Annotated in this window: 216 protein-coding genes and 3 pseudogenes (1 of these 219 cut by a window edge); 134 read left to right on the top strand and 85 right to left on the bottom strand. The window is 55.5% G+C overall.

The window, feature by feature from the left end; translation table 11 throughout:
- Together ADJ24_RS18145 and ADJ24_RS18140 are read right to left on the bottom strand one after the other, a co-directional pair.
- Positions 1-970, bottom strand: partial view of a glycoside hydrolase family 31 protein gene (locus ADJ24_RS18145; protein WP_023310898.1) — the start only. It extends 1,394 nt beyond the left edge of the window; the window shows 970 of its 2,364 coding nt (coding positions 1-970); it begins with the start codon at positions 968-970; its stop codon lies beyond the left edge, outside the window.
- A gap of 17 nt (positions 971-987) precedes the next feature.
- Positions 988-2,289 carry an MFS transporter gene (locus ADJ24_RS18140; RefSeq protein ID WP_023310899.1) on the bottom strand — a complete coding sequence of 434 codons (1,302 nt, stop codon included), beginning with the start codon at positions 2,287-2,289 and terminating at the stop codon, positions 988-990.
- Positions 2,290-2,577: 288 nt separating this feature from the next.
- Between ADJ24_RS18140 and ADJ24_RS18135 the strand changes: the two genes are divergently transcribed.
- Positions 2,578-3,651 carry a LacI family DNA-binding transcriptional regulator gene (locus tag ADJ24_RS18135; protein WP_023310900.1) on the top strand — a complete coding sequence of 358 codons (1,074 nt, stop codon included), beginning with the start codon at positions 2,578-2,580 and terminating at the stop codon, positions 3,649-3,651.
- Here the strand turns inward: ADJ24_RS18135 and ADJ24_RS18130 are convergent.
- The 4 genes from ADJ24_RS18130 to ADJ24_RS18115 form a co-directional block, all read right to left on the bottom strand.
- The gene (locus ADJ24_RS18130; RefSeq protein WP_023310901.1) at positions 3,648-4,904 is read right to left on the bottom strand and encodes a DUF1479 domain-containing protein; all 1,257 of its coding nucleotides are present in this window, start codon (positions 4,902-4,904) and stop codon (positions 3,648-3,650) included. The genes ADJ24_RS18135 and ADJ24_RS18130 overlap by 4 nt on opposite strands.
- Positions 4,905-5,053: 149 nt before the next feature.
- Positions 5,054-5,869 carry a Cof-type HAD-IIB family hydrolase gene (locus ADJ24_RS18125; protein WP_023310902.1) on the bottom strand — a complete coding sequence of 272 codons (816 nt, stop codon included), beginning with the start codon at positions 5,867-5,869 and terminating at the stop codon, positions 5,054-5,056.
- Positions 5,870-6,081: 212 nt separating this feature from the next.
- On the bottom strand, positions 6,082-8,514 hold the full coding sequence (locus ADJ24_RS18120; RefSeq protein ID WP_023310903.1) for a formate C-acetyltransferase/glycerol dehydratase family glycyl radical enzyme: 2,433 nt from the start codon (positions 8,512-8,514) through the stop codon (positions 6,082-6,084).
- 4 nt (positions 8,515-8,518) lie between these two features.
- Positions 8,519-9,418: a glycyl-radical enzyme activating protein gene (locus tag ADJ24_RS18115; protein WP_023310904.1), complete on the bottom strand. Its 900-nt coding sequence runs from the start codon at positions 9,416-9,418 to the stop codon at positions 8,519-8,521.
- 128 nt (positions 9,419-9,546) lie between these two features.
- Between ADJ24_RS18115 and fsa the strand changes: the two genes are divergently transcribed.
- Positions 9,547-10,209 (top strand): fructose-6-phosphate aldolase, encoded by a 663-nt coding sequence (gene fsa, locus ADJ24_RS18110; protein ID WP_023310905.1) that lies wholly within the window; start codon positions 9,547-9,549, stop codon positions 10,207-10,209.
- A 98-nt stretch (positions 10,210-10,307) separates the two neighbouring features.
- Here the strand turns inward: fsa and moeB are convergent, their stop codons facing one another.
- Positions 10,308-11,060 (bottom strand): molybdopterin-synthase adenylyltransferase MoeB, encoded by a 753-nt coding sequence (gene moeB, locus ADJ24_RS18105; protein WP_023310906.1) that lies wholly within the window; start codon positions 11,058-11,060, stop codon positions 10,308-10,310.
- Position 11,061: 1 nt separating this feature from the next.
- The gene (gene moeA, locus ADJ24_RS18100; RefSeq protein ID WP_023310907.1) at positions 11,062-12,294 is read right to left on the bottom strand and encodes a molybdopterin molybdotransferase MoeA; all 1,233 of its coding nucleotides are present in this window, start codon (positions 12,292-12,294) and stop codon (positions 11,062-11,064) included.
- Between the two features lie 188 nt (positions 12,295-12,482).
- On the opposite strand from moeA, the gene iaaA reads away from it, so the two are divergent.
- From iaaA to gsiD, 5 genes are read left to right on the top strand one after another with little or no spacing between them, the layout of a single operon-like run.
- The gene (iaaA, locus tag ADJ24_RS18095; protein ID WP_032668125.1) at positions 12,483-13,421 is read left to right on the top strand and encodes a beta-aspartyl-peptidase; all 939 of its coding nucleotides are present in this window, start codon (positions 12,483-12,485) and stop codon (positions 13,419-13,421) included.
- An 11-nt stretch (positions 13,422-13,432) separates the two neighbouring features.
- On the top strand, positions 13,433-15,304 hold the full coding sequence (gene gsiA / locus ADJ24_RS18090) for a glutathione ABC transporter ATP-binding protein GsiA (RefSeq protein ID WP_023310909.1): 1,872 nt from the start codon (positions 13,433-13,435) through the stop codon (positions 15,302-15,304).
- 23 nt (positions 15,305-15,327) lie between these two features.
- Positions 15,328-16,866, top strand: a complete 1,539-nt coding sequence (gsiB, locus tag ADJ24_RS18085) for a glutathione ABC transporter substrate-binding protein GsiB (protein ID WP_023310910.1) — start codon at positions 15,328-15,330, stop codon at positions 16,864-16,866.
- 5 nt (positions 16,867-16,871) lie between these two features.
- Positions 16,872-17,792 carry a glutathione ABC transporter permease GsiC gene (gene gsiC / locus ADJ24_RS18080; protein WP_023310911.1) on the top strand — a complete coding sequence of 307 codons (921 nt, stop codon included), beginning with the start codon at positions 16,872-16,874 and terminating at the stop codon, positions 17,790-17,792.
- Position 17,793: 1 nt separating this feature from the next.
- Complete coding sequence (gsiD, locus tag ADJ24_RS18075; protein ID WP_023310912.1) at positions 17,794-18,705, top strand: glutathione ABC transporter permease GsiD; 912 nt, start codon at positions 17,794-17,796, stop codon at positions 18,703-18,705.
- Positions 18,706-18,820: 115 nt separating this feature from the next.
- Here the strand turns inward: gsiD and rimO are convergent, their stop codons facing one another.
- Complete coding sequence (gene rimO, locus ADJ24_RS18070) at positions 18,821-20,146, bottom strand: 30S ribosomal protein S12 methylthiotransferase RimO (protein ID WP_023310913.1); 1,326 nt, start codon at positions 20,144-20,146, stop codon at positions 18,821-18,823.
- A 216-nt stretch (positions 20,147-20,362) separates the two neighbouring features.
- Between rimO and bssR the strand changes: the two genes are divergently transcribed.
- Positions 20,363-20,746 (top strand): biofilm formation regulator BssR, encoded by a 384-nt coding sequence (gene bssR / locus ADJ24_RS18065; protein ID WP_023310914.1) that lies wholly within the window; start codon positions 20,363-20,365, stop codon positions 20,744-20,746.
- Positions 20,747-20,852: 106 nt separating this feature from the next.
- Positions 20,853-21,971 (top strand): PQQ-dependent sugar dehydrogenase, encoded by a 1,119-nt coding sequence (locus ADJ24_RS18060; RefSeq protein ID WP_023310915.1) that lies wholly within the window; start codon positions 20,853-20,855, stop codon positions 21,969-21,971.
- Here ADJ24_RS18060 and ADJ24_RS18055 read toward each other — a convergent pair whose 3' ends face one another.
- Positions 21,972-22,598 carry a glutathione S-transferase family protein gene (locus ADJ24_RS18055; RefSeq protein ID WP_023310916.1) on the bottom strand — a complete coding sequence of 209 codons (627 nt, stop codon included), beginning with the start codon at positions 22,596-22,598 and terminating at the stop codon, positions 21,972-21,974. It abuts the gene before it with no gap.
- Positions 22,599-22,838: 240 nt separating this feature from the next.
- Between ADJ24_RS18055 and dacC the strand changes: the two genes are divergently transcribed.
- Positions 22,839-24,044, top strand: a complete 1,206-nt coding sequence (gene dacC, locus ADJ24_RS18050) for a serine-type D-Ala-D-Ala carboxypeptidase (RefSeq protein ID WP_023310917.1) — start codon at positions 22,839-22,841, stop codon at positions 24,042-24,044.
- Positions 24,045-24,141: 97 nt separating this feature from the next.
- Here dacC and deoR read toward each other — a convergent pair whose 3' ends face one another.
- From deoR to ADJ24_RS18035, 3 genes are all read right to left on the bottom strand, one after another.
- Entirely contained in the window at positions 24,142-24,900 is a 759-nt protein-coding gene (gene deoR, locus ADJ24_RS18045) for a DNA-binding transcriptional repressor DeoR (RefSeq protein ID WP_008503427.1), read from the bottom strand.
- 67 nt (positions 24,901-24,967) lie between these two features.
- Positions 24,968-25,576, bottom strand: a complete 609-nt coding sequence (ybjG, locus tag ADJ24_RS18040) for an undecaprenyl-diphosphate phosphatase (RefSeq protein ID WP_023310918.1) — start codon at positions 25,574-25,576, stop codon at positions 24,968-24,970.
- A 7-nt stretch (positions 25,577-25,583) separates the two neighbouring features.
- On the bottom strand, positions 25,584-26,312 hold the full coding sequence (locus ADJ24_RS18035; RefSeq protein ID WP_023310919.1) for a phosphatase PAP2 family protein: 729 nt from the start codon (positions 26,310-26,312) through the stop codon (positions 25,584-25,586).
- Positions 26,313-26,480: 168 nt separating this feature from the next.
- Here ADJ24_RS18035 and ADJ24_RS18030 point away from each other — a divergent pair, with 168 nt between their 5' ends.
- A complete protein-coding gene (locus tag ADJ24_RS18030) occupies positions 26,481-27,713 on the top strand; it encodes an MFS transporter (protein WP_023310920.1) in 1,233 nt (410 codons plus the stop codon).
- A gap of 90 nt (positions 27,714-27,803) precedes the next feature.
- On the opposite strand, the gene ADJ24_RS18025 is transcribed toward ADJ24_RS18030, so the two are convergent.
- Both ADJ24_RS18025 and ADJ24_RS18020 read right to left on the bottom strand, forming a co-directional pair.
- On the bottom strand, positions 27,804-28,616 hold the full coding sequence (locus tag ADJ24_RS18025; protein ID WP_023310921.1) for a Cof-type HAD-IIB family hydrolase: 813 nt from the start codon (positions 28,614-28,616) through the stop codon (positions 27,804-27,806).
- Complete coding sequence (locus tag ADJ24_RS18020) at positions 28,606-29,820, bottom strand: MFS transporter (protein ID WP_023310922.1); 1,215 nt, start codon at positions 29,818-29,820, stop codon at positions 28,606-28,608. The genes ADJ24_RS18025 and ADJ24_RS18020 overlap by 11 nt, the downstream gene beginning before the upstream one ends.
- Positions 29,821-29,901: 81 nt before the next feature.
- On the opposite strand from ADJ24_RS18020, the gene ADJ24_RS18015 reads away from it, so the two are divergent.
- Positions 29,902-30,453, top strand: coding sequence for a TetR/AcrR family transcriptional regulator (locus ADJ24_RS18015; protein WP_023310923.1), 552 nt, complete (start codon positions 29,902-29,904; stop codon positions 30,451-30,453).
- Between the two features lie 21 nt (positions 30,454-30,474).
- On the opposite strand, the gene arsC is transcribed toward ADJ24_RS18015, so the two are convergent.
- The 4 genes from arsC to ADJ24_RS17995 form a co-directional block, all read right to left on the bottom strand.
- Positions 30,475-30,906, bottom strand: coding sequence for a glutaredoxin-dependent arsenate reductase (arsC, locus tag ADJ24_RS18010; RefSeq protein ID WP_023310924.1), 432 nt, complete (start codon positions 30,904-30,906; stop codon positions 30,475-30,477).
- Positions 30,907-30,918: 12 nt separating this feature from the next.
- On the bottom strand, positions 30,919-32,208 hold the full coding sequence (locus ADJ24_RS18005) for an arsenic transporter (protein ID WP_023310925.1): 1,290 nt from the start codon (positions 32,206-32,208) through the stop codon (positions 30,919-30,921).
- Between the two features lie 40 nt (positions 32,209-32,248).
- Complete coding sequence (locus ADJ24_RS18000) at positions 32,249-32,569, bottom strand: metalloregulator ArsR/SmtB family transcription factor (protein ID WP_023310926.1); 321 nt, start codon at positions 32,567-32,569, stop codon at positions 32,249-32,251.
- 251 nt (positions 32,570-32,820) lie between these two features.
- Positions 32,821-34,506 carry an aspartate:alanine antiporter gene (locus ADJ24_RS17995; RefSeq protein WP_023310927.1) on the bottom strand — a complete coding sequence of 562 codons (1,686 nt, stop codon included), beginning with the start codon at positions 34,504-34,506 and terminating at the stop codon, positions 32,821-32,823.
- Between the two features lie 273 nt (positions 34,507-34,779).
- On the opposite strand from ADJ24_RS17995, the gene ADJ24_RS17990 reads away from it, so the two are divergent.
- Positions 34,780-35,154, top strand: coding sequence for an inner membrane protein YbjM (locus tag ADJ24_RS17990; protein WP_023310928.1), 375 nt, complete (start codon positions 34,780-34,782; stop codon positions 35,152-35,154).
- Positions 35,155-35,183: 29 nt separating this feature from the next.
- Here the strand turns inward: ADJ24_RS17990 and ADJ24_RS17985 are convergent, their stop codons facing one another.
- Entirely contained in the window at positions 35,184-35,453 is a 270-nt protein-coding gene (locus ADJ24_RS17985; protein WP_006809455.1) for a GrxA family glutaredoxin, read from the bottom strand.
- Positions 35,454-35,637: 184 nt separating this feature from the next.
- On the opposite strand from ADJ24_RS17985, the gene nfsA reads away from it, so the two are divergent.
- The 11 genes from nfsA to ADJ24_RS17930 all read left to right on the top strand — a co-directional run bounded on the left by nfsA (position 35,638) and on the right by ADJ24_RS17930 (position 46,359).
- Entirely contained in the window at positions 35,638-36,360 is a 723-nt protein-coding gene (gene nfsA / locus ADJ24_RS17980) for a nitroreductase NfsA (RefSeq protein ID WP_023310929.1), read from the top strand.
- Positions 36,361-36,429: 69 nt separating this feature from the next.
- Positions 36,430-37,332 carry a 30S ribosomal protein S6--L-glutamate ligase gene (gene rimK, locus ADJ24_RS17975; protein ID WP_023310930.1) on the top strand — a complete coding sequence of 301 codons (903 nt, stop codon included), beginning with the start codon at positions 36,430-36,432 and terminating at the stop codon, positions 37,330-37,332.
- Between the two features lie 63 nt (positions 37,333-37,395).
- Positions 37,396-37,872 carry a YbjN domain-containing protein gene (locus tag ADJ24_RS17970; RefSeq protein ID WP_014169308.1) on the top strand — a complete coding sequence of 159 codons (477 nt, stop codon included), beginning with the start codon at positions 37,396-37,398 and terminating at the stop codon, positions 37,870-37,872.
- Between the two features lie 351 nt (positions 37,873-38,223).
- On the top strand, positions 38,224-39,336 hold the full coding sequence (gene potF, locus ADJ24_RS17965; RefSeq protein ID WP_023310931.1) for a spermidine/putrescine ABC transporter substrate-binding protein PotF: 1,113 nt from the start codon (positions 38,224-38,226) through the stop codon (positions 39,334-39,336).
- Positions 39,337-39,479: 143 nt separating this feature from the next.
- Positions 39,480-40,613, top strand: coding sequence for a putrescine ABC transporter ATP-binding subunit PotG (gene potG / locus ADJ24_RS17960; RefSeq protein ID WP_023310932.1), 1,134 nt, complete (start codon positions 39,480-39,482; stop codon positions 40,611-40,613).
- Positions 40,614-40,623: 10 nt separating this feature from the next.
- A complete protein-coding gene (potH, locus tag ADJ24_RS17955) occupies positions 40,624-41,577 on the top strand; it encodes a putrescine ABC transporter permease PotH (RefSeq protein ID WP_023310933.1) in 954 nt (317 codons plus the stop codon).
- Complete coding sequence (potI, locus tag ADJ24_RS17950; RefSeq protein ID WP_023310934.1) at positions 41,574-42,419, top strand: putrescine ABC transporter permease PotI; 846 nt, start codon at positions 41,574-41,576, stop codon at positions 42,417-42,419. Before potH ends, potI begins: the two co-directional genes overlap by 4 nt.
- Before the next feature lie 65 nt (positions 42,420-42,484).
- Complete coding sequence (locus tag ADJ24_RS17945; RefSeq protein ID WP_023310935.1) at positions 42,485-42,958, top strand: YbjO family protein; 474 nt, start codon at positions 42,485-42,487, stop codon at positions 42,956-42,958.
- Between the two features lie 40 nt (positions 42,959-42,998).
- Positions 42,999-44,126, top strand: coding sequence for a 23S rRNA (uracil(747)-C(5))-methyltransferase RlmC (rlmC, locus tag ADJ24_RS17940; protein WP_048703238.1), 1,128 nt, complete (start codon positions 42,999-43,001; stop codon positions 44,124-44,126).
- 72 nt (positions 44,127-44,198) lie between these two features.
- On the top strand, positions 44,199-44,906 hold the full coding sequence (locus ADJ24_RS17935) for a response regulator transcription factor (RefSeq protein WP_023310937.1): 708 nt from the start codon (positions 44,199-44,201) through the stop codon (positions 44,904-44,906).
- A complete protein-coding gene (locus ADJ24_RS17930) occupies positions 44,890-46,359 on the top strand; it encodes a sensor histidine kinase (protein WP_048703235.1) in 1,470 nt (489 codons plus the stop codon). Before ADJ24_RS17935 ends, ADJ24_RS17930 begins: the two co-directional genes overlap by 17 nt.
- Positions 46,360-46,438: 79 nt before the next feature.
- On the opposite strand, the gene artJ is transcribed toward ADJ24_RS17930, so the two are convergent.
- The 6 genes from artJ to ADJ24_RS17900 all read right to left on the bottom strand — a co-directional run bounded on the left by artJ (position 46,439) and on the right by ADJ24_RS17900 (position 50,960).
- Positions 46,439-47,170 carry an arginine ABC transporter substrate-binding protein ArtJ gene (artJ, locus tag ADJ24_RS17925; protein WP_023310939.1) on the bottom strand — a complete coding sequence of 244 codons (732 nt, stop codon included), beginning with the start codon at positions 47,168-47,170 and terminating at the stop codon, positions 46,439-46,441.
- A 174-nt stretch (positions 47,171-47,344) separates the two neighbouring features.
- Positions 47,345-48,013: an arginine ABC transporter permease ArtM gene (gene artM, locus ADJ24_RS17920; protein WP_023310940.1), complete on the bottom strand. Its 669-nt coding sequence runs from the start codon at positions 48,011-48,013 to the stop codon at positions 47,345-47,347.
- The gene (gene artQ / locus ADJ24_RS17915; RefSeq protein WP_023310941.1) at positions 48,013-48,729 is read right to left on the bottom strand and encodes an arginine ABC transporter permease ArtQ; all 717 of its coding nucleotides are present in this window, start codon (positions 48,727-48,729) and stop codon (positions 48,013-48,015) included. The genes artM and artQ overlap by 1 nt, the downstream gene beginning before the upstream one ends.
- A 6-nt stretch (positions 48,730-48,735) precedes the next feature.
- A complete protein-coding gene (artI, locus tag ADJ24_RS17910; protein WP_008500032.1) occupies positions 48,736-49,467 on the bottom strand; it encodes an arginine ABC transporter substrate-binding protein ArtI in 732 nt (243 codons plus the stop codon).
- 19 nt (positions 49,468-49,486) lie between these two features.
- Positions 49,487-50,215, bottom strand: a complete 729-nt coding sequence (gene artP / locus ADJ24_RS17905; RefSeq protein ID WP_023310942.1) for an arginine ABC transporter ATP-binding protein ArtP — start codon at positions 50,213-50,215, stop codon at positions 49,487-49,489.
- A 226-nt stretch (positions 50,216-50,441) separates the two neighbouring features.
- Entirely contained in the window at positions 50,442-50,960 is a 519-nt protein-coding gene (locus tag ADJ24_RS17900; protein WP_023310943.1) for a lipoprotein, read from the bottom strand.
- A 98-nt stretch (positions 50,961-51,058) separates the two neighbouring features.
- On the opposite strand from ADJ24_RS17900, the gene ADJ24_RS17895 reads away from it, so the two are divergent.
- From ADJ24_RS17895 to ADJ24_RS17885, 3 genes are all read left to right on the top strand, one after another.
- Positions 51,059-51,382 (top strand): heavy metal-binding domain-containing protein, encoded by a 324-nt coding sequence (locus ADJ24_RS17895; protein WP_023310944.1) that lies wholly within the window; start codon positions 51,059-51,061, stop codon positions 51,380-51,382.
- On the top strand, positions 51,379-52,209 hold the full coding sequence (locus tag ADJ24_RS17890) for an N-acetylmuramoyl-L-alanine amidase (RefSeq protein ID WP_023310945.1): 831 nt from the start codon (positions 51,379-51,381) through the stop codon (positions 52,207-52,209). Before ADJ24_RS17895 ends, ADJ24_RS17890 begins: the two co-directional genes overlap by 4 nt.
- Positions 52,210-52,468: 259 nt before the next feature.
- Positions 52,469-53,092: a helix-turn-helix domain-containing protein gene (locus ADJ24_RS17885; RefSeq protein WP_023310946.1), complete on the top strand. Its 624-nt coding sequence runs from the start codon at positions 52,469-52,471 to the stop codon at positions 53,090-53,092.
- Positions 53,093-53,110: 18 nt separating this feature from the next.
- Here the strand turns inward: ADJ24_RS17885 and ADJ24_RS17880 are convergent, their stop codons facing one another.
- On the bottom strand, positions 53,111-53,725 hold the full coding sequence (locus ADJ24_RS17880; RefSeq protein ID WP_023310947.1) for a hypothetical protein: 615 nt from the start codon (positions 53,723-53,725) through the stop codon (positions 53,111-53,113).
- Positions 53,725-55,299, bottom strand: coding sequence for an ExeA family protein (locus ADJ24_RS17875; RefSeq protein WP_023310948.1), 1,575 nt, complete (start codon positions 55,297-55,299; stop codon positions 53,725-53,727). Before ADJ24_RS17875 ends, ADJ24_RS17880 begins: the two co-directional genes overlap by 1 nt.
- Before the next feature lie 300 nt (positions 55,300-55,599).
- On the opposite strand from ADJ24_RS17875, the gene gspC reads away from it, so the two are divergent.
- The 15 genes and pseudogenes from gspC (at position 55,600) to ADJ24_RS17800 (ending at position 71,947) form a co-directional block, all read left to right on the top strand.
- A complete protein-coding gene (gspC, locus tag ADJ24_RS17870; RefSeq protein ID WP_032668130.1) occupies positions 55,600-56,331 on the top strand; it encodes a type II secretion system protein GspC in 732 nt (243 codons plus the stop codon).
- Between the two features lie 13 nt (positions 56,332-56,344).
- The gene (gene gspD, locus ADJ24_RS17865) at positions 56,345-58,270 is read left to right on the top strand and encodes a type II secretion system secretin GspD (protein ID WP_023310950.1); all 1,926 of its coding nucleotides are present in this window, start codon (positions 56,345-56,347) and stop codon (positions 58,268-58,270) included.
- 12 nt (positions 58,271-58,282) lie between these two features.
- Positions 58,283-59,761: a type II secretion system ATPase GspE gene (gspE, locus tag ADJ24_RS17860; RefSeq protein ID WP_023310951.1), complete on the top strand. Its 1,479-nt coding sequence runs from the start codon at positions 58,283-58,285 to the stop codon at positions 59,759-59,761.
- Positions 59,761-60,969, top strand: a complete 1,209-nt coding sequence (gene gspF, locus ADJ24_RS17855; RefSeq protein ID WP_023310952.1) for a type II secretion system inner membrane protein GspF — start codon at positions 59,761-59,763, stop codon at positions 60,967-60,969. Before gspE ends, gspF begins: the two co-directional genes overlap by 1 nt.
- A 2-nt stretch (positions 60,970-60,971) precedes the next feature.
- Positions 60,972-61,421, top strand: a complete 450-nt coding sequence (gene gspG / locus ADJ24_RS17850) for a type II secretion system major pseudopilin GspG (RefSeq protein ID WP_023310953.1) — start codon at positions 60,972-60,974, stop codon at positions 61,419-61,421.
- Positions 61,421-61,906 (top strand): type II secretion system minor pseudopilin GspH, encoded by a 486-nt coding sequence (gene gspH / locus ADJ24_RS17845; RefSeq protein WP_023310954.1) that lies wholly within the window; start codon positions 61,421-61,423, stop codon positions 61,904-61,906. Before gspG ends, gspH begins: the two co-directional genes overlap by 1 nt.
- On the top strand, positions 61,899-62,282 hold the full coding sequence (gspI, locus tag ADJ24_RS17840) for a type II secretion system minor pseudopilin GspI (RefSeq protein WP_023310955.1): 384 nt from the start codon (positions 61,899-61,901) through the stop codon (positions 62,280-62,282). Before gspH ends, gspI begins: the two co-directional genes overlap by 8 nt.
- Entirely contained in the window at positions 62,275-62,955 is a 681-nt protein-coding gene (gspJ, locus tag ADJ24_RS17835) for a type II secretion system minor pseudopilin GspJ (protein ID WP_023310956.1), read from the top strand. Before gspI ends, gspJ begins: the two co-directional genes overlap by 8 nt.
- Positions 62,952-63,971 (top strand): type II secretion system minor pseudopilin GspK, encoded by a 1,020-nt coding sequence (gspK, locus tag ADJ24_RS17830; RefSeq protein WP_023310957.1) that lies wholly within the window; start codon positions 62,952-62,954, stop codon positions 63,969-63,971. The genes gspJ and gspK overlap by 4 nt, the downstream gene beginning before the upstream one ends.
- A 15-nt stretch (positions 63,972-63,986) precedes the next feature.
- Positions 63,987-65,132: a type II secretion system protein GspL gene (gene gspL, locus ADJ24_RS17825; RefSeq protein WP_023310958.1), complete on the top strand. Its 1,146-nt coding sequence runs from the start codon at positions 63,987-63,989 to the stop codon at positions 65,130-65,132.
- Positions 65,129-65,614 (top strand): type II secretion system protein GspM, encoded by a 486-nt coding sequence (gene gspM / locus ADJ24_RS17820; protein ID WP_023310959.1) that lies wholly within the window; start codon positions 65,129-65,131, stop codon positions 65,612-65,614. Before gspL ends, gspM begins: the two co-directional genes overlap by 4 nt.
- Positions 65,611-66,408: a prepilin peptidase gene (locus tag ADJ24_RS17815; protein ID WP_023310960.1), complete on the top strand. Its 798-nt coding sequence runs from the start codon at positions 65,611-65,613 to the stop codon at positions 66,406-66,408. Before gspM ends, ADJ24_RS17815 begins: the two co-directional genes overlap by 4 nt.
- Before the next feature lie 259 nt (positions 66,409-66,667).
- Positions 66,668-69,394, top strand: a pseudogene (locus ADJ24_RS17810) (glycosyl hydrolase family 18 protein).
- 133 nt (positions 69,395-69,527) lie between these two features.
- Positions 69,528-69,980: a type III secretion system invasion protein IagB gene (gene iagB / locus ADJ24_RS17805; RefSeq protein WP_023310963.1), complete on the top strand. Its 453-nt coding sequence runs from the start codon at positions 69,528-69,530 to the stop codon at positions 69,978-69,980.
- 143 nt (positions 69,981-70,123) lie between these two features.
- Positions 70,124-71,947, top strand: coding sequence for a chitinase (locus tag ADJ24_RS17800; RefSeq protein ID WP_023310964.1), 1,824 nt, complete (start codon positions 70,124-70,126; stop codon positions 71,945-71,947).
- A gap of 77 nt (positions 71,948-72,024) precedes the next feature.
- On the opposite strand, the gene ADJ24_RS17795 is transcribed toward ADJ24_RS17800, so the two are convergent.
- The 4 genes from ADJ24_RS17795 to poxB form a co-directional block, all read right to left on the bottom strand.
- Positions 72,025-73,038 (bottom strand): NAD-dependent epimerase/dehydratase family protein, encoded by a 1,014-nt coding sequence (locus ADJ24_RS17795; protein ID WP_023310965.1) that lies wholly within the window; start codon positions 73,036-73,038, stop codon positions 72,025-72,027.
- A 92-nt stretch (positions 73,039-73,130) separates the two neighbouring features.
- Positions 73,131-74,567, bottom strand: coding sequence for an SDR family oxidoreductase (locus ADJ24_RS17790; RefSeq protein WP_023310966.1), 1,437 nt, complete (start codon positions 74,565-74,567; stop codon positions 73,131-73,133).
- Positions 74,568-74,577: 10 nt separating this feature from the next.
- The gene (ltaE, locus tag ADJ24_RS17785) at positions 74,578-75,579 is read right to left on the bottom strand and encodes a low-specificity L-threonine aldolase (RefSeq protein WP_023310967.1); all 1,002 of its coding nucleotides are present in this window, start codon (positions 75,577-75,579) and stop codon (positions 74,578-74,580) included.
- 38 nt (positions 75,580-75,617) lie between these two features.
- Positions 75,618-77,336 (bottom strand): ubiquinone-dependent pyruvate dehydrogenase, encoded by a 1,719-nt coding sequence (poxB, locus tag ADJ24_RS17780; RefSeq protein ID WP_023310968.1) that lies wholly within the window; start codon positions 77,334-77,336, stop codon positions 75,618-75,620.
- 151 nt (positions 77,337-77,487) lie between these two features.
- On the opposite strand from poxB, the gene ADJ24_RS17775 reads away from it, so the two are divergent.
- Positions 77,488-77,922, top strand: a complete 435-nt coding sequence (locus ADJ24_RS17775; protein WP_023310969.1) for a DoxX family protein — start codon at positions 77,488-77,490, stop codon at positions 77,920-77,922.
- Positions 77,923-78,012: 90 nt separating this feature from the next.
- Here ADJ24_RS17775 and hcr read toward each other — a convergent pair whose 3' ends face one another.
- The 4 genes from hcr to aqpZ all read right to left on the bottom strand — a co-directional run bounded on the left by hcr (position 78,013) and on the right by aqpZ (position 82,565).
- On the bottom strand, positions 78,013-78,981 hold the full coding sequence (hcr, locus tag ADJ24_RS17770; protein WP_023310970.1) for an NADH oxidoreductase: 969 nt from the start codon (positions 78,979-78,981) through the stop codon (positions 78,013-78,015).
- 10 nt (positions 78,982-78,991) lie between these two features.
- Positions 78,992-80,644 carry a hydroxylamine reductase gene (hcp, locus tag ADJ24_RS17765; RefSeq protein ID WP_023310971.1) on the bottom strand — a complete coding sequence of 551 codons (1,653 nt, stop codon included), beginning with the start codon at positions 80,642-80,644 and terminating at the stop codon, positions 78,992-78,994.
- A 144-nt stretch (positions 80,645-80,788) separates the two neighbouring features.
- A complete protein-coding gene (locus ADJ24_RS17760) occupies positions 80,789-81,688 on the bottom strand; it encodes a lysine exporter LysO family protein (RefSeq protein ID WP_023310972.1) in 900 nt (299 codons plus the stop codon).
- Between the two features lie 181 nt (positions 81,689-81,869).
- Complete coding sequence (aqpZ, locus tag ADJ24_RS17755) at positions 81,870-82,565, bottom strand: aquaporin Z (RefSeq protein WP_014883193.1); 696 nt, start codon at positions 82,563-82,565, stop codon at positions 81,870-81,872.
- 372 nt (positions 82,566-82,937) lie between these two features.
- On the opposite strand from aqpZ, the gene ADJ24_RS17750 reads away from it, so the two are divergent.
- A complete protein-coding gene (locus ADJ24_RS17750) occupies positions 82,938-84,596 on the top strand; it encodes an ATP-dependent endonuclease (protein ID WP_023310973.1) in 1,659 nt (552 codons plus the stop codon).
- Here ADJ24_RS17750 and ADJ24_RS17745 read toward each other — a convergent pair.
- A complete protein-coding gene (locus ADJ24_RS17745) occupies positions 84,593-85,549 on the bottom strand; it encodes a VirK/YbjX family protein (protein ID WP_023310974.1) in 957 nt (318 codons plus the stop codon). The genes ADJ24_RS17750 and ADJ24_RS17745 overlap by 4 nt on opposite strands.
- A 159-nt stretch (positions 85,550-85,708) precedes the next feature.
- On the opposite strand from ADJ24_RS17745, the gene macA reads away from it, so the two are divergent.
- Together macA and macB are read left to right on the top strand one after the other, a co-directional pair.
- On the top strand, positions 85,709-86,824 hold the full coding sequence (gene macA, locus ADJ24_RS17740) for a macrolide transporter subunit MacA (RefSeq protein ID WP_023310975.1): 1,116 nt from the start codon (positions 85,709-85,711) through the stop codon (positions 86,822-86,824).
- Positions 86,821-88,761, top strand: a complete 1,941-nt coding sequence (macB, locus tag ADJ24_RS17735) for a macrolide ABC transporter ATP-binding protein/permease MacB (RefSeq protein WP_023310976.1) — start codon at positions 86,821-86,823, stop codon at positions 88,759-88,761. Before macA ends, macB begins: the two co-directional genes overlap by 4 nt.
- Positions 88,762-88,831: 70 nt before the next feature.
- Here the strand turns inward: macB and cspD are convergent, their stop codons facing one another.
- Positions 88,832-89,053, bottom strand: a complete 222-nt coding sequence (gene cspD / locus ADJ24_RS17730; protein WP_006809408.1) for a cold shock-like protein CspD — start codon at positions 89,051-89,053, stop codon at positions 88,832-88,834.
- A gap of 267 nt (positions 89,054-89,320) precedes the next feature.
- Between cspD and clpS the strand changes: the two genes are divergently transcribed.
- The 3 genes from clpS (at position 89,321) to ADJ24_RS17715 (ending at position 92,848) form a co-directional block, all read left to right on the top strand.
- Positions 89,321-89,641, top strand: a complete 321-nt coding sequence (gene clpS, locus ADJ24_RS17725; protein WP_006174393.1) for an ATP-dependent Clp protease adapter ClpS — start codon at positions 89,321-89,323, stop codon at positions 89,639-89,641.
- A 27-nt stretch (positions 89,642-89,668) separates the two neighbouring features.
- Complete coding sequence (gene clpA, locus ADJ24_RS17720) at positions 89,669-91,948, top strand: ATP-dependent Clp protease ATP-binding subunit ClpA (RefSeq protein WP_008499992.1); 2,280 nt, start codon at positions 89,669-89,671, stop codon at positions 91,946-91,948.
- Positions 91,949-92,419: 471 nt separating this feature from the next.
- The gene (locus tag ADJ24_RS17715; protein WP_407044325.1) at positions 92,420-92,848 is read left to right on the top strand and encodes a hypothetical protein; all 429 of its coding nucleotides are present in this window, start codon (positions 92,420-92,422) and stop codon (positions 92,846-92,848) included.
- A gap of 104 nt (positions 92,849-92,952) precedes the next feature.
- Here ADJ24_RS17715 and infA read toward each other — a convergent pair whose 3' ends face one another.
- From infA to trxB, 5 genes are all read right to left on the bottom strand, one after another.
- Positions 92,953-93,171: a translation initiation factor IF-1 gene (gene infA, locus ADJ24_RS17710; RefSeq protein ID WP_002211347.1), complete on the bottom strand. Its 219-nt coding sequence runs from the start codon at positions 93,169-93,171 to the stop codon at positions 92,953-92,955.
- Between the two features lie 284 nt (positions 93,172-93,455).
- Positions 93,456-94,160: a leucyl/phenylalanyl-tRNA--protein transferase gene (aat, locus tag ADJ24_RS17705; protein ID WP_023310978.1), complete on the bottom strand. Its 705-nt coding sequence runs from the start codon at positions 94,158-94,160 to the stop codon at positions 93,456-93,458.
- Between the two features lie 45 nt (positions 94,161-94,205).
- Complete coding sequence (gene cydC, locus ADJ24_RS17700; RefSeq protein ID WP_023310979.1) at positions 94,206-95,927, bottom strand: heme ABC transporter ATP-binding protein/permease CydC; 1,722 nt, start codon at positions 95,925-95,927, stop codon at positions 94,206-94,208.
- A complete protein-coding gene (gene cydD, locus ADJ24_RS17695; protein ID WP_023310980.1) occupies positions 95,927-97,693 on the bottom strand; it encodes a heme ABC transporter permease/ATP-binding protein CydD in 1,767 nt (588 codons plus the stop codon). Before cydD ends, cydC begins: the two co-directional genes overlap by 1 nt.
- Before the next feature lie 114 nt (positions 97,694-97,807).
- Positions 97,808-98,776: a thioredoxin-disulfide reductase gene (trxB, locus tag ADJ24_RS17690; RefSeq protein ID WP_023616696.1), complete on the bottom strand. Its 969-nt coding sequence runs from the start codon at positions 98,774-98,776 to the stop codon at positions 97,808-97,810.
- Positions 98,777-99,320: 544 nt separating this feature from the next.
- On the opposite strand from trxB, the gene lrp reads away from it, so the two are divergent.
- The 10 genes from lrp (at position 99,321) to ADJ24_RS17640 (ending at position 113,360) form a co-directional block, all read left to right on the top strand.
- Positions 99,321-99,815 (top strand): leucine-responsive transcriptional regulator Lrp, encoded by a 495-nt coding sequence (lrp, locus tag ADJ24_RS17685; protein WP_000228469.1) that lies wholly within the window; start codon positions 99,321-99,323, stop codon positions 99,813-99,815.
- 135 nt (positions 99,816-99,950) lie between these two features.
- Entirely contained in the window at positions 99,951-103,661 is a 3,711-nt protein-coding gene (locus ADJ24_RS17680; RefSeq protein ID WP_023310982.1) for a DNA translocase FtsK 4TM domain-containing protein, read from the top strand.
- 128 nt (positions 103,662-103,789) lie between these two features.
- Entirely contained in the window at positions 103,790-104,404 is a 615-nt protein-coding gene (gene lolA / locus ADJ24_RS17675) for an outer membrane lipoprotein chaperone LolA (RefSeq protein ID WP_023310983.1), read from the top strand.
- 9 nt (positions 104,405-104,413) lie between these two features.
- Positions 104,414-105,757, top strand: coding sequence for a replication-associated recombination protein RarA (gene rarA / locus ADJ24_RS17670; RefSeq protein ID WP_023310984.1), 1,344 nt, complete (start codon positions 104,414-104,416; stop codon positions 105,755-105,757).
- Between the two features lie 92 nt (positions 105,758-105,849).
- A complete protein-coding gene (gene serS / locus ADJ24_RS17665) occupies positions 105,850-107,142 on the top strand; it encodes a serine--tRNA ligase (protein WP_023310985.1) in 1,293 nt (430 codons plus the stop codon).
- A 212-nt stretch (positions 107,143-107,354) separates the two neighbouring features.
- Complete coding sequence (gene dmsA, locus ADJ24_RS17660; RefSeq protein WP_023310986.1) at positions 107,355-109,799, top strand: dimethylsulfoxide reductase subunit A; 2,445 nt, start codon at positions 107,355-107,357, stop codon at positions 109,797-109,799.
- Positions 109,800-109,809: 10 nt separating this feature from the next.
- Positions 109,810-110,427 carry a DMSO/selenate family reductase complex B subunit gene (locus ADJ24_RS17655; RefSeq protein ID WP_023310987.1) on the top strand — a complete coding sequence of 206 codons (618 nt, stop codon included), beginning with the start codon at positions 109,810-109,812 and terminating at the stop codon, positions 110,425-110,427.
- A 1-nt stretch (position 110,428) separates the two neighbouring features.
- Entirely contained in the window at positions 110,429-111,292 is an 864-nt protein-coding gene (locus tag ADJ24_RS17650) for a dimethyl sulfoxide reductase anchor subunit family protein (RefSeq protein WP_047742312.1), read from the top strand.
- Between the two features lie 274 nt (positions 111,293-111,566).
- Positions 111,567-112,715 (top strand): MFS transporter, encoded by a 1,149-nt coding sequence (locus tag ADJ24_RS17645; protein ID WP_023310989.1) that lies wholly within the window; start codon positions 111,567-111,569, stop codon positions 112,713-112,715.
- A gap of 123 nt (positions 112,716-112,838) precedes the next feature.
- The gene (locus ADJ24_RS17640) at positions 112,839-113,360 is read left to right on the top strand and encodes an anti-virulence regulator CigR family protein (protein ID WP_023310990.1); all 522 of its coding nucleotides are present in this window, start codon (positions 112,839-112,841) and stop codon (positions 113,358-113,360) included.
- 36 nt (positions 113,361-113,396) lie between these two features.
- Here the strand turns inward: ADJ24_RS17640 and pflA are convergent, their stop codons facing one another.
- From pflA to ycaO, 4 genes are all read right to left on the bottom strand, one after another.
- Complete coding sequence (gene pflA / locus ADJ24_RS17635) at positions 113,397-114,137, bottom strand: pyruvate formate lyase 1-activating protein (RefSeq protein WP_023310991.1); 741 nt, start codon at positions 114,135-114,137, stop codon at positions 113,397-113,399.
- Positions 114,138-114,341: 204 nt separating this feature from the next.
- Positions 114,342-116,624 (bottom strand): formate C-acetyltransferase, encoded by a 2,283-nt coding sequence (gene pflB / locus ADJ24_RS17630; RefSeq protein ID WP_023310992.1) that lies wholly within the window; start codon positions 116,622-116,624, stop codon positions 114,342-114,344.
- A 51-nt stretch (positions 116,625-116,675) separates the two neighbouring features.
- Positions 116,676-117,533 (bottom strand): formate transporter FocA, encoded by an 858-nt coding sequence (gene focA, locus ADJ24_RS17625; RefSeq protein ID WP_008499974.1) that lies wholly within the window; start codon positions 117,531-117,533, stop codon positions 116,676-116,678.
- Positions 117,534-117,939: 406 nt separating this feature from the next.
- A complete protein-coding gene (gene ycaO / locus ADJ24_RS17620; protein ID WP_023310993.1) occupies positions 117,940-119,700 on the bottom strand; it encodes a 30S ribosomal protein S12 methylthiotransferase accessory factor YcaO in 1,761 nt (586 codons plus the stop codon).
- Between the two features lie 127 nt (positions 119,701-119,827).
- On the opposite strand from ycaO, the gene ADJ24_RS17615 reads away from it, so the two are divergent.
- The 13 genes from ADJ24_RS17615 (at position 119,828) to ADJ24_RS17555 (ending at position 134,756) form a co-directional block, all read left to right on the top strand.
- Positions 119,828-120,520 (top strand): DUF421 domain-containing protein, encoded by a 693-nt coding sequence (locus ADJ24_RS17615; protein ID WP_023310994.1) that lies wholly within the window; start codon positions 119,828-119,830, stop codon positions 120,518-120,520.
- 162 nt (positions 120,521-120,682) lie between these two features.
- Complete coding sequence (gene serC / locus ADJ24_RS17610; protein WP_029739497.1) at positions 120,683-121,771, top strand: 3-phosphoserine/phosphohydroxythreonine transaminase; 1,089 nt, start codon at positions 120,683-120,685, stop codon at positions 121,769-121,771.
- A gap of 69 nt (positions 121,772-121,840) precedes the next feature.
- A complete protein-coding gene (gene aroA / locus ADJ24_RS17605) occupies positions 121,841-123,124 on the top strand; it encodes a 3-phosphoshikimate 1-carboxyvinyltransferase (protein ID WP_023310996.1) in 1,284 nt (427 codons plus the stop codon).
- A 185-nt stretch (positions 123,125-123,309) separates the two neighbouring features.
- A complete protein-coding gene (cmk, locus tag ADJ24_RS17600; RefSeq protein WP_013097305.1) occupies positions 123,310-123,993 on the top strand; it encodes a (d)CMP kinase in 684 nt (227 codons plus the stop codon).
- A gap of 111 nt (positions 123,994-124,104) precedes the next feature.
- Entirely contained in the window at positions 124,105-125,778 is a 1,674-nt protein-coding gene (gene rpsA, locus ADJ24_RS17595; RefSeq protein ID WP_008499966.1) for a 30S ribosomal protein S1, read from the top strand.
- A 170-nt stretch (positions 125,779-125,948) separates the two neighbouring features.
- A complete protein-coding gene (gene ihfB, locus ADJ24_RS17590) occupies positions 125,949-126,236 on the top strand; it encodes an integration host factor subunit beta (protein WP_008499965.1) in 288 nt (95 codons plus the stop codon).
- A gap of 215 nt (positions 126,237-126,451) precedes the next feature.
- On the top strand, positions 126,452-128,716 hold the full coding sequence (locus ADJ24_RS17585) for a ComEC family protein (protein WP_048703207.1): 2,265 nt from the start codon (positions 126,452-126,454) through the stop codon (positions 128,714-128,716).
- A gap of 36 nt (positions 128,717-128,752) precedes the next feature.
- A complete protein-coding gene (gene msbA / locus ADJ24_RS17580) occupies positions 128,753-130,501 on the top strand; it encodes a lipid A ABC transporter ATP-binding protein/permease MsbA (protein ID WP_023310998.1) in 1,749 nt (582 codons plus the stop codon).
- On the top strand, positions 130,498-131,475 hold the full coding sequence (lpxK, locus tag ADJ24_RS17575) for a tetraacyldisaccharide 4'-kinase (protein ID WP_023310999.1): 978 nt from the start codon (positions 130,498-130,500) through the stop codon (positions 131,473-131,475). The genes msbA and lpxK overlap by 4 nt, the downstream gene beginning before the upstream one ends.
- A gap of 44 nt (positions 131,476-131,519) precedes the next feature.
- On the top strand, positions 131,520-132,749 hold the full coding sequence (locus ADJ24_RS17570; protein WP_023311000.1) for a winged helix-turn-helix domain-containing protein: 1,230 nt from the start codon (positions 131,520-131,522) through the stop codon (positions 132,747-132,749).
- A gap of 45 nt (positions 132,750-132,794) precedes the next feature.
- Complete coding sequence (gene ycaR / locus ADJ24_RS17565; RefSeq protein WP_006174474.1) at positions 132,795-132,977, top strand: protein YcaR; 183 nt, start codon at positions 132,795-132,797, stop codon at positions 132,975-132,977.
- The gene (gene kdsB, locus ADJ24_RS17560) at positions 132,974-133,720 is read left to right on the top strand and encodes a 3-deoxy-manno-octulosonate cytidylyltransferase (protein WP_023311001.1); all 747 of its coding nucleotides are present in this window, start codon (positions 132,974-132,976) and stop codon (positions 133,718-133,720) included. Before ycaR ends, kdsB begins: the two co-directional genes overlap by 4 nt.
- Positions 133,721-133,862: 142 nt before the next feature.
- Positions 133,863-134,756: a YcbJ family phosphotransferase gene (locus ADJ24_RS17555; RefSeq protein WP_023311002.1), complete on the top strand. Its 894-nt coding sequence runs from the start codon at positions 133,863-133,865 to the stop codon at positions 134,754-134,756.
- On the opposite strand, the gene elyC is transcribed toward ADJ24_RS17555, so the two are convergent.
- The gene (elyC, locus tag ADJ24_RS17550; protein ID WP_023311003.1) at positions 134,733-135,512 is read right to left on the bottom strand and encodes an envelope biogenesis factor ElyC; all 780 of its coding nucleotides are present in this window, start codon (positions 135,510-135,512) and stop codon (positions 134,733-134,735) included. The two genes, ADJ24_RS17555 and elyC, sit on opposite strands and share 24 nt — an antisense overlap.
- Positions 135,513-135,636: 124 nt before the next feature.
- Between elyC and cmoM the strand changes: the two genes are divergently transcribed.
- The 7 genes from cmoM to ADJ24_RS17515 all read left to right on the top strand — a co-directional run bounded on the left by cmoM (position 135,637) and on the right by ADJ24_RS17515 (position 146,274).
- Positions 135,637-136,416, top strand: a complete 780-nt coding sequence (gene cmoM / locus ADJ24_RS17545) for a tRNA uridine 5-oxyacetic acid(34) methyltransferase CmoM (RefSeq protein ID WP_023311004.1) — start codon at positions 135,637-135,639, stop codon at positions 136,414-136,416.
- A 3-nt stretch (positions 136,417-136,419) separates the two neighbouring features.
- A complete protein-coding gene (mukF, locus tag ADJ24_RS17540) occupies positions 136,420-137,742 on the top strand; it encodes a chromosome partition protein MukF (RefSeq protein ID WP_023311005.1) in 1,323 nt (440 codons plus the stop codon).
- Entirely contained in the window at positions 137,723-138,427 is a 705-nt protein-coding gene (mukE, locus tag ADJ24_RS17535; RefSeq protein ID WP_008499954.1) for a chromosome partition protein MukE, read from the top strand. The genes mukF and mukE overlap by 20 nt, the downstream gene beginning before the upstream one ends.
- A complete protein-coding gene (mukB, locus tag ADJ24_RS17530; protein ID WP_023311006.1) occupies positions 138,427-142,878 on the top strand; it encodes a chromosome partition protein MukB in 4,452 nt (1,483 codons plus the stop codon). Before mukE ends, mukB begins: the two co-directional genes overlap by 1 nt.
- Before the next feature lie 178 nt (positions 142,879-143,056).
- Positions 143,057-144,880, top strand: coding sequence for a L,D-transpeptidase (gene ldtD, locus ADJ24_RS17525; protein WP_048703201.1), 1,824 nt, complete (start codon positions 143,057-143,059; stop codon positions 144,878-144,880).
- Positions 144,881-145,054: 174 nt separating this feature from the next.
- Positions 145,055-145,606: a YcbK family protein gene (locus tag ADJ24_RS17520; RefSeq protein ID WP_023311008.1), complete on the top strand. Its 552-nt coding sequence runs from the start codon at positions 145,055-145,057 to the stop codon at positions 145,604-145,606.
- Between the two features lie 20 nt (positions 145,607-145,626).
- Positions 145,627-146,274, top strand: coding sequence for an MBL fold metallo-hydrolase (locus ADJ24_RS17515; protein ID WP_023311009.1), 648 nt, complete (start codon positions 145,627-145,629; stop codon positions 146,272-146,274).
- A 48-nt stretch (positions 146,275-146,322) separates the two neighbouring features.
- Here the strand turns inward: ADJ24_RS17515 and aspC are convergent, their stop codons facing one another.
- From aspC to ADJ24_RS17435, 17 genes are all read right to left on the bottom strand, one after another.
- Complete coding sequence (gene aspC / locus ADJ24_RS17510; RefSeq protein ID WP_023311010.1) at positions 146,323-147,513, bottom strand: aspartate transaminase; 1,191 nt, start codon at positions 147,511-147,513, stop codon at positions 146,323-146,325.
- 184 nt (positions 147,514-147,697) lie between these two features.
- Positions 147,698-148,804 carry a porin gene (locus tag ADJ24_RS17505; RefSeq protein ID WP_023311011.1) on the bottom strand — a complete coding sequence of 369 codons (1,107 nt, stop codon included), beginning with the start codon at positions 148,802-148,804 and terminating at the stop codon, positions 147,698-147,700.
- Positions 148,805-149,410: 606 nt separating this feature from the next.
- On the bottom strand, positions 149,411-150,811 hold the full coding sequence (asnS, locus tag ADJ24_RS17500; RefSeq protein ID WP_023311012.1) for an asparagine--tRNA ligase: 1,401 nt from the start codon (positions 150,809-150,811) through the stop codon (positions 149,411-149,413).
- Positions 150,812-150,977: 166 nt separating this feature from the next.
- Complete coding sequence (gene pncB, locus ADJ24_RS17495; RefSeq protein WP_023311013.1) at positions 150,978-152,180, bottom strand: nicotinate phosphoribosyltransferase; 1,203 nt, start codon at positions 152,178-152,180, stop codon at positions 150,978-150,980.
- 184 nt (positions 152,181-152,364) lie between these two features.
- On the bottom strand, positions 152,365-153,657 hold the full coding sequence (locus tag ADJ24_RS17490; protein ID WP_023332557.1) for a tyrosine-type recombinase/integrase: 1,293 nt from the start codon (positions 153,655-153,657) through the stop codon (positions 152,365-152,367).
- 44 nt (positions 153,658-153,701) lie between these two features.
- A complete protein-coding gene (locus tag ADJ24_RS17485) occupies positions 153,702-153,959 on the bottom strand; it encodes an excisionase family protein (RefSeq protein ID WP_013097283.1) in 258 nt (85 codons plus the stop codon).
- Positions 153,943-154,314 (bottom strand): hypothetical protein, encoded by a 372-nt coding sequence (locus tag ADJ24_RS17480; RefSeq protein WP_065420790.1) that lies wholly within the window; start codon positions 154,312-154,314, stop codon positions 153,943-153,945. Before ADJ24_RS17480 ends, ADJ24_RS17485 begins: the two co-directional genes overlap by 17 nt.
- Before the next feature lie 2 nt (positions 154,315-154,316).
- Positions 154,317-155,060, bottom strand: coding sequence for an ORF6N domain-containing protein (locus ADJ24_RS17475; protein ID WP_048703188.1), 744 nt, complete (start codon positions 155,058-155,060; stop codon positions 154,317-154,319).
- A gap of 45 nt (positions 155,061-155,105) precedes the next feature.
- Positions 155,106-155,933, bottom strand: a complete 828-nt coding sequence (locus ADJ24_RS17470; protein WP_048703186.1) for an SPFH domain-containing protein — start codon at positions 155,931-155,933, stop codon at positions 155,106-155,108.
- Positions 155,930-156,124, bottom strand: a complete 195-nt coding sequence (locus ADJ24_RS17465; RefSeq protein ID WP_048703183.1) for a hypothetical protein — start codon at positions 156,122-156,124, stop codon at positions 155,930-155,932. The genes ADJ24_RS17470 and ADJ24_RS17465 overlap by 4 nt, the downstream gene beginning before the upstream one ends.
- The gene (locus tag ADJ24_RS17460) at positions 156,124-156,531 is read right to left on the bottom strand and encodes a hypothetical protein (RefSeq protein WP_048703180.1); all 408 of its coding nucleotides are present in this window, start codon (positions 156,529-156,531) and stop codon (positions 156,124-156,126) included. The genes ADJ24_RS17465 and ADJ24_RS17460 overlap by 1 nt, the downstream gene beginning before the upstream one ends.
- Complete coding sequence (locus tag ADJ24_RS25620; RefSeq protein WP_074181351.1) at positions 156,528-156,749, bottom strand: hypothetical protein; 222 nt, start codon at positions 156,747-156,749, stop codon at positions 156,528-156,530. The genes ADJ24_RS17460 and ADJ24_RS25620 overlap by 4 nt, the downstream gene beginning before the upstream one ends.
- Entirely contained in the window at positions 156,749-157,102 is a 354-nt protein-coding gene (locus ADJ24_RS17455; RefSeq protein ID WP_048703177.1) for a hypothetical protein, read from the bottom strand. Before ADJ24_RS17455 ends, ADJ24_RS25620 begins: the two co-directional genes overlap by 1 nt.
- Positions 157,095-157,316 (bottom strand): hypothetical protein, encoded by a 222-nt coding sequence (locus ADJ24_RS17450; RefSeq protein ID WP_048703174.1) that lies wholly within the window; start codon positions 157,314-157,316, stop codon positions 157,095-157,097. The genes ADJ24_RS17455 and ADJ24_RS17450 overlap by 8 nt, the downstream gene beginning before the upstream one ends.
- 106 nt (positions 157,317-157,422) lie before the next feature.
- Complete coding sequence (locus ADJ24_RS17445) at positions 157,423-157,809, bottom strand: S24 family peptidase (protein ID WP_048703172.1); 387 nt, start codon at positions 157,807-157,809, stop codon at positions 157,423-157,425.
- A gap of 66 nt (positions 157,810-157,875) precedes the next feature.
- Complete coding sequence (locus tag ADJ24_RS17440; protein ID WP_006811077.1) at positions 157,876-158,307, bottom strand: helix-turn-helix domain-containing protein; 432 nt, start codon at positions 158,305-158,307, stop codon at positions 157,876-157,878.
- Between the two features lie 201 nt (positions 158,308-158,508).
- On the bottom strand, positions 158,509-159,207 hold the full coding sequence (locus ADJ24_RS17435; protein WP_024262617.1) for an XRE family transcriptional regulator: 699 nt from the start codon (positions 159,205-159,207) through the stop codon (positions 158,509-158,511).
- Here ADJ24_RS17435 and ADJ24_RS23635 point away from each other — a divergent pair.
- From ADJ24_RS23635 to ADJ24_RS17295, 30 genes and pseudogenes are all read left to right on the top strand, one after another.
- The gene (locus ADJ24_RS23635) at positions 159,200-159,544 is read left to right on the top strand and encodes a transcriptional regulator (protein ID WP_023150197.1); all 345 of its coding nucleotides are present in this window, start codon (positions 159,200-159,202) and stop codon (positions 159,542-159,544) included. The genes ADJ24_RS17435 and ADJ24_RS23635 overlap by 8 nt on opposite strands.
- Before the next feature lies 1 nt (position 159,545).
- A complete protein-coding gene (locus tag ADJ24_RS17430) occupies positions 159,546-159,755 on the top strand; it encodes a DUF4222 domain-containing protein (RefSeq protein WP_023063376.1) in 210 nt (69 codons plus the stop codon).
- Positions 159,748-160,770 (top strand): hypothetical protein, encoded by a 1,023-nt coding sequence (locus ADJ24_RS23630; protein WP_053085151.1) that lies wholly within the window; start codon positions 159,748-159,750, stop codon positions 160,768-160,770. The genes ADJ24_RS17430 and ADJ24_RS23630 overlap by 8 nt, the downstream gene beginning before the upstream one ends.
- Positions 160,771-160,873: 103 nt before the next feature.
- Positions 160,874-162,745 carry a toprim domain-containing protein gene (locus ADJ24_RS17420; RefSeq protein ID WP_048703163.1) on the top strand — a complete coding sequence of 624 codons (1,872 nt, stop codon included), beginning with the start codon at positions 160,874-160,876 and terminating at the stop codon, positions 162,743-162,745.
- 2 nt (positions 162,746-162,747) lie between these two features.
- The gene (locus ADJ24_RS17415) at positions 162,748-163,059 is read left to right on the top strand and encodes a hypothetical protein (RefSeq protein WP_048703159.1); all 312 of its coding nucleotides are present in this window, start codon (positions 162,748-162,750) and stop codon (positions 163,057-163,059) included.
- The gene (locus ADJ24_RS17410) at positions 163,056-163,838 is read left to right on the top strand and encodes an antitermination protein (RefSeq protein WP_048703156.1); all 783 of its coding nucleotides are present in this window, start codon (positions 163,056-163,058) and stop codon (positions 163,836-163,838) included. The genes ADJ24_RS17415 and ADJ24_RS17410 overlap by 4 nt, the downstream gene beginning before the upstream one ends.
- Positions 163,839-164,476: 638 nt before the next feature.
- Positions 164,477-164,863, top strand: a complete 387-nt coding sequence (locus ADJ24_RS17405; protein ID WP_048703153.1) for a phage holin family protein — start codon at positions 164,477-164,479, stop codon at positions 164,861-164,863.
- The gene (locus ADJ24_RS17400; RefSeq protein WP_048703148.1) at positions 164,853-165,131 is read left to right on the top strand and encodes a phage holin family protein; all 279 of its coding nucleotides are present in this window, start codon (positions 164,853-164,855) and stop codon (positions 165,129-165,131) included. Before ADJ24_RS17405 ends, ADJ24_RS17400 begins: the two co-directional genes overlap by 11 nt.
- Entirely contained in the window at positions 165,131-165,760 is a 630-nt protein-coding gene (locus ADJ24_RS17395) for a glycoside hydrolase family 19 protein (RefSeq protein ID WP_048703145.1), read from the top strand. Before ADJ24_RS17400 ends, ADJ24_RS17395 begins: the two co-directional genes overlap by 1 nt.
- Positions 165,761-165,767: 7 nt before the next feature.
- Positions 165,768-166,037 carry a hypothetical protein gene (locus tag ADJ24_RS17390; protein ID WP_048703142.1) on the top strand — a complete coding sequence of 90 codons (270 nt, stop codon included), beginning with the start codon at positions 165,768-165,770 and terminating at the stop codon, positions 166,035-166,037.
- Between the two features lie 4 nt (positions 166,038-166,041).
- Positions 166,042-166,191 carry a hypothetical protein gene (locus tag ADJ24_RS17385; RefSeq protein WP_227163384.1) on the top strand — a complete coding sequence of 50 codons (150 nt, stop codon included), beginning with the start codon at positions 166,042-166,044 and terminating at the stop codon, positions 166,189-166,191.
- A gap of 350 nt (positions 166,192-166,541) precedes the next feature.
- A complete protein-coding gene (locus ADJ24_RS17380) occupies positions 166,542-167,015 on the top strand; it encodes a hypothetical protein (RefSeq protein WP_048703134.1) in 474 nt (157 codons plus the stop codon).
- A gap of 11 nt (positions 167,016-167,026) precedes the next feature.
- Positions 167,027-168,484, top strand: coding sequence for a glycosyltransferase family 2 protein (locus tag ADJ24_RS17375; RefSeq protein WP_048703131.1), 1,458 nt, complete (start codon positions 167,027-167,029; stop codon positions 168,482-168,484).
- 59 nt (positions 168,485-168,543) lie between these two features.
- Positions 168,544-169,125 (top strand): HNH endonuclease signature motif containing protein, encoded by a 582-nt coding sequence (locus ADJ24_RS17370; protein WP_160311372.1) that lies wholly within the window; start codon positions 168,544-168,546, stop codon positions 169,123-169,125.
- Positions 169,119-169,697, top strand: a complete 579-nt coding sequence (locus tag ADJ24_RS17365; RefSeq protein ID WP_048703125.1) for a hypothetical protein — start codon at positions 169,119-169,121, stop codon at positions 169,695-169,697. The genes ADJ24_RS17370 and ADJ24_RS17365 overlap by 7 nt, the downstream gene beginning before the upstream one ends.
- On the top strand, positions 169,697-170,053 hold the full coding sequence (locus ADJ24_RS24490; protein ID WP_075204449.1) for an HNH endonuclease: 357 nt from the start codon (positions 169,697-169,699) through the stop codon (positions 170,051-170,053). Before ADJ24_RS17365 ends, ADJ24_RS24490 begins: the two co-directional genes overlap by 1 nt.
- 14 nt (positions 170,054-170,067) lie before the next feature.
- Positions 170,068-170,718, top strand: a complete 651-nt coding sequence (locus tag ADJ24_RS17360) for an HNH endonuclease (protein ID WP_053085152.1) — start codon at positions 170,068-170,070, stop codon at positions 170,716-170,718.
- 155 nt (positions 170,719-170,873) lie between these two features.
- Positions 170,874-171,347, top strand: coding sequence for a phage terminase small subunit P27 family (locus ADJ24_RS17355; RefSeq protein ID WP_048703122.1), 474 nt, complete (start codon positions 170,874-170,876; stop codon positions 171,345-171,347).
- The gene (locus ADJ24_RS17350) at positions 171,347-173,083 is read left to right on the top strand and encodes a terminase large subunit (protein ID WP_048703120.1); all 1,737 of its coding nucleotides are present in this window, start codon (positions 171,347-171,349) and stop codon (positions 173,081-173,083) included. Before ADJ24_RS17355 ends, ADJ24_RS17350 begins: the two co-directional genes overlap by 1 nt.
- Positions 173,083-174,387: a phage portal protein gene (locus ADJ24_RS17345; protein WP_048703116.1), complete on the top strand. Its 1,305-nt coding sequence runs from the start codon at positions 173,083-173,085 to the stop codon at positions 174,385-174,387. Before ADJ24_RS17350 ends, ADJ24_RS17345 begins: the two co-directional genes overlap by 1 nt.
- A gap of 13 nt (positions 174,388-174,400) precedes the next feature.
- The gene (locus ADJ24_RS17340; protein WP_048703113.1) at positions 174,401-175,249 is read left to right on the top strand and encodes a head maturation protease, ClpP-related; all 849 of its coding nucleotides are present in this window, start codon (positions 174,401-174,403) and stop codon (positions 175,247-175,249) included.
- Positions 175,250-175,258: 9 nt separating this feature from the next.
- The gene (locus ADJ24_RS17335) at positions 175,259-176,470 is read left to right on the top strand and encodes a phage major capsid protein (RefSeq protein ID WP_048703110.1); all 1,212 of its coding nucleotides are present in this window, start codon (positions 175,259-175,261) and stop codon (positions 176,468-176,470) included.
- 39 nt (positions 176,471-176,509) lie between these two features.
- Entirely contained in the window at positions 176,510-176,698 is a 189-nt protein-coding gene (locus ADJ24_RS17330) for a hypothetical protein (RefSeq protein ID WP_048703108.1), read from the top strand.
- On the top strand, positions 176,698-177,024 hold the full coding sequence (locus tag ADJ24_RS17325) for a head-tail connector protein (protein WP_048703104.1): 327 nt from the start codon (positions 176,698-176,700) through the stop codon (positions 177,022-177,024). Before ADJ24_RS17330 ends, ADJ24_RS17325 begins: the two co-directional genes overlap by 1 nt.
- Positions 177,025-177,033: 9 nt before the next feature.
- Positions 177,034-177,372, top strand: a complete 339-nt coding sequence (locus tag ADJ24_RS17320; RefSeq protein ID WP_048703101.1) for a phage head closure protein — start codon at positions 177,034-177,036, stop codon at positions 177,370-177,372.
- A complete protein-coding gene (locus ADJ24_RS17315; RefSeq protein WP_048703098.1) occupies positions 177,369-177,818 on the top strand; it encodes an HK97-gp10 family putative phage morphogenesis protein in 450 nt (149 codons plus the stop codon). Before ADJ24_RS17320 ends, ADJ24_RS17315 begins: the two co-directional genes overlap by 4 nt.
- Positions 177,815-178,162: a tail completion protein gp17 gene (gene gp17 / locus ADJ24_RS17310; RefSeq protein WP_048703095.1), complete on the top strand. Its 348-nt coding sequence runs from the start codon at positions 177,815-177,817 to the stop codon at positions 178,160-178,162. Before ADJ24_RS17315 ends, gp17 begins: the two co-directional genes overlap by 4 nt.
- Positions 178,163-178,221: 59 nt before the next feature.
- A pseudogene (locus tag ADJ24_RS17305) lies at positions 178,222-178,641 on the top strand (phage tail tube protein); the annotation flags it as partial.
- 32 nt (positions 178,642-178,673) lie between these two features.
- Positions 178,674-179,057, top strand: a complete 384-nt coding sequence (locus ADJ24_RS17300) for a phage tail assembly chaperone (RefSeq protein ID WP_022650853.1) — start codon at positions 178,674-178,676, stop codon at positions 179,055-179,057.
- A gap of 8 nt (positions 179,058-179,065) precedes the next feature.
- Positions 179,066-179,344: a phage tail assembly protein T gene (locus ADJ24_RS17295; protein WP_048703091.1), complete on the top strand. Its 279-nt coding sequence runs from the start codon at positions 179,066-179,068 to the stop codon at positions 179,342-179,344.
- A 20-nt stretch (positions 179,345-179,364) separates the two neighbouring features.
- On the opposite strand, the gene ADJ24_RS17290 is transcribed toward ADJ24_RS17295, so the two are convergent.
- Entirely contained in the window at positions 179,365-179,784 is a 420-nt protein-coding gene (locus ADJ24_RS17290; RefSeq protein WP_022650855.1) for a hypothetical protein, read from the bottom strand.
- Positions 179,785-179,869: 85 nt separating this feature from the next.
- On the opposite strand from ADJ24_RS17290, the gene ADJ24_RS17285 reads away from it, so the two are divergent.
- The 8 genes from ADJ24_RS17285 (at position 179,870) to ADJ24_RS25615 (ending at position 191,836) form a co-directional block, all read left to right on the top strand.
- Positions 179,870-183,346 carry a phage tail tape measure protein gene (locus tag ADJ24_RS17285; RefSeq protein ID WP_048703087.1) on the top strand — a complete coding sequence of 1,159 codons (3,477 nt, stop codon included), beginning with the start codon at positions 179,870-179,872 and terminating at the stop codon, positions 183,344-183,346.
- Between the two features lie 2 nt (positions 183,347-183,348).
- Entirely contained in the window at positions 183,349-183,687 is a 339-nt protein-coding gene (locus tag ADJ24_RS17280; RefSeq protein ID WP_000963855.1) for a phage tail protein, read from the top strand.
- Positions 183,684-184,442 carry a phage minor tail protein L gene (locus ADJ24_RS17275; RefSeq protein WP_045407314.1) on the top strand — a complete coding sequence of 253 codons (759 nt, stop codon included), beginning with the start codon at positions 183,684-183,686 and terminating at the stop codon, positions 184,440-184,442. Before ADJ24_RS17280 ends, ADJ24_RS17275 begins: the two co-directional genes overlap by 4 nt.
- A 1-nt stretch (position 184,443) precedes the next feature.
- The gene (locus ADJ24_RS17270; RefSeq protein WP_048703082.1) at positions 184,444-185,154 is read left to right on the top strand and encodes a C40 family peptidase; all 711 of its coding nucleotides are present in this window, start codon (positions 184,444-184,446) and stop codon (positions 185,152-185,154) included.
- A gap of 74 nt (positions 185,155-185,228) precedes the next feature.
- Positions 185,229-185,681, top strand: coding sequence for a hypothetical protein (locus ADJ24_RS17265; RefSeq protein WP_048703079.1), 453 nt, complete (start codon positions 185,229-185,231; stop codon positions 185,679-185,681).
- A 51-nt stretch (positions 185,682-185,732) separates the two neighbouring features.
- A complete protein-coding gene (locus ADJ24_RS17260; protein ID WP_048703076.1) occupies positions 185,733-186,323 on the top strand; it encodes a tail assembly protein in 591 nt (196 codons plus the stop codon).
- A gap of 53 nt (positions 186,324-186,376) precedes the next feature.
- Positions 186,377-190,525: a phage tail protein gene (locus tag ADJ24_RS17255; protein ID WP_048703073.1), complete on the top strand. Its 4,149-nt coding sequence runs from the start codon at positions 186,377-186,379 to the stop codon at positions 190,523-190,525.
- Positions 190,526-190,594: 69 nt separating this feature from the next.
- Entirely contained in the window at positions 190,595-191,836 is a 1,242-nt protein-coding gene (locus tag ADJ24_RS25615) for a tail fiber domain-containing protein (protein ID WP_048703070.1), read from the top strand.
- A 94-nt stretch (positions 191,837-191,930) separates the two neighbouring features.
- Here ADJ24_RS25615 and ADJ24_RS17245 read toward each other — a convergent pair whose 3' ends face one another.
- Positions 191,931-192,197, bottom strand: a complete 267-nt coding sequence (locus ADJ24_RS17245) for a DinI family protein (protein ID WP_023292714.1) — start codon at positions 192,195-192,197, stop codon at positions 191,931-191,933.
- Between the two features lie 424 nt (positions 192,198-192,621).
- Here ADJ24_RS17245 and pepN point away from each other — a divergent pair, with 424 nt between their 5' ends.
- Positions 192,622-195,234, top strand: a complete 2,613-nt coding sequence (gene pepN / locus ADJ24_RS17240; protein WP_023311014.1) for an aminopeptidase N — start codon at positions 192,622-192,624, stop codon at positions 195,232-195,234.
- Between the two features lie 96 nt (positions 195,235-195,330).
- On the opposite strand, the gene ssuB is transcribed toward pepN, so the two are convergent.
- From ssuB to ssuE, 5 genes are read right to left on the bottom strand one after another with little or no spacing between them, the layout of a single operon-like run.
- Entirely contained in the window at positions 195,331-196,101 is a 771-nt protein-coding gene (gene ssuB, locus ADJ24_RS17235; protein ID WP_023311015.1) for an aliphatic sulfonates ABC transporter ATP-binding protein, read from the bottom strand.
- Positions 196,098-196,889, bottom strand: a complete 792-nt coding sequence (gene ssuC / locus ADJ24_RS17230) for an aliphatic sulfonate ABC transporter permease SsuC (protein WP_023311016.1) — start codon at positions 196,887-196,889, stop codon at positions 196,098-196,100. The genes ssuB and ssuC overlap by 4 nt, the downstream gene beginning before the upstream one ends.
- A 9-nt stretch (positions 196,890-196,898) precedes the next feature.
- Positions 196,899-198,044, bottom strand: a complete 1,146-nt coding sequence (gene ssuD, locus ADJ24_RS17225; RefSeq protein ID WP_023311017.1) for an FMNH2-dependent alkanesulfonate monooxygenase — start codon at positions 198,042-198,044, stop codon at positions 196,899-196,901.
- The gene (locus ADJ24_RS17220; protein WP_023311018.1) at positions 198,041-199,003 is read right to left on the bottom strand and encodes a sulfonate ABC transporter substrate-binding protein; all 963 of its coding nucleotides are present in this window, start codon (positions 199,001-199,003) and stop codon (positions 198,041-198,043) included. Before ADJ24_RS17220 ends, ssuD begins: the two co-directional genes overlap by 4 nt.
- Positions 198,996-199,571 carry an NADPH-dependent FMN reductase gene (gene ssuE / locus ADJ24_RS17215; protein ID WP_008499940.1) on the bottom strand — a complete coding sequence of 192 codons (576 nt, stop codon included), beginning with the start codon at positions 199,569-199,571 and terminating at the stop codon, positions 198,996-198,998. Before ssuE ends, ADJ24_RS17220 begins: the two co-directional genes overlap by 8 nt.
- Positions 199,572-199,819: 248 nt before the next feature.
- Between ssuE and pyrD the strand changes: the two genes are divergently transcribed.
- Both pyrD and zapC read left to right on the top strand, forming a co-directional pair.
- Positions 199,820-200,830, top strand: coding sequence for a quinone-dependent dihydroorotate dehydrogenase (pyrD, locus tag ADJ24_RS17210; RefSeq protein ID WP_023311019.1), 1,011 nt, complete (start codon positions 199,820-199,822; stop codon positions 200,828-200,830).
- Between the two features lie 165 nt (positions 200,831-200,995).
- The gene (gene zapC / locus ADJ24_RS17205; protein ID WP_023311020.1) at positions 200,996-201,538 is read left to right on the top strand and encodes a cell division protein ZapC; all 543 of its coding nucleotides are present in this window, start codon (positions 200,996-200,998) and stop codon (positions 201,536-201,538) included.
- On the opposite strand, the gene ADJ24_RS17200 is transcribed toward zapC, so the two are convergent.
- Positions 201,535-202,644 carry a YcbX family protein gene (locus ADJ24_RS17200; RefSeq protein WP_023311021.1) on the bottom strand — a complete coding sequence of 370 codons (1,110 nt, stop codon included), beginning with the start codon at positions 202,642-202,644 and terminating at the stop codon, positions 201,535-201,537. The genes zapC and ADJ24_RS17200 overlap by 4 nt on opposite strands.
- A gap of 98 nt (positions 202,645-202,742) precedes the next feature.
- Here ADJ24_RS17200 and rlmKL point away from each other — a divergent pair, with 98 nt between their 5' ends.
- The 6 genes from rlmKL (at position 202,743) to rmf (ending at position 210,669) form a co-directional block, all read left to right on the top strand.
- Positions 202,743-204,851, top strand: coding sequence for a bifunctional 23S rRNA (guanine(2069)-N(7))-methyltransferase RlmK/23S rRNA (guanine(2445)-N(2))-methyltransferase RlmL (gene rlmKL / locus ADJ24_RS17195; RefSeq protein ID WP_023311022.1), 2,109 nt, complete (start codon positions 202,743-202,745; stop codon positions 204,849-204,851).
- 12 nt (positions 204,852-204,863) lie between these two features.
- Entirely contained in the window at positions 204,864-206,771 is a 1,908-nt protein-coding gene (locus tag ADJ24_RS17190) for an ABC transporter ATP-binding protein (RefSeq protein WP_023311023.1), read from the top strand.
- Between the two features lie 13 nt (positions 206,772-206,784).
- Complete coding sequence (pqiA, locus tag ADJ24_RS17185; protein WP_023311024.1) at positions 206,785-208,038, top strand: membrane integrity-associated transporter subunit PqiA; 1,254 nt, start codon at positions 206,785-206,787, stop codon at positions 208,036-208,038.
- A 4-nt stretch (positions 208,039-208,042) separates the two neighbouring features.
- On the top strand, positions 208,043-209,683 hold the full coding sequence (gene pqiB, locus ADJ24_RS17180; RefSeq protein WP_023311025.1) for an intermembrane transport protein PqiB: 1,641 nt from the start codon (positions 208,043-208,045) through the stop codon (positions 209,681-209,683).
- Complete coding sequence (gene pqiC, locus ADJ24_RS17175) at positions 209,680-210,246, top strand: membrane integrity-associated transporter subunit PqiC (RefSeq protein WP_023311026.1); 567 nt, start codon at positions 209,680-209,682, stop codon at positions 210,244-210,246. Before pqiB ends, pqiC begins: the two co-directional genes overlap by 4 nt.
- Before the next feature lie 255 nt (positions 210,247-210,501).
- Positions 210,502-210,669 carry a ribosome modulation factor gene (gene rmf / locus ADJ24_RS23625; protein WP_013097261.1) on the top strand — a complete coding sequence of 56 codons (168 nt, stop codon included), beginning with the start codon at positions 210,502-210,504 and terminating at the stop codon, positions 210,667-210,669.
- 71 nt (positions 210,670-210,740) lie between these two features.
- On the opposite strand, the gene fabA is transcribed toward rmf, so the two are convergent.
- Positions 210,741-211,259, bottom strand: a complete 519-nt coding sequence (gene fabA / locus ADJ24_RS17170; RefSeq protein WP_008499931.1) for a 3-hydroxyacyl-[acyl-carrier-protein] dehydratase FabA — start codon at positions 211,257-211,259, stop codon at positions 210,741-210,743.
- 68 nt (positions 211,260-211,327) lie between these two features.
- Positions 211,328-213,088: an AAA family ATPase gene (locus ADJ24_RS17165; protein ID WP_023311027.1), complete on the bottom strand. Its 1,761-nt coding sequence runs from the start codon at positions 213,086-213,088 to the stop codon at positions 211,328-211,330.
- A 186-nt stretch (positions 213,089-213,274) separates the two neighbouring features.
- On the opposite strand from ADJ24_RS17165, the gene matP reads away from it, so the two are divergent.
- Complete coding sequence (matP, locus tag ADJ24_RS17160) at positions 213,275-213,727, top strand: macrodomain Ter protein MatP (RefSeq protein WP_008499929.1); 453 nt, start codon at positions 213,275-213,277, stop codon at positions 213,725-213,727.
- Positions 213,728-213,790: 63 nt separating this feature from the next.
- On the opposite strand, the gene ompA is transcribed toward matP, so the two are convergent.
- The gene (ompA, locus tag ADJ24_RS17155; protein ID WP_023311028.1) at positions 213,791-214,846 is read right to left on the bottom strand and encodes a porin OmpA; all 1,056 of its coding nucleotides are present in this window, start codon (positions 214,844-214,846) and stop codon (positions 213,791-213,793) included.
- Positions 214,847-215,200: 354 nt separating this feature from the next.
- Positions 215,201-215,710 carry an SOS-induced cell division inhibitor SulA gene (sulA, locus tag ADJ24_RS17150; RefSeq protein WP_032668147.1) on the bottom strand — a complete coding sequence of 170 codons (510 nt, stop codon included), beginning with the start codon at positions 215,708-215,710 and terminating at the stop codon, positions 215,201-215,203.
- Positions 215,711-215,927: 217 nt separating this feature from the next.
- Here sulA and ADJ24_RS17145 point away from each other — a divergent pair, with 217 nt between their 5' ends.
- The gene (locus tag ADJ24_RS17145; RefSeq protein ID WP_023311030.1) at positions 215,928-216,554 is read left to right on the top strand and encodes a TfoX/Sxy family DNA transformation protein; all 627 of its coding nucleotides are present in this window, start codon (positions 215,928-215,930) and stop codon (positions 216,552-216,554) included.
- Here the strand turns inward: ADJ24_RS17145 and yccS are convergent.
- Together yccS and ADJ24_RS17135 are read right to left on the bottom strand one after the other, a co-directional pair.
- The gene (gene yccS / locus ADJ24_RS17140) at positions 216,511-218,673 is read right to left on the bottom strand and encodes a YccS family putative transporter (RefSeq protein WP_023311031.1); all 2,163 of its coding nucleotides are present in this window, start codon (positions 218,671-218,673) and stop codon (positions 216,511-216,513) included. The genes ADJ24_RS17145 and yccS overlap by 44 nt on opposite strands.
- 19 nt (positions 218,674-218,692) lie before the next feature.
- The gene (locus tag ADJ24_RS17135; protein WP_023311032.1) at positions 218,693-219,139 is read right to left on the bottom strand and encodes a YccF domain-containing protein; all 447 of its coding nucleotides are present in this window, start codon (positions 219,137-219,139) and stop codon (positions 218,693-218,695) included.
- 123 nt (positions 219,140-219,262) lie between these two features.
- Between ADJ24_RS17135 and helD the strand changes: the two genes are divergently transcribed.
- A complete protein-coding gene (gene helD / locus ADJ24_RS17130; RefSeq protein WP_023311033.1) occupies positions 219,263-221,317 on the top strand; it encodes a DNA helicase IV in 2,055 nt (684 codons plus the stop codon).
- A gap of 58 nt (positions 221,318-221,375) precedes the next feature.
- Here the strand turns inward: helD and mgsA are convergent, their stop codons facing one another.
- Both mgsA and csgI read right to left on the bottom strand, forming a co-directional pair.
- A complete protein-coding gene (mgsA, locus tag ADJ24_RS17125; protein ID WP_023311034.1) occupies positions 221,376-221,834 on the bottom strand; it encodes a methylglyoxal synthase in 459 nt (152 codons plus the stop codon).
- A gap of 80 nt (positions 221,835-221,914) precedes the next feature.
- A complete protein-coding gene (csgI, locus tag ADJ24_RS17120) occupies positions 221,915-222,577 on the bottom strand; it encodes a curli synthesis inhibitor (RefSeq protein WP_023311035.1) in 663 nt (220 codons plus the stop codon).
- Between the two features lie 173 nt (positions 222,578-222,750).
- On the opposite strand from csgI, the gene ADJ24_RS17115 reads away from it, so the two are divergent.
- On the top strand, positions 222,751-223,164 hold the full coding sequence (locus ADJ24_RS17115; protein WP_023311036.1) for a CoA-binding protein: 414 nt from the start codon (positions 222,751-222,753) through the stop codon (positions 223,162-223,164).
- A gap of 34 nt (positions 223,165-223,198) precedes the next feature.
- On the opposite strand, the gene hspQ is transcribed toward ADJ24_RS17115, so the two are convergent.
- Positions 223,199-223,516, bottom strand: a complete 318-nt coding sequence (hspQ, locus tag ADJ24_RS17110; RefSeq protein WP_008499919.1) for a heat shock protein HspQ — start codon at positions 223,514-223,516, stop codon at positions 223,199-223,201.
- Positions 223,517-223,576: 60 nt separating this feature from the next.
- Positions 223,577-224,767 (bottom strand): 23S rRNA (cytosine(1962)-C(5))-methyltransferase RlmI, encoded by a 1,191-nt coding sequence (gene rlmI / locus ADJ24_RS17105; RefSeq protein ID WP_032668149.1) that lies wholly within the window; start codon positions 224,765-224,767, stop codon positions 223,577-223,579.
- Positions 224,768-224,940: 173 nt separating this feature from the next.
- On the opposite strand from rlmI, the gene ADJ24_RS17100 reads away from it, so the two are divergent.
- From ADJ24_RS17100 to yccX, 3 genes and pseudogenes are all read left to right on the top strand, one after another.
- On the top strand, positions 224,941-225,498 hold the full coding sequence (locus ADJ24_RS17100) for a kinase inhibitor (RefSeq protein WP_023311038.1): 558 nt from the start codon (positions 224,941-224,943) through the stop codon (positions 225,496-225,498).
- Positions 225,499-225,508: 10 nt separating this feature from the next.
- Positions 225,509-226,297, top strand: a pseudogene (locus tag ADJ24_RS17095) (helix-turn-helix transcriptional regulator).
- Between the two features lie 11 nt (positions 226,298-226,308).
- Complete coding sequence (yccX, locus tag ADJ24_RS17090; RefSeq protein ID WP_023311040.1) at positions 226,309-226,590, top strand: acylphosphatase; 282 nt, start codon at positions 226,309-226,311, stop codon at positions 226,588-226,590.
- Here the strand turns inward: yccX and tusE are convergent.
- Together tusE and yccA are read right to left on the bottom strand one after the other, a co-directional pair.
- A complete protein-coding gene (tusE, locus tag ADJ24_RS17085) occupies positions 226,587-226,916 on the bottom strand; it encodes a sulfurtransferase TusE (protein ID WP_023311041.1) in 330 nt (109 codons plus the stop codon). The genes yccX and tusE overlap by 4 nt on opposite strands.
- An 87-nt stretch (positions 226,917-227,003) precedes the next feature.
- A complete protein-coding gene (gene yccA, locus ADJ24_RS17080; RefSeq protein WP_023311042.1) occupies positions 227,004-227,663 on the bottom strand; it encodes an FtsH protease modulator YccA in 660 nt (219 codons plus the stop codon).
- A gap of 269 nt (positions 227,664-227,932) precedes the next feature.
- Between yccA and ADJ24_RS17070 the strand changes: the two genes are divergently transcribed.
- Positions 227,933-229,561: an ABC transporter substrate-binding protein gene (locus ADJ24_RS17070; protein ID WP_023311043.1), complete on the top strand. Its 1,629-nt coding sequence runs from the start codon at positions 227,933-227,935 to the stop codon at positions 229,559-229,561.
- The last annotated feature ends 186 nt before the right edge of the window (positions 229,562-229,747 follow it).

The following is a 229,747-nucleotide window of genomic DNA, read 5'->3' as shown; positions in this document are numbered from 1 at the left end:
CATAGTTCCAGTTAAAGACGTAGCGCTTGCCGTTGATGGAGGTATAGCCGGAGGAGAGCTGGAACGAGTCGCACGGAATGGCGTGCTCTTCGCACAGGCGGATGAAGTTCATCAGCTGGTTCTGGGCGTCCGGCGCATCGGTATAGTGCATGGTCGAGCCGCTGTAGCCCAGGCTCCATTTCGGTCCGAACAGCGTTTTCCCGGTCAGGCGCACGAAGGCTTTGGTGACGTCCAGCACGCGCTTGCCGGTAAAGATGTAGTAATCGATATCGCCCGCTTCCGCCTGCCAGCGGCGATAGGCGGTGTGGTAGTTGTCGATTTCGTTACCCAGATCCAGCCAGCAGCTGCTCAGGTTGTCGTAGAACAGGCCGTAGCTGACGTCGTCGCGGCGGGCGATAGTGAACGGAATATGCTTGTAGAGCGGGTCGGTGCTGGCCGCGTTGTACCCCATGGCGTCGAGGTTGCGCATCTCATAGCGCTTGCCGTTGCGCTGCAGATCGCCCGCTTTTTCGCCCAGGCCATAGAAACGCTCGTCCTTGCGGCGGCTGAGGTAGTGCGCCACGCCGTCGCCGTGGGCGTTCAGCAGGTAGGCGCTGGTTGGACGGTCGTTGACCAGCGGCTGCCACTCGCCCGCCTCATTGCGGTAGTGCCACTCCAGCCACAGCGGCTGGTGGACCGTCACGCGCAGCTGTTCGGTTGCCACGGTGAGCGTCTCATCCTGCTGCGTCAGGGTCCAGGCCGGGCAGGAGAAGCCGCTTATATCGTCACGACGGCGGCCTTCCCACGGCACGTCTTTTTCCGGCGCGATGCTCCAGGTGCGGTCCAGCGCCAGCTCGCCTTTGCGTTTGATCAGCACGCGGAACAGGTTCTCTTCCAGCACATACAGGCACAGGCGGTGCTGGTTATCGACCAGCAGTTCCAGATGGTTTGCCGACTGCGTATCAAGGGTCCAGTTTTTCAGGGTTTTCATATGCAATACATCCACTATCAGGCGCGCTTGGCGCGACGTTCAGCAATAAATGTTACCAGGAAGAGAGCGCCAATCAGGTCAAAGAAGCCCATGGCAATAAAGAGCGGGTTAAAGCCGATTTTGTCGGCGGTCACGCCGATTAACAGCGAGAACAGGAAGCTGGCGATCCACGCCGCAGAGCCGCGCATGCCGTTGACGGTCGCCATCTGGCCTTTGTCGAACGACTCAACGACCAGGGCGCTCAGCATGCAGGAGATGATCTGGTGCCCGAAGCCGCCGATGGAAATCAGCACGATGGTGATATACGGGTCGCGGGTAATGGCCACGATGCCCAGCGAGATCATCAGGAACGCGCCCGTCACGGAGCTGGCAACGACCGAGTTAACGCGCGAGCAGCCGAACAGACGGGTGTACAGACGCGTCAGGTAGCCACTCGCCACGCTGCCGAGGTCGGCGGCGAGGAACGGCAGCCAGGCAAACATCGCAATCTGCTTCAGGTCCATGCCGTGCTCTTTGGCGAGGTACAGCGGCACCCAGAAGCTCAGCACCGCCCAGGCCGGTTCCGCCATAAAGGCCGGGATGGCGATCCCGTAGAAGCGTTTGTTTTTCGAGACGGTTTTCAGCGCGGTCAGGAAGGGCAGTTTCACCGCAGGCGGTTCGTTATCCTGCTTGATGAACGCCAGTTCGTCTTTGCTCAGGTTCGGGTGCTGCTCCGGGTTGTGGTAGAACGCCCACCAGAGGATCACCCACAGCAGCGCCAGCACGCCGGTAAACATAAACGCGCCCTGCCAGCCGAACGATGCGTGAGCAAAGTAGATGATAGGCGGAGCCAGCATCGCGCCGATGGAGAAGCCCACGCCAGCCCAGCCGGCGGCAACGGGTCGCTCTGATTTCGGGAACCATTCGCCGATGGTTTTGGCGTTCGCCGGGGTAGCGGCGGCCTCAGAGGCACCCATAAAGAAGCGCAGAATAGCGAGGTGCAGCCAGCTTCCGGCACCCGCGTGGAAGATACACATCAGCGCCCAGATCCCGGCGCAGACCATAAAGCCAATCTTCAGGCCGATGACGTCAATCAGCCAGCCGCACAGGGGCTGGAAAATGGTATAGGCGATCTGGAACGCGCCGACGATCCAGGAGTATTGCTCGGTGGTGATCCCGAGGCTCTCTTTCAGTTCCGGGGCGAGGATCCCGAGTGAGTTTCGGGTGATGTAGTTAACGGTGACGCCAAGTAAGAACAGCACCAGCACGTACCAGCGCAGGTTCTTGATGACGCGACGGGTTTTGCTTGTCGCTACGGTGTTATTGATGTCCTGACTCATTTTACTCTCCACAAGACGGACGGTAAGGGAACGGAGGTTCAGGTGTCACACGGATTTTTATGCCTTTGATTTATATCCGTTTAAACTGCTTAAGTTGGTATACAACTAGTATGGAAGTTGTGTGACAAGTTCACCTTAAGGAAGAAAATGAGTGGGCAAAAGTGGATTTTGTGCAAAATTTCTCATAACTGACGTAAACCCTCTGGCATGATGGCTTTTATGTCAGCTATTACCTGACCAATACGCTATGAAAATTTTTTCATTTCGCAAATGGAGCCAGATCACAAAATGGACAAAAGGCTAAAAATCACCGAAATCGCGGCCCGGACGCAGCTCTCGATCAGCACCGTATCGCGGGTGCTGGCGGGAAAAGCGAATACCAGTGAAAAAGCGCGCGCGAAGGTGCTGGCGTGCGCGCGGGAGCTGGGGGTGATGGACGGCATGGCGGCAGGGCGTCTGCTGCTTAATAGCCTGGTGGTTTTTGCCCCGCAGCGGGCGTTTGACGAACGGTCCGACATTTTTTACTACCGCGTGATCCAGAGCGTGAGTAAAGGCCTGGCGTCCCACGATGTGCGCCTTCGCTACTGCGCGCTGGAGGAGAACGACAGCGACGCCCAGCTGTTTCTGGCACGCATGAACGAAGCGGACACTCAGGCGGCAATCCTTCTTGGCATCGACGATCCCCATATCCACGATCTGGCGGTGGACGTGGGTAAACCCTGCATGCTGATTAACTGCCGCGACCGGCACATGCGTCTGCCTGCCGTCGCGCCGGACCATCGCGCCATCGGCGAGCGGGCGGCGGAGTACCTGTTCGAGATGGGGCACCGCGAGGTGATGAACGTGCTGTGCCTGCGTCGCTACACCATGGAACTGCGCCTGTCGGGGATCCGCGACGCGTGGCAGTCTCACAACCTGAAATTCAACGATAAACGCGATCTGCTGGTGGTGCCCAGCTTCAGCGCGCGCGAAACGGAACAGATGGTCAGCAGCTGGCTCAGTGAAGCGCAGGGGAAGGATTTACCGACCGCGTTTCTGGTCGGCGGCGACTTTATGGCGGCGGGCACCATTAGCGCATTACAAAACCACGGCCTGCGCGTGCCGCAGGACGTGTCGGTGATGAGCATTGATGGCTTTAACCTGGCGGCGATTCAGGATGTTCCATTAACGGCGGTGCACGTTCCGCGCGATGAGCTGGGAACCGAAGCGGTATATATGCTCCAGCAGCGGCTGATGCGCCCGGACGCGCCGGTCGGGACGTTACTGCTTAACGGCACGCTGGCCGTGCGGGAATCGGTACGGCGGATACGTCAGGGGAAACGACGCACCGCCGTGGAGCGGGAAGGGCTGTACGACAGTTAAACCATGCCCAGCGCGCGCTTGCCGTGGATGTTGAGATCGTTCACGGTAAAGCGGTTCTGCCAGCTTTTTTCATAATCCTCGCGCGGGAAGTCTCCCGGCGACGCGCCGGTTTCCAGCGCTTCCTTGACCTTCTTAGCGTAGGCGAGGTTTTTCTCGCACATCGGCGCGGCAGGGATGTACATCACGTTGCCCCAGCCCTGCTGATTTTCCACCGGCGCCACGGAGTGGATCACATCGCAGTGCCACCACACGGAATCACCCGCCTCGAGTGCCGGTATGCTGCTTAATGCCTCGATCAGCAGCGGGTGCCACTTCTCGGAAACCGGCAGCACGCGCCCCGGCGCTACGCCGCACAGCTCGTCTTCCGGCACGTCGTCCAGCAGCGGCCGCAGCAGAATGTAGGCCATCGCTTCCGGGATCGGCACCACGTGCAGCAGCCCCTGACCTGGGATCATGTCCGACAGCGCCGTCCAGCCCTGGAAGGTCCGGAATACCGAGCATTTGGTGGTGTTATCGACGGTGTACTCTTCCACTTCGGTACGGTGCGCGGCGTTCCACGGATCGTACTTGTCGACATTGCCGTCAAACACGCGGGCAAAGACCTGCTGATAGGCTGGCAGCAGCCAGCGCTCCAGCGCGCCGGAGTCGGTATGCGCCCCAAGCCCTTTCGAGGTCGTTCCCGGCGGGCGGCGGCGGATACGGTCCGGGTAAATCACGCTCACGTCCGGGTTGAACCACTGCTTGCCGTTGCTCTCGAATGTCCATAAACGGTTCAGGAACGACTGCACCTGCGCCATCTCTTCGCTCTGGCGCGCCTGCATTTGCGCCTGAGACCAGTAAATCGGGTAAATCTCCGGACGAGAGGCCGTCAGGGTGCCGAAGAAGTTATCGCCCGGGCCTTTGTAGACCTCATCAAACTTATTCAGATCGAGGTAGTCGAGCATCGACTGATCCCACGCCAGCGCCTGCTCGCGCGGGAAATGACCTTTAATCACCGCGCAGCCGCGGCGTTTAACGGCCTCGCGCTGTGCGTCGGTAATCGTGCCGTTTTTCACATCCGCAAACGGAATCACCGGCCAGACGGATTCGCCTTTGTTCTTAAGCGCGTTGATTTCCGCCACGCGGGTGGCAATTTTGTCGCTGAGCTTATTAAACACCGCCTGCACGTCGCCGATCTGCGCGCGCAGCTCACGTTTTAACTGACGGATTGCCGCTTTGTGGTCCGCTGGTAAGGTTTCACTGGTAAAGGTCATAACTGCCTCGCATCTTTCATTCGAAAGTAAAAATGTCTACAAGTGATACTTTAAGTTAAAAATAAGTTAATGCAAGTTTAAAAACTTGACGCAAGCCACAGGTCGGAAAAAGAGTGAGAGGCCGGAGCGACGCTCCGGCGAGGAAAGGATCAGAGATCGAACGGGGAATGGTTGTCGAGCACGGCCTGAATGACGTTCAGCGCGCCCTGATGGTTGTTGTCGTCTGTGCCGTAGCGGCTGATTTCTTTGATGCTCTCTGCCGCGTTGCCCATCGCAAAGGAATATTTCACCAGCTTCAGCATCTCGGCATCGTTGCCGCTGTCCCCAATGGCCACGCACTCCTGCGGGGAGATTTTCCAGCGTTTCAGCAGACGACTGATGCCGTTGGCCTTGTGGAGGCCGGGGATAATCAAATCGACAAAACCAAAGCCGCTGGTGACCGGCTTCATAATGCCGTCCAGGGAGACGTGCAGTTTATCCACCAGATTAGGGATATCGCTGTCCGGCAGGTTCAGGGAGAACTTAAACAGTACGTCGTCAATTTCGCGGTAATCGCTGATGCGCTTTAAGCGGTGATAGTGCTTTGACATCAGCGCCACGAACGCGTCCGGGGCTTTATCGCTCACATACGCGCTCTCCAGCCCGCAGGCCACAAAGTTCAGCCCTTTATCTTTCAGCAGCTCGCCAATCACGATTTGCGATTCATGCCGCGTCAGCTCGCCGTGGAAAATCTGTTCGCCGCGATCGAACACCAGCGCGCCGTTTTCCGCGACGAAGGAGATCCGATCTGTGAGCTCCGGAAAGAAGGAGATGAGCTGGTAATACTGATTGCCGCTGGCGACAACGAATTCAATGTCGCGGGCTTTAAGCTGTTCAAACTGTGCCTGGAAGCGGTCACGATCGTACTGCTTGGCATCATCAAGGAAAGTTCCGTCCATATCGGTGACGATAACTTTAACGGTCATACTGTGCTCCTGGGTCACTGCGTTTTGAAACATTCTAATAACAAGGTGACGGGGAGCACAAATTTAATTTCATTCGAAAGTAAAAGCAAAACGGCAACCGAGGTTGCCGTTTTTAGTGTTTTCTCCCTCTCCCACGGGGAGAGGGAGAGGGCCGGGGTGAGGGCATCAGCGTGCGCATATCCCCTCACCATCAAGAGTGATGGGATATGCCGTTACAGCGTATGCTCAGTACGGGCGATAATATCGTCCTGCGCATCCGGCGACAGGGCGGTGAAGAACGCCGAGTAGCCCGCGACGCGCACCACGAGATCGCGATACTGGTCAGGATGTTTCTTCGCTTCCAGCAGCGTTTCGCGCGAGACGATGTTGTACTGAATATGCCAGCCCTTATGCACCTCGAAGAAGGTGCGCAGCAGCACCATCAGCTTCTGGCGATCGCTGTCGTTTTCCAGCGTCGACGGGTTCAGCTTCTGGTTAAGCAGCACGCCGCCGAGAATCGCTTCCGTCGGCAGTTTACCCACCGAGCCAATTACCGCCGTCGGGCCGAGGTGGTCCGTACCGGAAGCCGGGCTTGCTCCTTCCGCCAGCGGGGTGTGCGCCTTACGTCCGTCCGGCGTGGCCATCGTTGCCGCGCCAAACGGCACGTTTGCGGAGATGGAAGAGGTGCCCGCGTAGTAGTTACCGCCAATCGGGCCGCGGCCGTGGCGCGGGTTGTGGTACTGCTTAAGCTCTTCGATGTAGGTCTGATAGGCGCGCGTCAGCAGCATGTCCACGCTGTCGTCGTCGTTGCCGTACTTCGGCGCGCCGTTGATCAGGCGCTGACGCAGCTGCTCGTGGGTCAGCCCGTCGAAGTCATCCGCCAGCGCCGCCGCCAGCTGCTGCTGACCAATAGTGCCCTGTTCGAACACCAGCTTCTTCACCGCCGCCAGGCTGTTGCCGAGGTTGGCGATGCCCACCTGCAGGCCGGAGACCCAGTCGTACTTCGCGCCGCCCTGCTTGATGCTTTTCGCGCGTTCGATGCAGTCGTCCACCAGCGCCGAGCAGAGAATATCGTGGACGTTCTCTTCCAGCATGGTGTCCACCACGTACTCAATCTCGATGGACTTGCGGGTGTAGTAGCGGATCTGGCTATCCCACGCCGCCATCACTTCGTCGAAGTTGTCGAAGTTACCAGCGGAGAGCGCTTTTTCCTGCGGCAGGAACACCTTGCCGCTGGTGGCGTCGCGGCCGCCTTCCAGCGCGGCCAGCATCACGCGGGCGAAGTTGATAAAGCTCATGCCGGTACAGCGGTAGCCCCACTTGCCGCCCACCGCGGTTTCGATGCAGCCGATGGCCGCGTAGTCGTAGGCGTCGTCTCGTTCAACGCCGAGCTTAATGAATTCCGGAATGACGATTTCATCGTTGTTGAACGCGGGCATGCCGAAGCCGCAGCGGATCACCTGCACGCAGGCGTCGAGGAAGTCGTTGCTCATGCCCGCGTGGTAGCGCACGCTCAGGTTCGGCTGGGTGGAGCGCAGGCGACCGCAGGATTCCAGAATCGCGTACGAGAGCGGGTTCACCGCGTCCATCGGCTCGCCGTTGACCAGCTTCTGGCCGCCGATGGTTACGTTCTGGTACAGCGGGCTACCGGCGGAAGCTTTCGAGTGCGAGCCGGAGCGGATTTTGTTCACTTCCAGCAGCTTCAGCCAGCAGCTGTGCAGCAGCTCGATAGCGTGTTCGCGGTCCAGGCTCTGATTCAGCTCCACGTCGCGGCGGTAGTACGGATAGAGATACTGGTCCATACGCGCGAAGGAGACGGAATGGCCGTTGGACTCAATCTGCAGGATCAGCTGAATGAAGTAGCACAGCTGCAGCGCCTGCCAGAAGGTTTTTGGCGGCTCGTGGGCAATGATGTCGCAGTTTTCCGCCATCGCCAGCAGCTCGTCGCGGCGGCTTTCGCGGGTTTCTGTAGATGCCATCTCGCGCGCCAGGTCGGCGAAGCGTTTGATGTGCAGGCTTACCGCTTCCAGCACGATATCAATCGCCTTCAGGAACTGCTCACCGTGCAGGTCTTCCAGCACCGTCAGGTTGATGCGCGAGCGGCGCTCGGCCACTTTGGCGCGCAGGCCGTCGAGGCCTTTCTCCAGCACCAGCGGGAAGTTCACCGCCAGGTGCGCGTCGCCGGAAGTCATGTTGCCTTCGGCTTTGATAATGCCGGTTTCCAGCAGGCCTTTCTGCTCGTCGGTGAACATGCCGTAGCAGCGGTCCTGCACCGTCTGGCCGCGCCACCACGGGCAGATGTCGTGCAGCACGCGCTTGTTCTCTTCGCTCACCGCAAAGCCCGCGCCCGGGCGGTCCGCCAGATCGTCGATCTCTTTCTCAATCCAGGAGACGGTGTATTCCGGGAAAATCGGCGCGGCGCGCACTTCGCTTGCCTGGTTGCCGATAATTAGCTCATCGTGTTTGATCCAGATGGTGCGCTCGGCCAGGTGATGCGCCAGCGCGAGGGCGCGGCGCACCGGGATCGGCTTGTCCATGTGCTGCTGGTACATTTCGGTGTAATGCTGCGCGCGCTCGGTACAGACCGGCGGCTTGACGATATGCACCAGGGCCGTTTTGTGCGCCTTAATGCGCTCGCTGAGGGTGTTCAGATTCAGGGTCGTCATAGGTTTATCCTCGTAAGGTCGCGGTTAACCCTTTCTGGCAGGCGTACTGCTGCGCGAAGTCCAGCAGGGCAGGGTTATCCAGCGGTTTGTCAGGGGCAGAGTAGGGTTGGCCGAGCAGGGTGTATTTGTTCATGCCCAGCGTGTGATACGGCAGAAAATGAATATCGTCGACGCCGAGCTCGTCGGCAGCGAAGTTGGTAATGGCGGTAACAGACGCTTCGTCAGCGTTAAAGCCCTGGATCAGCGGCACGCGAATGGTGATTTTTTTCCCGGCGGCGGCAAGGCGCTTCAGGTTGTCCAGGATTCGCTTAGCCGAACCGTCCGTCCACTGTTTGAACACCTCACCGTCGACGTGCTTCAGGTCGGCGAGGAACAGAGCGACGTAGGGTAATGACGGCTCGATGTAATGCCACGGCACGTGGAGGCAGGTTTCCACGGCAGTGTGGATCCCCTGTTCGTGGCTGGCTTTAAACAGGGCCTGTGCCAGCTCGGGGTTCATAAACGGCTCGCCGCCGGACAGGGTGATCCCGCCGCCGCTGCGGTCGTAAAAGGGCTTGTCACGCAGTACGGTCGCCATGATCTCCGCGACCTGCTGTTCTTCACCGCAGACGGTCAGCGCCTGCGTCGGGCAGCAGTTAGTAATGGCGTTGAGCGCGGCTTCATCAAGCTTCTCGCGGTGGATAACCAGGCCATTCAGCGCGCGTTCGATGCAGCCCGGCGCCGCCTGCTGGCACAGGTCGCAGCCGTCCAGGCACAGGCGCGCGTCAAACAGCACGTCCCGGCTGCGGGAGCGGCTTTCCGGGTTCTGACACCAGCGACAGCCCAGCGAGCAGCCTTTCAGGAACACCACGGTTCGAATACCGGGGCCGTCGTGGGTAGAGTAACGCTGAATATTGAAGATCATGATTTCGCCTCTCGTATTGCATATGAAGATTAAATGACTTTCGAATGAAAGTTATCTTGATGCAGGTCAACTCTTGAGCAGGTTTTGTCGTGATAGGGTAAGTGCAGGCTAATTTTGAGGGTGACATCATGGAACTTTATCTCGACACATCTGACGTTGCGGCAGTCAAAAAGCTGGCGCGTATCTTCCCGCTGGCGGGCGTGACCACCAACCCAAGCATTGTGGCGGCAGGTAAAACGCCGCTTGACGAGCTGCTGCCTGCGCTGCACGACGCGCTGGGCGGTAAAGGCCGTCTGTTCGCCCAGGTGATGGCTACCACCGCCGAAGGGATGGTGGAGGACGCGCTTAAGCTGCGCGCCATCATTAACGACCTGGTAGTAAAAGTGCCGGTGACCGCCGAAGGGCTGGCGGCGATCAAGATGCTGAAAGCGGAAGGGATCCCGACGCTGGGTACGGCGGTTTACGGTGCTGCGCAGGGGATGCTCTCCGCGCTGGCGGGTGCAGAGTATGTGGCGCCTTACGTTAACCGCGTGGACGCGCAGGGCGGGGACGGGATCCAGACCGTGGTTGAACTGCAGCAGCTGCTGACGCTGCACGCCCCGCAGTCAAAGGTGCTGGCCGCGAGCTTCAAAACGCCGCGTCAGGCGCTGGACTGCCTGCTGGCAGGCTGCGCGTCAATCACGCTGCCGCTGGACGTGGCGCAGCAGTTTATGACTTCCCCTGCGGTGGATGCGGCGATTGTGAAGTTTGAGCAGGACTGGCAGGGGGCGTTTGGACGGACGTCGATCTGATGCTGTTGCCGGGTGGCGCTAGCGCTAACCCGGCCTACGATTTTCTCCCTCTCCCTGTGGGAGAGGGCCGGGGTGATGGCATCAGGCCGCAACAGGGTTTAACCTCCGCAAACCTCACACCCCGGGTTACGCATCAGCTTCATCTCGCGGAACTGGCAGGTCATCGCGTCATACATCACGATTTTCCCCGCCGCAGTTGTGCCGTAGCGCGCCAGCACTTTGATTGCTTCCATCGCCTGCAGGGAGCCAATCACGCCGACCAAGGGTGCCATCACGCCCGCCTCAACGCAGGTCAGCGCGTTCTCGCCGAACAGGCGGCTCAGGCAGCGGTAGCAGGGTTCACCTTCCGCGTACGTGAAGACGCTGATTTGCCCCTCCATGCGGATCGCCGCGCCGGAGACCAGCGGGATTTTGTGGGCAAAACAGCCTGCGTTCAGCTGGTTACGGACGGTGACGTTATCGGTGCAGTCCAGCACCAGGTCATGCTGCGCAATCTGCGCCGACAGCGCGCCGTTATCCAGCATCGCGTCAATCAGGGTGAACTGAACGTTGGGGTTGATGCGCGCCAGCGCCGAGCGGGCAGAGTCCACTTTCGGCTGACCAACCGTCGCGTCGCTGTGCAGCGTCTGGCGCTGGAGATTTGACACCGACACGGTATCGAAATCCAGCAGCGTCATCCTGCCTACGCCCGCCGCCGCAAGATACTGCGCGGCGGCGCAGCCAAGACCGCCGAGCCCAACAACCAGCACGCTTGCTGCCTTAAGCGCTTCCTGGCCTTCGAAATCAAACCCGCGCAGCACAATCTGGCGGTTGTAGCGCATCATCTCCGGGTCGCTCAGCTCCACCGTCATGTCAGCCTCCGAACAGGTGGTTAAAACGCTCGATCTCAACCCACTCGCCTGCTTCCACATTGCCGCGCTCGCGCTCCAGGACGATAAAGCAGTTGCCCTGGCTGAAGGAGCTGAAAATGTGTGAGCCCTGGTGCCCGGTGGTGCTCACTTCCAGCTCGCCGTCCGCGTTGCGCACCAGAATGCCGCGCTGGAAATCGAGACGGCCCGGCGATTTTTTCAGGCGCGTGGCGGCGCGCACGCGCTGGCGTTCAGGCAGCGGGCTGGCGCTGTTGCCTGAAAGCTTCGCCAGCAGCGGGATCACCAGCTGGTAGAAGGTGAGTGCCGCCGAGACCGGATTACCCGGCAGGCCGCAGAACCAGCCGTGCGTGAGCTTGCCAAACGCGAACGGTTTGCCCGGCTTGATGGCCAGCTTCCAGAAGGCGATTTCCCCCAGCTCTTCAAGGATGGTTTTGGTGTAATCCGCTTCGCCCACGGAGACGCCGCCAGAGCTGATAACCACGTCGGCGGCGTTATCCGCCTCGATAAACGCGGCGCGCAGTTTTTCCGGATCGTCAGGAATAATGCCGAGGTTAATCACCTCGCAGCCCAGCTGCTCCAGCATCAGGTGTACCGCCAGGCGGTTGGTGTCGTAAATCTGACCGTCCTGCAGCGGCTGGCCCGGAAGCTGCAGCTCGTCACCGGTGGAGAAAACGGCAACGCGCACTTTACGGATCACGTCGATTTCAGCCACGCCGAGCGACGCCAGCACCGGCAGCTCACCTGCCGTCAGCTTCTGCCCGGCAGAAAAGACCGTCGCACCAAGGGTGATATCTTCGCCCGTGCGGCGGATGTTCTGGCCCGCTTTAACGTTCGCGGTAAAACGCACGCCGCCGTCGGTCTGTTCTGTCTCTTCCTGCATCACCACGGCGTCACAGCCGGCCGGAACCGGCGCACCGGTCATGATGCGCACGCAGGTGCCCGCAGGCCATTCACCGCTAAACGGCTGGCCCGCAAAGGCTTTACCCGCCACCGGCAGGGCGTTACCCGCCTGGAGATCCGCCAGGCGTACCGCGTAACCGTCCATCGCGGAATTATCAAACCCCGGCACGTTGAGCGGAGAGACGATATCGCGCGCGGCAATACGGCCAAAACAGCGCACGAGGGGCAGCGTCTCAACGTCATGCAGCGGGGAAACTCGGTCAAGCATCTGCGTGAGTGCCGTCTCAAGCGGCATCAGTCCGGCGGTAAAATCCATGGTGGGCTCCTGCGGAGTAACAACGAAAGCGCTCATTATGGCAGAAAAGTGCGGCTAACTGTATGACCCGATGGGTGTACGCTTTACATCACAGTTACGTCTTTCTATATTCAAAAATCATCTGAAGTTTCATCGACGATAATGATATTTATAGAAAAAACCGCAAATCAGGCTAACGGGTGATGCGAATGGTTAATGCGGTAATCGCAATTCATGGTGGCGCCGGGGCAATCACCCGAGCACAGCTCAGTCCCGAGCAGGAAAAGCGCTATATCGACGCGCTGTACGCCATTGTGGAAACGGGCCAGAGAATGCTGGAAGCGGGCGAAAGCGCGCTGGACGTGGTCACCGAGGCGGTGCGCCTGCTGGAAGAGTGCCCGTTATTTAATGCGGGGATCGGTTCGGTCTTTACCCGGGATGAAACGCACGAGCTGGATGCCTGCGTGATGGACGGCGTCACCCTGAAAGCGGGCGCCGTGGCGGGCGTGAGCCATCTGCGCAATCCGGTGCTGGCGGCGCGTCTGGTGATGGAGGCGAGTCCGCACGTCCTGCTGACGGGGGCCGGGGCGGAGGCGTTTGCCTTCGAGCACGGGATTGAACCGGTATCGCCGGATCTGTTTTCCACGGAGGAGCGCTACCAGCAGCTGCTGGAGGCCCGTTCGGCGGGCATGACGCAGCTTGACCATACAGCGCCGCTGGATGAAACCACCAAAATGGGCACGGTCGGCGCGGTGGCGCTGGATAAGGCCGGAAACCTCGCGGCGGCGACGTCAACGGGTGGGATGACCAACAAGCTGCCCGGGCGCGTCGGCGATAGCCCGCTGCCGGGCGCCGGCTGCTACGCCAATAACGCGACGGCGGCGGTGTCGTGTACCGGAACCGGGGAAGTGTTTATCCGCGCCCTTGCGGCCTATGACATTACCGCGCTGATGGATTACGGCGGCTTAAGCCTGAGCGAGGCCTGCGAGCGCGTGGTGATGGAAAAACTACCTGCCCTGGGCGGCGTCGGCGGACTCATTGCGGTGGATCGTGAGGGCAACGTGGCCCTGCCGTTCAACAGCGAAGGCATGTATCGCGCCTGGGGTTATGCCGGTGATGAACCGAGCACGGGCATCTATCGTGAATAAGGGGGCAGCGCGTGCCGCACAGTGAAGAACTGGACAACCGCGAAGTGCTGGCTGTCCATCAGCTCAATATTGCGTTTCAGGAAGAGCGGCAGTTCATCCCCGCAGTACAGAATTTATCGTTCACGCTCAGGCGAGGCGAGACGCTGGCGATTGTTGGCGAGTCCGGCTCCGGTAAATCGGTCACCGCGCTGGCGCTGATGCGCCTGCTGGAACAGACGGGCGGGCAAATCAGCAGCGAGAAAATGCTCCTGCGCCGCCGCAACCGTCAGGTCATTGATTTAAACGAGCTGAGCGGCGCGCAGATGCAGGACGTGCGCGGGGCGGATATTGCGATGATCTTCCAGGAGCCGATGACCTCCCTGAACCCGGTTTTCCCGGTCGGGGAACAAATCGCCGAGTCCATCCGCCTGCATCAGGGGCTGAGCGGCGATGAAGCGCTCAAAGAGGCCCGGCGGATGCTGGAGCTGGTGCGCATTCCGGAGGCGCAGGCCATTCTGGGTCGCTACCCGCATCAGCTTTCCGGCGGCATGCGTCAGCGGGTGATGATTGCCATGGCGCTCTCGTGCCGTCCGGCGGTGCTGATTGCCGATGAACCGACGACGGCGCTGGACGTGACGATTCAGGCGCAGATCCTGCAGCTCATCAAAGTGCTGCAGCAGGAGATGGAGATGGGGGTGATTTTCATCACCCACGATATGGGCGTAGTCGCCGATATCGCCGATCGGGTGCTGGTGATGCACAAAGGCAGCGCGGTGGAAACCGGCCCGGTCGAGCAGATTTTTCATGCGCCCATGCATCCTTACACCAAAGCGCTGCTGGCGGCGGTTCCGCGCCTGGGGGCGATGAACGGCAGCGATTTGCCGCGCCGCTTCCCCCTGATTTCTCTTGAGGCGTCTGAGCAGCAGGAGGATGAGCGCGAGCAGGACACCGTGGTGCCGGGCAAGCCCATTCTGGAAGTGCGCGATCTGGTCACCCGTTTTCCGCTGCGCAGCGGCATACTGAACCGCGTTAAGCGCGAAGTGCACGCGGTGGAAAACGTCAGCTTCGATCTCTGGCCGGGCGAAACGCTGGCGCTGGTGGGGGAGTCCGGCTGCGGTAAATCCACCACCGGGCGCGCGTTGCTCCGTCTGGTGGAATCCCAGGAAGGCAGCATCACCTTTAACGGCGAGCGCATTGATACCCTTCCGGACAGCAGGCTGCAGGCGGTGCGGCGGGATATTCAGTTTATTTTCCAGGATCCGTACGCCTCCCTCGATCCGCGCCATACGGTGGGGTATTCGATCATGGAGCCGCTGCGGGTGCATAACTTGCTCGACGGCGAAGCGGCCCAGCGCCGCGTGGCCTGGCTGCTGGAGCGCGTCGGCCTGAAGCCGGAGCACGCCTGGCGTTATCCGCACGAGTTTTCCGGCGGACAGCGACAGCGTATCTGCATCGCCCGCGCGCTGGCGCTGAACCCGAAAGTGGTGATTGCCGATGAGTCCGTCTCGGCGCTGGATGTCTCTATCCGGGCGCAAATCATCAACTTACTGCTGGATTTACAGCGGGATATGGGCATTGCCTTCCTGTTTATCTCGCACGATATGGCGGTGGTCGAGCGCATCAGCCATCGCGTGGCGGTGATGTTTATGGGGCAGATCGTGGAGATTGGTCCGCGAAGGGCGGTGTTTGAAAACCCGCAGCATCCGTACACCCGCAAGCTTATCGCGGCGGTCCCGGTAGCCGATCCCGCGCATCGTCACGGCCAGCGCGTGCTGCTGCAGGATGAAATGCCGAGCAATATTCATAAACGCGGCGAGGCCGTGGAGCGCGTGACGCTGCGCGAGGTCGAGCCGGGTCATTTCGTCGCTCCCCCGCGTCAGGACAACGCTTTTTCGCGGTTATAACTTACAACAGGCAGGAGAACACAATGGTTACATTTGTAGCGCGTAGATGGTTGTTAGCCGCGAGCGTGACGGCAGCCCTGGCCGCTGCCCCCGCGTTCGCTGCCAAAGACGTGGTGGTTGCCGTCGGCTCGAATTTCACCACGCTCGATCCGTATGACGCTAACGACACGCTCTCTCAGGCGGTGGCGAAATCGTTCTATCAGGGCCTGTTTGGCCTCGATAAAGAGATGAAGCTCAAAAACGTGCTGGCGGAGGGGTACACCGTATCCGAGGACGGGCTGGTGTATACCATCAAGCTCAGAACCGGCGTGAAGTTCCAGGACGGGACAGACTTCAATGCGGAGGCGGTCAAGGTAAACCTCGACCGCGCCAGCAATCCTGAAAACAGCCTCAAGCGTTATAACCTCTATAAAAACATCGCCAAAACCGAGGTGGTTGACCCGACGACGGTAAAAATCACCCTGAAAGAGCCGTTCTCCGCGTTTATCAATATTCTGGCGCATCCGGCGACGGCGATGATTTCCCCTGCCGCGCTGAAGAAATACGGCAAGGAGATTGGCTTCCACCCGGTAGGTACCGGTCCGTACGAGCTGGTCACCTGGAACCAGACCGATTTTGTGAAGGTGAAGAAATTCGCCGGATACTGGCAGCAGGGGCTGCCGAAGCTCGACACCATCACCTGGCGGCCGGTGGTGGACAACAACACCCGCGCGGCGATGCTGCAAACCGGCGAGGCGCAGTTTGCCTTCCCGATCCCGTATGAGCAGGCCGCCATTTTGCAGAAAAACAGCAAGCTGGAGCTGGTCGCCAGCCCGTCGATCATGCAGCGCTACATCAGCATGAACGTCACGCAAAAGCCGTTCGATAACCCGAAGGTGCGTGAAGCCATCAACTACGCCATTAACCGTCAGGCGCTGGTGAAGGTCGCCTTTGCCGGATATGCCACTCCGGCCGCCGGCGTGCTGCCGCCGGCGATCGTCTATGCGCAAAGCTATCAGCCGTGGCCGTACGATCCGGCTAAAGCGCGCGAGCTGCTGAAAGAGGCGGGCTTCCCGAACGGTTTCAGCACCACGCTGTGGTCCTCGCATAATCACAGTACCGCCCAGAAGGTGCTGCAGTTTACCCAACAGCAGCTGGCGCAGGTGGGTATCAAGGTACAGGTGACCGCGATGGATGCCGGACAGCGTGCGGCAGAAGTGGAGGGGAAAGGGCAAAAAGAGAGCGGCGTGCGGATGTTCTACACCGGCTGGTCAGCCTCGACCGGTGAAGCCGACTGGGCGCTGTCGCCGCTGTTTGCCTCGCAAAACTGGCCGCCAACCCTGTTCAACACCGCGTTTTACAGCAACCCGCAGGTGGACAAAGACCTGGCCGATGCCCTGAAAACCACCAAACCGGAAGAGAAGGCGCGCCTCTACAAAGACGCGCAGGATATTATCTGGAAAGAGTCACCGTGGGTGCCGCTGGTGGTGGAGAAACTGGTGTCAGCCCATAACAAAGCGTTGACCGGGTTCTACATCATGCCGGACACGGGCTTTAGCTTTGACGACGCGGATTTAAAATAAACCTCATGCTGAATTACGTTTGTAAACGCCTGCTGGGGCTTATCCCGACGCTGCTGATTGTGGCGGTCCTGGTGTTTTTGTTTGTCCATATGCTGCCGGGCGATCCGGCGCGTCTGGTTGCCGGCCCTGAGGCGGATGCCACCGTTATTGACCTGGTGCGTAAGCAGCTTGGTCTCGACCAGCCGCTGTATATGCAGTTTATCCACTATATCTGTAACGTTCTGCAGGGCGATTTTGGTATTTCGATGGTGTCGCGCCGTCCGGTGTCGGAGGAAATTGCCAGTCGCTTTATGCCGACATTCTGGTTAACGATAGCCAGCATGAGCTGGGCGGTCGTGTTTGGGCTTGGCGCCGGGATTATCGCGGCCGTCTGGCGCAACCGCTGGCCGGACAAGCTCGGCATGGCGCTGGCGGTGACCGGCATCTCCTTCCCGGCGTTCGCGCTGGGAATGCTGCTGATGCAGATCTTCTCCGTCGAACTGGGCTGGCTGCCGACCGTCGGGGCCGATACCTGGAAGCATTACATCCTGCCTTCCATGACGCTGGGCGCTGCCGTTTCGGCGGTAATGGCGCGCTTTACCCGCGCCTCGTTCGTTGACGTGCTGAGCGAAGATTATATTCGCACCGCGCGGGCGAAAGGGGTCAGCGAGAAGTGGGTCATTCTCAAGCACGGCTTTCGCAATGCGATGATCCCGGTGGTGACGATGATGGGGCTGCAGTTTGGCTTCCTGCTCGGCGGCTCGATCGTCGTGGAAAAGGTCTTCAACTGGCCGGGGCTGGGACGCCTGCTGGTCGATTCCGTCGAGATGCGCGACTACCCGGTGATCCAGGCGGAAGTCCTGCTTTTTTCGCTGGAGTTTATTCTTATCAACTTAGTGGTGGACGTGCTCTACGCCGCCATTAACCCGGCCATCAGGTATAAGTAAGATGCGATTGTTGAACTGGCGACGTCAGGCCGTTTTAAACGCCATGCCGGGGCTAAAACCGGACCACGTCCGCACCCCGTGGTCTGAATTCTGGCGGCGTTTTCGCCGTCAGCCGGTCGCGATGACCGCGGGGCTGTTTGTGCTGCTGCTGATTGCGGTGGCGGCGATTGCGCCGTGGGTGGCACCGTTTGATGCGGAAAACTATTTTGACTACGACCGTCTGAACGACGGACCGTCGATGCTGCACTGGTTCGGCGTGGACTCACTCGGGCGCGATATCTTCAGCCGCGTGCTGGTCGGGGCGCAAATCTCGCTCGCCGCCGGGGTCTTTGCGGTGCTGATCGGCGCGGCGATAGGCACGGTGCTGGGTCTCGTTGCCGGGTATTACGAAGGCTGGTGGGACCGCATCATCATGCGTATCTGCGATGTGCTCTTTGCCTTCCCCGGCATTCTGCTGGCGATTGCCGTAGTGGCGATCATGGGCAGCGGCATGGCGAACGTCATCATTGCAGTCGCGGTCTTTTCAATTCCGGCCTTTGCCCGTCTGGTGCGTGGCAACACGCTGGTGCTGAAGCAGCAGACCTTTATCGAATCCGCCCGCAGCATGGGGGCCAGCGACGCCACGATCCTGTTCAGCCATATTCTGCCGGGTACGGTGTCGTCCATTGTGGTCTATTTCACCATGCGCATCGGCGTGTCGATTATCTCGGCGGCCAGCCTGTCGTTTCTGGGGCTAGGCGCGCAGCCTCCGACGCCGGAGTGGGGCGCGATGCTGAACGAGGCGAGGGCGGATATGGTGATTGCGCCGCACGTGGCGATCTTCCCGAGTCTGGCGATTTTCCTGACCGTGCTGGCGTTTAACCTGCTGGGGGACGGACTGCGCGACGCGCTGGATCCGAGGATTAAGGGGTAGGCTTTTGCTTGCCCCTCACCCCGGCCCTCTCCCCAAAGGGGCGAGGGTGAAAAACCGCACCGAGCAGTCCCCTCTCACCAGTGGGGAGAGGGGTAGGGTGAGGGGGGAAAGGAGATTAAACCCGGCTACCCCACAGGTCATACTCGTCCGCGTTTTCAACCTTCACGCGAATAATATCACCCGGCTTGACGTTGGTTTCGCCGTTCAGGTACACCGCGCCGTCGATCTCAGGGGCGTCCGCCATGCTGCGGCCAATCGCGCCTTCTTCGTCCACTTCGTCAACGATCACCATGATCTCGCGGCCCACTTTTTCCTGCAGACGCTCGGCAGAGATCTGCTGCTGCAGCTGCATGAAGCGATTCCAGCGCTCTTCTTTCACCTCTTCCGGCACCTGGTCCGCCAGTTCGTTGGCGGTTGCGCCTTCTACCGGGCTGTACTTGAAGCAGCCTACGCGGTCCAGACGCGCTTCTTTCAGGAAGTCGAGCAGCATCTGGAAGTCTTCTTCGGTTTCACCCGGGAAGCCGACGATGAAGGTGGAGCGCAGGGTCAGATCCGGGCAGATTTCACGCCACTGCTTGATGCGCGCCAGCTGGCGATCAACGGAGCCAGGACGCTTCATCAGCTTCAGGATACGCGGGCTGGCGTGCTGCAGCGGGATATCCAGGTACGGCAGAATTTTGCCTTCCGCCATCAGCGGGATCACGTCGTCAACGTGCGGGTACGGATAGACGTAGTGCAGACGCGTCCAGATACCGAGTTTAGACAGCTGCTCGCACAGGCCGACCATGCTGGTTTTCACCGGCTCGCCGTTGTGGAAACCGGAGCGGTGTTTAACGTCCACCCCGTAAGCCGAAGTGTCCTGGGAGATGACCAGCAGCTCCTTCACGCCCGCGTCGGCCAGACGTTTAGCTTCCGCCAGCACTTCGCCAATCGGACGGCTCACCAGATCGCCACGCATGGACGGGATAATGCAGAAGGTGCAGCGATGGTTGCAGCCTTCGGAAATTTTCAGGTACGCGTAGTGGCGCGGCGTCAGCTTAACGCCCTGCTCCGGCACCAGGCTCAGAAACGGGTTGTGCTTTGGTTTAGGCACGTAGTGATGAACATGTTCCAGCACCTGCTCGTAGCTGTGCGGGCCGGTGATCTCCAGCACCTTCGGGTGCACTTCGCGGATCTGGTCTTCTTTCGCGCCCAGACAGCCGGTAACAATCACTTTGCCGTTTTCCGTCAGGGCCTCACCGATGGCTTCCAGTGATTCCTGAACCGCGCTGTCGATAAACCCGCAGGTGTTCACGATCACCATATCGGCGTTGTCGTAGCTTGGCACCACGTCATAGCCCTCGGTGCGCAGTTCGGTCAGGATGCGTTCGGAATCCACGAGGTTTTTCGGGCAGCCCAGGGAGACGAAGCCGATTTTCGGCTGGTGCGTAACATTGCTCATAGGTTAAAAATTCATCAATTATGGAGTTATCAGGGCGGGATTTTACAGCGTATCGCGGGGGATTTATACACTCTTTGCAAGGCGGATGCGCCGGGCGGACGTTGTAACATTGTAAATAATGTTAATCAGTTAATAAAAATTGATCCCAGGCATTAAACTGTACAAAAAATGTACTTATCCTGACTATGCACAATGGCTGACAGAGGAGGAAAGAGCATGACCGTTGACAGACTTAAACGCGATCTGCTTAATAAGCTGATCAACGCCCGAATCGACCTGGCCGCGTACCTGCAGTTGAGGAAGGCAAAAGGGTATATGTCAGTCAGCGAAAGCGAACATCTGCGTGATAACCTGTTTGAACTTTGCAATTTCATGCGTGAAAAAGCACCGACCCTGAAGGCGAAATACGGCGAAAGTGAGCTGATCGCCCTGCGCCGCGCCGCTGAGGTGCTTTCCATCGCTGGGGTATGTTTGATGAACGGACGCCACGACTGCCCGAATTTTATCGCTGTTAACGCGGAGAAGCTTGAAAACTGCCTGACCACGCTCTCTCTATGCATCATGTGCCTGAACGAGCACGAGAAGCTTGAACAGCACTGACCCAGGGGGAGGCAACTCCCCCTTCTGATTAAGCTTTTGTAAAAGTGGTAACGCGTCCGGATGCAGTGGCTAACCTTTATGCCATATGCCGATAAAGGAGCGCGTTATGCCTCGATCCTCGCTAATTTCCCTGCCTGCGCTGTTCATTCCGTTTTCGCTTCTTGCTGCCCCGGAGGCGGTCAAGGTCGAGGTGCTGCAAAACAAACTCGATCATCCCTGGTCTCTGGCATTTCTGCCGGACAATAAAGGCCTGCTGGTGACCCTGAAGGGCGGTCAGCTCAAACGCTGGCAGGCCGGAAAAGGGCTGTCCGATCCGATTGTCGGCGTGCCGAAGGTCTGGGCAAACGGTCAGGGAGGATTGCTGGACGTAGTCCTCGCCCCGGATTTTGAAAAATCGCGCCGCATCTGGCTGAGCTTCGCCGAAGCAGGAAGTGACGGTAAAGCCGGAACGGCGGTGGGCTATGGCCGGTTAAGCGATGATTTTACGCGCATTGAAGCCTTCCAGGTGGTGTTCCGCCAGATGCCGAAACTCTCCACCGATAACCATTTTGGTGGGCGGCTGGTATTCGACGGCAAAGGCTCGCTCTTTATCGGACTCGGCGAGAACAACCAGCGTCCGACGGCGCAGGATCTGGATAAATTGCAGGGTAAAGTGGTGCGCCTCACCGAAGACGGAAAAGTGCCGCCGGATAACCCGTTTGTGAATACCCCCGGCGTGCGACCCGAAATCTGGTCTTACGGCATTCGCAACCCGCAGGGGATGGCGATGAATCCCTGGAGCGACGCGCTGTGGCTGAACGAGCACGGCCCGCGCGGCGGGGATGAGATCAACATTCCGGAGAAAGGAAAGAACTACGGCTGGCCGCTGGCGACGCACGGCATTAACTACAGCGGTCTGAAAATTCCTGAAGCCAAAGGCGAACACGTTGAGGGAACCGAAAAACCGCTGTTCGTCTGGAAAGTGTCGCCCGCCGTGAGCGGTATGGCGTTTTACAACAGCGACGTCTTCCCGCAGTGGAAAAACAAGCTGTTTATCGGCGCGCTGAAGGAAAAGGACGTTATCGTGCTGAGCGTGGAGGGCAATAAGGTAACGGAGGACGGGCGAATTCTGGGCGACCGGGATAAACGTATTCGCGATGTGCGGGTGGGGCCGGACGGCTATTTATATGTGCTGACCGACGAGACGGACGGGCAGCTGTTAAAAGTCAGCCCGTCCGGTGCGTAATCAGGTGACCGGGATCATTACCACGTTGCGGTACGCCGGGCGATCGCTCAGCTGTTTCAGCCAGCGCTCAAGGTGCGGGCGCGGCGCCCACTTCAGGCCCATGTTGGTCAGGTTCCAGACGAACGGCGCAACGGCGATATCGCCTGTGCCGAACGCCTCGCCGGAGAACCAGGCGTGCTTCGCCAGCTCGTCATCCATCATCGCGAAAAGATTTTCGCAGGCATCCTGCGCGGCGTGAATCGCGGGATAATCGCGTTCGGCTTCCGGCGTGCGGATAAGTCCCATCAGGATCACGCGGTGGGTCGGGGATAGCGTCTGGTTCGCCCAGTCCATCCACTTTTCGCCCTGGGCGCGCTGCGCCGGGTTTTCTACCCACAGACGCCCTTGACCATACTGGGCGGCGAGGTAGCGCACAATGGTGTTAGATTCCCAAAGCGTCGCGTCGGTTTCATCATCGCGCAGCAGCGGCACCAGGCCGTTCGGGTTCATGGCCAGATAGTCGGCCTCTTTATTCACGCCGAACGACATGCCGGCCATGATTTGATTGAACGGTAAATCCAGCTCCTCGAGCGTCCAGAGCACTTTCTTAACGTTGGTCGAGTTGTTCCTGCCCCAAAGCGTAATCATATTTACTCCTGATGAGATGTGAATCCGGGTCAGCTTTCGCCATGGTGAGATAAACCTAACAATTACGCAACAGAAGACAAAAAAATCGTCTGAATCAAAGCGTATCTGAATGTTATTGCATAAACTTTAATAACTTTACCCTCGTTGGGTTTCTTTAACCGTTTTAGTGCGCTATTACTCATCGCTTCTTGCGACACGGTGATGTGACGTAATTTTTGAATGGACACTCGGGTGGCATTTATGACGCGTAAAATGACTTCTCTGCGCAGCCTTGCGACAGGCTCTGCGCTCCTTTTCCTGTTTGCACCAACGCTCTACGCAGCTGAACAGGCTGCGCCCGAAGCGCCGCCTGTGGATGCGCGCGCCTGGATCCTGATGGACTATTCCAGCGGTAAAGTGCTGGCGGAAGGCAATGCGGATGAGAAACTCGATCCGGCAAGCCTGACCAAAATCATGACCAGCTATGTGGTAGGCCAGGCGTTGAAAGCGGGCAAGATCAAGCTGGACGATATGGTGACCATCGGTAAGGACGCGTGGGCGACCGGCAACCCGGCGCTGCGGGGCTCTTCGGTGATGTTCCTGAAGCCGGGGGATCAGGTCTCCGTTTCCGATCTGAACAAAGGGGTAATTATTCAGTCGGGAAATGATGCATGTATCGCGCTGGCCGATTACGTTGCCGGCAGTCAGGATTCTTTCATTGGTTTGATGAATGGCTACGCGCAGAAATTGGGCTTAACCAACACCACGTTCAAAACGGTTCACGGTCTGGATGCACCGGGACAGTTCAGTACCGCGCGCGACATGGCGCTGCTGGGGAAAGCGCTTATCCACGACGTGCCGGATGAATACGCCATCCACAAAGAGAAAGAGTTTACCTTCAATAAAATCCGTCAGCCGAACCGCAACCGCCTGCTGTGGAGCAGCAACGTTAACGTGGACGGAATGAAAACCGGCACCACGGCGGGCGCGGGCTATAACCTGGTGGCCTCCGCGACCCAGGGCGACATGCGCCTGATTTCGGTGGTGCTGGGCACCAAAACCGACCGTATTCGCTTTAATGAGTCAGAAAAACTGCTGACCTGGGGCTTCCGCTTCTATGAGACCGTGACGCCGATTAAACCGGATGCCACGTTCGTCAGCCAGCGCGTCTGGTTTGGCGACAAGAGTGAAGTCAATCTCGGGGCGGGTGAAGGCGGCTCGGTGACCATTCCGCGCGGTCAGCTGAAAAACCTGAAGGCCAGCTATACCCTGACCGACCCGCAGCTCACCGCGCCGCTGAAAAAGGGCCAGGTGGTCGGGACGATTGATTTCCAGCTTAACGGTAAGTCGATTGAACAGCGTCCGCTGATTGTGATGGAAGCGGTGGAAGAGGGCGGCTTCTTCAGCCGGATGTGGGATTTCGTGATGATGAAATTCCACGGGTGGTTTGGCAGCTGGTTCAGCTAAGTTTTTTGCCGGGTAGCGCTGCGCTTACCCGGCCTGTGTTTTTTCTCCCTCTCCCACAGGGAGAGGGCCGGGGTGAGGGCGTCAGACCGCACCCCTCTTAATACATCAACTTCACCTGCTGCGCCTTCGCGTGGGCCACAATCTCGTCGTCCGGGCGGCAGTCGCTGACGATGGCGTCAAACTGCGCCAGTTCGCCCATTCTTGCCGAACGCACTTTGCCAAACTTGCTGTGATCGACCACCAGCACATGATACTGCGCCGCGCTTAACGCCCAGTGTTTCACCGGCAGCTCTTCCAGGTTAAAGCAGGTCGCGCCCTGACGCACGTTGACGCCCGCGGCGGAATAAAACGCGATATCCGGGCAGAGATTGCTGAGCGTATCCTGCAGGTTAAGCGGCTTAAAGATGGCGTTGCTGGCGTGAAACTCGCCGCCGCAGAGGATCACCCGGCACTCGGGTTTCTCCTGCAGCGCCAGAAAGGTGTTCAGGGAGTAGCACACGGCGGTAAAAGGGATGCTGCTGTCGATAGCTTCGATAATCCACGGCGTGGTGGTTCCGCAGTCAAAAAACAGCGTCTGGTGCGGCTGTACCAGTGAGGCCGCAAGCCGGGCGGCCTTACGCTTCTCTTCCACCAGGCGCGTCTTCTGGTCGCTGATCAGGTAATGGCTGGCGCTACGCGGCTCAAGCACAATATACCCGCCCAGCAGCACGACGGGCGCGCTTTCGCTGTTCAGATCCCGACGAATGGTCATCTCTGAGACGCCGAGGAGGTTGGCGGCTTCCTTAAGATGCAGCTTATCGCTGCGCTTCAGCGCCTGTAGCAGCTGAGCAATGCGGTCATCGCGACGTGTTTCCATAGTTCCTCGGGATAAAAAAGTGAACCCCCGCAGGGCGGGGGTTCAAGTGTAACCTGTCAGGTTGGGGTTAGTCACGTATCCAGCCTTTGCGGATCGGGATAGCGAAAATGGCGCGATAGAGCGAAGACAGCGTGCGGTAGAGCGCTTCACCGAAGAGGCTCCACAGGATAGCCGCGCTCACGCAGCCAATCATCCCGACCAGGAAACCGCCCACCATATCCAGCGGCCAGTGAACGCCCAGGTAAACGCGAGACCAGGCGATTGCCAGGGCCGCCACCATCAGGACCGCGCCGGACCACAGGCGATGCCAGAACAGGAAAGCCAGCGCGAAGGTGAAGATCACCGTACCGTGATCGCTCGGGAACGAGTCATCCGGCGCGTGGTGCAGGAAGGTATAGCCGACATGATCGACAAAAGGACGATCGTGCGGGAAGACATGGCCGAGAATGTAGCTGACCAGGACGCTTACCCCGAGCGCCATCGCCACTTTAATCACCAGCTGGCGCTGCGCCTTCACCTGGCTGCGGGGCCCCCACAGCCAGAGAATCGCAGCCAGTGCAGGCACGATGCTGATCAGATCTTTTGCCAGAAAGGTGGCAAAATCGATCGTCCACTCAGGCGAGGCTGGCGTGGCGTTGATCAGATAAAACAGCTGATAATTCAGATTCTCTAACATAGCGTTATCACTCTTTAGCAAACCGGGTGGAAATAAGTCCGTAGACAACCACCTGGGAAAACCAGACCCACCACCCGGCCCACAGGTTGTGAGAGAAAAAATGCGCCCCGCGCATGACCTGGCCGTAGCCCATCGCCAGACCTAACACCACGCTCAGCGCGACGAAGCACCAGGCGAGACGCGGACGCTCGCGCCAGAAGGCAAAAAACAGCCCCATCACCATAAAGCCGCTGGAGGCATGACCGCCGGGAAAACAGCGCCCCGGACCGCTGTCAGCAGGGACGGCGCTGAACAGGGGATAAGACATAGCCTTACCGCCATATTCCACCAGATCCCACGGGCAGCTGTGATGGCTCACGCTTTTCAGCACGCCTACCACCAGCGCGCCAACGCCCATCAGCAGCGCCGCCGTCACCAGCCTTGCGTTGCGCTTGTAGGCGCCGTAAAACAGCGCCACGGCGCCTAAGCCGATGGCGATGTACTTCGCCAGGCGGTGGTTCAGCAGATCCAGCAGGTGGTCCTTCTGCAGCGGAAAGCTCTGCGTTGCCGCGTCATACCAAAAGGAGGTGATCCATCTGTCGAGCGCTTCACTGCGCGATAGCCACGTAAACACCACGGCAAGGGCGATCAGTACGAAAAGCTGATAACCATAAAAGCGGCCCGGTAAGCGGTAAAGTCGTTTTGTCTTATTTGTCTGTAAGTTAGACAATTCTGAACGGCTGGAGGTGAGTGCCATAATTTGGGATCGTTGACGAGTAATCGGGCTATCATAAAAGTGTCAACTTAAGGAAACCTTAAACGAAGACGATATGTGCTTTATTTCTGTTTATCCTCGATAAATCACTATCTCGGGCTGCGGCATTTCATTAAACTCGTCGCGATTTTGTCATTATAAAGAGATTGCATGTTAAACCGTTCTTCTTCTGGTTCACGTCTGGGTCGTCAGGCGTTGCTTTTCCCTCTGTGTCTGGTGCTCTACGAATTCTCTACCTATATCGGCAACGATATGATCCAGCCCGGTATGCTGGCCGTTGTGGCGCAGTACAACGCGGGTATTGAGTGGGTGCCGACCTCCATGACCGCCTATCTGGCCGGCGGCATGTTTTTACAGTGGCTGTTAGGGCCGCTGTCGGATCGTATTGGCCGCCGTCCGGTGATGCTGACGGGCGTGGTGTGGTTTATCGTCACCTGTCTCGCCACGCTGCTGGCGCAAAACATTGAACAATTTACCCTGCTGCGCTTCCTGCAGGGGGTGAGCCTGTGCTTTATCGGCGCCGTGGGGTATGCCGCCATTCAGGAGTCGTTTGAGGAGGCGGTGTGTATCAAAATTACCGCGCTGATGGCGAACGTGGCGCTGATCGCCCCCTTACTCGGGCCGCTGGTGGGTGCCGCGTGGGTGCACGTTGCGCCGTGGGAAGGGATGTTTGTCCTCTTTGCGGTTCTTGCCGGCATCGCGTTCTTTGGCCTGCACCGGGCGATGCCGGAAACGGCCACCCGCATCGGCGAGAAACTCTCGCTGAAAGAGCTGGGTCGGGATTACAAAGAGGTGCTGAAGAACGGCCGCTTTGTGGCGGGCGCGCTGGCGACCGGGTTCGTTAGCCTGCCGCTGCTGGCGTGGATCGCGCAGTCGCCGGTCATTATCATCAGCGGTGAAAAGCTCAGCAGCTACGAGTATGGCCTGCTGCAGGTGCCGATCTTTGGCGCGCTGATTATCGGGAACCTGGTGCTGGCACGTTTGACGTCACGACGCACCGTGCGTTCCCTGATTATCATGGGCGGCTGGCCGATTGCGGCAGGGCTGATTCTGGCTGCGGTGGCGACCGTCGCGTCATCCCACGCCTACCTGTGGATGACGGCGGGGCTCAGTCTTTATGCCTTCGGGATTGGCGTGGCCAACGCCGGGCTGGTGCGCCTGACGCTGTTTGCCAGCGAGATGAGTAAAGGCACGGTGTCAGCTGCGATGGGGATGCTGCAGATGCTTATTTTTACCGTCGGTATCGAAGTGAGCAAGCATGCCTACGCGATGGGCGGCAACGGGCTGTTCAGCCTGTTTAACCTCGCCAACGGCGTGCTGTGGGTTGGCCTGATGGTGGTGTTCCTGAAAGACAAACGCGTCGGGAACGCCCTGCAACCTTAACCTGTTTATTCCCTCTTCCTGTTGGCGAGCACGGAACAGTCCCCTCTCCCTGTGGGAGAGGGCTAGGGTGAGGGCACCAGACCGCACCGGTCAATTAAACGGCGCCTCCCCGTTCAACACCTTCTCAATCACGTTTAAAACGCCTTCATCGTTATTATGCGGCGCTTCAAAACGCGCTGCCGCTTTGATATGCGGTCTGGCATTCGCCATCGCAAAGCTGAAACCGGACTGGCGCAGCATCTCCACGTCGTTGCCGCTGTCGCCGAAGGCCACCACTTCGCTATCGTCAATGCCCCAGCGCTTTTGCAGGATCCGCAGGCCGTTGGCTTTGTGCACGCCGGGGATGATCAGGTCGATACTGCCGTGGCCGGTGGTGACGGGGACCATGATGTCACTCAGCTTTTCATGCAGCAGCGCCTGAATACGCGGAATTTCATCGTCAGACACGTTGAGCCCGAACTTGAAGAAAATATCGTTCAGGTTGTCGAAATTACTCACTATTTCCAGACGGTGATAGTACTTCGCCGCGATCTCCTTAAAGCCCTCGTCATAGCATTTCAGCGTGTACGCGCTGCTTTTCCCGCAGGCGATAATCTCAATGCCCGGAACCTCGTCTAACACGTTCGCGACGGTTTCGAAATGGGCTTTCGACAGTTCGCCGTTAAAGACGTCTTCACCTTCGCTTACGACCCAGCCGCCGTTTTCGGCGACGAACGCAATCTCATGCGCAATCTCCGGGAAAAAGGAGATCAGCTGGTAATACTGGTTGCCGCTGGCGACCACGAAGCGAATGCCTTGCGCCTTCATGCGGGCGTACTGCGCCAGAAAGCGCGGCCGATTATAGGTCTTGGCATCGCTCAGAAAAGTACCATCCATGTCGACGGCGATCAGTTTAACGCTCATATCCCTTCTCCAGTGTCGTTTGATTCGTTTCCGGCTTTGCCACCGCGCGCGCCACCAGCGCCGCGATAATGACCAACCCTAACACCACCAGCATGGCGCTGCGCAGCCCGTAGTGCTCGCCGAGGAAGCCGAGCAGCGGCGGCCCGACCAGGAAGGCAAGATAGCCCGTGGTCGCCACCACGCTGACGCGCGTCGGGGCATCCGGGCCGGTGTCGCTGGCGGCTGAAATGGTCAGCGGGAAGCCGAGGGACGCGCCCAGCCCCCAGAGGATCACCGAGACGCCGGCAATCCAGTCCACATCCACAAAGATGATCATCGCGATACCCAGGCCGCCCAGCAGGGCGCTGGCGCGCACCACCGCCACGCGGCTGTAGCGGTCGATAAACCAGCCGCCGGTGAAGCGCCCGACGGTCATCCCCAGCGTAAACCCGGCGTAAATCAGCGAGCCGGAGGTCGGGCTAAAGCCGTGACCGTCCACCATCAGCAGCGGCAGCCAGTCGTTGGCGGAACCTTCGGCGAACGCCATCGCCAGCACCACCACGCCGATCAGCATCAGCTGGAAATCGCGGTAGAAGGGCAGCCCTTTTTCAGCCGAGTGCTGTTCGTCTGCGGAGTTTTTACCGGTGCCGTCCGGGATGGCCCGGATGCCGGTCAGGATCGGAATGATGCACACCAGCGCCGCCAGCAGGATATGCAGATTCGCGCTCACGCCAGTGGCCGTCAATGCCATCCCCACGCCCGCACCGGCCAGCGTGCCGAGGCTGTAAAAACCGTGCATCATTGGCAGCACGGTTTTATTCATCTCACGTTCGACCGCCGCCCCTTCCACGTTGATAGCAACTTCCGCCGAACCGAAGCTGCCGCCAAATACCGTCAGGCCCAGGGCGAACAGCACCGGCGAGGCAAACCACAGCGCCACGCTTAATATTCCCATTCCGAACACGGCAAAGCACATGGTGGTGCGGATCACCGCCCGCGTACCGAAGCGCTTTACCAGCCACGCGGAGCAGAGAATGCCGCTCATGGAGCCTATCGACAGGCCGAACAGCACGATGCCCATCTCGGCGGTAGAGACGGACAAAATATCGCGAATGGCGGGGGTGCGCGTGGCCCAGGAGGCCATCAGCAGACCGGGAATGAAGAAGAACATAAACAGCGCCCACAGGCGTCGCTGCAGGGCTTTACGGGGAGAGGTCAGCGTCATCGGGATAGCACCAGAAGTACAACAATAGCGACAACACTAGCAAGTTTGTGTACATTTGTACACAAACCACGTGAGGAATTTATGAGCAGACCACCGAACGATCCGCATCGCCGGGAGAAGATCCTGCAGGCAACGCTCGATACCATCGCCGAACACGGCATTCACGCCGTCACGCACCGTAAAATCGCCACCTGCGCGGGCGTGCCGCTGGGGTCGATGACCTACTATTTCGACGGTATGGAGCCGCTGCTGGAGGAGGCCTTCACGTGGTTTACCCGCCAGATGTCGAAGCAGTACCGGGATTTCTTCGCGGGCGTCACCGGGCCGGAAATGGCGTGCGAATCCATCACCACGCTGATCCACAGCTCGCAGGTGACCACGCCGCACAACATGGCGCTGATGTATCAGCTCTATGCCTTTATGCACCGCAGCGCGGCGCTCAAAACGGTGATGCAGGACTGGATGAAGATGAGCCAGACCACGCTGGAGCAGTGGTTCGACCCGGTGACCACCCGCGCGCTGGACGCGTTTATTGAAGGGATGACGCTGCACTACGTGACCGACCGGGCGCCGTTAACCCGCGAAGAGATCCGGGCTATGGTGGGGAGAATTGCGGGCGAGGGGAATCCTTAGGTAACACTCGCCCTGCCAGTTTTACCTGTGTTCGATTTTTTTCCCGCTGGCGTCCACCACCGCTTCGCCATCCTCTTTCGTAAACGCCCCTTTCTGCGCATCCGGCAGGATGTCGAGGACGACTTCAGACGGGCGGCAGAGGCGGGTGCCCAGCGGCGTCACCACGATCGGACGGTTAATCAGGATCGGGTGTTGCAGCATAAAATCGATAAGCTGGTCGTCGGTGAAGTTATCTTCAGCAAGGCCGAGCTGTTCATAGGGCTCCACGTTTTTACGCAGCAGATCCCGCACTGAAATGCCCATCTCGGCAATCAGAGCGGTCAGCGTATCGCGCGACGGCGGGGTTTCCAGATAGAGGATAATCTCTGGCTCGGTGCCGCTGTTGCGGATCATCTCCAGCGTGTTGCGCGAGGTTCCGCAGGCCGGGTTGTGATAAATGGTGATGTGGCTCATATCAGTGGCTCATTACAGTGTGAAGGAGAGACGTAGCGCCAGCGCGGCGAGCGTCACAAACAGGACCGGCAGCGTCATAATGATGCCCGTCCGGAAATAGTAGCCCCAGGTGATCGTCATGTTCTTCTGCGCCAGCACGTGGAGCCAGAGCAGGGTGGCGAGGCTGCCGATAGGCGTGATTTTCGGCCCCAGATCGCAGCCAATCACGTTGGCGTAAATCATCGCTTCCTTAATCAATCCTGTCGCCGTACTGCCCTCGATGGAGAGCGCGCCAATCAGCACCGTGGGCATATTGTTCATTATGGATGAGAGAAACGCGGTGATGAACCCGGTTCCCAGCGTGGTGGCCCACAGTCCGTGTCCGGCCAGGCTATTCAGTACGCCTGAGAGATATTCCGTCAGCCCGGCATTGCGCAGGCCATACACCACCAGATACATCCCCAGCGAGAAGATGACGATTTGCCACGGTGCGCCGCGCAGCACTTTTCCGGTGTTTATCGCATGTCCGCGTTTTGCGACGGCGAATAAAATCAGCGCGCCGACGGTCGCAATGGCGCTGACAGGAATGCCGAGCGGTTCAAGCACGAAGAAGCCGACGAGAAGTAGCAGCAGCACAATCCAGCCCGTTCTGAACGTCGGGAGATCGTGAATTGCCCGAGTGGGCTCGCGGAGTTTTGCCAGGTCATATTTCGGGGGGATTTCCTTGCGAAAGAACAGATGCAGCATCACCAGCGTTGCGGCAATCGCGGCGATATCTACCGGGATCATCACCGAGGCGTATTCGCTGAACCCCAGCTTAAAGAAGTCTGCCGACACGATGTTGACCAGGTTGGACACAATCAGCGGCAGGCTGGCGGTATCGGCGATAAAACCTGCTGCCATCACAAACGCCAGCGTGGCCTGCTTGCTGAACCCCAGCGCGAGCAGCATGGCGATGACGATAGGCGTCAGGATCAGCGCCGCGCCGTCATTGGCAAACAGCGCCGCCACGGCTGCACCCAGCAGCACGATATAAGTAAACAGCAATCGCCCGCGACCGTTCCCCCAGCGGGCGACGTGCAGCGCCGCCCACTCGAAAAAGCCGGACTCGTCCAGCAGCAGGCTGATGATAATGACGGCAATGAACGTCGCCGTAGCGTTCCAGACGATATTCCACACCACAGGTATATCGTTAATGTGAATCACGCCGCTGGCCAGCGCCAGCACGGCACCGATGGTCGCGCTCCAGCCGATACTGAGTCCCCTGGGCTGCCAGATGACCAGTACCAATGTGAATAAAAAAATCGCTCCTGCCAGAAACATCGCTTACTCCGTTATATCTGTTTTTGTGAATATATTGTTATCAACACGAGCCTGAAAGTCGATTTTTCAGCTTCATGCGCGTCTCTTCCCGCAGGCAGTTCCAGCTGTTGTCGATAACGACTGCCGCCCACGCAGGCATGTTGGGAGAGAGACGGTAATGGACCCATTTCCCTTCACGGCGATCGATAACCAGCCCGGACTCGCGCAGCAGCGCCATGTGGCGGGAGACCTTAGGCTGCGACTCGGCGGTCGCGACGCAGAGATCGCAGACGCACAGTTCGCCCGCTTCGCGGAGCAGCATGACGATGGCGAGCCGCGTTTCGTCGGAGAGGGTTTTGAAGAGCTGGAGCGGGTGGAGCATGGGATTTCCTGCAGGTGTGATTTTATATATGTTTAATCATATGTGTTTTCGTGGCAAGAGAGAAGAAAAGAATAGAGGAAGGTGAATTTAAGGCAACAAAAAACCCATCAACCTTGAACCAAAACGGCGGGGTTGATGGGCTCCACAAATTGGGGACATCAAAGAAAAGCAGTGGCACTAGTTATGACTGCCCCCTGATAAAAAAGTTCTGCGCGTAACGAAAATATTTTCCCCGCGCGCAAACTTAGGAGTTATCCGAGTCCAGGCCAGATGATAACGATCAGCGTACCCGCCAGCGTCAGCAGCACGTTAGCGATAGCATATGTGCCCGCATAGCCTAGCGCCGGGATGTTGCTGCGTGCGGTATCGCTGATGATTTCCATGGCTGGCGCACAGGTACGCGCGCCCATCATTGCCCCAAAGAGCAGGGCGCGGTTCATGCGCAGCACGTAGGCGCCGAACAGGAAGCAGATAATGACCGGCACCAGGCTGACGATCAGTCCGGACACCAGCATCTGCCAGCCGACGGCGCCCAGGCTGTGGCCGATACCGCTTCCCGCGCTTAAGCCCACGCCCGCCATAAAGACCATCAGACCGAACTCTTTCACCATGTTCAGTGCGCCCTGCGGAATGTAGCCGAAGGTTGGGTGGTTGGCTCGCAGGAAGCCCAGCATGATCCCGGCAAACAGCAGCCCGGCGGCGTTACCGATGCCGAAGCTAAAGTTGCTGAACTGGAAGGTAATCATTCCGATCATCAGGCCAACGATAAAGAAGGCGCAGAAGGCCAGCAGGTCGGTGACCTGGCTGTGGATGGAGATAAAGCCGATGCGGTCGGCAACGGTTTTCACGCGTCGTGCGTCGCCGCTGACCTGCAGTACGTCGCCTTTGTTGAGCACGACGTTGTCGTCGATAGGCATCTCAATCTGGCTGCGGATCACGCGGTTGAGGAAGCAGCCGTGGTCGGTCAGCTTCAGCTGCGCCAGACGGCGGCCCACGGCGTTATGGTTTTTCACCACGATCTCTTCGGTGACGATACGCATGTCGAGCAGGTCTCGGTCGAACACCTCTTTGCCGTTACGGAAGCTCGGGTCGAGACGGGCGTGGGCATCCGGGTAACCCACCAGCGCGATATCGTCGCCCATCTGCAGCACCGCGTCGCCGTCCGGGTTCGCCAGAATGCCGTTACGGCGGATACGTTCGATATAGCAGCCCGTCTGGCGGTAAATCCCCAGCTCGCGCAGGTTTTTGCCGTCAGCCCATGCCACCAGCTCTGGCCCGACGCGATAGGCGCGGATTACCGGGAGATAGACTTTACGTTTGGAATCGGTATCGAGACCGCGCTCGCGCGCGATTTGCTGGGCGCTGGTCTGCAGATCCTGGTGCTGTAGTTTTGGCAGGTAGCGCGCGCCGACGATCAGGCTAACCAGACCAATCAGATAGGTCAGGGCATAGCCCAGGCTCAGGTGATCGAGCGCGGTAGAGAGCTGCGCGCCGGCCATGCCGGAATGGCGAAGGGTATCACCGGCACCCACCAGCACGGGGGTGGAGGTCATGGAGCCTGCCAGCATACCGGCCGTTAACCCGATATCCCAGCCAAACAGTTTACCCAGCCCTAACGCGATCAGCAGCGCGCTGCCGACCATCACCAGCGCCAGCATCAGATAATTTTTGCCGTCGCGGAAGAAAATTGAAAAAAAGTTCGGTCCCGCTTCCACGCCAACACAAAAAATAAACAGCATAAAGCCTAAGTTGAGCGCGTCCGTGTTAATGCTGAAGTGCTGCTGGCCTAATAATAAGGAAACCACTAAAACGCCAATGGAATTACCAAGTTGAACTGAACCCAGGCGCAATTTACCCAGGCAAAGGCCCAGCGCCAGTACCACAAATAATAACAGGATGTAATTCCCATTTAACAAGTCTGCGACGTTTATATTCACGGAGGCTAACTTCTTGTTTACCAGTAAGTTGTTGAATGAAAGGACTATTTGGGCTACTGTTTTCTGGGCCAGGGAACGCGTTCAACCCTCCCTGTTACCTAATTTATTCCCTAAAACATTAGCTGGCCGATAGTTTAATCGTATTAGCTACTGACAGCTACCTATTATCGCATCACCCTGTGCGTACTTTGGCAAGGATTGCCGCACTGCTTTATCTGACTGGGCGTCTACCCGACGAAGGTGTATTTGATAGAGATAAGTCAGGAGGATAGTTTGAACATTAAACGAAACTGGGCGGGGGTGATCAGCTGTTTTTTGCTGTTTACCGTCGTGTGCATGTCGCTCGCTTTTAATGTGAAAGGGGCATTCAGGGCAGCCGGACACCCGGAGCTGGGGCTGCTGTTTTTTACCCTGCCGGGAGCCGCTGCCAGTTTTCTTTCCCGTAAAGGGGAGGTGGTCAAGCCGCTTATTGGCGCAATGCTGGCGGCACCGCTGTGTCTGCTGCTGATGCGCATGCTGTATGTATCAACGCGAAGTTTCTGGCAGGAGCTGGCGTGGTTGCTGAGCGGCGTCTTCTGGTGCGCCCTCGGCGCGCTGTGCTATTTGTTTGTGTGCAGTCTGATTAAGCATCGACGGCACCATAATTAAAACGCCCTCAGGGTGAGGGCGTCTTCGCATTACTGAGCGGCAAACAGTCCCAGATGCTCTTTGGCGTAAGCTTCAAAGTCAGTGCAGCCGCCGATGTGTTTCTGATCGAGGAAGATCTGCGGTACGGTTTCAACCGGCTTGCCGACGGTTTTTTCAAGATCCGCTTTGGTGATGCCTTCCGCGTGGATATCCACGTAGCGGAAGTTGAAGTCATCGCGCTCTTCGGTCAGTTTCTCAGCCAGCTCTTTCGCGCGCACACAGTAAGGGCACCCTGGACGACCAAAAATTACTGCAAACATTTCTCTCTCCTCAAAAAACAAGCCTGACGGCGAATAGGACATATAGTGCCCGATAACCTGCCGCCATTAAAGAAGGTTTCGCCTGTCGCTTTGATACAGTAAGGCTATGTTTCGCCAATTACACCGCGCAAATCATTGCCTATACTGGCTGCCATACGGTTTAAGCAAGACAAAGAGAGACAAGATGACGCCAACCATAGACCTGCTCACATCCCACCGTTCCATTCGCCACTTCACCAATGAGCCGATTACCGAGGCGCAGCGCGAAGCGATTATTAACAGCGCAAGGGCGACCTCAAGCTCCAGCTTCCTGCAGTGCAGCTCGATTATCCGCATCACCGATCCGGGCATGCGTGAACAGCTGGTCACGCTGACCGGCGGGCAGAAGCATGTGGCCCAGGCCGCGGAGTTCTGGGTGTTCTGCGCCGACTTTAACCGCCACCTGCAGATCTGCCCTGAGGCAGAGCTGGGGCTGGCCGAACAGCTGCTGCTGGGCGTGGTGGATACCGCACTGATGGCGCAAAACGCCTTTACGGCGGCGGAGTCGCTGGGTTTGGGCGGCGTCTACATCGGTGGCCTGCGTAACAACATTGAAAGCGTGACCGAGCTGCTGAAGCTGCCAAAACACGTTCTGCCGCTGTTCGGCCTGTGCCTCGGCTGGCCTGCGGATAACCCGGATCTGAAGCCGCGCATTCCTGCCGCCATGCTGGTGCACGAAAACCACTACCAGCCGGTCGATCAGGACGTCCTGAATCAATATGATGAAGAACTGGCGAACTACTACCTGACGCGCGGCAGCAATAACCGTCGCGATACCTGGACTGACCATATTCGTCGCACCATCATTAAAGAAAACCGCCCGTTTATTCTTGATTACCTGCACAAACAGGGCTGGGCGACGCGATAGTCCATTCCGCCTGCGCCTGCCTGCGTATATGATATGCAGGCTTTTTCCATGTCTTCAGAGAGGTGCAGGGTGAAAATTGCCATATTGTCCCGGGATGGAACGCTCTATTCATGTAAGCGCCTGCGAGACGCGGCGGCGAAACGCGGGCATCAGGTTGAGATCCTCGACCCGATGTCCTGCTATATGAACATTGACCCGGCCGCCTCGTCGATTCACTACAAAGGCCGCAAGCTGCCGCACTTTGATGCCGTGATCCCCCGCATCGGCTCCCAGATAACCTATTACGGCACCGCCGCGCTGCGCCAGTTCGAGATGCTGGGCAGCTATCCGCTCAACGAATCCGTCGCCATATCCCGCGCCCGCGACAAGCTGCGCTCGCTGCAGCTCCTCGCCCGTCAGGGGATCGATCTCCCCGTCACGGGGATTGCCCATTCACCGGACGACACCAGCGATCTTATCGATATGGTGGGCGGCGCGCCTTTGGTGATTAAGCTGGTGGAAGGCACGCAGGGCATTGGCGTGGTGCTGGCGGAAACGCGTCAGGCGGCGGAGAGCGTGATTGACGCCTTTAGGGGCCTCAATGCGCACATCCTGGTGCAGGAGTACATCGAAGAGGCGAAAGGGCGCGATATTCGCTGCTTCGTGGTCGGCAATGAGGTGGTGGCGGCCATTGAGCGCCAGGCGAAAGAGGGCGATTTCCGCTCTAACCTTCACCGGGGCGGCATTGCAAGAATCGCGGATATCAGCGATCGCGAACGGGAAATTGCCGTCAAAGCGGCGCAAACCCTGGGGCTGGACGTGGCGGGCGTAGACCTTCTGCGGGCGACGCGCGGGCCGCTGGTCATGGAGGTGAACGCCTCGCCGGGGCTGGAAGGCGTGGAAAAAACCACAGGAGTCGATATTGCGGGTAAAATGATCGCATGGATCGAGCGTCATGCCACGCCGGGCTACTGTCTGAAAACGGGCGGTTAAATGGTATTGAACGCACTTTTTGCGTACCCTATGCACAGATTATATTGAAGAGGCTGCACAGCGATGGATTTACAGGTCGTACCAACACTGGATACGTTACGTCAATGGCTTGATGATGCCGGAATTACGTTCTTCGAATGCGATTCCTGCCAGGCGCTGCATCTGCCTCATATGCAGAATTTCGACGGCATTTTCGATGCCAAAATCGATCTCATTAACGACGTCATCCTTTTCTCCGCGCTGGCCGAAGTGAAGCCGTCCGCGCTGCTGGCGCTGGCCTCCGACCTGTCAGCGATCAACGCCAGTTCTTTGACGGTGAAAGCATTTCTCGACATACAGGATGATAATCTGCCAAAACTGGTCGTTTGCCAGTCTTTATTCTCCGGTGCCGGGCTGTCGTTCAAGCAGTTCTCCTGGTTTATGCGCTTGAGCGAAGAGCAAATTTCCATGGTCATGATGGAAGCCAATGCACACCATCTGCTGTATAGCGCGGAAGATGATGCAGAGAATAATGATGCATCTCCCAATTTTCTTCACTAAGCCTGTCTGACTTTTGCGCAGTCGCTGCCATAGCGGCTGCAGAAGGCCATTTTTTCTGCTGCTTTTAACCTTTCTTTAAAGAGTTTTTCACCTCCCTGAAGGCCGTTTCGGCTTATCACGTAGACATAACCTGCATAAAAAATTGATAAAAGGCGTTTTTTCGTCTGGGCTATAGCCGGAGACACGGGCTACAGTTATTCTTGCGATGCTTAAAAAAGCGAGCGGAAGCTGCCGGGTAAAGAGGTTTCTTTTTATTTTGGGCAGAGCGACAAACTATGCATGATTATTGCATATCTTCAGATTGCACAGTTTTAGTTCGTTTGTTAACGAGCTTTCAGAAGGAATAAAGATATGATCGCCTTGAATAAAAAATGGTTATCGGGTCTGGTTGCGGGTGCTCTGATGGCCGTCTCTGCCGGCTCGCTCGCTGCGGAACAAAAAACGCTGCACGTTTACAACTGGTCTGACTATATTGCGCCGGACACGGTGGCGAATTTTGAAAAAGAGACCGGCATTAAAGTGGTCTACGACGTATTCGATTCCAACGAAGTGCTGGAAGGAAAACTGATGGCGGGCAGCACCGGGTTTGACCTCGTGGTGCCTTCCGCAAGCTTCCTGGAGCGTCAGCTGACGGCAGGCGTCTTCCAGCCTCTGGACAAGAGCAAGTTACCGAACTGGAAAAATCTCGATCCGGAAGTGCTGAAGCTGGTGGCGAAGCATGACCCGGACAACAAATACGCGATGCCTTACCTGTGGGCGACCACCGGTATCGGCTACAACGTGGATAAAGTCAAAGCGGTGCTGGGCCCGGACGTCAAGCTGGACAGCTGGGACGTGGTGCTGAAGCCGGAAAACCTTGAGAAGCTGAAAAGCTGCGGCGTCTCCTTCCTCGATGCGCCGGAAGAGATTTTCGCGACCGTGCTGAACTACCTGGGCAAAGACCCGAACAGCAGTAAAGCCGATGATTACACCGGCCCGGCGACCGATCTGCTGCTGAAGCTGCGTCCAAACATTCGTTACTTCCACTCGTCTCAGTACATTAACGACCTGGCGAACGGCGACATCTGCGTCGCGATCGGCTGGGCTGGAGACGTGTGGCAGGCGGCTAACCGCGCGAAAGAGGCGAAAAACGGTGTGAACGTCTCTTACTTCATTCCGAAAGAGGGGGCGCTGGCGTTCTTCGACGTCTTCGCGATGCCGGCTGACGCCAAAAACAAAGACGAAGCGTATCAGTTCCTCAACTACCTGATGCGCCCTGAGGTGATCGCCCACATCAGTGACCACGTTTACTACGCGAACGGTAACAAGGCCTCCCTGCCGCTGGTAAGCGAAGAAATCCGTGATAACCCGGCTATCTATCCGCCAGCGGATGTGTTCGCCAAGCTCTTCACCCTGAAAGTTCAGGATCCAAAAATTGACCGCGTGCGTACCCGCGCGTGGACCAAGGTGAAAAGCGGTAAATAACGGCGTTGGGTATTGTTGCCCGGTGGCGCTATCGCTTACCGGGCCTTTACAACCCGTAGGCCGGGCAAGCGTTAGCGCCGCCCGGCGATGCGCACCCTGACGGTGCGTTTGCACCAGTACTGATCTATGCCGGAGAACACCCCGTGAATGACGCGATCCCCCGCCCGCAGGCGAAAGTCCGTAAAGCGCTGACCCCGCTTCTTGAAATTCGTAACCTCACCAAATCTTTCGATGGCCAGCATGCCGTGGATGACGTCAGCCTGACTATCTATAAAGGCGAAATTTTTGCCCTTCTGGGGGCTTCTGGCTGCGGTAAATCGACCCTGCTGCGTATGCTGGCCGGTTTTGAACAGCCCACCGCCGGGCAAATCATGCTCGATGGCGTGGATCTCTCCAGCGTGCCGCCGTATCAGCGCCCGATTAACATGATGTTCCAGTCCTACGCGCTGTTCCCGCACATGACGGTGGAGCAGAACATCGCCTTTGGCCTGAAGCAGGACAAGCTGCCGAAGGCCGAAATTAACGCGCGCGTGGCCGAAATGCTGAGTCTGGTGCACATGCAGGAGTTCGCGAAGCGCAAACCGCACCAGCTCTCCGGCGGCCAGCGCCAGCGCGTGGCCCTGGCCCGCAGTCTGGCAAAACGCCCTAAACTGCTGCTGCTCGACGAACCGATGGGCGCGCTGGATAAAAAGCTGCGCGACCGTATGCAGCTCGAAGTGGTGGATATCCTCGAGCGCGTGGGGGTGACCTGCGTGATGGTCACCCACGACCAGGAAGAGGCGATGACCATGGCCGGGCGTATCGCGATCATGAACCGCGGGAAGTTCGTGCAGATTGGCGAGCCGGAAGAGATTTACGAGCACCCGACGACCCGCTACAGCGCGGAGTTTATCGGCTCGGTCAACGTTTTCGAAGGGCTGCTGAAAGATCGTCAGGAGGATGGCCTGGTCATCGAATCGCCGGGGCTGCAGCATCCGCTTAAGGTCGATCCTGACAACTCGGTGGTGGATAACGTGCCGGTCTACGTCGCGCTGCGTCCGGAGAAAATCATGCTCTGCGAGGATCCGCCTGCCGATGGCTATAACTTTGCCGTGGGCGAAGTGGTGCACATTGCCTATCTGGGCGACCTGTCTATCTACCACGTGCGGCTGAAAAGCGGGCAGATGCTCAGCGCGCAGCTACAGAACGAACATCGCTACCGCAAGGGGCAGCCGACCTGGGGTGACGAAGTGCGCCTGTGCTGGGACGCTGACAGTTGCGTCGTGCTGACGGTATAAGGAGCGGCCAATGAGTACACTTGAACCTCCAGCCCGCGCAGGCAAACCGGTCGGCGCCGCCGGCTGGCTGACGCGCATGCAGATGAAACACGGCCGCAAGCTGGTGATCGCCATGCCGTACGTGTGGCTGATCCTTCTGTTTCTGCTGCCGTTTCTGATTGTTTTCAAGATAAGCCTGGCGGAAATGGCGCGGGCGATACCGCCTTACACCAACCTGCTGGACTGGGCCGATGGGCAGCTGACGCTGACGCTTAATCTCGGCAACTTCCTGCAGCTCACCGACGACCCGCTCTATTTCGAAGCCTATCTGCAGTCGCTGCAGGTGGCGGCGATCTCGACGCTCTGCTGTCTGGTGATGGGCTACCCGCTGGCGTGGGCGGTGGCGCACAGCAAACCGTCGACGCGTAACATCCTGCTGCTGCTGGTGATCCTGCCGTCGTGGACCTCGTTCCTGATCCGCGTTTACGCCTGGATGGGGATCCTGAAAAACAACGGCGTGCTGAATAATTTTCTCATGTGGCTCGGGGTTATCGATCAGCCGCTGACGATCCTGCACACCAACCTCGCGGTCTATATCGGCATTGTGTACGCCTACCTGCCGTTTATGGTGCTGCCGATCTATACGGCCCTGACGCGCATTGATTATTCGCTGGTGGAAGCGTCGCTCGATCTTGGCGCCCGCCCGTTAAAAACCTTCTTCAGCGTCATTGTCCCGCTGACCAAAGGCGGCATTATCGCCGGGTCAATGCTGGTCTTTATCCCGGCGGTCGGGGAGTTTGTGATCCCGGAACTGCTCGGCGGCCCGGACAGCATCATGATTGGCCGCGTGCTGTGGCAGGAGTTCTTCAATAACCGCGACTGGCCGGTGGCCTCGGCGGTGGCGATCGTGATGCTACTGCTGCTGATCGTGCCGATCATGTGGTTCCACAAGCATCAGCAGAAACAGATGGGAGATCACGGATGAACAACTTACCGGTAGTGCGCTCCCCGTGGCGAATTGCGATCCTGGTGATTGGCTTTACCTTCCTGTATGCGCCGATGCTGATGCTGGTGATCTACTCGTTCAACAGCTCTAAGCTGGTAACGGTCTGGGCGGGCTGGTCGACGCGCTGGTACAGCGAGCTGTTCCACGACGATGCGATGATGAGCGCGGTGGGGCTGAGCCTGACGATTGCCGCCCTGGCGGCGACAATGGCGTCGGTGCTGGGCACGATCGCCGCGCTGGTGATGGTGCGCTTCGGGCGTTTTCGCGGCTCAAACGGGTTCGCCTTTATGATCACCGCGCCGCTGGTTATGCCGGACGTGATCACCGGACTCGCGCTGCTGCTGCTGTTCGTGGCCCTGGCGCACGCCATCGGCTGGCCGGCGGATCGCGGCATGCTCACCATCTGGCTGGCGCACGTCACCTTCTGTACGGCCTACGTGGCGGTAGTGATCTCCTCGCGCCTGCGCGAGCTGGATCGCTCCATTGAAGAGGCGGCGATGGATCTTGGCGCGACGCCTCTGAAGGTCTTTTTCATCATCACCCTGCCGATGATTATGCCGGCGGTGATCTCCGGCTGGCTGCTGGCGTTTACGCTGTCGCTGGACGATCTGGTTATCGCCAGCTTTGTCTCCGGACCGGGCGCGACGACGCTGCCGATGCTGGTCTTCTCCAGCGTGCGCATGGGGGTCAACCCGGAGATTAACGCCCTGGCTTCCATCATCCTCGGCGTGGTCGGAATTGTCGGATTTATCGCCTGGTATTTGATGGCGCGCGCGGAAAAGCAGCGCGTGCGCGATATCCAGCGTGCAAGACGCGGCTGAAGGATTTAAAATTTCCAGTGAAGTGCCGCGCATGACGCGGCACTGTTTTTCAGGGAAGTAAAACATTGGGATTATTAAAAAAATCACGTACTACGCACGCGCGTCCTAACGTACCTGCACTGGTTCAGGTGGCGGCGCTCGCCATTATTATGATCCGCTGCCTGGACGTGCTGATGATTCTGAACACCCTGGGCGTGCGCGGCATCGGTGAATTCATTCACCGCAGCGTGCAGACGTGGAATCTGACGCTGGTCTTTTTGAGCAGCCTGGTGCTGGTGTTTATCGAGATCTACTGCGCGTTTTCGCTGGTCAAAGGGCGCAACTGGGCGCGCTGGGTCTATCTGCTGACGCAAATTACCGCCGCCAGCTATCTGTGGGCCGCCTCTCTGGGATACGGCTACCCGGAGCTGTTCAGCATTGCCGGGGAATCCAAGCGCGAGATCCTGCGCGCGCTGTTTATGCAAAAACTTCCGGATATGCTGGTGCTCTGTCTACTCTTCGTTCCGGCCTCAAGCCGGCGGTTCTTCCGCCTGCAATAATGTGTATAATCGCAGCCCTCGTGATTCTTAAGGTTTTCATATGCAGTGCGCACTCTATGACGCCGGACGCTGCCGCTCCTGTCAGTGGATAGAACAGCCGGTTTCTCAACAACTCACCGCCAAAATGGCCGACCTGCAACAGCTGCTGGCAGCACACGCGGTGGGCGAGTGGTGCGCACCCGTCAGCGGCCCGGAGCTGGGCTTTCGTAATAAAGCCAAAATGGTGGTCAGCGGCAGCGTTGAAAAACCGCTGCTGGGGATGCTGCACCGCGACGGCACGCCGGAAGATTTAACCGACTGCCCGCTGTATCCCGCCTCGTTTGAGCCCGTCTTTGCCGCGCTGAAACCATTTATCGCGCGCGCGGGGTTAACGCCCTACAGCGTTGCTCGCAGGCGCGGCGAGCTGAAATACCTTCTGCTGACGGAAAGCCAACTCGACGGCGGCATGATGCTGCGCTTCGTGCTGCGTTCGGAAGCCAAGCTCGAGCAGCTGCGCGCGGCGCTGCCGTGGCTGCAGGAACAGCTGCCGCAGCTGAAGGTCATTACCGCAAATATTCAGCCGGTGCATATGGCGATCATGGAAGGGGAGAAAGAGATTTTCTTCACCGACCAGCACGCGCTGGCCGAAAGCTTCAACGGCGTGCCGCTGTGGATCCGCCCGCAAAGCTTCTTCCAGACCAACCCAACCGTGGCTAGTAGTCTGTACGCCACCGCCCGCGACTGGGTTCGTGCGTTAAACATCCATCATATGTGGGATCTCTTCTGCGGCGTGGGCGGCTTTGGCCTGCACTGCGCCACGCCAGAGATGCGGCTCACCGGAATAGAGATTTCTGCCGAAGCGATAGCCTGCGCGAAACAGTCCGCCGCCGGGCTGGGGTTAACGAATCTTCACTTCCAGGCGCTGGACTCCACGCAGTTTGCGACCGGCCAGGGCAACGTGCCGGAGCTGGTGCTGGTCAACCCGCCGCGCCGCGGCATCGGCAAGGCGCTGTGCGACTACCTGAGCCAGATGGCGCCCGAGTACATCGTCTATTCCAGCTGTAACGCCCAGACCATGGCGAAAGACATTGGCAGCCTGCCGGGCTACCGCATTGAACGCGTTCAGCTTTTCGATATGTTCCCGCATACCGCGCATTATGAAGTGTTGATGCTGCTCGTGAAATCTTAAACAAAATGTGAACTCTTCCCCCGCTCGAAATCAGGTAAGCTTACGTCATAAGACATGAATAAAGGCTTACCCATGAAGCAGATCCTGCTGGTGGAAGACGACCATGATATCGCGGCGCTTCTGCGACTCAATTTAGAAGACGAAGGCTATGCCATCACCCACGAGCCCGACGGGGGCAAGGCCTTACTGCGTCTTGAAAAACAGCCGTGGGATGCGGTGATCCTCGACCTGATGCTGCCCAGCGTTGACGGTCTGGAGATTTGCCGCCGTATCCGTCAGATGACGCGCTACCTGCCGGTGATCATCATCAGCGCCCGCAGCAGCGAGACCGACCGCATTACCGGGCTGGAAACCGGCGCCGATGATTATCTGGCTAAGCCGTTCTCGGTGCAGGAACTCATTGCGCGCATCAAAGCGCTGTTCCGCCGCCAGCAGGCGATGGGGCAGGTGCAAACCGACGGTCAAATTCAGGCCCACGGTCTGACCATCGATCCGCTGGCGCGCAGCGTGCTGCTTCACGGCCAGGTGGTGGATCTCACTCCGCGTGAATTCGAGCTGCTCTACTTCTTTGCCCGTCATCCTGGCGAGGTCTTTTCTCGTCTGGCGCTGCTGGAGCAGGTCTGGGGCTATCAGCACGAAGGCTATGAGCATACCGTTAACACCCATATCAACCGCCTGCGCATCAAGATTGAGAAGGACGCCGCCGAGCCGGAGATTATTCGCACCGTCTGGGGCAAGGGCTATAAATTTGCGGAGCCAAATCATGATGCGCCGCTTTAGCCTGAGTCAGCGTCTGACGCTGCTGTTCATCCTGCTGATGATGCTCTGCGCCACCGTCGCCTGCGCTGTACAGCTCTACACCAGTACGCAGTACGGTAACGCGATGGTGCAGCGGCTGTCGGGCGGGCTGGCGCAGCAGATAGTCCAGCGTGAACCGATTCTGGACGCGCAGGGCAGGGTCGACCGAAGGGCTCTCAAGCCGCTGTTCGATCGGCTGATGACCTTTAATCCGAGCGTTGAACTGTATGTTGTCTCCCCGGACGGCGATATCCTGGCCGATGCCGCACCGCCGGGCCACATTCAGCGACAAAAAATCGATCTGGCCCCGGTTCAGACCTTCCTGAGCGGTACCGCCATACCGATCCTGGGCGACGATCCTCGCAGTCAAAATAAAAAGGTCTTTAGCGCCACGCCGCTGCGGCAGGACGGCGAGCTTAAGGGCTACCTGTACATTATTTTGCAGGGCGAGGAGTCAAACGCCCTGGCGGAAATGGCCTGGCATAAGGCGCTGTGGAGCACGGTGCTGTGGTCATTGCTGTGGGTCGCGCTGTTTGGCCTGCTGGCAGGTTTACTGGTCTGGTACTGGGTCACGCGCCCGGTAAAACAGCTGACGGTGGAGCTCGCCGGGCTGGAGCAGGACAGCATCAGCGCTATCAGACAGCTGGCGGCGCAGCCATCGGACGCGGCGGCAAAGGATGAAGTGGCGATCCTGCGCAACAGCTTTATCGAGCTGGCGCGCAAAATCACCCGCCAGTGGGACCAGCTGGCCGACAGCGATCGCCAGCGCCGGGAGTTTATCGCCAACATTTCGCACGATCTCCGTACGCCGCTGACCTCGCTGCTGGGCTATCTGGAAACCCTGTCGCTAAAAGCCGCCACGCTGACGCCGCAGGAGCACCAGCAGTATCTCGCCACCGCGCTGCGTCAGGGACAAAAAGTCCGTCATCTTTCGCAGCAGCTGTTCGAGCTGGCGCGCCTTGAGCACGGCGGCATTAAGCCACAGCGCGAGCGTTTCGCGATGGGGGAGCTGATTTCCGACGTGGCGCAGAAGTTTGAGCTCACCGCCCGCACGCGAGAAGTGAATCTGCATATTGACGTGCCGGGACCGCTGCCGCTGATTAACGCCGACGTGTCGATGATCGAACGCGTGGTGACCAACCTGCTCGATAACGCGATGCGCCATACGCCATCTGGTGGGGAAATTCGTCTGGCGGTCTGGCAGGAGAATGAACGGCTTCAGGTCGAAGTGGCTGACAGCGGAACGGGCGTGGACGCCTCGCTGCGCGACGATCTGTTCCAGCGGCCGTCGGCATTGAATACCCAGGCATCGCGGGAGAATCGCGGCGGGTTGGGGCTGTTAATCGTGAAACGTATGCTGGAGCTGCACGGCGGCGGGATCAGGCTGATGGAGTCGGTGAGCGGGGCGCGGTTCAGGTTCTTTGTGCCGCTGTGAGAGAGTGCCGGGTGGCGGCTTCGCTTACCCGGCCTACAGACTACCACCCCCGTAGGCCGGGCCACCCGGCAAAAAAATCTTACTGCGGGAACCACTGCTCGCTGATTTTCTGATACGTACCGTCCGCTTTAATCGCTTTCAGCGCGCCGTTCAGTTTTTCCAGCAGGGCCTTGTTATCCGGACGTACCGCGATGCCGAGACCCGTACCGAAGTACTGCGGATCGGTCACTTTCTCGGTTGCGGTGCCCAGCTGCGGATTGGTTTTCAGCCATTCGTTCACCACGGCGGTATCGCCGAACACGCCGTCGATGCGGCCATTTTTCAGGTCGATAATCGCGTTCTGATAGCTGTCATAGGCTACGGTTTTCACTTCAGGATGTTTGTCCTGGAGGTATTTCTGGTGCGTGGTGCCGTTTTCCATCCCGATGCGTTTGCCTTTCAGCTGATCGAAAGAGGTATAGGCGCCTTTCTTCGCAATCACGACCGCCGAGTTGGCGTAGTACGGGTCGGTAAACGCAACCTGCTTGCTGCGCTCAGGCGTGATGTCCATCCCGGAGATCACCGCGTCGTATTTTTTAAATTTCAGCGACGGGATCAGGCTGTCGAAGGCATGGTTGGTAAAGGTGCAGTCGGCCTGCAATTGTTTGCACAGCGCTTTCGCCAGATCGATATCGAAACCCACGATCTGGTTGCTGGCATCCAGCGATTCAAACGGCGGATAGGTGGCGGACACGCCAAAATTGATTTTATCAGCTGCGGATGCGCCAGCGGCGAAGGTGGCGAGTAATGCGGCCAGAACTAACTTTTTCATTGTAATGCTCCCGTCTGTCTTATTTATGCGCCGTGTCTGCGGCATGGATGTACAATGCCATTTAATGAATTTATATGCAATAAAAATGATTAAGTATTATTTGTGTGGTAAAAAAAAAGCGGATAACCCATCAGGTTACCCGCTTCATGCATACAGTTTTATGCACTCGCGTAGTTAATTTCTGCGCTCAAACGCCAGCGCTTTACGCTCGATCAGGCGCATCATCAGCGTCAACAGGCCGTTAACCACCAGATAGACCACGCCTGCCGCACCGAACACCATCACGTCATAGGTGCGTCCATACAGCAGCTGTCCGTGACCCATCACCTCCATCAGGGTGATGGTGTAGGCCAGGGAGGTACTCTTGAACACCAGCACCACTTCGTTGGAGTAGGAGGAGAGCGCGCGCTTAAAGGCGTACGGCAGCAGGATCGCCAGCGTGTCTTTCTTGCTCATGCCCAGCGCTCCGCAGGACTGCCATTGTCCTTCCGGAATGGCGCGGATCGCCCCGTAGAACAGCTGGGTGGTATAGGCCGCACTGTTAAGCGAAAGGGCAATCAGGGCGCACAGCCAAGGTTCAGAGAGCAGATGCCAGATAACCGGATATTCCTGCAGCGACGGGAACTGGCCCGGGCCGTAGTAAATCAGGAAGATCTGCACCAGCAGCGGCGTACCGGTAAACAGGGTGATGTAGCCGCGCACAATCCACACCAGCACCGGCGTTTTCAGCGTCAGGATGATGGTGAAGATAAGGGCCAGGATCAGCGCCACGATAATGGACGCCACGGTCAGCGTCAGGCTGGTGTGCAGCCCTTTCATCAGCTCGGGGAAATATTCAAGCATCAGCCTGGTCTCCGTTCAAAGCGCGTCGCACGCAGGTCAATACGCTTGAGGATGTACTGACTGAGCAACGTGATCACCAGGTAGATAGCCGCCGCCACAATGTACCAGGTAAAAGGCTCCTGGGTGCGGGTGGCGATGCTTTTGGTTTGCAGCATCAAATCATTGACGCTAATCAGGCTCACCAGCGCGGTATCTTTCAGCAGCACCAGCCACTGGTTGCCGAGGCCCGGCAGGGCATGACGCCACATCTGCGGCATGACCAGGCGGAAGAAGATCGCTGATTTCGACAGGCCTAACGCCTGGCCGGACTCCCACTGCCCCTGCGGCACGGCTTTCAGCGCACCGCGCAGGGTTTGCGACGCGTACGCGGAGTAGAGCAGGGAGAGAGCAATCACGCCGCACAGGAACGGACTGACGTCGAAGTTTTCAATCTGCATCTGCACCGGGATCTGCGCAAAGCCAAGATTGATCGTGAAGCCGTCCGACAGCGTCAGCAGCAGCTGTGAGGAACCGAAATAGATAAACAGGACCACCAGAATTTCCGGTAGCCCACGCAGCACGGTGACCAGCGCGGAGCCTGTCCAGGCGACGGGGAACCATTTCGCGGATTCCCACACCGCAAAGAACATCGCCAGCACGAGGCCGATAATCAGTGCGCAAACGGCAAGGCCGACGGTCATCCCGGCGGCGCTTGCTAAAGGAAAAATTTCATTCATCAGGAATTACTTCTGGAACCATTTTTTGTAGATGGTTTCGTAGGTGCCGTCTTTCTTCACTTTTTCCAGCGCAGCGTTGAATTTCTGCTGCAGCTCAGTGTTGCCCTGACGAACGGCAATCCCCAGACCGGTACCGAAGTAATCCTTATCGGTCACTTTGTCGCCCACTGGCGCCAGCTTGTCGTTGGCTTTCAGCCACTCGGTAACAACCGCGGTATCACCAAATACGCCGTCGATACGGCCATTTTGCAGATCCAGCTTCGCGTTCTGGTAGCTGTCATACGGAACGGTGGTGATTTCCGGATGTTTATCCATGATGAATTTCTGGTGCGTGGTGCCGTTCTGCACGCCAACTTTTTTGCCTTTCAGCTGATCGACAGAGGTGAATTTACCTTTCTGACCAATGAACAGGGCGGAGTTGTCGTAGTAAGGGGTGGTAAACAGCACCTGCTTTTCACGCTCAGGAGTGATGTCCATACCGGCCATCACGGCGTCGATACGGCGGAACTTCAGGCTTGGGATCAGGCTGTCGAACGCCTGGTTGCTGAAGGTACAGGTCGCATCGATCTCTTTACACAGGGCGTTAGCCAGGTCCACGTCGAAGCCAACAATTTTATTGTTCGCATCAATCGACTCAAACGGAGGGTAAGAGGCTTCCGTGGCGAAACGAATGGTCTGGGCTGCGGTAGCAGAAAGGGTAACGCCAGCAAGCAGCACGGCAAGTAATACTTTTTTCATTATATTTCCCCTGACACAATCAATGAGATAAATAGTTTTTGAAGGCATCGGTTTGCGGGTTCGCGAAGCAGCTCGCATCACCTTGCTCAACGATATACCCGTTTTCCATGTAGACCACACGGCTGGCGGTTTTACGCGCCACTTCCACTTCGTGGGTGACGATAACCTGCGTAATATTGGTTTCCGCCAGCTCGCGAATGATGCTGACGATCTGGGCGGTAATTTCCGGGTCCAGCGCCGCGGTTGGCTCATCAAACAGCAGTACCGCAGGCTCCATCATCAGCGCGCGGGCAATGGCTACGCGCTGCTGCTGACCACCGGAAAGGTGCAGCGGGTAGCGGTCGCTGTAGGGCTTAAGGCGCAGACGATCCAGCAGCTTTTCAGCGCGCGCGATCGCCTGATCCTTACTTAACCCCAGCACGCGGCACGGCGCTTCAATCAGGTTTTGCAGAACGGTCAGATGCGGCCAGAGATTGTATTGCTGGAAGACCATGCCGACGTTTTGACGCAGTTCGCGAATCGCTTTATCAGACGGCGTTTTCGCGAAATCAAAATGGTTACCGGCAATTGCCAGCGTACCTGAACGGGGCATTTCAAGCAGATTAAGGACGCGCAGAAGGGAACTTTTGCCTGCACCGCTTGGGCCAAGCAAAACCAGCGTTTCGCCTTCCGGGCAGTTCAGCGTGATGTCAAACAGCGCCTGGTGTGCGCCGTAGAAGCAGTTAATGCCGTTTAGTTTAATACTCATCGGGGCAGTCTTTACTCATCCAGGCAATCTATAGCAATTGAGGCCGCAGATAGTACCGTTGACAGAATAGTTATGCAATATTTATGCGTTAAAAGTTAAATATAACCCGTGTTTCCTCTTAAACATAGCACAAAATAGCGAACGGTAAGGTCGGCGAGTATAAATGTCGGCATTCCGCATGAAATGCCGCACATTTTACGGGGGTTACTAGGTTATATCGGCGGGTTTAGCGATTCTCAATCGACTGGCGAAGCGTGCCTGCCGGGGCATGAACGCTACCGCCAACGTAGCGCACGTCGTCTACCGCCCAGCACTGTCCTTCACGGATCATCAGCACTTCATCCTGCCAGGTTTGGGTTCCCTGCGTCAGCTTCACGCGCAGCGGAATATTGCGGGCATCGGTATTCGGGATGGTTGACGCGCTGGCTACTTCGGCGCTGTCCGGCAGCGTGGTACGGCTGGAGAACGGATCGGATTTCAGCAGCGCGTTGTGCTGCGGATCGCGGGTGGCATCGTTAAGCAATTTTGCCAGACCGTCGCTCAGATACGGGCGCAGGCCGGTGAGATCGTTGCTGCGGTGCTGGATGCGATAATCATAGAACTGCTGCGCCACGGCGTCCGGGCCGCCCTCAATGCAGGGGCCGCTGCGGGTACCGATATCCTTAAAGGCTGGCGTGACCGTGGTGGTACAGGCGCTGAGCACCAGCGCGCAGGGCACCAAAAGTGTTAAAGCAGAATAGCGCATGTTGATTTCCTTATTTATTAACTATCCTTTCAATCATAGCGTAACGAACCGATAATGCTGTGCCTAAGGCATTGAACGCTAAAGTAAGGAGAGAAACCATGCAGTTTTCAACAACGCCAACCCTGGAAGGGCAGACAATAACCGAGTACTGCGGTGTGGTTACCGGCGAAGCCATTCTCGGCGCCAATATCTTCCGCGACTTTTTTGCCGGTATCCGCGACATCGTTGGCGGCCGCTCGGGCGCATATGAAAAAGAGCTGCGCAAAGCGCGTGAAATCGCCTTTAAAGAGCTCGGCGAGCAGGCGGAAGCCCTCGGTGCGGACGCGGTCGTGGGGATTGATATCGACTACGAAACGGTCGGAAAAGATGCCAGCATGCTGATGGTGAGCGTAAGCGGTACGGCGGTGAAAACCCTCCGATGAGGCGTTCGCTTGCCACGCTCCTGCTGGCGCTGCTGCTGGCAGGATGCGTTACGGAAAAGGGGATCGTTGATAAAGGCGCCTACGAGCTGGACACGCGTCATCAGGCGCAGGCGGCTTACCCGCGCATCAAGGTGCTGGTGATCCACTATACCGCGGATGATTTTGACAGTTCGCTGGCCACCCTGACGGATAAGAACGTCAGCTCTCACTATTTGATTCCGGCTAACCCCCCTGCACCAGACGGTAAACCGCGCATCTGGCAGCTGGTGCCTGAAAGCGAACTGGCCTGGCATGCGGGCATTAGCTTCTGGCGCGGCACCAACCGCATTAATGATACGTCGGTCGGCATTGAGCTGGAGAACCGCGGCTGGCAAAAAACGTCGGGCGTTAAGCAATTTACGCCGTTTGAGCCTGCGCAAATTGCGGCGCTGGTGCCGCTCGCAAAAGACATTATTGCCCGCTACAACATCAGACCTGAAAATGTGGTGGCCCATTCGGACATCGCCCCGCAGCGCAAAGACGATCCCGGCCCGCTGTTCCCGTGGCAGGCGCTGGCCATGCAGGGTATCGGCGCGTGGCCCGACCCGGCGCGGGTGGCGTTTTACCTGAACGGTAAGCCGCGAGATGAACTTGTGGAGCAAAAGGTACTGCTCGATCTGCTGGCGCGCTACGGCTATGAGGTGACCGATAACATGACGAACGCGCAGCAGAAGCGCGTGATCGTCGCGTTTCAGATGCATTTTCGCCCGGCGCGCTGGGACGGCGTGGCCGATCGCGAAACGCTGGCTATCGTGGAGGCGCTGTTAGAGCGCTACGGGCAGGGGTAATCCTTCGGGTTACCCGACTCCACTTTTTCACGGTCTTCTTTTGGACTGATTTTTTAATCACATTCACCGCGTTGATGTTTTATAGTTTCCTCAGTCGAAATTACTCGCAAACGTGTTTGACAATATATCGACACGACAAATAAGAAACACTGATGTGCTAACGTCTTAGCTTTACTTTGCATTTGTTAAATGGACTACGCATTTATGCGCTGTGATTGCGCACGTTCACCTTTTCAATTTAATTTTAACAGGTATAACTATGTTAAGTATCTATGGTAAAAATAGCCGTCCACAAGCTGAACTCGACGCTATTATCGCGGCAACTGAAGGTTTTGAAGAAAGAACCTTACGCAAATGGCAGCGTATCAGTACCGAGAACAACGAAAATATTCATTTTATCGTTAGCGGTGAAGTTGAATTCCGCCGCGAGTCGGATGAACTGTGTATGTTCACTCTGCAGAATAAATGTATTTTCGGTCTCTCCTCTATTTATTATAACTCAACGCATATGTACGGCCTGGTTCGTGCCAGTACCGTCGTAAGAACCCTTAAAAAAGAGGATTTTTTCCGTCTGATGAGCGAAAAAAACCTGTGGGAAGCCTTGAGTAAAGTCCTCTCCTGGTATGTTTGCCTGCTCAGCAAGCGTGACGAAGTGCTGGTGGCCCGCAGCGCATACTCGATTGTTCGCGAATTCTTGCTGGAAATTAACGAACTGATGGTGCACCATCAGCGCGATATCAATATTTACGACTATATTCAGGAATATACCAGCCTGGCCCGAAGTACCATTATTAAAATTCTCGCCGACCTGAAAAAAGGTAATTATATTCAGGTTGATAAAGGCCGTCTAATGTATTTGTCAGCACTGCCGGAGAAATATTAATCGCTGTTCATCTCCTTTTTAAGTAAAAGGGTTGTTATGTTTCAGTGAGTTATTTGCCTGCGTTTCTGCCGTGGTTTCATCCTCTGGAGGCGTGGGCATTTTCCCCTGCGAATAATCTTTTTCCTGTTCTTTTAACGCCTTCATTAATAATGCCTTGATAGCCCCGTCATCAACTGTCTGACCGGTATTATCCTGTTCGGGGATAGCAGAATTCTTCACTTCTGTTCCTGGCAATGTATCCCGGGAAATATCATGCGGCATTTCACCGTCGGGCGCCTGCTGCCAGTCGGCATCGCCGCTATCAATGGGCATCTCCTGCAGCGGCGGCATCTCTTTTGTCACCGGTTCTTGCTTTGGTTCAGGCTGCGGGAACGGTTTACTGACATAGACATAATGCATATCCGATAGCGTCGTTTCTGGCTTAACGGCGCTCGCTTTTACTGGCTCAGGTACCGGATGGCGCAGATCCCAGTAGAGATGAGCGTAGAGTCCCGCAGCGATCGTCATCACTATTCCCATCGCCCAGATCAGGGTGGCACAGACCACTTTTTTCAGCGAGGGGCGCCGGTAAGAAAACCAGACCGGTGCGTTCAGGGTAGCGCTGCGCTGGGCAGCCAGAGTAATTGTCGACATTATGAATGCTTCTCCTGCGCGTTGGGGGTCGCAGATATATTTGCGGGCTGAATAAGTACGCTTGGCGTAGTCCGGGTTTCACGCATTAACTGCATCAATGTATCTTCACCCGCAATCCCGTCCACATGCAGATGCATTTTCTGCTGAAACTCGCGGGTACGTTGCATCAGTTCGGCCGTCCACACCTTTGTGTGGGTTTCGGGTAGATTCAGCGCCAGACTAAGCTGCCGATCCATCCAGCCCAGATCTTTGGCGCTGCTTTCGGCGCTCACGGCATCTTTCCCCTGCGGTGTAAGGTGGTGCAATTGGGTGTAATTGCCCGTAGCATGCTGGTTAAACCAGCTGCGGCTTACCTGCCAGGTGCGATTATTCATCAGCAGATCCAGCGATTTATCATCTACTCTGGCCACCACGGCATAGTTCAGGTGATCGCCTGTTTTGATCTCGCCGATCCACGGGTAACCCTCTTTTGCCAGCTCTTCGACCGGAGCGCTGCCCTCCTTACACATCAGGTTGACCTGCCCGGCGTTCTGGCAGAGCGCCTCTTCCATCGTCGCGTCATAACCCCACATGGTATAGAGCTGATGCATCGCATCGGGCTTGTTCACCACTTCATTATCAATAACCGGCACCGCTGGGGCGTCGGTTTTTGGTGCCTGCGGTTTCCAGCTGGCCATCACGGGCAGCTGTACCGGCAGTCTGGCGGTAATGGTGGGCATCAATGTCCAGCCGCAGGCGGCAAACAGTACGGAGGCAAAAAGGCCCATAACGGCAAGGCGTTTGCCCTTCGGTTTCGCCGGCAGAACTTCTCCGGCGGCGAGGCGCAGATGGCGCGGCGATACCTGCGCTGAACGCTCGGTCCAGGCGGCTAGCATCGCAAGGTGCGCCAGCTCATTGAGTTTGCCAGCCTGTCCTTTGGTCAGAACGTGCATCTTGCGCATGCGGGCCCGGGTGAACGGCGTCGCGTCGCTGCCATGCGCTTCACACTGGGCCTGAACATAGCTCAGGGACTCGCGGCAGGTGAGGGGCCGGAGCGTGTGATGCGTATGAAGAGATTCACGCAATCCGGACTGCAGGAGGATGGCTTCCTGGTCGGCCGATCCCATCAGCACAACCGACAGAGGCACATCCAGCTCCTGCGCGCGGGTTAACAGCATGTACAGTGCGTCATGGCAATTCGCTTTCATCGACTGAATATGCGAAATGACCAGCACTTTACGCGTGGTTTTGCGGGACAACATCTCGTCCTGCCACTGGCGCAGCACAGCATCAATAGCCTGGATCCGGGTTTTGCTCTCATTGGTGGTGGTGTTGAGTTTATAGAGCAGGCCGCTGGCGCTGAGTTTCGGGAAGGCGTTAATGGCAAGCAGCGTGTCGTCATGCTTTTTCAGCGCATCGCAAAACTGCGAGGCGAGATAGCTGTCGTCGCTTAAGAGCGCAGTGACGCCTGTTGTCTGGCACTTCTCTTTCAGCAAACCGAACACATCCTGATGATACGGAACAAAAAAATCACCTGGCATCCGGGTGATAGTCCGGAAAGGCTGGGTAGTGAAATTAAAATGGCGCATATACATAGCGTATTACCGTCTCTTTGATTCATAGCAAGGAGCCGGAAAAGTAAAGGATACAGGCGGAAGGGGCAATTTGAATGCAGGATAAAAATATTCTTTCTGCGCCTCTATCATTAGTTTATTTAACGATCAACCTTTTTCTAAATTATTGTTAGCGGAAGTGTGAATGGGCGGAGGCGAGGAAACACATTAGTATTTACGCCACTCACTCATACAGCCCTGTGCTGTGAATTACTGACTGGCAGAAAGGCTCGTTAAAAAATGCGGATGTCATTTGTTACTCAATTGATTATGCCCTGCGTCATGTTTGTGCTGCTTATTTTCTGCGGCCAGCAAGGGTATATGGTTTATAAAGATTATAAGAAAGTGACGAACAGGTTGTCTGATTCAAAACAGAATACGCAAAAAAAAAGTCACGATGAAACCCAGTTTGTACTTTTTACGCCGGCGGTAATGCCGGCGCAACAGCCAGCGGCGGTGAAAACGCCGCTCAGTGCGGAAATCGAAGGTATTCTCAGCAGCGATGAAGCCTGGCTGTCCTTTGCGGTGATAAAAACCCCCGCCGGACAAAAGAGCTATCGCGAGGGCGAAATGCTCGCCGGTTTTGACAATGCCTATATTGCCGAAATTCATGCCGATAATGTGGTGGTGAATTATGAAGGCGCGCCGCAGGTTATTTCACTTAACAAGCCAGACTATTTCAAAGGCGGCGTGGATAGCGCCCCGGCAACCAAATCGAAGAAAGATGCAGGGTTGGATAATCTGCATCTGGATGATTATCTGGTGTTAAAACCGTTAATCGAAAAAGGCCAGCTGGAAGGCTACAACATTAATCCACGCAATGCGTCGTCTTTCTACAGCCATGCTGGCCTGGAAAAAGGTGATGTGGTGGTAAAAGTTGACGATGTGGATATGACTAAAGAGGCGCAGGCAAAAGAGATCGTTGCCCGCTGGTCAAAAATGAAAGAAGCGGATGTCATTATTCGGCGTCACGCTCACCTTGAAAATATTCGGGTCAATGTTCTAAACAATTAATAAGTGTACAGACATGAAGAAATTTCCATGGGCGTGCGTAGCGCTGACCGCATTGTCGTTATATTCAGGTTCGCTGTTCGCGGCGAACTTTAGCGCCAGTTTCAAAAATACCGATGTCCGCGAATTTATCGATACCGTCGGGCGTAACCTTAATAAAACCATTCTGGTCGATCCTTCCGTTCAGGGAACGGTGTCGGTTCGCACCTACAACGTACTGACGGAAGATGAATATTACCAGTTCTTCCTGAGCGTGCTGGATCTCTATGGTCTGTCGGTGATCCCGATGGATAACGGGATGGTGAAAGTCGTGCGCTCTTCGGTGGCCCGCATGTCGGGCGCACCGATTGCCGACAGCAAAAACCCCGGCAAAGGTGACGAAATTATCACCCGCGTGGTGCGGATGGAGAACGTCCCGGTACGTGAGCTGGCTCCCCTGCTGCGTCAGCTGAACGACGCCTCCGGCATCGGCAACGTGGTCCATTTTGAACCGTCAAACGTGCTGCTGTTAACCGGCAAAGCCTCGGTGGTTAACCGCCTGGTGGATCTGGTGCAGCGTGTGGATCAAAGCGGCGTCCAGCGCCGTGAAATCGTGCAGCTCCGTTTTGCCTCGGCCAAAGATCTTTCTGACATGTTGAACAACCTCAACAACGAAGAGCAGAAAGGGCAAAACGCCCCGCAGCTGGCGACCAAAGTGGTCGCCGACGACGAAACCAACAGCCTGGTGATCAGCGGCAGCCCGGACGCGCGTCAGCGCACCCGGATGCTGATCTCCCAGCTCGATCGCGAGCAGAACAACGAGGGCAACACCCGCGTCTTCTACCTGAAATACGCCAACGCCAGCAAAGTGGTGCCGGTGCTGACGGGGATCGGCGAGCAATTGAAGGATAAAGCGGGCGGCGGCAAGAGCAAAGCCGCGCCGATGGCAGGCGACCTGAATATTACCGCCGACGAGTCTACCAATTCGCTGGTGATCACCGCCCAGCCAAACGTCATGAACTCGCTGGAAAAAGTGATCGACAAGCTGGATATCCGCCGTCCGCAGGTGCTGGTGGAGGCGATCATCGCCGAAGTTCAGGACGGTAACGGTCTGGATCTGGGCGTGCAGTGGACCGGTAAACACGGTGGGGTTCAGTTTGGTTCTACCGGCCTGCCGATCAGCCAGATCAAGAAGTCAAAAGTCATTGGCAGCTATACGGGTCTGGCGACCGGTTTCTTTAACGGCGACTTTGGCGCGCTGATGACGGCGCTGTCCACTAACGGTAAAAACGACATTCTGTCGACACCGAGCGTGGTGACGCTGGATAACAAAGAGGCGTCGTTCAACGTCGGTCAGGACGTGCCGGTACTCTCCGGTTCGCAGACCACCAGCGGCGATAACGTGTTTAACTCGGTGGAACGTAAAACCGTTGGTACGAAGCTGAAAATCGTACCGCAGATCAACGATGGCGACATGATCCATCTGAAGATCGAGCAGGAAGTTTCCAGCGTGGATAACACCTCGACGGCCGATGCCAGCCTGGGCCCAACGTTCAACACCCGCACTATCAACAATGAAGTGATGGTCCACAGTGGGCAGACAGTGGTACTGGGCGGCCTGATGGAAAACGTCACCAAACAGTCGGTCTCGAAAGTGCCGCTGCTGGGTGATATTCCGGTGGTGGGTCAGCTGTTCCGCTATACCTCCCAGGACAGCGCCAAACGTAACCTGATGGTGTTTATTCACACCACCGTACTGCGCGACGACGACAACTACGGCGCTGCGTCGAAAGAGAAATACGATCAGATCCAGGCGCGTCAACAGCAGCGTATGGAAGAGCACAAGCTGGGCATCGTAGAGAATGCTGATTCACCGATGCTGCCAGCCTATCCGTCCCAGAGCCGCACCGCGCCGGTGAGCGCCAGTGCGCCGGTGTCGACCCGCAACCCGTTTAAAGAGTAAGGCGCAAGCGACATGACCGAGATGAGTAATGCGCTCTGTACCAGCACCTGGGCGAAAGAGAACGGGGTCCTGTTCTATAACGACGAGGTTTATATCCGCGAGGATGCGCAGGCGTATGCCCTGCTGGAGATGCGCCGCGTGTTGGGGCGCTCCTATGCCCCGACGATCCTGACGGCGGAAGCGTTTGACGAACTGCTGACCAACATCTGGCAGCAGAACAGCGGCGTCTCGCAGCAGCTGGTGGACGACATGGACGCCGATATTGACCTGATGGCGTTAACCGAGGAGATCCCGGACAACGAAGATCTGCTCGATAACGACGAGAACTCGCCGGTGATCCGCCTGATCAACGCCATTATGGGCGAAGCGGTGAAGGAGGGGGCCTCCGATATTCACATCGAGACCTTCGAGCGCACCCTGAGCATTCGTTTTCGCGTTGACGGCGTGCTGCGTCCGGTGCTGCAGCCGGCGCGCAAGCTCGCGCCGCTGCTGGTGTCGCGTATCAAAGTGATGTCCAAACTGGACATCGCCGAAAAACGTCTCCCCCAGGACGGTCGTATCTCGCTGCGCATTGGTCGTAAAGCCATTGACGTGCGTGTCTCCACTATTCCGTCTCAGTACGGCGAACGCGTGGTGATGCGTCTGCTGGACAAAAGCAACCTTAAGCCGGACATCAACAAGCTCGGTCTGATTGACGAAGAGCTGGTGAAGTTAAAGGGACTGATTGAACGTCCGCACGGCATCATCCTGGTGACCGGCCCGACCGGTTCGGGGAAAAGTACCACCCTGTACGCGCTGCTGTCGGCGCTTAACGGCCATGAACGCAACATTCTGACCGTGGAAGATCCGATCGAGTATGAACTGGAAGGGGTCGGGCAGACCCAGGTCAACCCGCGCGTGGACATGACCTTTGCGCGCGGACTGCGCGCCATTCTGCGCCAGGACCCGGACGTGGTGATGATCGGGGAAATTCGTGACGGTGAAACCGCGCAAATCGCGGTACAGGCCTCGCTCACCGGTCACCTGGTGATGTCCACGCTGCACACCAACAGTGCCGCGGGCGCCATTACCCGTCTGCGTGATATGGGGCTAGAGTCATTTTTAATTGGTTCGTCGCTGCTTGGCGTCATTGCCCAGCGTCTGGTGCGTCGGCTGTGTCCGCACTGCCGCACGACCAGTCCGCTGGATGACAATGAGAAAGCGCTATTCACCTTTATGGAAACGCCGCCGAAAGCGATTTATCGCGCCGTGGGCTGTGAACAGTGTCGCCAGAGCGGCTACCAGGGACGCGCAGGCATCCATGAATTTCTGGTGGTCGACAGCGCCATGCGCCGTGCGATCCATGAAGACAAAGATGAGATGTCCATCGAAACGCAGCTTTTCAAAGAGGCCTACAGCCTGCGTGAAAACGGTCTGCTGAAGGTGATCTCCGGCGTGACCTCGCTGGAAGAGGTGATGCGCGTCACCGCCGAGCGCGGGGGGGATGCGTAATGGCGTGGTATGCGTGGTCCGCGACGGACGCTGCGGGGAAAACCCAGCGCGGCACCCTTCAGGCCGAAGGGCCAAAGCAGGTGCGCCAGATGCTGCGCGAACAGAAGCTGATGCCAGTGAACATTGCGCCGACCAGCGATCCGGCGGCGGGAAAAAACGCCCGTAAAGGGGCAAAACTGTCGATTCCGGTGCTGTCGATGTTTACCCGACAGCTCGCGACGCTGGTCAATGCCGCGCTGCCGCTGGAGAGTGCGCTGAAGGCGATTGCGAAGCAGACGGAAGATAAAACCCTGGCGGCGATGGTGACCGAGATCCGCGACAAGATCGTGGAAGGTCACACGCTGTTCGACGCCTTCAGCCAGTTTCCGCGCAGCTTCGACAAGCTCTACTGCACTCTGGTGATGGCCGGTGAAAAGACCGGGCATCTCGGTGGCGTGCTGGAAAAGCTCGCCGAGTACAACGAGCAGCGCCAGAAGATGAAAAGCAAGCTCACCCAGGCGATGGTCTACCCCATCACCCTGACGGTGGTGGCGATCGCGGTGATCTCCATTCTGCTGGTCGCCGTGGTGCCGCAGGTCATCGACCAGTTCACCCACATGAAACAAGAGCTGCCGGTGACCACCCGCACGCTGATTGCGGTGAGCGACTTTTTACAGGCCTGGGGCATCGTTATCGCCGGCGGCCTGTTCGGGGCGTCGGCGAGCTTTAAATTTTGGATAAAAGTAGAAAAGAACCGGTTTGTTTATCATCGGTGGCTGTTGCTAAAGTCACCGCTGAAAAAACTGGTCTGCGCCATCAACAGCGCGCGCTACATCCGTACGCTGAGTATTTTGCAGGCCAGCAGCGTTCCGCTGCTGGAGGGGATGTACATTGCGATGGACGGGATTGAAAACCTCTATGCCCGGCAGGTGCTTGAGCAGGCGGCGGACACCGTGCGTCAGGGGGCATCCCTCTACAACGCGCTGGAACAGGCGAGAATTTTCCCACCCACCATGCTCTACATGGTGGCCTCCGGGGAGGAGAGCGGCGAGCTGGGCTCGTTGATGGATCGTGCGGCGGAAAACCAGGAATCTGCATTACAGCATCGAATTACGTTAACTCTGTCGGTATTTGAACCGGCACTGGTAGTAACTATGGCGACCGTTGTTTTATTTATCGTTCTTTCAATATTACAACCGCTTCTTCAACTTAATAATATGGTGGGTTAATCATGACTTTGAAAAAAAATAGCCTGAAGCGTCAGGCGGGGTTCACGCTGCTCGAATTAATGGTAGTTATCGTTATTCTCGGCGTGCTGGCCAGTATGGTCGTGCCTAATTTAATGGGCAATAAAGAAAAAGCCGATATTCAGAAAGCGACCAGCGATATTGTGGCGCTGGAAGGTTCGCTGGATATGTACAAACTCGACAACCATCGCTATCCGACCACCGAGCAGGGGCTGCAGGCGCTGGTAACCAAACCTGAAATTGCGCCCATTCCGAAAGGTTACCGTGACGATGGCTATATTCGCCGCCTGCCGCAGGACCCGTGGGGCAATGACTATATTCTGGTTAGCCCGGGTGAGCATGGCGCTGTCGATATTTTCTCAGCCGGTCCGGATGCAGAAGCTAATACTGCCGACGATATCAGCAACTGGTCTTTTGATAAAAAAGATAAGTAATGAATAAGCAACGTGGATTTACCCTGCTGGAAATTATCGTGGCGCTGGTGATATTCGCCCTGAGCGCCATGATGGTGGTTACCACCATTCCATCACGCAGCGGCGCAGATACATTTGGTCAGCAGCTAAAATCCCTCGTTGAATATGGTTCTGACCGTGCGGTAATGGACGGAAATATTGTCGGGCTGGTGATGACCTCGTCAGAATTTGAACTGGTGACGCAGGTTGTAAATAACGGCGAGCGCCACTGGGCACCGTTAAAATCGGGGCGGATCGCCACCCGCGGCGAGTTTCCTGAGGAGATGCATGTCTCCCTCTCATCGCGAACGCTGGCGGCCACGCTGGACGATGAACCGCAAATCATTTTTTTGCCGGACGGCGAGCTTAGCCGCTTCACGCTCAGCCTCGAAAGCCTGGATAAAAAGCAGCGCTTTCACGTGACGTCACAGGGCTCTGTTCCCGTGGTGGTGGAAAACGATGACTAAACGCAAAACCAAAGAGCAGGGGATGACCCTGCTGGAAGTGATGGTGGCGCTGGTGATTTTCTCCACCGCGGCGCTGGCGCTGATGAACTCCGTCACCCTGAACGTGCGCTTTACCCACAGCCTGTCGGAAACGCTGCAGGCCGGCTGGGTGGCGGAAAATCAGCTGGCGCAAGCGCAACTGGCTCAGACCGATTTCCCGGACGCCGAGCAGGTGGGTACCGAAACCATGGGCGGACAAACCTGGACCTGGCATATCCAGCGGGTGAAAACCGCCGAAAATACCTTTGCCGATGAGGTACGGGTTTACAGCGAAGCAAGCGATGCGCAACCGGTGGTGGCGCTTCAGCTCGCCGAACCGGAGGTGGATCGTGAGTAAGGTGCAGCGTCAGCAGGGCTTTACCCTGCTGGAAATTATGATTGCGCTGGCCATCTTTGCGGTGATCGGCATTCTCGCCTGGCAAACTCTCGACGGCGCGATGCGCACCTCGACGGCCAGCGACGAGGCGGCGACAAAAGTGACGGCGCTTCAGCGCACGTACAACCTCCTCTCGCGTGACTTTTACCAGCAGCAGGCGCGCGCGCCGCGCAACAGCGGCGAGGTGTTCGTTCAGCAGCAGAATGGTCTGGAACTGACAACCCTGAACGGCATCAGCGGCCAGGTGCAGCTGGAGCGGGTGCGCTGGACGTTAAAGGACAAGCGCCTGTGGCGCAACGTCTGGGCTGCTATCGACGGTCCCGCCAGCGCGCAGCCGGAAGAAGTGCCGATTTTGAGCGATGTGAAAGCGATGAAATGGCGCTTCTGGCACGAAGGCTGGCAGGAAAAATGGACCGACATCGCCCATCAGCCTGATGGCGTTGAGCTGAATCTGACCATGGAAAACGGCGAAACCTGGCGCTGGGTTTTTATCACTCCCGGCGATATGCCTGAGATCCAGACCGCGCCAAAAGAGACGAATGCGGACCCGACGCAGCCGGCTGCGGAGAATGCGGCCCAGCCCGTAACAACCCCGCAGCCCGATACGGCAGTCGATCCAGGAGTGAGTTCATGAGCGGCAAAACAGCGCGAAAAGAGCGTGGCGTGGCGCTGCTGGTGGTGCTGATCCTGCTGGTGATGATGTCCGCCCTGGCGGCGAAGATCAGTCAGCAGTTCTGCCGCCACCTGCAAAAAACGCATTACCAGGTCAGCCAGCAGACGCTGCGCTGGGCCATTGCCCGTCAACAGAAGGTACTGGAAAACGTGTTGCAGAAAGCGGCCAGTTCAGAAGGGGCGGGGCTGTCGCCGCAAGGTGACTGGGCGCAGCCGCTGAAAACCCACGGGGATAATTACACCGTGGTGAGTCAGGTGGAGGATGCCCGGACCTGCTTTAACGTCAATAGTCTGCTGGCCGGTGACGCGGCGCCAGCGGCCCCGGCCGACCCAACTGCGCTGCCGGAAAAACCGGTCAAAGAGCAGATTATCGAACAACTGCTGGCTGAAAGTGGCGTCGGTACGCTGGCGGCAGAAGAGATTTACCAGCAGCTGGTGGATTATCTCGACGCCGACGACGTGACGGCGAAACAGGGCCAGGAGGCTGATGGCTGGGCGAGCGTGACGCCCGCCCGCGGTCCGGCGAATCAAATGATGCGCACCATCAATGAAATCAGACTGCTGCCCGCCTTTCCGCAGGCAGCGTGGCCGAAGGTCAGCAGGCTGCTGTGCGCCTTGCCGGATACGGATGGCACCATAAATGTGAATACCTTAACACGCGAACAGGCGCCGCTGCTGGCGGCGGTTTTTACCGGCGTGTTAAACACGGACGACGCTGCCCGCCTGATCGATTCACGCCCGGATGAGGGGTGGGCGTCGCTGGAGGCATTCAGCAAAGTGCTGGAGAGCAACTATCCGCAGACCAAAGATATCCTGGCGCAGATCCAGGACAGGGTTGCGGTCAACAGTCGCTATTTTCGGGTGGATACCACCGGCAATACCGATGATTTAACGCTGCGCGTCGTCAGCCAGCTTCACGTTGACAGTGAGGCTAGCAAGGTCGTGACCTGGCAACGCCGCTACCGAATGGTTGAATAAGATAAGTAGAAGATAATGAAAAAGGTGCTTTTTATTCGTCCTGACACCCGTGAGGACGGCAAAATCTGGTGGTGTGAATCCGGCAGCGATCGGGTGGAATCTCTGACGGGCTGGAGCGCGCTGAGCGAACTTTCCTGCCATCCGCTTTCTCAGCAGGTGTGCCTGCTGCTGCCGGCGAGCGAGACGATCTTTCGTCATTTTACCCTGCCGAAAAAAGGGCTTTCCGCCCAGACGGCGCCGTTCTCGTGGATGGCGGAAGAGACGCTGCTCGGCGAGGTGGAGACGCTGCACTGGACAATGCTGAACAAAAAGGGGTCGGAGGTGGATGCCGTGGCCATCGACGCTGAACGTCTGCGCCACTGGCTTGCGCTGTTCGCTCAGGCGGGGCTCACGGTGGTCCAGACGCTGCCGGATGCCTGGCTGCTGCCGGTGAGCGAAGGGGGCACTACGCTGGTAAGCCTGGAGGAGAGCTACTGGCTGCGTTTTTCCCCCGGCAGCGCAGGCGAAGCCGATGCGGTTCTGCTGCCGCTGCTGTTGAGTAAATGCCCGGCGGGCGAGTTGTACTGCTACGGCGATGTGCCGCAGGAGGTACAGGTGGATGAACGGCTGGCGTGGCAGCATCCGCTGGTGCTGATCCAGCCCCAGTGGCAGGGCTGTCGTATCAACATGCTGCACGGGGAGTTTTCCGGGCGCAGCGCCAGCGGTCCGCGTTTTCGCCACGCGAAAACGGCCCTCGCGGCGGCGGCGCTGCTTTGCGTCGGCCTGCTGATCGGCCCACGCGTTGGTATGGCGTGGACGCTCGCTCATCAGCAAAACGAGATCCGCCGGGAGATGACCACCGTAGCGCAGCACTATTTCCCGACCCTGCGCCAGACAAGCAACCTGAAGTACTACGTCGGGCAAAATATCAGCAAGGCGAAGAAAGGGATCTTCCTGCAGCTCGAAGCGCTGAATCAAATCAGGCAGTCATTACCGTCTCTGGAGATCAACAGCGTGGAATATGACGAAACGCAAAATCAGCTGACGTTGAATGTGAAATCCATGGATAAACAAGCCCTGCAGGATTTTGTCGCCCGCAGCGCCGAAACCTTTGACTTTGCGATGCAGCCAATTTCCGGCGAGGCACCTTATACCGCCATTATTACCGGGAGCTATAAATGAAAACGCAAATAGCCCAGCTAAAAAACCGCTGGCAAAATTACAGTCCACGCGAGCGTAATTTATTTAAACTATGCGGCGGGGCACTCTGCTGTGCGATGATTTATTACGGCGCGATGATGCCGCTCGATACGCTGATCAAAAATAACGAGGCCGTGTTATTTAAGCAAAAGCAGACGCTGAACTGGATGCGCCAGGAAATTGATAAGAACCATCTCCAGTCCAGAATCGTCAATACCCCGAACCCGCGCAGCGTGGTGGAAGAAAGTGCCAAAGTCGTGCACGTCGCGTTGACAGACGTGCGTCAGCAAGAGCAGTCGCTGACCTTTGATGTCGAGCGCGTCAACGTTTCTGCCCTGCAAAACTGGCTGCGTGAGATGAACGTCTCTTCCGGCATACGTCTGGAGAAACTCGCATTAACGCCGGTGGATCGTCAGAGTGACGTGAAAGCGCACATTACGCTGAGCTGGGCGAAAAGCGCATGAACCCGCTAATGCTGTTGCAGCAGGCGAATCTGCCGGGTCTGTGCGTGATGAGCGGAGCGCTGGGCGCGATCCTCGGCAGTTTCCTGGGCGTAGTGGCGGAGCGTATTCCGCCGCTGGTAATGGAAGAAGAGGGAGCAGGCAATCTGCTGTTTCCCGCCTCTCACTGCCCGGATTGCCACCACGCCCTGAGCGCGTGGGAAAATATTCCCATCATTAGCTGGTGCGCGCTGCGCGGTCGCTGCCGCCACTGCCATAGCGCGATTCCGCTGCGGCTGCTGCTGGTGGAAGTCTGTAGCGCTCTCTTCTTTGCCGCCAGCGCCATGCTGGCACCCTCGTTTACGGCGCTGATCGCGCTGTGGTTGATGTGGAGTCTGCTACTGCCGCTGGTGGTGATCGACGCGCGCCATATGCTGCTGCCGGACTGCCTGACCCAGCCGCTGCTGTGGACGGGGCTGATGTTTCATGCCCTGTTCCTTACGCTACCGCTGACCGATGTTATCTACGGCGCGGTGGCGGGTTATCTGTCGCTCTGGCTGGTTTACTGGGCATTCCGCCTGCTGACCGGGCGGGAAGGATTAGGCTATGGTGATTTTAAGCTGCTGGCGGCGCTGGGCGCCTGGTGCGGCTGGCAGGCGTTACCCTCTATTGTGCTGATCGCAGCGCTGGGGGGCATTATCATGCATTGCCTGTTAAAGCCCTTTGAGAATAAAAATAATCTTATTTCCTTTGGTCCCTATATTGCTTTTTCCGGGCTGGTTGTATTTATCGCGAAAATTCCACACATCATCTTTTAAATAATGCGGTCAAGTTTTTTTTGAGGTTTTTTCATCGGGTGAATGAAAGGAGAAAATAAATTCCCCACTGTATTCTTCTCTCCGCAATAAAACATTTGCCGAAGGTTTTATGAGTGGAGGAAGGTACGGCACAATAATAAACAGATCTTTCGCGAACCAGAAACGTTCACGATTAATTTATCAGTAAATAACGTTCGTCCATGTTTAATGGATAAGCATGGGTATTTAATTTCACAAATCGTATTATCAGGATCAAATAATGAAATTTCTGAAGCCTAAATATCTGGCACTCTTCGTTGCAGCGGCTGCAAGCCCGGTGTTCGCAGCTGTGCCAGGTAAAGCAACTATCGCCAGTGGGAATGATAAATTTGCCATTGTCGAAGTTGATCAGTCTGCTTCTGCCTACAACAGCCTCGTCAAAGTCCATGATGGCGCCGATGTTAAAGTGCAGTGGGACGTCTGGAACGGCGCGGCGCCGACGTCAGCGAAAGTGCTACTCGACGGCAAAACCGTCTGGACCGGCGCAGGCAGCATGTCCGGTACGGCAACATTTAAAGTGACGAAAGGCGGTCGCTATCAGGAAACGGTTGAACTCTGTAATGCCAGCGGCTGCAGCACCAGCGCCAGCAAACTGATTATCGTCGCGGATACCGACGGTAGCCATCTGCTGCCACTCAACACCACCATGCAGGAAAATAATAAAACCCTCTCTAAGCACACCGATAAAGTGGTCGGTGCCTATTTCCCAGAGTGGGGTGTTTACGACCGTAACTTCCCGGTGGATAAAATCCCGGCCGCCAACCTCAACCACATTCTGTAAGGCTTCATTCCGATCTGCGGCGGCGATGGCATCAACGACAGCCTGAAAACCATCGAAGGCGGTAACAGCTTCGAGGCGCTGAAACGCGCCTGTGCGGGCCGTCAGGACTTCCAGGTGGCGATTCACGACCCGTGGGCCGCCCTGCAGAAACCTCAGGCTGGCGTCAGCAACTGGGACGACCCCTACAAAGGCAACTTCGGCCAGCTGATGGCGATGAAGAAAGCCAATCCAGGGCTGAAAGTGCTGCCGTCTATCGGTGGCTGGACGCTGTCTGACCCGTTCTTCAAAATGCACGACCCGGCGATCCGCGCGCGCTTCGTCGCGTCCGTAAAAGATTTCCTGAAAACCTGGAAATTCTTCGACGGCGTAGACATCGACTGGGAATTCCCTGGCGGCGGCGGTCAGAACGAAACGCTGGGCAACCCGCAGCAGGATAAAGAGACGTATACCGCACTGATGCGCGAACTGCGCACCATGATGAATGAACTGTCAGCCGAAACCGGCCGTACCTTTGAACTGACCTCAGCAATCGGTTCAGGCAGCGACAAAATTGAAGACGTTGATTACACCGCTGCCCAGCAGTACATGGATCATATCTTCCTGATGAGCTACGACTTCTACGGCGGCTGGAGCAACACCGATCTGGGTCATCAGGCGGCACTGCGTGCGCCGGCGAACAAACCGGATACTAATTACACCACCGAAAACGGCGTGAATGCGCTGCTGGCACAGGGCGTACAGCCCGGCAAAATTGTCGTGGGGACGGCCATGTACGGTCGCGGCTGGACCGGCGTTCACGGTTACAGCAATAACAACCCGTTCACCGGCACGGCAACGGGCATGGTGAAAGGGACCTGGGAGCCGGGCGTGGTTGACTATCGTCAGATCGTTAACGAGTACAAAGGCAAAGCGGGCTGGGAATACAACTATGATGCCACCGCTGAAGCGCCGTATCTGTTTAACAAAACCACCGGCGATCTGATCACCTATGAAGACGCGCGTTCCGCAACGGCGAAAGGTCAGTATGTGCTGGCGAAAAACCTGGGCGGTCTGTTTGCCTGGTCCATCGACTCCGATACTGGAGACATTCTGAACGCGATGAATGAAAGCCTGACGGGCGGCGGCGCTGCGCCGGTTGATCCGGTAGTACCCAACCATGCCCCTGTGGCGACTGCCGCTGACCAGAGCGTAACCGGTCCGGCGACGGTGACGCTGGATGGCTCGGCTTCCACCGATCCGGATGGCGATGCCATCACCTACAAGTGGACGCAGATCTCTGGTCCATCCGTGACCATCACCAACAGCACCAAAGCGAAAGCGACCTTTAACGTTGCCGCTGTCACCAGTAACCAGACTCTGGCGTTCCGCCTGACGGTTACTGACGCGAAAGGGTTGAGCAGCACCGCTGACGTCCAGGTCGTGAACAAAGCGCCGAAAGCAAACCAGGCGCCGGTCGTGAACCAGATGGAAGCCGTGACGCTGGAAGCGGGCCAGAGCTACTCTCTGCACGCGCAGGCGAGCGATCCTGATGGCGACGCGCTGACCTACTCCTGGAGCGTTCCTGCGAATATGCAGGCGACAGGCGCAGACACCGCGAACCTGAACATCACCGCGCCGGACGTGGACACGGAATCAACTTACACGCTGACCGTGGTGGTAAGCGATGGCAAGTCCAGCGTACAGACTAACGTCCAGGTGACGGTAACGCCTAAAGCGGCTGAAACGCCGTCTGACGAAGGAAATACTCCATTTGATGAAGGCAACACGCCGTCTGACGAAGGTAACACCCCTGCCGATGAAGGCAACACGCCGTCTGACGAAGGTTCTGCCACCAATAGCTGCGATAACCCTGTTGACGCCAATGCCAGTAAGTATGCTGCCTGGAGCGCAAGCAAGGTTTACAACGCCGGGAATACCGTCAGCTTCGACAACCTGGTCTGGAAAGCAAAATACTGGACTCAGGGCAACCAGCCGGGCTTCGGCGTGGATGCATGGGAGCTGGTCAGTCAGGTGAAATTCAACTGGCGCTCCGACGTGGTTTATAACGGCGGCGACACCACGACCTACAACGGTTACACCTACACCGCCAAATGGTGGACGAAGGGTGATAAACCGGGTAGCAGCGATGTATGGGTGAAAAAAGGCCCTGCGACTGACTGCCAGTAAGTCACTGCCATCACGATGCGGGTAAGAAACTTGCCCGCTATTACGGTCCACGTCCCGAGACGGACGTGGACCGTAAATCAGGAAACAGAGCAATAAGCGCGTAAGGAGACAATGAAAAAGAGCCGGACTGAAAATGAAAACGTTATTTTTATTGTTGCTGGTAATAAGCCATAGCGTCTTTGCCAACTGCTGGGATAAAGCCGCCAGTTATTATCATGTGGATCCTTATCTGTTGTATGCAATTGCTAATGTTGAATCGGGAATGAATCCCAACGCGATTGGACAGAATAATGATGGCACGCGTGATGTCGGCCTGATGCAGATTAACAGCTCACATTTTTCCGAGCTGGAGCGAAAGGGCATCAATGAGTACCGGTTAATTACCGAGCCCTGTACCTCGATTATGGTTGGTGCATCGATATTATCCGGAATGATCAATATTTATGGCTATAACTGGGAGGCGGTCGGCGCCTATAACGCGGGACTGAAAAAAGAGAATTTCGCGCAGCGCATGGTCTATGCCCGTAAGGTCTGGAATAAATATCAGAAGTTAAAACGTAGCACCCGTAACCGTTATTATTATTGATTTTTATTTTTTGAAGAGTACCGACTGGTGTTCTTCATAAAACGAAAACTGCTCCCGGGTTTATTTATTAAATGATTAATAAATAAACCGCGAAACAAATTAACTTTTATAGACCCTTAATATCATTAAGAGGACCATTGAATATGAACAAAAGGACATTACTCAGTGTTCTTATTGCGGGCGCATGTGTTGCACCGTTTATGGCTCAGGCAACCCTGCTGCAGGCCAGCAGCGAACCTTACACCGTTAAGGCCAGCGATCTGCAGAAGAAAGAGCAGGAGTTGACCAACTTCCCGCTGATGGCTTCGGTGAAGTCAACCATCCGCACGCTGGACAACAGCCTGGTGGAACAAATTGAGCCGGGTAAATCGACAAATCCGGAAAACGTCAAGCGCGTGGAAGGGATTATCAAGGCCAGCGACTGGGATTACCTCTTCCCGCTGCGTGCGCCGGAATATACCTACAGCAACTTCCTGAAAGCGGTGGGTAAATTCCCGGCGCTGTGCCAGACCTATACCGATGGTCGTAACAGCGATGCCATCTGCCGTAAGTCTCTGGCAACCATGTTCGCGCACTTCGCGCAGGAAACCGGCGGCCACGAGTCCTGGCGTCCGGAAGCCGAGTGGCGTCAGGCGCTGGTTTACGTGCGTGAGATGGGCTGGAGCGAAGGTCAGAAGGGTGGATATAACGGCGAATGTAACCCGGATGTCTGGCAGGGTCAGACCTGGCCGTGCGGTAAAGACAAAGATGGCGATTTCGTTAGCTACTTTGGTCGCGGTGCGAAACAGCTCTCCTATAACTACAACTACGGCCCATTCTCTGAAGCGATGTACGGCGACGTCCGCGTACTGCTGGACAAACCTGAGCTGGTGGCGGACACCTGGCTGAACCTTGCTTCCGCGATCTTCTTCTTCGCCTACCCGCAGCCGCCAAAACCGAGCATGCTGCAGGTTATCGACGGCACCTGGCAGCCGAACGATCACGATAAGGCGAATGGTCTGGTACCGGGCTTCGGCGTGACCACGCAGATCATCAACGGCGGCGTGGAGTGCGGTGGCCCGACTGAGATCGCCCAGTCTCAAAACCGTATCAAATACTACAAAGAGTTCGCCAACTACCTGAAGGTGCCTGTTCCGTCTAATGAAGTGCTGGGCTGCGCCAACATGAAGCAGTTCGACGAAGGCGGTGCCGGCGCGCTGAAGATCTACTGGGAACAGGACTGGGGATGGAGCGCGGATACCCCGTCAGGCCAGACCTACTCTTGCCAGCTGGTGGGTTACCAGACGCCATTCAGCGCCTTTAAAGAGGGTGACTACACCAAATGCGTGAAGCATTACTTCAATGTCAACGTGGTGGGTGAAGACGGAACTTCCGACGGCGGTAGCGTCACGCCAACGCCAACCCCTGTCGACCCAACGGACGAAGGTAATACCACGCCGGTGCCGGATGATAACACCCCGGCTCCGGACGATAATACGCCAGCGCCGGTAAACCATGCGCCGGTAGCAAAAATCGCCGGTCCGGTGGGGGCGGTTGAAGCGGGTAAATCAGTTTCTCTGAACGCGTCTGGCTCGACTGACGAAGACGGTAACCACCTGACTTATACCTGGACGGCTCCGAACGGTCAGACCGTAAGCGGCGAAGATAAAGCGATTATTACCTTCAATGCGCCGGAAGTGGCGGCGGCAACGCAGTACCCGATCAACCTGACCGTCAGTGACGGCGAGCTGAGCAGCACCACAAGCTATACGCTGAACGTTCAGGCTAAGCAGACCGACGGCGGCCAGACCGGGACTTACCCGACCTGGACCTCCAAAACCAAATGGAAAGCGGGCGATATCGTGAACAACCGCGGCCAGCTGTTCCAGTGCAAACCTTATCCGTACAGCGGCTGGTGCAATAACGCGCCATCCTACTACGAGCCAGGTAAAGGGATTGCATGGCAGGACGCGTGGACTGCGCTGTAATCAGCAAAACAGTAAAATAACAAACGGCAACCTTCGGGTTGCCGTTTTTTTCTCGTCGTAAAAATGCAGGACCCGATCTACCGATGAAGCTTCCCGTGATCCCGCAGCCACGCCGCCGTACGCGTAATCCCTTCATCCAGCGTCACGGTCGGTTTGTACCCAAGCTCGTTCTCCGCTCGCGAAATATCCAGCGTGAAATCAAAGTTAAGCTTCGATACGCCGTAATGCGTCAGCGCAGGCTCTTTGGCCGATTTACTGCCAAAACGCTCCATGCTGCGGGCAATCATATCCAGCATTGGGTAAGGGACTGAACGGATGCGGCAGTCGATCTGCAGCTCGTCAATTAAGCGCTGCACAATGCTGCGCAGCGTGCAGGGTTCGCCGTTCGTGATGTTGTAGGCGCGACCGGAGATGAGCTTATCGCAGTCCGGCTGGCTTGCCAGCCACATGGCGTGGACGGCGTTTTCGTAATAGGTCATATCCACCAGCGCATCGCCGCCGCGCGGCAGCAGCACGCTGCCGTAGTGGTGCATCATCTGCGCCAGGCGCGGAATAAACACTTTGTCGTGCGGCCCGAACAGGCTCTGCGGACGTAAGACCGTAAAACGGGTGTGCGGGTTCGACTGTGCCAGCAGGTCAATCACCTCTTCGCTGGCCGCCTTGCTGCGGGCAAACTCGCAGGCGAAGCGAGCCGGACGGAAATCTTCCTGCACGTCACGATGGTGGTGATAGTCGAAATAGAGCGACGGTGACGAGATATGAATAAAGTTGCGCACGCCCCAGGCGACGGCCCATTCACCCAGACGACGGGTGGCCCGCACGTTGGCGAGATCGAAGGCTTCCTGGGTCCCCCATGGGGAGGTAAAACTGGAACAGTGCCACAGCGTGTCGATACCGGCGAGCATCACTTTCGCCTGCGAGGAGACCAGCTCCGTCAGGTCAGCATGGACGAACTCCGCGCCCATTTTTTGCAGCAGTTTTCCCATCGCTTCGTTGCGACCGGTAGCCCTGACGCTGATGCCCTTGTTGCGCAGAAATTCGACCGCATTTCGGCCTAAGCCGCTGGTCGCCCCGGTAACCAGTACCTTCATAGCTATCCACTGTGTTGAAAAGAATTTCGTGCGCATTCTTTCGTGAATTACGGCGCTATGCAATGGGAAAGGTGAAAGAAAGAGAGTTTTATTTAGATCTTTTCCGTCTTTTGTTCTGCCCGTTGCGCAATGCGTTTCGCCATCCCCCGGAAGATAAACAGGTGGGCAGGGATCATCAACAGCCAGTAGAACAGACCCGGCATTCCGTGGGGATGCCACCAGGCGCGGACGTCCAGTTCACGACAATCGCCTTTGTCTTTCAGGGTAAAGCAGAGCCGGCCCAGCCCCGGGGCTTTCATGCCGAACAGCAGCGCCAGCTGTTTTTCCGGCTCGACGATGATCACCTTCCAGCTGTCGACCGCATCGCCCACCTCAAGATACGGGCGTGCCGGGCGGCCTTTTGCCAGCCTGTGCCCCACCAGCAGATCCATTGCTCCGCGCGTTTGCCAGAGGATATTGCCGAAGAAATAACCGTCTTTGCCGCCAATCTGGTTCACCACCTCCCACAGCGCGGCCAGGCTGGCGTGGGTTTTCACCGTGCAGCCCGCCTGTTTCGGGTAATAGCCGTATTCCGGGCGCCAGCGGGCAAACGCCTGGGCGTCGTAACCCCAGTCGCTGGAGTTCACCAGCTGCTCTTCTTCTTTCAGCGTATTGCGCACGGCATCATCAAAGCGGATCAGGTCCTGTGGAATGAGTGCCCGCAGTTCGCGATCGTCCGCCAGTAAATCGTGTTTGAGCCCCTGGATCAGCGCTTTGGCGGTCGTCGGCGGCACCGAGGTGATCACATTCAAAAACCACACCGAAATCCAGCGGGTCGGAAAGGGGATGGGGATCAGCCAGCGGCGGCGGCCGCTGACGCGCATGAAATGTTCGAACTGCTCCTGATAGCTCAGCACTTCAGGACCTGCCGCCTCGAGCACGCGTTGTTGCTCCGCCGGGTGATCCAGCAGGGCCACCAGATAATGCAGTAAATTCTCAAGCGCAATCGGCGTGGTGCGCGAGCGCACCCAGCGCGGCGGCGTGAGCACCGGCAGGTTGTAAACCATATCGCGCATCACTTCGAAGGCGGCGGAGCCTGCGCCGACGATGATTCCGGCGCGCAGTTCGGTGACGGGGATATTCGCCCCGCGCAGGGTTTCAGCCGTCAGCTGGCGGGCGCGCAGGTGATCGGACTGCTCGCGTTCGGGCGCCTGGAGCGAGCTTAAAAAAATGACCTGCTTCACCGGGGTTTGCAGCAGGGCATCGCGGACGTTCATCGCCACCTGCCGCTCGTGGGCGATAAAATCCCCGCCTTCGCCCATGCTGTGCACAAGGTAGTAAAGCGTGTCGACCCCTTCCAGTAGGGCGGGAAGTTCCTTCGGCCAGTTGAGGTCAACGCTGTGGCAGGTAACGCCAGGCAAACTAAGCTTTTGCAGGCGTTCGGTGTTGCGTGCCGCTGCCAGCACCTGGTGCCCCTGCTGGCTTAACGCCGCGGTGAGATGCTGACCGATGTACCCGCTGGCGCCGAGCACCAGAATGCGTTGCGGCACGTGATGCTCCTTATCGCTGTAAAAACGCCTGCCAGTGTTTTACCACGTCGGCCAGCTGCTCGCGGCTCACGTCGAGATGCATGACCAGGCGCACGACAGGTGAGGCGTTGATCAGCACGCCACGTGCTTTCATGAACTCGCCAAGCGCAGCGGCGCGATCCTCGCCCACGCGGACGAACAGCATATTGGTGTCGTGGCGCATCACGTCGGCGCCAATTTCGCGCAGCTGCGCCGCCATCCACGCGGCGTTGTCGTGATCGTCCTTCAGGCGCGCCACGTTGTTTTTCAGGGCATACAGCCCGGCCGCCGCCAGAATACCCGCCTGACGCATGCCGCCGCCGGTCATTTTGCGCCAGCGGTTGGCGCGCTTGATATAGTCCGCGTTGCCCACCAGCAGAGAGCCCACCGGCGTGCCCAGCCCTTTAGAGAGGCAGATGGTGAACGAGTCGCAGTATTGCGCAATCTCTTTCAGCTCGCAGCCGTACTCCACGACGGCATTAAAGATGCGCGCGCCGTCAACGTGCAGGCCGAGCCGGCGCTCGCGGGTGAATTCCCACGCTGCTTTCAGGTATTCGCGCGGCAGCACTTTGCCGTTGTGGGTGTTTTCGAGGCTGAGCAGCCGGGTGCGGGCGAAGTGAATATCGTCGGCTTTGATTTTCGCCGCGACTTTATCGAGCGGCAGGGAGCCGTCCGGCGCGGCGTCAATCGGCTGCGGCTGAATGCTGCCGAGCACGGCGGCACCGCCTGCTTCATACAGATAGTTATGCGCGCCCTGGCCGACGATATACTCTTCACCGCGCTCGCAGTGGCTGAGCAGCGCGACCAGGTTAGCCTGCGTTCCGGTCGGCAGGAACAGCGCGGCCTCCTTGCCGCTCAGTTCAGCCGCGTAGCGCTGCAGTTCGTTAACCGTCGGGTCATCGCCGTAGACGTCGTCCCCTACCGGGGCGGCCATCATCTCTTCGAGCATGGCGCGGCTCGGGCGGGTTACGGTATCACTGCGTAAATCAATCATTTCACATCCCTTTATTTTAAGAGGTCGTGCGAAATGTTTTACCTGAGCCAGTTGGTTTTTGCCAGTTCGATCACCTCGTCGCCGCGCCCGCTGATGATGGCGCGCAGCATATACAGGCTAAAGCCTTTGGCCTGTTCCAGCTTAATTTGCGGCGGGATCGCCAGCTCTTCTTTGGCGACGACGACATCCACCAGCACCGGACCGTCGATGGAAAACGCACGCTGCAGGGCTTCGTCCACCTCTGAGGCTTTCTCCACGCGAATACCTGTGATGCCGCAGGCCTCGGCGATGCGCGCGAAGTTGGTGTCGTGCAGCTCGGTGCCGTCCGTGAGATAGCCTCCGGCCTTCATCTCCATCGCCACGAAGCCCAGCACGCTGTTGTTGAAAACCACGATTTTCAGCGGCAGCTTCATCTGTACCACCGACAGGAAATCCCCCATCAGCATGCTGAACCCGCCGTCGCCGCACATCGCCACTACCTGACGCTCCGGCGCCGTCGCTTTTGCGCCCAGCGCCTGCGGCATGGCGTTGGCCATCGAACCGTGGTTGAACGAGCCGAGCAGGCGGCGTTTGCCGTTCATCTTCAGATAGCGTGCCGCCCAGACGGTTGGCGTGCCCACGTCGCAGGTAAATATGGCATCGTCGTCAGCGAAATGGCTGATCTGCTGCGCCAGATACTGCGGGTGAATGGCTTTGTCGCTCGGTTTGGCGAGGTCGTCCAGCCCCTTGCGGGCGTCGCGATAGTCGCTCAGGGCTTTATCAAGGAACTTGCGGTCCGTTTTTTCTTCCAGCAGCGGCAGCAGGGCGGCAAGGGTGGATTTGATGTCGCCCACCAGCGCCATATCGACCTTGCTGTGCGCGCCGATGCTGGCCGGGTTGATATCAATCTGAATGATTTTCGCATCCGTCGGGTAGAACGCGCGATACGGGAACTGGGTACCCAGCAGGATCAGCGTGTCGGCGTTCATCATGGTGTGGAAGCCGCTGGAGAAACCGATCAGACCGGTCATCCCCACATCAAAGGGGTTGTCGTACTCGACGTGCTCTTTGCCGCGCAGGGCGTGGACAATCGGCGCTTTCAGCTTCCCGGCAAATTCAAGCAGCTCCTTGTGCGCGCCCGCGCAGCCGCTGCCGCACATCAGGGCGATATTGCTGGAGTAACGCAGCAGCTGTGCCAGCTTTTTCAGCTCTTCTTCCGCAGGGGTTACGACGGGCTGCGGGGCGTGATACCAGTGGGTGCTGGCCCCTTCCGGCGCGGCCTTGAGGGCCACATCGCCCGGGATAACGACCACAGAAACGCCGCGGTTCAGCACGGCCTTGCGCATGGCAATCGCCAGCACCTGCGGGATCTGCTCCGGGGATGAAACCAGCTCGCAATAGTGGCTGCATTCACGGAACAGCTCCTGCGGATGCGTCTCCTGAAAATAGCCGCTGCCAATTTCGGAAGAGGGGATATGGGCGGCAATCGCCAGCACCGGCACGTGGTTACGGTGACAGTCGAACAGCCCGTTAATCAGATGCAGGTTGCCGGGACCGCACGATCCGGCGCAGACGGCCAGTTCGCCCGTGAGCTGTGCTTCAGCGCCTGCGGCGAAGGCGGCAACCTCTTCATGACGGGTAGGCATCCATTCGATAGTCTTCATCTTGTTGAGGCTGTCGCTAAGTCCGTTCAGGGAATCGCCGGTTACGCCCCAGATACGTTTCACGCCAGCCTGTTCGAGCGTTTTCGCAATATATGCAGCCACGGTTTGTTTCATGGTTGTCCGTCTCCTTTTTGTGATATCGCTTACAAGCTTAGAAGAAAGTCTCCGTATTGCCCGTCATCTCCCCCTAATTAAAAGGTGCTTTTCACGCGCAATTATTCGGCATAATCTGGTTATACCTCGGTGAAAACAGGAATCATTTCAAATGGTTAAATCATTGTTAATTGCTGTTAATGAAAAGCTATCGTGCGACGATCTTGGCAAACTCTTGTTACGACTTGCCGTCGGCGGGCTGATGCTTTTTCATGGTTTGCACAAGCTTTTTGGCGGCGTGGGCTTTATCAGCGGCATGCTGGTGGAAAAAGGGCTACCGGGATTTATCGCCTACGGCGTGTTGGTTGGAGAAGTGGTGGCACCGGTTCTGATTATTGTCGGGCTCTTTACGCGTCCGGCCGCGCTGGTGCTGGCCTTTACGATGATTGTGGCATGGCTGATGGTAGGAATGGATGAAACGCTCGCCCTTGATAAGGTGGGCGCATGGGCGATTGAAAGCCTGGTGTACTTCTTTATCGGCTCTCTGGCGATCGCGTTTTTAGGGGCGGGGCGGTTTGCGCTGGGTAAAGCACCCGCGTGGCGGTAGGGTTGTTGTCGGTCGGGTAAACGCAGTGCCACCCGACAAAAAGCCCGGTGGCGTTGACGCTTACCGGGCCTACGATCGAAAGTTGACCGTTTATGCGAGGACGAGATCGCCCTGCGGATGGCACGAGCACGCCAGCACGTAACCCTCGGCAATTTCCGCATCGGACAGCGTCATGGTGCTGGTGACGGTATACTCTCCGGAAACCACCTTCGTCTTACAGCAGCCGCACACGCCCGCGCGGCAGGCCGCCGCTACCGGCACCTTGTTGCTTTCCAGCGCCTCCAGCAGCGTGGTTCCCACGCGACCAAAGAAGGTCTGCGCAGGCTGTAGCTTGGTGAACTTAACGCCGCCGGTGGCCGCTTCCGCCACCGGCGTGAAGAACTGCTCTTTGAAGAAGCGGGTCACGCCAAGCGCTTTCACCTCTTTTTCCACGATGTCCATGTACGGCGCCGGGCCGCAGGTCATAACGGTGCGGTTCGCGATATACGGCACGCTTTGCAGGAGCTCGCGGCTCAGGCGACCGGGTACAAAGCCGTGGGTCGCGTTGTGCTCCGCCACCAGCGTCACCGGATAATTACGCCACTCCCCGGCAAAAATCACATCTTCCGGGGAACGGACGCTGAAGATCGCCTGCACGTCGGCCTGCGGGCGGTTCTTCGCCAGCCAGCGGCGCATCGACATAATCGGCGTTACGCCACAGCCCGCCGCCAGCAGCAGGAATTTATCGTCTGCTTTGTCGTCACAGGTGAAATCGCCCAGCGCGTGAGACAGCCAGATATAATCCCCGCGCTTGACGTCCCGCGTCAGCCACTGCGAGCCCGCGCCGTCGTCAATACGACGGACGGTGAGCGTAATGTACTCGCTCACGCCCGGCGTTGAGGAGATCGTGTAGGCGCGCAGCGTATCCGCCGAATTGCGAACGCTGACCAGCGCATACTGGCCTGCACGGTACGGATAGTAGTCGTGGCACAGCAGCGACAGCGTCCACACATCCGGCGTCTCCTGATGGATGTGATGAACCTGCATCCGCCACGGACATTGTGAGGTTGGCATGGTCATGAATAACTCCTTACGCGCTCAGCAGCTGCTTCATATCATCTTCAACGTTGGTCACGGAACGCAGGCCGAATTTCTCGTTCAGCACGGCCAGCAGGTCCGGCGTCAGGAAGCCCGGCGCGGTCGGTCCGGTCACGATGTTGGTGACGCCGAGAGAGAGCAGGGTCAGCAGGATGACAATCGCCTTCTGCTCAAACCATGACAGCACCAGCGACAGCGGCAGGTCGTTCACGCCGCAGCCCAGTTTCTCCGCCAGGGTGACCGCCAGAATGATGGCCGAGTAAGCATCGTTACACTGGCCCGCATCGATCAGGCGCGGCAGACCTTCGATGTCGCCGAAATCCAGCTTGTTGAAACGGTATTTGCCGCACGCCAGGGTCAGGATCAGGCAGTCTTCCGGCACGCGGGTGGCGAAATCGGTGAAGTAGTTACGCTCGCCGCGCGCGCCGTCGCAGCCGCCGACGAGGAAGATGTGGCGCAGCTTTTCACGGCTGACGAGATCGATCAGCGAATCAGCGGCACCCAGCAGGGTTTCACGACCAAATCCGACGGTGATGAGATGTGGGATCTCGCTGTACGGGAAGCCCGCCATCTGCTGCGCCTGGGCGATAACCGGACCGAAATCGTCACCTTCAAGATGGCTCACGCCCGGCCAGCCGACGATGCTGCGGGTCCAGATGCGGTCATCGTACGCGCCGACGGTCGGGTCGATGATGCAGTTAGAGGTCATCACGATAGGGCCAGGGAAGCGGGCGAACTCCACCTGCTGGTTCTGCCAGCCGCTGCCGTAGTTACCGATCAGATGCTTAAATTTACGCAGTTCCGGGTAGCCGTGTGCCGGCAGCATTTCGCCGTGGGTATAAACGTTAACGCCGGTGCCTTCGGTTTGCTTCAGCAGGTTGTAGAGATCTTTCAGGTCGTGACCGGAAATCAGAATGCACTTGCCTTCGGTTGCCTTGACGTTGACCTGCGTCGGCGTCGGGTGGCCGTAGGTGCTGGTTTCACCGGCGTCAAGAATGCTCATCACGCGGAAGTTCATCTGGCCGATTTCCATTGAGCATTCCAGCAGGGCATTCATATCGGCAGGCCAGGTACCCAGCCACGCCATGATTTTGTGGTACTGGGCGTAAATCTCATTGTCGTACTGACCCAGAACGTGCGCGTGTTCCATATAGGCCGCAGCGCCTTTCAGGCCGTACAGGCACAGCAGGCGCAGGCCGAGAATGTTCTCGCCAATCGCCGCTTTGTCTTTATTCGGGGTGAACTCTGCCGCCTGACGCTGGAGGTCGCCGAGATCGTCGCTGACCAGCTGCAGTTCAGACATCGGGTTTTCCACGCGGGCGCTGGCGTCCGCCTTCAGGCACTGGGCTTTCAGCGCTTCACGCAGGGCAATCGCTTCGCGGGCATATCCGACAATGCGTGGAGAGTCGAAGTTAACGTTGGTCAGCGTGGAGAAGAAGGCGCGCGGGGCGAAGCTGTCGACGTAGTGGTCGACAATGCCGTATTCGCGGGCTTTGAACGCCCATGCGGAAAGGCCTTGCAGGGCGGCAATCAGCAGGTCCTGCAGGTCAGATGTTTCTGCGGTTTTGCCGCACATACCCTGTGCGTAAGAGCAGCCATTGCCTGCCGGGGTACGGATGGTTTGTTCACATTGCACACAAAACATAATCACACCTGTTAAAGTTATATTTAATATACATGTTTAAGGTTATGCCTGTGCCAGAACGGAGAAAAGGGATTTCTGCTACAAAATAGAGGGAGATTGATTTAGCGCAATTTTGGCGGCAGGAAACCTACCGCCAAAGAAGTATCAGGCAGAGAAGAAGGCCATCAGGACCGGAACCAGCAGGCTTAAAATAAAGCCGTGCACGATAGCCGCGGGAACCATCTCCAGCCCTCCTGAGCGTTGTAGTACCGGCAGGGTAAAGTCCATCGACGTTGCGCCGCACAGGCCCAGCGCGGTAGAACGACTGCGGCGAACCAGGCTCGGGATCAGCATGATGGCAATCAGCTCACGCGCCAGATCGTTAAAGAAGGCGGCGCTGCCGATCACCGGGCCGAATGATTCGGTCAGCAGAATACCGGAGAGTGAATACCAGCCAAAACCGGATGCCATCGCCAGGCCGGTTTTCAGCGGCAGATCGAGAATAAAGGCGTTGATGACGCCCGCCACCATTGAACTGGCGACAACAATCACCGCAACCATCATCCCCCGACGGTTGAGGACAATTTGTTTCAGCGTCATGCCATTATTTCGCAGCTGAATACCAATCAGGAACAGCAGGAAGATCAGCGTATATTCACTGGCCTCTGTCGCGTGCTGTAAAAATGCCCAACCTGTCAGCCCAAGAAGAAAACCGATCACCACGACGCCGCATAATTTTAATGATTCAAGCGCCATTGCAATTCGAGAAGGGAGCTTTTCCTGATGATGGTGATTTTTCCATGGAATAGTGCGTTCCAGCCACAGCAGCGCGGCAATATTGCACAGCAAAATAACCACCACGGTGACGACAGAATAATGGAGAATGGAGAGTAAATTCGCCGACAGGTTGTCCAGAAATGCCAGGCTAATCCCCATAAAGAAAAGAATAACGTAGACAATCCAGCTCAGGAATCGATTAATGAGCCTTAATGCGGATTCACGATGCAGCGGAATAAGATAGCCCACGATCAAGGGCAGCAAAATGATGAGGAGTCCTGAAAACATGAACAGCCGGTCCTTTTGAGTATCGGTTAAGCGCCAGTGACACTACCCAATAAAGGCTGTTCAGTAAAGCGGCAAAAGAAAGCCGGGTGGCGGCTACGCCTTACCCGGCTTGTGTCTATGTGGGGTGTTCGGCCTGTGGCCCTCACCGCGGCCCTCTCCCACGGGGAGAGGGAGGGAAAGATTAATCGCGTTTTTCCAGCAGGGTGCGATACAGCACGCCCCCCAGGATACCGCCGATAATTGGCATCACCCAGAACAGCCACAGCTGCTCAAGCGCCCAGCCGCCCTGGAAGATGGCGACGGCGGTGCTGCGTGCCGGGTTAACGGAGGTGTTTGTGACCGGAATAGAAATCAGGTGGATAAGCGTCAGCGCCAGACCAATGGCAATCGGGGCAAAACCGGCTGGCGCGTGTTTGTCCGTTGCGCCGTGGATCACCAGCAGGAAGCCGGCGGTCAGCACGATTTCAATCACGATGGCAGACAGCATGGAGTAACCGCCCGGAGAGTGTTCGCCGAAGCCGTTAGAGGCAAAGCCGCTGGCCGCCGCGTCGAAGCCGGCTTTACCGCTGGCAATCACGTACAGAACGCCCGCCGCAATAATACCGCCAACTACCTGCGCCACAATGTAGCCAATTACGTCTTTCGCCGGGAAACGGCCGCCCGCCCATAAACCTAACGTCACTGCCGGGTTAAAATGACCGCCGGAAATATGTCCCACGGCAAATGCCATGGTTAATACGGTTAAACCAAACGCCAGCGCGACGCCGACAAAACCGATACCTAATTCCGGGAATGCTGCTGCCAGAACGGCGCTACCGCAGCCACCAAATACCAGCCAGAATGTACCAAAGCATTCTGCTGCCAATTTTCTAAACATAACCACCTCAAATAATTTTCCGCACGCTTTCCCGCGCACGGGATATATCGCCATAAAGGGATGACGACTCAAAGAGCCCGTATTTTAAAAACCAACAACACCCCTTCGCCACTTAAATAAATTCGATTAATTTGATTTAAGGCAATGTGATGTCAATCCTTGTTCAAATCAGCGGTAAATAGAGCATAGACCAATTTGCGGGCGGTAGTATCTTGTGAGATGTGGGTTATTTCAAATGAAACCTGATGGATAAATTCTGAATTTTTCGTGCTTCCGCCAGGTTATGGAGTCGGTTTGCAGTGTCAAGCCCGTCTGCATCCCGCTATACTGCTGATTACTTGAAGGAAAAAGTGATCATATCGCGGGGGATTTATGCTTCTCGAACGTGTGGAAATTGTCGGGTTTCGCGGTATTAACCGCCTGTCGCTGCAGCTGGAGCAGAACAACGTCCTGATCGGCGAGAACGCGTGGGGTAAGTCCAGCCTGCTGGATGCATTGACGCTACTGCTTTCGCCCGAAGACGATCTGTATCACTTCGTTCGCGACGATTTCTGGTTTCCGCCCGGCGACGTAACGGGACGCGAGAAGCACCTGCATATCATCCTGACGTTCCGCGAATCCGAGCCCGGACGTCACCGCGTGCGTCGCTTCCGCCCGCTGTCACCCTGCTGGGTGCCGTGCGATGACGGTTTCCACCGGATTTTCTATCGGCTGGAAGGCGAGATGGCGGAGAACGAAGGGGTACTCACCCTGCGTGATTTTCTCGATGAGAAAGCCAACCCGATCCCGCTGGACAATATCGACGATCTGGCCCGTCACCTGATCCGCCTGACGCCGGTGTTACGCCTGCGCGATGCGCGCTTTATGCGGCGTATTCGTAACGGAACCGTACCCAATACGCCGGAAGTGGAAGTCACCGCCCGCGAGCTGGATTTTCTGGCCAGAGAGCTGGTGTCGCGCCCGCAGAATCTGACCGACGGACAAATCCGTCAGGGGCTGTCCGCGATGGTACAGCTCCTGGAGCACTATTTTTCCGAGCAGGGAACCTCGGAGTCGCGCCACCGCCTGATGCGCCGCCGCTCTCATGATGAGCAGCGAAGCTGGCGTTATCTCGACATCATTAACCGGATGATCGACCGGCCCGGCGGCCGTACCCATCGGGTGATTTTGCTGGGTCTGTTTTCAACGCTTCTGCAGGCCAAAGGCACCGTTCGTCTTGACCGGGACGCCCGGCCTCTGCTGCTGGTGGAAGACCCGGAAACGCGCCTGCATCCCATCATGCTCTCCGTGGCATGGCATCTGCTGAACCTGCTGCCGCTCCAGCGCATTACGACCACCAATTCCGGAGAGTTATTATCGCTGACGCCGGTTGAACACGTCTGTCGCCTGGTGCGTGAATCCTCCCGCGTCTCCGCTTTCCGGCTTGGGCCGGGCGGTTTGAATGCGGAAGACGGGCGGCGCATCGCGTTTCATATTCGCTTTAACCGGGCGTCGTCGCTCTTTGCCCGCTGCTGGCTGCTGGTGGAGGGGGAAACGGAAACCTGGGTCATCAACGAGCTGGCGCGCCAGTGCGGCCACCACTTTGATGCGGAAGGCATTAAGGTCATCGAATTCGCCCAGTCGGGATTAAAGCCGCTGATAAAATTCGCCCGCCGGATGGGAATCGAGTGGCACGTTCTGGTAGACGGTGATGAGGCGGGTAAAAAATATGCCTCGACCGTGCGGAGCCTGCTGAATAACGAGCGCGAGGAAGAGCGCGACCATTTAACCATGCTCCCCGCGATGGACATGGAACACTTTATGTATCGTCAGGGGTTCGACGACGTCTTCCACCGCATTGCCATGGTGCCGGTCGATGTCCCGATGAACATGCGGCGGGTGATCGCCAAAGCCATTCACCGTTCGTCAAAACCGGATTTAGCCATTGAAGTGGCGACGGAAGCGGGCAGGCGGGGCGTGGAGGCGGTACCGACCCTGTTACGGAAGATGTTCTCCCGCGTGCTGTGGCTGGCACGCGGGAAAGCGGATTAGCGTTGGGTCGCCTGTTTCATCTGCTGAATCAGGCTATCCAGCAGCGCGTAGCGGCGGCGATATTCGGAGCGTTTTTTGCTGGCGATCTCTTCCATCGGTTTACGCGGCATGACGAGTGGCAGCATAAAATTACCGTTATCCTGCTTTTCACCGCCGATGGAGAGCCAGAAACTGTCGTAATCGGCCAACAGTTTGCCCTCTTTTTTCTTGCGGTAGCGCCAGCTGCGATAAATATGGGTATCGTTACTGACGGCGACAATCTGCTCTACCGGGAACGCGGCGCCGAGCGTCATGGCGGCCTCGACCAGCAGACGTTTCGGGAACAGGCCGTGGCAGGCTTTCGTCGCTCCCTGGATCAGCTCATGGGGAACATGCGCTTTTGCGCCCTGCAAGCCGCCAATGAACAGCGTCGATTTTCCCTCAAACTGGCATAGCGTAAAGGTCATCTCCGCCAGCGCCGTATTTTGACTGTCACAGAAAACGAGGGTAGCTTCTCCCTCTTTATCCATAAACGCGTCGGCACACAGGCGGACGGTAAATTGCTGTTCATCTTTTCCGGTTAAGGTCAGCAGAGTCACGCCCTGCTTTGAAAGGTAACCCTTTGTCAGCGTCGCCGGCAGCTGGCGGCACATCATCTGATAGTGCCAGGACAGCGATTCCAGCACACGCTGTCGATCCATATTGACCGTTAACCACGGACGATGAAGGCGGCAGGGTAGCCCAGGCTGAACCTGGAGCATTTGCATCAGGTACGGATGTTTCGCAAGATCAGACAGCAGTCGAGCGGTGATGAGCGGTGTCGCCAGTGAGCGCAGCATGAACTTGCGTCGATAGGCGGGCTTTTCCCATGCCAGCCCGGGTGCGATCTCACCGAAAGCCAGGTTTTTGAAGAGCTGCCAGCCGGATTTTGGCTGCGGCAGGTTTGAAAGTGATGTATCGACGATAGAAGACATGGTAGATCCTGATCCTTTTGGAATATCGCTATTTCAGCAGGAGAAATGTCAACATCTCGTAAACAAATTAGGACGATTTCGGAGAACAGGGCTTTCGTTGAAGAGTCGTTTAGTTAGAATCAACGCTTATCATTGCCAGAACATTTATTTGGAATATTTATGAACCTCAAGGGAAAACGCAGAACGCTGTTTCTGCTGCTGGCGGTCGTGGTTTTAGCCGGTGGGTACTGGCTATGGCAGGTGCTGAATGCGCCGGCGCCGCAGTATCAGACGCTGATTGTTCGCCCGGGCGAACTGCAGCAAAACGTCCTCGCGACGGGCAAGCTTGACGCTTTGCGCAAGGTTGACGTCGGGGCGCAGGTCAGCGGCCAGCTGAAAACGCTGTCGGTTGAGATTGGCGACAAGGTGAAAAAAGGCCAGCTGCTCGGCGTTATCGATCCTGAGCAGGCTGAGAACCAGATCCGCGAGGTGGAAGCCACGCTGATGGAGCTGCGCGCGCAGCGTGCCCAGGCGCTGGCAGAACGTAACCTGGCTCAGGTAACGTTGACCCGTCAGCAGGCGCTGGCCAAAACCCAGGCTATTTCGAAACAGGATTTAGATACTGCCACCACTGAACTGGCGGTGAAACAGGCGCAAATTGGCACGATTGACGCGCAGATCAAACGCAATCAGGCCTCGCTGGATACGGCAAAAACCAACCTCGACTACACCAAAATCGTCGCGCCAATGGCGGGTGAAGTTACCCAGATCACCACGCTGCAGGGCCAGACGGTGATTGCCGCGCAGCAGGCGCCGAACATTCTGACCCTGGCGGACATGAGCACCATGCTGGTCAAAGCCCAGGTCTCAGAGGCGGATGTGATCCATCTTAAGCCGGGGCAGAACGCCTGGTTTACGGTGCTTGGCGACCCGCAGACGCGCTACGAAGGCGTGCTTAAAGACATTCTGCCGACGCCGGAAAAAGTTAACGACGCTATCTTCTACTATGCCCGCTTTGAGGTGCCAAACCCGCAGGGCGTGCTGCGTCTGGACATGACCGCACAGGTGCATATCCAGCTGACCGGCGTGAAGAACGTGCTGACCATTCCGCTCTCTGCGCTCGGCGAGTCCGCCGGTGATAGTCGTTATAAAGTGAAAGTGCTGCGCAACGGCGAAACGCGCGAGCGCGAGGTCGTGATCGGCGCGCGCAACGACACCGACGTGGTGGTGGTGAAAGGACTGGAAGAGGGCGAGGAGGTTGTTGTCAGCGAAAGCCTGCCCGGAGCCGCTAAATGACGGCGCTGCTTGAGCTAAATAACATTCGTCGCAGCTATCCGTCAGGCGACGGCCCGGTGGAGGTGCTGAAGGGCATCTCCCTGCGCGTGGAGGCGGGCGAGATGGTGGCGATTGTCGGCGCGTCGGGTTCCGGTAAATCGACGCTGATGAACATTCTCGGCTGCCTGGATAAACCGACCAGCGGGACCTATCGCGTGGCCGGGACGGATGTCTCCACGCTGGACGGCGACGCGCTGGCGAAGCTGCGCCGGGAACACTTCGGCTTTATCTTCCAGCGTTACCATCTGCTTTCTCACCTTAACGCGGCCCAGAACGTGGAAGTGCCCGCGGTGTATGCGGGTGTCGAACGGAAAAAGCGCCTTGAGCGCGCGCAGATGCTGCTGACGCGTCTGGGGCTGGCGGAGCGGGTGGAGTACCAGCCGTCGCAGCTGTCAGGCGGCCAGCAGCAGCGCGTGAGTATTGCCCGCGCACTGATGAACGGCGGGCAGGTGATCCTCGCGGATGAACCGACCGGCGCGCTCGACAGCCATTCCGGTGAAGAGGTGATGGCGATCCTCCATCAGCTTCGCGATCGGGGGCACACGGTGATTATCGTTACCCACGATCCGCAGGTGGCGGCGCAGGCAGAACGCATTATTGAGATCCACGACGGCGAACTGGTCAGCAATCCACCGCCGCGTGAGTCCAGGGCTGCGGCGCCGAAAGAAGCGCTACCGGCATCAACCGGCTGGGGACAGTTCTCCAGCGGCTTTCGCGAAGCGCTGACCATGGCCTGGCTGGCGATGGCGGCTAACAAAATGCGTACCCTGCTGACGATACTCGGCATCATTATTGGTATCGCCTCGGTGGTATCGATCGTGGTGGTGGGCGACGCGGCCAAGCAGCTGGTGCTGGCCGATATCCGCGCCATCGGCACTAATACCATTGACGTCTATCCGGGCAAAGATTTTGGTGACGACGAGCCGCAGTATCAGCAGGCGCTGAAGTATGACGATCTGGCGGCAATTCAGAAGCAGCCGTGGGTGAACTCCGCCACGCCTGCGGTGTCGCAGAACCTGCGTCTGCGCGTGGGGAATGTTGACGTGGCCGCCAGCGCGAACGGCGTGAGCGGGGACTATTTCAACGTCTACGGCATGACCTTCAGCGAAGGCGCTACCTTCAACGCCGAGCAGCTGGCGGGCAGGGCGCAGGTGGTGGTGCTGGACGCGAACTCGCGCAGGCAGCTCTTCCCCAATAAAGCCAGCGTGGTGGGCGAAGTGATCCTGGTCGGCAACATGCCCGCCACGGTCATTGGCGTGGCGGAAGAGAAGCAGTCGATGTTTGGCAGCAGCAAGATCCTGCGCGTCTGGCTGCCCTACACCACCATCTCCGGGCGGATTATGGGACAGTCCTGGCTCAACTCCATCACCGTGCGCGTGAAGGAGGGCTACGACAGCGCGCTGGCCGAACAGCAGCTTGAACGGCTGTTAACCCTGCGCCACGGGAAGAAAGATTTCTTCACCTGGAATATGGACGGCCTCTTGAAAACGGCGGAAAAGACCACACGTACTCTTCAGCTGTTTCTCACGCTGGTGGCGGTGATCTCGCTGGTCGTCGGCGGCATCGGGGTGATGAATATCATGCTGGTGTCGGTCACCGAGCGCACGCGAGAGATCGGTATTCGCATGGCGGTCGGCGCCCGGGCCAGCGATGTGCTGCAGCAGTTTTTGATAGAGGCGGTTCTGGTGTGTCTGGTCGGCGGGGCGATGGGCATTGCGCTCTCGATGATGATCGCGTTTGCGCTCCAGCTCTTTTTACCCGGCTGGGAGATTGGCTTCTCGCCGGTTGCCATTATCACCGCGTTTTTGTGTTCGACCTTTACCGGCATTTTGTTTGGCTGGTTGCCTGCCCGCAACGCGGCGCGGCTGGATCCGGTGGACGCGCTGGCTCGGGAATAACCCGAAAATAAAAATGCCAGCCGATCGGGCTGGCATTTTGACTGCGGGATGTACACAATAAAACAGAGAGCTATGCAACCGTCTCTGCTTCAACGGGTACGATTAGGCTTGCATGATTGCCTTTTGGTCCCTGATGTACATCGAACCGGACGGACTGCCCGGCTTTGAGCGTTCTGTAACCATCCATCTGAATGGTGGAATAGTGAGCGAAGATATCCTCGCCGCCGCCTTCGGGGCAGATGAAGCCAAACCCTTTGGCGTTGTTGAACCACTTAACAGTACCCATTTCCATGCTTCGACATCCTTCGTAAATCTTATAAGTTAAGATGGAATGAACCGGTGGTGGAGTGGGGGCTGTTCAAAACCTCGCCATCTCACGCTTGTACAATTTAGAGAAACGAAAGAAGTCGTCAAGCGTTTGGCGCTGGAGATGGGACAATAATCAACCAAAGTTTGAAGCAGTTAACGCTATTGCAACAGTTTGTGACAGACATCGCGGATGACAGTAATAGATGATTGTTATCTAACATCTGAGGTAGATTCAAAGTGGTTATGCATAATGGGTAAGACCAACGATTGGCTGGATTTCGACCAGCTGGCGGAAGACAAAGTGCGCGACGCGCTAAAACCGCCATCTATGTATAAAGTTATGTTAATGAACGATGATTACACGCCGATGGAATTTGTTATTGACGTGCTACAAAAGTTCTTTTCTTATGATGTAGAACGTGCAACGCAACTGATGCTTACCGTTCATTATCGTGGCAAAGCTATCTGCGGCATCTTCACAGCCGAAGTGGCGGAAACCAAAGTGGCGATGGTGAACGACTATGCGAGGGAGAACGAGCATCCGTTGCTGTGTACGCTGGAAAAGGCCTGATAAGGCATAAAATTGGGGGAGGTGCCTATGCTCAATCAAGAACTGGAACTCAGTTTAAATATGGCTTTCGCCAGAGCGCGTGAGCACCGACATGAGTTTATGACCGTCGAGCATTTACTGCTCGCACTGCTTAGCAACCCATCTGCCCGCGAAGCGCTGGAAGCCTGCTCCGTGGATCTGGTGGCGCTACGTCAGGAACTCGAAGCCTTCATCGAACAAACCACACCGGTGCTGCCAGCCAGTGAAGAAGAGCGCGACACGCAGCCGACGCTCAGCTTCCAGCGCGTGCTGCAGCGCGCGGTATTCCACGTCCAGTCTTCCGGGCGTAGCGAAGTGACTGGCGCAAACGTCTTAGTCGCCATCTTCAGCGAGCAGGAGTCACAGGCTGCCTACCTGCTGCGCAAACACGAAGTCAGCCGCCTCGACGTGGTTAACTTTATTTCTCACGGAACGCGCAAAGACGAGCCTAACCAGGCATCGGATTCCAGCAATCAGGTCAATAACAATGAAGAGCAAGCAGGCGGGGAGGATCGTATGGAAAACTTCACCACCAACCTTAACCAGCTTGCTCGCGTTGGCGGTATCGACCCGCTGATTGGTCGCGATAAAGAGCTGGAGCGCGCGATCCAGGTGCTGTGCCGTCGCCGCAAGAACAACCCGCTGCTGGTGGGTGAGTCAGGCGTGGGTAAAACCGCGATTGCCGAAGGGCTTGCCTGGCGCATTGTCCAGGGTGACGTGCCGGAAGTGATTGCCGACTGCACCATCTACTCGCTGGATATCGGCTCGCTGCTGGCGGGCACTAAATACCGCGGTGATTTTGAAAAACGCTTCAAGGCGCTGTTAAAACAGCTGGAGCAGGACACCAACAGCATCCTGTTTATCGATGAGATCCACACCATCATCGGCGCAGGTGCGGCCTCCGGTGGCCAGGTGGATGCCGCGAACCTGATCAAACCGCTGCTCTCCAGCGGCAAGATCCGCGTGATTGGCTCCACGACCTACCAGGAGTTCAGCAACATCTTTGAGAAAGACCGTGCGCTGGCGCGCCGCTTCCAGAAAATCGACGTGACCGAACCATCCGTCGAGGAAACGGTGCAGATCATCAACGGCCTGAAGCCGAAGTACGAAGCGCACCACGACGTGCGTTACACCGCGAAAGCGGTCCGTGCGGCGGTGGAGCTGGCGGTGAAATACATCAACGACCGTCATCTGCCGGACAAGGCGATTGACGTGATTGATGAGGCGGGGGCGCGTGCGCGCCTGATGCCGGCCAGCAAGCGTAAGAAAACCGTTAACGTGGCGGATATCGAGTCCGTGGTGGCCCGCATCGCGCGTATCCCTGAGAAGAGCGTTTCTCAGAGCGACCGCGACACGCTGCGCACCCTCGGCAATCGCCTGAAAATGCTGGTCTTTGGTCAGGATAAAGCCATTGAGGCCTTAACCGAAGCGATCAAGATGGCCCGCGCCGGGCTGGGGCATGACCACAAGCCTGTCGGTTCCTTCCTGTTCGCTGGCCCAACCGGCGTGGGCAAAACCGAGGTGACGGTTCAGCTCTCCAAAGCGCTGGGCATTGAGCTGCTTCGCTTTGATATGTCCGAGTATATGGAGCGTCACACCGTCAGCCGTTTGATTGGTGCGCCTCCGGGCTACGTGGGCTTTGACCAGGGCGGCCTGCTCACTGACGCGGTGATCAAGCATCCGCACGCGGTACTGCTGCTCGATGAAATCGAGAAAGCGCACCCGGACGTGTTCAACATCCTGCTGCAGGTGATGGACAACGGGACGCTGACCGACAACAACGGGCGCAAGGCGGACTTCCGCAACGTGGTGCTGGTGATGACCACCAACGCCGGCGTGCGTGAAACCGAGCGTAAATCCATCGGCCTGATCCACCAGGACAACAGCACCGATGCGATGGAGGAGATCAAGAAGATCTTTACGCCGGAATTCCGTAACCGTCTGGACAACATTATCTGGTTCGATCACTTGTCTACCGAGGTGATCCATCAGGTAGTGGATAAGTTCATCGTCGAACTGCAGGTTCAGCTGGATCAGAAAGGCGTGTCGCTGGAAGTGAGCCAGGAGGCCCGCAACTGGCTGGCCGAGAAAGGCTACGACCGAGCGATGGGTGCCCGTCCGATGGCGCGCGTGATTCAGGACAACCTGAAGAAACCGCTGGCGAACGAGCTGCTGTTTGGCTCTCTTGTCGACGGTGGTCAGGTGACGGTGGCGCTGGATCAGGCGAAGAATGAGCTGACGTATGATTTCCAGAGCGCGGCGAAGCACAAGCCGGAAGCGGCTCACTGAGTGAGTTGAACGTTAATGTTAAAAACCGGGCTTTTGCCCGGTTTTTTTTATGCCTGCCAAGGTAAAAGCAAAATGACAACAGTGTTGTCGTTTTTAGTGTTTTCTCCCTCTCCCTGTGGGAGAGGGTTGGGGTGAGGGCAACAGACCGCAGAGGAATTTTGCGAGGCGCTTTCCAGTTTCCTTCGAAGTCAGTTGCTGGATAAAACCACAGTAATAAAATGGCGTCGCACCTGCAAAATCAGGTGCCGGGATTGGCGTCCTGATTACACACATATGGAAAGATGTTGCTAACGCAACGTCACTGGTTTCGTTCACTCTTTTTTTAGCTGCGGTATAATCCGTATCTTCAAATATGGTGGGCTGAACCGGGGCTTCTTTTGAAGCGCCGATTTTCCATATGGTCGGTACGCCAAACCGGTTCAGTCTGCCACCCGAAGTTGGCGTTTCTGGTGGTAGTTTTCAGCTCTTAATATGGAAATTATGAATATGGAAAACCAGTCTATCTCCCAACTCTACAGCGAACTCTCCCTCAACCCCGATCTCCCAACCCTTGCAGAGCGCTGCAAATTGCTCACCGAAATCCTCCTCGATTGCACATCACTCCCACAAACGCAGCCCATCTGTCGCTGCCTTGGGGCGTATCTGGAAGAAATGAAATCCGGCCTCACAGAGTCAATGCGTGATTTTCAGGTGGTGGAATTTGAGGACGAAGCGGAACAACCGAGACAAAAAAAGTGGCTGCTTGAAGACACCGAAGCACAGTGTGATTACTGTCGGGCGTTAAACCACATACTGCTGGTATCGCATTTTGACCGCGATATGTTGCCGCACCTGACGGGATTACTCCATGACATGGCTCATTCTATGGCGGGGGATTTAATCGCTCCTGTACAACCGTGAATGACAATACATCTTCCGACGCAGCAACACTAAAGCCATAAATAAAAAAGGCCGGGATTATCCCGACCTTTTAAATATTCATCTGCCATTACAGGCGAAAACAATTAGCGACTACGGAAGACAATGCGGCCTTTGCTCAGGTCGTACGGGGTCAGTTCAACAGTCACTTTGTCGCCCGTCAAAATGCGGATGTAGTTTTTGCGCATTTTACCGGAGATGTGCGCAGTTACCACGTGACCGTTTTCCAGCTCTACGCGAAACATGGTATTAGGCAACGTATCAAGTACGGTACCCTGCATTTCAATATTGTCTTCTTTGGCCATCTAATCCTCTGGGGTATCACTACCAAGTTTTGAACCGGCAAGATAATGCCGAAATTCATCAATTAAGTAAAGAATTGCGCGATTAAAACGCAGCAAAACAGTTTCGGCGCATTGCCCAAGCGTCACGGTACAACCGAACAGGAAGCGCATTCGTAAAGGGGAGACAACAGGATAAACGTCAGGACGTTATCTGAAGCGAGGGTCCCAAACGGCGGCGGGGCAACAGGCAGAAGCTACTCTGCGGCATAATTATAACACCCTCACAAAAAATATGCGGAAAACATTTAGGCATTGGGCATAAAGAGCGTTCTCGGTATCCAGAAGTCGCGCGGGAGCTTCTCCTGACGGCTGGCATCCAGCTGTTCGATGTACTGGCGTCGCGGGATTTCAACAGCACCCAGGGAGGCCGTGTGCTCGTTGAGCACCTGACAATCGATCAGGCGTCCGCCGCGCTGGGCAAACGCCTCGCAGAAGACCAGCAGCGCGGTTTTCGAGGCGTTAACCGCACGAGAGAACATCGACTCGCCGCAAAACAGCGTCCCCTGCGCCACGCCGTACATGCCGCCGACGAGCGCTCCGCCTTCCCACACCTCGATGGAGTGGGCGTAGCCAAGCTCATGGAGCTGGTGGTAGGCGGTAATGATATCGCGGGTTATCCATGTCCCTTCATAGCGGTCTTCGGCACAGCCTTCAATGACCTGACCAAAGGCGTGATTGAGGGTGACGCGGTAGGGTGATTTCGCATGGAAACGCTTCATGCTGCGGCTCGCGTGAAACTGCGCTGGCCACAGCACGGCACGCGGATCGGGGGACCACCATAAAATCGGATCGCCGGGGGAAAACCAGGGGAATATACCGCGCTGGTACGCCATTAATAGCCGAGCGGGGCTGAGGTCACCTCCAAGGGCCAGCAGCCCGTTGGGCTCACGCAGCGCCCCTTCCGGAGAAGGGAACGCGATGTTATGACGAGAAAGCTGGACCAGGCGCATGACAGCAAAACTCCAGTACGCGAGTAAGGACGCTACAAATATAGTCTACAGACGCTGTTTAAACTGGTAGTAGCGACCCTGTTTCGCCAACAGCTCTGCGTGACTACCTTGCTCAATAATGTGTCCGTTGTCCATCACAATTATCCGATCAAAACTCGCCAGTCCGCGCAGGCGGTGTGTGACCATCAGCACGGTTTTGCCGGTCATGACATTCGCCAGTAAATCAAGGATTTGGCTTTCGGTTGTGGCATCCAGCCCTTCGGTGGGTTCGTCGAGCAGCATCAGCGGCGCATCGTGCAGCAGCGCGCGCGCAATAGCCAGACGGCGCAGTTCACCGCCCGAGAGCTGACGGCCGCCTTCGCCCAGCCAGCTGTTCAGCCCGTCGTCCTCAAGCAGTTTTTGCAGCCCGACCTGCTCCAGCACGGCGCGAAGCGCATCATCAGAGGCCTCTGGCGCGGCCAGCAGCAGGTTATCGCGCAGGGTGGCGCTAAACAGATGCACGCGCTGCGGAACGACGCTCACCGTCTTGCGCAGGGCCTGCTCGCTGAAATCGGTCAGCAACGTGTTATTAAAACGAATATGGCCGCGCTGCGGATCCCAGGCGCGGGTCAGCAACTGCAGCAGCGTCGATTTACCGCAGCCGGTACGGCCGAGGATCGCCATCCGCTGACCTGCGTTAACAGAAAGGTTGATACCGTCCAGCGCGTTCTGCGCCTGTTTGTCATAGGCGAAGGTGACATCTTCAAGCGTCAGCGCAACCTGCTCTGGTACCGCGGTCTGCCCGGCACTGAACGTGACTTCAGGCTCCTGCTCGGCAATCTGCGTGATGCGCAGGGCAGAGGCGATCACCTGGCCCAGATGCTGGAAGGCGCCCGTTACCGGGGCTAGCGCCTCAAACGCCGCCAGCGCGCAGAAGACGAAAAGGGCAATAAGAGGACCCGGCTGTGAATTCCCCCCGACATCGCCGGAAGCCAGCCACAGCATGGCAATCACCGCCACGCCGCCGATTAACATCATCAGGGCCTGAGAGAAGGCCGTCAGCTCCGACTGGCGGCGCTGGGCCTCATGCCAGTTAAGCTCCGTACTTTCCATCCGCGCACGGTAGCGCTTACTGGCGCCAAAAATTGTCAGCTCTGCCTGCCCCTGAAGCCAGGAGGTGAGCTGCTGGCGGTAGTCCCCGCGCAGGCGCGTCAGGTTTTCCCCGGTAGATTTCCCGGCGCGGTAAAACAGCGGCGGCAGTATGATGAGCGTCAGCAGCATGATCCCGCCCAGCGTCAGCGCAACGGAAACATCCAGAACAGACAGCCCCAGCGTGACCACCACAATCACCACAAACGCGCCAACGATCGGGGAAATCACGCGCAGGTAAAGGTGATCCAGCGTGTCGACATCCGCAACGACACGGTTAAGTAGCTCACCCTGACGAAAACGCGCCAGCCCGGCAGGGGAGAGGGGCAGCAGTTTGCTGAAGGTGTAGATGCGCAGGTGCTGCAGCACGCGGAAAGTGGCGTCGTGGCTGACCAGCCGTTCGAAATAGCGTCCGGCTGTACGGGTGATGGCGGTACCGCGAACGCCGGCAGCCGGGAGCATATAGTTGAAGCTGTATAAACCGGCGAAGCCCGCGACGGCCGAGGCCGACAGGAACCAGCCGGAAAGCGTGAGCAGGCCAATGCTGGCGAGCAGTGTGACAATCGCCAGCACAATCCCCAGCGTCAGCATCCATTTGTGGCGTTTATAGAGCGCAAGATAAGGCAGCAGAGCACGCATCAGATGTCCTCCTGACGGTTCGCCAGCAGGGCGGCAAACGGTCCCTGCGCGGCAACGAGAGAGGCGTAATCGCCTTGCTCAACAATACGGCCGTTCTCCATGACCCAGATCTGGTCCCAGTCGGCAATCCCCTCCAGCTGATGGGTGACCATCAGGGTGGTTTGCTGCCGGGAGGCGGCGTTCAGGGCCTCCATTACGCGCTGTTCGCTGTGGGCGTCCAGGCTGGCGGCGGGCTCATCCAGCAGCATCAGCTGGCATGGATTAAGCAGCGCGCGGGCAACGGCTACGCGCTGCGCCTGTCCGACCGACAGCCCGGCGGACTGATCGCCGACCACGGTATCTACCCCCTGCGAAAGCAGCGGCAGAAACTCGCTGACCCAGGCGCGGTCGAGCACCGATTGCAGTTCATCTTCACGCGCGTCCGGGCGCGCCAGCAGAACGTTTTCACGCAGCGTAGAGGCTGGAAGCTGCGGGTTTTGTCCTACCCAACTGAGCTGTTTACGCCAGGCGTCTGGATCGAGGTTGCGCAGTTCGGTTTTGTTGATCCGCAGTGAACCCGTGTAGGCCATAAAGCCGGATAGCGCATTCAGCAGAGAACTTTTACCGGAACCGCTGGTGCCGACGAGCACCACCCGTTGTCCGGCAGGTAAGGTAAAGTTCAGCGGACCCGCGAGCACTTTGCCTTCCGGTGACAGAATAGAAAAGTCCTGCGCTTCAATGGTCACGGGGTCTTTAGCATTCAGCGTCACGTCACCCCGCTCCGGGTGAGCCAGCGGCGTTTCAAGGAACGTTTTCAGGCTATCGGCTGCGCCAACCGCCTGCGCTTTGGCGTGATAGAAGGTCCCCAGATCGCGGAGCGGCTGGAAAAACTCCGGGGCCAGGATCAGCGCCAGGAAACCGGCAGAAAGGGTCACCGCCGTGCCGTAATGGCCGAAATCCAGCGCGCCAAGGTAGGAGAAGCCAAAGTAGACCGCCACGAGGGCAATCGACAGCGAGGTAAAGAATTCCAGTACGCCGGAGGATAAGAAGGCAAGGCGTAACACTTCCATGGTGCGCTGACGAAAGTCCTGCGATGCCCGGCGAATATTTTCGGTTTCCGCTTCACCGCGGCCAAAAATGCGTAACGTCTCCATGCCGCGCAGACGATCGAGGAAATGACCGCTCAGGCGACCCAGTGCCAGGAAGTTACGGCGGTTGGCATCCGCTGCCCCCATGCCGACCAGCGCCATAAACAGCGGGATCAGCGGGGCGGTGCCCATCAGAATCAGCGCAGCCATCCAGTTCACCGGGAAGATGGCGATCACAATCAGCAGCGGAACGAAGACGGCAAGGGCCATTTGCGGCAGATAGCGCGCATAGTAGTCGTGCATATCGTCAATCTGCTCAAGGATCAGCGTCGCCCAGCTACCGGCCGGTTTACCCTGGATCCACGCGGGCCCCGCTTCCTGAAGACGATCGAGCACCTGACGGCGGATCTCGTAGCGGATGTGCTGTCCGGCGTGAAAACCGACGCGCTCACGCAGCCACACCACCCAGGCGCGCAGGATAAAAATCAGGATCAGGACAATAAAAGGCAGCAACAGCGCTTCGCGCGGGATGTTCTCCATGATCATGTGATTAAGAATGCGGGCCAGCAGCCATGCCTGGGCAACAATCAACAGACCGCTAACGAACCCCAGGAGACGGGAAATCGTAAGCCAGCGGCGGGAAATAACGCTTTGCTGTTTCAGCCAGCGTGTTAACTCTTGTTGACGGGTTTTTTCCATTGCGTACTTTGCAGGTGACGTTATTAGAAATTGGGCAGCGCAATGTTACAACGGGGAGACAATAAAGGCGACTTATCGCCGCCTTTATTTACGTTTGTTACTGACTTGTAAAGATTATTTACCTTGTTCAGCCAGTCCATCGAGGTAGCGCTCAGCGTCCAGCGCGGCCATACAGCCGGTGCCAGCAGAGGTAATCGCCTGACGATAAATATGGTCCATCACGTCGCCAGCCGCGAACACGCCCGGGATGCTGGTCTGGGTCGCGTTACCGTGAATGCCGGACTGCACTTTGATGTAGCCATTTTCCAGCTCCAGCTGACCGTCGAAGATCGCGGTGTTCGGGCTGTGACCGATCGCCACAAACAGACCCGCCACTTCAAGCGTTTCGACGTTGTCAGTGTTCTGGGTATCACGGATACGCAGACCGGCAACGCCCATCTGGTCGCCCGTCACCTCTTCCAGGGTACGGTTGGTATGCAGCACGATGTTGCCACTGGCCACTTTATCCATCAGGCGTTTGATCAGGATCTTCTCCGCGCGGAAGGTTTCGCGACGGTGGATCAGGTGCACTTCAGAGGCAATGTTCGCCAGGTAGAGCGCTTCTTCTACTGCGGTGTTGCCGCCGCCGATGACCGCGACTTTCTGATTGCGGTAGAAGAAACCGTCACAGGTTGCGCAGGCAGAGACGCCGCGACCTTTGAACGCTTCTTCGGATGGCAGACCGAGGTAACGGGCAGAGGCGCCGGTGGCAACGATCAGCGCGTCACAGGTGTATTCGCCGCTGTCGCCCGTCAGGCGGAACGGACGGTTCTGCAGATCGACCTTATTGATGTGGTCGAACAGAATTTCAGTTTCGAATTTAGCGGCATGCTCGTGCATACGTTCCATCAGCAGCGGCCCGGTCAGGTCGTTCGGGTCCCCTGGCCAGTTTTCCACTTCGGTGGTGGTGGTCAGCTGACCGCCTTTTTCCATTCCGGTGATGAGTACCGGGTGCAGGTTAGCGCGTGCAGCATAGACCGCTGCGGTATATCCCGCAGGTCCAGAACCAAGGATTAGCAGCTTACTGTGTTTGGCCGTGCCCATGAGATCCCCATTGTTGTTGGCAGACATTTGGCTGGATTGTAGGGAATTTGTTGTCGTAAAAAAAGAGCGCAGCAATTTTGATATCAATCTGTGTAATAGCCACGGACGATGAGTGGCGCGCTATAACATCACGCTTTCGCCTGAAAACCGGTCGTTTGTAAGGCAATAAAATGAGGATTAATACCCTGCCGTAATGAATATCCGGCATGTTGTACTAAAAAACGATGTTTTGCTTTGACAATCCCCTGCGCTTTTGCGAAAACATTCAAGGAAGAAAAAAAACCGCGTTAACCGTATGCCGCATAGGCATGCACGTAAATGCCATTTTTACCGGGTCAGTGAAATCTACGCATGGCGTGGACAGACGCCATACGTGATGTCGGTGACTGCCTTCGGGCAACGGTCTTCTTACCAACAGAACCCGAATCCGCATCGCGTCTAATACAAAACCAGGCGATGTGATGACTAACGGGTACAGGCTCTGAACAGTGATGTGCACAGGGTCCAGGCAGGAGTAGGGAAGGAATACAGAGAGACAATAATAATGGTAGATAGCAAGAAGCGCCCTGGCAAAGATCTCGACCGTATCGATCGTAACATTCTTAATGAATTGCAAAAGGATGGGCGTATTTCCAACGTCGAGCTTTCAAAACGTGTGGGACTTTCCCCGACGCCGTGCCTTGAGCGTGTGCGCCGACTGGAAAGACAGGGTTTCATTCAGGGCTATACTGCTCTGCTGAACCCGCATTATCTGGATGCCTCACTTCTGGTATTTGTTGAGATTACTCTGAATCGTGGTGCGCCGGATGTGTTTGAGCAATTTAACGCCGCTGTACAAAAACTTGAAGAAATTCAAGAGTGTCATCTGGTATCCGGTGATTTCGACTACCTGTTGAAAACCCGTGTACCTGATATGTCCGCCTACCGTAAGCTGCTGGGGGAAACCCTGCTGCGTCTGCCAGGCGTGAACGACACCCGTACGTATGTGGTGATGGAAGAGGTCAAACAGAGCAATCGTCTGGTTATTAAGACGCGCTAACACGGAACAGGTGCAAAATCAGCGTAGTTTGATTACACTCCTGTTAATCCATACAGCAACAGTGCCGGGGAGTCCCGGCGCTGTTGTCCGTTTTAGCAAAAAGGCAGGATATGCCTGATACCTGGAGAGCCTTTTTTGAGCCAGGAATACACTGAAGACAAAGAAGTCACACTATCGAAGCTAAGCAGCGGACGTCGTCTCCTCGAGGCTTTGCTGATTGTTATTGCCCTTTTTGCCGTCTGGCTGATGGCAGCCTTACTCAGTTTCAACCCCTCAGATCCCAGCTGGTCACAAACTGCATGGCATGAGCCTATCCATAATTTAGGCGGTGTCCCCGGTGCCTGGCTTGCGGACACGCTGTTCTTCATTTTCGGTGTGATGGCCTACACCCTTCCCGTTATTATCATTGGCGGATGCTGGTTTGCGTGGCGTCATCGTCAGAACGATGATTACATCGACTATTTTGCCGTGTCGCTGCGCCTGATTGGCGCGCTGGCGCTGATCCTCACCTCGTGCGGGCTGGCGGCAATCAATGCGGATGATATCTGGTACTTCGCCTCTGGCGGGGTGATCGGCAGTTTACTCAGTTCTGCGCTGCAGCCGATGCTGCACAGCAGCGGCGGCACGCTGGCGCTGCTGTGTATCTGGGCGGCCGGGCTGACGCTGTTTACCGGCTGGTCCTGGGTGAGCATTGCCGAGAAAATCGGCAGTTTTATCCTCACCATTCTGACCTTCGCCAGCAACCGTACCCGTCGTGACGATACGTGGGTTGATGAAGACGAATACGAAGATGAAGAGGAAGATGACGCGCCTGTGCAGCGTCGCGAGTCTCGTCGTGCGCGTATTCTGCGCGGCGCGCTGGCCCGTCGTCAGCGTGTTGCTGAGAAATTTGCCAACCCGCTGGGTCGTAAAACCGATGCGGCGCTCTTCTCCGGTAAGCGCATGGATGAAGACGAGCAGGTGGCGTATCGCGCTGCAGGTGTCGCCGTCGATCCTGACGATGTGCTCTTCTCCGGCAGCCGGGCCACTCCGGGTGACTTCGACGAATACGATCCGCTGTTAAATGGTCATTCGGTTACCGAGCCGGTTGCGGCCGCCGCAGCCGCGACGACTGCTGCGCAGGCGTATGCCGCGCCTGTCGACGCCGTGATGCCATCCGCGCCGGTTTCGCCGCCGGAATCCGTTATTCAGCAGCCTCAGGTTGACTGGCAGACTGCGCCAGGCGTTCACACGCCGGAGCCGGTTATCGCGCCTGAACCTGAAAGCTACATTCCTGTGCAGCAGGAGCAGTGGCAGCAGCCTTATCAGCCGCCGCAGCCTGCGTATGAACCGCAAGATTACCCGCACTATGAACAGCCTGTGGCCCAACCTTATCAGGAGTATGTGCCTGAGCCGGTTGAACCTGTGCAGCCTTATGTAGAGCCGCAGCCTGAAGCTGAAATCGTGGAAGAGGTAAAACCCTCTCGTCCACCGATGTACTATTTTGAAGAAGTTGAAGAGCGTCGTGCGCGTGAACGCGAGCAGCTGGCGGCCTGGTACCAGCCTGTGCCTGAACCGGTGCAGGAGCCGGTGACGAAAGCGCCTTCTGTTTCCGTTCCACCGATCGACCCGACGCCTGCAGTCGCACCCGTAGCGGAAAGCGTGGAGCAGGCTACCGCGGCCGCTGCCGTAGCTGCGCCTGTCTTTAGCCTGGCAACAGGGGGCACACCACGTCCTCAGGTGAAGGAGGGGATTGGTCCGCAACTGCCTCGCCCTAACCGCGTTCGTGTACCCACCCGCCGTGAGCTTGCCTCTTATGGCATCAAGCTGCCTTCCCAGCGTATGGCCGAAGAGAAAGCGCGCGAGCCTGAGTACGAAGATGACGCCGATGAAATGCAGCAGGACGAGCTGGCCCGTCAGTTCGCCGCGCAGCAGAATCAACGCTACGGTGAAGAATATCAGCACGATGAACCGGTGCTGGAAGACGAAGAGGACGCGGCTGAAGCAGAACTGGCGCGCCAGTTTGCCGCCACCCAGCAGCAGCGCTATTCCGGTGAGCAACCGGCTGGCGCAAATCCGTTCTCGCTGTCTGATTTTGAATTCTCGCCGATGAAGGATCTGGTGGATGATGGCCCGAGCGAGCCGTTATTTACCCCGAGCGTGATGCCGGAAGCGGAGCCTGTGCGCCAGCAGCCAGCACCACAGGCCTACGCGCAGCCGCATCAGCCTGTTCAGCAGCCGTATGCGCAGCAGCATCAACCTGTTCAGCAGCCGCAGCAGCCGCCACAGCCACCGCAGTTCCAGCAGCCTGCGCCTCAGCCGCAGGAAAGTCTGATTCACCCGCTGCTGATGCGTAACGGTGACAGCCGTCCGCTGCAGCGTCCAAGCACGCCGCTGCCGTCTCTGGATCTGTTAACGCCGCCGCCGTCAGAAGTTGAGCCGGTCGATACCTTCGCGCTTGAGCAGATGGCGCGTCTGGTGGAAGCACGTCTGGCTGACTTCCGTATCAAGGCGGACGTGGTGAACTACTCGCCGGGTCCTGTGATTACCCGTTTTGAACTGAACCTGGCGCCCGGCGTTAAAGCTGCGCGTATTTCCAACCTGTCCCGCGACCTGGCGCGTTCTCTGTCGACCGTGGCGGTGCGTGTGGTGGAAGTTATCCCTGGCAAGCCGTACGTTGGGCTTGAGCTGCCGAACAAGAAACGTCAGACCGTCTACCTGCGTGAAGTGCTGGATAACACCAAATTCCGCGATAATCCGTCCCCGCTGACCGTGGTGCTGGGTAAAGATATCGCTGGCGATCCGGTCGTGGCCGATCTCGCCAAAATGCCTCACCTGCTGGTTGCGGGTACCACCGGTTCCGGTAAGTCAGTCGGTGTGAACGCCATGATCCTCAGCATGCTCTATAAAGCGCAGCCGGAAGATGTGCGTTTCATCATGATCGACCCGAAAATGCTCGAACTGTCGGTCTACGAAGGCATCCCGCATCTGCTGACCGAAGTGGTCACCGACATGAAAGATGCCGCCAACGCCCTGCGCTGGAGCGTCAACGAGATGGAACGCCGCTACAAGCTGATGTCTGCGCTGGGCGTGCGTAACCTGGCCGGTTATAACGAGAAAATTGCCCAGGCTGTGCGCATGGGGCGTCCGATCCCGGATCCTTACTGGAAGCCGGGTGACAGCATGGATGCTCAGCATCCGGTGCTGGAAAAACTGCCTTATATCGTCGTGCTGGTTGATGAATTCGCTGACCTTATGATGACCGTCGGTAAGAAAGTAGAAGAGTTGATTGCCCGTCTGGCGCAGAAAGCGCGTGCGGCCGGTATTCACCTTGTGCTGGCGACCCAGCGTCCTTCCGTGGACGTTATCACCGGTCTTATCAAAGCGAACATTCCGACGCGTATCGCCTTTACCGTATCCAGTAAAATTGACTCCCGTACCATTCTTGACCAGGGCGGCGCAGAGTCGCTGCTGGGTATGGGTGACATGCTCTATTCAGGCCCGAACTCCACCTCTCCGGTGCGCGTCCACGGTGCGTTTGTACGCGATGAGGAAGTTCACGCCGTCGTGCAGGACTGGAAAGCGCGCGGTCGTCCGCAATACGTTGACGGTATTACCAGCGACACGGAAAGCGAAGGCGGCGGCGGTGGCTTCGACGGCGGCGAAGAGCTGGATCCGTTATTCGATCAGGCGGTTAACTTCGTTACCGAAAAACGCAAAGCATCCATCTCAGGCGTGCAGCGCCAGTTCCGCATCGGCTATAACCGCGCGGCGCGCATCATCGAGCAGATGGAAGCACAGGGCATTGTGAGCGAGCAGGGGCATAACGGTAACCGCGAGGTGCTGGCACCGCCGCCGTTTGATTAACCTTCAGCGATTGCAAAGAAGGGTAAATCAGCCAAAATTAAGCATTTTCTTCTGTCGCCTGCCTTCGGGCAGGTCCAGAATAGAAGACGGAAACCCCATATCGGGAAGACGTATTTTAAGGAATAACAATGAAAAAAATCGCCATCGCCTGTGCATTACTCACCAGTTTTGTCGCCAGCAGCGTCTGGGCTGATGCAGCCAGCGACCTTAAAAGCCGACTGGATAAAGTAAGCAGCTTCCACGCCAGCTTCACGCAAAAAGTGACGGACGGCAGCGGCAACGCGGTGCAGGAAGGTCAGGGAGATTTGTGGGTAAAACGCCCGAATCTGTTCAACTGGCACATGACCCAGCCGGATGAAAGCATCCTGGTCTCTGACGGTAAAACCTTATGGTTCTTCAACCCGTTCGTTGAGCAGGCTACGGCCACCTGGCTGAAAGATGCCACCAGCAATACGCCGTTTATGCTGATTGCCCGTAACCAGTCCAGCGACTGGCAGCAGTACAATATTAAACAGACGGGTGACGAGTTTGTCCTGACGCCGAAAGGCAGCAACGGCAACCTGAAGCAGTTCACCATTAACGTAAGCACCAACGGTACGATTAATCAGTTCGGCGCGGTTGAGCAGGACGATCAGCGCAGCAGCTACCAGCTCAAGTCTCAGCAGAACGGCGCCGTTGATGCATCGAAATTCACCTTTACCCCGCCGCAGGGCGTAACGGTGGACGACCAACGCAATAAGTAAGAGGCGTGAGTGGGCAATCTGTCGCTCGATTTTTCAGATAACGCGTTTCAACCTCTGGCCGCCCGTATGCGGCCAGAAAATTTAGCGCAGTACATCGGCCAACAGCATCTGCTGGCTGCCGGTAAGCCATTGCCGCGCGCCATTGAGGCCGGGCATCTTCACTCCATGATCCTCTGGGGACCCCCTGGCACCGGCAAGACTACGCTTGCAGAAGTGATCGCCCGCTATGCCAACGCGGACGTCGAACGTATCTCGGCGGTCACCTCCGGCGTGAAAGAGATCCGTGAGGCGATCGAGCGTGCGCGGCAGAACCGCAATGCCGGGCGGCGTACCATCCTCTTCGTGGACGAAGTCCACCGCTTCAACAAGAGCCAGCAGGATGCCTTCCTGCCGCATATTGAAGACGGCACGATCTTCTTCATCGGTGCGACCACCGAAAACCCGTCGTTTGAACTGAACTCGGCGCTACTTTCCCGCGCGCGCGTTTACCTGCTCAAATCGCTCACCACCGATGATATCGAAAAGGTTCTCACCCAGGCGATGGACGACAAAGCGCGCGGCTACGGCGGACAGGATATCGTTCTGCCTGACGACACGCGTCGTGCAATTGCCGAGCTGGTCAACGGCGATGCGCGTCGTGCGCTGAATACGCTGGAAATGATGGCCGATATGGCCGAAATCGACGATGCAGGGAAGCGGGTGCTGAAACCGGAACTGCTCACCGAAATTGCGGGGGAGCGCAGCGCGCGTTTCGATAACAAAGGCGACCGTTTTTACGACCTGATCTCGGCGCTGCATAAGTCCGTGCGCGGCAGCGCGCCGGATGCGGCGCTTTACTGGTACGCGCGTATTATCACTGCGGGCGGCGATCCGTTATATGTCGCCCGTCGCTGTCTGGCGATTGCGTCAGAAGATGTCGGCAATGCCGATCCTCGCGCCATGCAGGTTGCACTGTCGGCCTGGGACTGCTTCACCCGCGTTGGGCCCGCGGAAGGCGAACGAGCCATTGCGCAGGCAATTGTCTATCTGGCCTGTGCGCCGAAAAGTAATGCGGTTTATACCGCGTTTAAAGCGGCGATGTCCGATGCGCGTGAACGTCCGGACTACGATGTGCCGGTTCACCTGCGTAACGCGCCGACCAAACTGATGAAAGAGATGGGATATGGGCAGGAGTATCGTTACGCTCATGATGAACCCAATGCCTACGCTGCCGGGGAGGAATATTTCCCGCAGGAGATGGCACAAACGCGCTATTATCACCCCACAAACAGAGGTCTTGAAGGCAAGATTGGTGAAAAGCTCACCTGGCTCGCCGGACAGGATCAAAATAGCCCTATAAAACGCTACCGTTAGTTCAATCGTTGCGGTAATGTTGGCAATGTATCCTTGTGGCCGCAGGCTGTGGTCACATTTTCCTATTTTAATTCGATAAGCACAGGATAAGCATGCTCGATCCCAATCTGCTGCGTAATGAGCCAGACGCAGTCGCTGAAAAACTGGCACGCCGGGGCTTTAAGCTGGATGTAGATAAGCTGCGCGCTCTCGAAGAGCGTCGTAAAGTTCTGCAGGTACAAACTGAAAATCTGCAGGCAGAGCGTAACTCTCGATCGAAATCCATCGGCCAGGCGAAAGCGCGCGGGGAAGATATTGAGCCATTACGCCTGGAAGTGAACAAACTGGGTGAAGAACTGGATCAGGCAAAAGCTGAACTGGACGTTCTTCAGGCCGAGATTCGTGATATTGCCCTGGCTATCCCGAATATTCCTGACGACAGCGTGCCTGTCGGCAAAGATGAAAACGACAACGTTGAAGTGAAACGCTGGGGTACGCCTCGTGAGTTTGACTTCGAAGTGCGCGATCACGTGACGCTGGGCGAAATGCACGCGGGCCTGGACTTTGCGGCAGCGGTTAAGCTGACCGGCTCCCGTTTTGTGGTGATGAAAGGCCAGATTGCCCATCTGCACCGCGCGCTGGCGCAGTTCATGCTGGATCTGCACACCGAGCAGCATGGCTACAACGAAACCTACGTGCCGTATCTGGTCAACCACGATACGCTGTACGGTACGGGTCAGCTGCCGAAATTTGCAGGCGATCTGTTCCATACCCGTCCGCTGGACGAGGAAGCAGACAGCAGCAACTACGCGCTGATCCCAACCGCTGAAGTGCCGCTGACTAACCTCGTGCGTGATGAGATTATCGATGAAGACGACCTGCCAATTAAGCTGACGGCGCACTCTCCTTGCTTCCGTTCTGAAGCAGGTTCTTACGGTCGCGACACGCGCGGTCTGATCCGTATGCACCAGTTCGACAAAGTTGAGATGGTGCAGATTGTCCGTCCTGAAGAGTCCATGGACGCGCTGGAAGAGATGACCGGCCACGCTGAGAAAGTGCTGGAGCTGCTGGGTCTGCCGTACCGTCGTATGGCCCTGTGCACCGGTGATATGGGCTTTGGCGCCTGCAAAACCTTCGATCTTGAAGTGTGGGTGCCTGCGCAAAACACCTACCGTGAAATCTCCTCCTGCTCTAACGTCTGGGATTTCCAGGCGCGTCGTATGCAGGCACGCTGCCGCAGCAAATCTGACAAGAAAACCCGTCTGGTGCATACCCTGAACGGTTCTGGTCTGGCTGTGGGCCGTACGCTGGTTGCCGTGCTGGAAAACTATCAGCAGGCAGATGGTCGTATTGAGATCCCTGAAGTGTTGCGTCCATACATGAAAGGTCAGCAGTACATCGGCTAATTCTTTGCCTCACAACAAAAAAGCGCCTTTAGGCGCTTTTTTTATGCCGCGGAATTGATACGACGCAATACCCCCTCCCTCTAAAGTAGTAATACTCCTCCGAATGAAAGTCAGCATAAAAAGCTGATTACGTAGAAATTCGTTGTATATAAAACTACATAGCGGTTTTGCGCCGCCACTCTTTTCTTTGTGAGCAACCAAAGTGAGTCTCTATGAAAATCAACGCGCCTGAAGCATTAATGGCTGCCGAGGTCACTCGCCGTGGGTTGATGAAAACCACGGCAATAGGCGGCCTGGCCGTAGCCAGCAGCGCTTTCACGCTCCCTTTTACCCGACTGGCCTCAGCGGCGGATGCATTATCCCCAGCTTCAGCTCCGGAAAAAGTGGTGTGGAGTGCCTGTACCGTTAACTGCGGTAGCCGTTGTCCGCTGCGTATGCACGTGGTGGATGGCGAAATTAAATATGTCGAAACCGACAATACCGGGGACGATGACTATGAAGGGTTACATCAGGTTCGCGCCTGCTTGCGCGGCCGCTCCATGCGTCGTCGCGTGTATAATCCGGACCGCCTGAAATATCCGATGAAGCGCGTCGGTAAGCGTGGGGAAGGGAAGTTCGAGCGGATTAGCTGGGATGAAGCCTACGACATTATCGCCACCAATATGCAGCGCCTTATCAAAGAGTACGGCAACGAATCCATCTACCTGAACTACGGCACCGGGACGCTCGGCGGTACGCTGACCCGCTCCTGGCCACCGGGTAAAACGCTGGTGGCACGCTTGATGAACTGCTGCGGCGGTTATCTCAATCACTATGGTGACTACTCATCGGCGCAGATTGCTGCGGGACTCAACTACACCTACGGCGGCTGGGCGGACGGCAACAGCCCGTCTGATATCGAAAACAGTAAGCTGGTGGTGTTGTTCGGTAATAACCCGGGCGAAACCCGCATGAGCGGCGGCGGGGTAACCTATTACCTTGAACAGGCCCGCGCCAAATCCAATGCCCGCATGATCATCATCGACCCACGCTATACCGACACCGGCGCCGGACGTGAAGACGAGTGGATCCCAATCCGTCCGGGTACCGATGCAGCGCTGGTCTCCGCGCTGGCGTGGGTGATGATCACCGAAAACCTCGTCGATCAGCCTTTCCTGGATAAATACTGCGTCGGCTATGACGAGAAAACCCTGCCAGCCAGCGCGCCTGCTAACGGTCATTACAAAGCCTATATTCTCGGGCAGGGCAGCGACGGCGTGGCGAAAACGCCCGAGTGGGCGTCCACCATCACCGGTATTCCGGCCGAGCGTATCGTTCAGCTGGCGCGTGAGATTGGCTCGGCCAAACCGGCCTACATTAGCCAGGGCTGGGGACCGCAGCGCCATGCGAACGGCGAAATCGCGACCCGTGCGATCTCCATGCTCTCCATTCTGACCGGCAACGTCGGTATTCACGGCGGTAACACCGGCGCGCGTGAAGGCTCGTATGAAGTGCCGTTTGAACGTATGCCGACGCTGGATAACCCTGTTCAGACCAGCATCTCCATGTTTATGTGGACCGATGCGATCGAACGTGGTCCTGAAATGACCGCCCTGCGCGACGGCGTGCGCGGCAAGGACAAGCTGGACGTGCCGATCAAGATGATCTGGAACTATGCCGGTAACTGTCTTATCAACCAGCACTCCGAAATCAACCGCACCCATGAAATCCTGCAGGATGATAAGAAGTGCGAGATGATTGTGGTGATCGACTGCCACATGACCTCCTCGGCGAAATATGCCGATATCCTGCTGCCGGACTGCACCGCCTCTGAGCAGATGGATTTCGCGCTGGACGCCTCCTGCGGCAACATGTCCTACGTGATCTTCACCGATCAGGCGATCAAACCGCGCTTCGAGTGCAAAACCATTTATGAGATGACTTCTGAGCTGGCGAAACGTCTTGGCGTTGAGCAGCAGTTTACCGAGGGACGTACACAGGAAGGGTGGATGCGCCATCTGCATGAACTCTCCCGTAAGGCGGTCCCTGACCTGCCGGATTTCGATACCTTCCGCAAGCAGGGTATGTACAAACAGCGCGATCCGGAAGGGCACCACGTGGCTTACAAAGCGTTCCGTGAAGATCCGCAGGCAAACCCGCTGACCACGCCGTCGGGCAAAATCGAAATCTACTCCGAAGAGCTGGCAAAAATCGCGTCGACCTGGGAGCTGCCGGAAGGGGACGTTATCGATCCGCTGCCGATCTACACGCCAGGTTTCGAAAACTACAACGATCCGCTGACGGCGAAATTCCCGCTGCAGCTGACCGGTTTCCACTACAAAGCGCGCGTGCACTCCACCTACGGTAACGTCGACGTACTCAAGGCCGCCTGCCGTCAGGAGATGTGGATCAACCCGATGGATGCCAAAGCGCGAGGCATCAGCAATGGCGATCGCGTGCGTATCTTCAACGGTCGCGGGGAGGTGCACATTGAAGCTAAGGTGACGCCGCGCATGATGCCAGGCGTAGTGGCGCTGGGAGAGGGGGCCTGGTACAGCCCTGATGCCAACCGCATCGACCAGGCGGGCAGTATTAACGTACTGACCACGCAGCGTCCGTCGCCGCTGGCGAAGGGCAACCCATCCCACACAAACCTTGTCCAGGTTGAAAAGGTTTAAGGAGTAGCCGATGACAACCCAGTATGGATTTTTTATCGATTCCAGCCGTTGCACCGGGTGCAAAACCTGCGAGCTGGCCTGTAAAGATTACAAAGACCTGACCCCGGACGTTAGCTTCCGCCGCATCTACGAATACGCCGGGGGCGACTGGCAGGAAGATAACGGCGTCTGGCATCAGAACGTCTTTGCCTATTACCTGTCGATTGCCTGCAACCACTGTGAAGATCCGGCCTGCACCAAGGTCTGCCCGAGCGGGGCGATGCACAAGCGTGAAGACGGTTTTGTGGTGGTGGATGAAGATGTCTGCATCGGCTGCCGGTACTGCCACATGGCGTGCCCGTACGGCGCGCCGCAGTACAACGCCGCCAAAGGCCATATGACCAAATGCGACGGTTGCCACACCCGCGTGGCGGATGGCAAAAAGCCGATTTGCGTTGAGTCCTGCCCGCTGCGCGCTCTGGACTTCGGTCCTGTTGAAGAGCTGCGTCAAAAACACGGTCAGCTTGCCGCAGTGGCACCGCTGCCGTCTGCGCACTTCACGAAGCCGAGCATTGTGATTAAACCTAACGCCAACAGCCGTCCTACAGGTGACACTACCGGCTACCTGGCAAATCCGAAGGAGGTGTGAGATGGGAAGTGGATGGCATGAATGGCCGCTGATGATCTTCACGGTCTTTGGTCAGTGCGTGGCGGGCGGTTTCATTGTACTCGCGCTGGCGCTGTTGAAGGGGAATCTCAACGCTGAACAGCAGCAGCGTTTAGTGTTGAGTATGTTTGGCCTGTGGGTGCTGATGGGAATTGGCTTTATCGCCTCTACGCTGCACCTTGGTTCGCCGATGCGCGCGTTTAACTCTCTGAACCGCGTGGGGGCCTCATCCCTTAGTAACGAGATTGCCAGTGGGGCAATTTTCTTTGCCGTCGGGGGGCTGGGCTGGCTGCTGGCCGCTTTGAAGAAATTGCCTGCGGGTCTGCGCAGCCTGTGGCTTATCGTGACCATGGTGCTGGGCGTGGTGTTCGTGTGGATGATGGTGCGCGTCTATAACACCATAGATACCGTTCCAACCTGGTACAGCGTCTGGACGCCGATGAGCTTCTTCCTGACGATGTTTATCGGCGGGCCGCTGCTGGGCTACCTGCTGCTGCGCGTGGCGGGCGTAGACGGGTGGGCAATGCGTTTGCTGCCCGCTGTTTCTCTGCTGGCGCTGGTGGTGAGTGCGATGGTCGCCCTGATGCAGGGGGCTGAACTGGCAACCATTCACAGCTCTATCCAGCAGGCTTCTGCCCTGGTGCCGGACTACGGTGCGCTGATGGCCTGGCGTATCGTTCTTCTGGTCGCCGCGCTGGTATTCTGGATTGCCCCTCAGCTCAAAGGCTATCAGCCGGCGCTGCCGCTGCTGTCACTGGCTTTTGTGCTGGTACTGGCGGGTGAACTGATTGGCCGCGGCGTGTTCTACGGGTTGCATATGACCGCTGGTATGGCTATCGCCAGCTAACGTTGCATTGAGTTATATCAAGCCGGGCCTGAGTGCCCGGTTTTTCTTTTTTCGATCATGAAATTTTTCTACTGTCGTTTTGTTTTAATTTCGCCCATTAATAAATAAAAACAGACACATAATTAATATCTATAGCAGGCGTGGCATTAGCAGGATAAGTTTTTTAAATCGACAGGGAACATATTGTGCGAGGCGGCTAAATCAGTGGATTGACTTTGTTTTTGCCAGTGGCATGATGCGCACGAAATCTGAACTTCCTCACGGTTTTTAATCCATGACCACCTATACCCGGCCAGTGCTCCTGTTGCTCTGTGGCCTGCTTCTGTTGACCCTGGCGATCGCAGTGTTAAACACGCTCGTCCCGCTGTGGCTCGCCCATGAAAACTTACCGACCTGGCAGGTGGGTATGGTCAGCTCGTCCTTTTTCACCGGGAACCTGCTGGGCACATTATTAACCGGGAGCCTGATTAAGCGCTTCGGCTTTAATCGCAGCTATTATCTGGCGTCGCTGATTTTCGCCGCCGGGTGCGCCGGGTTGGGTCTGATGGTCGGCTTCTGGAGCTGGATGGCGTGGCGCTTTATCGCCGGTATCGGCTGCGCGATGATTTGGGTGGTGGTTGAAAGTGCGCTGATGTGCAGCGGCACCTCCCGCAACCGTGGACGCCTGCTGGCGGCCTACATGATGGTTTACTACGTCGGCACCGTGCTGGGGCAACTGATGGTCAGCAAGCTGCCAACCGATCTGATGAGCGTTCTGCCGTGGGTAACGGGCATGGTGCTGGCCGCGATCCTGCCGCTGCTCTTCACGCGCATTGTGAACCAGAACAGCGAGCATCAGGAAGCGACCCACGTCTGGCCGATGCTGAGACTTCGTCATGCGCGTCTGGGCGTTAACGGCTGCATTATCTCGGGGATTGTACTGGGCTCGCTCTACGGCCTGATGCCGCTCTATCTGAATCATCAGGGCGTCAGCGATTCCGGAATTGGTTTCTGGATGGCGGTGATGGTGAGTGCGGGGATCGTCGGGCAGTGGCCGATTGGCCGACTGGCGGATCGTTTCGGCCGTCTGCTGGTGCTGCGCGTTCAGGTCTTTGTGGTGATTATGGGATGCCTTGCCATGCTCAGCAACGCCGCGATGGCGCCTGCGCTGTTTATTCTCGGGGCCGCCGGCTTTACGCTCTATCCGGTCGCGATGGCCTGGGCCTGTGAGAAAGTTGAACATCACCAGCTGGTGGCAATGAACCAGGCGCTGTTACTGAGCTATACCATCGGCAGTTTATTAGGGCCGACGTTTACCGCGATGCTGATGCAGAATTATTCCGATAATTTATTGTTTATCATGATCGCCAGCGTATCGTTTATTTATCTTTTAATGCTGCTGCGCAAAGCGGGAGAGCACCCAACGCCAGTGGCACATGCCTGATTAAATAAAAGCCTGTCGATGACAGGCTTTTTTGTCCCCATCACAACTAAGAGTTTTACTTATTGTTTGTTTATTGCGTCAGACGATAATTCATGTGAGTCCTACCACTATAAGGCAGCAATCATGTCTATTCGTCGTTTTTCCACTACCGCACTTGCCGTAGTGTTGTCTTTAACGTTTGCAACGGCTCCGGTCATGGCTAATCCTGGAAACGGGAATGGCGGTGGTCACGGAAACGGTGGCGGACAAGGTAATGGCGGTAATCATGGTAACGGGAATTCTGGTAACCATGGCAATAAGCAAAATAACGGTCAGGATAACCCTGGAAAATCGGATAAAAGTTTTAAAAGCAGTAAAGATGTCGGTAACGATGTCGACGCTCGCGTGAGCTTCGATCATGCCCGCCACCTGGCGCTGAATTATGGCTTAACGGGCTATGACTCTCTGCCTCCGGGTATCGCGAAAAACCTGGCGCGCGGTAAGCCGTTGCCTCCGGGGATTGCGAAGAAAACCGTGCCGGCCTCAATGCTGGGCCAGCTTCCTTCCTACCCTGGCTATGAATGGCGTGTGGTCGGAGACGACCTGGTCTTAATTGCGCTGAGTACAGCCATCGTGACGTCCGTTATTAACGGCGTCTTTAAATAGAATATAAAAAGGCCCGGTTCTCACCGGGCCTTTTCTTTAATACATCACCTTGTGGCCGTACTGTTCAAGAATACCTTTGACGCGTTCCATCGTCTCTTTTTTCGGCGGCTTCACGCCATCAAGTTTGTACTCTTCGCCCATCGCCACCCATTTATGTTTACCCAGCTCGTGATACGGCAAAAGCTCGATTTTCTCGACGTTGCCCATGTCGCGGGTAAATTCCCCCAGGCGGTGCGCGGAGTCGTCATCATCTGACCAGCCGGGAACCACCACGTAGCGGATCCAGGTTTTGATGCCTTTATCGGCAATGTATTTGGCAAATTCCAGCGTGCGGTGGTTTGAGACGCCAACAAGGTTCTGGTGGATCTCATCGTTCATCTGTTTGAGATCGAGCATCACCAGATCGGTCACTTCAAGCAGCTCGTCGATAACCGGATCGTAACGGCGTACGAAGCCGTTAGTGTCGAGGCAGGTATGAATGCCTTCTTTATGGCAGGCGCGGAACCAGTCGCGGACAAATTCAGCCTGCAGAATCGCTTCACCTCCGGATGCGGTGACGCCGCCGCCGGACGCGTTCATAAAGTGGCGGTAGGTCACCACCTCTTTCATCAAGTCTTCAACGGTCACTTCTTTACCGCCGTGCGTATCCCAGGTGTCACGGTTATGGCAGTACAGGCAGCGCATCAGGCAGCCCTGGAAAAAGGTGATGAAGCGGATACCCGGGCCATCGACGGTGCCACAGGATTCAAAGGAGTGAATGCGACCAATAATTGACATTGCGGTGATATCTCCAGCATCGGCCCGTCCGGGGCCTGAGTATGCACAGCTCAAAGCCGGCTGTGTTGAAGTCTGTTTTGGCTGATATCCATAGAGTATAGATAGCGGACAAAAGAGACTAAGGTGGAGAGGGTGCTAAAAAGGCCCCACTGACGTGGAGCCTTTATTGTACGCTTTTTAACGCGTGATTTCAGTCAATTCCACTTACATGGACTGAGTGAAAGTACGGGTGATAACGTCCTGCTGCTGTTCTTTAGTCAGGGAGTTAAAACGTACTGCGTAGCCAGATACGCGGATGGTCAGCTGAGGATATTTCTCAGGGTGTTCCATTGCGTCGAGCAGCATTTCACGGTTCATGACGTTCACGTTCAGGTGCTGACCACCTTCGATGGACGCTTCGTGGTGGAAGTAACCATCCATCAGACCCGCGAGGTTAGTTTTACGCACTTCGTCGTCTTTACCCAGCGCGTTTGGCACGATAGAGAAGGTGTAAGAGATACCATCTTTCGCGTAAGCAAACGGCAGTTTAGCGACGGAAGTCAGAGAGGCAACCGCACCTTTCTGGTCACGACCGTGCATTGGGTTAGCACCTGGGCCGAATGGCGCGCCAGCACGACGACCGTCTGGTGTGTTACCGGTTTTCTTACCATACACAACGTTAGAGGTGATGGTCAGAACAGACTGAGTCGGGATAGCGTTACGGTAAGTAGTCAGTTTCTGAATTTTCTTCATGAAACGTTCTACCAGGTCAACCGCCATGTCATCAACGCGAGAGTCGTTGTTACCAAACTGCGGATATTCACCTTCGATTTCGAAGTCGATAGCCAGCCCGTCTTCATCACGAATTGGTTTAACTTTCGCATATTTGATTGCAGACAGGGAGTCAGCAGCAACGGACAGACCAGCGATACCACACGCCATGGTGCGGATAACGTCACGGTCGTGCAGCGCCATCAGAGAGGCTTCGTAGCTGTACTTGTCGTGCATGTAGTGGATAACGTTCAGTGCAGTGACGTACTGTTTAGCCAGCCAGTCCATGAAGTGATCCATACGGTCCATCACTTCGTCGAAGTTCAGAACGTCGCCTTTGATCGGCTCAGACTTAGGACCAACCTGCATTTTCAGTTTTTCATCAACGCCGCCGTTGATTGCGTACAGCATGGTTTTCGCCAGGTTTGCACGCGCACCGAAGAACTGCATTTGTTTACCAACAACCATTGGGCTTACGCAGCAAGCGATAGCGTAATCGTCGTTGTTGAAGTCCGGACGCATCAGGTCATCGTTCTCGTACTGCAGAGAAGAGGTGTCGATGGACACTTTAGCGGCGAATTTCTTGAAGTTCAGAGGCAGTTTTTCAGACCACAGAACGGTGATGTTCGGCTCCGGAGAAGGACCCATGGTGTACAGGGTGTTCAGGAAGCGGAAGCTGTTTTTGGTTACCAGAGTACGGCCGTCAACGCCCATACCGCCGATGGATTCAGTTGCCCAGATTGGATCACCGGAGAACAGCTCATCGTATTCAGGGGTACGCAGGAAGCGAACCATACGCAGTTTCATGACCAGGTGGTCAATCATTTCCTGAGCGTCTTGCTCGGTGATTTTGCCTGCTTTCAGGTCACGTTCGATGTAGGCATCCAGGAAGGTGGATACGCGACCGAAGGACATTGCTGCACCGTTTTGAGACTTAACTGCGGCCAGGTAGCCGAAGTAGGTCCACTGGATAGCTTCCTGAGCGTTGGTAGCCGGACCAGAGATATCGCAGCCATATTTCGCCGCCATCTCTTTGATCTGACCCAGCGCGCGGTGCTGTTCAGCGATTTCTTCACGCAGACGGATAGTCGCTTCCAGGTTTACGCCATTTTCCAGGTCAGACTGCAGGGAAACAAACTGCGCGTACTTGTCTTTCATCAGGAAGTCGATACCGTACAGCGCAACGCGACGGTAGTCACCGATGATACGGCCACGGCCATACGCATCTGGCAGACCAGTCAGAACGCCAGATTTACGGCAGTTCAGAATGTCTTTGGTGTAAACATCGAATACACCCTGGTTGTGGGTTTTGCGGTATTCGGTGAAGATTTTTTTCAGCATTGGATCCAGCTCGCGGTTATACGCTTTGCAGGAACCTTCAACCATTTTGATACCACCGAACGGGATGATTGCGCGTTTCAGTGGTGCTTCAGTCTGCAGACCAACGATTTTCTCAAGGGCTTTGTTGATGTAGCCAGCATCGTGAGAAGTGATGGTGGAAGCAACGGAGGTGTCAAAATCAACTGGCGCGTGAGTGCGGTTTTCCAGTTTAACGCCTTCCATTACGCTGTCCCACAGCTTGGTGGTCGCGTCAGTTGCGCCAGCCAGGAAGGATTCGTCACCTTCATACGGGGTATAGTTTTTCTGAATGAAGTCACGTACGTTTACTTCATTCTGCCAGTCACCTTTCGCAAAACCTTCCCAGGCTGTGGCTAACTTTTCATTAAGCTCGGACATGTAACACCTACCTTCTTAAGTGGATTTTTTATTTACTGCCTGAGAAAACCATCAATGATGATCGTCGCCACGCAGGTAAATGACCCAGTATGTCAACCCAACTAACAGACCCCCACCGATAATGTTCCCGATAGTGACAGGGATCAGGTTATCAGTAATGAAATTCATAATAGTCAGGTGAGAGAAACTTTCCGGGGATGAACCAACTGCGGTCCAGAACTCCGGGCTCGCAAAGTCGCGGATGACAATGCCCATTGGGATCATGAACATATTCGCGATACTGTGCTCAAAGCCGCTGGCAACAAACATCGCAACCGGCAGAACCATAATTAAGGCTTTGTCCATCAGGCTACGACCCGAGTAGCTCATCCATACAGCCAGGCAGACCATCAGGTTAGCGAGGATGCCGAGAGCAACGGCTTCGATAAATGTGTGGTGCATTTTGTGGTCGGCGGTTTGCAGGACGTTAAGGCCCCAGCCACCGTTGGCGGTCATGTACTCGCCAGAAAGCCACATCAACAAAACAAAGAGCAGACAGCCAACCAGGTTACCCACGTAGACGTTAAGCCAGTTACGTGCCAGCTGACCCCAGGTAATTCTTCCGCTGGCCTTTGCCACGACAATCAGCACCGTTGAGGTGAAGAGGTCGGCGCCGCAGATGACGCAGAGAATCAGACCCAGTGAGAAGCAAATGCCGCCAATCAGTTTGGCCATGCCGAAAGGCATTCCGGCAGTACCGGTGGTGGCGGTGATGTAGAAGACGAAAGCGATAGAGATGAACACACCAGCCGTGATCGCCAGATAGAACGTCTTCATCGGGTGTTTCGTTGCTTTATAGACACCCGCTTCTTCGGCAACTTTGGCCATCGCAGCAGGGAGTAAAAGATCAAAAGGGTTGTCAGCTTTCACACTAACTCTCTCTTTATTAAGTCGGCGACGAGATACTAACAAAGCATTATAGAAGAGAAATTGATATAGATCATATCTCGCCTGGCTTATAGGCCCGCAGTGTGTATGGTTTTACAACAAATGCGGAGTAAGTAATTGATTATCCGTATAAAAATAAATTTTAAAAGTTATGAAAAGAGTTGAATTTTTTCGTTCGGCCACCCCTGACGCAGTTAATTAATATGGAGTATTTACCATAAAAAGTAACAGTAAAGCCCAGGTAAATATTATTATATTTACCCATGTTTAACTTTATTATTACAATCAACAGTCATTGCCGAAGAAAATAAAAAACGGGGCAATGAAATTGCCCCGTAATATAGCCCAGACGATTGAATACGCCTACTGCTGGTAATGTTATGTGCGCTTATTTTAACCAGTAAGCGGCTTTTGCTTTCTGCAGCTTTTCGTAGGCCTTCAGCAGCGACTGATGCGCCGGGAAGGCTTTCAGATCGCTATCAACAGCCTGCAGGCCATAGAACGGCGCTTCGCCGCTCAGGGCCGCGCTGGCTGCTTCTACGGCCTCAGCTCCGTACATACGTACGAAAGCATTCAGGTATTGCAGCGGCTCGCGGTCCTCTTCCTGGGCCAGCAGCAACAGGGTTTGCAGGCAGCGGTAATAATTGGTGCGTTCGGCAGAGAAGACAGACTGGTTGAATTCCATGGTCCACTCGGTCCAGGCCAGGGCCTGATCCAAATCGCCACCCGCCAGGGCCAGCATCGCTTTCAGCTCACCGATGCGCAGGGTATACCAGCCGTTGTCTTTACCGGTCGCCAGGCCCAGCAGTTCGCGTACGCGGGTGAAGTCATCGTGGCCTTCTTCGTCCAGTTGGGCGATCAGGTTCAGATAATCTTCTTTCTCCCACTCGCTGCCCGGCAGAGCCAGCAGCGTTTCGCGCAGATGGGCACCCATGCTGTTGTTCGCCAGCCACAGATCTTCAGCCGGGTAGATATCGGACATGCCCGGAACGATAATGCGGCACGCGTAGACGCCAAGATGTTCGTAGTCGGCAATGTAGACTTCCTGATCTTCCGCGTTGAAGATAGCCATCAGCGTGGCGAACTCTTCTTCCGTGGTACCCGCAAAGCTCCAGTCCACGAACGGATAGTCGGCGTCCTGCTTGAACATATCCCAGGAAATTAAACCGCTGGAGTCAATGAAGTGGGTTTCAAGGTTGGTATGCTCGGCCACTTCTTCATCGTCAAACGTTGGCGGAGTGAAGACGTCGAGATCTTTCAGGCTACGGCCCTGCAGCAGCTCGGTAACGGTACGCTCCAGCGCCACGCCGAAGTCAGGGTGCGCCCCGAATGAGGCGAAGCAGGTGCCGTTGGCCGGGTTAAACAGCACCACGCAGATAACCGGATACTTGCCGCCCAGCGAGCCGTCATAGGCAAAGATTGGGAAACCTTCTGCTTCGAGCTTAGCGATGGACTCCACTACGCCCGGATAGCGCGCCAGCACGTCTGCCGGAATTTCAGGCAGGCTGATGGATTCAGCGATGATGCGGTTTTTAATGTGGCGTTCAAAGACTTCAGACAGACCCTGCACGCGCGCTTCATTGCGGGTGTTACCGGCGGACATACCGTTGGACACATACAGGTTGCCGACGATGTTCATCGGAATATACACGGTCTGCTCGTCAGACTGACGGGTGAACGGCAGGGCGCAGATCCCACGGTCTTCATTGCCAGACTGCAGATCGATCAGCATGCTGGCGGTCAGTTCGTTTTCCGGATCGTAGAAAGCACGCAGGCGCGCGTCGAGAATACCTTCCGGCAGCTCGTCATCTTCGGTCAGCGGGAACCATTTTTCATTTGGATAGTGAACGAACGGGCCGTTAGCGATGGTTTCGCCCAGCCAGAAGTCAGCGAAGAAATAGTTGGTGGACAGACGCTCAAAATACTCACCCAGCGCAGAGGCCAGTGCCGCTTTTTTTGTCGCGCCTTTACCGTTGGTAAAGCACAGGGCACAGTCTTTATCGCGAATATGCACGGACCAGACATGAGGCACCGGATTGAGCCAGGAGGCTTCTTCGATGTTAAAACCCAGGTCGGTCAATTTCTGCTGGAAGCGAGCGATGGAATCTTCCAGAGCGGCGTCTTTGCCGGGGATAAACGTTTGAGTCATGGCGTTCACTTTTATCGTACGTAAAGCGCGCAATGATACGGGTTTTGCGTGACGGGTGCTATCTTCGGCGAAAATAAAAGGCTGGACTATGCTTAGTGGCAGTAACTGACTGTTAAGGCATAGAAAAATGAAAGCATTTGATCTCCAGCGGATGGCGTTTGATAAAGTTCCTCCTGAATTTCTGGGCGAAGTGGCGCTGCGTAGCCTGTATACCTTCGTCCTCGTCTTCCTGTTTCTTAAAATCACCGGCCGCCGCGGCGTGCGGCAGATGTCGCTCTTTGAGGTGTTGATCATACTGACGCTGGGCTCGGCGGCGGGGGACGTCGCCTTTTATGACGATGTGCCGATGGTGCCGGTGTTTATCGTTTTTGTCTCACTGGCGCTACTTTACCGTCTTGTCATGTGGCTGATGTCGAAAAGCGAAAAGCTGGAAGATCTGCTTGAAGGGAAGCCGGTCGTTATCGTCGAGGACGGACAGCTGGCCTGGGAAAATGTACAAAGCGCCAATATGACCGAGTTTGAGTTCTTTATGGAGCTTCGCCTGAACAGCGTTGAACAGCTCGGACAGGTGCGTCTGGCGATCATGGAAACCAACGGGCAGATCAGCGTCTATTACTATTCTGACGACGAGGTGAAGCCGGGGCTGTGTATCCTGCCGGATATGCTGATCGAGCGTTTCAGAACCGTACCGGAATCAGGCGAGTATGCTTGCGTAAGATGTAGCCATGTTGTCGCGATGCAGCCGGGGGATCGTCAATTATGCCCCCGCTGTGCAAATCCGGAATGGACGAAGGTTAGCCGGGCCAAACGCATCACCTGACAGCCATTTTGTCGGTTTTGTCTTAGCGAGGCGGCAGATTGTTTTGTGTGACGCGGGGCACATTTCACGGGTCATAAGTTTTAGACATTGCGGCGCGTGTCACTGAATGATAAAACCGATATCCACAGTTATAACTTATGGCTTTTAGCATGGTGAGGGGAAATGGCTCAAGTCTTTAATTTCAGTTCAGGTCCGGCAATGTTACCGGCAGACGTGCTTAAACAGGCTCAACAGGAACTCTGTGACTGGAACGGTCTCGGTACGTCGGTGATGGAAATCAGCCACCGTGGTAAAGAGTTTATTCAGGTGGCGGAAGAGGCAGAAAAGGATTTTCGCGATCTGCTGAACATTCCCTCGAACTACAAAGTATTGTTCTGTCACGGCGGTGGGCGCGGCCAGTTTGCGGGCGTTCCGCTGAATATCCTCGGTGACAAAACGACGGCTGACTACGTTGACGCGGGTTACTGGGCAGCAAGCGCCGTTAAAGAAGCGCATAAATACTGCACGCCGAATGTTATCGACGCCAAAGTAACCGTTGACGGTCTGCGCGCCGTGAAGCCAATGAGCGAGTGGCAGCTTTCCGATAACGCAGCGTATCTGCACTACTGCCCGAACGAAACCATTGACGGGATTGCCATCGACGAGACGCCAAACTTCGGCAGCGATGTCGTGGTTGCCGCCGACTTCTCCTCCACCATTCTGTCTGCGCCAATTGATGTCAGCCGCTACGGCGTTATCTATGCGGGCGCGCAGAAAAATATCGGCCCGGCCGGTTTGACTATCGTCGTCGTGCGTGAGGACCTGCTGGGTAAAGCGCATAAATCCTGCCCGTCGATTCTCGATTACACCGTGCTGAACGATAACGATTCGATGTTCAATACCCCACCAACGTTTGCCTGGTATCTCTCCGGCCTGGTCTTCAAATGGCTGAAGCAAAACGGCGGCGTGGCGCAGATGGACAAGGTCAATCAGCAGAAAGCTGAACTCCTGTATGGCGTGATCGACAAGAGCGATTTCTACCGCAACGATGTGGCGAAAGCTAACCGTTCCCGCATGAACGTGCCGTTCCAGCTGGCGGACAGCAGCCTGGACAAAGTGTTCCTGGAAGAGTCCTTCGCGGCAGGCCTGCATGCGCTCAAAGGTCACCGTGTCGTTGGCGGCATGCGTGCCTCCATCTATAACGCGATGCCGCTGGAAGGCGTTAAAGCCCTGACGGATTTCATGATCGACTTCGAACGTCGTCACGGTTAATTTGCTGTTTTTCACCCCCGCAGCGTCCCTGCGGGGTTTTTATTATGTTGAGTTGAGAGTTTAGTTTTCATGGAATCCCTGACGTTACAACCTATCGCGCGGGTAGATGGCACCATTAATCTGCCTGGTTCAAAAAGTGTCTCGAACCGCGCTCTGCTGCTGGCAGCTCTGGCAAACGGCACCACCGTCCTCACAAACCTGCTGGACAGCGATGACGTGCGTCATATGCTCAATGCGCTGAAAGCGTTGGGCGTTCATTACACTCTCTCCGACGATCGTACCCGCTGCGAAGTGACCGGCAACGGCGGCGCGCTGCGCTCGGGCGAAGAGCTTGAGCTGTTTCTGGGCAACGCGGGTACCGCGATGCGCCCGCTGGCGGCGGCCCTGTGCCTGGGTAGCAACAACATTGTGCTGACCGGCGAGCCGCGCATGAAAGAGCGTCCGATTGGTCACCTTGTGGATGCTCTGCGTCAGGGCGGCGCGCAGGTTGAGTATCTTGAGCAGGAAAACTATCCGCCACTGCGTCTGCGCGGAGGTTTTACCGGCGGTCACGTCGAGGTGGACGGCAGCGTCTCCAGCCAGTTCCTGACGGCACTGCTGATGACCGCGCCGCTGGCACCGCAGGATACGGTTATCACAATTAAAGGTGAGCTGGTCTCCAAACCTTACATTGATATCACGCTGCACCTGATGAAAACCTTCGGCGTTGAGGTGGAAAACCAGTCCTATCAGCGCTTCGTGTTGCGCGGGGCGCAGCAGTACCAGTCTCCGGGCAACTACCTGGTTGAAGGGGATGCGTCATCCGCGTCCTACTTCCTGGCCGCGGGTGCGATTAAAGGCGGCACGGTAAAAGTGACCGGTATTGGCCGTAACAGCGTGCAGGGCGACATCCGTTTTGCGGACGTGCTGGAAAAAATGGGCGCCATTGTCACCTGGGGCGATGACTTCATCTCCTGTACCCACGGCGAGCTGAACGCCATCGACATGGACATGAACCATATCCCGGATGCGGCGATGACCATTGCCACGGCGGCGCTGTTTGCCAAAGGCACTACCACGCTGCGTAACATCTACAACTGGCGCGTAAAAGAGACGGACCGCCTGTTCGCGATGGCGACCGAGCTGCGAAAAGTCGGTGCCGAGGTGGAAGAGGGCGAAGACTACATTCGCGTGACCCCTCCGGCAAAACTGCAGTTTGCGGAAATCGGCACCTACAACGATCACCGCATGGCGATGTGCTTCTCGCTGGTGGCGTTGTCAGACACGCCTGTGACCATCCTTGACCCGAAATGTACGGCGAAAACCTTCCCGGACTACTTCGAACAGCTGGCACGCATTAGCACGCTGGCCTGATAACGTATTGCCGCATCGCCCGATGCGGCATTTCCTTACGCTTCATTACGAACACCTCCGCTCATTTCTTCTACACTCTGCTTCAATCATTCCGTAATTTGCACGCAAAGGTAACAGTTGCGCACGTTGGCGCGTATAATGCGCGGCGTTCATGTAAACGGTATGCCTTATTTAAGGAGAAAAAGATGACGGCAGTTGCCCCGGTAATCACCATTGATGGGCCGAGTGGCGCAGGGAAAGGTACTCTGTGCAAAGCGATGGCGGAAGCATTGCAATGGCATCTTTTAGATTCGGGAGCAATCTATCGCGTGCTGGCGCTGGCCGCGCTGCATCACCATGTGGACGTGGCGTCAGAAGAAGCGCTGGTTCCGCTGGCTGCGCATCTGGATGTGCGTTTCGTATCGACCGATGGCAACCTGGAAGTCATCCTTGAAGGGGAAGACGTGAGCGGCGAAATCCGTACGCAGGAAGTGGCTAATGCGGCCTCTCAGGTCGCTGCGTTCCCGCGCGTTCGTGAGGCGCTGTTACGTCGTCAGCGCGCGTTCCGTGAAGCCCCGGGGCTGATCGCTGACGGACGCGATATGGGAACGGTGGTATTCCCTGATGCGCCAGTGAAAATTTTCCTTGACGCCTCTTCGGAAGAACGTGCTCAACGCCGCATGCTTCAGTTGCAGGAAAAGGGGTTTAGTGTTAACTTTGATCGCCTTTTATCCGAGATAAAAGAGCGCGATGACCGCGATCGTAACCGCGCCGTCGCCCCACTTGTTCCTGCAGAAGATGCATTAGTTCTGGATTCAACCAGTTTAACTATTGAGCAAGTGATTGAAAAAGCGCTACAATATGCGCGCCAAAAACTGGCACTCGCGTAATCGCGACCGATTTAGCAGTACCCCCGCTGCAATGGATTGACGGCGGGTATGTGAAACAACCCCATCCGGCACGGAGCCAGGTGGACGTTAATATTAACCTGAAGATTAAACATGACTGAATCTTTTGCTCAACTGTTTGAAGAATCCTTAAAAGAAATCGAAACCCGCCCGGGTTCCATCGTTCGCGGTGTTGTTGTTGCTATCGACAAAGACGTAGTACTGGTTGACGCCGGTCTGAAATCTGAGTCCGCCATTCCGGCAGAGCAGTTCAAAAACGCCCAGGGCGAGCTGGAAATCCAGGTTGGTGACGAAGTTGACGTTGCTCTGGACGCAGTAGAAGACGGCTTCGGTGAAACCCTGCTTTCTCGTGAGAAAGCTAAACGTCACGAAGCATGGATCACGCTGGAAAAAGCTTACGAAGAAGCTGAAACTGTGGTCGGTGTTATCAACGGCAAAGTTAAAGGTGGCTTCACTGTTGAGCTGAATGGTATTCGTGCGTTCCTGCCAGGTTCTCTGGTAGACGTTCGTCCAGTTCGTGACACTCTGCACCTGGAAGGCAAAGAGCTTGAGTTCAAAGTAATCAAGCTGGACCAGAAGCGTAACAACGTTGTTGTTTCCCGTCGTGCCGTTATCGAATCCGAAAACAGCGCAGAACGCGATCAGCTGCTGGAAAACCTGCAGGAAGGCATGGAAGTCAAAGGTATCGTTAAGAACCTCACTGACTACGGCGCATTCGTTGACCTGGGCGGCGTTGATGGCCTGCTGCACATCACCGACATGGCGTGGAAACGCGTTAAGCACCCAAGCGAAATCGTGAACGTGGGCGACGAAATCACTGTTAAAGTGCTGAAGTTTGACCGCGAGCGTACTCGTGTATCCCTCGGCCTGAAACAGCTGGGCGAAGATCCATGGGTAGCTATCGCTAAGCGTTACCCAGAAGGTACTAAACTGACTGGTCGCGTAACCAACCTGACTGACTACGGCTGCTTCGTTGAAATCGAAGAAGGCGTTGAAGGTCTGGTGCACGTTTCCGAAATGGACTGGACCAACAAAAACATCCACCCATCCAAAGTTGTTAACGTTGGTGATGTAGTGGAAGTGATGGTTCTGGATATCGACGAAGAACGTCGTCGTATCTCCCTGGGCCTGAAACAGTGCAAAAACAACCCATGGCAGCAGTTCGCGGAAACCCACAACAAGGGCGACCGTGTTGAAGGTAAAATCAAGTCTATCACTGACTTCGGTATCTTCATCGGCCTGGACGGCGGCATCGATGGCCTGGTTCACCTGTCTGACATCTCCTGGAACGTTGCAGGCGAAGAAGCAGTTCGTGAATACAAAAAAGGCGACGAAATCGCTGCAGTTGTTCTGCAGGTTGACGCAGAGCGTGAGCGTATCTCCCTGGGCGTTAAACAGCTCGCAGAAGATCCGTTCAACAACTGGGTTGCACTGAACAAGAAAGGCGCAATCGTAAACGGTAAAGTGACTGCAGTTGACGCTAAAGGCGCAACCGTAGAACTGGCTGACGGCGTTGAAGGTTACCTGCGCGCTTCTGAAGCTTCACGTGACCGCGTTGAAGATGCCACTCTGGTTCTGAACGTAGGCGACGACGTTGAAGCTAAGTTCACCGGTGTTGACCGTAAGAACCGTGCAATCAGCCTGTCTGTTCGTGCTAAAGACGAAGCTGATGAGAAAGATGCAATCGCAACTGTTAACAAACAGGAAGATGCAAACTTCTCTAACAACGCAATGGCTGAAGCTTTCAAAGCAGCTAAAGGCGAGTAATATCAGGTTCTCAGCATCATTTGCGCTGTAACGCATTTACAGCGTGAAGGATGAGGAGCAAACTTGACAGATTGCAGGATTCGTCCTGTAATCAATAACAAAGGGCGGCTACGGCCGCCCTTGTTTAATGAGCTGTTCAGCTAATTGGTTTGAAAGGAACCGGAGGAATCATGACCAAGTCAGAATTGATTGAAAGACTTGCCAGTCAGCAACCGCATATCCCTGCCAAGGCAGTGGAAGATGCCGTAAAAGAGATGCTGGAGCATATGGCCTCCACTCTTGCCCAGGGCGAGCGCATTGAAATCCGCGGTTTCGGTAGTTTTTCTCTGCACTATCGTGCTCCACGTACCGGGCGTAACCCGAAAACTGGCGATAAAGTCGAGCTGGAAGGCAAGTACGTTCCACACTTTAAGCCGGGTAAAGAACTGCGCGATCGCGCCAATATTTACGGCAACTGAGTTTAGCCAGCCGGTTAAACTGGGTTCGAAAGAAAGCACCTGCGGGTGCTTTTTTTGTCTCTGTCGCTTTCCTTCTGAAGGTGCCCCGCATTTTTCCGTTTCGTTTTCTGCAAACCGATAAAAACAGAACAGCGCGCGCTGTAAAACGTACTTTTCCCATCTGACAATTCGCTCTGCCTGATTAGATACTGCCCCTCTGAAACAGGGAGGTAGCAATGGGAATTCCCGCGCTTAGCGTCTGCGTCATTCTGGCAATAGCCCCGTTACTCTGGTTACCTGAACTGCCATCACGCCACACCGTGTGGATAATGATTGTTGGCGGGGTCGTGCTGGCCGCACGGCGAAACGTACGACTGAAGTATGCGGGTCTCACGCTGTTATTTTGCGTGTGGGGTATTTTGGCTGCGAAGGAGAGCGTCTGGCCGATGCAGCATTTAACCACGGGGGCCGTGCAGGCTGAGGTAGCGATCACCGCCACAGATGGCGCAACGCAGCATCAGGGAAACATTCTTCGCGTTGATGGCAAGCGCTGGTGGGCCTCTACCGGCATAACGCTGTATGGCAATTATCTGCCACAGAAAGCGTGTGCCGGTCAGCGCTGGAGCATGACGCTCAGGCTCAGACCTGTCCATGGCGAACTGAACGACGGCGGTTATGATTCCCAGCGTAGCGCCTTTGCCCGCCATCAAACGCTGAGCGGTCACTTCACCCGTGCGGAACTCGTCGATGGACGCTGCAGCCTGCGAGCGCAATATCTCATGTCACTGCAAAACCGCCTTTCTGCTTACCGATGGGGGGCGGTTATTCTCGGACTGGGAATGGGCGAACGTCTGGATGTGCCCCGGGAAATACAAGACCTGATGCGTGAAACCGGAACGCTGCATCTGATGGCTATTTCGGGTCTGCATATCGCGCTGGCGGCATCCCTCGCCTGGTTACTCGCGCGTGGGATTCAGTTTTTATTACCCAGCCACTGGATCCAATGGCAAATGCCTCTTCTGGCCGGGTTGTGCTTTGCCGCTTTCTACGCCTGGCTTACCGGTCTGCAGCCTCCTGCGCTACGCACGGTCATCGCGCTTGCTGTGCTTGCAATGTTACGGATCGCTGCCCGGCAATGGTCTCCCTGGCAGGTATGGGGTTGCTGTATCGCGGCGATCCTGATAAGCGATCCCTTAGCCATACTCTCGCAGAGTCTGCTCTTGTCTGCATTTGCTGTCGCCGCGCTGATTTTCTGGTTTCAGTGGCTGCCTCTTCCTGGCTGGCACCGGGTACGACGTATACGGCCGCTGCTGAACCTGATCTATCTGCAGGTCGGCATGCTGATGCTGCTGATGCCGCTACAGGTTCTGATTTTCCATGGTTTCAGCATCTCCTCCCTGGTCGCGAATCTCTTTTCCATTCCCCTGGTGACGTTTGTCTCCGTGCCGCTGATCCTGCTCGGCATGCTGCTTCATCTGCTGCCGCTGGCGGCACCTGAAAGCGTTGTCTGGTTCGCAGCCAATAAGTCACTTGCCGGGCTGTTCTGGCTCCTCATGCGCCTGCCTGACGGCTGGCAGAGTGTCGACCAACGCTGGCAGTACATGACATTACTGCCCTGGCTTATCATCATCGGATGGCGCTTTCTTGCCTGGAAAACCCTTCCTGCCGTTTGTCTTGCAGGAAGTGCCTTACTGACATTTCCTCTGTGGCGAACGGAAAAAAGCGACAGCTGGACGCTGCATATGCTGGATGTGGGGCAGGGGCTGGCGATGGTCATTGAACGGCAGGGAAAAGCCATTCTCTATGATACCGGGCTCGCCTGGCCGGGCGGGGATAGCGCGCAGCGGTTGATTATCCCGTGGCTTCGCTGGCATCACCTGCGGCCTGAAGGCGTTATTCTCAGTCATGAACACCTCGACCATGCGGGAGGACTCGCATCGTTGCAAAAAGCGTGGCCGGACGCGTGGGTAAGAAGCCCGTTGCGCCAGGCGGGACATCGGCCCTGTTTTCGCGGGCAGAGATGGAAATGGCAGGGACTCTCCTTCACTGTCCACTGGCCCCCCGAAAATTACCCGGCTCAGGGAAATAACCATTCCTGCGTGGTAAAGGTGGACGACGGTGAGCAGAGCGTTCTGCTAACGGGGGACATTGAAGCGCAAGCGGAACAGGCTATGCTTAGCCATTACTGGCGTTATCTGACGTCCACGCTTATACAGGTGCCCCATCATGGCAGCAATACTTCGTCGTCATTGCCGCTGGTACAGCGGGTGGAAGGTCAGATTGCACTGGATTCCGCGGCCCGCTATAACGCATGGCGATTCCCGTCGGCAAAAGTTGTCCGACGCTATCGAAAAGAGGGGTACATCTGGCACGATACCCCTCATTCTGGACAAATATCGGTGACATTCTCGCAACATCACTGGCAAATCCGGCGCTTGCGGGAGCAATTTTTACCCGTTTGGTATCATCAGTGGTTTGGCGAGCCCGTCGATAACGGGTAGAATATGCGGCTATTTCAACGAATGCTGGTTTTTTGAATGCATAACGACAAAGATCTCTCCACGTGGCAAACCTTCCGCCGACTCTGGCCGATGATTGCACCCTTTAAAGCAGGCCTGATCGTGGCGGGTGTAGCGTTAATCCTCAACGCAGCCAGCGATACTTTTATGCTATCGCTCCTCAAACCGTTACTGGACGACGGTTTTGGTAAAACGGATCGCTCAGTGTTGCTATGGATGCCTCTGGTGGTTATCGGACTGATGATCTTACGCGGCATCACCAGCTATATTTCCAGCTACTGTATTTCCTGGGTATCAGGGAAAGTGGTGATGACCATGCGCCGTCGCCTGTTCAGCCACATGATGGGCATGCCGGTCTCGTTCTTTGACAAGCAGTCTACCGGGACGCTGCTGTCTCGTATTACCTACGATTCTGAGCAGGTTGCCTCCTCGTCCTCAAGCGCGCTGATCACCGTTGTGCGTGAGGGCGCGTCAATCATCGGTCTGTTCGCGATGATGTTCTATTACAGCTGGCAGCTGTCGATCATCCTTATCGTTCTGGCGCCGATAGTTTCTATTGCTATCCGCGTCGTCTCAAAGCGCTTCCGCAATATCAGTAAGAACATGCAGAACACGATGGGGCAGGTGACGACCAGCGCGGAACAGATGCTGAAAGGGCATAAAGAAGTTCTGATTTTTGGCGGTCAGGACGTCGAAACCAAACGCTTTGATAAAGTCAGCAACAAAATGCGTCTGCAGGGGATGAAAATGGTCTCGGCCTCTTCCATTTCTGACCCGATTATTCAGCTGATTGCCTCCCTGGCGCTGGCATTCGTCCTGTATGCAGCAAGCTTCCCGAGCGTCATGGAGACGCTGACGGCGGGTACTATCACCGTGGTCTTCTCCTCGATGATCGCCCTGATGCGTCCGCTGAAATCCCTGACGAACGTCAACGCCCAGTTCCAGCGCGGGATGGCTGCCTGTCAGACGCTGTTCAGCATTCTGGATTCCGAACAGGAAAAAGATGAAGGTACACGCGAGATTGAGCGCGCCCGTGGCGACGTTGAATTCCGCAATGTCACTTTCGCCTATCCTGGACGTGAAACGCCGGCGCTGCGTAATATCAACCTGTCCATTCCGGCGGGTAAAACCGTGGCGCTGGTGGGCCGTTCCGGCTCGGGTAAATCAACTATTGCCAGCCTGATCACCCGTTTCTACGATATTAACGAAGGTGAGATCCTCCTGGACGGTCATGATCTGCGGGAATATACCCTGCAGTCGCTGCGTAACCAGGTGGCACTGGTCTCCCAGAACGTGCACCTGTTCAACGATACTGTGGCAAACAACATTGCGTATGCGCGCACGGATGAATACAGCCGCGAGCAGATTGAGAATGCCGCGCGTATGGCCTACGCAATGGACTTTATCAACAAGATGGATAACGGTCTGGATACGATAATCGGTGAGAACGGGGTGCTGCTCTCCGGCGGTCAGCGTCAGCGTATCGCCATTGCGCGTGCGCTGCTGCGCGATAGCCCAATTCTGATTCTGGACGAAGCGACCTCCGCACTGGATACGGAATCTGAACGCGCTATTCAGTCTGCGCTGGATGAGCTGCAAAAAAACCGTACCTCGCTGGTGATTGCGCACCGTCTGTCGACTATCGAGCAGGCTGACGAAATCGTCGTGGTTGAAGACGGCATCATTGTTGAACGCGGAAGCCATGCTGATTTGCTGGAACACCGCGGCGTTTACGCCCAGCTTCATAAGATGCAGTTTGGCGAATGATTGCACGCATCTGGTCCGGTGAATCCCCGCTGTGGCTCCTGCTTTTGCCGCTCTCCTGGCTATACGGCCTGGTGAGCGGCACTATCCGTCTGTTTTACCGTCTGGGGCTGAAGCGTGCCTGGCACGCGCCGGTTCCGGTGGTGGTGGTCGGTAATCTTACGGCGGGCGGCAACGGTAAAACGCCGGTGGTGATCTGGCTGGTCGAGCAATTGCAAAAACGCGGTATCCGCCCGGGGGTGGTATCGCGCGGATATGGTGGTAAAGCGGGGCGTTATCCGCTGCTGCTGACGGCGGAAACCACGACTGCCGAAGCGGGTGATGAGCCGGTATTGATTTTCCAGCGTACCGGCGCGCCGGTTGCGGTCTCCCCGGTGCGCAGCGACGCCGTTCAGGCACTGCTTGCCGAACATGCGGTACAAATCATTATCACTGACGATGGCCTGCAACACTACGCCCTGGCGCGTGATAAAGAAATTGTGGTGATCGACGGGGTCCGCCGTTTCGGTAACGGCTGGTGGCTGCCGGCCGGACCCATGCGTGAACGCGCTTCGCGCCTTAAGTCCGTTGATGCGGTGATTGTGAACGGTGGTGAGGCAAAAGCGGGTGAAATCCCGATGTACCTGCAGCCGGGCCTGGCGATCAACCTGGTGACGGGTGAGCGCCGGTCGGTTGCTGAGCTGCCTTCACTGGTGGCGATGGCGGGGATTGGCCATCCGCCGCGCTTCTTTGCGACGCTGGAACAGTGTGGTGCCCGGCTGGAAAAACGCGTTCCGCTGGCCGACCACCAGGCGCTGGTGGAAGGGCAGGTAGACGCCCTGACCGTACCCGGGCAGTCGCTGATCATGACCGAAAAAGATGCGGTGAAATGCCGTGCCTTCGCGAAAGAAAACTGGTGGTATCTGCCGGTTGACGCTGAACTCAGCGGCGAGCAGCCGGAACGTTTGCTCAAGGAACTGATTGCGTTGGTGAAATAAACGCTTACGCGGTTCTGGTGGCGCTTTGACTGACAGGATAACGCATGTCTTTACCGCAACTCTCGCTTTCAGCCGCACGTTATTTACACCTTGCCGCGCAGGGGCTGCTTAAAAAGCCCCGCCGCCGCGCGCAGCCTGCCGATATTCTCTCGACCGTCCAGCGCATGTCGCTACTTCAAATCGACACCATTAACATTGTGGCGCGAAGCCCTTACCTGGTGCTGTTTAGCCGTCTGGGGAATTATCCTTCGCAGTGGCTGGATGAGGCGCTCAGCAAGGGGGAGTTAATGGAGTACTGGGCGCACGAAGCCTGCTTCCTGCCCCGCAGCGATTTTGCCCTGGTTCGCCACCGTATGCTTGCTCCGGAAAAGATGGGCTGGAAATACCGTCAGGCGTGGATGCTGGAACATGCGGCCGAAATTGAGCAGCTAATCGCGCATATTCAGGATAACGGTCCCGTACGCTCCGCCGATTTTGAACACCCGCGCAAAGGCACCAGCGGCTGGTGGGAGTGGAAACCTCATAAGCGTCATCTCGAAGGGCTGTTTACCTCAGGCAAAGTCATGGTGATTGAGCGGCGTAATTTTCAGCGCGTGTACGACCTGACGCATCGCGTGATGCCGCACTGGGACGACGAGCGTGACCTGCTTACCCAGGAGGCGGCCGAGGCCATCATGCTCGAAAACAGCGCCCGCAGCCTGGGGATTTTCCGCACGCAATGGCTGGCAGATTACTATCGCCTTCGCCAGCCCGCGTTGAAACCGCTGCTGGACATCTGGCAACGCGAACAGCGCGTCATCCCGGTCACGGTGGAAACGCTGGGCGAAATGTGGCTGCATGCGGATCTCCTCCCGCTACTGCCTCTGGCCCAGGAGGGGAAACTTCAGGCAACCCACAGTGCGGTGTTGTCGCCTTTCGACCCGGTCGTCTGGGACAGAAAACGCGCCGAGCAGCTGTTCGACTTTAGCTACCGGCTGGAATGTTATACCCCGGCGCCAAAGCGCCAGTATGGTTACTTTGTACTCCCGCTGCTGCATAAGGGGCAACTGGTCGGGCGCATGGACGCCAAAATGTACCGCAAGACCGGCACGCTTGAAATCATTGCGCTTTATCTGGAAGAGGGCGTCAGGGTGACGGCGAGCCTGGAAAAAGGGTTAACGTCCGCCATTAGCGAATTCGCGCGCTGGCAGGGCGCCCGCGACGTGACGCTGGGCCGGTTACCCGACGGGCTGTTTACATCCTGTCGAAGTGGCTGGGAAACAGGCACTCCCTGAAAAGGGAATGTGTTAAGCTTTAGCGATTACCCATACGGAGGAACTATGGATCACCGTTTACTTGAAATTATTGCTTGCCCGGTATGCAACGGCAAACTCTACTACAGCCAGGACAAACAGGAGCTGATTTGCAAGCTGGACAGCCTGGCTTTCCCGCTGCGTGACGGCATTCCGGTACTGCTGGAAAATGAAGCTCGTTCCCTGGTGGCAGAAGAGAGCAAACCATGAGTTTTGTTGTCATTATTCCTGCGCGTTATGCCTCAACGCGTCTGCCTGGTAAACCGCTGGTGGATATCAACGGCAAGCCGATGATTGTGCATGTTCTTGAGCGTGCGCGTGAATCCGGTGCCGATCGCGTGATTGTTGCTACCGATCATCCTGACGTCGCCCGAGCGGTTGAGGCAGCAGGCGGTGAGGTATGCATGACCCGCGCCGATCACCAGTCCGGCACCGAGCGTCTGGCGGAAGTGGTTGAGAAATGTGGTTTCAGTGATGATACGGTCATCGTTAACGTGCAGGGTGACGAGCCAATGATCCCGGCGGTGATTATCCGTCAGGTTGCAGAAAACCTGGCTCAGCGTCAGGTTGGTATGGCGACGCTCGCGGTGCCTATTCACCACGCCGAAGAGGCATTCAATCCGAATGCCGTGAAGGTGGTCATGGATGCCGAAGGCTATGCGCTCTATTTCTCGCGCGCCACCATTCCGTGGGATCGCGATCGCTTTGCGCTCTCTAAAGAGACCATCGGCGATACTTTCCTGCGTCATATTGGGATCTACGGCTATCGGGCCGGTTTTATTCGTCGATATGTTACCTGGGCGCCGAGTCCGCTGGAGCATATCGAAATGCTGGAGCAGCTTCGCGTGCTCTGGTATGGCGAAAAAATTCACGTTGCCGTTGCCAGCGAAGTGCCTGGAACGGGCGTTGATACGCCGGAAGATCTTGAGCGCGTTCGCGCCGAGTTGCGCTGATATAGCCTGCATCCCTCCTGACGGGGGGATGCCCTCTCCCTCGCTAATTCCCCTTTCTTTTCCCTAATTGTTCTCTTCCGGGTGACATCTTCCTTCTGGACGCTCATTATAAAAGCAGTAGTCTTAATGGGGGTAATCTCATATGGAACAGCTGCGTGCCGAACTTAGCCATCTGCTGGGTGAGAAATTAAGCCGGGTCGAATGCGTGAGTGAAAAGGCCGATACCGCGCTTTGGTCGTTGTATGACAGTCAGGGCAACCCAATGCCGCTGATGGCCAGAAGTTTCACCTCGCCGGGCGTTGCCAGGCAGCTGGCATGGAAAATGTCGATGCTGGCGCGTGAGGGAACCGTCCGTATGCCGACGGTGTACGGCGTGATGACCCACGAGGAACACCCCGGCCCGGACGTGCTGCTGATTGAGCGTTTACGCGGCGTGCCCGTTGAAGCGCCCGCGCGCACGCCGGAACGCTGGGAGCAGTTAAAAGACCAGATTGTCGAGGCGCTGCTGGCCTGGCATCGTCAGGATAGCCGCGGGCTTGTCGGTCCGGTCGACAGCACTCAGGAAAACCTGTGGCCGCTGTGGTATCGCCAGCGGGTGGAAGTGCTGTGGGGAACGCTTAACCAGTTCAACAATACCGGTTTAACCATGCAGGACAAACGTATTCTGTTTCGCACCCGCGAGTGCTTACCGGCGCTGTTCGACGGTTTTAATGACAACTGCGTGCTGATCCACGGTAATTTCACCCTGCGCAGCATGCTCAAAGACTCACGTAGCGATCAGCTTCTGGCGATGTTGGGGCCGGGTATCATGCTCTGGGCTCCGCGCGAATACGAGCTGTTCAGGCTCAGCGACAGCGGGGCGGCGGAAGGTTTACTGTGGCACTACCTTCAACGCGCGCCCGTTGCAGAGGCGTTTCTCTGGCGGCGCTGGCTTTACCTGCTCTGGGACGAAGTCGCGCAGCTGGTGAATACCGGACGTTTTAATCGCGCAAATTTCGATCTGGCAACAAAATCACTCTTGCCTTGGCTCGCCTGACGATCCTTTCAGCCACTGCCAGAGGCGTCCGAGCGTCTCATAACCGACGCGATCGCTATGCATCAGCCAGGCCGGGGATGGGATCGCCCGTTCCCACGGGTTGAGCGGCGCGTCGATGGCCATCTGGTTTGCCGGTGCGGGAAGCGGGTGCAGGCCTTGCTTCTCAAAGAAAATCATCGCGCGCGGCAGGTGTGAGGCGGAGGTCACCAGTAAGAACGGGACATCGCCTATTGCCTGCTTCACTGCGGCAGCCTCTTCTTCGGTATCTTTTGGGCTGTCGAGAGTGATAATTGAGGAACGCGGCACGCCGAGTGATTCCGCTACTCTGGCACCTGCCTCAGCCGTACTCACCGGGTTCGTTTTGGCTGCCGCGCCGGTGAAGATCATTTTTGATCCCGGATTTGCCAGCCAGAGGCGAATGCCTTCGTTTAGCCGTGGCAGGCTGTTGTTGATCAGGTTTGAACTGGGGGCCCAGTCAGGATCCCAGGTATATCCGCCGCCCAGCACCACGATATACGCCACTTTCTGATTTCCCTGCCATGTTGGGTACTTATTTTCGATGGGGCGTAACAGACCATCCGCGACCGGCTGCAGGCTCAACAGCAGCAGGACAAACCAGCCGAGCGTAATAAGCGTTTTGCCACTCTTCTGAAAGCGACTGAACCACACCAGCGCCAGCCCCAGCGCGATGATGATGAGCAGCAGCGGAAGGGGAAGCATCATCCCTCCAATGTATTTCTTAAGGGTAAAAAGCATCCTTTTTGGTTCCTTTTTTGACCATATAGCAGGTGATTACCCGTGATATTACACCAGAGAGGTTCATTCTCCGCGCGGGTGTGACAAAATAGCGGTTTTGCAGTTAGCGAGTGGAACTCTCCCAATGCGGGATCGCAATTTTGATGACATCGCGGAAAAGTTTTCGCGCAACATTTATGGCACCACGAAAGGGCAGCTCCGTCAGACGATCCTCTGGCAGGATCTGGACACCATTCTGGCTACCTTTGGTGGGCAAACGTTGCGCGTGCTGGACGCCGGTGGCGGTGAAGGGCAGACGGCGATAAAAATGGCCGAGCGCGGTCATCACGTCACGCTTTGCGATCTTTCTGCTGAAATGGTCGCCCGCGCGACGCGTGCTGCAGAAGAGAAAGGTGTGAGCGACAACATGCATTTTATACAATGCGCCGCTCAGGACATCGCGCAGCATTTGGAAACCCAGGTTGATCTGATATTGTTTCATGCGGTGCTGGAGTGGGTTGCCGATCCGCAAAGCGTGTTACAAACCCTGTGGTCGATGTTGCGCCCGGGCGGCACGCTGTCGCTGATGTTCTACAATGCTAACGGCTTCCTGATGCACAACATGGTTGCAGGCAACTTCGACTATGTGCAGGTCGGGATGCCCAAAAAGAAAAAGCGCACGCTTTCCCCGGACTATCCGCGCGATCCACAGCAGGTTTATGGCTGGCTGGAAGCGATTGGCTGGCAGATCGTCGGGAAGACGGGCGTTAGGGTGTTTCATGATTATCTGCGTGAAAAACACAAACAGCGTGACTGTTTTGACACCTTAACAGAATTAGAAACGCGGTATTGCCGTCAGGAGCCTTTTATCAGCCTTGGCCGCTATATTCACGTCACCGCGCACAAGCCGCAGATGCAAGGATAACCTATGAGTGAATTTTCCCAGACAGTCCCCGAACTGGTTGCCTGGGCCAGGAAAAACGATTTCTCCATCTCGCTGCCGGTAGACAGACTCTCTTTCCTGCTGGCGGTTGCCACGCTGAACGGCGAACGGCTGGACGGTGAAATGAGCGAGGGTGAACTGGTGGATGCGTTCCGCCATGTCAGTGATGCGTTTGAGCAAACCAGCGAAACCATTAGCGTGCGTGCCAACAACGCGATCAACGATATGGTGCGTCAACGTCTGCTGAACCGCTTTACCAGCGAACAGGCGGAAGGAAACGCCATCTATCGCCTGACGCCGCTGGGCATCGGCATCACCGATTACTATATTCGCCAGCGTGAATTTTCCACGCTGCGTCTTTCCATGCAGCTCTCGATCGTGGCGGGTGAGCTTAAGCGTGCCGCCGATGCCGCGGATGAAAACGGTGACGAATTCCACTGGCACCGTAACGTCTACGCGCCGCTGAAATATTCGGTGGCCGAGATTTTCGACAGTATCGATCTGACCCAGCGTCTGATGGACGAACAGCAGCAGCAGGTGAAAGACGATATTGCCCAGCTGCTGAATAAAGACTGGCGAGCGGCCATCTCCAGCTGTGAACTTCTGCTGTCAGAAACCTCCGGCACGCTGCGTGAGCTCCAGGATACGCTGGAAGCCGCAGGGGACAAGCTGCAGGCGAATCTGCTGCGCATCCAGGACGCGACGCTGGCGCACGACGATCTGCATTTTATCGATCGTCTGGTCTTCGATCTGCAGAGCAAACTCGACCGCATTATCAGCTGGGGCCAGCAGTCAATCGACCTGTGGATCGGCTACGACCGACACGTGCATAAATTTATCCGTACCGCGATTGATATGGATAAAAACCGCGTCTTTGCTCAGCGTCTGCGTCAGTCGGTGCAGACCTATTTCGATGCGCCGTGGGCGCTGACCTACGCCAATGCCGATCGTCTGCTGGATATGCGCGACGAAGAGATGGCGCTGCGCGATGAAGAGGTGACCGGTGAACTGCCGCCGGATCTGGAATACGAAGAATTTAACGAAATTCGCGAGCAGCTTGCGGCGATGATCGAAGAACAGCTCGCTGTCTACAAAACCAGACAAGTGCCGCTGGATCTTGGTCTCGTGGTGCGCGACTATCTGGCGCAATATCCTCGCGCGCGCCACTTCGACATTGCCCGCATTGTGGTAGACCAGGCGGTGCGCCTGGGCGTCGCGCAAGCTGATTTCACCGGACTGCCGCCGAAGTGGCAGCCAATTAACGATTACGGAGCCAAGGTACAGGCGCATGTCATTGACAAATATTGAACAAGTGATGCCCGTTAAGCTGGCACAGGCGCTGGCGAATCCGTTATTTCCGGCGCTGGACAGCCAGCTGCGTGCCGGTCGTCACATTGGCTTAGACGAGCTGGATAATCACGCCTTTTTGATGGACTTCCAGGAGTACCTGGAAGAGTTTTACGCGCGCTACAACGTGGAGCTTATCCGCGCGCCGGAAGGGTTTTTCTACCTGCGCCCGCGCTCCACGACGCTGATCCCGCGTTCCGTGCTCTCCGAGCTGGATATGATGGTCGGTAAAATTCTCTGCTACCTCTACCTCAGCCCGGAACGTCTGGCGAATGAAGGGATCTTCACCCAGCAGGAACTTTACGACGAGCTGTTGACGCTGGCGGATGAGAGCAAGCTGCTCAAGCTGGTGAACAACCGCTCCACGGGGTCGGATCTTGACCGTCAGAAATTACAGGAAAAGGTTCGCTCTTCCCTGAACCGTCTGCGTCGTCTGGGGATGGTCTGGTTTATGGGCCACGACAGCAGCAAATTCCGGATTACGGAATCTGTCTTCCGCTTCGGCGCCGACGTGCGTGCGGGCGACGACGCGCGTGAAGCGCAGCTTCGCATGATCCGCGACGGTGAAGCGATGCCGGTGGAAAACCATTTGCAGCTCAATGACGAGCATGAAGAGAATCTGCCGGATAGCGGGGAGGAAGAGTAATGATTGAACGCGGTAAATTTCGCTCACTGACGCTGATTAACTGGAACGGCTTCTTTGCCCGAACGTTCGATCTGGATGAGCTGGTCACGACGCTCTCCGGCGGTAACGGTGCGGGTAAATCCACCACCATGGCGGCCTTTGTTACGGCGCTGATCCCTGACCTGACGCTGCTTCACTTCCGTAACACCACCGAAGCGGGGGCCACAAGCGGCTCCCGTGATAAAGGTCTGCACGGTAAGCTGAAGGCCGGCGTCTGTTATTCGGTTCTGGACGTTATTAACTCCCGTCATCAGCGTGTGGTGGTGGGCGTGCGCCTGCAGCAGGTCGCCGGTCGCGACCGTAAAGTGGATATCAAACCGTTTGCAATCCAGGGGCTGCCAACCTCCGTGCAGCCGACGGCGCTGCTCACGGAAACCCTGAACGAACGCCAGGCGCGCGTGTTGACGCTGCAGGAGCTGAAAGACAAGCTTGAGGCCATCGAAGGCGTGCAGTTCAAGCAGTTCAACTCGATTACCGACTACCACTCGCTGATGTTCGATCTGGGCGTGGTGGCGCGTCGTCTGCGCACGGCATCAGACCGTAGCAAATACTACCGCCTGATTGAAGCGTCGCTGTATGGCGGTATCTCCAGCGCGATTACCCGCTCCCTGCGCGACTACCTGCTGCCGGAAAACAGCGGCGTGCGTAAGGCCTTCCAGGATATGGAAGCGGCGCTGCGCGAAAACCGCATGACGCTGGAAGCTATTCGCGTTACCCAGTCTGACCGCGACCTGTTTAAACACCTGATCAGCGAAGCCACCAACTACGTGGCGGCGGACTACATGCGCCACGCCAACGAGCGCCGCGTGCATCTCGATCAGGCATTAGAATACCGTCGCGAGCTGTTTACCTCCCGTAAACAGCTGGTAGCGGAGCAGTACAAGCACGTTGAAATGGCGCGCGAGCTGGGCGAGCACAACGGTGCTGAAGGCGACCTGGAAGCCGATTATCAGGCTGCCAGCGATCACCTGAACCTGGTGCAGACCGCGCTGCGTCAGCAGGAAAAAATCGAGCGCTATGAAGCGGACCTCGATGAGCTGCAGATCCGTCTCGAAGAGCAAAATGAAGTGGTGGCTGAAGCCGCCGACATGCAGGAAGAGAACGAAGCCCGCGCCGAAGCGGCCGAGCTGGAAGTGGATGAGCTGAAAAGCCAGCTTGCCGATTACCAGCAGGCGCTTGACGTGCAGCAGACGCGAGCGATTCAGTACACCCAGGCATTGCAGGCATTACAGCGTGCAAAAGAGCTGTGCCATCTGCCTGACCTGACGCCGGACAGCGCCGACGAGTGGCTGGATACCTTCCAGGCCAAAGAGCAGGAAGCCACCGAGAAACTGCTCTCCCTCGAACAGAAAATGAGCGTCGCGCAAACGGCGCACAGCCAGTTTGAACAGGCTTATCAGCTGGTAGTCGCGATTAACGGCCCGCTGGCGCGTAACGAAGCCTGGGACGTTGCCCGTGAACTGCTGCGCGACGGTGTGAACCAGCGCCATCTGGCCGAGCAGGTTCAGCCGCTGCGTATGCGTCTGAACGAGCTGGAGCAGCGCCTGCGCGAGCAGCAGGAAGCCGAGCGTCTGCTGGCGGAATTCTGCAAGCGTCAGGGAAAAAATTACGATTTCGACGAGCTTGAGGCCCTGCATCAGGAGCTGGAAGCGCGTATTGCGGCCCTGTCCGATACCGTATCAAACGCCAGCGAACAGCGTATGGCCCTGCGTCAGGAGCTGGAGCAGATTCAGTCCCGTTCGAAGGCGCTCCTGGAGCGTGCGCCGGTCTGGCTGGCGGCCCAGAGCAGCCTGAACCAGCTCAGCGAGCAGTGCGGCGAACAGTTCGAATCCAGCCAGGAAGTGACCGAATACCTGCAGCAGCTGCTGGAGCGCGAGCGCGAAGCCATCGTTGAGCGTGACGAAGTGGGCGCCCGCAAGCGCGACGTCGATGAAGAAATTGAGCGCTTAAGCCAGCCGGGCGGGTCAGAAGATCCGCGCCTGAATGCATTAGCCGAGCGTTTTGGCGGCGTGCTGCTGTCCGAAATTTATGACGACGTTGGCCTGGACGATGCTCCGTACTTCTCCGCGCTGTACGGTCCATCCCGCAACGCGATTGTGGTCCCGGATCTGTCGCTGATTTCTGAGCAGCTTGCCGGCCTGGAAGATTGCCCGGAAGATCTCTACCTGATCGAAGGGGATCCGCAGTCGTTCGATGACAGCGTGTTCAGCGTCGACGAGCTGGAAAAAGCGGTGGTGGTGAAAATTGCCGACCGTCAGTGGCGTTACTCCCGCTTCCCTGAGCTGCCGCTGTTTGGCCGCGCCGCGCGCGAAAGCCGCATCGAGAGCCTGCACGCCGAGCGTGAAACACTGTCTGAACGTTTTGCGACCCTGTCGTTTGACGTGCAGAAAACCCAGCGTCTGCATCAGTCGTTCAGCCGCTTTATCGGCAGCCATCTCGCCGTAGCGTTTGACGCAGATCCGGAAGCCGAAATCCGCAAGCTGAACACCCGCCGTAGCGAGCTGGAACGTGCCATTGCAAGCCATGAAAGTGATAACCAGCAAAGTCGCGTTCAGTTTGAACAGGCGAAAGAGGGCGTCGCTGCCCTTAACCGCATTCTGCCGCGCCTGAATCTGCTGGCGGATGACACGCTGGCTGACCGCGTGGATGAGATCCAGGAGCGTCTGGATGAAGCGCAGGAAGCCGCGCGTTTCGTTCAGCAGCACGGCAATCAGCTGGCGAAGCTGGAGCCCGTCGTGTCTGTCCTGCAGAGCGACCCGGAACAGTTCGAGCAGTTAAAAGAAGATTATGCCTGGTCGCAGCAGGTGCAGCGCGAAGCGCGTCAGCAGGCGTTTGCTCTGACGGAAGTGGTGCAGCGTCGCGCGCACTTTGGCTACTCCGATTCGGCTGAAATGCTGAGCGGTAACAGCGATCTGAACGAAAAACTGCGTCAGCGCCTTGAGCAGGCGGAGGCGGAACGTACTCGCGCCCGCGAAGCGATGCGCAGCCACTCCGCTCAGCTGAACCAGTACAATCAGGTGCTGGCCTCGCTGAAAAGCTCCTTCGATACCAAGAAAGAGCTTTTAAACGATCTGCAGAAAGAGCTTCAGGACATCGGCGTGCGTGCCGACAGCGGGGCAGAAGAGCGCGCGCGTATCCGTCGTGACGAGCTGCATTCTCAGCTCAGCAATAACCGCGCGCGTCGCAATCAGCTGGAAAAAGCGCTGACCTTCTGCGAAGCCGAAATGGATAACCTGACCCGTCGCCTGCGCAAGCTGGAACGCGACTATCACGAAATGCGCGAGCAGGTCGTGACCGCCAAGGCGGGCTGGTGCGCGGTGATGCGCATGGTGAAAGACAATAACGTTGAGCGTCGCCTGCACCGTCGCGAGCTGGCGTATCTTTCTGCCGATGAGCTGCGTTCCATGTCGGATAAGGCGTTGGGTGCGCTGCGTCTGGCGGTGGCGGATAACGAACACCTGCGCGACGTGCTGCGTATGTCGGAGGATCCGAAACGTCCGGAACGTAAAATTCAGTTCTTCGTGGCGGTTTACCAGCACCTGCGCGAGCGTATTCGTCAGGACATTATCCGTACCGACGATCCGGTCGAAGCCATCGAACAGATGGAAATCGAGCTGGGCCGCCTGACGGAGGAGTTGACCTCCCGCGAGCAGAAGCTGGCGATCAGCTCCCGCAGCGTGGCGAACATCATTCGTAAAACCATTCAGCGCGAGCAGAACCGTATCCGCCAGCTGAACCAGGGTCTGCAGAGCGTGTCGTTTGGCCAGGTGAACAGCGTGCGCCTCAACGTCAACGTGCGTGAGGCCCACGCGACGCTGCTGGAAGTGCTCTCAGAGCAGCACGAGCAGCATCAGGATCTGTTCAACAGCAACCGTCTGACCTTCTCCGAAGCGCTGGCGAAGCTGTATCAGCGCCTGAACCCGCAGATTGATATGGGGCAACGTACGCCGCAAACCATCGGTGAAGAGCTGCTGGACTACCGTAACTACCTGGAAATGGAAGTTGAGGTAAACCGTGGCTCAGACGGCTGGCTGCGTGCGGAATCCGGGGCGCTCTCTACCGGTGAAGCGATCGGTACCGGGATGTCAATTCTGGTGATGGTCGTACAGAGCTGGGAAGATGAAGCGCGCCGCCTGCGCGGCAAAGATATCTCGCCATGCCGACTGCTGTTCCTGGATGAGGCGGCGCGACTTGATGCCCGCTCAATTGCCACGCTGTTCGAGCTTTGCGAACGTCTCGATATGCAGCTCATTATCGCGGCGCCGGAGAACATCAGCCCCGAGAAGGGTACCACCTACAAACTGGTGCGTAAGGTGTTCCAGAACAGCGAACACGTTCACGTTGTGGGGCTGCGTGGCTTTGCGCCGCAGCCGCCGGAGTCATTGCCGGAAACCACGGCGGACGCTTCCTGAAGCGTTTTCTGACCCGAAGCGGCGCACTGGCGCCGCTTTTTTTTTAAACTTAACTTGTGCTTGGGGCTGCGTTATCTTTAAACTTCTTTACATAAGGTAAGGCAACAGCTTAGCCGTCTACCTATAATGAAAGAAAGCCCCAGCGTGATGGGCATGTCGTGAAAACAGGGGGCAAGGGATGTTGCTAAAGAAAGAATGTGGTCGTCAGCTGTCTGCGCTGAGTTTATGCCTGGCAGTGATGTTTGCTCCGCTGTTAACCGCCCAGGCCGACGAGCCTGAAATTGTGCCGACTGACAGCTCGGCAACGACAGGCGCTCAGCCAACGTCGTTGTCCCAGCCGCTGGAGCAGTCTCCGGCGACGGCTATCATGGCCGGAATTAAACCGCTGCCGGAAGGCATCGACGCGGAATCACTCAGTCAGCAGCTGCAGTCGGGGCTGCCATCAGGCTACACGCCTGTCTATATCAATCAGCTCACGCTCCTCTATGCCGCCCGCGATATGAAACCGATGTGGGAAAACCGCGATGCCGTGCGCGCCTTCCAGCAGCAGCTGGCGGAAGTCGCAATTGCAGGGTTTCAGCCGCAGTTTACAAAGTGGGTTGAGCTGTTAACCGATCCTGCCGTCACCGGGCAGGCGCGTGATGTGGTGCTTTCCGATGCCATGATGGGCTACCTGCAGTTCGTGGCGGGTATTCCGGTCAATGGCAACCGCTGGCTGTACAGCGATAAACCGTACAAGCTGGCGACGCCGGCGCTGTCGGTGATTAACCAGTGGCAGCTAGCGCTGGATAACGGCGAACTGCCGCGCTTTATCGCCAGCCTCGCACCGGCGCATCCACACTATGCCACTCTGCACCAGTCGCTCCTCGCGCTGGTGGGAGACACGCGTCCATGGCCGCAAATGCGCGGTACCGCGACGCTGCGTCCGGGACAGTGGAGCAGCGATGTTCCTGCCCTGCGCGAGATCCTGACGCGTTCCGGTCTTCTTGACGGCGGGCCAAAGATTGCACTTCCGGGTGACGATCCACAAAACGTCGCCGTCAGCCCATCAGCGCCAGTAAAAGAGAAGAAAGCCGTTGTTCTGAGCAACAAACCCGCGGCTTACGATCGCGAGCTGGTTGCGGCCGTTAAACAGTTCCAGGCCGCTCAGGGGCTGGGGGCCGATGGCGTCATTGGCCAGACGACGCGCGACTGGCTGAACGTATCGCCTGCGCAGCGGGCAGGGGTGCTGGCGCTCAATATCCAGCGTTTGCGCCTGCTGCCGGGAACGCTCTCTACCGGGATTATGGTAAACATCCCGGCGTATTCCCTGGTCTATTATCAGGATGGTAGCGAAAAACTGGCGTCGCGCGTGATTGTCGGGCGCCCGGATCGCAAAACGCCGATGATGAGCAGCGCGCTCAATAATGTAGTCGTTAACCCGCCGTGGAACGTGCCGCCGACGCTGGCGCGTAAAGACATTCTGCCGAAGATCTGGAACGATCCGGGTTATCTGGAACGTCATGGCTATACGGTGATGCGTGGATGGAACAGTAAAGAGGCTATCGATCCTTATATGGTCGACTGGTCGACCATCACAGCGTCGAATCTGCCGTTCCGCTTCCAGCAGGCTCCCGGAGCGCATAACTCTTTAGGGCGCTACAAATTCAACATGCCGAGTTCAGACGCTATCTATCTGCACGATACGCCGAACCACAACCTGTTCCAGAAAGATACTCGCGCGCTGAGTTCTGGCTGCGTGCGCGTGAACAAAGCCTCTGAGCTGGCTAATATGCTATTGCAGGATGCGGGCTGGAACGATACGCGTATTTCGGATGCCCTGAAGCAGGGGGATACGCGTTACGTGAATATTCGGCACAATATTCCCGTCAATCTTTACTATCTGACTGCGTTTGTTGGTGAAGACGGGCGTACTCAGTATCGTACAGATATTTACAATTATGATCTCACCGCGCGATCTGGCGCACAAATTTTGCGAAAAGCGGAACAATTAATCAGGTAAATGAAGCAGTTCGGGAAAAATGATTGTCGTAAGTTAGGGTGAATAGGGGGCAATATCGCTGTAAGCCGCGTATTCACTGGGATTGGGCGCCTTGACGTACATGGTTTTGCCAGTTAAGGTGCCCTTCGTGCGCTAAGCATATTACGATTTCTTTTACCTGTAGACCTGATTATCATGGACAAATTTGACGCTAATCGCCGCAAACTGCTGGCGTTAGGTGGTGTTGCGCTTGGCGCAGCGGCCATCTTGCCGACGCCAGCATTTGCCACCCTCTCGACACCTCGTCCGCGAGTTTTAACGCTCAACAATCTCCATACCGGTGAGTCGCTAAAAGCGGAATTCTTCGATGGCAGAGGCTATATTCAGGATGAATTAGCAAGACTTAACCATTTTTTCCGTGATTTCCGCGCGAATAAAATAAAAGCCATCGATCCAGGACTGTTTGATCAGCTTTTCCGCCTTCAGGGCCTGCTGGGCACCAGCAGGCCGGTGCAGCTCATTTCTGGCTATCGCTCGATTGATACCAATAATGAACTGCGCGCCCACAGTCGCGGGGTAGCCAAAAAAAGCTATCACACGAAGGGACAGGCAATGGATTTCCATATTGAAGGCGTTTCGTTAGCCAATATTCGCAAAGCCGCGTTATCTATGCGCGCAGGTGGTGTAGGATATTACCCCAGCAGCAACTTTGTGCATATTGATACCGGTCCGGTTCGGCACTGGTAATAACGAAACACAGGAGCAGTATGAACTATCGTATTATTCCGGTTACCGCGTTCTCCCAGAATTGTTCACTCATCTGGTGCGAACAAACTAAACTGGCCGCCCTTGTCGATCCCGGCGGTGACGCTGAGAAGATCAAGCAGGAAGTCGCAGCAAGCGGCGTCACGCTGATGCAGATTTTGCTCACTCATGGTCATCTTGACCATGTAGGTGCTGCGGCTGAACTGGCTGAACACTATGGTGTGCCGGTGATCGGCCCGGAAAAAGAAGATGAGTTCTGGCTGCAGGGGTTACCCGCCCAAAGCCGCATGTTTGGCCTTGATGAGTGTCAGCCCCTGACGCCCGATCGCTGGCTGAACGAAGGAGAGCGCGTTAACGTAGGGAATGTGACTTTACAGGTGTTGCATTGTCCTGGGCATACGCCAGGCCATATCGTCTTCTTTGATGACCAGTCTCGTCTGCTGATTTCCGGCGATGTGATCTTCAAAGGTGGCGTAGGACGCAGCGATTTTCCGCGCGGCGATCATGGGCAGCTGATCCAGTCGATTAAACAAAAGTTATTGCCGCTGGGTGATGACGTTACGTTTATCCCAGGACACGGTCCGATGTCGACGCTGGGCTATGAACGGCTCCATAATCCGTTCCTTCAGGATGAGATGCCTGTCTGGTAACCAGAATAAAATAAGCCTGCATAACGCAGGCTTTTTTATGGGCGCAAATTACAGTACGGCGACAATCGCTTCGCACAGTGGCGCCATGTTGTCAGGCGTCATACCAGCAACGTTCACGCGGCCAGAGGCCACGGCGTACACGGCAAACTCTTCACGCAGACGCAGAACCTGCTCTTTGGTCAGGCCGCTGAACGAGAACATGCCGTTCTGTTTGATGATAAAGCTGAAGTCGCGGTCCGCGCCTTTCTCAGCCAGGGTATTCACAAACAGCAGGCGCATGCGCTGAATGCGCTGGCGCATATCGTTCAGCTCTTGTTCCCAGATAGCGCGCAGCGCATCGTTGCTCAGGATAGTGGCAACAACAGACGCACCGTGTGCCGGTGGGTTAGAGTAGTTAGCGCGGATAACCGATTTCATCTGGCTGAACGCGCGATCGACGGTCTCTTCGTTAGCGGCAACCAGCGTACAGGCACCCACACGCTCATTGTACAGACCGAAGTTCTTGGAGTAAGAGCTTGCGACAATCAGCTCCTGATGCACGGCTGCGAACGCGCGCAGGCCTTCGGCATCTTCTTCCAGACCACGGGCGAAGCCCTGGTAGGCAAAGTCAAACAGCGGCAGCCAGCCTTTTTCAACGGACAGCTTCGCCAGGTGTTGCCACTGCTCAAGCGTCGGATCGATACCGGTTGGGTTGTGGCAGCAGCCGTGGAACAGCACCACGTCACCCGCCTGCGCTTCGCTCAGGCTCGCCAGCAGGCCGTCAAAGTCGAGAGCGTGGTTTGCCGCATCGTAGTATGCATATTCACGCACTTCCAGACCCGCAGAGTTAAACACGCTCTTGTGGTTTGGCCAGCTTGGGTTGCTCACCCATACGCGCTTAACAGAGGTGTTTTTCGCAAGGAAATCCGCCGCCACGCGCAGCGCACCGGTACCGCCCGGGGTCTGTGCCGTACGGGCACGTTTGTCACTCACAATTGCGCTGCCTTTACCGAACAGCAGCTCCTGGGTGCAGCGACCAAATTCAGGGATACCATCAATACCGAGGTAGTTTTTGGTGGTTTCGTTTTCCAGCAGATACTGCTCAGCTTTCTTAACGCTGGTCAGTACCGGAGTTTTGCCGGTCTCATCTTTATATACACCAATACCCAGGTTGATTTTGCCAGGGCGGTCGTCGGCACGAAACAGATCGGCCAGGCCCAGAATAGGGTCGGCAGGAGCGGCGGTAATGTTCTCAAACATGACGAAGTTCCATTGTGATTACAGAAGTGAAATCCGCTATCAGGTTAACGGTAGATTTACAAAATGCCAACCGTTTGCGACGAAAAGCGTGCGGCTTTTCAAAAGTCGCCATTATTTTCTGTCAGGCATAAAAAAACAGGGCCGAAGCCCTGTTCATTAAGCATATAACAAAGTGGTGTTCTGATTAGAACTGGTAGGTTACGCCCACAGCAGCCATATCGTCGTTGCCGTTCAGACCGCCAACAGCTTTCGCGTAGTCGGAGTCTTTGTCCAGCAGGTTGATATAGTAGTCAGCCCACACGTTGAAGTTCTTGTTGAAGTAGTAAGTGGTACCAACCTGGATGAATTTAGCCAGGTCTGCATCGCCACCGCTGAAGCCGTTGACCGCAGCCAGGTCTTTACCTTTGGTCTGCACGTAGGAGATTGCTGGGCGCAGGCCGAAGTCGAACTGGTACTGAGCAACCACTTCGAAGTTCTGCGTTTTGTTAGCGAAGCCAGCGTCACCGTTAGAACCGGTACGAGTGGTGTTACGGGTTTCTGCATAGGTGGTTGCCAGGTAGATGTTGTTAGCGTCGTATTTCAGACCAACACCCCATGCTTCAGCTTTGTCGCCTTCACCATCAGCTTTTTGATTCAGAGTACGGTTAGCGTTGCTGTAAGATGCGATTGCACCGAAGCCTTCGCCGAAATCGTAGCCCAGGGAGTAGCCTACGCCGTCACCGTTAGAGGTTTTAACGTCAGCACGGTCGTTTTTGCCCTGGTACTGAACGCCCAGGCTCAGACCGTCAACCAGACCGAAGAAGTTGCTGTTACGGTAGGTCAGCAGACCGGTACTGCGGCTGGTCATAAAGTTATCAACATAGTTACCGCCCCAGGTCATACCAGAGAAGGACGGCGCCATATCGGTGTATGATTCTACGTCGTAAACGATACCGTAGTTACGACCGTAGTCGATGCTGCCAGCATCGCCCGCTTTCAGGCCAGCGAATGCCAGACGGTTTTTGTTAGTCTGAGCACCATTTTCAGCCTGGTTGGCCAGGAAACGGTATTCCCACTGGCCGTAACCGGTCAGCTGGTCGTTGATCTGAGTTTCGCCTTTGAAACCGATCTGCGCGTAGGTAGCGTCGTTATTGTTGGTGTTATCACCGGAAGTCACGAAATCGTGCTCGGCGTTAACTTTACCGTAGAAGTCCAGCTTGTTGCCGTTCTTGTTATAGATTTCTGCAGCGTTAGCTGCACCGGCTACCAGCAGGGCAGGGATTACCACTGCCAGAATATTGCGCTTCATCATTATTTATTACCCTCATTGGTTTTTTTATGACACTCGCCACTGCCGTCAATAAATTCTGTCAATAAATATTTCCGGAACTATTGATGAGAGTTTGGTGTCTTTATGTATCTGACAGGCATCTTTCCATTCGGCGAAGCGTTTCGCTAGCCTGAAAGTGCTACAATTCTCAAGATTAAGTAACCAAAAGAAATTATGTGTAACTAAATATGTATTTTCGGGAACTTTGTGAACCACCTCAAACTTCAGAACGCCCTGGCGAATTAAACAACAAGCACTATCCTATATATATGAATTCCTTATGATTAATTGAGATAAAGGCGATTCATATAAACAGACGCTAAACGGCTTGTTTTTTCTTATGACTCCAAAAGGCCTTCCGGACGGCTGTAAAAGTGGTTGAAATTTGTGCTATCGCTTGAGGATGTAATAATCGCAATAAGAATGTGGTTTATTTTTTGTGGCTGGATATTTCGCGGAAACAAAACGTAACAGGTAGTGGTTGTGACGGGGTGAAGGTTTAAAGATGCTGACTTTACGCTGACGAAAACTGACAATACAGAATAAAATAATGGCCAGCATAAGCTGGCCATTTTAGTATTGTATCGATTAGAAGCTGGCGTTACGTGGAGTACGTGGGAAAGGAATCACGTCACGTACGTTCTGAACACCAGTAACGTAGGCAATCAGACGCTCGAAGCCCAGACCAAAACCGGCGTGCGGTACGGTACCGTAACGACGCAGATCGCGGTACCAGCTGTAGTCAGCTGGGTTGAGCCCCATCTCTTCCATACGCGCGTCCAGCACGTCAAGACGTTCTTCACGCTGAGAGCCACCGATGATTTCACCAATGCCCGGCGCCAGAACGTCCATCGCTGCCACGGTTTTACCGTCTTCGTTAAGGCGCATATAGAAGGCCTTAATGTCTTTCGGGTAGTTTTTAACGACAACCGGCGCTTTGAAATGCTTCTCGGCCAGATAGCGTTCGTGTTCAGACGCCAGGTCAACGCCCCAGTAAACCGGGTTCTCGAACGTCTCACCGCATTTCTCGAGGATCGCCACCGCGTCGGTATAGTCCACCTGCGCAAAGTCGGCAGACACGAAACGCTCCAGACGCGCCACAGCATCGCTGTCTACGCGTTCTGCGAAGAATTTCATGTCGTCAGGACGCTCTTCCAGCACCGCTTTGAACACATACTTCAGCATCGCTTCCGCCAGACCCGCAACATCGTTCAGGTCTGCAAAGGCCACTTCAGGCTCCAGCATCCAGAATTCCGCCAGGTGACGGCTGGTGTTGGAGTTTTCGGCGCGGAAGGTTGGGCCAAAGGTGTAGATCTTAGACAGCGCACAGGCGTACGTTTCGCCGTTGAGCTGACCAGATACCGTCAGGAAGGCTTCTTTACCAAAGAAGTCTTTGTCATAGTCCACTTTACCTTCAGGCGTGCGCGGCAGGTTTTCCATGTCCAGCGTCGAAACGCGGAACATCTCACCGGCACCTTCCGTATCGGACGCGGTGATCAGCGGGGTAGACACCCAGAAGTAACCCTGCTCATCGAAGAAACGATGCAGCGCCTGCGCCAGCGTATGACGCACGCGCGCCACCGCACCAATCAGGTTGGTACGCGGACGCAGGTGGGCGACTTCACGCAGATATTCGATACTGTGGCGTTTTGCCGCCATCGGGTAGGTATCCGGATCTTCAACCCAGCCGGTGACTTCAATCGCAGTGGCCTGAATTTCGAAGCTCTGGCCCTGGCCCGGTGACGCCACAACCACGCCGGTAACAATGACGGAGCAACCGGTTGTCAGTCGCAGAACGTCATCATTGTAATTGGGCAGAGAATTATTAATGACGGCCTGTACAGGATCAAAGCAGGAACCGTCATAGACGGCAAGGAAGGAGATGCCAGCTTTAGAATCTCGGCGGGTACGCACCCATCCGCGCACGGTGACTTCCTGGTCAACGGCGACACGGCCCTGGAGTACGTCGGCTACAGGCACAACGCTCATAATATTCTCTCTGTTAATAGTCGGAAAAAATAAACACTTGTCCACCCTTATGGGGGGATATCTATGTTACCTGCCATCCGCTATCAGACAAGTAAATTTCGCAGTCAAAAGAGAAGAATTGAGAAATAAATAAGGAGAAGGGAGCCATAAAGGCTCCCGTAAGCGCTTAACTGGCTTTTTTGATCAAGGGGAGATCGAACGCTTTGCGCAATGCGCGGACAAACGCTTTGTCATGGCAGATGGTTTTACCCGGGCTGTCGGAGAGTTTTGCCACCGGCTTGCCGTTACATTCCACCAGTTTGATGACGATATTCAGAGGTTTTACCTGAGGAATATCGCAGGTCAGACGGGTACCAATCCCGAAGCTCAGGTTCACACGGGTATTGAAATGGCGATAGAGGTCGACCGCTTTCGCCAGGTCGAGATTATCCGAGAAGACCAGCACCTTGCTCATCGGATCAATGCCGAGTTTTTCGTAATGGGCAATGGCTTTCTCGCCCCATTCAACCGGATCCCCGGAGTCGTGGCGTAATCCCTGGTAACGTTCAGCGAACTCGGGACCAAAGTCGCGCAGGAAGGCATCCATCGTAATACAGTCGGTGAGGGCAATCCCGAGCTGATTCGGGTACTCCTCAAGCCATGCGGCCAGTGCCGCGCGCTGGCTGTTAGCCAGATCGGGGCTGATCTGCTGATGCGCCTGGAACCACTCGTGTGCCTGGGTGCCCATTGGCGTCAGGCTGAGGCGGCGTGCCAGATCGTAGTTGCTGGTGCCAACGAACCACGGCTCCCGCTGCAGACGTTTAACGATGGCCTCCTGAACGTCACGTGAGAAACGGCGACGCGTGCCAAAGTCCATCAGGCGGAAGCGGGACATGTCCAGCCCTTCGGTCAGCGTAGAGAAGGCTGCGAGTTTATTTTCCAGCGCGGCGACCGCCTGCTCGACGCCTTTTTCCGGCGAACGGTAGCGGTGAGCCAGTTCACTGATCACCGCCAGAAGCGGTACTTCCCACATGATCACTTCCCGCCACGGGCCTTCAAGGCGAATATCCAGTTTGCCGTTATCGTTAAGCACGGTGACCTGCTCCGGCTTATAGCGGAAATCGCGCAGCCAGTTCAGGTAATCGGCTTTGAAGAAAGGCAGGCCAGAAAGCCACTGATATTCCTCGTCCTGCAGCGTCAGATGCTGCATAGCATCGACCTGTTCACGAATGGCGTCTGCGTAGATACCGAGCAAGTCGTCGCCGCGACAGCGGAATTCCGCCGCGACGTGAACGTCATAGTAGTGGTGGAAAACGGCTTGCTGCATATGCAGTTTATACGCGTCGGTATCCAGCAACGTATGCAGAACTGGAGAAGCGAATTGAGTCATAGGTGCGCAGTAGCATCCTCTCACAGGAGCGTTTAGTACAATAAACAACTCCGGAGTATACCTTGTTTAGTGATTTATTGAACCCCGATCACAACATAAGCGCGTTTTATGGTCGAGGGCATTTTGTGCCCCGTGTTATACAAATGTAGCAACAGAGCTGCTAACCACTTGAATTTAAGGTTTTCTACTGCGCTGCTATCATGCTTTGGGGCAGCGATGGGGCAATGTGTGAAAGCGCCTTGTTGAGTAGAGTAACCTGTTCGCCGCTCTTCTCTGACATCCACTTTCCATACACCTTGTAAACCATCTGTGCATCGGTATGCCCCATCTGAGTTGCTATAAAATTTGGGTTCGCCCCGGCTGACAATGACCAGCACGCATAGGTATGCCGTGACTGATACGCGTTGCGGTACCGTATACCGGCGCGCTTGATTATCGGGCCCCAAATTTTATTAATCGAATTAACCGCGTAATGATATCCTCTTCGTGACCCACGCTTGACGCATTGAGGGCTGAAAACGAAAGTGCATGGATGTATGACTGACTGGCCATATTCACGCAAATTCACTTCAACCTCATGCTGCCGGCCAAGGCGCGTCAGTTGGGCCTGATTCCTGAGGGCATCAATAGCTGGTTGTATGAGATAAATCACCCTGTCAGTGCCTGCCTCGGTTTTTGGCAGGGTGAACTCATACGTTTGGGTAAGGTTACGCTTAACCGTAATGGTTCCAGCGGTGAGATCGATGTCTTCCCATGCAAGACCACATAATTCCCCATGCCTCATTCCGGTATAAACGGCGACGGTCCAGAGATTTCGCATCTGCTGGTGGCCGCATGCCTGAATGAACCTGATGAACTCGTCTGTCGTGAGTGGATCTGGTTCGTCTTTTGCCTTCCTGAGACGGTTAATTCCGCTAAACGGGTTTTCCTTTGCGTAGCCGTTATCAGCTCCAAACTGGAAGATCTCGGCCATCAGCATCATGTAATTATTCACCGTGGAAGACTTCCGGCCTTTTACCTGTGTCCGGTGATCCTTTTTCATTACATGGAAGCCCGTCAGCAACTCCTTCCTGACATACAGCAAATCTTCAGTGGTAACCGCAGAAACCATTTTATTTTCGCCGATGCGCGGAAGCATGTTTTTTATGATGGATTCGTACCTACTCATGGTATTAGAGCTGATCTCCATTCTCTTCAGCTCTGACCATCTTTCGGTAAGCTCCAGCACAGTAATTTCCTTTCTATCCTGACCGAACCGGGCAAGGTTCGGTGAGTTTGGGAATTTTTCTGCATAGTTAAAATTCCCCATCCTTATCGCAAAACAAACCGAAGAACGCAGCTCACCAGCTATCTTGCGATTTTTTGCAGTGTCAGGGACACCGAGGTTTTCCCTGACACGTTTACCTTTATACAGAAACCATATGCGGAGCGAACCGCCGTGGTTTTCGACGCCTGTCGGGTATGATGCATTAGCCATTGATCCCTCCTGACGTCCAGGAGCGTGGATGAGTGTACTGCTTTTCATGCTGTCTTCGCACCTGGTTGATTTTTTTTCTGCGCCTCGATCCACTGATCAACGGCTTTCCTGTTATACATACATTCGCTTGAAGGCTTGGGATTACCATCTGGTGAAATGTGCAGGTACTCGCGGCCAAGCATCCAGGATTCTTTTCTGGCGCGGGTGATGGTTCCGGGCTTGAGCCCGGTAACCGCAATCAGAACCTTTTCGCTAACCCAGTCATTCGGCACCAGAAGAACGATTTCAGCACTGGTTTGCATGGATATCCTCCATTTTCTCTTTAGCCTGACGCACGCAACGTGCAAAAGAGGAGGGCGTTACAATTTCGCGCAGAGCCTGAACCAGGAAATCGTTGTGCTGCTGGTGCAGCTCCAGGTTGCGTTCTTTTTCCTCATGACGCAGGACTGCCAGACGGGCTGTGATGATGCGGCGCTTCCCTTTGATCAGCCGCAGCGCGTTCTCTGCCTTTTTACGCCATGTACTCCATTCACTGCTGCTGTTCGATCTCGCCAGTTGCTCCTCAATACTGAGCTGCGCTTCTTCTGCGTTAACAAGCTGCTGCAGGCAATCGCTGATAGTGTTCAGGTTGTCTGTCTCCACGAAGAATTTGTGCATTCTTAACCCTCCCACCCAATCGCCTGGAACAGACCCATTTTAGGGTGATACCAGCGGGTGCCGCGCGGTTCAGCTTCTGACATCATCTGGCGAAAGGCGGCCATAAACGGCTCCAGTTCGACAATAGCCCTACGTGACAACAGCCCATCTGGAGTCATAAATTCGTGCGTGTCTGTCGGGATGCGGTAGGCATTGACCAGATTTCGGCACTTAGCGTCACTCATTCCGCTTTTAGCGACCACCTGACGGTAACCGACATAACCGGCGCGCATGGTCCCGCGTTTGATGTTCTCCACAGCTTCTGTGACCGTTTCGATCTGCTCTTCAACATGATTCAGGCGCTTCTGCTGGCGAACGGCATCGGCGGCCATTGCGGCGATCATCTCGATTTCCGTCAGCGGTGCGCGAGTGCGGAAGTAGCTGTTGACCAGTTCGCGCTGAACCTGCCAGGCAAGTTCGTCCGTTAGTGACTTAGCCACCATGAGATATCCAGACTCAAAAAGCACAATTCCAGATGGTGCAAACTTTGAAAAAACTCCTTCTGGAAGGTCCCGGCGTATAACGTCGGAACCTAATTCAACGTAATCCACTCCCTCAACAAAGTAATTTCTGTTTTCACGAAAATTTCGTCCCGCAGTACCATCTGGTCGCTGGTGTGCTTCATCAATCATTGCAAAAGTCACAACACGCTGACCGCGATATTCGACTGCCGGAAGCTGCGTATTATTGATAGTTACTGTGTTCATGCTCGATGTCCTTCTGAGTGCCCGGCTTTACGCCGGGCTGGTGAATCACTTGACCTGAATGAATGGAGTACCAGCCCCACTTGTCATGTACTGTGGGAGGGTGCCATTCCATTTGTTGATGGCCTCCAGTTGAAGCACTTCAGGGTTTTCGCGCATGGCCTGCCCACGAATCTGGATAGACTTTGCCTCTGCTTCTGCCAGCTTCAGCTTTGCGTCTGCCTGTCCATCCGCTTCCGCACGCAGCATGTTTGCTTCGGCTTCACGCTGTTTCACCTCCTGCTCGCGCTGCAGGGTTTTCTGGTTTGCGGTAACTTTGGCGTTGATGCTGTCGATAACTGTCGGCGGGTACTCCGGACGGCCTACGTAAGAAAGGCTGATAACCTGGATTCCTACCGGCCCCATGTCGGACTGGATCTCTTTCAGAGCGTTTTCAAGCAGCTCAGCTTTCCCGCCGTCAATGAACTTATCGGTACTCATGCGGCTTGCTAGACGATTAAGGGCATCGGCAATCTTCTGGCGCAGGTCGGTATCGGTGATGTCGTCCACACCTTTGCGATAGGTCTGGAAGACCGTCGTCACTTTGGTTGGATCAACTTTATAGGCGACACCAATGTGATAGCCGATCGTAGTGCCGTCACTCATCTGGAAATTGAATGCGTCGTCGTAGGTTTTCATCTGTTTGAAGGTTGGGAAGATGTAGACCTCTGTGTTCCAGCCGGTCCAATAGCGGCCTACGCCAACCACTTCACCGACGCCTTTGTCGTCTCCCAGCTTATTCACCTTGATACCCACGTTGCCGGGCTCGACACGATCGCAACCTACAAGACCGATGGCAGAGAGCGCGATAATTGAAGCCATAATTGCTTTTTTCATTTCTTTTCCTTAGTTACGGTTACAACAAGACCCTTACAGATGGCGTAGATGCATGGCGGGGTCAGGATCGCCAGGGCAAAACCGGATAACACAGCTGTGGTGTCCTTCATCGATATGAGGATCGGAACAAACAGCCCATAAACGCTGGCGACAATTACCAGCGATAGAACGATGCGTAAGTAGGCAATCATCAGCGCAGCCCCTCTGGTTTACTGGCCTGCAGTTCTGCCTGCTCTTTCACGAATCGGTCATGCATGGCGTCCCACTTTCCGAGCCACTTATGTGCTTCGCGCTTACGCTCCAGAATCCGGCGAATGCGCCGCATGCATCGGTTATGTGCAAACAGATATTGCTGTGTGTGCTGGCCCATGCGGTTGACGAGCACACCATTGCTGAAAACAGGTTCGTCTGGTTCGTTGGTGTTCAAACCGGCACGATGAAAAGTTTTGGTTACCATGTAGTGAGCAAGGTTACTGATCGCTGCGCTCCTGCTAAGGAAACGGCGCGAATAGCCGTGTCGTGATACGACGTAAACGGGCTGCAGCTCTTTGGCAAAGGCGCTGTCAATTGAGGTGGTGCTAATGCGTTTATCGTTCATTTCCGGTCCTTAACTTTGCTGTATCGTTCGTGACTCATTACTTCCCAGTTCTTTCCGCCATCGCGGGAGAGCAGTCGCCAGCGGCGATTAACCCTCAGGCTCAGGTTTCCGGAGCCGTGCATACGGCAGGGATGAATTCGCCTGGCCCTGAACTGGCGGAGTACATGGACCGCCTGCAGGTGTACCCACTCAGGAATTCGTATCGCTGTCAGCGCCATCAGATCCGAGCCTCCACTTTTTGTTTTTTGACGAACTCAACCAGCTCAGAAATGAGCTCGTCTATTAATTCCTTCCCGCTATCCGTAAGAAATTCACCGCCGCCATTAACATCAACAGCGCTGCTGTAAATTCCCTTGATAGCTTTTACGCCTTCGACATTCCCGTACTCACTAATCGCGAGCCTTTCGAATTTTCGTAATAATCCATCGAGAAGAATCTCTGTTAACTCGACCGTGTTAATACCGCCTTTATTGAGCTTAATAACAAGGCAGTTACTGCCAGTTTTACGCTGGTGGCGTAATAATGCTGCTTTTAAAATTCGTCGACGATATGTCTCGATTAATTTATCCATTGCGCTGTTCCTCCTCCAAACTCATAACTATTTCCTCTTCTTTTTCGGTCCACCCATGAATCTCAGCGGCGAGGCCATAAACCAGAGCGCATATTGTTTTGAGTTGAAATATGTCTAACTTGTCGTGATATTCAAATAATGTTTGCGACAAGCCTGACAACTTCTCCGCCTTGATATTCACTTCCTGAATATCCTGTCTTTTTAAAACGCCCATAATTAACGACCATATGCTTTTTTAAGATAAAGACGAGCGATTACCTCGTAACCGCAGGCCGCATAAAGGCATGCTGTTCTATATGCCGCTATGTCTTTGATGAAAGTCATACGAAGCGCCTCACATCCAAAGAAGCGACTACCCGACCGTGAATTTTGATTTCTTTCTGTTCATCGGTGTTAAGGGTGAAAGTTTCGTAATGATGGTTATCAGAGATGATTTTTAATGAGCCATCAGCTAATGGCTCGATTCTCTTAATGAAAAGGCATGGGCGACCAAAAGCATCCATTGTGTAAACATAAATGCCAGAGGTAAGCGCACGTCCACCGCAATCAACGAAAGCCACAACCTCAAATGGTTCGATGGTCGGCTGCATGGAGTCACCTTCCATCCGGCAGCTTTGAACTCGGTTGCCAAAGTCATTAATGTTGTCAGATCCGAACAGCATTTGAGGCGTTTTAATCGGCTGATTAATTGCGACGGAATTTTGCATTTTCATTTCCTCAGGGTGAGTTTGGCCCCACCAAGAAAGGTGTTAATTAAATAATGTTAATTAATTTTAAATCTTGTCGGCTTGCTTGCAGATGGTTTCTTGCAAGTCGTCTAATTTTTCATAAACTATAGTTAGCGTACCAATAGCCGACAATTCCGGAGGCATACAATCCATAGCGTTGGATAAAGCCATTCTGCAATTGCCAATATCCGCAGACCATGAATTAAGTTGATTGGAAGTTATAATGCTTGTTGGCTCTGTAAATTCACCACACTGCTCGTTTCCTGAAATGAGCCACAGAACATCAGAATGAAGAATGTTAGCCAATTGGATTAACTGGTCAGCAAACGGAACAGTTTTTTCCGTTTCCCAGTTGTTAATGGTTTCGGTTGTTAAACCAAGATGATCAGCCAAAAAATCCTGAGAGAGTCGAAGCGAAGATCTTTGATTTAATATTCTTTTGCCGATGGTTTTGGCTACGGTGATTTGAGTATTCATTTCATTGGCTCCGTTGTTTGCCGATGAATGAACTTTAAGTCATGCAATAACTTATTGCAATAACAAAACTTATTTTTATTTTGCAATTTGGTTTAATGCATTGATTTTTTTGATTAAATTTTATTATTTTACTGCATGTATACAGCTATTGATAAAGAAAAAGCCGCTTTTCAGCGGCTTCAAAAGGTGTGATGTTGAAGGTTAGAGCCTATTGTAATTGATTGATTCGTGCATTATGGCTTTGCCCATCACGTAAAGGTCATCTTGGTTTTCTTCAGTGATATACCATTTCTCATATGCTGGGTTATCAGATAAGACTGCTAGCCTGTTTCCCTGCATCTGGAGTCGTTTTAGGTGAAATGTTTTACCAAAAACAAAGACATAAACACCATCCGTTAGAAAGTGTCGGACGGAAATGTCAACGAAGACACGATCACCGGAATTGAATGTGCTGGCCATGCTGTCGCCATTGACGGTCATTACTTTTACGACATCTTCACTACGATTTCCAAAGAGAGATTTTGCGTGTTCAGTAGTGAACTCAATAGCATGTAAAACCTCAACATATTCTGAAAGCATAAACGTGCCAGGCCCGGCACTCACCGAAAGGTCAAGAACTTCGACCCTGAATATGCCAGCGTTATCCTTTACTTCCCTGTCGGGCATAGTCTCTATCACATATCCCTGCCTGTGGGGTACATGATTTTTCCCGGTAGAAAGCCATTCAGGGCTTACACCCAGCGCATTCGCAATCTCAACCAACTTACGTGTTGTGTTGGTTTTGCCTGCAACAAGGCGCCAGATAGCTGGTTGCGAAACCCCAACTTTCATCGCTAATTCTGCCTGTGTAAGGCCAGCGTCAACCATCGCTTTTTGAAGACGATCTGAGAATGTGTTCATACCAATAAGCCTATACAAAAAGTTATTAAGTGGCAAATACGATAAGTTATTGCATAAAGTTATTCAAGGTTATACTCTTTCCTTGTGTTCAATAACTTTTGGTATTTTTATGATCAATCAACATGTCAAGAGAGCTATCGATATTCTCGGCGGACAAGCTGCATTAGCAAGGGCTTGCGGTGTTACTCAACCAGCTGTTTTTCGCTGGCTTAATGGTAGCCGGGTTAAGGCTGATCATGTCATGTCCATTGTTAAAGCTACTGGGGGCGAAGTTAAAGCCTACCAGATCCGCCCAGACCTTCCAGACACATTCCCTCATCCAGGCAATGAGGTGTGATATGTCGCACTCAATCACTACCGAAAACCAAATTAAGCAATTGGATATCGATTATCGCGATCCGCGCGGTGTGATTGTGCATGTCACCGGCTGGAATCGGGATAAACAGCAGGTGTATTTCACCAGGCAGAATTACCCGCATGAATGTATGCAGCCTGTCTGGAAGTTCCAACAATATTTTACGAAGGTCTCGGAGGCGCAAAATGCGTGATTACGGAAAGGTGTCTCCTCACTTCTGGATTGGCAGAACAGGCAAAGAGCTGCGTCAGGCTGGTCCAGAGTCTCAGCTTGTGGCGTTGTACCTGCTTACCAGTCCGCACGCCAATATGATCGGTCTTTATTACATGCCCCTTGCGTTCCTGTCTCATGAGACTGGATTAACCATGGAAGGGGCTAAGAAGGGGCTTAATAGCGCCATTAAAGCCGGGTTTTGTAAGTACGACGAGCATTCAGAGATGGTGTGGGTCATCGAAATGGCAACGCATCAAATCGGCGAGGCACTGAAACCCGGAGACAAGCGCTGTACTGGAGTACAGAACGAATACAACAAAGTATCGGATAACCTCTTTCTTTCAGAGTTTTACGAGAAATATTCGAAGCAGTTCAATATGACTTGTCCCCGTAGTAGTGAGCTCCAGATCCCGGATGTAAATGAAGGGGCTTTAAAGGGGCTTGCAAGCCAAGAGCAGGAACAGGAGCAGGAGAAAGAACAAGATCAAACTAATTTGTCCGATGCGAATCGGACCGATGGCGATAAACCTGACGAGTCGAAAGGTCAACCTGCACAGGGAAAACCTGATTCAGACTCCGAAGGTGCTGGAGTCCCGGATCCAATCGATGCCGCTTTCGAAAATATTTTTTGGGACGCAGGTTTGAGGAAGGATGCCAAGGTCAAGGCCCGGTCCGCCTTTAAAACCAAATACCGCGAATGGAAAAAAACAAACCGAGGTACTCCGGATAGCTTCGCCGTAATGCTTGCAGAAGATATCCGCCTCAGGGCAAAGGCGCAGCAAATGGGCTTCGACAAACTCCTTCCAGCCTCATACCTGAACGGTGAGCGCTGGAACGACGAAAAGCCAGAGGGAGCCCATCAAATTTCCGCAGGCACAAACGCCGTTGGTGGGACAGGAGCGTCCTGGTATGCCAAACCAAATGACGGTTCGGCTGAGGTGTTTATCAGTCAGGCCGCAATTGACCGCATGAAGCGCGGAGCTAACCGCCCATGAAAACCATTCTCAAGCGTGTGCTGGTTGCTGGTTATAACTGTGGCTTTCTGCGCGAGGGATTCGTGACGTGGTGCTTTATCAAATTTGATTTACGGAGTGTCTGATGACCCCTGCTGAACTTTCAGAAAAACTATGGGATAACGCCGAGCGCGTAGCTAAATTTCTCCTTCCGAAAGGACATCTTGAGGGGAAAGAGTGGTGTGCCGGCAATACTAACGGTGACTCAGGCAAAAGCCTCAAGGTCAATATCGGCGGTAAAAAGTCATGGGCTGACTTTGCCAGCGGTGACAGTGGTGACCTGCTGGATCTCTGGGTGCTGGTGCGTAACTGTCAGTTGCATGACGCCATGCGAGAAGCGAAAGAGTTTCTTGGTCTGAAAGACGACGACCACCACTTCGAAGCGAAGAAAAAAACGTTCTCTCGTCCGACAAAGAAGGGTGTTAAATCGGCCAGTAAATGCTACGACTACCTTGCTTCGCGTGGCATTACCCGTGAAACAGCCGATCGTTTTAAAGTGACAGACGCGGTGGTCTGGTACCACGACGAAAACCGTGAGGTGCCTGCCGTAGCATTCCCGTACATCCGGAACGGCGAACTGCTGCAGGTAAAACGTATTGGTACTGAACGGCCAAACGGCAAAAAGCTGATCATGGCTGAAGCTGATTGTGAACCATGTCTCTTTGGCTGGCAGGCGCTGGATAAAAACACCCGCCTGGTAGTGCTGTGCGAGGGTGAGATTGACTGCATGACCTTCACGCAGCTTGGCTATGATGCCCTGTCCGTCCCATTTGGTGGAGGCAAGGGAGCCAAACAGCAGTGGATTGAATATGAATACCACAATCTCGATCGCTTCCAGGAAATCTGGCTGTGCCTGGACAACGACGATGTAGGCCGTGAAGCGGCAAAAGAAATCGCCAGACGTCTTGGTGAGCATCGTTGCCGTATGGTTGAACTTCCGCACAAAGATATCAACGATTGTCTCATGAACGGCATGGACAGCGATTCCATTCTGGAATACATGGAGCGCGCTAAATTCTTCGATCCCGATGAGCTTTGCTCAGCAGGGGATTTGCTTCAGGAAACAATCGAGGCATTCGAACATCGGGATACTGGCCTGTTTACAAGCCCCTGGGCTTCGCTGAACAACAACTTTAAGTTCCGTGCCGGTGAGCTGACCCTGGTCAATGGCGTAAATGGGCATGGCAAAACAGAACTCGTTGGACATATCGCGATTGATGCGATGAGTCAGGGCGTCAGGACCTGTATTGCTTCACTGGAGCTTAAACCAGGCAAAATGCTTGCCCGACTCACGCGGCAAACGATCTGTACTTCCTCACCGAAGCGTGAAGAAATCATTATGACCAACGAATGGTTTTCTGACCGACTGTGGGTATTCAAACTAACGGGAACGGCCAAAGCAGACCGGCTTCTTGAGATTTTTGCTTATGCCCGGCGTCGCTATGGCATTGAGCTGTTCGTCATAGATAACCTCGCTAAATGTGGCTTAGACGAAGAAGACTACACAGGTCAAAAGGACTTCATCGATACGCTGTGCGACTTCAAGAACGAGCATAACTGTCACGTCCTGCTGGTTACCCACGCCAGAAAAACAAACGACTCCGCTCCAACCGGAAAGATGGACGTAAAAGGCACTGGCGCTTTAACCGACATGCCCGACAACGTTATGGCCGTCTGGCGTAACATCCCGCGCGAACTGGCGCAGCGCAAGGCTGAAAGAATGGGTTATGAGTGCCTTGATAAGGACGAGCAGACTGCTATCCAAATGCCCGCCTCAATGATTCGCCTGTTGAAACAACGTGAGGGGGAAGGCTGGATCGGAGACATAGGAGCCAATTTTGATTCCCGCTCGCACCAGTTTATCGAAGGTGATAAAGGGCCCTTCAACTACTTGGCCGGCAAACAGCAAAGCGAGCTTGATCTCGAGTGGGAAGCCACCAACGCAACGAGGTATTAAAAATGGATCGCCTAATTAGAGAAATGTCGTACCTCTTTACCAAGCAGCGTTTTTTGGAGCTTCAGGAAACGGCCAAAGACATCGCAATCGGTCATAGTGACTTTCTTGAGTGTTTCGGTCTTATCGCTGAGGCGATCGCTGAATTTGTTGAAGACACTCCTGATGATGATTGGCGAGAGCATGAAAAAATCCTCATGCACTACGTTGCGATGCGCGTTCTGACGCTGTGGGGTAACGGCGAGAAAGTTACTGATGTCCAGTGGGCGCACCCGGGCTGGTTTGGCACTGCTGAAAAAGGAGAAACCATTCAATGAAGTTGGAAGCATCACTCAAACATTTTAGTCCTCAGGGAATGCACATCAGCGACGACGTGAAGGGAACTTCTCCGGACCGCCTTACAGGAACAGATGTAATGGCGGCGATTGGCACCACCAGCAGCCGTGCGCGCTTCGGCCTGGCCGCTTTCTTCGGAAAGGCTGGTATCAGTAAAACGGATGAACAGCTCGCAGTTCAGGCGCTGGCGCGATATGCGATGGATGTCGCACCGAAGAATGTTCGCAAAGCAGCTGGTGGGCAGTTCGGATGGTGTATGCAGATGCTGGCACAATTTGCCTTTGCCGATTACTCCCGTTCGGCGGCTACCAGCGTGACGTGTCACAGCTGCAATGGGACCGGGTTTATCTCCACGAATGAGGATGTGATTAAACACCCTGGTATTTTCGACGCTGACGGTGCCGAAGTGGTGGCCCCGAAGATTAAAAATGAGCTGGTGAATAGGGTTTGCGGAACATGCGGAGGAAAGAAAGTGATCCTTGCCCGGTGCAGGTGTGGCGGTAAAGGCGAAGTGTTGGACCGCAAAGCGACTAAAGACCGCGGCGCACCGGTTTTCAAAACGTGTGAACGTTGCTCTGGTAATGGTTTCTCTGCTATCTCCTCGGCGACGGTACACCGTGCCATTCTGAAGCGCCTCCCTGACCTTCATCAGTCCTCATGGTCACGCAACTGGAAACCCTTCTATGAAATGCTGGTGGAGACTTTGCGCCAGGGGGAGCATCACGCTGCTGTAGAATTCGAGAAAGCAACGACTTATTAATATGATCGGAGCAAATGGCGACACTTTTTTGCACGATGGTATTGACTTTGCATAAAACTGTCCTGTATGCTTTCCATCGTGGGATATTACGCCTACACGACACCAAACCCGCCTCAGTGCGGGTTTTTTATTTTAAGGGCTGCCTCCGGGTGGCCTTTTTTGTTTCCCCTCGTTCTGAGAGGACTCATGGCGATGATGTATTGACCGCTAGAATGGATTAGTCGTAACTTATTATTGTGGTGAATCCTTTCTAAGCGAAAGGGCGTTCCAGTCAACTGCTATCTGCAGGTATGCGCGCGGCTTTGCTGACTGGGGTAGAGTCACCGGGAGGCACCCGGCACCATGATAACAACAATAAAAGCACCAAATTCCTTGAGAGCCTGCCCTAAAAAGCAGGTTTTTTTTATGTTTTTGTTAACTGCTGCTACGCTTTGAGTTGTGGGTCTAAGATAACTGACTGATGGTTCTCCTGAACCATAGTGAATCAGCCCGATACTGCATCACTCTGGTCAGTTAGCAATACTCACGACTACCTACCTTACTTACAATAGTCACTCATTAGCCCGCCTTCAAAAGCGGGCTTTTTTTATCTCCCCTCAAATTTTCTGAGAGGATTCACAGCAATAAGAGGGGGCTAAATGTCCGATCCTGTTTCTGGCACTACGGTAGCGGCTGGTGGTCTGCTGGTTTCAGTCCTGTACGGTGTCTTTACTCATACTGATTTCGGAGTGGTGTTTGGAGCGTTTGGTGGCGCGGTGTTTTACGTTGCGACAGCTGCAAACCTTACGCGTGCGCGCCTGGCTGCATACTTCCTGACCTCATTCATTGTTGGAGTGCTTGGTGCCGGGTTTGTTGGATCATGGCTAAATGCTGCATCGAGTTATGAAAAACCACTGGATGCACTTGGTGCAGTGATTCTGTCTGCGCTGTGTATAAAAATCCTAACTTTTCTTAATAACCAGGACCTGAACACCCTGTTCGGTTTTTTCTCACGGTTACGCGGAGGAGGGGGAAATGGTAATTGACCCGTCAGCTGTCTTAAACGCGTTTATCTGCTCGGTGATCGTCGTCGTTCTGATGTTCTACCAGCGCCATGGTGCCCGGCACCGTCCTTTCATCTCAATCCTGGCGTATATAACCATCCTGGTTTACGCAGTAATCCCGTGGCAATTCATCTTCGGCCTCTATCGTGACTCCAGTTGGCTGGTGGTGGTGGCAAACCTCCTGATATGCGCAGCTGTTATGAAGGTCCGGGGAAATCTGGCGCGTCTGGTTGATCTTCTGAGGCACTAATGAACCAATCACAATTTCAAAAGGCGGCTGGCATTAGCGCCGGGCTCGCTTCGCGCTGGTTTTCGCATATCGATGCTGCAGTGAAGGAATTCGGCATAACCGCGCCGCTCGATCAGTCCATGTTTATCGCGCAGATGGGCCATGAGTCCGGCGGTTTCACCCGGCTGGTGGAAAACCTGAACTATGCGGCAGAAAACCTGGTACCTACGTTCGGCAAGCATCGCATTACTGCACAGCAGGCCGCCGCGCTCGGCAGAACGGCAACGCAACCGGCAAATCAGAAAGCGATAGCTAATCTGGTTTACGGCGGTGAGTGGGGCAAAAAGAACCTGGGCAACCAGGTTGCTGGTGATGGCTGGAAATATCGCGGTCGCGGCCTGAAGCAAATCACCGGGCTCAGCAATTACCGCAACTGTGGCCACGCGCTGAAGTTGGACCTTGTAACCCAGCCTGAATTGCTGGAACAGGATGAATATGCTGCGCGATCCGCTGCATGGTTCTATGTCTCTCACGGCTGCCTGCTCCATTCCGGCGACGTGGAGCGCGTCACGCTGCTTATCAATGGCGGCCGTAACGGGCTGGATAAGCGCCGCGCGCTGTTTAACCTGGCGAAATCTGTGCTGGTGTGAGGTCACTATGGGGTTTGAAACTTTAATTGGTATTGCTGCAGCAGTAATTGCCGCCATCGCTGGCGCTTTCGGCCTGGGCCATATTCGCGGTTCAAGCAAAGCAGAAGCAAAAGCAGATCAGCAGCGCACCGAAGATAACGCAGCTGCAACGGTCGCAGCAGCAGATCGCCGTGTAGAGACAACGAAAGAGGCCAACAATGTACAGCAGACTGTTAACCATATGCCTGGCGACGATGTTGATCGCGAGCTGCGGGACAACTGGACCCGTAAGGGTTGAGGTGGTGGACACGGCTTGTGACTGGGTTAAACCTATCTACGGAACGGATCACGACTGGGATGTTCTGGACCGCCAGACGAAGAAAGACATCCTGACGCATAACAAAGCGTGGCAGGCGAACTGCCAGCAACCAAAAGAAGTGAGGCCCAAGTGATCGCAACCATCGGAACAATTCTTGTTTGGGCTCTAATCATTGTTGCGGCAGCCGCTGGGCTGTTTTTCGCATTCATCGGATTTATGTTTTTTATCAGCTGGCCAAGGTGACACTAAGTGTTAGCCATTACAAAGCTCACCTGCTGGTGGGCTTGATAATGGTTATCCCCTCCAGCGGATAAGAAAACACTTATCCCCTACAAGGTATAAAACGGCCTCGCACCCGCGGGGTTTTTTAATGCGCATCGCACGCGCACATCAAAGAAAGTCTTTCAGCTGTGAGCCTGGGCAAACCGTTAACTTTCGGCGGCTTTGCCGTGCGACAGGCTCACGTCTAAAAGGAAATAAATCATGAGTGAGAAAATCATTACGTTATCCGGCGCTGCGACGGATGTTCTGTATTCGCTGTTCTTTCGTGGTGCATTGCAATGCGCTGAGCTGCCATCTAAATCTGGTGCTGCTGAGCTTCGCGAACTGGGGTTCGCGGTAACCCGATATACAGCGACGGAATATCTGAAGGAAAGTTATTTCACCTTCCTGACCGCTGAAGGGCAGGAGTTTGCTATTAAGCACCTGGCAGATACACGTTTCGGTGTTCCTGCTGGTGGTTACATTGGTAGCTCTGTAAATATTCAGTTTGGCCGTATTGAGACTGATCCTCGAAAAGGCTATGCCATCAATGTTGGCATCGGCCCAGAAATTAAGACCAGTGTGAAGTTATCCCCTGAAATGGAAAAAGCGATTTCTGATGCTGTGTCAGCTGAACTGAAAAAGAATCTTAAGCCCGGTGGCACAATCTGGGATTGCTTACGGCGTGGAATCTGACGGGAGGCTTTATGCAGGTCACTATTGATGGTGTCCCCTACGCTCCCGCCAGCGTCGTTTCATCACGGATCGGCATTGCCATTTCGACGCATCAGCGCGCAGACGTTTTAAAACGAGCACTCGAACAGCACATGAAGCACCTGCCAGCTGGTGCGCTGGTGGTGGTAGTCGATGATGGTTCAAAACCTGCAGCGGTAGTTCCCCACGGCGTGCAGCTGCTTCGCCATGAAACATCACTCGGCATTGTTGCTTCGAAGAACGCCAGCCTGTCAGCCCTGATGGATGCCGGGTGCGAACATCTTTTTTTATGGGATGATGACGCCTGGCCCATCGCAGACAACTGGCACCTCCCTTACATCGAATCACCTGAGCCGCACCTGGCTTACCAGTTTCTTGATTTGGCCGGGCGCAATAAGCTGAACGACATGGCGGAACTGTACCGTGATGATAAGCATGTTGCTTACACCGGGCAGCGCGGAGTGATGCTTTATTACCACCGCAGCACCATCGAGAAGGTAGGCGGATTCGATCCGGTATACGGTCGCGGCATGTACGAACACAGCGACCTTGCCCTGCGCATCCATAACGCTGGCCTGACGACGTGGTCTTACGCTGATGTTGTCGGTTCAGAAAAGCTGATTCATTCTCTCGATGAGCATGAGGCCGTGGAGCGTTCGGTACCGAAGCCAGACCGTCAGGCGCTGGTGGAACGTAACGTTAAAATCCACAACGAACGGCGTGATACCGGGTATACCGGTTATGTTGAATACCGGCAGCAGCGCGACGTGGTAATCACAACGCTGCTTACCAGTCAGCCTGACCCGCAGCGCGGCACGAAAATGGCGGCCTCGCCTGACCTGCTGAGCAAATGGGCGGCCTCGCTTCGCCAGTGTGGGCGTATAGCGCTGGTGGATGAATTACTGACGGCCCCGGCCGATGTTGAGCTGTATCTCGTACCTGACGTGAAGATGAATGTCTACTTCCGTCGCTGGCTGCACATCTGGCAGCACATGCGAGAACATCCTGAATACCGGTTCGTCTGGTGTACCGATGGTACCGATGTCGAAATGCTGCGCGCGCCATGGGATGAAATGCAGCCCGGAAATGTTTACGTCGGTTCTGAACCAAAGACCTACGCCGACACCTGGGCAAAGCAGAATCATCCGGAGCGTATCTATCAGGATTTCATTGAAGAGCACCGGAACCATGTGATGCTTAACGCTGGCCTTCTGGGTGGCACCCGTGCTGATGTCATGGCATTCGCTCACGGCATCATCCGCCTTTACTACCGGATAGAGAGCTACCGTTTCTGGAAGAAAGAACAGGCTGGTGCAGCGGTGGGGGATATGATCGCTTTTGGCATTGTTGCTAAATCGTTTGGCGATCGCATTGTCACCGGCCCGCGCATCCACACTATTTTTAAGTCCGATGGTGTCGGTAAAGAGTTCGCTTTCTGGCGCCATAAATAGTTTGAAAAATAAATCAAGGTCGCTTCGGCGGCCTTTTTTATTGGTTGCGAGATATGCACATGGCTAAAAAATGTTACGTGAATGACTGCGATAATCGTTCTGAAAAAAGAGGGATGTGCGGAAAGCACTATTTCAGGTGGCGGAAATACGGTGATCCATTGGTTGTGCGGAACACAGTTTATAGCTCGCCACAGGAAGCAATTAAGGCCAGGACAAAGGTTGAAGGCGAATGCCAGGTATGGACCGGAGCAAAGTTAAAAACAGGTTACGGAAGCATTCGGACTGGCGGTAAGGCATTACGTGTGCATCGCTTTGTTTGGGAATCCGTAAGCGGTCCTGTTCCTGATGGTATGGATGTCGATCATATTTGTCGCAACAGGCTCTGCTGCAATATCAATCACCTCAGGTTGGCCAGCAGAAGCGAGAACAATCAGAACCTCGGCGGCGCTAAGAAAAATAGTAAAACTGGAGTACTCGGGGTTACTTATCTGAATCGCGGCAACAGGCGCTGGCTCGCGCAAGTTAAGCTCAATGGCAAGTTTGTTCTAAGGAAAACATTCATGTCACTTGAAGAAGCCAGGGACGCAGCTATTGCCGCCAGACTAGAGCATTTCACACACAATGAGGCTGACAGATGTTGATCGCTATCGTGGCTCACCATTCCCGCCGCACCATGGCTGAAGAGTTAGCGAGTAAGCTTGAGGCTGACATTGTCTTCAGGGATGAGCATAGTGTTGGTGCAAATTCAAACCACCTTCGCGCTCTTCGTTGGGCTGCTGAGCAATCAGACAGGGTGATTATCATCGAAGAGGATGCATTCCCCGTTGATGGTTTTCGTTATAAGGCTCAGGACTTGCTGACCCGCTTTCCTGACGACATGCTGAGCTTTTATCTCGGTACCGGGCGGCCTCCACAGTATCAAATGCAGATTGCTGAGCGGCTAATCGTGGCTGATAAGACACGCGCTGATTACATCACGCTGTCGAGACTCATTCATGGCGTTTGCTATAGCGTCCCGCCTGAGCATGTGCATCGCGTGCTATCCCGTTGGGATAACAGCAAGCCCGCCGATTACGCTGTGGGTGATGCATGGGGTGGCTCAGTGATCTATCCGTGCTACTCGCTGGTGGATCATGCAGATGGTGAACCGGTTGAACGTCATCCTGACTCAGCACCACGAACAGAACGCCGCCGGGCGTGGAGGTTAGCCTGATGCCTGCGTTAATACCGAGAGCATGCCGCAAGCGTGGCTGCCCTGGTACAACCACCGATCGCTCAGGCTATTGCATCAAGCATCTTAACGAAGGCTGGCAGCAGCATCAGCGAGGACAGAGCAGGCATCAGCGCGGTTATGGCAGTAAGTGGGACAGGCTGCGCCCAATCGTTCTCGACAGAGATAAACACCTCTGTCAGGAATGCCTGCGGAATGGAAGGTATACACCCGCTGAGACGGTGGACCACATCAAGCCGAAAGCTCAAGGCGGTACTGACGATCTCTCTAATCTGGAATCAATTTGCCGCGGCTGCCATAAAGCTAAGACAGCACGCGAACGCCTGAACAGAAATTAAGTAACGAGGTGAAGATGACTGAATCGAAACATGGTTCAGGGCTTCCGCACGCCCATGCTGCCTGCATTGTGGATGGATGCGAATTATCGGTACGATCCCGTAACAGCCACTACTGTGAAAAGCATTACATGCGCGTCCGGCGTCATGGAACGACAGAGAAGCTCAGCACAAGAAAGGATGGCAAGCTGGAGCACACTGGCGGATATCTGCTGGTGTATGCGCCCGATCATCCTTTGGCATGTGGGAGTCCTCGTGTTTACGAGCACCGGAAAGTCTATTACGACAAACATGGGGCTGGACCGTTCCGTTGTCACTGGTGTGCAAAAACCGTTGGCTGGGACACCCTTCACATCGACCACCTCGATGACTGTAAGACCAATAACGAGCCTGACAATCTTGTGCCAAGTTGCCCTGTGTGCAATCAGAAGCGAGGCGTAGACAAGATGAGAAAGACAATGCGAGAGAACTCCGATCGCAGATATACCGCTCACGGCAAGAAGATGTGTCTTAACGAATGGGCGGATTACCTGGGTATTTCGAGAAACTCCATTGAGTATCGACTGAAGGCAGGCTGGGACATCAGTAAGGTGTTCAGCCCTCGCATTGGTAACAGTGGTCCCCCGAGCCGGAAACTGGCGAAAATCGTGCATGAGTCGGTTAAATGATATCTGCTCTCATTTGCGCGGTCTGGGGGAGGGCGGGTAAAAACCTCAGGGGAATCAGCCTAAAGGACCGCCGCCTAACCTCTTTTCACATCGCCGCAGGTTAGAAAACTTTTTTATGGGGTCCCCCACTCGATGATTAATAGGAGTTTTCGATTATGTCTGGACCACCAAAAACCCCGACCCATCTACGTTTGGTGAGGGGTAACCCATCAAAACGCCCGATTAATGAAAACGAACCAAAGCCAGCTGCAGGGGTACCCCCAACGCCGAAGCATTTCGACAAGCAGGGGAAATACTGGTTTAAGCGGATGGCCGACGAGCTCGATGCTATCGGTGTGATGTCCCAACTGGACGCCAGAGCCCTTGAGTTGCTGGTTGAGGCATATACCGAATACCGGCACCACTGCGACACGCTTGAAATTGAGGGGTACACCTACCGGACCGAAACGCAGAGCGGGGATGTGATGATCAAGGCTCACCCGGCAGCCGTCATGAAAGCTGATGCTTGGAAACGTCTGCGCGCAATGCTCGGTGAGTTCGGCATGACGCCAGCCAGCCGCTCTAAAGTGAATGCAAAAGGTCCTGATGCGGTTGATCCGCTGGCCGAGTTTATGAAAGCGAGGGATTAATGGCTAAGGTTGCAGAAGGCATCCGCTACGCCGAGAGGGTGGTGGCGGGGGAAATTATTGCCTGTGAGTATGTGCGCCTTGCCTGTCAGCGTTTTCTTGACGATCTGGCACACGGCGAAGAGCGCGGTATTTTCTTCAGTGAGCCACGCGCGCAGCACATTCTGAATTTCTATAATTTTGTTCCTCACGTAAAAGGCGCCCTGGCAGGCCAGCCTATTGAGCTGATGGACTGGCATGTTTTCATCCTGATTAATATTTTTGGTTTTGTTATCCCGCTGGTTAACGAAGAGACGGGGGAAACCGTTCTGCGTAACGACGGCAGCGGTCGGCCGGTGATGGTTCGGCGTTTCCGTACAGCAGATGTTGAGGTGGCCCGTAAAAATGCCAAATCAACACTTTGCTCCGGCGTTGGGCTCTATATGGCTGGCGCTGACGGCGAGGGTGGTGCGGAGGTTTATTCCGCTGCAACCACCCGTGACCAGGCGCGAATTGTTTTTGAAGACGCGAAAAATATGGTCAAGAAGGCGAAAGCCACTCTTGGGCGGATCTTCGAATTCAACAAGCTCGCTATCTACCAGGAGCAAACGGCCTCCAAATTCGAGCCTTTATCATCAGATGCGAACAACCTCGACGGCCTGAACATCCACTGTGCCATCGTCGACGAGCTGCATGCTCATAAAACCCGTGACGTCTGGGACGTTCTGGAGACGGCCACAGGCGCTCGCCTGCAATCGCTGCTTTTCGGTATCACCACCGCCGGCTTCAACAAAGAAGGTATCTGTTACGAATTGCGTGATTACGCCATCAAGGTTCTGCGCGGGCTGGTAAAAGACGATACGTTTTTTGCCATCATCTACACCTTAGATGAAGGTGACGATCCATTTGATGAAAAAGTCTGGCAGAAGGCGAATCCGGGGCTGGGTATCTGTAAGCGCTGGGATGATCTGCGCCGCCTGGCTAAAAAGGCGAAAGAGCAGGTTTCGGCCAGGATTAACTTTTTCACCAAACACATGAACATCTGGGTTACCGCTGAGTCTGCCTGGATGGACATGATGAAATGGGAAAAATGCGAGTTTATCGCCCCGCTGCACGAGCTTAAAACCTATCCCTCCTGGGTGGGCGTTGACCTGTCAAACAAAATTGATATCTGTGCGGCCGCTAAAGTCTGGCGCGCACCGGATGGACATGTTCATGCGGATTTTAAATTCTGGCTACCGGAAGGACGCCTTGAGAAATGTTCACGCCAGATGGCAGAGCTTTATCGTAAATGGGCCGAGATGGACAAGCTGATCCTTACAGATGGGGATGTAATCGACCATGCTCAGATTAAGGAAGAGCTACAGGCGTGGGTTGCTGGCGAGAGCCTGAAAGAAATTGGCTTCGATCCGTGGAGTGCGACGCAGTTCAGCCTTGCGCTGGCAGAAGAAGGATTGCCGCTGGTGGAAGTACCGCAGACGGTTCGCAATTTCTCTGAGGCCATGAAAGAGGTCGAGGCGCTGGTATACGGTGGTCGTTTCCATCACAGCGATCACCCGGTAATGAACTGGATGATGTCTAACGTAACCGTCAAACCCGACAGGAACGAAAACATTTTCCCGAACAAGTCCACACCAGAGGCCAAGATTGACGGCCCGGCGGCATTGTTCACAGCAATGAGCCGCGTTCTGGTTAACGGTGGCAACGACCAGCAGGATCTCTCCGGATTCTTCAATAATCCCATCATGGTAGGTTTCTGATGAAAAAAAACAAACAGCCAGGCAGGGTTAAAAGTGCTCTGCTTAACTGGCTTGGTGTGCCTATCAGCCTGACTACCGGCACGTTCTGGGAGGAATGGTTTGGTACCAGCAGCAGCGGAAAGGTGGTAACGGCCGATAAAGCCATCCAGCTATCGGCTGTGTGGGCATGCGTAAGACTGTTAAGCGAGTCTATTTCAACCCTTCCGCTGAAAATATACGTTCGACAGCCTGACGGTTCGCGTAAAGCGGCAACCGATCATCCGGCCTATTCGATACTGTGCCGCCGCCCCAATTCAGAAATGACACCATCACGCTTTATGTTGATGGTGGTCGCCAGTATTTGCCTGCGCGGGAACGCCTTCATTGAGAAGAAATTCATCGCAAACCGCCTGGTTTCGCTGGTGCCTTTACTGCCGCAGAACATGGTGGTTAAACGTCTCGTGACCGGGGCGCTGGAATACAAATACACTGAAAACGGTAACGAGCGCGTCATTCCCGTCAAAAACATCATGCACATTCGCGGGTTCGGTCTGGATGGCGTTTGCGGCATGATGCCGATGAAGACTGGCCGGGATGTGATCGGTTCTGCAATGGCGGTAGAAGAGTCTGCGGCAAAAATATTCGAGCAAGGATTACAAAGTTCTGGCTTCCTGACAGCGGAACAAGCATTAAGCGATGAGCAGAGGGAAAGGCTCCGGGAGTACATGGCAAAGTTCACCGGCTCAAAGAATGCCGGAAAAATAATGGTGCTGGAGGGAGGGCTGAAGTACCAGGGCGTTACCATGAATCCCGAAGACGCCCAGATGCTGGAAAGCCGATCTTTCAGTATTGAGGAAATCTGCCGCTGGTTTCGCGTGCCTCCTTTCATGGTTGGCCACACCACGAAACAAAGCAGCTGGGCATCCAGCCTTGAGGGCATGAACCTGCAGTTCCTGACTCATACTCTTCGACCGCTGCTGGTGAATATTGAGCAAGAAATCGGGCGGTGTTTACTCGACAGCGATGACGAAGTGTTTGCAGAGTTCTCCGTTGAAGGACTGCTGCGCGCTGACAGCGCAGGTCGCGCAGCATACTATACCAGCGCGCTTCAGAATGGCTGGATGTCTCGAAATGACGTTCGTCGTCTTGAGAACATGCCGCCAATTGAAGGGGGCGATATTTACACCGTTCAGCTCAACCTGACGCAACTGAAAAATCTCGAAAGCAGCAACCCTGCTGTTCAGGCACTGGCCCTGCGAGAGCTGCATAACCACGTATTCCCCGATATTTCCTTTGAACAATCTCCGCTGAAACAGGCCGCTTAGGAGCACTTTCCTGATGAGCAAAAAACAACTTCCGGTAGCACCGGCGGGTCGCCCCTGCGCGCGCGTTACCTGTGAAACATTACCGTCCGCACTGGACCGCTGGGACGGCGGGATCAAAGCGGCGTCCACCGACGATAACAGCATTTCTGTTTTCGATGTTATCGGGCAGGACTACTGGGGCGAAGGGGTAACAGCTAAACGTATTGCCGGTGCGCTTCGGGCTATGAATGGCGCCGACGTCACGGTCAATATTAACTCCCCTGGCGGTGACATGTTCGAAGGCCTGGCAATCTACAACCTTCTGCGTGAATACGAAGGCCGTGTGACGGTGAAGGTGCTCGGTATTGCCGCCAGCGCCGCCTCGGTCATTGCGATGGCCGGGGATGATATTCAGATCGGTCGTGGTGCCTTCCTGATGATCCACAACTGCTGGGTCTACGCGATGGGTAACCGCCATGATTTTGCTGAACTGGCACAGTCACTGGAACCCTTCGATACCGCTATGGCTGATATCTACGCGGCGCGCTCCGGCCTTGATATGGCCGCCGTGCAGAAGCTGATGGACGTGGAAAGCTATATCGGTGGCAGTGATGCTGTGGCGAAGGGACTGGCAGACAGCCTGCTTTCTGCTGATGCGGTCAGCGACGGCGACGAATCGCCTGCTGCTGCGCTTCGCAAACTTGATGCATTGCTGGCCAAGACCAACACCCCGCGCTCTGAGCGCAGAAAACTCATTAAAGCCTTATCCGGTGGCATGCCTGGCGCTGTCACCACCAACGACGGTACGCCGGGCGCTGCCGAAGACATCAAACCTGAAACCATCAATTCACTTGAAAGCGCCCTGGCGGCGTTAGTCAAATAAGGACCCTTTATGTCTGAAGTAAACGATATTCTGAAAAAAGTCACTGCCAGCATTGAAGAAGCAACCGGCAAGTTCAACGCGAAAGCAGAAGACGCACTCAAAGAGGCGCAGAAGTCAGGCAGGCTGTCAGAAGAAACAAAAGCTGCCGTTGATAAAATGGCTTCTGAGTTCAATGCGCTGCGTGAAGCTGAAAAAACCCTGAAGGCCGCAATGGGCGAACTGGAGCAACATGTTGCCCAGATGCCGCTGGCAAACGCGAAGCATGTTGTGGAGTCAATCGGCCAGCAGGTGATCTCTGCTGAGGCGCTGAAAACCTTTGCTGCCAGTGTTGAAGGTGGCAAACGTATCAGCATCCCGGTGAAGGCTGCCCTGACTTCGGTGGATGTGCCTGATGGTGTTGTGGAGCCACAACGCCTGCCGGGTATTGATACGGCACCGAAACAGCGCCTGTTTATCCGCGATCTGATTGCGCCTGGTCGCACTTCCTCCTCTGCTATCTTCTGGGTGCAGCAGACGGGCTTTACCAATAACGCGAAAGTGGTTCCTGAAAACACGCAGAAACCATACAGCGAAATTGAGTTCACGCCGAAAATCACTGGCGTCAGTACTATCGCCCACCTGTTCAAAGCCTCAAAGCAGATCCTGGATGACTTCGCACAGTTGCAGTCCACCGTTGATGCCGAAATGCGGTACGGGCTGAAGTATGCAGAAGAGCAGGAAATTCTCTTTGGTGATGGTACCGGCGTTCATCTGCATGGCATCGTTCCTCAGGCGTCGGCGTTTAATCCAGCGTTCACTGTCGAACAACAGAGCGGGATTGATGATCTGCGTCTGGCAATGTTGCAGGCGCAGCTGGCGCGCTTCCCGGCATCCGGTCATGTTCTTCACTTCATTGACTGGGCGCGGATCGAGCTGACAAAAGACAGCCTGGGCCGTTACATCCTGGCTAACCCGGCGGCACTGACTGGCCCGACTCTGTGGGGTCTGCCGGTTGTTGCAACGGAAGCGGCAGCCTTCCAGGGTAAATTCCTGACCGGTGCATTCAACGCTGGCGCGCAAATCTTCGACCGCGAAGATGCGAACGTGGTGATCTCCACGGAGAACGCCGACGACTTCGAGAAAAACATGATCACCATCCGTTGCGAGGAACGTCTGGCGCTGGCCGTCAAACGCCCTGAGGCATTTGTATACGGTGCATTCCGCACTGGCGCTGGTAGCTGATGAAATAGCGGCCTTCGGGCCGCTTTTACAGGTGGGAAAATGAAACTGATTGCACTTAAACCGATTTATTTCGGCGGTACCGTCGTTACTGATGGGCTTCCGCTGGAAACTCTGGAACAGCACGGTCGCGAGCTCATCAAAAAAGGCTATGCGATGCTCGATGAATCAGAAAATCCTGCAGAGCAGGAACAGCCGGAAGTGAAAGCGGACAAGAAGGCGAAAAAATAATGGTCGATCTTGATGTGGTGAAACAGCACTGCCGCATTGATAGCGACTTTACCGGTGATGACGCCCTGCTGACTTTATACACCGGTGCGGCTGCGCGTTACGTCCAGACATGGACAAGGCGAACGCTCTATGAAAACCAGAGCTCCCCTGGCTACGCAGATGATCCGGACCCGATTCTACTGAATGATGATGTTAAAGCGGCCATGTTATTGCTGATAGGTCACTGGTATGCCAACAGAGAATCAGTTTCCGTCGGTCAGACTGTTGCAGAGGTCCCGTTTGCAGTTGAAGCCTTGCTGCAGCCATACCGAATTTACGGGGTATAGGAGGACTTTATGCAGGCCGGAAGACTGAGAGACAGGTTGGTGGTTCAGAACCTCACAACATCCAGAGATCCTTCTGGCCAGCCTGTTGAAGCATGGCATGACGGCGCAGAAACCTGGGCAGAAGTAAAGGGCATTAGTGGCCGCGAGCTGGTAGCCGCTGGTGCTGAAACCGCAGTCGCCACTATCAGGGTATGGACACGATTTCGTAGCGATATAACTGCTGCGTCCAGACTCAGGGTTATGACTGGCCCGTTCAAGGGGGCCATTTTGAATATTATTGGTCCGCCTATCCCTGATTCTCGTGGTGTTCAGCTCGAAATTCTTTGCAAACAGGGGACCGAAAAATGATTGAGACGAGCCTCGATTTTTCCGGATTAAATGACATCGCAAAGGATCTGGAGGCGCTTAGCCGTGCCGAAAACAACAAGGTTATGCGTGATGCCACGCGCGCCGGTGCCGAAGTGCTTAAGGAAGAAGTGATCGCCCGCGCTCCGGTGCGTACCGGGAAACTGAAAAAAAACGTGGTGGTGGTGACCCAAAAAAGCCGTCGCCGCGGGGAAATTTCTTCCGGCGTCCATATTCGTGGTGTTAACCCGCGCACCGGGAACAGCGATAACACGATGAAGGCGAATAACCCGAGAAACGCCTTTTACTGGCGCTTTGTGGAGCTTGGCACTGCGAACATGCCTGCGCATCCTTTTGTGCGACCCGCTTACGATACGCGCGAGGAAGAGGCCGCCAGCGTCGCCATTGCCAGGATGAATCAGGCTATTGATGAGGTACTGAGCAAGTGAATGAAGATAATATCTACGCCTTGCTTTCTACCCTGGCAGATGGACGGGTATACCCCTATGTTGCGCCATTAGGTAGTGACGGGAAACCGTCTGTCTCTCCACCCTGGATTATCTTTTCCATCGTCGATGATGTTTCCGCTGACGTGCTGTGTGGCCAGGCAGAGAGCAGGGTTTCCATTCAGGTAGATGTGTATTCCACTACGATCACTGAATCACGCACCCTGAGAGATTTGGTGCTCTCTTCGCTTGAGCCGTTAACCCCTACAGAGGTGGTAAAAATCCCCGGGTACGAGCCAGATTATCGGCTCTACCGTGCCACCCTGGATTTTAAAGTTACCCCCTGACAATTAATTCACCCAACGAACCCGCCTGATGGCGGGTTTTCTTTTTCCAGGAGACAGCTATGTCTGCACTTTATGAAAAATCGCAGCTGACGAAGATCCTTATTTCCTCTGCGCCAGCCACCAAAGAAACGATGGACTCTGCAACCTTCCTCGATCTGAGTTGCACCATCAAAGAAATTCAGTTCACCGGTGGTCAGAAGCAGGATATCGACGTAACAACGCTTTGCTCTACCGAGCAGGAGAATATCAACGGTCTGCCTTCTCCGTCAGAAATCTCTCTGTCCGGTAACTTTTACAAGAACCCGGCGCAGGACGCCTTGCGCGATGCGTATGACAACGATACGACCTACGCTTTCCAGGTCATTTTCCCGTCGGGCAAAGGCTTTAAGTTCCTGGCTGAAATCCGCCAGCACACATGGTCTTCCGGTACCAACGGCGTAGTGGCGGCAACGTTCTCCCTGCGCCTGAAGGGTAAGCCTGAAAACATCGAATCTGGTTCATGAGGGGTTGCATGAAAAATATTAAAAACCTCGCCCTGGCTAAGATGTCGGGCTTTCGTCATAAGTCGGTCGCCGTTCCTGAGTGGGAAGGCGTCAAAGTGGTTCTCCGTGAGCCGTCAGGTGAAGCCTGGCTGCGCTGGCAGGAAGTGGTGAAAGCGGGAGCCGACGATGAAAATGTGTCGGTATCGGAAAAGGCGCACCGTAATCTTTGCGCTGACGTGGTGCTCTTCATTGACGTCCTGTGCGATACCGATAAGCAACCGGTATTCAGCGTTGACGAAGAAGAGCAGGTGCGTGAAATTTACGGACCCGTACACTCACGCCTGCTCAAACAGGCGCTTGACCTGATTAACAACGCGGACGAAGCGCGGGAAAAGTCTCAACCCCCGGCGTAAAGTTTCTGATGTCGCTTGCGCTCCGGATGGGGCGCACGCTATCAGAACTTCGGCAGAACATGACGGCAAGCGAGCTTCTGATGTGGATTGAGTTCGACAGGCAAAGTCCGGTTGGCGATATTCGCGGTGACATTCAGGCCGCCCAGATTGTCTCTGCCCTGTACGGCGCACATGGGGTAAAAGTGCCACTGGACGATGCGATCCTGCGCTGGGGGGGTGACGAGCAATCAGCACCAAAAGACCCGTTTGCTGGGCTTGAGGCTGCGTTAATGGCTGCATCAAATTAGGGCGGTAAACCGCCCGTAACTTAGTTTATTTGCGATAATATAAAAACTATAAAGCCTATAAGAACTATAGCCCCTATAACTTTACCTATGTTCTCTGCCACATTTTCTGTCTGCTGCGCCTGCGCATTCAATTCTGAAGTTTCATCTAAGATTGTATCAGTAATAGCGTTAAATTCTTCGGAAAGAGTATTGTAAATACAAACTTGAGCCTCTTCCGGCTCATTTTCAAAAAAATCGTTAATGACATCATTGCTCTCAAGTGTGGCTATATGAATATTCTCACCTAAAGAGGATATATAATCAAAATAATCACACTGAGTTTTTGCTAACCCTCTTATTTTTAAGCGGTTAGGTTTATAGGAAAGCGTTCCATCTTCCTTTTCCCTAACTTCGTAGTAGTCATCCGGGTTGCCGGGAACTTCAAAGTTCAAGCTCAACATATATGTCTCCATGTGCAAAAAAAAGCTAAGCCTCTGAGGTGTTAGTCCGAGTGGCTATTCTATTTTCATTATTAAGGTACAAGAGATGGCGGCTCTACGCGAACTAATAATTAAAATCTCCGCGAACTCTCAGTCTTTCCAGAGTGAGATTGCTCGCGCCTCACGAATGGGTGCGGACTATTACCGTACCATGCAAAATGGTGGTCGTCAGGCCGCCGCGGCTGCCAGAGAGAGCGAAAGGGCATTATCTGATCTGACCGCTGGATTTGCATCAGCAGGGAAAGCCGCCGCGGCTGCTAGCGCAGCGTTTGCTACCGGGAAAATTGTTCAGATTGCTGATGAGTGGAACTCCGTAAATGCACGACTCAAGCAGGCATCATCTTCTGCTGACGATTTTGCTGCTTCTCAGCGTCAGTTAATGGAGATAAGCCAAAGGACCGGCACCGCGTTTTTAGATAACGCAAACCTTTTTTCCCGCGCAGCTGCTTCAATGCGTGAATACGGGTATAGCTCTGATGAAGTTCTGAAAATTACCGAGGCTGTTTCTACCGGCCTCAAACTTTCTGGGGCTAACACCCAGGAAGCGAGTTCTGTTATCACTCAATTCAGCCAGGCTCTGGCACAGGGCGTTCTTCGTGGTGAGGAGTTTAACGCTGTTAACGAATCCGGTGATCGCGTTATTCGCGCACTTGCCGCCGGAATGGGCGTGGCCCGCAAAGACCTTAAGAGCATGGCTGACCAGGGGCAACTTACGATTGATAAGGTTGTTCCAGCATTGGTAGGCCAGTTAGATAATTTGCAAGATGAGTTCAAAAGCTTACCACAAACGGTTTCTGGTTCCTTGCAGAAGGTTACTAACTCATTCATGCAATGGGTTGGCGGTATTGATCAGGCTACCGGCGCAACGGCAGGTTTGTCTGGCGGGCTGGATAGTTTAGCTCAAACTCTGGATGCGTTCACTTCTTCAGCTGTTAGTGGTGCCTTGAATGACGTTGCTGACAACATGTCCACAATAACAACAGTAGCAGGGGCGCTTGTTGGCGTTGGGCTGGCAAGATATCTCAGCGGAGTTGTAACCAGCGCCACGAGTGCAACAGGTGCACTAATTTCAGCAGCGAAATCAGAGGTAGCACTTGCTGTTGCGCAGGATAAAGCGGCTCAGTCTGCTGTTGCAGCTTCAAGGGCTGAAGTTTATCGAGCCCAGCAAGCTGTTCAGCGTTCACGAAGTGCAGATGTCCAAGCTGCTCAGCAAGAGAAAATTGCGGCAGCGGAAGCAAAGGTTACAGCAGCTCAAGCCAGGCTGACTACTGCTCTTGCAACTGGCACCGCTACGGAAAAAGTCAGGGCCAGGACTGCGCTTGAACGTGCACAGGCAGGGCTGGTGGCAGCTAAAAACGCTGATGCCCAGGCTGTTGCAGAAAGGCGCTTGTCCGCGACACAGGCTTCCTTAAGCCGGAACCTTGCAAACCGCGTCTCGACTCAGAGCAATCTCAATAGCGTAACATCTGTCGGTACTCGGCTGATGAGTGGTGCGCTTGGCCTGATTGGCGGCGTGCCTGGTCTGGTGATGCTGGGAGCAGGCGCCTGGTATGCGATGTATCAGAATCAGGAGCAGGCTCGTCGTTCTGCACAGGAGTATGCCAGTCAAATTGACGATATTAGAGAGAAAACATCTCGCATGTCCCTATCGGAAACGGATGACAACCGTGGCAGGACTGTTGGAGCCCTTGTCGAGCAAAATCGTCTGATTGATGAGCAAGCAAGGAAGGTTGGTGACCTGAAGTCTCAAATTGACGATCTTAATGCCTCCCGTGGTAAGCCGGGCATTACCAGCGAGAACGATGCCAATATTTTAAGGGCTATCGCGATTGTTACTGATCAACTCGCGGTTGAAGAGGGGAAATTGAATGATATGCGAGATAAGTCTCGCGGAATTCAGCAGGCCCTCGAAGAAATAGAGCGGCGTCGTAACGATTTGATACGTGAGCAAGCCTGGCGTCAGAATGCTGTATATCAGTCACTGATTATGATGAATGGGCAGCATACTGAATTTAATAAACTTCTTGGGTTAGGCAATCAACTCCTTATGGCGCGTCAGGGACTGGCTAACGTCCCGCTCAGGCTTCCGCAGGCAGACCTCGACAAAAAGCAAACCGATGCCATCGAAAAGAGCCGCCGGGATCTGGAGTTGTCACGCCTGAAGGGGGAGGCCAAAGAGCGCCTGCGGCTGAGTTATGCAGCCGATGACCTGGGGTTAACCAGTGATCCACAATTCCAGACTGGACGTCAGGAGTTGATTAATAACGGCCTGGCTGAATGGCGGAATAATGAGGCCAACAAACCCAAGGCGAAGGGCGGTAAAACCGAAGGAGAGAAAACAGAGGATGTTTATAAGCGCCTTATCAAGCAGCAAAAAGAGCAGATCGCCCTGCAAGGTCAGAATACTGAACTGGCGAAGGTTAAATACCAGGTCAGCCAGGGCGAACTTGCTTCTCTGACAGAAGCCCAGAAGAAGACGGTATTGCAAAATGCTGCGCTGATTGACCAGGTTAAATTGCGTGAGCAACTGCGAAATTACGAAGCCAACCTTGCTGACAGTAACGCCAGCGCCCGCGCAGCTAATGAAGCGCAACTGCTGGGTTACGGGCAGGGTACCCGGTTCCGGGAAAGACTTCAGGAGCAGTTCAACCTGCGTAAGGAGTTTGAGCAGAAGAATACCGATCTTCTTCGCCAGCGCCAGGCTGGTGAAATCGACGAGACGTTCTATCAGCAGGGGCTGGCACTCAATAAGCGCTATCTCGAAGAGCGCCTGCGCGACCAGGAGGGATATTACTCAGCTTCTGATGCGCAGCGTGACGACTGGATGACGGGGTTGTCAGAAGGTTATGCGAACTGGGTGGACGAAGCTACGGATTATTCTTCCATGGCTGCTGACGGCATGAAGCAGGCTATGGGGGGCGCTGTCACCACGATTACCGACATGCTCAATGGCAACGTTGACAGTTGGAAGGACTGGGGCGTCAGCGTGCTGAAGATTATCCAGAACGTTCTGGTCAATATGGCTGTTGCTAACGGCGTCAGTTCAATTGGCTCCCTGTTCAGTTTTGGTGCCTCGTCTGCCGCTACCGCCAGCAGCGGTACCGCTATTCAGAATGCTGGCGCGAACTTTACCTTTAATGCGAAGGGTAATGTTTACGACTCTCCGTCCCTGAGCGCTTACAGCAATGGCGTTTTCCAGACGCCTCAGCTGTTTGCTTTTGCCAAAGGCGCAGGGGTTTTTGCCGAGGCTGGTCCGGAAGCCATTATGCCGCTTACGCGCGCCGCTGATGGTTCTCTCGGCGTTCGTGCGGTCGGAGGTGGCGGAGGTCAGTCCGTATCGTCGGCGCCACAGGTTTATATCACCATCGATGGTAACGGCAACACTCAAACTCAGGCCTCGCCAGGCCTTGAGCAATTTGGTGCCGAGGTCGGGGAATTTGTTGATCGACGTTATAAGCAGAATGTGATGCGTGACATTCGTCCCGGCGGCGACATCTGGAACGCAATGAAAGGAACCCGATAATTATGGCCATTGAAACTTTCACCTGGTGCCCACGAATTAACGCTGAGGCTGATACAAGTTTCCGCGTCAGGAAAGCCCAATTTGGCGATGGATATGAGCAGGTTTCAGGGGATGGATTGAACACCAGAACTCAGCAGTGGACGCTTAACTTCACTGGCAACGAAACCTACATTTCTGCCATTAAATCTTTTCTCGACAGGCATGAAGGAACGAAAGCCTTTCAATGGAAGCCACCGCTCGAACCTTTGGGTTTGTATCGTTGCGAAACGTATAAACCCACCGGGCTTGGCGCGGGGAAATTCAACCTTGAAGCAACATTCATCCAGGCATTTAAACCATGAGCTTAAACGCAGATTATCAGAAGCTGGAATCCGGAAACGATGTTCGTCTGATTGAGGTGGACGGTTCTTCCTTTGGGCTAACGGACGTTCTCCGCTTTCACAATTACAGCATTCCCCACACAGAAGCGGAAATCATCGCCGCTGGTGGGGATGAGTCCAAGCTTCCGGCGAAACCAATCTGGTGGCAGGGAAATGAATACGCCGCCTGGCCGTATCAGCTGGAAGGCCTGGAAAAATCAACCAGTGGGAGCAATGCAACGCCATCACTGACGGTTGCGAACATCGAAAGCTCTATTTCTGCCCTGTGTCTTGCGTATGACGATCTGCTGCAGGCGAAAGTCACTATTCACGACACAAAAGAGAAATATCTCGATGCCAGAAATTTCGCGGACGGCAACCCCACAGCAGACCCGACTCAGGAAAAGCTGCAGGTCTGGTATATCGACGGGAAAACTGGCGAGCTTGCCGGTGAAACCGTTGAATTTGTTCTGTCCAGCCCGATGGACCTGCAGGGGCAAATGATCCCGACGCGACAGCTTCATTCCCTGTGTACCTGGTGCATCCGGAATAAATATCGTACCGGCGACGGCTGCGACTATGCCGGCACCCGCTATTTCGATAAAAACAACAACCCGGTAAGCGATCCGTCGCTGGATGAATGCAATGGCACGCTGACGGCCTGCAAACTCCGATTCGGCGAAAATAACGAACTCTCGTTTGGTGGCTTCCCGGGCACGTCTTTGATCAGGAGTTGATATGCGTCAGAAAACCATCGATGCGATTATGGCGCATGCTGCAGCTGAATATCCTCTTGAGTGTTGCGGCGTGGTGGCGCAGAAAAGCCGCGTTGAACGTTATTTCCCGTGCCGGAATCTTGCCGCGGCGCCGGAGGACAATTTTGTCCTTTGCCCCGAAGACTACGCAGCTGCTGAGGACTGGGGAACGGTGATCGCCATCGTTCACAGTCACCCTGACGCCACAACGCAACCGAGCGAACTGGATAAAGCGCAATGCGACGCAACGCTTTTACCCTGGCATATTGTGAGCTGGCCGGAGGGGGATTTACGCACCATCCATCCGCGCGGAGAACTGCCGCTGCTGGAGCGTCCGTTTGTGCTTGGACACTTTGACTGCTGGGGGCTGGTAATGAGCTATTTCCGGCAAACGCACGATATCGAGCTCCACGATTACCGGGTGGATTATCCCTGGTGGGAAAACGACTATCCGGACAACTTCTATCAGGATTGCTGGTATGAGTGCGGATTCCGTGAATTCGACGGGCCACCGAAACCCGGCGATATGGTGATCATGCAGGTCCAGGCCGATAAGTGGAATCACGCGGGAATTCTGCTGGAGGGAAATATGCTGCTGCACCACCTGTACGGCCATCTGAGCCAGCGCGTACCGTATGGGGGCTATTGGCAGGAAAGGACGATGAAGATTTTACGTTTCAAAACGCTAATCTGAATTCGCTGGGGCGGCATATTTCTGAAAGGGTACTGAGCCTGTTATCATTAACCTTCAAACATAAAGGGGGAAAAATGAAACGCTTAGCACTATTGATATTGGCATTTGTTGGAATGCACGTTGAGGCAAGACCAATTACTGAAGATGAAAAATCTGCAGTAGAAAATGTTATCAGAGAAGAAATGAAGGACCCCGATGCTGCAAAATTCTACCATATGGACTTTCCCTATCCAGATACCACTTTTACTTATTGTGGATATGTTAACGGTAAGAATTCATACGGCGCATATGCCGGAAAACAACTGTTTGCAACATTCTTAGGTAAAAATGCAGATGGTAAACTTATTGCGGCATCATTTGATGTTAACTCTCAAACTGGTGAGCCTATTGACCAAACAGTGATTTCTACGCTGTGTGCAAGCGCAGGATATGATATCCCCGTTAAGAAAATGTTTTTCAAAGATGTGAATAAAAACAGGGCAGAGAAAAACATCCCCAAATTAAGCTCTCAATATATGAGGCCTTAGATAACTTAAAAATTAAACCGCTTAGGCGGTTTTTTTTATTTAGGAGAACATATGCAAGAGATAATGACCAGAATTGAACTTGGTGGCGTTCTGGGTAAAACGTTTGGGAGAGTACATCATCGTCTAATACGTACCACCTCAGAAGCAATCAATGCTCTTGCAAAAACAATCAATGGTTTCGAGACGTTCTTGAATACAAGCAAGGCGCGAGGCCTTACTTACGCCGTTTATAAAGATAAAAAGAATATCAGCGTTGATGATTTAGGGTTCCCTGTAACGGGTGAAGTCATTCGTATTGTGCCTGTAGTCATCGGCAGCAAAAAGGCTGGAGTGTTGCAAACTATTTTGGGAGCGGCCCTCGTTGCTGTTGGCGCAGTACTTAATTTTACTCCCTGGGCAGCAGCATCTCCGTTTTTCTATAAATTTGGCGCTGCGGTGATGCTGGGAGGTGTTGTCCAAATGCTATCTCCTCAACCTGCAGGTCTGGCCAGCAAACAAAGCGCAGATAACCGCGCATCCTACGCATTCGGCGGTGTTACAAACACCGCGGCACAGGGGTACCCGGTGCCTCTGCTTTATGGTAAGCGTCGAATCGGCGGAGCGATTATTTCTGCCGGAATTTATGTCGAAGATCAGCAGTAGATAACTAACCTTTTTTCTGGCCACCTTCGGGTGGCTTTTTTTATGGGCGCAATATGGCTACAGATAAAGTGTTAAAAGGCCGCAAGGGCGGCAGCTCAAGTTCCCGAACCCCTACCGAACAGCCTGATGATCTGCAATCTGTAGCGAAGGCAAAAATCCTCGTTGCGCTTGGCGAAGGGGAGTTTGCAGGGCAGCTAACCGGCAAAGATATCTACCTGGACGGAACGGCGCTGGAGAATGCTGACGGCTCCCAAAACTTCAGCGGCGTAACGTGGGAGTTTCGCGCAGGAACGCAGGCGCAAACATATATTCAGGGTATTCCCGGTACCGAAAACGAAATCAGCGTAGGAACTGAGGTATCAAGCGCTACAGCCTGGACGCGCACGTTCACCAATACGCAGCTATCAGCGGTTCGTCTGCGTCTGAAATGGCCTTCGCTTTTCAAGCAGGAGGACGACGGAGATCTGGTCGGCTATTCGATTAACTACGCGATCGACCTGCAGACGGACGGCGGAACTTGGCAGATGGTACTCAATACCAGCGTGACCGGAAAAACGACATCTGGTTATGAGCGCAGCCACCGTATCGATCTACCGCAGGCTGGCAGCACCTGGACAATCCGTCTGCGTAAGATTACCTCTGACGCCAACAGCGCGAAGATCGGCGACACGATGACGCTGCAGAGCTTCACCGAGGTGATTGACGCCAAACTGCGCTACCCGAACACCGCGCTGCTTTACATCGAATTCGATTCCAGCCAGTTTAACGGCTCTATCCCGCAGATCTCCTGCGAGCCTCGCGGCCGTGTTATCCGCGTTCCAGATACCTACGACCCTGAAACACGCACTTATAGCGGTACGTGGACCGGTGCGTTTAAGTGGGCATGGACGGATAACCCTGCGTGGATTTTTTACGACCTGGTTGTTTCTGACCGGTTCGGCCTCGGGCACCGTTTGACCGCTGCGAATATTGATAAATGGACGCTTTATCAGGTTGCCCAGTATTGTGATCAGATGGTACCAGACGGCAAGGGGGGCAACGGTACCGAACCACGTTATACCTGCAACGTGTACATTCAGGACCGGAACGATGCCTACACAGTCCTGCGTGATTTTGCCGCTATCTTCCGTGGCATGACCTACTGGGGCGGGGATCAGATTGTGGCCCTGGCTGACATGCCGCGCGATGTTGATTACAGCTACACGCGCGCTAACGTTGTTGGCGGTCGCTTCACCTATTCGAGCAGCACCACGAAAAGCCGCTACACCACAGCACTGGTTTCATGGTCAGATCCGGGGAACGCTTATGCCGACGCGATGGAGCCGGTATTTGAGCAGGCGCTGGTGGCGCGGTACGGCTTCAATCAGCTGGAAATGACAGCCATCGGCTGCACCAGGCAGTCAGAAGCTAACCGAAAGGGGCGCTGGGGTATTCTCACCAACAACAAGGATCGTGTTGTTTCGTTTGATGTCGGGCTGGACGGCAACATTCCGCAGCCGGGCTACATCATCGCCGTGGCAGACGAGCTGCTTTCCGGAAAGGTTATGGGCGGCCGCATCAGCGCCGTTAACGGTCGCGTTATCAAACTTGACCGCGTGGCAGATGCAGCAGCGGGTGATCGCCTTATTCTCAACTTACCATCCGGAGTGTCGCAGAGCAGGACCATTCAGGCCGTAAACGGGGAATCAGTCACAGTCACCACGGCATACAGTGAGACACCACAGGCCGAAGCTGTTTGGGTGGTTGAATCTGACGAGCTCTACGCGCAGCAGTATCGTGTTGTCAGCGTTTCCGAAAAAGATGATGGCACTTTCTCGATTACTGGCGCATGGCACGACCCGGATAAATATGCCCGCATCGATACCGGAGCCATCATCGACCAGCGGCCGGTGAGTGTGATCCCTCCGGGTAACCAGTCGCCGCCTGCGAACATCGTGATCAGCTCGTTTTCTGTGGTGCAGCAAAATATCAGCGTCGAAACGATGCGCGTGAGCTGGGACCAGGCGCAGAACGCTATCGCCTATGAAGCGCAGTGGCGCCGCAACGACGGGAACTGGGTTAACGTGCCGCGCAGCTCCACCACATCATTCGACGTCCCGGGGATTTATGCGGGGCGCTACCTGGTGCGCGTGCGCGCAATCAATGCCGCAGAAATTTCATCCGGATGGGGCTATTCAGAAGAGAAAACGCTGACGGGTAAAGTGGGCAATCCACCGAAGCCGGTTGGCTTCATCGCTTCTGAAAACGTGGTATTCGGTATCGAGCTGAATTGGGGATTCCCGGCGAATACCGACGACACGCTGAAGACGGAAATTCAGTATAGCCTCACCGGGACCGAAGACGATGCGATTCTGCTGGCCGATGTGCCTTACCCGCAGCGCAAATATCAGCAGATGGGCCTTAAGGCTGGGCAGATTTTCTGGTACCGCGCGCAGCTGGTGGACCGAAGCGGCAACGAATCAGGTTATACAGAATGGGTGCGGGGACAGGCCAGCATCGATGTTTCCGACATCACGGATGCAATCCTTGAAGACATCAAAAGCTCTGAAGTCTTCAAGGACCTGATCGAGGATGCCGTGGCCAGCAGTGAAAAACTGGCGGAGCTGTCCGATGCAATTAAGGAGAACGCCGATGGCCTGGCTGCTGCCGTGGGTTCGAATAAGCAGACCGCCGAAGCAATTATCGGCAATGCTCTGGCAATTGCTGATGTTGTTGTGCGGCAGACTGCGCAGCAGGGCGCAAACTCTGCGACATTCGAACAGCTCCGGGAGGTGATCGCCACTGAGACGGAGGCGCGAGTTACTGATGTTACCCGTCTTGAGGCAAAAACTGCGCAGAATGAAGCCGGTATTACTGATGTTCGCCAGGCATTAGCGACGGAAACTGAAGCGCGCGCTTCTGCGGTAAGCCAATTGACTGCTGCCACGCAGGCCGCCTCTGATAAAGCTGATTCAGCTGCTGCTGTAGGTGCTCAGAATACAGCATCAATCACTGATCTTAGCCAGGTAGTCACGGGCCTCGATTCCTCAATGGCATCACGTCTGGAAGAACTGGGTGCACAAACTGATAAGGCCAGCGGCGGTATTCAGAACAATGCTATCGCGCTGATCACCAGCACGCTCGCTCAGGTTAACCAGCGTAACCTTCTGAGCGTGCAATATGGCGATAACAAAGCCGGTATTGAGCGGGTCGATAATGTAATGGCCGATGCCAGTAAAGCTGTTGCTGAGTCGTTGCGCACCCTTGACTCCAGTGCCGGTGGAAACACCGCGAATGTCACTGATCTGTCAAAGACGCTTGCTGACTTCACACAGGCTTCGGCAACTCAGATCAATTCGCTGAAGGTCACTGTAAATGGCCAGCAGGCCGCTATTGTCCAGAATGCTCAGGTATCAGCTGACATCAACAATAACCTGAATGCGATGTACAGCATTAAGGTTGCTGTTGATTCTAATGGTAATCAGTATGCAGCAGGGATGGGGATTGGTGTTCAGAATACGCCATCTGGAATGCAGACGCAGGTTATCTTCGTGGCTGACCGCTTCGCGGTTATGACCCAGGCAGGCGGCGCCGTGACTCTTCCTTTTGTTATCCAGAACGGACAAACCATCATCCGTGACACAGTAATTGGTGACGGGACGATCGGTAACGCCAAAATCGGCAGCTATATCCAGTCCTCAACATGGGACGGAACCGGTAATGTTGGCTGGCATATCAACAAATCGGGTTACGCTGTATTTAATAACGTCACTATCCGTGGAACAGTATATGCAACAAATGGAAGCTTTAAGGGTAGTGTTGAGGCCACGACTTTTGTCGGTGATATAGCGAATATTGGAGTTGGAGAAGACGTTGTCGTTTCAGGCGCTACAACAGCTACCAGAGCGATAACATTCACAGACTCCTCTAATTCCTCGCTTGCGAAATCCGCCCTTCTCGAAGGTCTGGTTTATGTGTCATCGCTTACCGGAACAACGGTCGTTAACATCAAGCTCAATATCAATGGGAATATACGTGACCTTGGAAATATTAACGTACCGTCAGGGAATACTGGGATGTGGATATCGGTAAGGCATGCATTGAGAAACATCACCGCAAATACAGTTACGGGAACCATTACAGTCACAGGAAGCGGAACAGCAAGTAAGTCAATTACATCACCGACGTTAACCATTACCCGAGGTACCGGGTCGTTCTCATAATCCAATTAGACATTCAACACGATTAATAACCCGTCACTTTTGGCGGGTTTTTTATTTCCTGGAGAAAATATGATTTACACAACAGGCACAATTGCTGTCAGCGGCAATACACTTACCGGTACAGGTACTAATTTTACCGCCGCAGGTTCTCTGATCCGCAACGGCTGCACAGTTATTGCAATGACCAGTCCAGTGCAGGTTTTTCAGATTACCGCTATCGGCGGCGCAACCTCTCTCACCGTTACGCCAGCTGCTAACCCTGCAATCCCTGCGGGAACCAAATATGCCATTCTTCTGAGCGACAGCCTGAGCGTTGACGGTCTGGCGCAGGACATCGCTGAAACCTTCACTATGTACCAGCGCTATATGAGTGGATTCGCTGATGTGATGAACGGTACTACAGACGTCACCATCACAATTAACGGCGTGGCTGTCACGGTACCGGGTCAGAAATCACTGGCCAAGAAAGGGGCTAACAGCGATATCACCTCCCTCAGCGGGCTGACAACGGCGCTCAGCATTGAACAGGGCGGTACTGGTTCGACAACCGCATCAGGCGCTCGCACAAACCTCGGTTTAGGAAACAGTGCCACCAGAGACGTTGGAACGGCAGCGGGAACGGTGGCCGCAGGAGATGATTTGCGCCTGGGTACTGTGAACGGAAAGACCGGGGGAACATTAAATAGCGGCCTGTCTGTACCAGGGGCGGGCGGTTTTACCGTCAAGGCAGGCGTTTTTAATGGTGACTCGATCAATAATGCAATCGTTGTTACAAACATATCGAACGTAAACCCAGCGGCGGGCGATTGGGTAAACTTCCTGCGCGGCGGATGGTGGTCTGGTGAGTGGACTATTGGGGCTTTACGAACTGGCGGAGCTTCTATTCAATCGGTTCAGATTGCTTTACGCGCTGATAATTCATCTCCATTTGCGCTCTGGAATTTCAACGCAAATGGCCAGGCTACCGGTACGTGGGTCAATAATTGTGACGAGCGAATAAAAGATGGAATTACTCCCATCCCTGATCCACTGGAAGCGATGAAGAAGCTAAGAGGTTATTCTTGGCATCGTCTTGATTCTGGCGTTACAGGTTTCGGTTTTATCGCGCAAGAAGTACAGAAAGTATTTCCTGAAGCAGTGAACAATTTTGGACAGACCATGAAGATGGAGGATGGCACGGAAGTTAAGGATGTCCTTTCAGTCGATACAACTGGTGTTTCCGCAGCGCTTCATCATGAGGCTATTCTCGCATTAATGGAAAAAGTTGAAGAGTTAACCCTGAAAGTGGAAGCGCTTCAGTCTGGAAGCTGAAAAAGCCGCCGCCCGTCGTATGTAAGAATGGGCGGCGGCTGGTTGCTCAGTGTTCATGCCCGAGCAAACGCCGGGAATATTACCCCAGCAATATTTACAGGCCAACCTGGCGAACGGTCGGGAACTCAGATACCAACCACATATCTGATTCTTCAAACATTTCCTCCAGCATGCGGTTCAGTTTTTCCCGATCGCTTTTGCTGGCATCGCTATTCAGGCCGTTTGCCTGCATCGGCTTCACCTTCACTTCGGCATCAGGGAAAATCTGGTGCACCCGCTTCGTCAGCTCGGCCAGTATGATCTCTCTGGCCCCTTCGAGCCCCTCAACATTACGCTTGTCATAAACCAGTTCTACGAACATAAGTGCTCCGCCAATCACTGTTTGAATATACAGTATTTTTGCTTTGGCGGTTTTGTCTGTCAAGGCATGAACCACTTGTTTTTAAATTTTGGGGAACATACTGCTGGCGTGTTTGTTATCGATTTGCCCTACAGGGCTGACGTGGTCTGGCGCTGACTAGAATTATGCGTGGGGCATGGATGGGGCAAAAGTGGTATGTGAAGTTCGTTAAAGTTCGTTAATCAAGCTTTATATCGATCTCTCTCATCCCTTGTTTAAAGCGCTCCTGGACGATCTTTATCGATTTTAAAAACTATGAGTTCATATTATACAAATGTAGCAAAAAAGGGTTTTGACCCTGAAAAGATGAACATTCTGCATAGCGCGATTTGCGCAACAGGAATATATTGAAACGTTACTCGACAAACGATGCATAAGGTTTTCTATGACACAACAGCCACAAGCCAAATACCGCCACGACTACCGTGCGCCGGATTACCTGATTAGCGAAATCGATCTGACTTTTGACCTGGATGCCACAAAAACCGTTGTCACGGCGGTGAGCCAGGTGACGCGCCATAGCGCAACTGCGGTGCCGCTGCGTCTGGATGGTGAAGACCTGACGCTGGTCTCCCTGCATATTAATGATGAAGCCTGGTCGGACTATAAAGAAGAAAACAACCAGCTGGTCATCGACAACCTGCCGGAACAGTTTACGCTGCGCATCGTGAATGAAATCAGCCCGGCCGCCAACACCGCGCTGGAAGGGCTTTACCAGTCGGGCGTGGCGCTGTGTACCCAGTGTGAAGCGGAAGGGTTCCGTCATATAACCTGGTATCTCGACCGTCCGGACGTCCTGGCGCGCTTCACCACCAAAATCATCGCCGATAAAACCCTGTATCCCTTCCTGCTCTCCAACGGTAATCGCGTAGGCGAAGGCGAGCTGGAGAATGGCCGTCACTGGGTGCAGTGGCAGGATCCCTTCCCGAAACCGTGCTACCTGTTTGCGCTGGTGGCGGGGGACTTCGACGTGCTGCGCGATACATTCAAAACGCGCTCAGGCCGCGAGGTGGCGCTGGAGCTGTTCGTTGACCGCGGCAACCTTGACCGCGCGCCGTGGGCGATGACCTCGCTCATCAACTCCATGAAGTGGGACGAGGAGCGCTTCGGCCTCGAATATGATCTCGACATCTATATGATCGTCGCCGTCGATTTCTTCAACATGGGCGCAATGGAGAACAAAGGCCTTAACGTCTTCAATTCTAAATACGTGCTGGCGCGTACCGATACCGCAACGGACAAAGACTACCTTGATATCGAACGCGTTATCGGCCATGAATATTTCCACAACTGGACCGGTAACCGCGTAACCTGCCGCGACTGGTTCCAGCTGAGCCTGAAAGAGGGCCTGACTGTCTTCCGCGATCAGGAGTTCAGCTCCGATCTGGGTTCACGTGCGGTGAACCGCATCAACAACGTGCGTACCATGCGCGGCCTGCAGTTTGCGGAAGATGCCAGCCCAATGGCGCACCCGATCCGCCCGGATAAAGTCATCGAGATGAACAACTTCTACACTCTGACGGTGTACGAGAAGGGCGCTGAAATTATCCGCATGATCCACACCCTGCTGGGCGAGGAGAATTTCCAGAAAGGGATGCAGCTCTACTTTGAGCGGCACGACGGCAGCGCGGCCACCTGCGACGATTTTGTGCAGGCTATGGAAGATGCCTCTAATGTCGATCTCTCTCACTTCCGCCGCTGGTACAGCCAGGCCGGGACGCCGGTTGTGACCGTCAAAGACGATTACAATCCGGAAACCGAGCAGTACACTCTGACCATCAGCCAGCGCACGCCGCCGACGGCGGAGCAGGAAGAGAAATATCCGCTGCATATTCCGTTCAGCATTGAGCTGTACGATAACGAAGGCAAAGTCATCCCGCTCCAGAAGGGAGGCCACCCGGTACACCACGTGCTGAACGTGACTCAGGCCGAGCAGACCTTTATCTTCGATAACGTCTACTTCCAGCCGGTGCCTGCGCTGCTGTGTGAATTCTCCGCGCCGGTGAAGCTGGAATACAAGTGGAGCGATCAGCAGCTGACGTTCCTGATGCGTCACGCGCGTAACGACTTCTCCCGTTGGGATGCGGCGCAAAGCCTGCTGGCGACCTACATCAAGCTCAACGTAAACCGCCATCAGCAGGGCCAGCCGCTGTCGCTGCCTGTCCATGTGGCTGACGCGTTCCGCGCGATCCTGCTGGATGAGAAGATTGACCCGGCCCTGGCCGCTGAAATTCTGACCCTGCCGTCAGCGACTGAAATCGCCGAGCTGTTTGACATCATCGACCCGATTGCGATCGTGGCGGTGCGTGAAGCGTTGACCCGTACGCTGGCTGCAGAACTGGCCGATGAGTTCCTCGCCATTTATAACGCCAACAAGCTTGACGCTTATCGCGTTGAGCACGCGGACATTGGTAAACGTTCTCTGCGCAATACCTGCCTGCGCTATCTGGCGTTTGGCGAAACCGAGCTGGCGAACACTTTGGTGAGCAAGCAGTATCACGAAGCGGATAACATGACCGACGCGCTGGCCGCGCTGGGCGCAAGCGTTGCCGCCGAACTGCCGTGCCGCGATGCGCTAATGCAGGAGTACGACGACAAGTGGCATCAGGATGGCCTGGTGATGGACAAGTGGTTCATCCTGCAGGCGACCAGTCCGGCGGCTGATGCGCTCAGCAACGTGCGCAGCCTGCTGAAGCATCGCTCCTTTACCCTGAGCAACCCAAACCGCGTGCGTTCTCTGATTGGCGCATTTGCCAGCAGTAACCCGGCGGCGTTCCACGCCGAAGACGGCAGCGGTTATCAGTTCATGGTGGAAATGCTGACCGAGCTGAACAGCCGTAACCCGCAGGTGGCGTCGCGTCTGATTGAGCCGCTGATCCGTTTGAAACGCTACGACGCGAAGCGTCAGGCGAAGATGCGTGCCGCGCTTGAGCAGCTGAAAGGGCTGGAGAACCTGTCTGGCGATCTGTACGAGAAGATTGCTAAGGCGCTCGCCTGATGTAAAAAATGCCGGTGGGCAGGTAAACGCAAAACGGCAACCTCGGTTGCCGTTTTTTGTGTTTTCTCCCCGCGGGAGAGGGCCGGGGTGAGGGCATCAGGCATTAGCCTTGGCTCGCTCTAACTCCGTCCCCCCGCGCTTCATCACCCGATCCAATACCTCTGCTTCCAGCTCCGCCAGCCTTGCAGAGCCCACGCGGCGAGGGCGCGGAAGATCCACCGTCAGATCCAGGCCTATTTTCCCGTCCTCTATTAACAGCACCCGGTCAGCCATCGCGACGGCTTCGCTCACGTCATGCGTCACCAGCAGTACCGTAAAGCCGTGCGCCTGCCACAGGGATCCAATCAAATCCTGCATTTCGATCCGCGTCAGGGCGTCGAGCGCGCCGAGCGGTTCATCAAGCAACAGCAGGCCCGGACGGTGAATTAGCGCACGCGCCAGCGCCACGCGCTGCTTCTGCCCACCCGAGAGGGCTGCCGGCCATTCGCCCGCACGATTTTCCAGCCCAACGGCGGCCAGCGCCTGGCGGGCTTCATCCCGCCAGCTGCCCTTAAGACCGAGCCCGACATTGTCGATAACCGTTTTCCACGGCAGCAGGCGTGCATCCTGAAACATCATGCGGGTATCGTCCTGAATATTCGAAAGCGGCGTCGTTCCTGCCAGAATGTCACCGCCGTTGGGGGCTTCCAGCCCGGCCAGAAGCCGTAGCAGGGTGCTCTTGCCGCCGCCGCTGCGACCAACAACGGCCACAAATTGTCCGGCGGGAATGTGCAGATCCAGCCCGTTAAGAATGGTGTTTTCGCCGTAGCGTTTGGTCACGCCGTTCAGCAGTAACGGCGTTCCCTGATTCAGTCGTGCAGTGTTCATGCTTTCGCCTCCTGAAGGGTATAGGCCGGGTTCCAGCGCAGCCAGCTGCGCTCCAGCCACTGGGCGCTGACGTCGGCGAGCTTGCCGAGCAGGGCATACAGAATGATGGCAACCACCACCACGTCCGTTTGCAGGAATTCGCGGGCGTTCATCGCCAGGTAGCCAATGCCTGAGTTGGCCGAGATGGTCTCTGCCACAATCAGCGTCAGCCACATCAGGCCGAGCGCAAAACGCACCCCGACCATAATGGAGGGCAGGGCGCCCGGCAGAATCACGTGAATAAAGAGAGAAAAACCCGATAAGCCGTAGCTGCGTGCCATCTCCACCAGACCGCGATCGATGTTGCGGATGCCGTGCCAGGTGTTGATGTAAATCGGGAACAATGTGCCCAGCGCCACGAGGAAGATCTTGGCGCTCTCATCAATCCCAAACCACAGGATAACCAGCGGGATCAGCGCCAGATGCGGCACGTTGCGCAGCATCTGAATAGAGGTATCCAGCAGCCGCTCGCCCCAGCGGGAAAGGCCGCTGATCAAGCCCAGAACCAGACCGATGCTGCCGCCGATGGAAAACCCAATCACGGCGCGCCAGGAGCTGATAGCCAGATGCTGCCACAGCTCACCGCTCACGCTCAGCGACCAGAACGCTTCTACGACGCCCTCCGGAGAGGGCAGAATGCGGCTCGACAGCCAGCCGGTGGATGACGCGAGCTGCCAGAGAGCCACAATGCCGACGGGTAAAAACCACGGCGCGGCGCGCAGCAGCCATTTTTGTGATGTGGCAGACATGGTCACTCCTTAGCTCTGTGCGGCTTTGCGTGGAATAAACTCGTTCGCCACGGCTTCGCCCTGAAGCTGAAGCCGCTGCGGCTGCGGAATCTCCGGGATGGCGACATCCAGATGCGGGAATAACAGCTCGCCCACCTTGTACGCCTCTTCCAGATGCGGATAACCGGAGAGAATAAAGCTGTCGATACCCAGGTCTGCGTATTCATTAATCCGGGCGGCTACGGTCGGACCGTCGCCGACCAGCGCCGTGCCCGCACCGCCGCGCACCAGGCCGACGCCCGCCCACAGGTTCGGGCTGATCTCCAGATTCTCGCGCTTGCCGTTGTGCAGGGACGCCATTCGGTGCTGTCCGACGGAGTCGGTTTTGGCAAACGCGGCCTGCGCCCTGGCGATGGTCTCATCGTCCAGATGGGAAATCAGACGGTCGGCGGCCTGCCAGGCTTCTTCATTGGTTTCGCGCACGATTACGTGCAGGCGAATACCGAAGCGCACCTTGCGGCCATGGGCGGCCGCCTTCGCGCGTACCTGGGCAATTTTTTCTTTCACCAGCTCAGGCGGTTCGCCCCAGGTAAGATAGAGATCGACCTGCTCTGCCGCCAGATCCTGGGCCACATCCGACGATCCGCCAAAATAGAGCGGCGGGCGCGGCTGCTGAACCGGTGGGAAGTAGAGCTTCGCGTCACGAACGTGAATATGCTTGCCTTCAAAGGTGACGGTTTCCCCTTCCAGCAGACGTCGCCAGACGCGGGTGAACTCGGCGGAGGCTTCATAGCGCTCGGTATGGTCGAGGAACACCCCATCGCCCGCCAGCTCCTGCGGGTCGCTGCCCGTCACCAGGTTAAACAGGGCGCGACCGTTGGATAGCCTGTCCAGCGTTGCCGCCTGACGCGCCGCCACGGTAGGGGAGACTACGCTCGGGCGTAAGGCAACCAGGAACTTCAGACGCTGGGTGACCGGGATCATCGATGCGGCCACCAGCCAGGCATCTTCACATGAACGTCCGGTCGGGATCAGCACCCCGGTGAAACCGATTCGGTCCGCCGCCTGCGCAATCTGCTGCAGGTAGCCGTGGTCAACCGAGCGCGAGCCCTCTTCTGTACCAAGATAGTGTCCATCACCGTGGGTGGGTAAAAACCAGAAAAGATTCAGACTCATGATTTAGCTCCTTCTTTGCCTGCGGGCTGCCAGATGCGTTCGCGGATAGTGACCTGTTTTGGCACCAGGCGGTTTTGATAGAACAGGTCAGCCGTTTGTTGCTGAAGCGCGGCGACGTGCGCGTCCACGGGCGTGATGGTGGTCGGCGGACGGTGGTTGAGATAGCTCGCGATCACCGGCTCAGGTAAGCCCATGGTTTTCGCCAGCAGGGCAATGCTCTCCTGGCGCTGGGTCTGGGTCAGCGCATCGGCCTGGGTAAAGGTATCCAGTACGCCCTGAATAAATGCGCCGTTCTTTTCCGCGTAAGGACGCGCGGCCAGATAGAACGAACCGGTCTGCTTCAGCGTGGTACCGTCTTTCAGCACGCGAACGCCGCCCTGCAGCAATGCGGCGGAGTAGTACGGATCCCAGATTGCCCAGGCATCAACGTCCTTCTGCTGGAACGCGGCGCGGGCGTCGGCAGGCGTCAGGTAAACAGGCTGAATGTCAGTGAACTTCAGCCCGGCTTCCTGCAGGGCACGCAACAGCAGGTTGTGTGAGCTGGAACCTTTCTGGAAAGCCACTTTGTGCCCTTTGAGGTCGGCGACGCTTTTAATGTCGCTGTTTTCAGGCACCAGAATCACTTCGGCCTTCGGTTTGGGCGGCTCAACGCCAACATAGACGAGGTCCGCTCCCGCCGCCTGGGCAAATATCGGCGGAATATCGCCCGTGCTGCCGAGATCGATACTGCCGACGTTCAGGGCCTCCAGCATCTGCGGGCCAGCAGGGAACTCCACCCAGGAGAATTTGGTGTCCGGGAAGCGTTTTTCCAGCAGCTGGTGGCTTTTCGCCAGCACCATGCTGACGCTGCCTTTCTGATAGCCAATGCGCAAACTTTCCGGAGCCGCTTCTGCGGCATGGGCCAGCGAGGTAAGTGCCATCAGACCTGCCAGGCCGATGCGGGTTAACGTTTTAAACATGTGCGACTCCTTGAGGCTGACCAAACGCCGGGGCCTGGATATCCCTGCGGTGCAGAGCGTGCCAGAAGGTTTCCAGTGCGTTATCGAGGCGGGTTTGCAGGTTGGGCGTAAAATGAGGTTTATGTTGATAATCGATAACCTGGGAGTCATCTGCGAAAACGCCGTGGAGGATCTCCTGCGCTTTCAGCGCGTTCAGCACCGGCTTCAGGGCATAATCCACGGCCAGTAAATGGGCAACCGTACCGCCCGTTGCCAGCGGCAGCACAACTTTGCCGTCCAGGGCGCGCTCCGGAAGCAGATCGAGCAGGGTTTTCAGCGCCCCGGAAAAGGAGGCTTTATAAATGGGCGTTGCCACAATTAAGCCGTCAGCGCCGTTAAGCTGCTCGATGAGCGTTTTAAGCGCAGGGCTGTCGAAACGGGCATAGAGCAGATCTTCAGGTTCGAAGTTATGCAGGTTCCAGTGGCACACTTCCACATCCAGGGCATTGAGTTTTTCGCGGGCATATTCCAGCAGGGCGCTGGAGCGCGAAGGGAATCGTGGACTTCCGGCCAGGGTAATGACGCGCATACTTCCTCCTTATAACCAATTGTTTGCTTTTATCTAACATTCATAACAATTTTCAGGAGTGTGACACCGCGCGGTTATTCCACTAAATGATTTATCTGCAATTAAAATGCGAAAAAGTGCATAAGAAATAGACGGGAAGGTAAACGATTGCGTTTTGCGCTGATTTTTTGCCGCAGGTCAATTCCCTTTCGCGCGTGGATCGCCCATAATCCCCTCCCGGTTTGCACACCGGGAATCCAGGAGAGTTCATGTACTACCCCTTCGTTCGTAAAGCCCTTTTCCAGCTCGACCCTGAGCGCGCTCATGAATTTACATTCCAGCAATTACGTCGTATTACCGGAACGCCGCTGGCCGCTCTGGTGCGTCAGAATGTGCCGGAAAAACCTGTGCAGTGCATGGGTCTGACCTTTAAAAATCCGCTGGGTCTGGCGGCCGGTCTGGACAAAAATGGTGAGTGCATTGATGCCCTGGGCGCGATGGGCTTTGGCTCCATTGAAATCGGTACCGTCACGCCGCGCCCGCAGCCGGGAAATGACAAGCCGCGCCTGTTCCGCCTGGTTGAAGCCGAAGGGCTGATCAACCGCATGGGTTTTAATAACCTCGGTGTTGATCACCTGGTTGAGAACGTAAAAAAAGCCCATTTTGACGGGATATTAGGCATCAATATCGGCAAAAATAAAGACACGCCAGTCGAGCAGGGTAAAGATGACTATCTGATTTGTATGGAAAAAGTCTACGCCTATGCCGGTTATATCGCGGTGAATATTTCTTCACCCAATACTCCGGGTCTGCGTTCCTTACAATATGGCGAAGCGCTGGACGATCTTCTGAGTGCCATTAAAAATAAACAAAATGAACTCCAGACGATCCACCATAAATATGTTCCGGTCGCGGTTAAGATCGCCCCGGATCTTTCTCCTGAAGAATTGATCCAGGTTGCCGACAGTTTGGTTCGCCATAATATTGATGGTGTTATTGCGACCAATACCACTCTCGATCGTTCCCTCGTGCAGGGAATGAAAAACTGTGACGAAGCGGGTGGGTTAAGTGGACGTCCGGTGCAATTAAAAAGCACCGAAATTATTCGCGCCCTGTCTGCGGAATTAAAAGGACGTCTGCCGATTATTGGCGTCGGCGGCATTGACTCAGTGATTGCTGCGCGCGAGAAGATGGCGGCAGGTGCGTCACTGGTGCAAATCTATTCCGGTTTTATTTTTAAAGGACCGCCGCTGATTAAAGAAATCGTTACTCATATCTAATCTTTTCTCTTAATCAGACAACCAGGGCTTTATTTCCAGCCCTGGTTGTTTTATATTCCGTCACTGTTGCTTATTTAGTCATTATAGTCTTTTATTAATGGTGTTATAAACGAGGCGGCAAACAGGACATTTTTAGTACAGGACGTTTGGGGACGGGAGAGACACATGCGAATTAAACCTGACGATAACTGGCGCTGGTATTTTTGCGACGAGCATGACCGAATGATGCTCGATTTAGCCAATGGCATGTTGTTTCGTTCTCGTTTTGCCCGCCGAATGTTAACCCCGGATGCATTTTCCCCGTCGGGCTTTTGCGTTGACGATGCGGCGCTTTATTTCTCCTTTGAGGAAAAATGTCGCGATCTGGTGCTCTCTAAAGAGCAGCGTGCCGAGCTGGTATTAAATGCGCTGGTGGCTATCCGCTTCCTGAAACCGCAAATGCCAAAAAGCTGGCATTTTCTTGCGCATGGTATGAGCTGGACCCCGGCAACGGGTGACGCGGCCAGCGTCAATCTGAGCGATACCGCAGAAGAGGTGAGCCTGCTTGTGGTTGAGCCAGGCGAAAATGCTGCGCTCTGCCTGCTGGCACAGCCCGGCGTAACCATTGCCGGGCGGACGATGCAGCTTGGCGATGCCATTAAAGTGATGAACGACAGGCTGAAGCCGCAGCTGCGCGTAGATTCCTTCAGCCTTGAACAGGCGGTTTAAGCTTCCAGCTGTACGGACGTTTTCGGTATGCAGCTACAGCACAGAATTGTGCCGTCATTTCCAATTGCCGATTTTTTCAGCGCACTGACCTCTCCATCCACCAGCCTGATGCGGCAGCATCCGCAAATGCCTGCGCGACAGGAATAGGGTACGCGAATACCTGCCTGCTCCAGTTGCTCCAGTAATACCTGCTGGTTGTTGCCACGGATGACGTTGCCCTGCCAGTGAATATCTACCGCAGAGGCGACATTCGTCACAACGTCGACCATTTCTTCTTCCTGACCTGAGCCGTATGCTTTTGCAGGCCCTCGGGTAAGAATTTCTACCTCATCACCGACGCGGATTGCGCCGCTGGAGCGCGGGATCAGGTTCTGGCCGAAATCCACATCGCCGTTGTCCTGCGCGGTGCGGAACGACTGCAGCGTCTTCAGCGGTTCGCCGGAAGGATGCTTCTGGCCTTTCTCAGGGCTCACCGTGGTGAAAATGCAGCGACTGCAGGGTTTTACGACATCAAAGATGACGCTACCGATGCGGATCACTTTCCAGGTGTCTTCTTCCCAGGCGTCGGCGCCCGTAACCACCAGGTTCGGACGGAACTGTTCCATCTGAACGCTGGCCTTGCAGCGGCCTTGTAAATCACGCAGCGAGGCTTCGTTAGTCAGCAGGAACGGGAAACCATCGGCGAAGGAGAGGGGAACTGCGTCATGGCGCTTCACGCGACGCGTCAGTTCAGGACCTACCCAGCGCAGCTGCACGTCACGAGAGAAGAAACCGCTCAGCCAGCGGTTAATCTCATCCGGGGCGATGCGCGCGGTAAAATGATTGCCCCACACTTCCGTTGGCGCATCGACAGGCGCAAAATCAGCAAAGCGAATTACCGCGCTGGAACCGTCCGGCGCGGTAAGGTGTAAACCGTCATGAAGCGGGGAAGGGGTAAAGCGAACCATCTGCGGGAACTGGCGTGCGGTAATGAACGTGCCGTCAGGCTCGGTGACCATAAAAATACGATCGAAGGCGAATCCGCTCATGTCGGCCAGCGCGTGAGAGACGCTGATGCCGCGCATGGATTTCACCGGATGAATAAAAAGCCTGGATAACGTCGCCACTGCACACTCCCACAAATGAAAATAAGCCTTCAACTTTATGACATACACGCCATATTAGCTATAATGCGCGACAATTTTCTAAGAGTAAAAGTGACGATATGAATTCTCTGTTTGCCAGTACGGCCCGTGGGCTGGAAGAGCTGTTAAAAACTGAACTGGAAAGCCTGGGCGCGCAAGAGTGCCAGGTGGTTCAGGGTGGTGTCCATTTTGAGGGCGACACGCGGCTTATTTACCAGAGCCTGATGTGGAGCCGTCTGGCGTCGCGCATCATGCTGCCGATGAAGGAGTGCAAGGTCTATAGTGACCTGGACCTCTATACCGGCGTACAGATGATCGACTGGACAGAGATCTTCACGCCAAATGCCACCTTTGCGGTGCATTTCAACGGCGTGAACGACGAGATCCGCAACAGCCAGTACGGTGCCCTGCGCGTAAAAGACGCCATTGTGGACTGCTTCACGCGTAAAAATAAGGAACGTCCAAACGTCGATCGCGAAAATCCGGATCTGCGTATTAACGTCTGGCTCAACGGTGACACGGCGAGTATTTCTCTCGATCTGAGCGGCGCAGGCCTGCACCTGCGCGGCTACCGCGATCGTACCGGTATGGCGCCAATTAAAGAAACGCTGGCTGCCGCCATTGTAATGCGCTCCGGCTGGCAGCCGGGCACGCCGCTGCTCGATCCGATGTGTGGTTCCGGTACGTTGCTGATTGAAGCGGCCATGCTGGCAACCGACCGCGCGCCGGGCCTGCATCGCGGTCACTGGGGCTTTAAAGGCTGGGCGCAGCACGACGAAGCGCTCTGGAAAGAGGTCAAAGACGACGCGCAGACCCGCGCGCGTAAAGGTCTGGCGGAGTACACCTCCCACTTCTACGGTTCGGACAGCGACCCGCGGGTAATCGAACGCGCGCGCAGCAACGCCCGTCGCGCCGGTATCGGCGAGCTGGTCACCTTTGAGGTGAAAGACGTGGCGAACCTGACCAACCCGCTGCCAAAAGGTCCGTACGGTACCGTGATCAGCAACCCGCCATACGGCGAGCGTCTGGACAGCGAACCGGCGCTGATTGCCCTACACAGCCTGCTGGGGCGCAATATGAAGGACTACTTCGGCGGCTGGAACCTGTCGCTGTTTAGCGCCTCGCCGGAGCTGCTGAGCTGCCTGCAGCTGCGTGCCGATCGCCAGTTTAAAGCGAAAAACGGCCCGCTGGACTGCGTGCAAAAAAACTACCATCTGGCGGAGAAAGCGGCGGACAGCAAGCCGTCCGGCGTGGCGGAAGATTACGCCAACCGCCTGCGCAAGAACCTGAAGAAATTTGAGAAGTGGGCGAAGCAGGAGGGCATTGAATGCTATCGCCTGTACGATGCCGATCTGCCGGAGTACAACGTGGCGGTTGACCGCTACGCGGACTGGGTGGTGATTCAGGAATATGCGCCACCGAAAACCATTGATGCGCAAAAAGCGCGTCAGCGCATGCTGGATGTGATTGCGGCCACCATCGCCGTGCTCGGCATTGCGCCAAACAAGCTGGTGCTTAAAACCCGCGAGCGTCAGAAAGGGAAAAATCAGTACCAGAAGATGGGCGAGAAGGGTGACTTTATCGAAGTGGGCGAATACAACGCTCGCCTGTGGGTGAACCTGACCGACTATCTGGATACCGGCCTGTTCCTCGACCACCGTATCGCCCGTCGCATGCTGGGTCAGATGAGCAAGGGCAAAGATTTCCTCAACCTGTTCTCCTATACCGGCAGCGCGAGCGTGCATGCGGGTCTGGGCGGCGCGCGGAGCACCACCACGGTGGATATGTCCCGCACCTATCTGGAGTGGGCGGAGCGCAACCTGCGTCTTAACGGGCTGACCGGACGTCAGCACCGACTGATGCAGGCCGACGTGCTGGGCTGGCTGCGTGATACCGACGAGCAGTTCGACCTGATCTTTATCGATCCGCCGACCTTCTCCAACTCCAAGCGCATGGAGGATAGCTTTGACGTTCAACGCGATCACCTGCGCCTGATGACCGACCTGAAGCGCCTGCTGCGTAAGGGCGGCACTATTATGTTCTCGAACAACAAACGCGGCTTCCGTATGGATCATGACGGCTTAGCAGCCCTGGGACTGAAAGCACAAGAAATCAGCCAAAAAACGCTGTCTCAGGACTTTGCCCGTAACCGTCAAATTCATAACTGCTGGTTGATTACCGCGGTCTGAAAGGAAAAATAAATGTCTTTAATTAGTATGCACGGCGCGTGGCTCTCTTTCAGCGACTCGCCGCTTCTCGATAATGCAGAGCTGCATATCGAAGATAACGAGCGCGTCTGTCTGGTGGGCCGTAACGGCGCGGGTAAATCCACGCTGATGAAAATCCTCAACCGCGAACAGGGGCTGGATGACGGCCGCATCGTTTACGAGCAGGATCTGATCGTCTCCCGCCTCCAGCAGGACCCGCCGCGTCACGTGACCGGCAGCGTTTACGATTTCGTGGCGGAAGGGATCTCTGAGCAGGCCGAATACCTGAAGCGCTATCACGAGATTTCGCATCTGGTGATGACCGATCCGAGCGACAAGAACCTCAACGAACTGGCGAAAGTGCAGGAAATGCTCGATCATCACGGTCTGTGGCAGCTTGAAAACCGCATTAACGAGGTTCTGGCCCAGCTTGGTCTGGAAGCGGACATGGAGCTGTCGGCGCTCTCCGGCGGCTGGCTGCGTAAAGCGGCCCTGGGCCGCGCGCTGGTCAGCGGGCCGAAGGTGCTGCTGCTGGACGAACCGACGAACCACCTGGATATCGAAGCGATTGACTGGCTGGAAGGCTTCCTGAAAACCTTCAGCGGCACCATCATCTTTATCTCGCACGACCGTTCGTTTATTCGCAACATGGCAACGCGTATTGTCGATCTCGACCGCGGCAAGCTGGTCACCTATCCTGGCGATTACGACACCTATCTGCTTGAGAAAGAAGAAAACCTGCGCGTGGAAGAGCTGCAGAATGCGGAGTTCGACCGCAAGCTGGCGCAGGAAGAAGTGTGGATCCGCCAGGGCATCAAGGCCCGCCGTACCCGTAACGAAGGCCGCGTGCGCGCTCTGAAGGCAATGCGCCGTGAGCGCAGCGAACGCCGTGAAGTGATGGGCAGCGCCAAAATGCAGGTGGAAGAAGCGTCCCGTTCCGGCAAGATTGTCTTCGAAATGGAAAACGTCAACTATCAGGTTGATGGCAAAGTGCTGGTGAAAGATTTCTCCGCCCAGGTTCAGCGCGGTGACAAAATTGCGCTTATCGGCCCGAACGGCTGCGGTAAAACCACGCTGCTGAAGCTGATGCTGGGCCAGCTGCAGGCCGACAGCGGCCGCATTCACTGTGGGACTAAGCTGGAAGTGGCCTACTTCGACCAGCACCGCGCGGAGCTGGATCCGGACCGCACGGTGATGGATAACCTCGCCGAAGGCAAGCAAGAGGTAATGGTAAACGGCAAGCCGCGCCACGTGCTGGGCTATCTGCAGGACTTCCTGTTCCATCCGAAACGTGCGATGACCCCAGTCCGTGCGTTATCTGGCGGAGAGCGTAATCGTCTGCTGCTGGCACGTCTGTTCCTGAAACCAAGTAACCTGTTGATTCTCGATGAACCAACGAACGACCTTGATGTCGAAACGCTGGAATTACTCGAAGAACTGATTGACGGTTATCAGGGGACCGTAATGCTGGTCAGCCACGATCGTCAGTTCGTGGATAACACCGTAACCGAGTGCTGGATCTTCGAAGGTGAAGGGCGAATTGGACAATACGTAGGCGGTTATCACGATGCAAAAGGGCAGCAATCGCAGTCTCTGGCGCAGAAACACGCTAAATCCAGAAATGTACCGGAACCTGCTGTAACAAAAGCAGAAACTGTTAAAAAATCTCCTGCTAAAATGAGTTATAACCTGCAGCGCGAACTCGAGGGGCTGCCTCAGCGTCTTGAAGAGCTGGAGGCAGCTCTGGAAACGTTGCAGATGCAGGTCGCTGATGCGTCATTCTTTACGCAGCCGCACGACTATACTCAGAAAGTACTGTCAGAACTGTCCGCGGCTGAAAAAGCCCTGGAAGAAGCATTTGAGCGCTGGGAGTACCTTGAGTCTCTGAAAAACGGCGCATAAACAGGGATAACATATGTGTGACCAGCACCATGCCGACAGGCATATTTTATGCTCGCAATGCGATATGCTCGTGGCGTTGCCAGAGCTTGGTCACGGACATAAAGCCCTGTGTCCACGTTGCGGCGCAACGTTGACAACCGAGTGGGACGCGCCGCGGCAGCGTCCCACTGCTTACGCTCTGGCAGCATTGTTCATGCTGCTGCTCTCCAATCTCTTCCCCTTCATTTATATGAAGGTGGGAGGGATAACCAGCCAGGTGGATCTGCTTGAAATCCCGGGCGTGATGTTCTCGGAAGATTACGCCAGCCTCGGCACCTTTTTTCTCCTGTTTGTCCAGATAGTCCCGGCTTTTTGCCTGGTCGTTATCCTTTTGCTGGTCAACCGCGTCAGGATGCCCTCATCACTGAAAATCCGGCTCGCGCGTATCCTATTTCAGCTCAAAAGCTGGGGTATGGCCGAGATCTTTCTGGCGGGCATTCTGGTCAGTTTCGTGAAGCTCATGGCGTACGGTGATGTGGGGATCGGCAGCAGCTTTATTCCGTGGTGCCTGTACTGTGTCCTGCAGCTGCGCGCCTTCCAGTGCGTGGACAGGCGCTGGGCGTGGGATGATATCGCCCCGGCACCGACGCTTGCGCAGACGGTAAAAGTCGGCGTGCCCGGAATTCGTCAGGGGCTGCGTTCTTGCCCATGCTGCACCGCCGTGCTGCCCGCCGATCTCGACGTTTGTCCGCGCTGCGAAACGAAAGGTCACGTACGCCGTAAAAATAGCCTGCAGTGGACGATGGCGCTGCTGGTCACCTCCATCATGCTGTATCTGCCTGCCAATATTCTACCGATCATGATCACCGATTTGCTCGGCGACAAAATGCCCTCGACGATCCTGGCCGGGGTGATCCTGCTGTGGGGAGAAGGTTCCTATCCTGTCGCCGGCGTGATCTTTATCGCCAGTATTATGGTGCCAACCTTAAAAATGATCGCCATCGCCTGGCTCTGCTGGGATGCGAAGGGGCATGGAAAACGCGACAGCGAACGCATGCACCTGATTTATGAAGTGGTCGAGTTTGTCGGACGCTGGTCAATGATTGACGTGTTTGTCATCGCCGTTCTCTCTGCACTGGTGCGGATGGGCGGTTTGATGAGTATTTATCCCGCGATGGGGGCTTTAATGTTTGCACTGGTCGTGATTATGACCATGTTTGCGGCCATGACCTTCGACCCTCGTTTATCGTGGGATCGTGAGCCTGAATCAAGCCATGAGGAAGAGTAAGAGCATGGAAAATAAGAGTGGAGAGGCGAAAGTGCAGAAGGTCAAAAACTGGTCGCCGGTGTGGATTTTTCCCATCGTGACCGCGCTGATCGGTGCATGGATCCTGTTTTATCATTACAGCCATCAGGGACCGGAAGTCACGCTGATAACCACCAATGCCGAGGGGATTGAGGGCGGTAAAACGACCATCAAAAGCCGTAGCGTGGACGTGGGCGTGGTCGAAAGCGCAACCCTGACCGACGATTTAACCCATGTGGAAATTAAGGCGCGCCTTAATGCCGGCATGGAAAAACTGCTGCATGGCGATTCCGTTTTCTGGGTCGTTAAACCGCAGGTGGGACGTGAAGGGATCAGCGGCTTAGGGACGCTGCTCTCCGGGGCCTATATTGAACTGCAGCCCGGCACGAAGGGTAGCCAGCCGGGAAAATACCAGCTTCTGGATTCACCGCCGCTTGCGCCGCCTGATGCCAAGGGTATCCGCGTGATCCTCGACAGCAAAAAAGCGGGTCAGCTCACGGCGGGTGACCCGGTACTGTTCCGCGGCTACCGCGTCGGTTCCGTTGAAACCAGCACCTTCGATGCGCAAAAGCGTACCATTAGCTATCAGCTTTTCATCAATGCGCCAAACGATCGTCTGGTGACCAGCAACGTTCGTTTCTGGAAGGACAGCGGGATCGCGGTCGATCTTACGTCGGCGGGGATGCGCGTAGAAATGGGATCATTAACCACGCTGTTTGGCGGCGGGGTGAGCTTTGATGTTCCGGAAGGGCAGGACCTCGGGCAGCCGGTTGCCGAGAAAACGGCGTTCAGACTCTTTGACGATCAGCGAAGCATTCAGGACGCGCTTTATACCGATCACATCGACTTCCTGATGTTCTTTAAAGACTCCGTCCGCGGTCTGCAGCCGGGCGCACCCGTTGAGTTTCGCGGTATTCGTCTTGGTACGGTTGGACAAGTTCCGTTCTTTGTCCCGGGCCTGAGCCAGATGCTGGACGATGATTATCGTATTCCGGTGCTGATCCGTATCGAGCCGGAGCGTCTGCTGAACCAGATTGGCGAGAACCAGGATATCGCGGCGCATATTAACGAATTGATGAACCGTGGTCTGCGCGGGTCGCTGAAAACGGGTAACCTGGTGACGGGCGCGCTGTATGTGGATATGGACTTCTACCCGAAAGCACCGCCGATTACCGGTATTCGTGAATTCGGTGGCTACAAGATCATCCCAACGGTGAGCAGCGGTCTGGCTCAGATCCAACAGCGCCTGATGGAGACGCTGGATAAGATCAACAATCTGCCGCTGAATCCGATGATTGAAGCGGCGACGAACTCACTGAGCGAAAGCCAGGCAACGATGCGTCGTCTGCAAACCACGCTGGATAACATCAACAAGATCACGGCGAGCCAGAGCATGCAGCAGCTGCCGCAGGATATGCAGAAAACGCTGCGTGAGCTTAACCGCAGTATGCAGGGCTTCCAGCCGGGTTCAGCGGCCTACAACAAGATGGTGGCAGATATGCAGCGTCTTGATCAGGTCTTACGTGAACTGCAGCCGGTGCTGAAAACGCTCAACGAGAAGAGCAACGCGCTGGTGTTCGAAGCGAAAGATAAAAAGGATCCTGAGCCGAAGAGGGCAAAAGAATGAAAAAGTGGCTATTGATGGTTGGTGCTCTGCTGTTAACGGCGTGCAGTTCAGGGGTAGATAATAAAAGCTACTATCAGCTGCCTGTGGCTACCCACAGCGGTGGGCAAAGCACGGCCAGCCAGGGAAGCCGCCAGCTGTGGGTTGAGCAGGTTGCCGTGCCGGATTATCTGGCAGGAAACGGGGTGGTCTATCAGACCAGCGACGTTAAATACGTGATTGCGACGAACAATCTGTGGGCCAGCCCGCTGGATCAGCAGCTGCGCAACACGCTGGTGGCCAATCTGGGCAGTCAGCTTCCGGGCTGGGTTGTCGCGTCGCAGCCGCTGGGTAACGACCAGGATACGCTTAACGTCACGGTAACGGGCTTCCACGGCCGTTATGACGGTGCGGTGGTGATTAGCGGGGAGTGGTTGCTGAACCATCAGGGGCAGCTGATTAAGCGTCCTTTCCATCTGGAGCTGAAGCAGCAGAAAGATGGCTATGACGAAATGGTGAAAGTTCTGGCTCAGGGTTGGGCACAGGAGTCGGCCAGCATCGCGAGAGAAATTTCCCGGCTGCCATAAGTAAAATTCATCATTAAAAACCGCAGTTGGCCTGTCGCTGATTGCGGTTTTTTTTCGTTTTCAGTTCAGTTTGTTACTTGTGCCACGTCACAATTTTTGTACAAATGAACTTCCAGCTAGCTCACAAATATGACACCCGTATGAATTTTGAACATTGACGATGCGACTAATTCGGGGTATTCGTTATCTGTGCCTGTGCATTTAGTGCAGACACTGTTTTCTTTCCACCAGACAAAAGAATGAGGGAAACGAGGCATGAAGAGACAGAAACGAGATCGCCTGGAACGGGCTCATCAACGTGGTTATCAGGCCGGCATCGCTGGACGTTCTAAAGAAATGTGTCCTTATCAGACGATAAATCAAAGGTCACAATGGCTTGGAGGCTGGCGAGAAGCCATCGGCGACAGGGCACTCATAGCCTGATAACGTCTCTTTCAAAAAAGAAACCTCCGCAATGCGGAGGTTTCGCCTTTCTGGGGGTGCCAAAAGCACGATCAGAAGGCTGAAGTATCCTGGAACAGGCCAACTTTCAGGTCGCTTGCGCTATAGATCAGACGACCGTCGACCAGCACTTCGCCATCTGCCAGGCCCATAATCAGGCGGCGGTTAACGATGCGCTTGAAGTGAATACGATAGGTCACTTTCTTCGCCGTAGGCAGAACCTGGCCAGTGAATTTTACTTCGCCCACGCCCAGCGCGCGGCCTTTACCTTCGCCGCCCAGCCAGCCCAGATAGAAGCCAACCAGCTGCCACATGGCATCCAGGCCCAGACAGCCAGGCATTACCGGATCGCCAATAAAGTGGCAACCGAAGAACCACAGGTCCGGGTTGATATCGAGTTCTGCTTCTACGTAACCCTTATCGAAGTTGCCGCCGGTTTCGGTCATTTTCACGACACGGTCCATCATCAGCATGTTCGGGGCCGGTAACTGTGGGCCTTTAGCGCCAAACAGTTCACCGCGACCAGAGGCAAGAAGATCTTCTTTTGTATAGGATTCGCGTTTATCTACCATGTTCTCAGTAAGCCTTATTTTAGTGAAGGACGCAGGATAGCTAACACGTGTACGCTGAACAAGTCCGATCAGTTCGAACTAAACCAGCCCAGCCAGCGTAACGGCCATGGATAACGATGACGAGCATCCTGCTGTGTCGCCTGAGCTATGCGCTCCTGGATAGTCTGCATCAGGGTGGTTTGCCCTTCGCCATCCCAAACCAGATTTGTCAGTAAGGGTAGAGCATCCTCAATCCCTTCGATGGCCCAGATGGCGAATTGCTCTTGCTCAACCGCATCCAGAATATCCTGACTGAGGCTCAAATGGCGTGCGTTGGGAGCAGGAATAATCACCCCCTGTTTGCCGTTTAAACCGCGCTGCTGACAGATAGAGAAGAAGCCTTCAATTTTTTCGTTGAGGCCTCCCACTGGCTGTGCACGACCGAACTGATCCACCGAACCGGTGATCGCGATGTTCTGATTGATGGGCACTTCCGCCAGGGCGCTGATTAAGGCGCACAGCTCGGCCATAGAGGCGCTATCGCCATCCACTTCGCTGTAGGACTGCTCAAACGTCAGCGAGGCGGAGAAGGGGATCTGTTGCTCAAGCTGCAGCTCTGACATCAAAAACGCCTGCATGATCATCATGCCTTTCGCGTGAATGTTGCCGCCCAGCTCGGCTTTCCGTTCGATATCGGTGAACTCGCCATCGCCAATGTGCACAACGCAGCTGATACGGGACGGTTCCCCGAATGCGCGCGGATGACCGGGAAATTCAATCACCGACAGGGCGTTGATCTGCCCGACGCGTTCGCCTTCGGTTTCCACCAGAATTTGTTCCAGCAGAATTTCATCCTGCATACGGTCGGCAAGATAGCCTTCTCGCCACTCACGCTGAGCCAGCATCTGAGTGAGCTGTTCGCCGGTGAACGCCCCGTTACCGCTGATCACACCCACTTCACGCAGCTGTTTGCCGATCCAGAGCGGGCAAAGCGGCAGCGTTTCCTGGTCACCGGTGTAGCGTACCGCTTCGCGGATTAAGCCCGGCCACGCGTCAGCCGCAGGGGTTGGCAGCGCAAAACGTTCAGCAACGGCCATCACCCACTGGCACCACTGCGCCATATCGTCGGCGTCAGCGATCTGGGTGTTGTCTTCGTATTCGCTATACACCGCCTGCTCAGCCAGTTCTGGCTCCATTTCCTGGAAGTCCGCCAGTGATTCACGGTCGCCCGTCAGCACGACGGTCAGCGACAGCGGCATAGACGGAACAGAGACAGGCAGAGGACGAGACTCATCGTAGCCGACCCAGTCGAAACGCTGCTGGTGGACGATGGTTTTCAGACGCATCCACAGCAGCGGCTGCGAGAGCAGGGTACGCAGTGAAATGATGAGAACACCGCCATTTGCGCGATGTACCAGCCCCGGCTGCAGCGAAAGTTCGCCATTAAACTGGCGCAGACAACCAAAGAGTTGTTCCGCCTCGACCCAGTTAGCGGTAATCACTTCGCCCTTAGCGGCAAAACGGCCATCGGCCTGCGCCGCCGGTTCGAAAGTGACATCATGTCCCGCAATACGATACTGGCCGCCAAAAACTGCGTTCGCTTCCGGCTTCAGCTGGCGCACGGCATCACCGAGCAGCGTCAGGTATTCCGCTTCTTCCGGGGCCTTGAGCAGCATGAAGGGCGCTGTTGCCCATGGGCTTAACACCTGCTCCAGCGCATAATGCAAACGAGGCTGCGTATCGCTAAGGATGAATTCGTGTTCTTTTGCGAGTTCGGGCTGTGCAAACAGTTCCTGGTAACTTTCGGTATCCGGAACAAGGTCACGCCATGCAAGTTTCGTAATGGTCAAAGTTGATGTTTTTTAGTCAGATGTAAAAGCGTGGAGTATACCGTAAGCGGGGGGCTGTACCCAAGCAGGATCGGGGATTTCGACAGGGCGATTGGCTGCATTCACTCACAGGATATGATTTCTTTTCAGCAGATTGCTAAAAAACTGATATTCTGAACAGAGTTACGTGGTAACACTGAGATCGCAATGAAATATCAACAACTGGAAAATCTCGAAAGCGGCTGGAAATGGAAGTACCTGGTCAAAAAGCACCGTGAAGGGGAGCTGATCACCTGCTACATCGAAGCCAGCGCTGCGCAAGAAGCCGTGGATATTTTGCTGACCCTCGAAAATGAACCGGTACAGGTTAACGGCTGGATTGAGAAACACATCAATCCTGCGCTGTTGAACCGGATGAAGCAAACTATCCGTGCCCGACGCAAACGGCATTTTAATGCTGAGCATCAGCACACTCGCAAAAAATCAATCGATCTGGAGTTCGTTGTCTGGCAACGCCTGGCCGGGCTGGCACAACGACGGGGCAAAACGCTTTCGGAAACCATCGTGCAGCTGATTGAGGATGCCGAACATAAAGAGAAGTACGCCAACCAGATGTCGACGCTGAAGAACGACCTTCAGGCTCTGTTGGGTAAAAAATAGATTTTTCTTTTCTTCAGACAATAAAAAACCCCGCATGGCGGGGTTTTTTTATAAGACGATAACTTATGCCGCTGGCTGAGTTACAACGTCTTTGATGCCTTTAACTTCGATCTCTACGCGACGATCTGGAGCCAGGCAGTCGATCAGTGCAGCGCGAGCTTTCACGTTGTCACAGGTGTTGCCAGTAACTGGGTTAGATTCGCCCATACCACGTGGGGAGATCTTGTTAGCTGGGATACCTTTAGAGATCAGGTAATCAACAACAGACTGAGCACGTTTCTCAGACAGTTTCTGGTTGTAAGCGTCAGAACCGATACGGTCGGTGAAGCCCAGAACCACTACGGAACCGTCTTTAGGATCCAGGTTGCTCAGCTGGGTGTACAGCTGATCCAGTGCCTGCTGGCCTTCTGGTTTCAGAGTCGCTTTGTTGAAGTTGAACAGAACGTCAGACTTCAGAGTGAAGTGCTTGGTCTGTACTTCTGGAGCTGGAGCCGGCGCTGGAGCAACAACTGGTGCTGCTTCTTCCTGCTGGCCGAAACGGTAGGAAACACCTACGCTCAGCATGCCGTTGTCTGGACGAACACCAACGGTGTTGCCGTCGCCGATGTTGTTAACCCACTGGTATTCCAGACGGGTAGCGATGTCACGGGTCATAGCCCACTCAACGCCACCAGCGAATACTGGGGAAACACCGGTGTCATGGTTGTCACCAGAGATGTTGTTGCTGGAATCTGCGCGCCATACCATGCCGCCCAGACGGGTGTACACGTCCAGATCGTCAGTGATTGGGTAGCCCAGTTTAGCGGTCAGCTGAACGCCCTGTGCTTTGAAAGCGCCGTTGATGGTGTCGCCTTTGTATGGCATACGACCTAACCAGTCGTAACCCATTTCAAAACCAACATACGGGTTAACCTGATAGCCACCGAACGCACCTGCACCAAGCTGGCTCTCGTGAGTTGGGCCATCATTGTTCAGGCTGCTGTTGTACCAGCCGGTGTCGTGGAACTGAGACCAGCCCAGTTTACCACCTGCATACCAGGTATTATCTTTCGGAGCGGCCTGCGCTACGGTAGCGAAGCCAGCCAGTGCCACTGCAATCGCGATAGCTGTCTTTTTCATTTTTTGCGCCTCGTTATCATCCAAAATTCGCCATGAAAGTCTCAAGAGAGAATCACGGTTAAATCCTTCACCGGGGGGCGTGGTCAAATATAAATCTACCGATATCTTCGGCTTAGGCCGAGCACCCCTGGCGATGTAAAGTCTACAACGTAGCTGAAAACTTACAAGTGTGAAGTCCGTCAGGCATATGAAAAAAAAAGTTCCGTATACCGATTATTTAACATTTTTCGAACGAATTTTGTGCAATAAAATTAAGGAGAACCGCACCAGACAAGCCTTGCCGCAATTTTGTGACCGGGAACTTTAATGCCATCTTGAGGTCAAAAAAAATTCCAGGAAAAATCTTAATTTCACTCAATGATACAAATTTGAGTGAATTTTTAGCCCAGAAAGTTGTCCTCTGCGGTAAGAATCCGATCGAACCGGACGCATAATGAACCCGATCGCATTCCCTTCTTCGGCTGCTTCAGTCAGACGGTAATGCTCCTCTTCCGTCAGTTCCTCCGGTAACCATCCAATCACCACGCTGTAATTTCCGGTGCGTAAGGCGCGGATCATCGATTCTACGGTATCGCACGGCGGGAGCTGATTAATTTGCATGACCTTGGTAAGCGGAAGGCCTGCGGACTGAACCCACTCACGGCTCAGTTTTTGCTGAGGCGTGAGCCAAAGCTGCCAGCGCGATTGCTGACCAAGCTGTTGTAATAACGGCAACAACAGAAGTTGCGTCAACAGGGGCTGGTCTTCACGATAAACCACTTCACTGATAAGCCCCGTGGAAACACGCTCGACGGAATTCTGCGCGACATTGCCTGCGGTAGAAGAGAGAGAGGTTGAGCGATTTGCATAGCCTGAAGTGTGCATATTCATTCCAGCCCTGTAGTTACTGTATGGATATACAGTAACCCCTGTATGCATAAAGATCAACCTCATTTTCGGAAAGCGACTCGCAAAATTCATTCAATGTTGATGTCCCTCGAAAAATCATCTTGCTCATCGGCGATAAGTTGCCTATTTTCCTGCTAACGGATCCGCTAGTAAGAAATTTCGTTGTTACTTTATGATTTTGAAGGGAAATATCATGAAAAAGATATCTTATGAACGGATTTATAAATCCCAGGAATACCTCTCCCCGTTGGGCGAGATTCATCATCGCGCGCTGTTTGGAGGCTATACCCTGGCGGTGGATGATGCGGTTTTTGCCATGGTGTCAGACGGAGAGCTTTATCTTCGCGCCTGTGAGGAGAGTGCGAAATACTGTGTAAAAAATGCCTCCTCTTTTTTAACGTTGATGAAGCGAGGCCGCCCGGTGCTGCTCAACTATTATCGTGTGGATGATGGATTATGGCAGGACAGGGAGCGGTTGCTTCAGCTCTCCTCGTTTGCGCTCAGTGCGGCAAGAAAAGAACGCTATCAGCGCCATCAACGAAACCGACTTAAGGATCTGCCAAACCTGACCTTTCAACTTGAAGTCTTGCTCTTTGAAGCTGGCATTACCAATGAGGAAACGCTGCGGGCGCTGGGTGCAAGAGCGAGCTGGCTAAAGATGCGGGCAAAAAACAAAGCGCTCAGTATTAAAGTTCTCTTCGCGCTGGAAGGGGCTATCGAGGGGCTGCATGAGGCGGCACTCCCGGCAGGCATTCGCCGGGAGCTAACGGAGTGGTTTAATGCGCTGCCTGAGCCACAGGAGAATCACTCCTCCAGGTAGCGATTTGCTGTTGCAGCCGGCAAATTTCAGGCAGCAGAGCGATAAGCAGGCCTATCTGCTGAAGTACCAGCGGCGCTTTGCTGTCGTTTCCAGGGTCAAGATGCGCAATGCGTTGAGCCAGTTCATCCAGCGCCTGTTGAACGCGCGGCTCATCGGCCGGTCGGTGATGAAGTGCGTCATCGACATAACAGACGGCATCATCGAGCAGGTTGAGAATGCCCGGGTTGGTGAGTTTCTCACGGTGGGCACCGAGCGTCGAAATATAGCTGGTGAACGTATGGTTCAGGCAGAGCAGGCGGAACGCAGTCTCACGGATCTCCGCCGTGGCCCGAGGCTCCGTTGACATGTTAGAGACAACGGAGGCCAGTTCTGCGTCACTGTTATGCGCGTCGCGACGGGCTATCCGATAAGCCAGGCGGTTATCACGCCCCTGGTGGTACTGCTCCAGGATTGCGTCAAGGTATCGACAGTTGGCGTTCATCGCCCTGTCCACTACGCGCGGCAAATTGCGGAAACGCCAGTCCGGCCAGATAAAGCTGACCGCGGCCCAGGCAATCGCACAGCCAATCAGGGTATCGATCACGCGGGGCAGGGCAACTTCAAACCCTTCACCCAGCAGGTTAAAGCAGAGCAGCACCAGCAGCGTAATGAACATGGTGGCGTGGGCGTACTGCACGTTGCGAAACGCGAAGAACAGCACGCCGGTGATCACAATCAGGATCAGTTGACCTTCAACGGAGGGCACGAAATAGAGCACCGGAAGGCCAATCGCGACGCCGACCAGCGTGCCGATAATACGCAGCGCAAGACGGTGTCGGGTGGCGTTATAGTTCGGCTGGCAGACGAACAGGCTGGTCAGCAGGATCCAGTAGCCGTGGTGCAGTCCGGTTATCTGGATAAAGGCATACCCCACGCACAGCACCAGCGACATTCTTACCGCGTGGCGAAAGAGTGCCGACTCAGGCGTAAAGTTGCGGCTCAGCCGCAGCCACATATCGCTAACGCTGTGCACGCTGTCATCAGCAAGCTGATTTTCCACCTCACTGCCCGGCAGCGCCATCGCCTGTTCGGACTCAATGGTTGCCAGCTGAGCATCAATCGCCCGCAGGTTGTTAAGCAGAAAGCCCAGCGCTTTGATGTGCTCCTGTGACGTTCCGCTGGCCTGAACGCGGTCGAGCGCCGCATCAAGATGGCTGAATACGCGTTCAAAGCGGGGGTCATGCTGATAGGGCGTGCGCAGCAGAATAGACCGCGAGAGCTGCTGACACGCCTGGGACTGCATGGACAGCAGGCGCTGGAAGCGGAACATCACGTCGCTGTAGCGGAACTTCTCGCGCAGGGCAGCATACTGAACGTGCGAGGAGCTGGCGCGTTCATGAATATCCTGGGCGGCAAAATAGTAGTGTAAGGTCCTTCGGGTTCCGCGCTGGCCGCGATCGCCGCGCAGACGGGTAAGCAGAGAGGCTTTTGTCTGGTTAAGGGTGGCGACCAGCTGGCCGTTTGCCAGCGCCAGATCGTAGAGCGGAGCCTGGCTTTCTTCCTCGATATCCGGGTCGAACAGCCGGGATTTCAGTTCCAGATAGTGGGCTAACTGCTCAAAGCTGCGGGCAAGGTTATCCTGCAGCGGGCGAACCGGGAAGATCAGATGACCGGTTAGCGTCAGCAGATTATACCAGATGGCGCCCAGCATCAGGAGAACCGGCTGCTGGTACCACTGGTCATACAGGGAAACGCCCAGCATGGTGTAGATGGCGATCAGCAATGCACCAAACGCGATGGTGGCATAGCGTTGCCCGAGGCCGCCCAGCAAAATAAACCCGCTGGTTGAGAGCGTAAGGCCCAGGGCAAACAGCCAGGGCCACGGGAAAAGCAGCTCAACGGACGCTGAAGCAATGAAAAAGCAGACGAGCGTAATGACCAGGTTACGTAAACGCCCGGCCAGACGATCGTCCAGGTCCGCCAGCGCCCCGGCCACCACCCCCAGCGTGAGCGGAATGGTGAGTTTGACATCATTCAGCCACCAGGGCAGGGCAGCCGTGCCGCAAAGCGCGATAAATATCCTGACGTTGTATAGCCAGGTGCTGTTCCAGGTATAACGGCGAAGCAGTGGGCTTAGCATAAACGCGGCCGGTCCTTATTTACTGAAAACGACGGCGCGCGTTTGCTTCACGCGCCGCCTGGGCCACTTCTACCGGAACAACCCTGCGACCGACGGGCCAAAGGGCGATGGCGGCGATCTTAAAGTTTGCGATCCCCACCGGAATGCCAATAATCGTGATGCACTGTGCAATACCGGCAAAAATATGCATGATGCACAGCCACCAGCCGAAGAAAATCAGCCACAGAATGTTCAGCAGGGTTCCGCCCGTATTCATCAGGGCGTTTTTGCTCTCCGGATTGAGCTCGTCAACGTGGATGGCTTCATTCCCGTAGGGGATTAAGGAGAGTTTAGTGATTTCCCAGCAGGAACGGGTCAGGGGAAGCGTGAAAATCAGGACGATGCTCACCAGCGTGGCAAAAAGCCAGGAAAGGGTGGTGGCAAAACCGCCCAGCACAAAATTCAACACATTCAGAACGGTACGCATAAACCCTCACTTCCTTTCGATAAAATTAACGCCCAATGATTGTAACGTTTTTTTAGGCTGGAGCACCTTAAAACTGGCAGTTAAACTGTCAGGTAAATTATCTCTTCGTGGATTTGGCGGAACATGGAACTGAAAGCAACCTCGTTAGGCAAACGCCTGGCGCAACACCCTTACGACAGGGTGGTTCTCCTTAATGCCGGGGTGAAAGTCTCCGGGGAACGCCACGAATACCTTATTCCGTTTAACCAGCTTCTGGCTATCCACTGTAAACGCGGGCTGGTGTGGGGCGAGCTGGAATTCGTTCTGCCTGACGATAAAGTCGTGCGTCTTCACGGCACCGAGTGGGCGGAAACCCAGCGTTTCCATCATCACCTGAACGCGCTGTGGCAGCAGTGGAGCCAGGATATGAGCGTAATTGCCGCCCAGGTGCTGCAGCAGGTGCTGGACGATATCGCGCAGAGCAACGCGCAACACGCGTGGCTGACCCGTCAGCAGACCGCCGGGCTGCAGCAAAAGATCCGACAGGCACTCTCGGCGCTGCCGCTCTCCGTGACGCGTCTCGACGAGTTTGACAACTGTCGCGACGCCTGGCGCCAGTGTCAGGCCTGGCTGAACGATAAGGATAAAAGCCGTCTCGCTCATAATCAGGCGTGGACGGACGCCATGCTCACCCAATACGCCGACTTTTTCAGTACGGTGGAATCTTCACCGCTCAATCCGGCCCAGGCGCGCGCGGTGGTCAACGGCGAGCAGTCGCTGCTGGTGCTGGCGGGGGCCGGTAGCGGTAAAACGTCGGTGCTGGTGGCGCGTGCCGGCTGGCTGCTGACGACCGGAGAAGCGGTAGCCGATCAAATACTGCTTCTGGCCTTTGGCCGCAAGGCTGCCCAGGAGATGGACGAACGTATCCAGGAGCGCCTGCACACCCGGGATATCACGGCCAGAACCTTCCATGCCCTTGCGCTGCATATTATTCAGCAGGGCAGTAAAAAAGTGCCTTCCATCAGTAAGCTGGAAAACGACGCGCAGGCGCGTCAGGCGCTGTTCATCAAAACGTGGCGCCAGCAGTGCAGTGAGAAAAAAGCGCAGGCGAAAGGGTGGCGTCAGTGGCTGGAGGAGGAGCTCGGCTGGGAGGTGCCAGAGGGCAGCTTCTGGCAGGATGACCAACTGGCGCGTCGTCTGGGTTCGCGACTTGACCGCTGGGTCAGCCTGATGCGAATGCACGGTGGAACGCAGGCAGAGATGATTGAAAGCGCGCCGGAGGCGATCCGCGATCTGTTTTCGAAACGGGTCAAGCTGATGGCTCCGCTGCTGAAAGCCTGGAAAACCGCGCTGAAAGAGGAAAATGCCGTCGATTTCTCCGGTTTAATCCATCAGGCCATCATCATTCTTGAAAAGGGACGTTTTGTCAGCCCGTGGAAACACATTCTGGTGGATGAGTTCCAGGATATCTCTCCGCAGCGTGCTGCACTGCTCTCGGCGCTTCGGGCGCAAAATAAACATACGTCGCTGTTTGCGGTGGGTGACGACTGGCAGGCCATCTATCGCTTCAGCGGGGCGCAGCTCTCCCTGACGACCGCGTTCCACCACTATTTTGGCGAAGGGGATCGCAGCGATCTGGACACCACCTACCGCTTCAATTCACGCATTGGTGAGATCGCCAACCGCTTTATCCAGCAAAACCCGCATCAGCTGGCCAAGCCGCTCAATAGCCTGCGCCCAGGGGATAAAAAAGCGGTCACCCTGCTGGCGGATGACCAGCTGGAGCCGGTGCTGGACAAGCTCAGCGGCTACGCGAAGCCCGATGAACGTATTCTGGTGCTGGCGCGCTACCATCACCTTAAGCCCGCGGCGCTGGAAAAAGCCGCCACCCGCTGGCCGAAACTGCAGCTTGAATTTATGACCATTCACGCCAGCAAAGGGCAGCAGGCTGACTATGTGATTGTGGTGGGGCTGAAAGAGGGGAGCGACGGTTTCCCGGCTCCGGCCCGCGAGTCGGTGATGGAAGAGGCCCTGCTGCCGGTGCCGGAAGATTTCCCGGATGCCGAAGAGCGGCGTTTGCTGTATGTGGCCATCACCCGCGCGCGGCATCGCGTGTGGCTGCTATTCAATAAAGAGGAGCCATCCGTGTTTGTCGATATCCTGAAGAGTATTGATGTGCCGGTAGCGCGTAAGCCATAACGATGTCAGGCAAGATTTTCCAGGCCGGGTAAGGCGTAGCCGCTACCCGGCAAAAAAGCTACTTCAGTCTATCGGAAAGATAACGCTGATAGTCCGGAATAAGGATATCAACCGGCGAGTTAAACTGCGGTGATTCGATGATGAAATCCGCCGTCGACAGGTTCGTCGCCACCGGAATATTCCACACCGTCGCCAGGCGCAGCAGCGCTTTAACATCCGGATCGTGCGGAACCGCGTTCAGCGGGTCCCAGAAGAAGATCAGCACATCAATTTTCCCTTCGGAAATCTGCGCGCCGACCTGCTGATCGCCGCCCATCGGACCGCTCAGCATGGCATTCACCTGCAGACCCGTTTCGCGCTGGATCAGGTTACCGGTGGTGCCGGTCGCCGACAGGGCGTGCTTTTCCAGCGAAGACTGATGGCGGCGAACCCAGTTAAGCAGCATTTGTTTACAGTGATCGTGCGCCACAAGAGCAATGTGTTTGCGCTCAGGCAGCGTGCGTGTTGTCAATTCCATAATCATATCCATCAGGTTAACTGACTACACGATGACGGGAACCGTCTGACGCTGCAAGAGAAAGGCGTAAAAAATGTGGCTTATGATGAAGGTTGTTGTTTTGCCCACTGTAAAAATCGGGCCCGCGTGTCGGGATCGGCCTGCTGGAACCAGAATTTAAGGCGCTGTTCCGTCAGGGTCTGGGACTGGGGAGGAATAACGTCCAGTTCAGAGACGCCGGATAAAAGCGTACTGTCGTCCGCCATCATGGTGGCAAACTGCGGAAGCGAGGCGCGTTTCCCCGCTTTATTATAGGTCTGGGTCGCGGCCTCGTAATCCGGGCCTTTCGGTGAGGTGGTTAACGCCAGAATATCCAGCTTCACCGGAATCGGCATCGCATCCCCGTCCAGCAGTTCAACGCGGGGTGATGCGTCGAAGGCCGCAGATTCCTTCTCCGTTTCAAGGCGAGGCAGGGTGATATTCACCTGACTGATTTGCCGGGTATTAAAGCTGACGATCAGCGGCGGGGAGATGTACATCCTTTGCTCGTGATTAGCCAGACCGATCGGCTTTTCTACCCGGAAGACCAGCTGATGCGGCCCGTTATCTAACTCGATGCTGTCTGCACCGCGCAATAACGAGCTGGAGACCTTTTTTCCGTCCAGTACAAGGAGATCAATGTCGGTAGAGAGCCGGAGCGTGGTAGCAAAAACGCAGACCGGCATCACTAACGCAATCAGAGCAGTGGCAATACCGGTTTTCATAGAAGGCTCCCGTCAGAAATCCTGTCGCCGCATTAATGTATCTAAATTTTTCGATAATCACGTTTACTAACATATAGACATATTTCGCCGTTTTGCCCTCATGCATGTGTATGGGATGGATGGTTGAGATGTGCGGTTTGGCGTACACTTTCAAAAAAGCCAGGAGAAAAACCATGAAAGAGAACGATATTGCCGAGATTCTGACATCCACGCGTACCATTGCGCTGGTGGGCGCGAGCGATAAACCCGATCGTCCAAGCTATCGGGTGATGAAATACCTTCTCGATCAGGGCTATCACGTTATCCCGGTCTCGCCAAAAGTGGCGGGGAAAACATTGCTGGGCCAGCAGGGTTACGCCACGCTCGCTGAGGTGCCGGAAAAAATTGATATGGTCGATGTCTTCCGCAATTCCGAGGCGGCGTGGGAAGTGGCGCAGGACGCTATCGCCGTAGGGGCAAAAACGCTGTGGATGCAGCTGGGTGTGATTAACGAGCAGGCCGCCGTGCTGGCGCGGGATGCGGGGTTGAAGGTTGTCATGGACCGCTGCCCCGCGATTGACATCCCCCGTCTGGGGCTGGCGAAGTAATAAAAAAAGCCCGTATCGGGCTTTTTTTACACGCTTAGTTCCGCAGGCGCGGGGCCTGTAACTGTTTGCGGATAGTCTGAGCAAGTTCATCCATTGTGGGTTGCTCCGGATGCTCTTCCTGCAGCTCGCTACTCAGCTGCGCTTCGGCCAGATAGGTGTGAACGGGTTGTCCATCATCACCTTCCATTACCACGTGGTACCAGGGCGCGGCGCGAAGCTCTGCGTTCACCGCCAGCTCGTCTGCTGACGGTTCATCAAGGGAATACTCCGGGTCGATATCCACGACCACACCCAAATACCCTAGCAAAGTGTGGCGGACCTGCTGGCCGATACCGAATTTGCTGGCAATCATAGTCACCTCCCGGGAAATACGACTTACACGTTATGTGCGGGCAATATTTCTCTTTTCAAGTTACATGACGCGACAGGCAAACCCTTTCAGATACAGTCCTTCCGGGTAGGTAGCAATCACGGGGTGATCGGCTGCCTGACGGAACTGCTCTATAAATTGTACATCACGGCCAGCATCTATTGCGGCATCGGCGATGATTTTCTGAAATAAATCTGTTGTCATCAGGCCGGAGCAGGAGAAGGTGAGCAGAACCCCGCCCGGGTTCAGCAGCTGGATAGCCAGCATGTTGATATCTTTATACCCGCGGCACGCGCCCATCAGCTGGCTTTTGTTTTCCACAAACTTTGGCGGATCCATCACGATGACGTCGAACTTCTCGCCCTGGTCGCGATATTTACGCAGCAGCTTGAAGACGTCATCGCGGACAAACTCAGCTTTGCTCAAATCCAGCTTGTTGAGCTCGACGTTCTGTTTTGCCACGTCCAGCGCTTCCTGCGAGGTGTCCACGCTCACCACCTGAGCACAGCCGCCCATCAGCGCCGAAACGGCAAAACCGCCGGTATAGGAGAAGCAGTTCAGCACGCGTTTGTCGGCAACGTACTGACGCGTAGCCAGACGGCTGTCGCGCTGGTCGAGGTAGTAACCCGTTTTGTGCCCGCCCTGAATATCCACCAGCAGCTTCATGCCGTGCTCTTCAATCGGCAGCAGGGCCGGTGGCAGTTCGCCCGTTACGGGCCCCTGAGTCAGCTCCATGCCTTCTTTTTTGCGCACCGCCACATCGCTGCGGTCGTAAATGGCACATTCCGGGAACAGCGTTTGCAGCGCGCCGATCAGCGCGGCACGCTGGTATTCCGCTCCGGCGCTCAGGAGCTGCAGCACCAGGAAGTCACCGAAGCGATCGATGGTCACGCCCGGCAGGCCGTCGGACTCACCGGCGATCAGGCGGTAGCTGTCCAGCCCGTCGCGTTTTGCCAGCCAGTCGCGCCACTGCTGCGCCTGCTGCAGACGGCGAACGAAGAAGTCGATGTCGATGGTTTCATCTTTATCAAACGTCCAGACGCGAGCACGGATCTGGGACGCTGGCGAGTAGGCGCCTCGCGCTAACCATTTACCCTGATGGTCAACGATATCAATGGTTTCACCGAGGCTGGCTTTGCCTTCCATACGGGCAACCGCGCCGGAAAAGACCCAGGGATGACGGCGCAGTAATGATTTCTCGCGCCCTTTGGCTAACACTAAACGTACACTCATAATTTGCTGTTCTGTCGATTTCAGGAAATGGCGCGTAGATTACCACATTCAGCAAGGCGCAATCATCTGCGGATGCCGTTGAGCGTTTCGGCACAAAATCAAATCGCTTAGGCACATTACGATATTGCCGCTGGGTTTAGAGTGGGGCTTCCGGTACAGCAGAGGGAGCACCCATGAAAAAGCGCAGTGTGATAGCAATAACCGCTCTGGCGGCGATGAGTTTTCAGGTTTTAGCAACAACGCCTTTCGGCGTCACCAGCCGGGATATTTCCGGCGAAAAGCGGCTGGCGCAACAGCAGGTATTTGAGGGGTTTGGCTGCCACGGTGGGAATATTTCTCCACAGCTGGCGTGGAAAAATCCGCCCGCCGGTACGAAAAGTTTTGCCGTTACGGTATATGACCCGGATGCGCCCACCGGCAGCGGCTGGTGGCACTGGACCGTAGCCAATATCCCGGCGAAGACAATGACGCTGCCCGCGGATGCCGGTAACCCGAACGGCGAGAAATTACCTGCCGGCGTTGTGCAGGGGCGTAATGATTTCGGCTATTCTGGATTCGGCGGCGCATGTCCACCCGAAGGGGACAAGCCTCATCGCTATCAGATTACCGTCTGGGCCCTGAACGTGGATAAACTGCCCGTCGACAACAATGCCAGCGGTGCGCTGGTCGGTTTTATGCTCAATAGTCACGTTCTGGCAAAGGCTCAGTTAACAGCAACCTACAGCAGATAAGGATGGCAGGGTGCAGGAGTTTCATTTTCGACATAACCATCTTACCGCGGGTGAAGTGACTGCCAGCAAAATGCATCGCCTGCACCAGGTTAAACTGTTTTTTCCGGCTATTTGTCATATCACTCACGGCACTAAGGTGATAGTTCAGGATGATAACCGTCTGGAAGCGACACGGGATGAGCTCATCATTATCCCGGCCAATACGGTGATGGAGATAATCAATCTGCCTGTAAACGGGCTGTTTCACTCGGATTTGCTGATGTTGTCCCCGGAGATTGTCGCCGAGTTTAAAGCGCATTACCTGAAATCCTGGCCGCGCACGACGCTGCATTCGCTCTGCGCCCCGCTGAGCGAGGGGTTGGCGTTTATGTGGGACAATCTGCTGCACGCCGTGCGTCAGGATTTACCGGAGGCGTTACAAAAGCATCAGGCCTTCGGTCTGTTGCTGGCCTAGCTGCATGATGGCGTGGCGGGCCCGCTGCTTGTTGAGCGCAACAGTAACCTGACCGAGCAGGTGCGGCAGTTCATTATGCTGTCGCCCGCCAGAGCCTGGACCGCGCAGGACGTTGCCAGCCGTCTGGCCTTAAGCGTGCCGACGCTGCGCAGACGCTTGCGTAAAGAGTCGCAGAGTTTTCGTCAGATCGTGGAGGAGGTGAGGATGGCCGTGGCTTTGTCACAGCTCCAGTCAACCCGATTACCAATTGGCGAAATCGCATTACAATGTGGGTATCTTTCCAGCTCTCGTTTCACCGCCCGTTTCCGGCAACACTATGGCTGTTTGCCGAAAACGCTACGTTAAGGAGAAGAAAAATGTCAAAAGTCTGCACCATTGCCTGGGTTCACGGCGTTGTTCAGGGCGTGGGGTTCCGCTACAGCACCCAGCGCGAAGCGGTTGAGCTTGGGCTAACGGGATACGCGCGAAATATGGACGACGGCAGCGTTGAGGTGGTCGCCTGCGGCGAGGCGGAGCAGGTCGACAAGCTGATGGCGTGGCTGAAGGCCGGTGGGCCGCGCAGCGCGCGGGTTGATAAGGTGTTAACGGAACCGCATCAACCCGGGCGGGAATACGTAAACTTCGGGATTCGGTATTAAATACACTTCACCGGTTTTGGCAGGCCGGCAATTTTGGTGGCCTGTTTTGCCGGGCCTTTCGGGAACAGACGATACAGATAGCGGCTGTTGCCTTTCTCTTCGCCGAACTTACTGGCCATCGCTTTAACCAGCATGCGGATCGCCGGAGAGGTGTTGAATTCCAGATAAAATTCGCGGACAAAACGCACCACTTCCCAGTGTTCGGGGGAGAGGGTAATCGCCTCTTTTTCAGCAATCACTTCCGCCAGCGCTTCGCTCCACTGGGCACTTTCTTTCAGATAACCGTCGTTATCGGTCTCGATCTCTTTGCCTTCAAAACTTAACATAGTCATTCACGCGTCAGTCAAAAACCGCAGCAGTGTAACAAAAAACAAAGCCCCGCATAAGCGGGGCCAGGTTCACAGCGCCGTAACTTAATCGCGGCTGGCGAAGCCCAGGATGCTCAACAGGCTGACGAAGATGTTGTACAGCGACACGTACAGGCTCACGGTGGCGCGGATATAGTTCGTCTCACCGCCGCGAATGATGTTGCTGGTTTCGAACAGGATCGCGCCTGAAGAAATCAGAATAAACACGGCGCTAATCGCCAGATGCAGGGCAGGCAGCTGCAGGAAGATGTTTGCCACCATACCCACCAGCACCACCACGACGCCCGCCATCAGCATACCGCCGAGGAAGGACATGTCCTTACGGGTGGTCAGCACGTAGGCCGAGCAGCAGAAGAACACCAGCGCGGTACCGCCCAGCGCCAGGCCGATAAGGTCGCCCATGCCGGCAGACAGATACGCATTCAGCATCGGCCCCAGGATGTAGCCCAGGAAGCCGGTGAAGGCAAACGCGGACAGAATACCAACGGGCTTGTCAGCGGTTTTGTAGGTCAGGAACATCAGACCATACATACCCACCAGCGTCAGGATCAGCCCCGGAGACGGCAGCATCAGCACGGTGCTGGCGGTCGCGGTGATCGCTGAGAATGCCAGCGTCAGGCTGAGCATGAAATAGGTATTGCGCAGCACCTTGTGGGTGCTGAGTAGCGATGTGCGGTCGCGTGAAGAAGTAATTATACGATCCATGAGTCACTCTCTTATGACAGATGTAATTAGTGGAAAGAATAGGAAACGGCACGCCAGTCTCAAAGCGGTTTTACCCATCTTTACTCAGCACGTTAGCGCGGGAGATGGTTATTTCTTCTGCAGAAATCCGTTTCTCCAGTATGAACAGCGGTTTGCGACAATTTACCAGATCAAGCTCTTATAGGTTACTGAAAAATATTGCGTTATTACCGTTCGAACGCTAAGAGTTATTTCCGGATCGTCATAAAACAGACTATAAGGCGAAGGAAATGAAACCACAAACACGCACTCACTTTACGCTCTCTTTGTTAACCGCAGGGATCCTGTGCGCCAGCACGGCAGCCTGGGCGGCTAACGTGCCGGCAGGAACCGCGCTGGCCGACAAACAGGAACTGGTCAGAAACAACGGCAGTGAACCGGCTTCGCTCGACCCGCATAAAGTCGAAAGCGATGTCGAATTCAATATTATCAGTGATTTATTCGAAGGGCTGGTAAGCGTCTCCCCGACAGGCGAAGTCCAACCCCGACTGGCGGAAAAATGGGAGAACAAGGACAACACCGTCTGGACGTTCCATTTGCGTCCGGGCATCACCTGGAGCGACGGCACGGCGATTACCGCTGAGGATGTGGTCTGGAGCTGGCAGCGCCTGATCGATCCGAAAACGGCTTCGCCGTATGCCAGCTATCCGGGCAACATGCATATCGTCAACGCGGCCGATATTGCTCAGGGAAAAAAAGCGCCCGATACGCTGGGCGTAAAAGCGATTAACGACACCACGCTGGAAGTGACGCTCACGCAGCCAAACGCGGCCTTCCTCGCGATGCTGGCGCACCCGTCGCTGGTGCCGGTGGATAAAGTGCTGATTGGCCGCTTCGGCGATAAGTGGACCAAACCGGAGCATTTCGTCAGCAGCGGGGCGTATAAGCTGTCGCAGTGGGTGGTCAACGAACGCATCGTGGCGGAGCGCAACCCGCGCTACTGGGATAACGCGCATACCGTGATTAACAAAGTCACCTACCTGCCCATCACGTCCGAGGCCTCGGACGTGAACCGCTATAAGGCGGGCGAAATTGACATCGTGTACACGGTGCCGATTAACCAGTTTGCCCAGCTCAAGAAAACCCTGGGCAGCGAGCTGGACGTTTCACCTCAGCTTGCGACCTATTACTATGAATTCAATACCACCCGACCGCCGTTCAACGACGCGCGCGTGCGCAAGGCGCTCAACATGGCGCTGGATAAAGATATCATTGCCGGGAAAGTATTGGGGCAGGGGCAGCGCCCGGCGTGGCTCATCAGCCAGCCGGATATCGGCGGCGTTAAGCTACAGAACCCGGATTACGCCAGCTGGCCGCTGGACAAGCGCATCGCGGAGGCGAAAAAGCTGCTGAACGAGGCCGGATATAACGCCAGCCATCCTCTGAGCTTCAATCTGCTCTACAACACCTCTGAATCGCACCAGCGCATCGCGATTGCGGCCAGCTCCATGTGGAAGAAAAACCTCGGCGTGGATGCGAAGCTGCAAAACCAGGAGTGGAAAACCATGCTGGACACCATGCACACCCACAACTTTGATGCGGTGCGCTATGCGTGGATTGCCGATTACGACGATGCGGCGACCTTCCTGAACAACTTCCGCACGGGCGACAGCGAAAACACAAGCCAGTACAGCAATCCGGACTACGATGGGGCGCTGGTGAATGCCGCAAAAGCCAAAACGGCGGAAGAGCGGGGTAAGTACTACCAGCAGGCGGAAGATCTGCTGGGGCGTGATGTACCCGCCATTCCGGTTTATCACTACGTCCGTACGCACCTGGTGAAACCGTGGGTAGGCGGATTTACGCCGGATAAGCTGGGGTACTATTTCACGAAAGACATGTACATCAAAAAACACTAGGTCTGTGCTGATAAAATCGTCGATGTGTCGTCAGTTCAACCGATTAAACACGTTTTGACTATTTTTACAGCGAACGAGTGCAGCCACTCTTTACAGCTCGCGGTGAGGTGTTTATAGTTCGCCTCACTTAGGAAGTGTGGCCGAGCGGTTGAAGGCACCGGTCTTGAAAACCGGCGACCCGAAAGG

The organism is Enterobacter sp. 940_PEND (genome assembly GCF_001059415.1).
GTDB lineage: Bacteria > Pseudomonadota > Gammaproteobacteria > Enterobacterales > Enterobacteriaceae > Enterobacter > Enterobacter cloacae_M.
This window is presented reverse-complemented; position numbering and strand designations above follow the sequence as displayed.

Bases quoted from the DNA above. Each gene is read 5' to 3' on its own strand.
- ADJ24_RS18140 (WP_023310899.1), bottom strand. From the start codon at position 2,289: ATGAGTCAGGACATCAATAACACCGTAGCGACAAGCAAAACCCGTCGC.
- ADJ24_RS18135 (WP_023310900.1), top strand. From the start codon at position 2,578: ATGGACAAAAGGCTAAAAATCACCGAAATCGCGGCCCGGACGCAGCTC.
- ADJ24_RS18130 (WP_023310901.1), bottom strand. From the start codon at position 4,904: ATGACCTTTACCAGTGAAACCTTACCAGCGGACCACAAAGCGGCAATC.
- ADJ24_RS18125 (WP_023310902.1), bottom strand. From the start codon at position 5,869: ATGACCGTTAAAGTTATCGTCACCGATATGGACGGAACTTTCCTTGAT.
- ADJ24_RS18120 (WP_023310903.1), bottom strand. From the start codon at position 8,514: ATGACGACCCTGAATCTGAACACCCTCAGCGAGCGCATTAAGGCGCAC.
- ADJ24_RS18115 (WP_023310904.1), bottom strand. From the start codon at position 9,418: ATGATCTTCAATATTCAGCGTTACTCTACCCACGACGGCCCCGGTATT.
- fsa (WP_023310905.1), top strand. From the start codon at position 9,547: ATGGAACTTTATCTCGACACATCTGACGTTGCGGCAGTCAAAAAGCTG.
- moeB (WP_023310906.1), bottom strand. From the start codon at position 11,060: ATGACGGTGGAGCTGAGCGACCCGGAGATGATGCGCTACAACCGCCAG.
- moeA (WP_023310907.1), bottom strand. From the start codon at position 12,294: ATGGATTTTACCGCCGGACTGATGCCGCTTGAGACGGCACTCACGCAG.
- iaaA (WP_032668125.1), top strand. From the start codon at position 12,483: ATGGTTAATGCGGTAATCGCAATTCATGGTGGCGCCGGGGCAATCACC.
- gsiB (WP_023310910.1), top strand. From the start codon at position 15,328: ATGGTTACATTTGTAGCGCGTAGATGGTTGTTAGCCGCGAGCGTGACG.
- gsiC (WP_023310911.1), top strand. From the start codon at position 16,872: ATGCTGAATTACGTTTGTAAACGCCTGCTGGGGCTTATCCCGACGCTG.
- gsiD (WP_023310912.1), top strand. From the start codon at position 17,794: ATGCGATTGTTGAACTGGCGACGTCAGGCCGTTTTAAACGCCATGCCG.
- rimO (WP_023310913.1), bottom strand. From the start codon at position 20,146: ATGAGCAATGTTACGCACCAGCCGAAAATCGGCTTCGTCTCCCTGGGC.
- bssR (WP_023310914.1), top strand. From the start codon at position 20,363: ATGACCGTTGACAGACTTAAACGCGATCTGCTTAATAAGCTGATCAAC.
- ADJ24_RS18060 (WP_023310915.1), top strand. From the start codon at position 20,853: ATGCCTCGATCCTCGCTAATTTCCCTGCCTGCGCTGTTCATTCCGTTT.
- ADJ24_RS18055 (WP_023310916.1), bottom strand. From the start codon at position 22,598: ATGATTACGCTTTGGGGCAGGAACAACTCGACCAACGTTAAGAAAGTG.
- dacC (WP_023310917.1), top strand. From the start codon at position 22,839: ATGACGCGTAAAATGACTTCTCTGCGCAGCCTTGCGACAGGCTCTGCG.
- deoR (WP_008503427.1), bottom strand. From the start codon at position 24,900: ATGGAAACACGTCGCGATGACCGCATTGCTCAGCTGCTACAGGCGCTG.
- ybjG (WP_023310918.1), bottom strand. From the start codon at position 25,576: ATGTTAGAGAATCTGAATTATCAGCTGTTTTATCTGATCAACGCCACG.
- ADJ24_RS18035 (WP_023310919.1), bottom strand. From the start codon at position 26,312: ATGGCACTCACCTCCAGCCGTTCAGAATTGTCTAACTTACAGACAAAT.
- ADJ24_RS18030 (WP_023310920.1), top strand. From the start codon at position 26,481: ATGTTAAACCGTTCTTCTTCTGGTTCACGTCTGGGTCGTCAGGCGTTG.
- ADJ24_RS18025 (WP_023310921.1), bottom strand. From the start codon at position 28,616: ATGAGCGTTAAACTGATCGCCGTCGACATGGATGGTACTTTTCTGAGC.
- ADJ24_RS18020 (WP_023310922.1), bottom strand. From the start codon at position 29,820: ATGACGCTGACCTCTCCCCGTAAAGCCCTGCAGCGACGCCTGTGGGCG.
- ADJ24_RS18015 (WP_023310923.1), top strand. From the start codon at position 29,902: ATGAGCAGACCACCGAACGATCCGCATCGCCGGGAGAAGATCCTGCAG.
- arsC (WP_023310924.1), bottom strand. From the start codon at position 30,906: ATGAGCCACATCACCATTTATCACAACCCGGCCTGCGGAACCTCGCGC.
- ADJ24_RS18005 (WP_023310925.1), bottom strand. From the start codon at position 32,208: ATGTTTCTGGCAGGAGCGATTTTTTTATTCACATTGGTACTGGTCATC.
- ADJ24_RS18000 (WP_023310926.1), bottom strand. From the start codon at position 32,569: ATGCTCCACCCGCTCCAGCTCTTCAAAACCCTCTCCGACGAAACGCGG.
- ADJ24_RS17985 (WP_006809455.1), bottom strand. From the start codon at position 35,453: ATGTTTGCAGTAATTTTTGGTCGTCCAGGGTGCCCTTACTGTGTGCGC.
- nfsA (WP_023310929.1), top strand. From the start codon at position 35,638: ATGACGCCAACCATAGACCTGCTCACATCCCACCGTTCCATTCGCCAC.
- ADJ24_RS17970 (WP_014169308.1), top strand. From the start codon at position 37,396: ATGGATTTACAGGTCGTACCAACACTGGATACGTTACGTCAATGGCTT.
- potF (WP_023310931.1), top strand. From the start codon at position 38,224: ATGATCGCCTTGAATAAAAAATGGTTATCGGGTCTGGTTGCGGGTGCT.
- potH (WP_023310933.1), top strand. From the start codon at position 40,624: ATGAGTACACTTGAACCTCCAGCCCGCGCAGGCAAACCGGTCGGCGCC.
- potI (WP_023310934.1), top strand. From the start codon at position 41,574: ATGAACAACTTACCGGTAGTGCGCTCCCCGTGGCGAATTGCGATCCTG.
- rlmC (WP_048703238.1), top strand. From the start codon at position 42,999: ATGCAGTGCGCACTCTATGACGCCGGACGCTGCCGCTCCTGTCAGTGG.
- ADJ24_RS17935 (WP_023310937.1), top strand. From the start codon at position 44,199: ATGAAGCAGATCCTGCTGGTGGAAGACGACCATGATATCGCGGCGCTT.
- ADJ24_RS17930 (WP_048703235.1), top strand. From the start codon at position 44,890: ATGATGCGCCGCTTTAGCCTGAGTCAGCGTCTGACGCTGCTGTTCATC.
- artJ (WP_023310939.1), bottom strand. From the start codon at position 47,170: ATGAAAAAGTTAGTTCTGGCCGCATTACTCGCCACCTTCGCCGCTGGC.
- artM (WP_023310940.1), bottom strand. From the start codon at position 48,013: ATGCTTGAATATTTCCCCGAGCTGATGAAAGGGCTGCACACCAGCCTG.
- artQ (WP_023310941.1), bottom strand. From the start codon at position 48,729: ATGAATGAAATTTTTCCTTTAGCAAGCGCCGCCGGGATGACCGTCGGC.
- artI (WP_008500032.1), bottom strand. From the start codon at position 49,467: ATGAAAAAAGTATTACTTGCCGTGCTGCTTGCTGGCGTTACCCTTTCT.
- artP (WP_023310942.1), bottom strand. From the start codon at position 50,215: ATGAGTATTAAACTAAACGGCATTAACTGCTTCTACGGCGCACACCAG.
- ADJ24_RS17900 (WP_023310943.1), bottom strand. From the start codon at position 50,960: ATGCGCTATTCTGCTTTAACACTTTTGGTGCCCTGCGCGCTGGTGCTC.
- ADJ24_RS17895 (WP_023310944.1), top strand. From the start codon at position 51,059: ATGCAGTTTTCAACAACGCCAACCCTGGAAGGGCAGACAATAACCGAG.
- ADJ24_RS17890 (WP_023310945.1), top strand. From the start codon at position 51,379: ATGAGGCGTTCGCTTGCCACGCTCCTGCTGGCGCTGCTGCTGGCAGGA.
- ADJ24_RS17885 (WP_023310946.1), top strand. From the start codon at position 52,469: ATGTTAAGTATCTATGGTAAAAATAGCCGTCCACAAGCTGAACTCGAC.
- ADJ24_RS17880 (WP_023310947.1), bottom strand. From the start codon at position 53,725: ATGTCGACAATTACTCTGGCTGCCCAGCGCAGCGCTACCCTGAACGCA.
- ADJ24_RS17875 (WP_023310948.1), bottom strand. From the start codon at position 55,299: ATGTATATGCGCCATTTTAATTTCACTACCCAGCCTTTCCGGACTATC.
- gspC (WP_032668130.1), top strand. From the start codon at position 55,600: ATGTTTGTGCTGCTTATTTTCTGCGGCCAGCAAGGGTATATGGTTTAT.
- gspD (WP_023310950.1), top strand. From the start codon at position 56,345: ATGAAGAAATTTCCATGGGCGTGCGTAGCGCTGACCGCATTGTCGTTA.
- gspE (WP_023310951.1), top strand. From the start codon at position 58,283: ATGACCGAGATGAGTAATGCGCTCTGTACCAGCACCTGGGCGAAAGAG.
- gspF (WP_023310952.1), top strand. From the start codon at position 59,761: ATGGCGTGGTATGCGTGGTCCGCGACGGACGCTGCGGGGAAAACCCAG.
- gspG (WP_023310953.1), top strand. From the start codon at position 60,972: ATGACTTTGAAAAAAAATAGCCTGAAGCGTCAGGCGGGGTTCACGCTG.
- gspH (WP_023310954.1), top strand. From the start codon at position 61,421: ATGAATAAGCAACGTGGATTTACCCTGCTGGAAATTATCGTGGCGCTG.
- gspI (WP_023310955.1), top strand. From the start codon at position 61,899: ATGACTAAACGCAAAACCAAAGAGCAGGGGATGACCCTGCTGGAAGTG.
- gspK (WP_023310957.1), top strand. From the start codon at position 62,952: ATGAGCGGCAAAACAGCGCGAAAAGAGCGTGGCGTGGCGCTGCTGGTG.
- gspL (WP_023310958.1), top strand. From the start codon at position 63,987: ATGAAAAAGGTGCTTTTTATTCGTCCTGACACCCGTGAGGACGGCAAA.
- gspM (WP_023310959.1), top strand. From the start codon at position 65,129: ATGAAAACGCAAATAGCCCAGCTAAAAAACCGCTGGCAAAATTACAGT.
- ADJ24_RS17815 (WP_023310960.1), top strand. From the start codon at position 65,611: ATGAACCCGCTAATGCTGTTGCAGCAGGCGAATCTGCCGGGTCTGTGC.
- iagB (WP_023310963.1), top strand. From the start codon at position 69,528: ATGAAAACGTTATTTTTATTGTTGCTGGTAATAAGCCATAGCGTCTTT.
- ADJ24_RS17800 (WP_023310964.1), top strand. From the start codon at position 70,124: ATGAACAAAAGGACATTACTCAGTGTTCTTATTGCGGGCGCATGTGTT.
- ADJ24_RS17795 (WP_023310965.1), bottom strand. From the start codon at position 73,038: ATGAAGGTACTGGTTACCGGGGCGACCAGCGGCTTAGGCCGAAATGCG.
- ltaE (WP_023310967.1), bottom strand. From the start codon at position 75,579: ATGATTGATTTACGCAGTGATACCGTAACCCGCCCGAGCCGCGCCATG.
- poxB (WP_023310968.1), bottom strand. From the start codon at position 77,336: ATGAAACAAACCGTGGCTGCATATATTGCGAAAACGCTCGAACAGGCT.
- ADJ24_RS17775 (WP_023310969.1), top strand. From the start codon at position 77,488: ATGGTTAAATCATTGTTAATTGCTGTTAATGAAAAGCTATCGTGCGAC.
- hcr (WP_023310970.1), bottom strand. From the start codon at position 78,981: ATGACCATGCCAACCTCACAATGTCCGTGGCGGATGCAGGTTCATCAC.
- hcp (WP_023310971.1), bottom strand. From the start codon at position 80,644: ATGTTTTGTGTGCAATGTGAACAAACCATCCGTACCCCGGCAGGCAAT.
- ADJ24_RS17760 (WP_023310972.1), bottom strand. From the start codon at position 81,688: ATGTTTTCAGGACTCCTCATCATTTTGCTGCCCTTGATCGTGGGCTAT.
- aqpZ (WP_014883193.1), bottom strand. From the start codon at position 82,565: ATGTTTAGAAAATTGGCAGCAGAATGCTTTGGTACATTCTGGCTGGTA.
- ADJ24_RS17750 (WP_023310973.1), top strand. From the start codon at position 82,938: ATGCTTCTCGAACGTGTGGAAATTGTCGGGTTTCGCGGTATTAACCGC.
- ADJ24_RS17745 (WP_023310974.1), bottom strand. From the start codon at position 85,549: ATGTCTTCTATCGTCGATACATCACTTTCAAACCTGCCGCAGCCAAAA.
- macA (WP_023310975.1), top strand. From the start codon at position 85,709: ATGAACCTCAAGGGAAAACGCAGAACGCTGTTTCTGCTGCTGGCGGTC.
- macB (WP_023310976.1), top strand. From the start codon at position 86,821: ATGACGGCGCTGCTTGAGCTAAATAACATTCGTCGCAGCTATCCGTCA.
- cspD (WP_006809408.1), bottom strand. From the start codon at position 89,053: ATGGAAATGGGTACTGTTAAGTGGTTCAACAACGCCAAAGGGTTTGGC.
- clpS (WP_006174393.1), top strand. From the start codon at position 89,321: ATGGGTAAGACCAACGATTGGCTGGATTTCGACCAGCTGGCGGAAGAC.
- clpA (WP_008499992.1), top strand. From the start codon at position 89,669: ATGCTCAATCAAGAACTGGAACTCAGTTTAAATATGGCTTTCGCCAGA.
- ADJ24_RS17715 (WP_407044325.1), top strand. From the start codon at position 92,420: ATGGAAATTATGAATATGGAAAACCAGTCTATCTCCCAACTCTACAGC.
- infA (WP_002211347.1), bottom strand. From the start codon at position 93,171: ATGGCCAAAGAAGACAATATTGAAATGCAGGGTACCGTACTTGATACG.
- aat (WP_023310978.1), bottom strand. From the start codon at position 94,160: ATGCGCCTGGTCCAGCTTTCTCGTCATAACATCGCGTTCCCTTCTCCG.
- cydC (WP_023310979.1), bottom strand. From the start codon at position 95,927: ATGCGTGCTCTGCTGCCTTATCTTGCGCTCTATAAACGCCACAAATGG.
- cydD (WP_023310980.1), bottom strand. From the start codon at position 97,693: ATGGAAAAAACCCGTCAACAAGAGTTAACACGCTGGCTGAAACAGCAA.
- trxB (WP_023616696.1), bottom strand. From the start codon at position 98,776: ATGGGCACGGCCAAACACAGTAAGCTGCTAATCCTTGGTTCTGGACCT.
- lrp (WP_000228469.1), top strand. From the start codon at position 99,321: ATGGTAGATAGCAAGAAGCGCCCTGGCAAAGATCTCGACCGTATCGAT.
- lolA (WP_023310983.1), top strand. From the start codon at position 103,790: ATGAAAAAAATCGCCATCGCCTGTGCATTACTCACCAGTTTTGTCGCC.
- serS (WP_023310985.1), top strand. From the start codon at position 105,850: ATGCTCGATCCCAATCTGCTGCGTAATGAGCCAGACGCAGTCGCTGAA.
- dmsA (WP_023310986.1), top strand. From the start codon at position 107,355: ATGAAAATCAACGCGCCTGAAGCATTAATGGCTGCCGAGGTCACTCGC.
- ADJ24_RS17655 (WP_023310987.1), top strand. From the start codon at position 109,810: ATGACAACCCAGTATGGATTTTTTATCGATTCCAGCCGTTGCACCGGG.
- ADJ24_RS17650 (WP_047742312.1), top strand. From the start codon at position 110,429: ATGGGAAGTGGATGGCATGAATGGCCGCTGATGATCTTCACGGTCTTT.
- ADJ24_RS17645 (WP_023310989.1), top strand. From the start codon at position 111,567: ATGACCACCTATACCCGGCCAGTGCTCCTGTTGCTCTGTGGCCTGCTT.
- ADJ24_RS17640 (WP_023310990.1), top strand. From the start codon at position 112,839: ATGTCTATTCGTCGTTTTTCCACTACCGCACTTGCCGTAGTGTTGTCT.
- pflA (WP_023310991.1), bottom strand. From the start codon at position 114,137: ATGTCAATTATTGGTCGCATTCACTCCTTTGAATCCTGTGGCACCGTC.
- pflB (WP_023310992.1), bottom strand. From the start codon at position 116,624: ATGTCCGAGCTTAATGAAAAGTTAGCCACAGCCTGGGAAGGTTTTGCG.
- ycaO (WP_023310993.1), bottom strand. From the start codon at position 119,700: ATGACTCAAACGTTTATCCCCGGCAAAGACGCCGCTCTGGAAGATTCC.
- ADJ24_RS17615 (WP_023310994.1), top strand. From the start codon at position 119,828: ATGAAAGCATTTGATCTCCAGCGGATGGCGTTTGATAAAGTTCCTCCT.
- serC (WP_029739497.1), top strand. From the start codon at position 120,683: ATGGCTCAAGTCTTTAATTTCAGTTCAGGTCCGGCAATGTTACCGGCA.
- aroA (WP_023310996.1), top strand. From the start codon at position 121,841: ATGGAATCCCTGACGTTACAACCTATCGCGCGGGTAGATGGCACCATT.
- cmk (WP_013097305.1), top strand. From the start codon at position 123,310: ATGACGGCAGTTGCCCCGGTAATCACCATTGATGGGCCGAGTGGCGCA.
- rpsA (WP_008499966.1), top strand. From the start codon at position 124,105: ATGACTGAATCTTTTGCTCAACTGTTTGAAGAATCCTTAAAAGAAATC.
- ihfB (WP_008499965.1), top strand. From the start codon at position 125,949: ATGACCAAGTCAGAATTGATTGAAAGACTTGCCAGTCAGCAACCGCAT.
- ADJ24_RS17585 (WP_048703207.1), top strand. From the start codon at position 126,452: ATGGGAATTCCCGCGCTTAGCGTCTGCGTCATTCTGGCAATAGCCCCG.
- msbA (WP_023310998.1), top strand. From the start codon at position 128,753: ATGCATAACGACAAAGATCTCTCCACGTGGCAAACCTTCCGCCGACTC.
- lpxK (WP_023310999.1), top strand. From the start codon at position 130,498: ATGATTGCACGCATCTGGTCCGGTGAATCCCCGCTGTGGCTCCTGCTT.
- ADJ24_RS17570 (WP_023311000.1), top strand. From the start codon at position 131,520: ATGTCTTTACCGCAACTCTCGCTTTCAGCCGCACGTTATTTACACCTT.
- ycaR (WP_006174474.1), top strand. From the start codon at position 132,795: ATGGATCACCGTTTACTTGAAATTATTGCTTGCCCGGTATGCAACGGC.
- kdsB (WP_023311001.1), top strand. From the start codon at position 132,974: ATGAGTTTTGTTGTCATTATTCCTGCGCGTTATGCCTCAACGCGTCTG.
- ADJ24_RS17555 (WP_023311002.1), top strand. From the start codon at position 133,863: ATGGAACAGCTGCGTGCCGAACTTAGCCATCTGCTGGGTGAGAAATTA.
- elyC (WP_023311003.1), bottom strand. From the start codon at position 135,512: ATGCTTTTTACCCTTAAGAAATACATTGGAGGGATGATGCTTCCCCTT.
- cmoM (WP_023311004.1), top strand. From the start codon at position 135,637: ATGCGGGATCGCAATTTTGATGACATCGCGGAAAAGTTTTCGCGCAAC.
- mukF (WP_023311005.1), top strand. From the start codon at position 136,420: ATGAGTGAATTTTCCCAGACAGTCCCCGAACTGGTTGCCTGGGCCAGG.
- mukE (WP_008499954.1), top strand. From the start codon at position 137,723: ATGTCATTGACAAATATTGAACAAGTGATGCCCGTTAAGCTGGCACAG.
- mukB (WP_023311006.1), top strand. From the start codon at position 138,427: ATGATTGAACGCGGTAAATTTCGCTCACTGACGCTGATTAACTGGAAC.
- ldtD (WP_048703201.1), top strand. From the start codon at position 143,057: ATGTTGCTAAAGAAAGAATGTGGTCGTCAGCTGTCTGCGCTGAGTTTA.
- ADJ24_RS17520 (WP_023311008.1), top strand. From the start codon at position 145,055: ATGGACAAATTTGACGCTAATCGCCGCAAACTGCTGGCGTTAGGTGGT.
- ADJ24_RS17515 (WP_023311009.1), top strand. From the start codon at position 145,627: ATGAACTATCGTATTATTCCGGTTACCGCGTTCTCCCAGAATTGTTCA.
- aspC (WP_023311010.1), bottom strand. From the start codon at position 147,513: ATGTTTGAGAACATTACCGCCGCTCCTGCCGACCCTATTCTGGGCCTG.
- ADJ24_RS17505 (WP_023311011.1), bottom strand. From the start codon at position 148,804: ATGATGAAGCGCAATATTCTGGCAGTGGTAATCCCTGCCCTGCTGGTA.
- asnS (WP_023311012.1), bottom strand. From the start codon at position 150,811: ATGAGCGTTGTGCCTGTAGCCGACGTACTCCAGGGCCGTGTCGCCGTT.
- pncB (WP_023311013.1), bottom strand. From the start codon at position 152,180: ATGACTCAATTCGCTTCTCCAGTTCTGCATACGTTGCTGGATACCGAC.
- ADJ24_RS17490 (WP_023332557.1), bottom strand. From the start codon at position 153,657: ATGGCTAATGCATCATACCCGACAGGCGTCGAAAACCACGGCGGTTCG.
- ADJ24_RS17485 (WP_013097283.1), bottom strand. From the start codon at position 153,959: ATGCAAACCAGTGCTGAAATCGTTCTTCTGGTGCCGAATGACTGGGTT.
- ADJ24_RS17480 (WP_065420790.1), bottom strand. From the start codon at position 154,314: ATGCACAAATTCTTCGTGGAGACAGACAACCTGAACACTATCAGCGAT.
- ADJ24_RS17475 (WP_048703188.1), bottom strand. From the start codon at position 155,060: ATGAACACAGTAACTATCAATAATACGCAGCTTCCGGCAGTCGAATAT.
- ADJ24_RS17470 (WP_048703186.1), bottom strand. From the start codon at position 155,933: ATGAAAAAAGCAATTATGGCTTCAATTATCGCGCTCTCTGCCATCGGT.
- ADJ24_RS17465 (WP_048703183.1), bottom strand. From the start codon at position 156,124: ATGATTGCCTACTTACGCATCGTTCTATCGCTGGTAATTGTCGCCAGC.
- ADJ24_RS17460 (WP_048703180.1), bottom strand. From the start codon at position 156,531: ATGAACGATAAACGCATTAGCACCACCTCAATTGACAGCGCCTTTGCC.
- ADJ24_RS25620 (WP_074181351.1), bottom strand. From the start codon at position 156,749: ATGGCGCTGACAGCGATACGAATTCCTGAGTGGGTACACCTGCAGGCG.
- ADJ24_RS17455 (WP_048703177.1), bottom strand. From the start codon at position 157,102: ATGGATAAATTAATCGAGACATATCGTCGACGAATTTTAAAAGCAGCA.
- ADJ24_RS17450 (WP_048703174.1), bottom strand. From the start codon at position 157,316: ATGGGCGTTTTAAAAAGACAGGATATTCAGGAAGTGAATATCAAGGCG.
- ADJ24_RS17445 (WP_048703172.1), bottom strand. From the start codon at position 157,809: ATGCAAAATTCCGTCGCAATTAATCAGCCGATTAAAACGCCTCAAATG.
- ADJ24_RS17440 (WP_006811077.1), bottom strand. From the start codon at position 158,307: ATGAATACTCAAATCACCGTAGCCAAAACCATCGGCAAAAGAATATTA.
- ADJ24_RS17435 (WP_024262617.1), bottom strand. From the start codon at position 159,207: ATGAACACATTCTCAGATCGTCTTCAAAAAGCGATGGTTGACGCTGGC.
- ADJ24_RS17430 (WP_023063376.1), top strand. From the start codon at position 159,546: ATGTCGCACTCAATCACTACCGAAAACCAAATTAAGCAATTGGATATC.
- ADJ24_RS23630 (WP_053085151.1), top strand. From the start codon at position 159,748: ATGCGTGATTACGGAAAGGTGTCTCCTCACTTCTGGATTGGCAGAACA.
- ADJ24_RS17420 (WP_048703163.1), top strand. From the start codon at position 160,874: ATGACCCCTGCTGAACTTTCAGAAAAACTATGGGATAACGCCGAGCGC.
- ADJ24_RS17415 (WP_048703159.1), top strand. From the start codon at position 162,748: ATGGATCGCCTAATTAGAGAAATGTCGTACCTCTTTACCAAGCAGCGT.
- ADJ24_RS17410 (WP_048703156.1), top strand. From the start codon at position 163,056: ATGAAGTTGGAAGCATCACTCAAACATTTTAGTCCTCAGGGAATGCAC.
- ADJ24_RS17405 (WP_048703153.1), top strand. From the start codon at position 164,477: ATGTCCGATCCTGTTTCTGGCACTACGGTAGCGGCTGGTGGTCTGCTG.
- ADJ24_RS17400 (WP_048703148.1), top strand. From the start codon at position 164,853: ATGGTAATTGACCCGTCAGCTGTCTTAAACGCGTTTATCTGCTCGGTG.
- ADJ24_RS17395 (WP_048703145.1), top strand. From the start codon at position 165,131: ATGAACCAATCACAATTTCAAAAGGCGGCTGGCATTAGCGCCGGGCTC.
- ADJ24_RS17390 (WP_048703142.1), top strand. From the start codon at position 165,768: ATGGGGTTTGAAACTTTAATTGGTATTGCTGCAGCAGTAATTGCCGCC.
- ADJ24_RS17380 (WP_048703134.1), top strand. From the start codon at position 166,542: ATGAGTGAGAAAATCATTACGTTATCCGGCGCTGCGACGGATGTTCTG.
- ADJ24_RS17375 (WP_048703131.1), top strand. From the start codon at position 167,027: ATGCAGGTCACTATTGATGGTGTCCCCTACGCTCCCGCCAGCGTCGTT.
- ADJ24_RS17370 (WP_160311372.1), top strand. From the start codon at position 168,544: ATGGCTAAAAAATGTTACGTGAATGACTGCGATAATCGTTCTGAAAAA.
- ADJ24_RS17365 (WP_048703125.1), top strand. From the start codon at position 169,119: ATGTTGATCGCTATCGTGGCTCACCATTCCCGCCGCACCATGGCTGAA.
- ADJ24_RS24490 (WP_075204449.1), top strand. From the start codon at position 169,697: ATGCCTGCGTTAATACCGAGAGCATGCCGCAAGCGTGGCTGCCCTGGT.
- ADJ24_RS17360 (WP_053085152.1), top strand. From the start codon at position 170,068: ATGACTGAATCGAAACATGGTTCAGGGCTTCCGCACGCCCATGCTGCC.
- ADJ24_RS17355 (WP_048703122.1), top strand. From the start codon at position 170,874: ATGTCTGGACCACCAAAAACCCCGACCCATCTACGTTTGGTGAGGGGT.
- ADJ24_RS17350 (WP_048703120.1), top strand. From the start codon at position 171,347: ATGGCTAAGGTTGCAGAAGGCATCCGCTACGCCGAGAGGGTGGTGGCG.
- ADJ24_RS17345 (WP_048703116.1), top strand. From the start codon at position 173,083: ATGAAAAAAAACAAACAGCCAGGCAGGGTTAAAAGTGCTCTGCTTAAC.
- ADJ24_RS17340 (WP_048703113.1), top strand. From the start codon at position 174,401: ATGAGCAAAAAACAACTTCCGGTAGCACCGGCGGGTCGCCCCTGCGCG.
- ADJ24_RS17335 (WP_048703110.1), top strand. From the start codon at position 175,259: ATGTCTGAAGTAAACGATATTCTGAAAAAAGTCACTGCCAGCATTGAA.
- ADJ24_RS17330 (WP_048703108.1), top strand. From the start codon at position 176,510: ATGAAACTGATTGCACTTAAACCGATTTATTTCGGCGGTACCGTCGTT.
- ADJ24_RS17325 (WP_048703104.1), top strand. From the start codon at position 176,698: ATGGTCGATCTTGATGTGGTGAAACAGCACTGCCGCATTGATAGCGAC.
- ADJ24_RS17320 (WP_048703101.1), top strand. From the start codon at position 177,034: ATGCAGGCCGGAAGACTGAGAGACAGGTTGGTGGTTCAGAACCTCACA.
- ADJ24_RS17315 (WP_048703098.1), top strand. From the start codon at position 177,369: ATGATTGAGACGAGCCTCGATTTTTCCGGATTAAATGACATCGCAAAG.
- ADJ24_RS17300 (WP_022650853.1), top strand. From the start codon at position 178,674: ATGAAAAATATTAAAAACCTCGCCCTGGCTAAGATGTCGGGCTTTCGT.
- ADJ24_RS17295 (WP_048703091.1), top strand. From the start codon at position 179,066: ATGTCGCTTGCGCTCCGGATGGGGCGCACGCTATCAGAACTTCGGCAG.
- ADJ24_RS17290 (WP_022650855.1), bottom strand. From the start codon at position 179,784: ATGTTGAGCTTGAACTTTGAAGTTCCCGGCAACCCGGATGACTACTAC.
- ADJ24_RS17285 (WP_048703087.1), top strand. From the start codon at position 179,870: ATGGCGGCTCTACGCGAACTAATAATTAAAATCTCCGCGAACTCTCAG.
- ADJ24_RS17280 (WP_000963855.1), top strand. From the start codon at position 183,349: ATGGCCATTGAAACTTTCACCTGGTGCCCACGAATTAACGCTGAGGCT.
- ADJ24_RS17275 (WP_045407314.1), top strand. From the start codon at position 183,684: ATGAGCTTAAACGCAGATTATCAGAAGCTGGAATCCGGAAACGATGTT.
- ADJ24_RS17270 (WP_048703082.1), top strand. From the start codon at position 184,444: ATGCGTCAGAAAACCATCGATGCGATTATGGCGCATGCTGCAGCTGAA.
- ADJ24_RS17265 (WP_048703079.1), top strand. From the start codon at position 185,229: ATGAAACGCTTAGCACTATTGATATTGGCATTTGTTGGAATGCACGTT.
- ADJ24_RS17260 (WP_048703076.1), top strand. From the start codon at position 185,733: ATGCAAGAGATAATGACCAGAATTGAACTTGGTGGCGTTCTGGGTAAA.
- ADJ24_RS17255 (WP_048703073.1), top strand. From the start codon at position 186,377: ATGGCTACAGATAAAGTGTTAAAAGGCCGCAAGGGCGGCAGCTCAAGT.
- ADJ24_RS25615 (WP_048703070.1), top strand. From the start codon at position 190,595: ATGATTTACACAACAGGCACAATTGCTGTCAGCGGCAATACACTTACC.
- ADJ24_RS17245 (WP_023292714.1), bottom strand. From the start codon at position 192,197: ATGTTCGTAGAACTGGTTTATGACAAGCGTAATGTTGAGGGGCTCGAA.
- pepN (WP_023311014.1), top strand. From the start codon at position 192,622: ATGACACAACAGCCACAAGCCAAATACCGCCACGACTACCGTGCGCCG.
- ssuB (WP_023311015.1), bottom strand. From the start codon at position 196,101: ATGAACACTGCACGACTGAATCAGGGAACGCCGTTACTGCTGAACGGC.
- ssuC (WP_023311016.1), bottom strand. From the start codon at position 196,889: ATGTCTGCCACATCACAAAAATGGCTGCTGCGCGCCGCGCCGTGGTTT.
- ssuD (WP_023311017.1), bottom strand. From the start codon at position 198,044: ATGAGTCTGAATCTTTTCTGGTTTTTACCCACCCACGGTGATGGACAC.
- ADJ24_RS17220 (WP_023311018.1), bottom strand. From the start codon at position 199,003: ATGTTTAAAACGTTAACCCGCATCGGCCTGGCAGGTCTGATGGCACTT.
- ssuE (WP_008499940.1), bottom strand. From the start codon at position 199,571: ATGCGCGTCATTACCCTGGCCGGAAGTCCACGATTCCCTTCGCGCTCC.
- pyrD (WP_023311019.1), top strand. From the start codon at position 199,820: ATGTACTACCCCTTCGTTCGTAAAGCCCTTTTCCAGCTCGACCCTGAG.
- zapC (WP_023311020.1), top strand. From the start codon at position 200,996: ATGCGAATTAAACCTGACGATAACTGGCGCTGGTATTTTTGCGACGAG.
- rlmKL (WP_023311022.1), top strand. From the start codon at position 202,743: ATGAATTCTCTGTTTGCCAGTACGGCCCGTGGGCTGGAAGAGCTGTTA.
- ADJ24_RS17190 (WP_023311023.1), top strand. From the start codon at position 204,864: ATGTCTTTAATTAGTATGCACGGCGCGTGGCTCTCTTTCAGCGACTCG.
- pqiA (WP_023311024.1), top strand. From the start codon at position 206,785: ATGTGTGACCAGCACCATGCCGACAGGCATATTTTATGCTCGCAATGC.
- pqiB (WP_023311025.1), top strand. From the start codon at position 208,043: ATGGAAAATAAGAGTGGAGAGGCGAAAGTGCAGAAGGTCAAAAACTGG.
- pqiC (WP_023311026.1), top strand. From the start codon at position 209,680: ATGAAAAAGTGGCTATTGATGGTTGGTGCTCTGCTGTTAACGGCGTGC.
- rmf (WP_013097261.1), top strand. From the start codon at position 210,502: ATGAAGAGACAGAAACGAGATCGCCTGGAACGGGCTCATCAACGTGGT.
- fabA (WP_008499931.1), bottom strand. From the start codon at position 211,259: ATGGTAGATAAACGCGAATCCTATACAAAAGAAGATCTTCTTGCCTCT.
- matP (WP_008499929.1), top strand. From the start codon at position 213,275: ATGAAATATCAACAACTGGAAAATCTCGAAAGCGGCTGGAAATGGAAG.
- ompA (WP_023311028.1), bottom strand. From the start codon at position 214,846: ATGAAAAAGACAGCTATCGCGATTGCAGTGGCACTGGCTGGCTTCGCT.
- sulA (WP_032668147.1), bottom strand. From the start codon at position 215,710: ATGCACACTTCAGGCTATGCAAATCGCTCAACCTCTCTCTCTTCTACC.
- ADJ24_RS17145 (WP_023311030.1), top strand. From the start codon at position 215,928: ATGAAAAAGATATCTTATGAACGGATTTATAAATCCCAGGAATACCTC.
- yccS (WP_023311031.1), bottom strand. From the start codon at position 218,673: ATGCTAAGCCCACTGCTTCGCCGTTATACCTGGAACAGCACCTGGCTA.
- ADJ24_RS17135 (WP_023311032.1), bottom strand. From the start codon at position 219,139: ATGCGTACCGTTCTGAATGTGTTGAATTTTGTGCTGGGCGGTTTTGCC.
- helD (WP_023311033.1), top strand. From the start codon at position 219,263: ATGGAACTGAAAGCAACCTCGTTAGGCAAACGCCTGGCGCAACACCCT.
- mgsA (WP_023311034.1), bottom strand. From the start codon at position 221,834: ATGGAATTGACAACACGCACGCTGCCTGAGCGCAAACACATTGCTCTT.
- csgI (WP_023311035.1), bottom strand. From the start codon at position 222,577: ATGAAAACCGGTATTGCCACTGCTCTGATTGCGTTAGTGATGCCGGTC.
- ADJ24_RS17115 (WP_023311036.1), top strand. From the start codon at position 222,751: ATGAAAGAGAACGATATTGCCGAGATTCTGACATCCACGCGTACCATT.
- hspQ (WP_008499919.1), bottom strand. From the start codon at position 223,516: ATGATTGCCAGCAAATTCGGTATCGGCCAGCAGGTCCGCCACACTTTG.
- rlmI (WP_032668149.1), bottom strand. From the start codon at position 224,767: ATGAGTGTACGTTTAGTGTTAGCCAAAGGGCGCGAGAAATCATTACTG.
- ADJ24_RS17100 (WP_023311038.1), top strand. From the start codon at position 224,941: ATGAAAAAGCGCAGTGTGATAGCAATAACCGCTCTGGCGGCGATGAGT.
- yccX (WP_023311040.1), top strand. From the start codon at position 226,309: ATGTCAAAAGTCTGCACCATTGCCTGGGTTCACGGCGTTGTTCAGGGC.
- tusE (WP_023311041.1), bottom strand. From the start codon at position 226,916: ATGTTAAGTTTTGAAGGCAAAGAGATCGAGACCGATAACGACGGTTAT.
- yccA (WP_023311042.1), bottom strand. From the start codon at position 227,663: ATGGATCGTATAATTACTTCTTCACGCGACCGCACATCGCTACTCAGC.
- ADJ24_RS17070 (WP_023311043.1), top strand. From the start codon at position 227,933: ATGAAACCACAAACACGCACTCACTTTACGCTCTCTTTGTTAACCGCA.